Source organism: Arthrobacter sp. TmtSoilC48 (genome assembly GCF_059739425.1).
The window spans coordinates 1,302,143-1,532,828 of the sequence record NZ_AP046049.1 but is presented as its reverse complement, the minus strand read 5'-3'; the positions used below and the strand labels follow the sequence as shown (position 1 = coordinate 1,532,828).

Annotated in this window: 200 protein-coding genes, 1 tRNA gene and 3 pseudogenes (1 of these 204 only partly in view); 98 read left to right on the top strand and 106 right to left on the bottom strand. The window is 62.4% G+C overall.

Translation table 11 applies throughout. The features are described from left to right. Nucleotides 1-213 precede the first annotated feature (213 nt). The 3 genes from AC6I97_RS07305 (at nt 214) to AC6I97_RS07295 (ending at nt 6,377) form a co-directional block, all read left to right on the top strand. The gene (locus tag AC6I97_RS07305) at nt 214-1,863 is read left to right on the top strand and encodes an alkaline phosphatase D family protein (protein ID WP_497944537.1); all 1,650 of its coding nucleotides are present in this window, start codon (nt 214-216) and stop codon (nt 1,861-1,863) included. A 204-nt stretch (nt 1,864-2,067) separates the two neighbouring features. Next, entirely contained in the window at nt 2,068-5,457 is a 3,390-nt protein-coding gene (locus AC6I97_RS07300) for a hybrid sensor histidine kinase/response regulator (protein WP_497944536.1), read from the top strand. Then, the gene (locus AC6I97_RS07295) at nt 5,454-6,377 is read left to right on the top strand and encodes a GGDEF domain-containing protein (protein ID WP_497944535.1); all 924 of its coding nucleotides are present in this window, start codon (nt 5,454-5,456) and stop codon (nt 6,375-6,377) included. Before AC6I97_RS07300 ends, AC6I97_RS07295 begins: the two co-directional genes overlap by 4 nt. Nucleotides 6,378-6,440: 63 nt before the next feature. On the opposite strand, the gene AC6I97_RS07290 is transcribed toward AC6I97_RS07295, so the two are convergent. The 5 genes from AC6I97_RS07290 to AC6I97_RS07270 form a co-directional block, all read right to left on the bottom strand. After that, nucleotides 6,441-7,733, bottom strand: coding sequence for a hypothetical protein (locus AC6I97_RS07290; RefSeq protein ID WP_497944534.1), 1,293 nt, complete (start codon nt 7,731-7,733; stop codon nt 6,441-6,443). Nucleotides 7,734-7,762: 29 nt separating this feature from the next. Beyond that, nucleotides 7,763-9,346 carry an ArnT family glycosyltransferase gene (locus tag AC6I97_RS07285; RefSeq protein ID WP_497944533.1) on the bottom strand — a complete coding sequence of 528 codons (1,584 nt, stop codon included), beginning with the start codon at nt 9,344-9,346 and terminating at the stop codon, nt 7,763-7,765. Nucleotides 9,347-9,409: 63 nt separating this feature from the next. Continuing rightward, the gene (locus AC6I97_RS07280; RefSeq protein ID WP_497944532.1) at nt 9,410-10,216 is read right to left on the bottom strand and encodes a PIG-L deacetylase family protein; all 807 of its coding nucleotides are present in this window, start codon (nt 10,214-10,216) and stop codon (nt 9,410-9,412) included. Beyond that, complete coding sequence (locus tag AC6I97_RS07275; protein WP_497944531.1) at nt 10,217-11,302, bottom strand: glycosyltransferase family 4 protein; 1,086 nt, start codon at nt 11,300-11,302, stop codon at nt 10,217-10,219. It lies immediately after the preceding gene. 119 nt (nt 11,303-11,421) lie between these two features. After that, nucleotides 11,422-12,945 (bottom strand): lipopolysaccharide biosynthesis protein, encoded by a 1,524-nt coding sequence (locus AC6I97_RS07270; protein WP_497944530.1) that lies wholly within the window; start codon nt 12,943-12,945, stop codon nt 11,422-11,424. Nucleotides 12,946-13,332: 387 nt separating this feature from the next. On the opposite strand from AC6I97_RS07270, the gene AC6I97_RS07265 reads away from it, so the two are divergent. After that, a complete protein-coding gene (locus tag AC6I97_RS07265) occupies nt 13,333-15,558 on the top strand; it encodes a S9 family peptidase (protein ID WP_497944529.1) in 2,226 nt (741 codons plus the stop codon). Nucleotides 15,559-15,568: 10 nt separating this feature from the next. Here the strand turns inward: AC6I97_RS07265 and AC6I97_RS07260 are convergent, their stop codons facing one another. Then, entirely contained in the window at nt 15,569-16,207 is a 639-nt protein-coding gene (locus AC6I97_RS07260; RefSeq protein WP_497944528.1) for a helix-turn-helix domain-containing protein, read from the bottom strand. A 51-nt stretch (nt 16,208-16,258) separates the two neighbouring features. On the opposite strand from AC6I97_RS07260, the gene AC6I97_RS07255 reads away from it, so the two are divergent. Then, entirely contained in the window at nt 16,259-17,131 is an 873-nt protein-coding gene (locus AC6I97_RS07255) for a nuclear transport factor 2 family protein (protein ID WP_497944527.1), read from the top strand. A 65-nt stretch (nt 17,132-17,196) separates the two neighbouring features. On the opposite strand, the gene AC6I97_RS07250 is transcribed toward AC6I97_RS07255, so the two are convergent. Together AC6I97_RS07250 and AC6I97_RS07245 are read right to left on the bottom strand one after the other, a co-directional pair. Then, the gene (locus tag AC6I97_RS07250) at nt 17,197-18,000 is read right to left on the bottom strand and encodes a class I SAM-dependent methyltransferase (protein ID WP_497944526.1); all 804 of its coding nucleotides are present in this window, start codon (nt 17,998-18,000) and stop codon (nt 17,197-17,199) included. Nucleotides 18,001-18,019: 19 nt separating this feature from the next. Further along, nucleotides 18,020-18,403 (bottom strand): DUF7793 family protein, encoded by a 384-nt coding sequence (locus AC6I97_RS07245; RefSeq protein WP_497944525.1) that lies wholly within the window; start codon nt 18,401-18,403, stop codon nt 18,020-18,022. Between the two features lie 238 nt (nt 18,404-18,641). Here AC6I97_RS07245 and AC6I97_RS07240 point away from each other — a divergent pair, with 238 nt between their 5' ends. After that, a complete protein-coding gene (locus AC6I97_RS07240; protein ID WP_224088707.1) occupies nt 18,642-20,285 on the top strand; it encodes an ATP-binding protein in 1,644 nt (547 codons plus the stop codon). A gap of 224 nt (nt 20,286-20,509) precedes the next feature. Here the strand turns inward: AC6I97_RS07240 and AC6I97_RS07235 are convergent, their stop codons facing one another. Continuing rightward, nucleotides 20,510-20,683, bottom strand: a complete 174-nt coding sequence (locus AC6I97_RS07235; RefSeq protein WP_224088709.1) for a hypothetical protein — start codon at nt 20,681-20,683, stop codon at nt 20,510-20,512. A gap of 105 nt (nt 20,684-20,788) precedes the next feature. Here AC6I97_RS07235 and AC6I97_RS07230 point away from each other — a divergent pair, with 105 nt between their 5' ends. Together AC6I97_RS07230 and AC6I97_RS07225 are read left to right on the top strand one after the other, a co-directional pair. Beyond that, nucleotides 20,789-21,841, top strand: a complete 1,053-nt coding sequence (locus AC6I97_RS07230; protein ID WP_497944524.1) for a hypothetical protein — start codon at nt 20,789-20,791, stop codon at nt 21,839-21,841. 2 nt (nt 21,842-21,843) lie between these two features. Beyond that, nucleotides 21,844-23,400: a putative bifunctional diguanylate cyclase/phosphodiesterase gene (locus AC6I97_RS07225; protein WP_497944523.1), complete on the top strand. Its 1,557-nt coding sequence runs from the start codon at nt 21,844-21,846 to the stop codon at nt 23,398-23,400. 105 nt (nt 23,401-23,505) lie between these two features. On the opposite strand, the gene AC6I97_RS07220 is transcribed toward AC6I97_RS07225, so the two are convergent. Continuing rightward, nucleotides 23,506-24,069, bottom strand: coding sequence for a GNAT family N-acetyltransferase (locus tag AC6I97_RS07220; RefSeq protein WP_224088715.1), 564 nt, complete (start codon nt 24,067-24,069; stop codon nt 23,506-23,508). 119 nt (nt 24,070-24,188) lie between these two features. On the opposite strand from AC6I97_RS07220, the gene AC6I97_RS07215 reads away from it, so the two are divergent. From AC6I97_RS07215 to AC6I97_RS07205, 3 genes are read left to right on the top strand one after another with little or no spacing between them, the layout of a single operon-like run. After that, nucleotides 24,189-24,656 (top strand): hotdog fold thioesterase, encoded by a 468-nt coding sequence (locus AC6I97_RS07215; protein WP_497944522.1) that lies wholly within the window; start codon nt 24,189-24,191, stop codon nt 24,654-24,656. 9 nt (nt 24,657-24,665) lie between these two features. Then, complete coding sequence (gene paaK, locus AC6I97_RS07210) at nt 24,666-26,015, top strand: phenylacetate--CoA ligase PaaK (protein ID WP_224088719.1); 1,350 nt, start codon at nt 24,666-24,668, stop codon at nt 26,013-26,015. Between the two features lie 53 nt (nt 26,016-26,068). Then, complete coding sequence (locus tag AC6I97_RS07205) at nt 26,069-26,671, top strand: TetR/AcrR family transcriptional regulator (protein WP_224088720.1); 603 nt, start codon at nt 26,069-26,071, stop codon at nt 26,669-26,671. 292 nt (nt 26,672-26,963) lie between these two features. On the opposite strand, the gene AC6I97_RS07200 is transcribed toward AC6I97_RS07205, so the two are convergent. After that, nucleotides 26,964-27,545 carry a mismatch-specific DNA-glycosylase gene (locus tag AC6I97_RS07200; RefSeq protein WP_224088721.1) on the bottom strand — a complete coding sequence of 194 codons (582 nt, stop codon included), beginning with the start codon at nt 27,543-27,545 and terminating at the stop codon, nt 26,964-26,966. Nucleotides 27,546-27,623: 78 nt separating this feature from the next. On the opposite strand from AC6I97_RS07200, the gene AC6I97_RS07195 reads away from it, so the two are divergent. The 5 genes from AC6I97_RS07195 to AC6I97_RS07175 all read left to right on the top strand — a co-directional run bounded on the left by AC6I97_RS07195 (nt 27,624) and on the right by AC6I97_RS07175 (nt 33,942). Then, the gene (locus tag AC6I97_RS07195; RefSeq protein ID WP_224088722.1) at nt 27,624-28,031 is read left to right on the top strand and encodes a VOC family protein; all 408 of its coding nucleotides are present in this window, start codon (nt 27,624-27,626) and stop codon (nt 28,029-28,031) included. 310 nt (nt 28,032-28,341) lie between these two features. Beyond that, complete coding sequence (locus AC6I97_RS07190; protein WP_497944521.1) at nt 28,342-29,697, top strand: MFS transporter; 1,356 nt, start codon at nt 28,342-28,344, stop codon at nt 29,695-29,697. 40 nt (nt 29,698-29,737) lie between these two features. Next, nucleotides 29,738-31,954, top strand: coding sequence for an arylsulfatase (locus AC6I97_RS07185; protein WP_497944520.1), 2,217 nt, complete (start codon nt 29,738-29,740; stop codon nt 31,952-31,954). 4 nt (nt 31,955-31,958) lie between these two features. Next, nucleotides 31,959-32,930 (top strand): nucleoside hydrolase, encoded by a 972-nt coding sequence (locus AC6I97_RS07180; RefSeq protein WP_497944519.1) that lies wholly within the window; start codon nt 31,959-31,961, stop codon nt 32,928-32,930. Then, the gene (locus AC6I97_RS07175; RefSeq protein ID WP_497944518.1) at nt 32,917-33,942 is read left to right on the top strand and encodes a LacI family DNA-binding transcriptional regulator; all 1,026 of its coding nucleotides are present in this window, start codon (nt 32,917-32,919) and stop codon (nt 33,940-33,942) included. The genes AC6I97_RS07180 and AC6I97_RS07175 overlap by 14 nt, the downstream gene beginning before the upstream one ends. Nucleotides 33,943-34,023: 81 nt before the next feature. Here the strand turns inward: AC6I97_RS07175 and paaZ are convergent, their stop codons facing one another. The 3 genes from paaZ to AC6I97_RS07160 form a co-directional block, all read right to left on the bottom strand. After that, nucleotides 34,024-36,123 (bottom strand): phenylacetic acid degradation bifunctional protein PaaZ, encoded by a 2,100-nt coding sequence (gene paaZ / locus AC6I97_RS07170; RefSeq protein WP_497944517.1) that lies wholly within the window; start codon nt 36,121-36,123, stop codon nt 34,024-34,026. Between the two features lie 209 nt (nt 36,124-36,332). Then, nucleotides 36,333-37,546 (bottom strand): IS3 family transposase gene (locus AC6I97_RS07165; protein ID WP_497944516.1). Its coding sequence is split into 2 segments (ribosomal slippage): nt 36,333-37,285 and nt 37,285-37,546, totalling 1,215 coding nucleotides; the frame shifts between segments, so codons are not numbered across the junction. A 94-nt stretch (nt 37,547-37,640) separates the two neighbouring features. Next, entirely contained in the window at nt 37,641-38,345 is a 705-nt protein-coding gene (locus tag AC6I97_RS07160) for a tyrosine-protein phosphatase (protein ID WP_497944515.1), read from the bottom strand. A 336-nt stretch (nt 38,346-38,681) separates the two neighbouring features. Here AC6I97_RS07160 and AC6I97_RS07155 point away from each other — a divergent pair, with 336 nt between their 5' ends. The 7 genes from AC6I97_RS07155 to AC6I97_RS07125 all read left to right on the top strand — a co-directional run bounded on the left by AC6I97_RS07155 (nt 38,682) and on the right by AC6I97_RS07125 (nt 46,077). Further along, the gene (locus tag AC6I97_RS07155) at nt 38,682-39,704 is read left to right on the top strand and encodes a LacI family DNA-binding transcriptional regulator (RefSeq protein WP_224165245.1); all 1,023 of its coding nucleotides are present in this window, start codon (nt 38,682-38,684) and stop codon (nt 39,702-39,704) included. A gap of 97 nt (nt 39,705-39,801) precedes the next feature. Beyond that, nucleotides 39,802-41,040, top strand: coding sequence for a sugar ABC transporter substrate-binding protein (locus AC6I97_RS07150; RefSeq protein ID WP_497944514.1), 1,239 nt, complete (start codon nt 39,802-39,804; stop codon nt 41,038-41,040). A 10-nt stretch (nt 41,041-41,050) separates the two neighbouring features. Continuing rightward, nucleotides 41,051-42,052: a carbohydrate ABC transporter permease gene (locus AC6I97_RS07145; RefSeq protein ID WP_497944513.1), complete on the top strand. Its 1,002-nt coding sequence runs from the start codon at nt 41,051-41,053 to the stop codon at nt 42,050-42,052. Between the two features lie 7 nt (nt 42,053-42,059). After that, nucleotides 42,060-42,917, top strand: coding sequence for a carbohydrate ABC transporter permease (locus tag AC6I97_RS07140; protein WP_497944512.1), 858 nt, complete (start codon nt 42,060-42,062; stop codon nt 42,915-42,917). 27 nt (nt 42,918-42,944) lie between these two features. Beyond that, entirely contained in the window at nt 42,945-43,721 is a 777-nt protein-coding gene (locus AC6I97_RS07135; RefSeq protein ID WP_224088737.1) for a ThuA domain-containing protein, read from the top strand. Continuing rightward, nucleotides 43,718-44,884 carry a Gfo/Idh/MocA family protein gene (locus AC6I97_RS07130; RefSeq protein WP_497944511.1) on the top strand — a complete coding sequence of 389 codons (1,167 nt, stop codon included), beginning with the start codon at nt 43,718-43,720 and terminating at the stop codon, nt 44,882-44,884. Before AC6I97_RS07135 ends, AC6I97_RS07130 begins: the two co-directional genes overlap by 4 nt. Nucleotides 44,885-44,904: 20 nt before the next feature. Next, nucleotides 44,905-46,077: a Gfo/Idh/MocA family protein gene (locus AC6I97_RS07125; protein ID WP_497946964.1), complete on the top strand. Its 1,173-nt coding sequence runs from the start codon at nt 44,905-44,907 to the stop codon at nt 46,075-46,077. Between the two features lie 92 nt (nt 46,078-46,169). Here the strand turns inward: AC6I97_RS07125 and AC6I97_RS07120 are convergent, their stop codons facing one another. The 8 genes from AC6I97_RS07120 to AC6I97_RS07085 form a co-directional block, all read right to left on the bottom strand. Next, the gene (locus tag AC6I97_RS07120; RefSeq protein ID WP_497944510.1) at nt 46,170-47,075 is read right to left on the bottom strand and encodes an SGNH/GDSL hydrolase family protein; all 906 of its coding nucleotides are present in this window, start codon (nt 47,073-47,075) and stop codon (nt 46,170-46,172) included. A 148-nt stretch (nt 47,076-47,223) separates the two neighbouring features. Further along, a complete protein-coding gene (locus AC6I97_RS07115; protein ID WP_497944509.1) occupies nt 47,224-47,679 on the bottom strand; it encodes a hypothetical protein in 456 nt (151 codons plus the stop codon). 12 nt (nt 47,680-47,691) lie between these two features. Further along, nucleotides 47,692-48,288: a GNAT family N-acetyltransferase gene (locus AC6I97_RS07110; protein ID WP_309925233.1), complete on the bottom strand. Its 597-nt coding sequence runs from the start codon at nt 48,286-48,288 to the stop codon at nt 47,692-47,694. Nucleotides 48,289-48,315: 27 nt separating this feature from the next. Further along, a complete protein-coding gene (locus AC6I97_RS07105) occupies nt 48,316-49,179 on the bottom strand; it encodes a 3-hydroxyacyl-CoA dehydrogenase family protein (protein ID WP_497944508.1) in 864 nt (287 codons plus the stop codon). Further along, nucleotides 49,176-49,985, bottom strand: a complete 810-nt coding sequence (locus AC6I97_RS07100) for an enoyl-CoA hydratase/isomerase family protein (RefSeq protein WP_497944507.1) — start codon at nt 49,983-49,985, stop codon at nt 49,176-49,178. Before AC6I97_RS07100 ends, AC6I97_RS07105 begins: the two co-directional genes overlap by 4 nt. After that, complete coding sequence (locus AC6I97_RS07095) at nt 49,986-51,212, bottom strand: thiolase family protein (protein WP_497944506.1); 1,227 nt, start codon at nt 51,210-51,212, stop codon at nt 49,986-49,988. A gap of 131 nt (nt 51,213-51,343) precedes the next feature. Beyond that, nucleotides 51,344-52,000 (bottom strand): pentapeptide repeat-containing protein, encoded by a 657-nt coding sequence (locus tag AC6I97_RS07090; protein ID WP_224165256.1) that lies wholly within the window; start codon nt 51,998-52,000, stop codon nt 51,344-51,346. Then, complete coding sequence (locus tag AC6I97_RS07085) at nt 52,000-52,458, bottom strand: SRPBCC family protein (protein WP_497944505.1); 459 nt, start codon at nt 52,456-52,458, stop codon at nt 52,000-52,002. Before AC6I97_RS07085 ends, AC6I97_RS07090 begins: the two co-directional genes overlap by 1 nt. 107 nt (nt 52,459-52,565) lie before the next feature. Between AC6I97_RS07085 and AC6I97_RS07080 the strand changes: the two genes are divergently transcribed. Next, the gene (locus tag AC6I97_RS07080) at nt 52,566-53,711 is read left to right on the top strand and encodes a S1C family serine protease (protein WP_497944504.1); all 1,146 of its coding nucleotides are present in this window, start codon (nt 52,566-52,568) and stop codon (nt 53,709-53,711) included. Nucleotides 53,712-53,838: 127 nt separating this feature from the next. Here AC6I97_RS07080 and AC6I97_RS07075 read toward each other — a convergent pair whose 3' ends face one another. The 8 genes from AC6I97_RS07075 to AC6I97_RS07040 form a co-directional block, all read right to left on the bottom strand. Then, the gene (locus tag AC6I97_RS07075) at nt 53,839-55,302 is read right to left on the bottom strand and encodes an amino acid permease (protein ID WP_309925219.1); all 1,464 of its coding nucleotides are present in this window, start codon (nt 55,300-55,302) and stop codon (nt 53,839-53,841) included. A gap of 278 nt (nt 55,303-55,580) precedes the next feature. Continuing rightward, on the bottom strand, nt 55,581-55,889 hold the full coding sequence (locus tag AC6I97_RS07070; protein ID WP_224088752.1) for a Rieske (2Fe-2S) protein: 309 nt from the start codon (nt 55,887-55,889) through the stop codon (nt 55,581-55,583). Beyond that, a complete protein-coding gene (gene nirB / locus AC6I97_RS07065; RefSeq protein ID WP_497944503.1) occupies nt 55,886-58,354 on the bottom strand; it encodes a nitrite reductase large subunit NirB in 2,469 nt (822 codons plus the stop codon). Before nirB ends, AC6I97_RS07070 begins: the two co-directional genes overlap by 4 nt. After that, a complete protein-coding gene (locus tag AC6I97_RS07060) occupies nt 58,354-58,701 on the bottom strand; it encodes a molybdopterin oxidoreductase (RefSeq protein WP_224088755.1) in 348 nt (115 codons plus the stop codon). The genes nirB and AC6I97_RS07060 overlap by 1 nt, the downstream gene beginning before the upstream one ends. A gap of 152 nt (nt 58,702-58,853) precedes the next feature. Beyond that, on the bottom strand, nt 58,854-60,503 hold the full coding sequence (locus AC6I97_RS07055; protein WP_497944502.1) for an ABC-F family ATP-binding cassette domain-containing protein: 1,650 nt from the start codon (nt 60,501-60,503) through the stop codon (nt 58,854-58,856). 147 nt (nt 60,504-60,650) lie between these two features. After that, entirely contained in the window at nt 60,651-61,514 is an 864-nt protein-coding gene (locus AC6I97_RS07050; RefSeq protein ID WP_224088757.1) for a metal ABC transporter permease, read from the bottom strand. Between the two features lie 3 nt (nt 61,515-61,517). Then, a complete protein-coding gene (locus AC6I97_RS07045; RefSeq protein WP_224088758.1) occupies nt 61,518-62,252 on the bottom strand; it encodes a metal ABC transporter ATP-binding protein in 735 nt (244 codons plus the stop codon). Then, nucleotides 62,249-63,193 carry a metal ABC transporter substrate-binding protein gene (locus AC6I97_RS07040; protein WP_309925205.1) on the bottom strand — a complete coding sequence of 315 codons (945 nt, stop codon included), beginning with the start codon at nt 63,191-63,193 and terminating at the stop codon, nt 62,249-62,251. Before AC6I97_RS07040 ends, AC6I97_RS07045 begins: the two co-directional genes overlap by 4 nt. 51 nt (nt 63,194-63,244) lie before the next feature. Here AC6I97_RS07040 and AC6I97_RS07035 point away from each other — a divergent pair, with 51 nt between their 5' ends. The 4 genes from AC6I97_RS07035 to AC6I97_RS07020 all read left to right on the top strand — a co-directional run bounded on the left by AC6I97_RS07035 (nt 63,245) and on the right by AC6I97_RS07020 (nt 67,090). Further along, nucleotides 63,245-63,976, top strand: coding sequence for a CPBP family intramembrane glutamic endopeptidase (locus AC6I97_RS07035; RefSeq protein WP_309925203.1), 732 nt, complete (start codon nt 63,245-63,247; stop codon nt 63,974-63,976). Between the two features lie 72 nt (nt 63,977-64,048). Next, nucleotides 64,049-64,999 (top strand): 1,4-dihydroxy-2-naphthoyl-CoA synthase, encoded by a 951-nt coding sequence (locus AC6I97_RS07030; protein ID WP_497944501.1) that lies wholly within the window; start codon nt 64,049-64,051, stop codon nt 64,997-64,999. 9 nt (nt 65,000-65,008) lie between these two features. Next, entirely contained in the window at nt 65,009-66,148 is a 1,140-nt protein-coding gene (locus AC6I97_RS07025) for an AMP-binding protein (RefSeq protein WP_497944500.1), read from the top strand. Nucleotides 66,149-66,208: 60 nt separating this feature from the next. Continuing rightward, the gene (locus tag AC6I97_RS07020) at nt 66,209-67,090 is read left to right on the top strand and encodes a 1,4-dihydroxy-2-naphthoate polyprenyltransferase (RefSeq protein WP_224088765.1); all 882 of its coding nucleotides are present in this window, start codon (nt 66,209-66,211) and stop codon (nt 67,088-67,090) included. A gap of 32 nt (nt 67,091-67,122) precedes the next feature. On the opposite strand, the gene AC6I97_RS07015 is transcribed toward AC6I97_RS07020, so the two are convergent. Further along, the gene (locus AC6I97_RS07015; protein WP_497946962.1) at nt 67,123-67,434 is read right to left on the bottom strand and encodes a DUF4229 domain-containing protein; all 312 of its coding nucleotides are present in this window, start codon (nt 67,432-67,434) and stop codon (nt 67,123-67,125) included. Between the two features lie 87 nt (nt 67,435-67,521). Here AC6I97_RS07015 and AC6I97_RS07010 point away from each other — a divergent pair, with 87 nt between their 5' ends. Then, nucleotides 67,522-67,965: a PLD nuclease N-terminal domain-containing protein gene (locus tag AC6I97_RS07010; protein ID WP_224165264.1), complete on the top strand. Its 444-nt coding sequence runs from the start codon at nt 67,522-67,524 to the stop codon at nt 67,963-67,965. Nucleotides 67,966-67,970: 5 nt separating this feature from the next. Next, complete coding sequence (locus AC6I97_RS07005) at nt 67,971-68,615, top strand: hypothetical protein (protein WP_497944499.1); 645 nt, start codon at nt 67,971-67,973, stop codon at nt 68,613-68,615. Nucleotides 68,616-68,664: 49 nt separating this feature from the next. On the opposite strand, the gene ccsB is transcribed toward AC6I97_RS07005, so the two are convergent. Genes ccsB through AC6I97_RS06980 form a run of 5 tightly spaced genes read right to left on the bottom strand, consistent with a single transcriptional unit; the run spans nt 68,665 to nt 73,486 of the window. Then, the gene (gene ccsB, locus AC6I97_RS07000) at nt 68,665-69,732 is read right to left on the bottom strand and encodes a c-type cytochrome biogenesis protein CcsB (protein ID WP_309925194.1); all 1,068 of its coding nucleotides are present in this window, start codon (nt 69,730-69,732) and stop codon (nt 68,665-68,667) included. After that, a complete protein-coding gene (gene resB / locus AC6I97_RS06995; protein ID WP_497944498.1) occupies nt 69,732-71,450 on the bottom strand; it encodes a cytochrome c biogenesis protein ResB in 1,719 nt (572 codons plus the stop codon). The genes ccsB and resB overlap by 1 nt, the downstream gene beginning before the upstream one ends. Next, nucleotides 71,450-72,205 carry a cytochrome c biogenesis CcdA family protein gene (locus tag AC6I97_RS06990; RefSeq protein WP_309925189.1) on the bottom strand — a complete coding sequence of 252 codons (756 nt, stop codon included), beginning with the start codon at nt 72,203-72,205 and terminating at the stop codon, nt 71,450-71,452. Before AC6I97_RS06990 ends, resB begins: the two co-directional genes overlap by 1 nt. A gap of 5 nt (nt 72,206-72,210) precedes the next feature. After that, nucleotides 72,211-72,816, bottom strand: coding sequence for a TlpA family protein disulfide reductase (locus AC6I97_RS06985; RefSeq protein WP_309925187.1), 606 nt, complete (start codon nt 72,814-72,816; stop codon nt 72,211-72,213). A gap of 4 nt (nt 72,817-72,820) precedes the next feature. Continuing rightward, nucleotides 72,821-73,486, bottom strand: coding sequence for a histidine phosphatase family protein (locus tag AC6I97_RS06980; RefSeq protein WP_224088776.1), 666 nt, complete (start codon nt 73,484-73,486; stop codon nt 72,821-72,823). Between the two features lie 215 nt (nt 73,487-73,701). Between AC6I97_RS06980 and AC6I97_RS06975 the strand changes: the two genes are divergently transcribed. The 3 genes from AC6I97_RS06975 (at nt 73,702) to AC6I97_RS06965 (ending at nt 76,296) form a co-directional block, all read left to right on the top strand. Further along, on the top strand, nt 73,702-74,253 hold the full coding sequence (locus AC6I97_RS06975; protein ID WP_224091146.1) for a YceI family protein: 552 nt from the start codon (nt 73,702-73,704) through the stop codon (nt 74,251-74,253). A gap of 205 nt (nt 74,254-74,458) precedes the next feature. Then, nucleotides 74,459-75,157, top strand: a complete 699-nt coding sequence (locus tag AC6I97_RS06970; protein ID WP_497944497.1) for a hypothetical protein — start codon at nt 74,459-74,461, stop codon at nt 75,155-75,157. A 263-nt stretch (nt 75,158-75,420) separates the two neighbouring features. Further along, nucleotides 75,421-76,296, top strand: coding sequence for a hypothetical protein (locus AC6I97_RS06965; RefSeq protein ID WP_497947277.1), 876 nt, complete (start codon nt 75,421-75,423; stop codon nt 76,294-76,296). Between the two features lie 42 nt (nt 76,297-76,338). Here AC6I97_RS06965 and AC6I97_RS06960 read toward each other — a convergent pair whose 3' ends face one another. After that, nucleotides 76,339-77,046: a redox-sensing transcriptional repressor Rex gene (locus AC6I97_RS06960; protein ID WP_224088779.1), complete on the bottom strand. Its 708-nt coding sequence runs from the start codon at nt 77,044-77,046 to the stop codon at nt 76,339-76,341. 83 nt (nt 77,047-77,129) lie between these two features. Beyond that, a complete protein-coding gene (locus AC6I97_RS06955; protein ID WP_224088780.1) occupies nt 77,130-77,384 on the bottom strand; it encodes a glutaredoxin family protein in 255 nt (84 codons plus the stop codon). Nucleotides 77,385-77,686: 302 nt separating this feature from the next. On the opposite strand from AC6I97_RS06955, the gene AC6I97_RS06950 reads away from it, so the two are divergent. The 3 genes from AC6I97_RS06950 (at nt 77,687) to AC6I97_RS06940 (ending at nt 81,007) form a co-directional block, all read left to right on the top strand. Further along, nucleotides 77,687-78,949 (top strand): IS110 family RNA-guided transposase, encoded by a 1,263-nt coding sequence (locus tag AC6I97_RS06950; RefSeq protein WP_497944496.1) that lies wholly within the window; start codon nt 77,687-77,689, stop codon nt 78,947-78,949. 125 nt (nt 78,950-79,074) lie between these two features. After that, nucleotides 79,075-79,890, top strand: a complete 816-nt coding sequence (locus AC6I97_RS06945) for an HAD family hydrolase (protein ID WP_224088781.1) — start codon at nt 79,075-79,077, stop codon at nt 79,888-79,890. 151 nt (nt 79,891-80,041) lie between these two features. Continuing rightward, entirely contained in the window at nt 80,042-81,007 is a 966-nt protein-coding gene (locus AC6I97_RS06940; protein WP_497944495.1) for a DUF559 domain-containing protein, read from the top strand. Between the two features lie 315 nt (nt 81,008-81,322). Here the strand turns inward: AC6I97_RS06940 and AC6I97_RS06935 are convergent, their stop codons facing one another. From AC6I97_RS06935 to AC6I97_RS06890, 10 genes are all read right to left on the bottom strand, one after another. Then, nucleotides 81,323-81,421 carry a 30S ribosomal protein bS22 gene (locus AC6I97_RS06935; RefSeq protein WP_003792170.1) on the bottom strand — a complete coding sequence of 33 codons (99 nt, stop codon included), beginning with the start codon at nt 81,419-81,421 and terminating at the stop codon, nt 81,323-81,325. Nucleotides 81,422-81,592: 171 nt separating this feature from the next. Next, a complete protein-coding gene (locus tag AC6I97_RS06930) occupies nt 81,593-81,805 on the bottom strand; it encodes a helix-turn-helix domain-containing protein (protein WP_017199160.1) in 213 nt (70 codons plus the stop codon). A 163-nt stretch (nt 81,806-81,968) separates the two neighbouring features. Further along, nucleotides 81,969-83,126, bottom strand: coding sequence for a 3-deoxy-7-phosphoheptulonate synthase (locus tag AC6I97_RS06925; protein WP_224165272.1), 1,158 nt, complete (start codon nt 83,124-83,126; stop codon nt 81,969-81,971). Between the two features lie 219 nt (nt 83,127-83,345). Next, on the bottom strand, nt 83,346-84,368 hold the full coding sequence (locus AC6I97_RS06920) for an acetylxylan esterase (RefSeq protein WP_497944494.1): 1,023 nt from the start codon (nt 84,366-84,368) through the stop codon (nt 83,346-83,348). Nucleotides 84,369-84,418: 50 nt separating this feature from the next. Further along, nucleotides 84,419-85,096, bottom strand: a complete 678-nt coding sequence (locus tag AC6I97_RS06915; protein ID WP_497944493.1) for a DUF1961 family protein — start codon at nt 85,094-85,096, stop codon at nt 84,419-84,421. After that, nucleotides 85,093-85,764 carry a rhamnogalacturonan acetylesterase gene (locus AC6I97_RS06910; RefSeq protein ID WP_497944492.1) on the bottom strand — a complete coding sequence of 224 codons (672 nt, stop codon included), beginning with the start codon at nt 85,762-85,764 and terminating at the stop codon, nt 85,093-85,095. The genes AC6I97_RS06915 and AC6I97_RS06910 overlap by 4 nt, the downstream gene beginning before the upstream one ends. Nucleotides 85,765-85,788: 24 nt before the next feature. Next, entirely contained in the window at nt 85,789-86,661 is an 873-nt protein-coding gene (locus AC6I97_RS06905; protein WP_224088785.1) for a carbohydrate ABC transporter permease, read from the bottom strand. Continuing rightward, on the bottom strand, nt 86,661-87,653 hold the full coding sequence (locus tag AC6I97_RS06900) for an ABC transporter permease (RefSeq protein WP_497944491.1): 993 nt from the start codon (nt 87,651-87,653) through the stop codon (nt 86,661-86,663). Before AC6I97_RS06900 ends, AC6I97_RS06905 begins: the two co-directional genes overlap by 1 nt. Continuing rightward, a complete protein-coding gene (locus AC6I97_RS06895; protein WP_497944490.1) occupies nt 87,632-89,176 on the bottom strand; it encodes an extracellular solute-binding protein in 1,545 nt (514 codons plus the stop codon). The genes AC6I97_RS06900 and AC6I97_RS06895 overlap by 22 nt, the downstream gene beginning before the upstream one ends. A gap of 189 nt (nt 89,177-89,365) precedes the next feature. Further along, nucleotides 89,366-90,079 carry a YesL family protein gene (locus AC6I97_RS06890; RefSeq protein WP_497944489.1) on the bottom strand — a complete coding sequence of 238 codons (714 nt, stop codon included), beginning with the start codon at nt 90,077-90,079 and terminating at the stop codon, nt 89,366-89,368. 334 nt (nt 90,080-90,413) lie between these two features. Here AC6I97_RS06890 and AC6I97_RS06885 point away from each other — a divergent pair, with 334 nt between their 5' ends. The 4 genes and pseudogenes from AC6I97_RS06885 to AC6I97_RS06870 form a co-directional block, all read left to right on the top strand. Next, nucleotides 90,414-92,447, top strand: a complete 2,034-nt coding sequence (locus AC6I97_RS06885) for a DUF6807 family protein (protein ID WP_497944488.1) — start codon at nt 90,414-90,416, stop codon at nt 92,445-92,447. Between the two features lie 160 nt (nt 92,448-92,607). Further along, nucleotides 92,608-93,042: pseudogene (locus AC6I97_RS06880) on the top strand (helix-turn-helix domain-containing protein); the annotation flags it as partial. Nucleotides 93,043-93,340: 298 nt separating this feature from the next. Beyond that, nucleotides 93,341-94,405, top strand: coding sequence for an IS110 family RNA-guided transposase (locus AC6I97_RS06875; protein WP_497944487.1), 1,065 nt, complete (start codon nt 93,341-93,343; stop codon nt 94,403-94,405). A 7-nt stretch (nt 94,406-94,412) separates the two neighbouring features. Next, nucleotides 94,413-94,955 (top strand): annotated as a pseudogene (locus tag AC6I97_RS06870) (integrase core domain-containing protein); the annotation flags it as partial. Here AC6I97_RS06870 and AC6I97_RS06865 read toward each other — a convergent pair. Genes AC6I97_RS06865 through AC6I97_RS06845 form a run of 5 tightly spaced genes read right to left on the bottom strand, consistent with a single transcriptional unit; the run spans nt 94,927 to nt 100,162 of the window. Beyond that, a complete protein-coding gene (locus AC6I97_RS06865) occupies nt 94,927-96,249 on the bottom strand; it encodes an MFS transporter (RefSeq protein ID WP_497944486.1) in 1,323 nt (440 codons plus the stop codon). The pseudogene AC6I97_RS06870 and the gene AC6I97_RS06865 overlap by 29 nt on opposite strands. A 43-nt stretch (nt 96,250-96,292) precedes the next feature. Beyond that, nucleotides 96,293-96,937, bottom strand: coding sequence for a Poxvirus protein I5 (locus AC6I97_RS06860; protein WP_497946960.1), 645 nt, complete (start codon nt 96,935-96,937; stop codon nt 96,293-96,295). Between the two features lie 22 nt (nt 96,938-96,959). Then, nucleotides 96,960-97,877, bottom strand: a complete 918-nt coding sequence (locus AC6I97_RS06855; protein ID WP_497944485.1) for a carbohydrate ABC transporter permease — start codon at nt 97,875-97,877, stop codon at nt 96,960-96,962. Beyond that, the gene (locus AC6I97_RS06850) at nt 97,874-98,827 is read right to left on the bottom strand and encodes a carbohydrate ABC transporter permease (RefSeq protein WP_497944484.1); all 954 of its coding nucleotides are present in this window, start codon (nt 98,825-98,827) and stop codon (nt 97,874-97,876) included. The genes AC6I97_RS06855 and AC6I97_RS06850 overlap by 4 nt, the downstream gene beginning before the upstream one ends. Nucleotides 98,828-98,875: 48 nt before the next feature. Continuing rightward, on the bottom strand, nt 98,876-100,162 hold the full coding sequence (locus AC6I97_RS06845; RefSeq protein WP_497944483.1) for an ABC transporter substrate-binding protein: 1,287 nt from the start codon (nt 100,160-100,162) through the stop codon (nt 98,876-98,878). 197 nt (nt 100,163-100,359) lie between these two features. Here AC6I97_RS06845 and AC6I97_RS06840 point away from each other — a divergent pair, with 197 nt between their 5' ends. Further along, nucleotides 100,360-102,426, top strand: coding sequence for a beta-galactosidase (locus AC6I97_RS06840; RefSeq protein WP_497944482.1), 2,067 nt, complete (start codon nt 100,360-100,362; stop codon nt 102,424-102,426). 235 nt (nt 102,427-102,661) lie between these two features. Here AC6I97_RS06840 and AC6I97_RS06835 read toward each other — a convergent pair whose 3' ends face one another. The 3 genes from AC6I97_RS06835 to AC6I97_RS06825 form a co-directional block, all read right to left on the bottom strand. Then, nucleotides 102,662-104,038, bottom strand: coding sequence for an ABC transporter substrate-binding protein (locus AC6I97_RS06835; protein WP_497944481.1), 1,377 nt, complete (start codon nt 104,036-104,038; stop codon nt 102,662-102,664). A 155-nt stretch (nt 104,039-104,193) separates the two neighbouring features. Continuing rightward, on the bottom strand, nt 104,194-105,126 hold the full coding sequence (locus tag AC6I97_RS06830) for a carbohydrate ABC transporter permease (protein WP_497944480.1): 933 nt from the start codon (nt 105,124-105,126) through the stop codon (nt 104,194-104,196). After that, nucleotides 105,119-106,063, bottom strand: a complete 945-nt coding sequence (locus AC6I97_RS06825; RefSeq protein ID WP_223934407.1) for a carbohydrate ABC transporter permease — start codon at nt 106,061-106,063, stop codon at nt 105,119-105,121. Before AC6I97_RS06825 ends, AC6I97_RS06830 begins: the two co-directional genes overlap by 8 nt. A 374-nt stretch (nt 106,064-106,437) precedes the next feature. Between AC6I97_RS06825 and AC6I97_RS06820 the strand changes: the two genes are divergently transcribed. From AC6I97_RS06820 to AC6I97_RS06810, 3 genes are read left to right on the top strand one after another with little or no spacing between them, the layout of a single operon-like run. After that, nucleotides 106,438-107,658 (top strand): acetylxylan esterase, encoded by a 1,221-nt coding sequence (locus AC6I97_RS06820; RefSeq protein ID WP_497944479.1) that lies wholly within the window; start codon nt 106,438-106,440, stop codon nt 107,656-107,658. Beyond that, the gene (locus AC6I97_RS06815; RefSeq protein WP_497944478.1) at nt 107,655-109,736 is read left to right on the top strand and encodes a DUF6807 family protein; all 2,082 of its coding nucleotides are present in this window, start codon (nt 107,655-107,657) and stop codon (nt 109,734-109,736) included. Before AC6I97_RS06820 ends, AC6I97_RS06815 begins: the two co-directional genes overlap by 4 nt. Beyond that, nucleotides 109,733-110,863, top strand: a complete 1,131-nt coding sequence (locus AC6I97_RS06810; protein WP_497944477.1) for a M24 family metallopeptidase — start codon at nt 109,733-109,735, stop codon at nt 110,861-110,863. Before AC6I97_RS06815 ends, AC6I97_RS06810 begins: the two co-directional genes overlap by 4 nt. A gap of 159 nt (nt 110,864-111,022) precedes the next feature. On the opposite strand, the gene AC6I97_RS06805 is transcribed toward AC6I97_RS06810, so the two are convergent. From AC6I97_RS06805 to AC6I97_RS06785, 5 genes are read right to left on the bottom strand one after another with little or no spacing between them, the layout of a single operon-like run. Next, complete coding sequence (locus tag AC6I97_RS06805) at nt 111,023-112,474, bottom strand: aldehyde dehydrogenase (NADP(+)) (RefSeq protein WP_497944476.1); 1,452 nt, start codon at nt 112,472-112,474, stop codon at nt 111,023-111,025. Beyond that, nucleotides 112,455-113,588: a mandelate racemase/muconate lactonizing enzyme family protein gene (locus tag AC6I97_RS06800; protein WP_497944475.1), complete on the bottom strand. Its 1,134-nt coding sequence runs from the start codon at nt 113,586-113,588 to the stop codon at nt 112,455-112,457. Before AC6I97_RS06800 ends, AC6I97_RS06805 begins: the two co-directional genes overlap by 20 nt. Next, the gene (locus AC6I97_RS06795; RefSeq protein ID WP_497944474.1) at nt 113,588-114,493 is read right to left on the bottom strand and encodes a 5-dehydro-4-deoxyglucarate dehydratase; all 906 of its coding nucleotides are present in this window, start codon (nt 114,491-114,493) and stop codon (nt 113,588-113,590) included. The genes AC6I97_RS06800 and AC6I97_RS06795 overlap by 1 nt, the downstream gene beginning before the upstream one ends. Beyond that, a complete protein-coding gene (locus tag AC6I97_RS06790; protein ID WP_497944473.1) occupies nt 114,490-115,488 on the bottom strand; it encodes an NAD-dependent epimerase/dehydratase family protein in 999 nt (332 codons plus the stop codon). The genes AC6I97_RS06795 and AC6I97_RS06790 overlap by 4 nt, the downstream gene beginning before the upstream one ends. Before the next feature lie 28 nt (nt 115,489-115,516). After that, entirely contained in the window at nt 115,517-116,938 is a 1,422-nt protein-coding gene (locus AC6I97_RS06785; RefSeq protein ID WP_497944472.1) for a Gfo/Idh/MocA family protein, read from the bottom strand. Nucleotides 116,939-117,117: 179 nt separating this feature from the next. Here AC6I97_RS06785 and AC6I97_RS06780 point away from each other — a divergent pair, with 179 nt between their 5' ends. Beyond that, nucleotides 117,118-118,146 (top strand): LacI family DNA-binding transcriptional regulator, encoded by a 1,029-nt coding sequence (locus AC6I97_RS06780; protein WP_497944471.1) that lies wholly within the window; start codon nt 117,118-117,120, stop codon nt 118,144-118,146. A gap of 70 nt (nt 118,147-118,216) precedes the next feature. Here AC6I97_RS06780 and AC6I97_RS06775 read toward each other — a convergent pair whose 3' ends face one another. Further along, on the bottom strand, nt 118,217-118,915 hold the full coding sequence (locus AC6I97_RS06775; RefSeq protein ID WP_497944470.1) for a FadR/GntR family transcriptional regulator: 699 nt from the start codon (nt 118,913-118,915) through the stop codon (nt 118,217-118,219). 91 nt (nt 118,916-119,006) lie between these two features. Here AC6I97_RS06775 and AC6I97_RS06770 point away from each other — a divergent pair, with 91 nt between their 5' ends. After that, nucleotides 119,007-120,338, top strand: coding sequence for an alpha-hydroxy acid oxidase (locus AC6I97_RS06770; protein ID WP_497944469.1), 1,332 nt, complete (start codon nt 119,007-119,009; stop codon nt 120,336-120,338). Nucleotides 120,339-120,418: 80 nt separating this feature from the next. Here the strand turns inward: AC6I97_RS06770 and gdhA are convergent, their stop codons facing one another. Further along, entirely contained in the window at nt 120,419-121,756 is a 1,338-nt protein-coding gene (gene gdhA, locus AC6I97_RS06765; protein ID WP_497944468.1) for an NADP-specific glutamate dehydrogenase, read from the bottom strand. Nucleotides 121,757-121,970: 214 nt separating this feature from the next. After that, nucleotides 121,971-122,543 carry an ArsR/SmtB family transcription factor gene (locus tag AC6I97_RS06760; protein ID WP_497944467.1) on the bottom strand — a complete coding sequence of 191 codons (573 nt, stop codon included), beginning with the start codon at nt 122,541-122,543 and terminating at the stop codon, nt 121,971-121,973. A 155-nt stretch (nt 122,544-122,698) separates the two neighbouring features. Here AC6I97_RS06760 and AC6I97_RS06755 point away from each other — a divergent pair, with 155 nt between their 5' ends. Continuing rightward, on the top strand, nt 122,699-123,175 hold the full coding sequence (locus AC6I97_RS06755; RefSeq protein ID WP_497944466.1) for a hypothetical protein: 477 nt from the start codon (nt 122,699-122,701) through the stop codon (nt 123,173-123,175). 18 nt (nt 123,176-123,193) lie between these two features. Here the strand turns inward: AC6I97_RS06755 and AC6I97_RS06750 are convergent, their stop codons facing one another. Continuing rightward, on the bottom strand, nt 123,194-124,342 hold the full coding sequence (locus AC6I97_RS06750; RefSeq protein WP_497944465.1) for an acetoin utilization protein AcuC: 1,149 nt from the start codon (nt 124,340-124,342) through the stop codon (nt 123,194-123,196). Between AC6I97_RS06750 and AC6I97_RS06745 the strand changes: the two genes are divergently transcribed. Genes AC6I97_RS06745 through AC6I97_RS06735 form a run of 3 tightly spaced genes read left to right on the top strand, consistent with a single transcriptional unit; the run spans nt 124,341 to nt 126,634 of the window. Then, nucleotides 124,341-124,478 (top strand): hypothetical protein, encoded by a 138-nt coding sequence (locus tag AC6I97_RS06745; protein ID WP_224088820.1) that lies wholly within the window; start codon nt 124,341-124,343, stop codon nt 124,476-124,478. The genes AC6I97_RS06750 and AC6I97_RS06745 overlap by 2 nt on opposite strands. A gap of 43 nt (nt 124,479-124,521) precedes the next feature. Continuing rightward, nucleotides 124,522-125,955 (top strand): TrkH family potassium uptake protein, encoded by a 1,434-nt coding sequence (locus AC6I97_RS06740; protein ID WP_224088821.1) that lies wholly within the window; start codon nt 124,522-124,524, stop codon nt 125,953-125,955. 40 nt (nt 125,956-125,995) lie between these two features. After that, a complete protein-coding gene (locus AC6I97_RS06735) occupies nt 125,996-126,634 on the top strand; it encodes a potassium channel family protein (protein ID WP_377652913.1) in 639 nt (212 codons plus the stop codon). A gap of 7 nt (nt 126,635-126,641) precedes the next feature. Here the strand turns inward: AC6I97_RS06735 and proC are convergent, their stop codons facing one another. The 7 genes from proC to AC6I97_RS06700 form a co-directional block, all read right to left on the bottom strand. Beyond that, the gene (gene proC / locus AC6I97_RS06730) at nt 126,642-127,472 is read right to left on the bottom strand and encodes a pyrroline-5-carboxylate reductase (RefSeq protein ID WP_497944464.1); all 831 of its coding nucleotides are present in this window, start codon (nt 127,470-127,472) and stop codon (nt 126,642-126,644) included. Between the two features lie 258 nt (nt 127,473-127,730). Next, on the bottom strand, nt 127,731-128,564 hold the full coding sequence (locus AC6I97_RS06725) for a sugar phosphate isomerase/epimerase family protein (RefSeq protein ID WP_216927041.1): 834 nt from the start codon (nt 128,562-128,564) through the stop codon (nt 127,731-127,733). Nucleotide 128,565: 1 nt separating this feature from the next. After that, nucleotides 128,566-129,687: a Ppx/GppA phosphatase family protein gene (locus AC6I97_RS06720; protein ID WP_497944463.1), complete on the bottom strand. Its 1,122-nt coding sequence runs from the start codon at nt 129,685-129,687 to the stop codon at nt 128,566-128,568. Between the two features lie 89 nt (nt 129,688-129,776). Beyond that, nucleotides 129,777-130,211, bottom strand: a complete 435-nt coding sequence (locus AC6I97_RS06715) for an SseB family protein (protein ID WP_224165298.1) — start codon at nt 130,209-130,211, stop codon at nt 129,777-129,779. Between the two features lie 182 nt (nt 130,212-130,393). Beyond that, nucleotides 130,394-133,117, bottom strand: coding sequence for a type I DNA topoisomerase (gene topA, locus AC6I97_RS06710; RefSeq protein ID WP_224165299.1), 2,724 nt, complete (start codon nt 133,115-133,117; stop codon nt 130,394-130,396). Between the two features lie 113 nt (nt 133,118-133,230). After that, the gene (locus tag AC6I97_RS06705) at nt 133,231-133,941 is read right to left on the bottom strand and encodes an ArsR/SmtB family transcription factor (protein WP_224165300.1); all 711 of its coding nucleotides are present in this window, start codon (nt 133,939-133,941) and stop codon (nt 133,231-133,233) included. Beyond that, nucleotides 133,938-135,587, bottom strand: a complete 1,650-nt coding sequence (locus tag AC6I97_RS06700) for a DUF7059 domain-containing protein (RefSeq protein ID WP_497944462.1) — start codon at nt 135,585-135,587, stop codon at nt 133,938-133,940. Before AC6I97_RS06700 ends, AC6I97_RS06705 begins: the two co-directional genes overlap by 4 nt. A gap of 92 nt (nt 135,588-135,679) precedes the next feature. On the opposite strand from AC6I97_RS06700, the gene AC6I97_RS06695 reads away from it, so the two are divergent. Together AC6I97_RS06695 and AC6I97_RS06690 are read left to right on the top strand one after the other, a co-directional pair. Next, on the top strand, nt 135,680-136,123 hold the full coding sequence (locus AC6I97_RS06695; protein WP_497944461.1) for a DUF6023 family protein: 444 nt from the start codon (nt 135,680-135,682) through the stop codon (nt 136,121-136,123). A gap of 51 nt (nt 136,124-136,174) precedes the next feature. After that, nucleotides 136,175-136,708, top strand: coding sequence for a DUF6023 family protein (locus tag AC6I97_RS06690; protein WP_497944460.1), 534 nt, complete (start codon nt 136,175-136,177; stop codon nt 136,706-136,708). Nucleotides 136,709-136,721: 13 nt separating this feature from the next. Here AC6I97_RS06690 and trhO read toward each other — a convergent pair whose 3' ends face one another. Continuing rightward, complete coding sequence (trhO, locus tag AC6I97_RS06685) at nt 136,722-137,618, bottom strand: oxygen-dependent tRNA uridine(34) hydroxylase TrhO (protein WP_497944459.1); 897 nt, start codon at nt 137,616-137,618, stop codon at nt 136,722-136,724. Nucleotides 137,619-137,788: 170 nt separating this feature from the next. Between trhO and AC6I97_RS06680 the strand changes: the two genes are divergently transcribed. Then, the gene (locus AC6I97_RS06680) at nt 137,789-138,484 is read left to right on the top strand and encodes a GNAT family N-acetyltransferase (protein WP_497944458.1); all 696 of its coding nucleotides are present in this window, start codon (nt 137,789-137,791) and stop codon (nt 138,482-138,484) included. 83 nt (nt 138,485-138,567) lie between these two features. Continuing rightward, nucleotides 138,568-140,910 carry a DEAD/DEAH box helicase gene (locus AC6I97_RS06675; RefSeq protein WP_497944457.1) on the top strand — a complete coding sequence of 781 codons (2,343 nt, stop codon included), beginning with the start codon at nt 138,568-138,570 and terminating at the stop codon, nt 140,908-140,910. A 67-nt stretch (nt 140,911-140,977) separates the two neighbouring features. On the opposite strand, the gene AC6I97_RS06670 is transcribed toward AC6I97_RS06675, so the two are convergent. The 7 genes and pseudogenes from AC6I97_RS06670 to ssd form a co-directional block, all read right to left on the bottom strand. Continuing rightward, nucleotides 140,978-141,367, bottom strand: coding sequence for an Rv3654c family TadE-like protein (locus AC6I97_RS06670; RefSeq protein ID WP_497946958.1), 390 nt, complete (start codon nt 141,365-141,367; stop codon nt 140,978-140,980). Between the two features lie 2 nt (nt 141,368-141,369). Beyond that, entirely contained in the window at nt 141,370-141,870 is a 501-nt protein-coding gene (locus AC6I97_RS06665; RefSeq protein ID WP_497944456.1) for a TadE family type IV pilus minor pilin, read from the bottom strand. A 161-nt stretch (nt 141,871-142,031) separates the two neighbouring features. After that, nucleotides 142,032-142,196, bottom strand: a pseudogene (locus AC6I97_RS06660) (DUF4244 domain-containing protein); the annotation flags it as partial. Nucleotides 142,197-142,846: 650 nt separating this feature from the next. After that, nucleotides 142,847-143,437 (bottom strand): type II secretion system F family protein, encoded by a 591-nt coding sequence (locus tag AC6I97_RS06655; protein ID WP_309925086.1) that lies wholly within the window; start codon nt 143,435-143,437, stop codon nt 142,847-142,849. Beyond that, on the bottom strand, nt 143,434-144,171 hold the full coding sequence (locus tag AC6I97_RS06650) for a type II secretion system F family protein (RefSeq protein WP_497944455.1): 738 nt from the start codon (nt 144,169-144,171) through the stop codon (nt 143,434-143,436). The genes AC6I97_RS06655 and AC6I97_RS06650 overlap by 4 nt, the downstream gene beginning before the upstream one ends. 74 nt (nt 144,172-144,245) lie before the next feature. After that, nucleotides 144,246-145,541: a TadA family conjugal transfer-associated ATPase gene (locus tag AC6I97_RS06645; protein WP_497944454.1), complete on the bottom strand. Its 1,296-nt coding sequence runs from the start codon at nt 145,539-145,541 to the stop codon at nt 144,246-144,248. Further along, the gene (gene ssd, locus AC6I97_RS06640) at nt 145,538-146,656 is read right to left on the bottom strand and encodes a septum site-determining protein Ssd (RefSeq protein ID WP_497944453.1); all 1,119 of its coding nucleotides are present in this window, start codon (nt 146,654-146,656) and stop codon (nt 145,538-145,540) included. The genes AC6I97_RS06645 and ssd overlap by 4 nt, the downstream gene beginning before the upstream one ends. Nucleotides 146,657-146,780: 124 nt before the next feature. Here ssd and AC6I97_RS06635 point away from each other — a divergent pair, with 124 nt between their 5' ends. The 3 genes from AC6I97_RS06635 to AC6I97_RS06625 all read left to right on the top strand — a co-directional run bounded on the left by AC6I97_RS06635 (nt 146,781) and on the right by AC6I97_RS06625 (nt 149,847). Further along, nucleotides 146,781-148,472, top strand: a complete 1,692-nt coding sequence (locus AC6I97_RS06635; protein WP_497944452.1) for a bifunctional 3'-5' exonuclease/DNA polymerase — start codon at nt 146,781-146,783, stop codon at nt 148,470-148,472. Between the two features lie 43 nt (nt 148,473-148,515). Continuing rightward, entirely contained in the window at nt 148,516-149,415 is a 900-nt protein-coding gene (locus AC6I97_RS06630) for a CHAD domain-containing protein (RefSeq protein ID WP_497944451.1), read from the top strand. A gap of 231 nt (nt 149,416-149,646) precedes the next feature. Further along, entirely contained in the window at nt 149,647-149,847 is a 201-nt protein-coding gene (locus AC6I97_RS06625; RefSeq protein WP_442003434.1) for a YegP family protein, read from the top strand. A 21-nt stretch (nt 149,848-149,868) separates the two neighbouring features. Here the strand turns inward: AC6I97_RS06625 and AC6I97_RS06620 are convergent, their stop codons facing one another. Genes AC6I97_RS06620 through AC6I97_RS06610 form a run of 3 tightly spaced genes read right to left on the bottom strand, consistent with a single transcriptional unit; the run spans nt 149,869 to nt 152,757 of the window. Continuing rightward, nucleotides 149,869-150,546, bottom strand: a complete 678-nt coding sequence (locus AC6I97_RS06620) for an NUDIX hydrolase (protein ID WP_497944450.1) — start codon at nt 150,544-150,546, stop codon at nt 149,869-149,871. Beyond that, entirely contained in the window at nt 150,543-151,337 is a 795-nt protein-coding gene (nth, locus tag AC6I97_RS06615; protein ID WP_224088849.1) for an endonuclease III, read from the bottom strand. The genes AC6I97_RS06620 and nth overlap by 4 nt, the downstream gene beginning before the upstream one ends. Nucleotides 151,338-151,347: 10 nt before the next feature. Then, entirely contained in the window at nt 151,348-152,757 is a 1,410-nt protein-coding gene (locus AC6I97_RS06610) for a hypothetical protein (protein ID WP_497944449.1), read from the bottom strand. 438 nt (nt 152,758-153,195) lie between these two features. Here AC6I97_RS06610 and acs point away from each other — a divergent pair, with 438 nt between their 5' ends. From acs to AC6I97_RS06590, 4 genes are all read left to right on the top strand, one after another. Next, nucleotides 153,196-155,253: an acetate--CoA ligase gene (gene acs, locus AC6I97_RS06605; RefSeq protein ID WP_497946956.1), complete on the top strand. Its 2,058-nt coding sequence runs from the start codon at nt 153,196-153,198 to the stop codon at nt 155,251-155,253. 179 nt (nt 155,254-155,432) lie between these two features. Beyond that, nucleotides 155,433-156,230 (top strand): DeoR/GlpR family DNA-binding transcription regulator, encoded by a 798-nt coding sequence (locus tag AC6I97_RS06600; RefSeq protein ID WP_216927051.1) that lies wholly within the window; start codon nt 155,433-155,435, stop codon nt 156,228-156,230. Between the two features lie 87 nt (nt 156,231-156,317). Then, a complete protein-coding gene (locus AC6I97_RS06595; protein WP_497944448.1) occupies nt 156,318-157,067 on the top strand; it encodes an ABC transporter ATP-binding protein in 750 nt (249 codons plus the stop codon). After that, nucleotides 157,060-158,439, top strand: a complete 1,380-nt coding sequence (locus AC6I97_RS06590; protein WP_497944447.1) for an FtsX-like permease family protein — start codon at nt 157,060-157,062, stop codon at nt 158,437-158,439. The genes AC6I97_RS06595 and AC6I97_RS06590 overlap by 8 nt, the downstream gene beginning before the upstream one ends. Nucleotides 158,440-158,620: 181 nt before the next feature. Here the strand turns inward: AC6I97_RS06590 and AC6I97_RS06585 are convergent, their stop codons facing one another. After that, nucleotides 158,621-159,640, bottom strand: coding sequence for a LacI family DNA-binding transcriptional regulator (locus AC6I97_RS06585; RefSeq protein ID WP_309925065.1), 1,020 nt, complete (start codon nt 159,638-159,640; stop codon nt 158,621-158,623). Nucleotides 159,641-159,654: 14 nt separating this feature from the next. Next, nucleotides 159,655-160,854, bottom strand: coding sequence for a Gfo/Idh/MocA family protein (locus AC6I97_RS06580; RefSeq protein WP_224088854.1), 1,200 nt, complete (start codon nt 160,852-160,854; stop codon nt 159,655-159,657). A 203-nt stretch (nt 160,855-161,057) separates the two neighbouring features. On the opposite strand from AC6I97_RS06580, the gene AC6I97_RS06575 reads away from it, so the two are divergent. The 4 genes from AC6I97_RS06575 (at nt 161,058) to AC6I97_RS06560 (ending at nt 166,649) form a co-directional block, all read left to right on the top strand. Further along, the gene (locus AC6I97_RS06575; protein ID WP_497944446.1) at nt 161,058-162,020 is read left to right on the top strand and encodes a carbohydrate ABC transporter permease; all 963 of its coding nucleotides are present in this window, start codon (nt 161,058-161,060) and stop codon (nt 162,018-162,020) included. A 9-nt stretch (nt 162,021-162,029) separates the two neighbouring features. Further along, nucleotides 162,030-162,956, top strand: coding sequence for a carbohydrate ABC transporter permease (locus tag AC6I97_RS06570; RefSeq protein ID WP_224088856.1), 927 nt, complete (start codon nt 162,030-162,032; stop codon nt 162,954-162,956). 72 nt (nt 162,957-163,028) lie between these two features. After that, on the top strand, nt 163,029-164,378 hold the full coding sequence (locus tag AC6I97_RS06565) for an ABC transporter substrate-binding protein (protein ID WP_497944445.1): 1,350 nt from the start codon (nt 163,029-163,031) through the stop codon (nt 164,376-164,378). Between the two features lie 102 nt (nt 164,379-164,480). Next, a complete protein-coding gene (locus AC6I97_RS06560) occupies nt 164,481-166,649 on the top strand; it encodes an alpha-galactosidase (RefSeq protein ID WP_497944444.1) in 2,169 nt (722 codons plus the stop codon). A 53-nt stretch (nt 166,650-166,702) separates the two neighbouring features. Here the strand turns inward: AC6I97_RS06560 and aroQ are convergent, their stop codons facing one another. Beyond that, a complete protein-coding gene (gene aroQ / locus AC6I97_RS06555; RefSeq protein ID WP_497944443.1) occupies nt 166,703-167,167 on the bottom strand; it encodes a type II 3-dehydroquinate dehydratase in 465 nt (154 codons plus the stop codon). Between the two features lie 51 nt (nt 167,168-167,218). After that, the gene (locus tag AC6I97_RS06550) at nt 167,219-168,403 is read right to left on the bottom strand and encodes a MarP family serine protease (RefSeq protein WP_497944442.1); all 1,185 of its coding nucleotides are present in this window, start codon (nt 168,401-168,403) and stop codon (nt 167,219-167,221) included. A 235-nt stretch (nt 168,404-168,638) separates the two neighbouring features. On the opposite strand from AC6I97_RS06550, the gene AC6I97_RS06545 reads away from it, so the two are divergent. After that, entirely contained in the window at nt 168,639-169,316 is a 678-nt protein-coding gene (locus AC6I97_RS06545) for a Crp/Fnr family transcriptional regulator (RefSeq protein WP_011775987.1), read from the top strand. Nucleotides 169,317-169,450: 134 nt separating this feature from the next. On the opposite strand, the gene AC6I97_RS06540 is transcribed toward AC6I97_RS06545, so the two are convergent. The 3 genes from AC6I97_RS06540 to sp36 are packed head-to-tail and all read right to left on the bottom strand — an operon-like array spanning nt 169,451 to nt 171,074. After that, on the bottom strand, nt 169,451-170,362 hold the full coding sequence (locus AC6I97_RS06540) for an NUDIX hydrolase (protein ID WP_224165315.1): 912 nt from the start codon (nt 170,360-170,362) through the stop codon (nt 169,451-169,453). Nucleotides 170,363-170,379: 17 nt separating this feature from the next. Beyond that, entirely contained in the window at nt 170,380-170,916 is a 537-nt protein-coding gene (locus AC6I97_RS06535) for a RidA family protein (protein ID WP_224088861.1), read from the bottom strand. A gap of 2 nt (nt 170,917-170,918) precedes the next feature. Continuing rightward, a complete protein-coding gene (gene sp36, locus AC6I97_RS06530; protein ID WP_011775990.1) occupies nt 170,919-171,074 on the bottom strand; it encodes a Sp36 family protein in 156 nt (51 codons plus the stop codon). Between the two features lie 37 nt (nt 171,075-171,111). Between sp36 and AC6I97_RS06525 the strand changes: the two genes are divergently transcribed. The 5 genes from AC6I97_RS06525 to AC6I97_RS06505 all read left to right on the top strand — a co-directional run bounded on the left by AC6I97_RS06525 (nt 171,112) and on the right by AC6I97_RS06505 (nt 178,327). Next, nucleotides 171,112-173,412, top strand: coding sequence for a transglycosylase domain-containing protein (locus AC6I97_RS06525; RefSeq protein WP_224165316.1), 2,301 nt, complete (start codon nt 171,112-171,114; stop codon nt 173,410-173,412). A gap of 2 nt (nt 173,413-173,414) precedes the next feature. After that, entirely contained in the window at nt 173,415-174,362 is a 948-nt protein-coding gene (locus tag AC6I97_RS06520) for a metallophosphoesterase (RefSeq protein WP_497944441.1), read from the top strand. 184 nt (nt 174,363-174,546) lie between these two features. After that, entirely contained in the window at nt 174,547-176,346 is a 1,800-nt protein-coding gene (locus AC6I97_RS06515) for an ABC transporter ATP-binding protein (protein ID WP_497944440.1), read from the top strand. Then, nucleotides 176,343-178,175 (top strand): ABC transporter ATP-binding protein, encoded by a 1,833-nt coding sequence (locus AC6I97_RS06510; RefSeq protein WP_497944439.1) that lies wholly within the window; start codon nt 176,343-176,345, stop codon nt 178,173-178,175. Before AC6I97_RS06515 ends, AC6I97_RS06510 begins: the two co-directional genes overlap by 4 nt. A 75-nt stretch (nt 178,176-178,250) precedes the next feature. After that, nucleotides 178,251-178,327, top strand: a tRNA-Pro gene (locus tag AC6I97_RS06505). A 279-nt stretch (nt 178,328-178,606) separates the two neighbouring features. Here AC6I97_RS06505 and AC6I97_RS06500 read toward each other — a convergent pair. After that, a complete protein-coding gene (locus AC6I97_RS06500) occupies nt 178,607-178,828 on the bottom strand; it encodes a hypothetical protein (protein ID WP_224088866.1) in 222 nt (73 codons plus the stop codon). 124 nt (nt 178,829-178,952) lie between these two features. On the opposite strand from AC6I97_RS06500, the gene AC6I97_RS06495 reads away from it, so the two are divergent. Further along, nucleotides 178,953-180,233 (top strand): helix-turn-helix domain-containing protein, encoded by a 1,281-nt coding sequence (locus tag AC6I97_RS06495; RefSeq protein ID WP_224165321.1) that lies wholly within the window; start codon nt 178,953-178,955, stop codon nt 180,231-180,233. A 76-nt stretch (nt 180,234-180,309) separates the two neighbouring features. On the opposite strand, the gene AC6I97_RS06490 is transcribed toward AC6I97_RS06495, so the two are convergent. Beyond that, nucleotides 180,310-181,248, bottom strand: coding sequence for a phosphoribosylaminoimidazolesuccinocarboxamide synthase (locus AC6I97_RS06490; protein ID WP_497944438.1), 939 nt, complete (start codon nt 181,246-181,248; stop codon nt 180,310-180,312). 2 nt (nt 181,249-181,250) lie between these two features. Beyond that, nucleotides 181,251-182,561 (bottom strand): phosphoribosylamine--glycine ligase, encoded by a 1,311-nt coding sequence (purD, locus tag AC6I97_RS06485; protein WP_224167573.1) that lies wholly within the window; start codon nt 182,559-182,561, stop codon nt 181,251-181,253. A gap of 136 nt (nt 182,562-182,697) precedes the next feature. Here purD and AC6I97_RS06480 point away from each other — a divergent pair, with 136 nt between their 5' ends. Both AC6I97_RS06480 and AC6I97_RS06475 read left to right on the top strand, forming a co-directional pair. Continuing rightward, nucleotides 182,698-183,714: an asparaginase gene (locus AC6I97_RS06480; RefSeq protein WP_497944437.1), complete on the top strand. Its 1,017-nt coding sequence runs from the start codon at nt 182,698-182,700 to the stop codon at nt 183,712-183,714. 27 nt (nt 183,715-183,741) lie between these two features. Then, a complete protein-coding gene (locus AC6I97_RS06475) occupies nt 183,742-184,125 on the top strand; it encodes a sterol carrier family protein (protein WP_497944436.1) in 384 nt (127 codons plus the stop codon). Nucleotides 184,126-184,195: 70 nt separating this feature from the next. On the opposite strand, the gene AC6I97_RS06470 is transcribed toward AC6I97_RS06475, so the two are convergent. From AC6I97_RS06470 to AC6I97_RS06455, 4 genes are all read right to left on the bottom strand, one after another. Then, nucleotides 184,196-185,683 (bottom strand): cation:dicarboxylate symporter family transporter, encoded by a 1,488-nt coding sequence (locus AC6I97_RS06470; protein ID WP_224088871.1) that lies wholly within the window; start codon nt 185,681-185,683, stop codon nt 184,196-184,198. A 256-nt stretch (nt 185,684-185,939) separates the two neighbouring features. Next, complete coding sequence (locus AC6I97_RS06465) at nt 185,940-186,707, bottom strand: SDR family oxidoreductase (protein WP_497944435.1); 768 nt, start codon at nt 186,705-186,707, stop codon at nt 185,940-185,942. 49 nt (nt 186,708-186,756) lie between these two features. Next, nucleotides 186,757-187,518, bottom strand: a complete 762-nt coding sequence (locus tag AC6I97_RS06460) for an aspartate/glutamate racemase family protein (RefSeq protein ID WP_224165326.1) — start codon at nt 187,516-187,518, stop codon at nt 186,757-186,759. Between the two features lie 13 nt (nt 187,519-187,531). Next, entirely contained in the window at nt 187,532-189,097 is a 1,566-nt protein-coding gene (locus AC6I97_RS06455) for an NCS1 family nucleobase:cation symporter-1 (RefSeq protein ID WP_224088874.1), read from the bottom strand. 291 nt (nt 189,098-189,388) lie between these two features. Here AC6I97_RS06455 and aceE point away from each other — a divergent pair, with 291 nt between their 5' ends. Continuing rightward, a complete protein-coding gene (gene aceE, locus AC6I97_RS06450) occupies nt 189,389-192,184 on the top strand; it encodes a pyruvate dehydrogenase (acetyl-transferring), homodimeric type (RefSeq protein ID WP_497944434.1) in 2,796 nt (931 codons plus the stop codon). Nucleotides 192,185-192,278: 94 nt separating this feature from the next. Here the strand turns inward: aceE and AC6I97_RS06445 are convergent, their stop codons facing one another. Further along, complete coding sequence (locus tag AC6I97_RS06445; RefSeq protein ID WP_223934473.1) at nt 192,279-192,470, bottom strand: YegP family protein; 192 nt, start codon at nt 192,468-192,470, stop codon at nt 192,279-192,281. Nucleotides 192,471-192,655: 185 nt separating this feature from the next. Between AC6I97_RS06445 and nboR the strand changes: the two genes are divergently transcribed. From nboR to AC6I97_RS06430, 3 genes are all read left to right on the top strand, one after another. Then, nucleotides 192,656-193,267 carry a nicotine blue oxidoreductase gene (nboR, locus tag AC6I97_RS06440; protein ID WP_224088878.1) on the top strand — a complete coding sequence of 204 codons (612 nt, stop codon included), beginning with the start codon at nt 192,656-192,658 and terminating at the stop codon, nt 193,265-193,267. Nucleotides 193,268-193,319: 52 nt separating this feature from the next. After that, nucleotides 193,320-193,787 carry a GNAT family N-acetyltransferase gene (locus AC6I97_RS06435; protein ID WP_497944433.1) on the top strand — a complete coding sequence of 156 codons (468 nt, stop codon included), beginning with the start codon at nt 193,320-193,322 and terminating at the stop codon, nt 193,785-193,787. Nucleotides 193,788-194,272: 485 nt separating this feature from the next. Next, entirely contained in the window at nt 194,273-195,511 is a 1,239-nt protein-coding gene (locus tag AC6I97_RS06430; protein ID WP_497943715.1) for an IS110 family RNA-guided transposase, read from the top strand. An 18-nt stretch (nt 195,512-195,529) separates the two neighbouring features. On the opposite strand, the gene AC6I97_RS06425 is transcribed toward AC6I97_RS06430, so the two are convergent. The 5 genes from AC6I97_RS06425 to AC6I97_RS06405 form a co-directional block, all read right to left on the bottom strand. Further along, nucleotides 195,530-198,352: a molybdopterin-dependent oxidoreductase gene (locus AC6I97_RS06425; protein ID WP_497944432.1), complete on the bottom strand. Its 2,823-nt coding sequence runs from the start codon at nt 198,350-198,352 to the stop codon at nt 195,530-195,532. After that, nucleotides 198,342-199,277, bottom strand: coding sequence for an FAD binding domain-containing protein (locus AC6I97_RS06420; RefSeq protein ID WP_497944431.1), 936 nt, complete (start codon nt 199,275-199,277; stop codon nt 198,342-198,344). Before AC6I97_RS06420 ends, AC6I97_RS06425 begins: the two co-directional genes overlap by 11 nt. Next, nucleotides 199,268-200,506, bottom strand: coding sequence for an XdhC family protein (locus AC6I97_RS06415; RefSeq protein ID WP_497944430.1), 1,239 nt, complete (start codon nt 200,504-200,506; stop codon nt 199,268-199,270). Before AC6I97_RS06415 ends, AC6I97_RS06420 begins: the two co-directional genes overlap by 10 nt. 332 nt (nt 200,507-200,838) lie before the next feature. Further along, nucleotides 200,839-202,416 carry an NCS2 family permease gene (locus AC6I97_RS06410; RefSeq protein WP_497944429.1) on the bottom strand — a complete coding sequence of 526 codons (1,578 nt, stop codon included), beginning with the start codon at nt 202,414-202,416 and terminating at the stop codon, nt 200,839-200,841. A gap of 6 nt (nt 202,417-202,422) precedes the next feature. After that, a complete protein-coding gene (locus AC6I97_RS06405) occupies nt 202,423-202,917 on the bottom strand; it encodes a nucleoside deaminase (RefSeq protein ID WP_224088887.1) in 495 nt (164 codons plus the stop codon). Nucleotides 202,918-203,316: 399 nt separating this feature from the next. On the opposite strand from AC6I97_RS06405, the gene AC6I97_RS06400 reads away from it, so the two are divergent. Then, nucleotides 203,317-204,660 (top strand): 8-oxoguanine deaminase, encoded by a 1,344-nt coding sequence (locus AC6I97_RS06400; protein WP_497944428.1) that lies wholly within the window; start codon nt 203,317-203,319, stop codon nt 204,658-204,660. Nucleotides 204,661-204,748: 88 nt separating this feature from the next. Here AC6I97_RS06400 and AC6I97_RS06395 read toward each other — a convergent pair whose 3' ends face one another. Together AC6I97_RS06395 and AC6I97_RS06390 are read right to left on the bottom strand one after the other, a co-directional pair. After that, entirely contained in the window at nt 204,749-205,684 is a 936-nt protein-coding gene (locus tag AC6I97_RS06395; protein ID WP_497944427.1) for a type IV toxin-antitoxin system AbiEi family antitoxin domain-containing protein, read from the bottom strand. Nucleotides 205,685-205,855: 171 nt separating this feature from the next. Then, the gene (locus tag AC6I97_RS06390; protein WP_224088889.1) at nt 205,856-206,032 is read right to left on the bottom strand and encodes a hypothetical protein; all 177 of its coding nucleotides are present in this window, start codon (nt 206,030-206,032) and stop codon (nt 205,856-205,858) included. A gap of 370 nt (nt 206,033-206,402) precedes the next feature. On the opposite strand from AC6I97_RS06390, the gene pucL reads away from it, so the two are divergent. Together pucL and AC6I97_RS06380 are read left to right on the top strand one after the other, a co-directional pair. Continuing rightward, nucleotides 206,403-207,317: a factor-independent urate hydroxylase gene (gene pucL / locus AC6I97_RS06385; protein WP_497944426.1), complete on the top strand. Its 915-nt coding sequence runs from the start codon at nt 206,403-206,405 to the stop codon at nt 207,315-207,317. 164 nt (nt 207,318-207,481) lie between these two features. Then, nucleotides 207,482-208,990 carry a nucleobase:cation symporter-2 family protein gene (locus tag AC6I97_RS06380; protein ID WP_497944425.1) on the top strand — a complete coding sequence of 503 codons (1,509 nt, stop codon included), beginning with the start codon at nt 207,482-207,484 and terminating at the stop codon, nt 208,988-208,990. A 399-nt stretch (nt 208,991-209,389) separates the two neighbouring features. Here the strand turns inward: AC6I97_RS06380 and AC6I97_RS06375 are convergent, their stop codons facing one another. Then, nucleotides 209,390-210,145 (bottom strand): IclR family transcriptional regulator, encoded by a 756-nt coding sequence (locus AC6I97_RS06375; RefSeq protein ID WP_224088895.1) that lies wholly within the window; start codon nt 210,143-210,145, stop codon nt 209,390-209,392. 221 nt (nt 210,146-210,366) lie between these two features. On the opposite strand from AC6I97_RS06375, the gene AC6I97_RS06370 reads away from it, so the two are divergent. The 17 genes from AC6I97_RS06370 to AC6I97_RS06290 all read left to right on the top strand — a co-directional run. Continuing rightward, nucleotides 210,367-211,767: an NAD-dependent malic enzyme gene (locus AC6I97_RS06370; RefSeq protein WP_224088897.1), complete on the top strand. Its 1,401-nt coding sequence runs from the start codon at nt 210,367-210,369 to the stop codon at nt 211,765-211,767. Nucleotides 211,768-211,783: 16 nt separating this feature from the next. Further along, a complete protein-coding gene (gene aceB, locus AC6I97_RS06365; RefSeq protein ID WP_224088898.1) occupies nt 211,784-213,382 on the top strand; it encodes a malate synthase A in 1,599 nt (532 codons plus the stop codon). 1 nt (nt 213,383) lies between these two features. Continuing rightward, a complete protein-coding gene (locus AC6I97_RS06360; protein WP_497944424.1) occupies nt 213,384-214,646 on the top strand; it encodes a DUF6986 family protein in 1,263 nt (420 codons plus the stop codon). Nucleotides 214,647-214,660: 14 nt separating this feature from the next. Further along, entirely contained in the window at nt 214,661-215,473 is an 813-nt protein-coding gene (locus AC6I97_RS06355; protein WP_017200648.1) for a bifunctional allantoicase/(S)-ureidoglycine aminohydrolase, read from the top strand. A gap of 114 nt (nt 215,474-215,587) precedes the next feature. Then, nucleotides 215,588-216,172 carry a DinB family protein gene (locus AC6I97_RS06350; RefSeq protein WP_497944423.1) on the top strand — a complete coding sequence of 195 codons (585 nt, stop codon included), beginning with the start codon at nt 215,588-215,590 and terminating at the stop codon, nt 216,170-216,172. 67 nt (nt 216,173-216,239) lie between these two features. After that, a complete protein-coding gene (locus AC6I97_RS06345; protein WP_497944422.1) occupies nt 216,240-217,232 on the top strand; it encodes a phosphodiester glycosidase family protein in 993 nt (330 codons plus the stop codon). Further along, nucleotides 217,229-218,386: a GtrA family protein gene (locus tag AC6I97_RS06340; RefSeq protein WP_497944421.1), complete on the top strand. Its 1,158-nt coding sequence runs from the start codon at nt 217,229-217,231 to the stop codon at nt 218,384-218,386. Before AC6I97_RS06345 ends, AC6I97_RS06340 begins: the two co-directional genes overlap by 4 nt. Continuing rightward, the gene (locus AC6I97_RS06335) at nt 218,383-219,135 is read left to right on the top strand and encodes a DUF4956 domain-containing protein (protein WP_497944420.1); all 753 of its coding nucleotides are present in this window, start codon (nt 218,383-218,385) and stop codon (nt 219,133-219,135) included. Before AC6I97_RS06340 ends, AC6I97_RS06335 begins: the two co-directional genes overlap by 4 nt. Then, a complete protein-coding gene (locus AC6I97_RS06330) occupies nt 219,132-219,926 on the top strand; it encodes a polyphosphate polymerase domain-containing protein (protein WP_497944419.1) in 795 nt (264 codons plus the stop codon). Before AC6I97_RS06335 ends, AC6I97_RS06330 begins: the two co-directional genes overlap by 4 nt. Nucleotides 219,927-219,953: 27 nt before the next feature. Further along, on the top strand, nt 219,954-221,549 hold the full coding sequence (locus tag AC6I97_RS06325; RefSeq protein ID WP_497944418.1) for a carbohydrate-binding domain-containing protein: 1,596 nt from the start codon (nt 219,954-219,956) through the stop codon (nt 221,547-221,549). A gap of 390 nt (nt 221,550-221,939) precedes the next feature. Next, complete coding sequence (locus AC6I97_RS06320; protein ID WP_497944417.1) at nt 221,940-223,379, top strand: MFS transporter; 1,440 nt, start codon at nt 221,940-221,942, stop codon at nt 223,377-223,379. Then, nucleotides 223,369-224,082, top strand: a complete 714-nt coding sequence (locus tag AC6I97_RS06315; protein ID WP_224088907.1) for an aspartate/glutamate racemase family protein — start codon at nt 223,369-223,371, stop codon at nt 224,080-224,082. Before AC6I97_RS06320 ends, AC6I97_RS06315 begins: the two co-directional genes overlap by 11 nt. A 234-nt stretch (nt 224,083-224,316) precedes the next feature. Beyond that, complete coding sequence (locus tag AC6I97_RS06310; protein ID WP_224088909.1) at nt 224,317-224,790, top strand: sensor histidine kinase; 474 nt, start codon at nt 224,317-224,319, stop codon at nt 224,788-224,790. A 106-nt stretch (nt 224,791-224,896) separates the two neighbouring features. Further along, complete coding sequence (locus AC6I97_RS06305; RefSeq protein ID WP_497944416.1) at nt 224,897-227,077, top strand: transglycosylase domain-containing protein; 2,181 nt, start codon at nt 224,897-224,899, stop codon at nt 227,075-227,077. A gap of 98 nt (nt 227,078-227,175) precedes the next feature. Beyond that, entirely contained in the window at nt 227,176-227,907 is a 732-nt protein-coding gene (locus AC6I97_RS06300; protein ID WP_224165349.1) for a glutamine amidotransferase, read from the top strand. Nucleotides 227,908-228,075: 168 nt separating this feature from the next. Then, the gene (locus AC6I97_RS06295; protein ID WP_497946954.1) at nt 228,076-229,332 is read left to right on the top strand and encodes an MFS transporter; all 1,257 of its coding nucleotides are present in this window, start codon (nt 228,076-228,078) and stop codon (nt 229,330-229,332) included. Nucleotides 229,333-229,521: 189 nt separating this feature from the next. Further along, on the top strand, nt 229,522-230,686 hold the 5' portion of the coding sequence (locus tag AC6I97_RS06290; RefSeq protein WP_224088915.1) for an ammonium transporter. 158 nt of this gene lie beyond the right edge of the window; only the first 1,165 of its 1,323 coding nucleotides appear in the window; its start codon is at nt 229,522-229,524; its stop codon lies off the right edge, out of view.

Sequence of the window (230,686 nt, the reverse complement as noted above, 5' to 3'; positions counted from 1 at the left end):
TTTCAGAAACCCTAGGGAACTTAATGCTAGGAATTGGCCATTGGCACCGCACGAGTAGCAGATACTCGTCTTTTTCATTGATTGCCTGAATTTGCACCAGGTAGTACGCAATTTTCCGGGATAGGCCACTTGTTTAGGCGGGCACCGGTACTCGTTCCGTTTCCTTCACCTCAGGCTCATCCTCTGTTCACTGCTGCCCGGAACAGTGGAACCATGACTGATCTCTCACGCCGCACCCTCGTAAAAACGTCCTTAACCGGCCTGGCTTTGGCCGGTCTCGCAACCGGTACCGCCGCGCCCGCCCCCGCCGCCATCCCCCTGGTCCGCAAACGCCTCACACTCCCCACGGGAATTGCCACCGGGGATGTCACCACCGACTCCGCTGTCCTCTGGTCACGTGCTTCGGGTCCGGGCCGTTTGAGCGCCCGGCTGCAGGCAGTGGACAGCGCCGGCGAAATCCTCCGGGGGCGCTACGGATTCAGCCGCACCATCCAAGGCCCTCTCGCTACCGAAGCCAGCGACTTCACCGCCAAGATCCACGTCAAAGGACTTCCTGCCGGGACCCGCTTCGCCCTTGAACTTAACTTCGAGGACGAGAACGGCCTCGGCGAGGCAGTCAAGGGGACGTTCACTACTGCCCCTGACTCATCCGGGAACGGCGGGCCTGAAGAAGCCCACCCAGGCGGCAGGCCGTCGTCGTACCCGCAGTCCTTCGTATGGACCGGCGACACGGCCGGGCAGGGCTGGGGCATCAACGAGGAGATCGGCGGCATGCGTGGGTACAAGGCAATGCACGCAACGCGGCCGGATTTCTTCATCCACTCCGGGGACACCATCTACGCCGACGGCCCCATCGCTGCCACTGTCACGGAGAAGGACGGCCAGGTGTGGCGGAACATCGTCACCGAGGAAGTCTCCAAGGTCGCCGAGACACTCGCCGAATACCGGGGCCGGCACCGTTACAACTCGCTGGACGCGAATATGCGCGCCATGTTCGCCGAGGTTCCGGTGATCGCCCAGTGGGACGACCACGAGACACACAACAACTGGTACCCGGGCCAGATCCTGGACGACGCCCGCTACACCGAACGCAACGTGAATGTCCTCGCAGCCCGCGGCCGGCAAGCATGGCAGGAGAATATGCCGATCGCGGACTCCGCGGCGCTATGGCGCCCGGGAACGTTCGACGCCGGCCAGTACCAACCTGCCCGCATCTACCGGAAGATTTCGCGCGGCCCCCAGCTGGATGTCTTCTGCCTGGACATGAGGACGTTCAAGTCCCCCAACACGGACGGCAAAGAACCCTACGCCACCAACATCCTGGGCCAGGAGCAGGTGGACTGGCTCATCAAGGAAGTACGCCAATCCAAGGCGACATGGAAGGTGATCGCCGCGGACCTCCCGTTGGGCATCATCGTGCCGGACGGGGCCGTGAACCAGGAGAGCCTGTCCAACCGGGACAACGGGGCTCCTCTCGGGCGTGAACTGGAGATCGCCGGTGTGCTGAGTGCTTTCAAGCGGGACGGTGTCAAGAACACTGTGTGGCTGACGGCGGACGTGCACTATTGCGCCGCCCATCACTACTCCCCCGAACGGGCCTCGTTCACCGATTTCGATCCCTTCTGGGAGTTCGTGGCCGGTCCCATCAACGCTGGCTCGTTTGGTCCGAATGCCATGGACGGAACGTTCGGACCCGAAGTGGTGTTCAGCAAAGCTGGTCGCTTCCCGGGCGAATCCCCGCGGGATGGCGAGAACCAATATTTCGGGCACGTGGACCTCGCCGCGGACGGCACGTTCACCGCGAGCCTTCGCAACGCCAACGGAGCTGTGCTGTTCTCGAAGACCCTCACCCCGGAGCGCTGACCCAACTGCGTCGCATTAGAGCGCGTTTAGAGCCGTCAAAACGCGCTCAGCTGCTACCTAGATGGGGTTTCCCGGCGTATGCTTCCCTCAGCGCAAAGGCAAGATGCGTTGTTCGCTTTTGGTGGGGCCACTTTCGAAGGCAGGGGTTCAGTGGCAGGAGTGAAGCACGAGGTTCTTCCGGTGCGCTCATGGGCGAGGCAGGGTATGCCGCTTTTCCTTGTAGCAGTCGGAATGTGCGCGGTCCTCCTGGCCGCCGGACTCGGCAGCGGTATCGGGACACCCACAGCCCAACTTGCAGGCGACCTGGCGATACTTACCGCCGCACTGACTGCGCTGATGACACACACCAGTGCCGCTGTGCGGGGCCACGGCAACACAAAGGCCCGATGGTTCGTTGTTGCAGGGTTGGCTCTTTGGTCCTGCGGCCAAGCACTTTGGACCTTCAACGGCATAGTGCTGGACCACGCCTACCCCTTCCCATCAGCTTCCGACGCCGGATTCATCGGCTACGCGCTGCCGGTCGCCGTCGGGCTTGTCATGCTTTCCAAAGGCGGCAGCGTCCGCATGTCAGTTGTCCGGACGGTCCTGGACGTCGGAACGGTGGCCAGTGCCGTTCTTTTCATCGCCTGGGGTGCGGTCCTGGGGCCAGTGATCGATGCTGGCAACGAGGATGCCCTTGCGTTCCTGACCACGTTGGCATACCCGTTCGTGGACGTGGTGATGGTCTCCCTGCTCATCGTCCTGACAATGCGGGCCGCCCGGGGCCGGCGCCTTCCCTGGTTGTGCCTGGGCTTGGGCTTCCTGGTGCTCGCTTTGACCGACCTAACCTACGTGCGGCTCACCACCGAAGGCGTCACAGGTGTAACCGGGTCACCCCTGGCACTGGGCTGGGTAGCAGCCTTCCTGCTGGTTGGGCTCAGCCCACTGGCTCCAGAGGCCAGCAGCAGCAAAAAAGACGGACGCACCTATGCTGCCGCCTTGGAACTTCTGCCATACATTCCCGTTTTCGGCGCAGTCCTTTTCAACCGCAGCCGGGCCATCAACCTGTCAGACCCCATCCTGCTGATCACGGGCCTGTCTGTCCTGGCCTTCGTCATCGTGCGGCAGGTGCTGATCGTCGTCGAGAATGTGACGCTGACGCGGGACCTTGAGTCCAAAGTGGCGGCCCGCACGGCCGAACTGGAGGGCTTGGGGGCAATCGTAAACTCCTCCGGCGACGCCATCATCGGCAAGACACGTGAGGGAGAGATCCTCAGTTGGAATCCGGGGGCGGAGCGGATTTTTGGTTATACGGCGGCGGAGGCCGTCGGCCGGAACAGCGATTTCTTTGTCCCGGAGGAATTGCAGCACGATGAACACGAGGCCCTCCGAACAACCGCCGAAAGTGGTAACGTCCAGAACTTTGAAACCCTACGCAAACGCGGGGACGGGACCACCATTCCGGTCTCCGTGACACTCTCCCCCGTCCGCAATGAATCGGGCATCTGGGGCGTGGCCACAATTTCCCGGGACATCACGGAACGCAAAGCTGCGGAATCCGAACTGATGGCCGCCCGGGAAGCAGCCTTGGAATCGAGCAGGCTCAAGTCGGAGTTCCTGGCCACTATGAGCCACGAGATCCGGACCCCTCTCAATGCTGTAATCGGTCTGACATCGCTGATGCTGGACACGCGCCTTAACGAAGTCCAACGGCAATACGCCCAAGGGGTCAAGGGCGCAGGCGAGGTCCTCCTCACGCTGATCAACGACATCCTGGACTTCTCCAAGCTGGAAGCCGGGAAAGTGGACCTGGACATCACGGCATTCGATCCGCGCACACTGGTGGAAGAAGTTGCAGGGCTGGTTGCCGAGCAGGCCCAAAGCAAGGAACTTGAGCTGATCTCCTACTGTCACCCCAACGTGCCTGAACGGCTCATGGGCGATTCCGGGCGGATTCGCCAGATCCTGCTGAACCTGTCATCCAACGCGGTCAAGTTCACTCCAGCCGGCGAGGTGGAGATCCAGGTTTCAGTAGTCAGCCAGGATTCGAACAAAGCCTCGCTGCGGTTTGAAGTCCGAGACACGGGAATCGGCATCAGCACTGAGGACCACCACCGACTGTTCGAATCCTTCGCGCAGGCGGACGCTTCCACCACCCGCCGTTACGGCGGCACGGGCCTCGGTCTTGCCATCTCCCGGCGGCTGACCGAAGTGATGGGCGGCGAAATAGGGCTTGACAGTGAAATGGGTGTGGGCAGCAAATTCTGGTTTGTCCTGGACCTGCCCGTCGGCCCTCCGGCTACGGACACCGGAATCCTGCCTGCCTCGCTCGCGGGACGAAAAGTCCTCGTGGTGGACGACAACGCCACCAACCGTTTGGTGCTGGAGACCCAGCTCGCAAGCTGGGGAATGCAGCCGGTGGCAGTCGCAGATGCGCGCACTGCCATGGACGAATACCGTTCGGCCGTTTCGGACCACCACCCCTATGACATCGCCGTGGTGGACATGTGCATGCCCGATACCGATGGCCTGGAATTGGCCCGCCAGATCAAGGAAGAGAGCAACGGCTCGGGCGGCCCGGGGATCATTCTCCTGACCTCCACCATGCAAGTGGACAAGGCCGATCTCACCTCCGCAGGTATCCGCGAGTACCTCACCAAGCCCGTCCGGAGCTCCGAGTTCTACAACCGGCTGCTACGGCTCGTGGCAACGAGAACGATCGGCAATGCAGGCGCCCCGCTCCCCTATGCAATGCAGCCCGAGTCGCCGTCCGAGAACCCGGAACTCCGGTTGGGCAAGCTTCTGGTGGCCGAAGACAACGAGGTCAACCAGCTGGTGGCCCGCGGGATGGCGAACAGGCTCGGCTACCAAGTGGACATCGTCGACGACGGCGCTCAAGCCGTTGCTGCGACGCTCACCGGAAACTATGCTGCCATTCTCATGGACTGCCACATGCCGGTGATGGACGGTTTTGAGGCCACAAAGACCATTCGCTCCCGTGACTCAAAAACCGTGAGGATTCCCATCATTGCCATGACGGCCGGGGCGCTGAACGAGGACCGCGAGCGGTGTTTCGCGGCTGGCATGGACGATTACATCAGCAAGCCGGTTGACCTGGACAAGCTCCGCGACATCCTGGCCAGGTGGGTGCCGCAGGAGCAGCGGGCGGAAGCACCGCCGTCGAACGTTGTTGTCTCAAATGGTTCAGACGCGGAGGCCGCTGTTCTCGCCGACGTTGCCGACCCTGACGTCACCGTCCTCGATGAGGACCGGCTGCAGATCCTCCGCGAACTTGGACCGGCGGACGGTTTGGGCCTGCTGCCTGACGCCATCCGGGCTTTCCGCGAAGAAGCCCAGCGTGCACAGGAGGCAATTCGTTCAGGCCTGGAGAGCCAGCAGGCCGACGCTGTGGAGGCCGCCGCCCACAAACTCGCGGGTGCGGCCGGCAACATCGGCGCTACGGGTGCCGCAATCCTGGCCAAGGACTTGGAACGACTTGGACGTGAGGCAGTCCCGGGTTTTGAAGCGCACGGAACGCATGTACTCGAAGAACTAAAATCGGAACTCGCTCGAGTGGATGGGGCACTTGAGCGCACACTATTGGGAGCCCCATGAAAGTATTGATCGCCGACGACGACCAGATCTCCCGGATGATCACCAAAGCCGCCGTCGAGCAATCCGGTCATGATTGCATCGTGGCAGTGGACGGCGACTCGGCCTGGGAGCTTTACCAGGAACACGCCCCGGCAGCTGTGGTGACGGACCTGATGATGCCGGGGTTGAACGGCCTGGATCTTTGCCGGGCGATCCGCGCGCATGAGGAGGACACCTACACGTACGTCATCCTGGTGACGTCCCACGGTTCGCGAAAAGATGTCCTGGCAGGCATGGAGGCCGGCGCGGACGATTACGTCACCAAACCGCTTGACCCGTTCAACCTGCACATCCGCCTCCTGGCCGCGCAACGGATCACCTCGCTGCACGCAGACCTCGCCAAGTATCGTTCGGCGCTAACCAAACAGGCCCGCACAGACCCCCTGACCAAGCTGCACAACAGACTCAAGCTGACGGAAGACCTTGGCCAACTGCACAGCAGAAGCGACCGCTACTCGCGGGATTACTGTCTGGCGATGGTGGATGTGGACAACTTCAAGCGTTATAACGATATTTACGGCCACCAGGCAGGAGACGCCGCCCTGGTGGCCATCGCCTCAACTCTCGCCGGCGAGGTCCGCCAGTCCGACGGCGTATACAGGTTTGGGGGCGAGGAGTTCCTTTTGGTCCTGCGTGAGCAGACGGCGGCTGGGGCTGAAGTTGTGATGGAGCGGGTCCGGGCGGCCGTGCATGCGCTGCAGATCGAGCACTCCGGCGACCCCGATGGGATACTCACCATCAGCGCTGGCATCTCGGCCTTTTCCGATGGTCACCGCGCGGGGACCGAGCAGTTGCTGCGGGAAGCCGACATGGCCCTGTACGCAGCCAAGGCCGCAGGCAGGAACCGGGTGTCCCTGGCCAATGCCCTCCGCTTAGAGTGACCAGCAACTTCAGTGTTGGAGGTGATGGTGCCGCGCCCCTATAGCTCCGACCGTTTCGGGGCGTCACTGCTGAGCCGGAGGCTGCAACCGCTGGATGACTTCTTTGTAGTCCTCAGTGGTGACACCGCTGCCTTCCTCATCAAAGAGGTTCTCTTCGAAGCCGAACAGGAACATCGTCATCCCACATTGCACGGCGTACCCCGGAGCGGTGCGCAATTGTTCGGCTAGGCTGTGCGATTGCGGTGAGCCGCCGGTGAAAGGTGCATCCGGAGGACCGGGGTTTTCACCGACCAGTCCCAGCCCGGCTCGCCGAGCCAAGGCGCTGATGTACCTGTGGGAGGACCATTGTGAGACATCTTCCATCAGCATGCTCTCGTCGTCAGTGGGGAGGCACTGATCTTGCCGCGGAACGGCAGCGGCTGCACTCACGGCCGATATGTCATCCAAGCCCGTGAAGTCCACATCCACCCCCGCTAAAGCCGCGAGCGCAGCGAATTGAACAGCGTAGTCCAGACCGCGTTCCTGGGCGCCATCCGGATCGGCCCGGCCATCCAAGCGTCCTTTTATGGCTGTTGCTTTGTCATTCGGCAAGACTCCCCGACCCGCTACGGGAACATGCAAACGCCCTTGATACCCAAGTTTCCTCAGCTCGCGTATCTGCCATACGGCTGCGTCCACCGCAGATCCGGCATACCAGTCCCACCACCGTTGGACCTGCTCATCAGTTACGGACCGCCCGTGCCATGAGCTGGCGCCCGGAATCCACCCCGGCATGGGAGAAGGCGCAACGCCTTCAGCTAAACCGATGCCGTACTGGGGGGCGTCAGCAAATGCCCAGTACTCGCGTTCATTTCCACCGTCACCGGGCCCTGGGTACCCTAGCTCCCCGCTGGCATTCGTCCCGACTCGTATTGCTGCTACGCCCTCAAACCCCAAGTCCGACGCAACAAGGGCCAAGTACTTTTGCGCCGCATCCCGCACATCGGCACTGAATATGAGCTCGGAACCCTGGTCCTTTGGCGTTCCTCGTGCGCTTCCCCGCAGCACACCTCCGGGCAGACCTCTTACCCAATCAGGCGCGTAATGCAGACCAGGGGACAGAACCACAGCCATGCCAGCCTCATGGCAGCGGTTCAGTCGTTCACGAACCTCCGCCACGTAGTGATGGTCCACCCCTCCGGCTCCCGGTTGGTACCGATCCCAGGCCAAGGGCAATTCCACTACGGATACGCCGGCCTCGCGAAGTTCTGCGAGGCGTTCAGGAGTGCACGTGGCACCCAGAACCCCAAAAGACAGGAGCTCTGCCGCCGGCTGGGTCTGCACACTGCAACCGACGATCACAGGTGTTGTCATCATCAACATCAAGACCACACGAAGCAGGCTTCTCACGGGTAGCCGCCGGTCACGGGAGGGAAGCTCAGCCCTCCCGCCACAGCGGCGTCCAATTTTGCGCGGTCCAATTGCCACACCACGGTGTCACCGGACGTTGGTCCCCTGAAAGTGAAAACCGCTTGGGCGTTGTCCTGAAGCCAGTCCAGGAACTCAGGTGCGGCGAAGCCGTACCCCTCACTCAGTTGCCTCCCCTGTGTGAGGACATACTGCGCCTCGCGGTCATGCAGGGACTGCAAGGATGGCAGGACCTCCCACCCCTCATGCGGCATGAGCGCGAACTCAGCAGTTACTGACGTCAAACCCACCTTGGAGGACAAGGGCAGCTCGGCGTTCATCCAGTCCCGGGCACGGACAAGCCCGTCATCGACGACTGATCTTGCCTGAACACCCAGAAAGAGGCTGAGTATGGTCATGATTGCTGCGGCAGCCACAACGGGCGCCCGCAGGCGGGGGCGCCATTTCACCACCATCACAGCGGCTACGGGCACCGAAACCAGGGCAGACAGCACCACACAGTAGCCAAACTGTTCCTCTGCCGCCCCGAAGAAGACGGAGTAGATACCCACCAAGCCGGTAAAAAGCGAGAACAAGCCAATAGCCCGCCGTTCCACCAGCGGAGACATAGCAGTCACTGCCCCAGCCACGACGGAAAGGCCCAGAAGCAGATAGCTGGTGCCGAAGCGTCCGGCCAGGTCAATGAGCCGGTCTGCAAGGCTCACGGTGTGGACTGAATTGAAGCCTGTCATCTGAACGACGCCCATCATCCTCAGGACGCCCACCGATTTTTGTTCAACGAACTGCGGAATCAGCCCGCTGGCAGCGATCAAACCCAGATAAACCAGATAGGGAACTGTGGAGCATGCGAGGATTCGCAAGGCTGTTTGGAGGGGCACGGTTCTACGCCAGACCACCGCGGCAAGCAACGGAACCACTGTGAACACTGCAGTCATGTCTTTCATGACGATGGCCAGTCCGAAAACCAATCCGGCGCTGATTTCAAGCCACAGGCGGGTTCGCCCCGACTTACGGTCGAGCAGCAACAGGACCAATAGCCATCCCGACAAGACCGCCAGGCCAGCTGGAGTCTCCATCATCAACCGCCCATCCATGCGAAGGACAAACGGGTCGCTGGCCAGAATGACGCCAGCCACGGCAGCAGGTCCAACACCCACAAGACGGCGAACCAGCAGGAAACAGACAACAACCGCAACTGCTCCGAGAACACTATTGACCCAACGCAACTGCAACGCCAAGTCCGTGGAGTTGCCTTGGAGTCCCAGCACGCGGATGACCAGTGCGTTGAGGGCGTAAGAACCCGGAGGATGCAGGAAAAACGGGGTGCCAAGGATTGATGGCATGTGGCCATCCGCTATCTGCCTTGCAACGTCCGCGTAGGTTACTTCGTCAATGAAAACGTCATTGGCCCGTTGAACACCGAACACCCGGAAGACCGTGGCCAGCAAGCCTACAAGGGCTGCAACCCACAAGTGTCCCCGCAACGCCCGCTGGGAGGCATGGGCAGACCTCCGCGCCCGCCCACCCGGGGCAGTGACCTGGAGTTGGTAAAGCGAATTCATAATGACCCTTATGTGAAGCGAAAAAGTACTGAACCAGAAGAAATGTGTGTGTGAACCAGATGGCTAATCGGCATCGAGGTGCCCAGGCACAAAGTACGTTTCCGGTTTCAGTGGGATTACTCCGCTGGGGAACAGGGCATCTGCCTGCGTGGGATACTGCCTGATCCGCCCGGCTTTTGCATCGAGTCCGGTGTCCCAGGTCCACGGCACAAAGCCCAATTTGGACATGTGCGTTTCGTCCGGACCGGCAGCCAGATCATAAGGAAAGTCTGAGTACATCACCACGTTGTCCGGGTGTCCTTTGCCTACCTCCCGGGTGATCAGGTGGTCCACATGCTTACCCACCCCTGCCGGGCAAAACAACAGCTGAGCTTTGGTTTGTGCCATGAGTCCGGCGACGTCGGAGCGAAGCCGGCGGATGAGGGCCCGATCACCCTTGGCGATCCTTCCCATCGCGATGTCGAACCGATAGGTGGGGTAGCGGTGAGTGAGCTCCGGGAGCAGCCGCTCCCACTGGCTGCTCCCCAGCAATGGGGGCTTTCGCCGCTTTCGAAACAGGGCGTCCACTTCGCCAAGGTGGATGGATTGAACACCCATGTCCTGCAGCACGGCACGATCCTCCGACTGCCTGGCCTGGAACAATTCCCCAGCGTCCGGAACGGTGCATTGGCGCATGAAGGATCGGGCTGCCCGCGTGTGGGGTGATGGCATGGCCTCAGTGAACAGCGTGGCCACGATGATCTGCCGCCCTTTGGCCTGGGCTTCAATAAGCGAGCCGCATGACAGGACTGCATCATCCAGATGCGGTGAAAGGAAAAGCCAGGGGGCGTCGCCCGCCATGGAGTGTTCGACTCGTGATCGGAGCGGCATTCAAGCCCTTTCGGCGTGGTCGGCTTGTGGCCGCCGGGTTTGAGGGTTCTTCAGCTCAGTAAGAGCAGTGCGATAGGCCTGCGCCTGCTTGTCGGCGAGCGCATCCCAGTTGTAACCGGCGGCAAACTTCCGCCCTTGCTCAGCCACGTGCTCCAGCCCCGTTTGGGAGTAACGGGAGGCAATTTCATCAGCCAGTGCCAGAACATCGAAAGCCTCTACCACCCACCCCGTACCCGGCGGGATGATCTCTTTCAGGCAAGGAATGTCGAAGGCAATAACGGGAGTGCCTGCCGCGAGCGCGTCAATGGCCACCAGCCCGAAGGTTTCGTGCCGCGAGGGCACTACCAGCAGCCGTGCATTGCTGAGAACCTGGAACTTGCTTTCCCCGGACAACCACCCGAGCATCTGCACGCGCCCGGAGAGACCCTTGTCCCGGACGGACGTGCGCAACCGTTCCTCGTCCGGACCTGTACCGGCGATCAGCAGCTTGCCTTCTACCCTTTCGCAGGCGTGGGCCCAGGCTTCCAGGAGGAGGTCCAGGCCCTTGTGCCCATACTCCAGTCGTCCGATGAAGAGGACATCCTTCCCCAGCCGCGGTTGGTTGTTCCAGGCTCCGGGATCTACGCCGTTGCCGATGACGTCCACATGCAGGTCCGGGTTCAGTTCCTTTAACCGATCACTGATGCCCTGCGAAACCGAAATCAGCCTGCGGTGCGTCAACACGCCCAGTCGCTCTATCCAGTGCAAGGGCAGCTTGTACTGCCGTGCTTTGTCCCTGGCATGCAGCCATTGGACAACACCGATGGTGGGGCGCTTGGTCCAGAGCGGTGCGGCCATGGTCGAAAACGGAGCGAAAAAATCCTCCACCACCAGCTCGGTAGCTGACCGGCGCTTCCATACCTCAAACGGTAGCCGCGCAATATAGGCCACTAGCCTGGCCAGGCGGTTACTGCCCGTTCCGAAGCCGATGGGCACATAATGCACGCCGTCTTCGATGCGTTCCTGCCAGCCCGGATAGCGGGTAGTCAGCACTGTGACGTGGAAGCCCTTTGTCGCCAGACGGCGATTGATTTCGTGCGTCCTCACTGATCCCCCGCCTGCCCCGGGCATTCGTGGATCTTCAAAGCCCAAATGTAAAACTTTCAAAGCTGTCTTCCCATCTCTACATTTCTGGAGGGCTCCCTGCCCCTTACAACTCCGCTGAATCAGGAGTAGTGGCGTCCTCTTGGAGAAGCACGTCGGTGAAGTGCCCTATTCGACCGGCGGCCGGTAGATTTGCTGCGTCTGCCAGCCTGCCGACGTCGGGAGGTCCTGAAGTCGTTCCTGTGCGGCAGCATGCCGCGCTGGTGGGCAAGAACGGTGACTCCGCTGATGCCGGCGAGAAGCAACCAGAGCAGGGGCTGCAGGTGGGCGGCTCCGGCAAGGACCACGATCAGGGCGAACGCCAGGATGGCGAACCTGCCCGTCCCCTTTCCCTGGTTGGTAGCCGCCAGCACCGGACGCGCCAATAGTGTCAGGACGAGGCCAGCGGTCACCGCACCGACGGCAGATCCCACGGCCATTCCCGGGACGGCGTTCACCTGCCAGCCGATCCACAGCCCGCCGATAACCAGAAGACACGCGCAAGCGAGGCCGATTTGGCAGCGGCGGTAGGCACGCATGGCCAAAAGGATGGTGGCGAGCACCATCAGGACGGCATAACCGAGACCGGAAGCCGCCAGCCATGGCAGGAGTCCAAGGGAGCCGTGATACTTCGGCGGAACTATGAGGCCGGACATCAGTGGCGGTGCCGTGGCGATGATGGCGAAGGCCACCACCACAAGCTGCCCGAACGAGGCGAATGAAGCTCCCAGCACCTCGCTGACCTTGACGCCAGGGGTGCGAAGCAAGGGAAATGCCACCAGCGCTGTCCCGGCGGCCACGTAAACGGGCCCCTTTGCAATGGTGGCGAGCGCTTGGAAGCCTGCTGCTTCTACCGAGCCGTTGTCCAGGAAGCCGACAAGTACGACGTCGGTCCCCACCAGCACGGACACGACGCACAGGACCGATGCAATATCGCTCGTTTCGGCCCACCGCCACTTCTGAAGCAGCACCCCCGGACGCCAACGGAGATCCCGATAAAACGACCAGGGCACTACCAGAGGTGCCAGGCACCCCGCGACAAAACCGATGACCGCTCCCCCGGCACCCCACGCCATAAGGATCACCAGCAGGCTGAAGATCAACCGCAAGACAACCTCGCCGATGGTGGACATTGCGTACCAAGTGAAGCGGAGTTCGCCTTGGAGCCACCCGGCGGGCGCATTCACGACAAAAATGACAAAGGCTGCCAGAGCCACCGCTGCTGCCAGGTCCGGGGTGGCAAGCGCGAGAGTCACGCCGCCGGTGATGGCCGCCGCGGCAACTCCCGCCAGACAAGACACGAAGACCGAGAAGGCCACGCCGTTCCGCCGCTCTTCGGACCCTTCCGGATGCACGGCGACCACGTGGGACAGAGGAAGCGGAACCATTGCATTGGCCACGATCCCCACCACGCCCAGGATCATCGCGGCGGCGGCGAATTGTGTATAATCCGCTGTCCCCAGCATGTTGGCCATGAGCAAGGTGCAGGCGTAGCTCACCACACCCACCAGCCCCGCCGACACAGCCAGGAAGCCACTGTTTTGAGCTATGTTGGGGTCGCGGTTCGGTGTCCTTTCCCGGCTTCCAGCTCTGGGCCGCAAACTCACTGCGGTGGTTATGGCATGTTCGGATAAATCCACTGATTAGCTACCGCTACTGGCCATCGTCGCGGAAGGGGGGCTCTTCTCCGTCAGTACAGCCCACGGGCAGCTCAACAATCAGTGCCCCGTCGTGTTGAAGGCAGAGAAGGAGCTCAACATCGAAGGCAAAATCCGTGGTTCGGCCTTGCACATGAAGCAAACCCATCTGACCCTCCAAGAATCGGAACGGCACCAAGCGGTGCTCGCCTCCTAAGCAGTGCGAAGACACCCCAAGTCATGACGCGAGTCTGACGTGAAGGTTCAAGTTGTTCCCATCGGGCCTTAATGAGCATGTGCGGGCGCTCTGAGCGAAATCAGTGGTTCCGTGTCAGAGGCCATCTATAGAGTTGCCATATGAGCCACACTTCCTCCGCGCCTGCCGCTGCCCCTGTCAACGGTTCAGCACCCCGGCCGCCTGTTGCCAAACGCGTCCCCAGCCGCCGCGAACACCACGGCGACGTCTTCGTGGACAACTACGAGTGGCTCCGGGACAAGGAATCCGAAGAAGTAGTGGAGCATCTGAAAGCGGAGAACGCCTATCAGGAGGCTGTGACCGCCCACCAGGAACCGCTGAGGGAAGCGATCTTCCAGGAGATCAAGGGCCGCACGCAGGAAACTGACCTGTCTGTGCCCAGCCGGAAGGATGGCTGGTGGTATTACAGCCGTTCGGTGGAGGGCAAGGAATACAGCATCCATTGCCGCGTAGTTGCCCGGAACACGGGTGACCCCGTGGCCGACTGGACTCCGCCATCCGTTGAGCCGGGCGTGGAGATCCCGGGCGAACAGGTACTCCTTGACGGAAACGTGGAAGCCGAGGGCCAGCCGTTCTTCAGCATCGGTGGCGCTGCCGTGACAATCGACGGCAACCATTACGCGTACGCCGTGGACAATTCCGGCGATGAACGCTTCACGCTGCGGATCAAGGACCTCCGGACGGGCGAACTCCTGCCGGACGTCATCGAGAACATCTTCTATGGCGTGGCCTTCTCTCCTGACGGCACCCGCATCTTTTACACCGTGGTGGACGATTCCTGGCGCCCCTACCAGGTCAAGGCCCACGTATTAGGCACGCCGGTTGCCGAGGATGAGGTTCTTTACCAGGAGGACGACGTCGCCATGTGGCTGGGCTTCGATCTCGCCTCCGATCGGCGGCACCTTGTGCTCAGCATCGGTTGCTCCGAGTTCAGCGAGACCCGGCTGCTCCGCTTTGACGATTACGACGCCGGGCTCAGCACGGTCATTCCACGTGCGGAGCACGTTCTTTACGAGGCCGAGCCCTTCCTCCTTGATGGCCAGGAAACCCTTCTCCTGACCCACAACAAGGACGCCATCAATTCGATGGTGAGCCTGGTTGACCCGTCCGAACTCACCAAGCCGCTGGCAGAGCAGCAGTGGCGGACCGTCGTCGGGCATTCCGACGACGTCCGCGTCAACGGTGCGGGCGTCACCTCCACGCACCTGGTGCTGTCCGTCCGCAAGGACACCATCGAGCGTGTCCAGGTGCTGCCGCTCACGGGCCTGGGCACGCCGCAGCAGGCCGCGCCAGTGGAGCCGGCCTTCGACGAAGAGCTCTACAGTGCCGGCGTTTCCAGTTCCGACTACGAGGCCCCTGTGATTCGCATGGGCTACACCTCCTACTTCACACCGTCCCGCGTCTACGACTTTGTTCTGCCCACGTCGGAGCTGCCCTCAGGCCAGCTGCTGCTGCGCAAGGAAAGCCCGATACTGGGCGGCTACTCCAGGCAGGAGTATGTGGCCACGCGTGAGTGGGCAACCGCCGACGACGGCACCCGGATTCCGCTGTCAGTGCTGCGTCACGCTTCGGTACAGCAGGACGGCACGGCCGCTGGCTTGGTGTACGGCTATGGCTCGTACGAGATGAGCATGGACCCGGGCTTTGGCGTTGCGCGATTGTCGTTGCTGGACCGCGGGATCGTCATGGTTATTGCCCACATACGCGGTGGCGGGGAGTTGGGCCGTCACTGGTACGAGGATGGAAAGAAGCTCACCAAGAAGAACACGTTCACGGACTTCATCGCTGCCACCGACTGGCTTGCTGCTTCCGGCTGGGTGGATCCTTCCCGGATTGCGGCCATGGGTGGTTCCGCTGGCGGCCTGCTCATGGGTGCCATCGCCAATATGGCTCCGGAAAAGTACGCTGCAGTAGTGGCGCAGGTGCCGTTCGTGGACCCGCTGACCAGCATCCTGGACCCCGAGCTCCCCCTGTCGGCTTTGGAATGGGAGGAATGGGGCAACCCGATCACCGATCCCGAAGCCTACGCGTACATGAAGTCCTACACTCCGTATGAGAACGTGCGGAGCGTGCCCTACCCCAAGATCGCCGCCGTGACGTCCTTCAACGACACCCGCGTGCTGTACGTGGAACCGGCCAAATGGGTGCAGGCGCTGCGCTCGGTATCCACTGGCTCGGAGCCGATCGTCATGAAGATCGAGATGGACGGCGGCCACGGCGGAGCGTCCGGCCGGTACGTTCAGTGGCGGGAGCGGGCTTGGGACTACGCGTTCGTTGCCGACTCGCTGGGCGCCACGGAACTTGTTCCTGGAGCCGGGCTCAAGTAGCGGCGCGTAGCTACTCCCGGACGAGCATACTGATCCACATCGCGCCAAGCCAGTCCGAGAACCGTTCATCGCTCCAGCCGCGCTGCTCTACGAACCGGGTCCAGAGCGTGCCGTCCATGGTCGCAAACAACACGTCGCGGCATTCCTCCTCGGTGACGCCGAGCTGACCGGTGGCAGCCGCAGCGTGTGCGTAGCGCGTCGCCACATCCAAGCGGCGGTCGGCCCATTCGCCGAGCATGGCGGCGGCGTCGGGCTCGCTCGCTGCTGCTCCCGTGAGGGCCTCAAGGAGTGGGGCAATCCTCCGATTGCTCGCTGTGACGAATACGGCGTGGCGTCGGATCCTTGTGGGCAGGTCCGGTTCGGCCAGGATGGCCTGCATCTCCGCCCTGTCGTACAGGGTCACGTCTGCCTCGTCGCCGCGGAAATCGACGTACCAAACGTGCCGGAGCAGCGCAGCTTTCGTGCCAAACGCCGCGTATACGGTTTCGACGGCGACGCCCGCCCGCTCAGCCACCTGCTTGACCGTGGTCTGCCCGTATCCCTGCGAGATAAACAGCTCGTTGGCAGCCATGATGATGCTTCGCCGTGTCTCTGCAGCCTGCTGCTGCCGGCGGGTGGAGTCGTACGGCCTCTTGATTTTTGCGCCCATTGGATGCATTCTAACAGTATTCAAAACAGTCTCACTGTAATGGAGTTGGCCATGTCTACCGAGACCGATAATTTCCTCGCCGAGATGGTTCCGAAACAGCTTGCCGCGGACGGTGCAATCCACGACGGCGACGCCGGACCGCGCCTCGCGCTGTGGTCGCAGAACGATCCGCTGACGCTCTTCGGTGCGATCCTCAGCGGCAGCGGCCGGGCAGAGCTTGAGCCCATGTTCCAGAACGTCGCCTCGTGGTTCTCGCAATCGGATTCGTTCGAACTTGAGATCATCGCGGCCGGCGTCAGCGGGGACCTTGCCTACACGGTCGGCTACGAGCACACCACCACCACCGTTGAGGGCACTCCGAGGAAATACAGCTTGCGGGTGACCCACGTCTACCGCCGTGAAAATGATGCCTGGCGGATCGTGCATCGTCACGCTGATTTCCCGGCGGGAGAGGCCAGCGTTCCGTTGCCCGCTGGCCGGACGGGCCCCATGACGGGCGAGAGACAGGCTATGGGAAGGGAGACCGAGGCCTTCTTGGCCGAGATCCTTCCCAAGCAGCGCGATATGACGGTGGCCCTGCACAAGGGCGATGTGGCACCACGCATCGCTTTGTGGTCCCACACTGACCCCATCACACTGTTCGGTGCGCACATTTCCGGAGCCGGCTGGACTGATCTGGAACCCAAGTTTCGCCGGGAAGCCCACCGGTTCGACGGCGCCACCGGGTTCGAGTTCGAGGTTGTCGCGGCCGGTGCCAGCGGCAGCCTCGCCTACACGGTTGGGTTGGAACACAGCCAGGCCATTGTTGATGGCTCACCTGACGACTACACCATGCGAACGACGCAGGTCTACCGCCGCGAGGACGACGCCTGGCGGATTGTTCACCGGCACTCGGACCTTATTCCAATTCAACGGCCCCAGTGAATCCTGTGCCACTCCTCGTGGTGAGCGGGGCGGGCGTCAGCCGGGGCGGCGCTGCGGGTGCGGCGCTAGCGTGCGCGGAGCAGGGCGAAGTATCCCGGAATGAGGTCAGGGTCCGAGGGGTTGCTCAGGGGCCGGGTCTCGATACTGGTCGCGCCCTCCTCGAGGAGGTTCCAGTCCGCCGTCGGGAACGCCTTGGCCCGCTGGGCGGCGCCGAAGCGGCCCGGCATCGGCAAGCCCTTGATGGCCCACTCCAACGGTGCAGGAATGGAGTGGCGGGTGGCGCCGAGGTGGCTGACGTAATCAATGGGGGTGCCGGGGAAGTTGGTTTCGGCCAGGAACACGCTGCCGCGGGATCCGACGACGGGCAACAGGTTTGCGGCCAGGGCGGCCCTTCCTTTGGAGTCCAGGACGTGCAATACACCTCGGATGAACACGTTGGCATCGCCTGTCCAGCCCGCAGCTTCAAGGGCCGTCACGACAGTCCGCGCAGCGTCAGGTGCCGTCATATCGCACACGGCGAATGACGCCGTCGTGATGTCCCCCGCCTCTTGCCGTGCGCGGTTCACGGCGTTAGCGGAGTAATCGAGCCCAAGCGCGTGCGGGAAATGCTGGGCCAGCAAGCGCGTGAAGCTGCCGTTGCCGCACCCCACGTCCACCACCGGGAGGGACTGATCCATGCGGGCGAATTTGGGCACGTAACCCTCAAGTTCATGAGAGCTGCCGGAATCCCACAACACATCGCCGGAAGCCCCGGTGGATCGGACGTTTCCCCAGTAGCGGTCCCATGCCGTGAGCGGGTCCTTGGGCGCGGCCGAGGAAAGCCGGATCAGGCGGGGAACCAGCAAATATTTCCGAAGCGTGGACAGCATGCTCCAAATATAAGTGGCGCTAATGCTCTTTCAGCCATTGCAGGGCTTCTGTTTCGGAGGTGAAGAACCTTGTGGGGCACGGCGGTTTCATGATGCCAATGAAGAAGTTGGCAATGACCCTGTCCACGGGGGACGAACCCCAGAGGGCGATCCGTGAGGCCTGGCAGGGCTTGGCGAAGACGGAGCGGGCGCCCCTTGTGACGTCCGCAGTGGTGGCCATGTCCACGATCATCGGGTGGCGCGCTTCACCACAGAGCTCGTTGACCCGGTCCATCGCCCGCTGGGCATCCGTCTGCTGGATCCTGGAGCCGCGTGGCCACGTCAGCCGCAGGATTCCGGACTCTTCCAGTTCCAACTCGAACGCCACCTCTTGGTGGTCTTGCGGTGCTGCTGGTTGGTTCACTGGTCTCCTTGTCGTTTCCTCGCGGACAGCAGGAGGACAAGGCCTCCCCCGGGCTCTCATCCTCTAGGCTGTCTAATCCGGCTCCGAATGTAAAGGCTCTTCTCCCCGACGCAATGCCCTGAAGGGCGACGCAATTGAGGATCAAATGGCCCTGCGGGTCCGAAGCCCGCGGTGGCGCTGATAGTGTGTTGCCAAATCTGGAATTACGGTGAACGAACGTTGTAACGGAGGGGGCTCAGTGGGTAAGAACGGGGCCGATGTGCAGCACTCTTCCCGCTCCGCCGTCGTGGCGGATTCAGACACTGATCGTTTGGCCTTAACAAAGGCTGCGCTCAAAGCCGCTGGGTTCGAAGTTTTCGCCGCCGCAGACACCGCTTCCATGGCGTCGCGGCTGGAAACCGAAAGTCCGTCCGTGGTGGTTGTGGAGAACTCCCTGGCGCATGGTCTTCGGAATCCGGGCGTTCCCGTGCTGCTGCTCCTGAACGCCGGCGAATCCGTAGACCTTGAAGAAGCCCAGGCCTGGGGCGTTGTGGACTATGTGATGAACCCCGTGCGTGCCGATGAACTTGTCTACCGTGCCGAAACCCTGATTGGCAGGGCCAGGGAGCGTGCGCGGTCCCGGGGAGAAATTGAAGCCTTACGCGAAAGCCTACGAAACGTCTCGTCCGCCATCCGGCAAACCAACGATCCCCAGCTGATTGCCGAGCACGTGGTCCGGGGTTTTGGCGAAGCCCTTGGAATGGACCATGTTTGGTTTGCAACCTTCCGGGACGAACGTGTCCCCTCCATTCGCTCCCAATGGAACCGGCCGGGCACGCCCATGCTGCCAGCCAGATTGGGCGACAGCGAGAACCTGATCGTCGAGACAGCCAACAGGCTATGGGCCGAAGCTGACGTTCTGGCGGTTACAGACCACCGCACCCAGCCGGAATCCAGGATCACCCAGGCGCTGAAAGAGTGGTCGTGCGAGCTCAACCCCGTGTCATCGGTGTTGCTGCCTGTGGGCGAAGGTGGGTCAGCGTTGGGCATCATCCTTCTCACAACGGTGGGGGAACAGCACGATTGGACCCGGCCTGAGATCGCATTGATGCAGCACGTCGCCGGCAATGTGGCGCACGGACTCATTCAGGGCCACCTGATCAGCGCCCAGCAACGCGTACTGCACCAGCTCAGGCAGTTGGACAAGGCCAAGACGGACTTCCTGGCAACGGTGAACCATGAACTCCGGACTCCCCTAACCTCGATCACGGCCTACCTGGACATGATCAGGGACGGTTCGGGCGGCCCTGTTCCTGAGGGCATCAGCAAGATGCTGGACGTGATCGCCAGGAACTCCGACAGGCTCCGCCGGCTCATCGAGGACATGTTGACCGTATCCATGCAGGACGGAAGCAACCTGGACCTCAAACCGGTGGATATTGCCAAGCTCCTCCAGGTGGTGGTGGCCACCTTGCGGCCGCTGGCAGAGTCCCGGCAGGTGGCTGTGTCCTTCACCGAGGGAACCGAGGACGTGGAGGTTACCGCCGATGAAGCCAAGCTGGAACAGGTCTTCACCAACATCGTGGCCAATGCCATCAAGTTCACCCCGGCAGGTGGACGGGTGGGCATCACGAGTTCAATGTTTGCATCGGCAGACGGTGGCCGTGCAGCACTGGTGAAGGTGGCGGACACAGGCCTGGGGATCCCCGAACACGATCTTCCCCACATCTTCACGCGGTTCTACCGGGCCTCAAACGCCACGGCAGCCGCCGTTCCCGGAAGCGGCCTCGGGCTTGCGATCGCCCAGGACATCATCAGCCGCCATATGGGGCGGATGGTCTTCGACTCTACGCTGGGCTCAGGGACTACGGTTTCCGTCGAGTTGCCGGTTGGTGGTCCCTAAGGGCCGGGTTGACATCCCCAAATTGCCAGTTGACTTCGCCTTCCTTCTCACTTGACGCCCTCATGGCGTCTTGTGCCTCGCCTTGACAGCTCCGTCAACGGCTGGCCTGAAACCTGACCGCAAAGTCACTAATCCGCGACACACTCCGCAACAAAACCGATGCCCCGAGCAAAAGCCCGGGGCATCAGTTTGAGTCATCTGGCCTTGAGAGGCGCTCCCCCAATTTAGTTCGGCCACCAACCTATGGTGGTGGTATTCGTTTTGGTGGTTGTGCTGTTCGGCCACCAGCCGATTGCCGTGCTGTTACTGTCCTGCGAAGGCTCGGCGTTAGCCGGAGCAGCCAGCCCCGTTACTGCCAGAACTGCTGCCATGAGCAGTGTTGCCGCAAATTTCTTCATCCGCTGTGCCCTTTCATACTGATGCGAATTACCGGTGTGACTTGAAAAAGGTCACGTGGCAAACTATACGAGCTTTTCTTCACCATGGACATGGATAATGGGCACATGCAGAGTCCACAATTAACGCCCCATCTTGTAGCCGGACTCAATGCGCGCGCCAAATGGAAAGAACGTAACTTTGATGAGGCCTTTCGCTTGGCCGGCGAAGCTGCACATCTTGCCGCTGATGCCGGGGATGAAGTGTCCTGGTGGAATATGCGTTACTTGCAGGCGGAATGCCTCCGGGACCAAGGCCGGATCGATGAATACCTGGCATTGGCACTGGAACTGAACGGGCACCAGCTCACGGCGTCCTCGCCTGAGCTTGGAGCCAAAGCCGGAACCATGGTCGCCGTTGCCCTGCAGGGCCTGGGACGTCTGGCCGAGGCCGCTGCCATGGCCGCGGACGCCGCCAAGCTGGCTGCCCGGGACGCGGACCTGGTCTATGTACAGATCCTGGCACAGCGCGCACTCATTGCCTCCCTTGCCGAAAGCCGCCTGCTGGACGATGCCTGGCGTGAGTGCTTGGAGCTGGAATCCCTGCTGACCGAAGACATCGACGAAGACACCGCGGGCAAGGGCTATTGGGTGATCGGCAACGTCGCTTTCCTGGCAAACCGGGTTGAAGATGGAAGCCGGTACCACGATCTTGCTTCCGAACGGCTGTCACCATCCAAGGACGTGGACTTGTGGGCCCGCTTCAACCGCGCCTCAGCCGAAATGCGGCTTCAGGCCCGGCTGAGTGATGCCGCCACCCTCCGCTGCATCGAGCGGGCGGAGCTCGCTACAGACATCGTGGGCGGTTCCGAGCGGGACCATTTGGAAATGTCCCTGGTCCGCGCCCACTGGAACTACCTCAACGGTGACATGCAGGAAGCCCTCACCATCCTTGAGCCTTTGTGTGCCCGGTCTTCGATCCTCGCCACCCAAACCTCCGCGGAGTCGCACTTCCTCCTGGCCAGGACTTTGCTTGCCCTGGGCCGCCGGGAAGAAGCCGTGGCAACTTTTAGCGAAACCGCGAGCCTTTTCGATCAGGCAGCGCTGCCTGATCGAAGTTCGGCCGTTCGCGAATACCTCCGGGATATGGTTGAGCGGCGAGGCGAACCGCACGGGGAGTAACCATGTCCGAGGAAAACTCGAATGCCGCATCAGATCCACGTCTGGGATTGCTGCTTGATGGCATCGTCAGGCTTGCTGCGGGAGACCTGCACACCAGGATTGAAATCTCCGATGCCCGCGACGAGATCGACGCCGTGATCATGGGTACCAACCTCCTGGCCGAGGACCTCCAGATTGTCTATGAAGAGCTGGAGCAGCGGGTAGCGGACCGCACCCGGCAGCTGCACGAGGCCCACCGCGAAATGCAGCACATGGCGATGACCGATCCCCTCACGGGCCTTCACAACCGCTCCGCTTTCTCCGCCGCGCTGGCAGAATCCCAGGGCAGGGAACCCAATGGCAATCAGCGGCCGGCCATTCTGCTGATGGACATGAACGGCTTCAAGGGCGTCAATGACTCCCTGGGCCACACCATCGGAGACAAGGTGCTGGTAACGGTGGCAGCCCGCATCAGCGCTGCCGTCCGCGAGGAGGACATGGTTGCCCGCATGGGCGGCGACGAATTCGCGATCCTGCTGCAGGACGTTACCGCCGCGAAGGCGGCTTCGATCGGCAACCGGATCCTGGCCGCCATGGACGGTCCAATGGAGATCGAAGGCCAGTACGTACGGTGTGGCGCCAGCATGGGCCTCCGTATGGCAGATCCCGGCAAGAGCGCCGAGGAACTGATGATGGAAGCGGACATCGCCATGTATGAGTCCAAGGCGGATGGGCGCGGCAAGTTGAAGGTTTTTGACTCGGACATGCTCCTTGCCCGGCAACTGCGCAACCAACTCGTGGGTGAGCTCAAGGAAGCGATCGCCGGTTCGCAGCTGGTGCTTTACTACCAGCCGATCATCCGCTTGGACACCCGCGGAATTGAAGGCGTCGAGGCCCTGGTCCGTTGGAATCACCCCACCCGCGGCATGATCATGCCGGACGAGTTCATTCCCATCGCCGAGGAAACGGGGATGATTTCCGATCTGGGCGGCTGGGTGCTGCGCACCGCCGTCGAGCAGTTGCAGCGATGGCGCAGCGATCCCCTGACGGGACGCCACGACTTCAACATGCGCATCAACGTGTCCGCCGCAGACCTCCAGCGGCTGGAGTTCGTGGAGGACGTACGCGAAGCGTTGACCTCGGCCGGGCTGGACCCATCGCTGCTGGTCCTGGAGCTGACCGAAAGCGCTGTCATTCAAGGCAACGACCTCGACCGATACACGCTGAACAGCCTGCGGCGGCTGGGCGTCGAGATGGAGATCGACGACTTCGGCACCGGCTACTCCTCCATTGACTACCTCCGCCGCCTGCCCGTGCACGCCGTCAAGGTGGACCGAACGCTCCTCTCGGCACTCGGTAGCGACCCCGCGCAGCCCGCCCTCCTCGCGGCAGTCCTGCAACTCATTCGTGCGTGCGGCCTCGGTGCTGTGTGGGAGGGAATCGAAACCGCAGAGCAGGCAGACTTCCTGCTCAGCATTGGGTGCACCAGCGGGCAGGGCTACTACTTCAGCCGGCCTTTGCCGGAGGCACAACTCACCGAACAGCTTAAGCACCACAAGACCTGGCCGATCCAGGATTAAAGGCACGACGGCGGTGGGCTGGCTTTAGGGTGCGGCGCCCTTTTCGCTTGGCTGGCGGTTGGCTGGCTGGTGGGCGGCGGCTGACGCGTTGGGGCTTTGACGCCGTCAAGCCCCCTCTTGGCGCGCCCGCCATTCGGAGTCGAGGATCGCATAAATGTTCTCGGTGGCCCACTGGCCTTTGTAGTGCCAGTTGTCCACGAGGGTGGCCTCAAGCCGCATCCCCAGGCGTTTGCAGATACCGGCGGAGCCGGTGTTCAGGGCATCGAGTTTCGCGTCTATGCGGTGGAAGTTCAACTGGCCGAACGCCAGCTTCATGACAGCCTCCGCCGCCTCCGTCGCGATTCCCTGCCCCCTGCCCTCGGGGTGGAGGATCCAGCCAAGCTCAGCCTGGCCTGTTCCCTCCAGCCATTTCAGGACGATCTCGCCCATGAGTCCCGGACGGTCCTGGAGCTCGATGGCGAGGCAGGCCCAATCGCCTTCATGCCTGAACTGCGCATTCGCGTAGCGGCCCAGGACTTCCATGGATTGCGTCTTGGTCAGTTCGTTTCGGAGCAGGTACCGGGCGGTTTCGGGCAGCGACTGATAGGCGTGGAACCGCTCAAGGTCCTCGGCCTCGAAACGCCGCAGAATGAGTCGTTCGGTCATGATCGGAAGCTCAATTTCGGGCATGTCTTCGAGGCTACTAGGCGCGTCCAAATCCCGGCCCTGAGCTTGTCCAGTCTTGACAGTTGGGCCGATCTGGGATTACCTAATGAACATTCGGTAAATAAAGCTGGAGGCAATGACGCATGGTTGAAACAACCCTCTCCGGTGCAACGCACCACATCCTGACGAACGACTACGCGTCTGAATGGATGGGCATTGAGGTCCTCAAGATCGACGACGGCCATGCCACCATCCGCATGCACCTCCGCCAGGAAATGCTCAATGGATTCGGAATGGCCCATGGCGGAATGATCTTCGCCTTCGCGGACACCGCCTTCGCACTGGCCTGCAACCCGGCCAACCCAACGCCAAAGCAAGCTGCCAACATCACGGTGGCGTCCGGCGTCGACATCAACTTTATCAAGCCGGCGTTCGAAGGCCAGGTGATTACCGCCGTCGCAAACCGTCGCGCGAGTACTGGCCGCAGCGGCCTCTACGACATCCAGATCTACGCGGCTTCAGCCGGCGCCGCGGGCGCCACCCCCGATCCAGATCCCGGAGAACTCATTGCAGAGTTCCGGGGCCGCAGCCGCACCATCTCCAAGAAGTAGGAACTCCAGATGACCCAGAACACCGTCGCCGCGCCCACATCGCCCGCCTCCACGGCAACCGCCCCCATCCTGGACCGCGAAGAAACGATGTCCCGCGACGAGCTTGAAGCACTCCAGCTCAGCCGCCTGCAGCACACGGTGGCCTACGCCTACGATCGCGTGCCGCTGTACAAGCGCAAGTTCGACGAAGCCGGCGTGCACCCGACCGACCTCCGCGAATTGAGCGACCTCGGCAAGTTCCCTTACACCACCAAGGAAGACCTCCGGCTGGAGTACCCGTTTGGCATGTTCGCGGTGCCCCAGAATGAGGTTGCCCGAATCCACGCGAGCTCCGGCACCACCGGGCGCCCTACAGTGGTGGGCTACACCAAGAACGACCTCGCCAACTGGGCAACCCTGGTGGCCCGTTCCCTGCGCGCCTCCGGCGTCCGACCCGGCATGAAGGTCCACAACGCCTACGGCTACGGCCTCTTCACCGGCGGGCTCGGGGCACATGCAGGCGCTGAAGCGCTCGGTTGCACGGTCATCCCGATGTCCGGCGGCCAGACCGAACGCCAGATCCAGCTCATCCAGGACTTCAAGCCGGACGCCATCCTGGCAACCCCCACGTACCTGCTGACCATCGCCGACGCCATGGCACACCAGGGCATCGACCCCACCTCCACATCGCTGAAGTACGCGGTGCTCGGCGCCGAGCCGTGGACCGAAGAAATGCGCCACGAGCTCGAAACCACCATGAACATCAAGGCCTCGGACATCTACGGACTCTCTGAAGTCATGGGCCCGGGCGTGGCTGGCGAAGCTGTTGAAACGCAGGACGGCTGCCACATCTGGGAAGACCACTTCCGCCCCGAAATCATCGATCCCTTCGATCACTCCACGGTCCTGGGCGACGGCGAACCCGGCGAGCTGGTCTTCACGTCCCTCACCAAGGAAGCGCTGCCGATCATCCGCTACCGCACCAAGGACCTCACCCGCCTGCTCCCCGGCACCGCCCGCCCCGCACACCGCCGGATGGGCCGCATCACCGGTCGCAGCGACGACATGATCATCCTGCGCGGCGTGAACCTCTTCCCCTCCCAGATCGAGGAAATCGCCCTCCGCATCCCCGAGCTCAGCCCGCACTTCCAGCTCGAAATCACCCGCCCCGAAGGCAAGCGAATGGATTCGCTGACCGTGAAAATCGAGCGGCGCGAAAACGTCCCCGCAGAGTCAAGCACGACGGCGGCCCGCACCTTGCGCGAGCAGATCAAGATTCATGTCGGGTCTTCTTGCGTGGTTGAAGTTGTAGAGCCCGGTTCCCTTGAGCGTTCCAACGGCAAGCTCCGCCGGATCTACGACCTGCGGCCAAAGGGCTGACATGCGGCGTCGCTGACCGGCAGCCCGTCTAGAGATCGTGAGAAAATGCCACCATGCCTACTGAGACAACCACCAAGCGCGGACGGCCCGGTTACGACCAGCAGTCGGTGCTCCGCATCGCCGTCGACGTCTTCAACCGCCACGGATACGACGCAACGTCCATGGGCATCCTGGCTGAGAACCTCGGGATCTCCAAGTCAGCCATCTACCACCACGTGCCGTCCAAGGGCGATCTGCTAAAGCTCGCCCTGGACCACGCCCTGGGCGGCTTGGAGGCCATCCTGGATGAGCCTTCAGCCACCTCCGGGCCGGCCGATGCCCGGCTTGAGTTCGTGCTCCGGCAGACCATTGCGGTGCTGGTAGACAGGCTGCCGTTCGTCACCCTGCTGCTGCGGCTGCGGGGAAACACCGAGATTGAACGTGATGCCCTGGAACGCCGGCGTGCCTTCGACCACAAGGTGGCTGCCCTGATAGCCGCTGCCCGTGAAGACGGCTCGCTGCGCCAGGACATCGACCCCCGGACGGTCACGCGGCTCCTGTTCGGCACCATCAACTCGATCGTGGAGTGGTACAAGCCGGGCGGCTCGTTGTCCCCCGAGAAGCTGGCCGACGACGTCATCACCATGGCCTTCGACGGCCTCCACGCCGCCGCCTGACCCTTCCCGGTTCCTCTCTCACATCCTGCGGGTTTTTACGGTTCCTCTCTCACATCCCGCGGGTCTTTTGCGTTTCCTCTCTCACATCCCGCGGGTCTTTCGCGGTTCCTCTCTCACCCTTTGTCGCCGTGCCGTGGCCAGGTCCCCGACGCTGTCGCCAGCCAACTCGTTGCGTCCGTTATCGGACTAAGCGTCTTGGTCAAAACAGGTGGGCCAGCCGAGAGGTTCAGCAACATTATCGACGGGCTCATTGACGGACTGTGAAGGCCACCGGTTGGTCCGACCAAGGTAGCTATTCCGGGCCAGGAAACGGTTCGATGCCAGCCGCGACGGCGACTTCACGGTAGGCAGCGGCGAGATCAGCAAGACTCGCGTGCCTGTTCAAGCCGCTCGGGTTTGGGAGTACCCAAACCGGGGAACGCCCAAGGGAATCCGGCTGTCGTCCCCACGTCGCCCTAGGCCGGGCGAAAGCGGTCCGATAGGCTCCGATTCCCAGTACTGCAACCATTGCCGGCGCCATAAGTTCGACGCGCGCAGATAGTGCTTTGGCTCCGGCAAGGAGTTGCTCCGGGGTGAGTTCATCCGCTCGCGCCGAAGCTTCCGCAACTATGGACGTAATCCCAACGCCACGTTCCAGCAGATGATTGAGGTCCCCGGGGCGGAACCCTGCAGAGGCATCGATCCGACGATCGACGATGCCGGCCCGAAATAACGCTGGATAGAAGCGATTGCTGCCGCCACCGAAGTGCGCCTGCACTGCAGCAGCACGCAGGCCAGGATTGATGCCGACGAACAGGAGCCTCGTCTGGTCCGAGACTAAATCGGGCAGGGTTAGGCCTCGGAACGCATCTAGCGCAACCCGGCCAAGTCCCATCGTTCAACCTTATGACATGATTCGTAAGATCCTTCCGGGGGCCTCAAGCGTAAAATTTTCAGCGTAGGAGGTGGCCAAATGCATCTAGCCCTTAACACAGCCACAACTGTCCTGCCTGTCGATGACCTGAGCCGCGCAAGAAAGTTCTACGCGGAAAAGCTCGGCCTTCCGCATCGCGGCAGGACATGGGACGGAAATGATCTATTTGGCAACGACGGCGGCCCTATGCTGCAGTTGTTGCCGGTCACGGACGGTAAGCACTCCGGTCATACCGCCATGAGCTTTGAGGTCGAGGACATCGAGCGGACTGTTGCGGAGATGGAAGCCCAAGGCGTCAAATTCCAGGATTACGACGAGCCTGAGCTCAAGACCGATAACCATATTTGCACCACCGACGCAGAGAAGTGCGCTTGGTTCATGGATACCGAGAACAACGTTCTGTGCATCCATGAGACGCTCGGCCAACAAGCCGAATACCAGCTTTAACCAACCCCTCAAGACAAAGCGCGTCCCCCTGCATGGGGGACGCGCTTCGTCGTTATCTGAAGGAACAACCGCTAAAACAGGTCGGGATGTGAGAGAGGAACCGAAAGAAGCGCGCGGGATGTGAGCGGGGAACCGGGAAAAAGCAGTGGGATGTGAGAGAGGACCGGTTTTGAACCTCATGCGCACACCCCTTGACACGCGTGACGGACATCACCTAACGTGATGGGATCGATCTCATCACAAACAAGGTGTCTATTGGGGAAGAGGATGAGATCGATCCCATGGCTACAGTTAAGCGACGAGGATTAACATGAACCCCCCACATACAACCCATGCGTCAAAGGCCCCCACGAAGACTTCACCGTGGACTGCCGCCAGTGCCAGCACTATCGGTTCGGTGCTGGAGTACTACGACTTTTTCGTCTACGGCCCCATGGCGGCACTCGTTTTCGGGGCTGTCTTCTTCCCCAGCGGCGACCCCGGCCTGGCTGCCGTCCTCTCACTGAGTACGTTCGCCGTCGGATTCGTTGCGAGGCCTCTTGGCGGCATCGTCATCGGGCACCTCGGTGATCGCGTTGGCCGTAAGAAGATGCTGCTCTTCACGTTCTTCCTAACGGGATTCGTCACCGTGGGCATCGGCCTGTTACCCACCTACTCACAAGTTGGGGTCTGGGCACCGATCATGCTGGTTTCACTTCGTTTCCTCCAGGGCATAGGCCTCGGCGGCGAATGGGGCGGCGCTGCACTGCTCGCCGTCGAGCATGCACCGGAAGCCAAGCGCGGCTTCTTCGGCAGCCTGGTCCAGGCCGGCGCTCCCATCGGCGTTATTCTCTCCAGCGGCGTCGTAGCAATTCTCACGGGCACACTGTCCCGGGCAGAGCTGCTCGCTTGGGGATGGCGTATCCCGTTCCTGCTGAGCACAGTCCTGGTGATCTTTGGATTGATCCTGCGTCTGAAAATCACGGAAACGCCGGACTTCGAGAAGACCGTGGCCACGCCTGCGGCCAAGGAAAAGCTGCCCCTGGTCGTTGCGCTGCGCCGCTACCCGAAGCAGATACTAGCGATGATTGGCGTGCATGTCAGCGACACCACGCTGGGCTTCATGCAGGGCGTCTTCATCATCGGCTTCGCTACAACCACGCTGGGCATCAGCCCCACGGTAGCCTTGATGGCCAACATTGCCTCTTCCGTCACCAACCTCATCATCACGCCCGTTTCCGGCATCATCTCTGACCGCTTCGGCCCACGACGGGTTCTGGTTACCGCCACCGTGGCGTTGGCGCTGTGGGCCTTTCCCATGTTCTGGCTCATGGAGACCAAGAGCGTCCTGGCCCTGTTCTTGGTGATGTCCGCGAACGGACTCATAGTGGGAATGCTGTTCAGCCAGCAGGCCACGCTCTTCGCCGCAGTCCTGGACCCGAAGGTCCGATACACCGGAATGTCCATTGGTTTCCAGGTGGCCACGGTAATCGGTGGCGGATTCGGCCCGCTGATCGCCCAGGCCCTCCAAAACAACGCCGGCGGCGCCACGTGGAGCATCTCCGGATATCTCATGCTGGTTGCGCTTGTCGCCCTCGGCTGCGCGCTATACCTGACGTCCCGCAAGACCCAGGTGGTCCATGTTTCCCAGGCATCGCCCGCGTCCGTGGCTGCTTCCCAGCTCTAAAGCAAACAAACACGTCCCGAAACAGAACGGAACCGCAGCAATGCAGCAGGAATTTCCCGGCCGCATCGGCACCACAGTTGCCGAATCCGAGGCTTGGTGGCCCGAGCAGCAAGCAGCCGACGGCTCACAACCCAACATTCTCATGGTCATACTTGATGACACCGGATGGTCGGACTTCGGCTGCTTTGGCTCCGAAATCAACACGCCTGTCATCGATGGACTGGCCGGGGAAGGACTCAGGTACACCAACTTCCACGTCACCCCTCTGTGCTCCCCAACCAGGGCGAGCCTGCTCACGGGCCGCAACCACCACTCTGTAGGCATGCGGTTCCTGGCCGATGCAGACACTGGCTTCCCCAACTCGCGCGGCTGCGTCCGTCCGGACGTGCCTATGCTCCCGGAGATACTGCGCAGGAACGGCTACGGAACCTATCTGGCCGGTAAGTGGCACCTTGCGCCTTTGAACGAACTCACGCCGGCCGGGCCCTTCCACAACTGGCCGCTGAACCGTGGCTTCGACCGCTTCTACGGTTTCCTGGATGGCTGCACGGACCAGTACTCCCCCGAGCTGGTGGCCGACAACCACAGCATTGAACCACCCGCCCGGGAGGGCTACCACCTCAGCGAGGACCTGGCCCAACAGTCAATCCGTTTCCTCAAGGACCACTCCACGTACCGTCCGCACGCTCCGTTCTTCCTCCAGTTGGCTTTGGGGGCCACCCATGCCCCCTTCCAAGCGCCGAGGGCGTACATCGAAAAGTACATCGATGTCTTCACCAAGGGCTGGGACAAAACCCGCAGCGACAGGCTGAAGCGGCAGGTGGAACTAGGCGTCGTGCCGGACGGCACGGCACTCACGGAACGGCTGGCAGACGTCCGCGCGTGGGAGGAGTTGAGCAGTACCGAACAGGATGTCTTCACCCACCTGCAAGCTGCCTTCGCCGGTTTCCTTGAGCACGCTGATGCCCAAATTGGCCGTGTTGTTCAAGCGTTGAGGGCGATGGACCTTTACGAGAACACCATCGTCCTGGTCATGTCGGACAATGGTGCATCCCGCGAGGGCGGCCCCACGGGCGATGTCGATTGCAACGCGCCGTATTCGGGCGTCCGCAGGCCCGCCGTCGAGCAGGTCAGCTTGCTGCCTCAGCTCGGCGGCCCCCTGGGTGGCGCCCACTATCCGGAGGGTTGGGCCATGGCGGGCAACACGCCGTTCCGCCGTTACAAGCAGTTCGTTGACCTTGGCGGCGTACGTTCGCCGCTGGTCGTTTCCTGGCCGGCGGGGATCGCCAAGGCGGGAGAGGTCAGGAACCAGTTCCTGCACGCCATCGACATCACGCCCACCCTCCTGGATGCAGCCAACATAGAGACTGATACAACGTTCGACGGCGGGTCGGCAGTTGCGACGTTCGTCGATGCAGCCGTGAAGGAGCCCCGCGAAACGCAATTCTGGGAGATGCTGGGCCACCGTGCAATCCGCCATGGTGAGTGGAAAGCCGTGACGGCACATCTTCACGGACAGGACTACGAGCAGGACGATTGGCGCCTGTACAACACCCGGGAAGATTTCGCCGAAGCGCACGACCTCGCCGGGGCCGAGCCGGAAAAGCTTCGAACCCTACAAAAACTCTGGTGGGAGCAGGCGGAGCAAATAGGTGCGTTCCCCCTGGACGACCGAACCCTGGTAGAGCTGCTCACTGCCCGGGGTCCGGCTGGCTTGGTCAATCGCAAGGAGATCGTTTTCAGGGCGGGCCAGAGCCACGTCCCGTTGGCCAGCGCCATCACGGGCAGCGACCGAGCCCTTCAGTTCACCATCCACCTCCGGGAATTCAACCCGGGAATGGAAGGGGTCTTAATTTCCAGCGGCAACCAACAAGGCGGCTACGTGCTCTACGTTCGCAACGATGTCCTGATCTTCGAACACCATGCCTTGGGCGCCCGCGATGTGCTGAAGTCTGACACTGCCTTGTCCGGCGGACCGCAGGCAGTGGGCCTGCGCCTGACTCCCCTGGACGACAGGGCAGCGCTGGCAGAACTGCTCCATGGGGATCAGGTGGTTGCTGCAGCGACAATCAGCGGCACGTCCAGCCACCTGTCGTTCTGGGGCATGGACATCGGCTCGGACCCGGTCAGTACAGTTTCCGCGGAGTACGAGGCACCGTTTGCCTTCCCTGAGGCAGCGATGGATCGCGTAGTGTTGCGGTTCAGGGACACCCCGGACCTCGAGGATCTCGCCGAGCTCATTGAATCCACGGAGTAGAACCATGGGACAACTGATTCTTGATGTGGACACAGGGGTGGACGACGCTCTCGCCCTCATGTTCGCTGCCCGCCACCCTGACTGGAACCTGCGCGCCGTCACCTGCGTTGCTGGAAACACCAGTTTGGAAGGAGTAGTTCGAAACACGTTGACGGTCCTGGACGCTGTCGGCGCCACGGGTGTACCGGTGGCTGCGGGGGCTGCCAGGCCCCTGCTCGAAGAACCCCGCGACGCCGGCCACGTCCATGGCGGGGACGGGATGGCCGATCTTGGCTGGGAACCGTCAGCCAGAAAGCCTGAGGCGATTCACGCCGTCGAACTTTTGCGGCGCGAGATCCTCTCCAGTCCTGAGCCTGTCACTTTGGTGCCCCTCGCCCCGATGACGAACATTGCCCTGCTGCTGCGGACCTACCCGGAAGTTGCGGCGAATATCGGGAAGATCGTTTTCATGGGTGGATCGGCGTCAGTGGGCAACGCGTCGCCCGTGGCCGAGTTCAACGTGTGGCACGATCCCGAGGCAGCCCAGATCGTCATCAGCAGTGGCTTGCCAATCACCATGTACGGACTGGACGTGTTCTATTCCGTAGCGATCGAGGCACCCGACATTGAGCTGCTGAGGGAATCCGACGACGCCGGATGCCGGCTCAGCGGTCATCTTCTGACTCATCTGGCGAAGGTTAATGCGGATGATTTCCGGCTGACTTCGCCCGGATCGGCAGGCATCGGTGACGCCGGGGCCGTCTGTGCCGTGATCGATCCCGAAGGCCTTGTGACCCATCGCCATCGGGTTGAAGTCAGCCTCTCAAACCCCTTGACCCGGGGGCAGACCGTCGTCGATCGCCGGACAAAGGCCTCCGAGACCACGCTGCCACACGGCTACCTAAGCCGCGACAGCATCGACGTCGCCCTCGGTGTCGACGGACGTCGCTACGCGGCGCTGTTTCTCGATACCATCAGATCCCATGACGGTAAGTAGCGCGGCACCAGCAACCATGCTCGATGTGGCGCGGGCGGCCGGCGTCTCCCGCGCCACAGTTTCGCGTGTTTTTACCGCCCCATCGACTGTTGCGGAGGAGACGCGCACCAAGGTGATGGACGCCGTCGCCCAGCTGAACTATGTGCTGAACAGCGCGGCCCGCAGCCTGCGCAGTGGACGTTCCAACACCATCGCATTGTTGGTGGGCGATATCGCCCAGCCCTTCCACAGCCAGCTGGCAAAGGCCGTTGCCCATGCCGCAGAAGGACGCGGTTACAGCGTCCTTCTCTGCGACCTTGACCACAGCATCACCCGCCTTGAGCGGCTCCTGGAATCCCTGCCTTTGCAGGGAGTTGACGGTGTCATTTTGGCAACAGGTGACGACATCGATACGGCCGCTGTGCGTGCCGCCATTGAGGAGGCCGAGGACCGTGGTACGAAGGTTCTGCTTGGCACTCCGCAGCTTGCCGGGACGGGTGCGCTGGTTCTGACCACGGATTACGAATCCGTTGCCTACCAAGCCACCAAGCATTTGCTGGACCAAGGGCGTTGGCCCGTGGCGCTGCTCGGCGGGAGCGAATCGTCCGTGCTGTCGCCGTTCCTGACCCTTGGCTTTCTCCGTGCCTGCAGCGAGGCCGGGCATGAAGATGCAGAGGACCTCATTGTCCGCACCGAGTACAGCACCGACGCGGCCCGCGGCGCCACGCAGCGCTTACTTTCCGGCCCCGACAACCCGGAAGGCATCGTGGCGTCCAGTGTTTCCGTGGCTTTGGGGGCAATGTCCGCATTGGCCGACGCTGGATTGGCCACGCCCGGGCGAATCGGCCTTGTTGCGTGCGAGGAAGTCCAGTTGGCCGAGCAATTGCGGCCAAGGCTCACGACGGTCGGCACCAAGCTCAACCTTCAGGGCGCTGCCATGGCTGACGCCTTGATCGATGCAATTCAAGGCCTGCCCCCGAAAGAACGCGACTTCGCGCCCGGGTTGACTCTTCGGGAATCAAGCGCCGGTTAAACTGCAACGCGGGGTCACTTAGGGCCCATGTTGGCTGTCAACATAGGCCCTAAGTGACCCCGCGTTGCTTTTAATGTGGGGTTACTTCTCCACGAGGGTCAGGACGTCGTACGTGGCTACGATCTCGTCGTTCTGGTTCGTCAGCACGGCATCCCAGGCAACCTCGCCATATTCGTCGGTCTCGCGTGGCGTGATCTTCTTGGCGGTCAACGTGACGCGGATGGAGTCGCCAGCTGCAACTGGCGTGATGAAGCGCAGATTCTCCAAGCCGTAGTTGGCCAGCACAGGACCCGGCGCGGGCTCAACGAACAGCCCGGCAGCCCAGCTCAGGAGGAGGTACCCGTGGGCAACAATTCCGGGGAAGAAGGGATTGGCCTCGGCTGCTTCCTGGTTGGTGTGCGCGTAGAACGTATCGCCCGTGGAGTTGGCGAAGGCCGTGATGTCCTCGAGGGTCACCTGGCGCAGATCGGAGCGAACGGCGTCGCCGATCCTCAGCGTCGAGAGGTGCTTCCGGAAAGGGTGCTCGCCTTCGGTTTCCACGGTGAAGTTGCGGTCAGCGCCCGTGTGCCACTGGCCGGTGACGGCGGTGAGCATGTTCGGCGAGCCCTGGATGGCGGTGCGCTGCATGTGGTGTAATACCGAGCGGATACCGCCCAATTCCTCGCCGCCACCTGCGCGGCCGGGACCGCCGTGAACCAGGTGCGGGACCGGGGAACCATGACCGGTGGACGAGCGCGCGTCTTCACGGTTGAGCATGTGGACGCGGCCGTGGTGCGCTGCGATACCGAGCACCAGCTCCTGCGCCACGGAAGGATCGTTGGTGCACACGGAAGCAACCAGTGAGCCCGAACCGCGGGCTGCGAGGCGGATGGCGTCGGCAAGATCCGAGTATCCGATTACCGAGGACACGGGGCCAAACGCTTCAAGTGAGTGGACTTCTTCGGCTTCCGCGTCTGCCCAGCTGAGGAGTACAGGAGACATGAACGCGCCGTCTTCCACGACGCCCACCCTGCCGCCGACGGAAGTGACCGACGGCGAATCGAGCGTTCCGTACGCAAGCTCACCACCGGCGTCGAGCATTGACTGAACGGCCGCGCGGACGTCGGCGAGCTGCTCCAGCGAAGCCAGGGCGCCCATGGTGACGCCCTCGGCGCGGGGGTCGCCAACGACGACACGCTCGTTGATGCGTGCACCGATGGCGGCGGAGACGTCGGAAATCAGCTCCTTCGGAACGATCACGCGGCGGATGGCGGTGCACTTCTGGCCGGCTTTGACGGTCATTTCGGTGACGACAGCCCGGACAAATGCGTCGAATTCCGGAGTGCCTGGAACGGCGTCAGGGCCGAGGATGGCGGCGTTGAGCGAGTCCGTCTCGGAGGTGAAGCGGACACCACCCTGGACCACGTTGCGGTGCGATTTCAGCGAGTTGGCCGTGGACGCCGAGCCCGTAAAGGAGACGAGGTCGCGGTAATCCAGTTCGTCCAGGATGGTCCGGGCGGAGCCGGAAATCAGCTGAAGGGATCCCGCGGGCAGGATGCCGGACTCGACGATCGCCTTGACGGCAGCCGCTGCAACGTAGCCCGTTGGGGTGGCGGGCTTGACGATGGTGGGAACACCGGCCAGGAAGGCGGGCGCGAACTTCTCCAGCATGCCCCAGACCGGGAAATTGAAGGCGTTGATCTGCACCGCGACACCAGGAATACGGGTGTAAATGTGCTCACCGGCGAATGAACCGTCCTTGGACAGCACCTCCATCGGCCCATCCACCACAACCTGCGAATTGGGCAGTTCGCGGCGACCCTTGGACCCAAAAGTGAAGAGAACGCCGATGCCGCCGTCAATGTCGATCATGTTGTCGATCTTGGTGGCGCCGGACTGGGACGAGGACTCGTAGAGCTCTTCGCGCCGGCCGTTGAGGTACATGGCAAGTTCTTTGAGCTTGAGCGCACGCTGGTGGAAGGTCAGCTTTCCAAGCTCGGCCTGGCCGGTGGTGCGGCCGTGATGTACGACGGCGGCAATGTCCAGTCCGTCGGTGCTGACGTTGGCCAGGACTTCTCCGGTGCTGGCATCACGGACCGGGACGGTTTTTGCGTCGGGAGCGGGAGTCCACCAAGCATCCTGGACATAGCTGGGGACGGTTGCAACGGCTGTGGTTTCCGGGGCGACTGCGGTAGTGGTCATCGTCGACGGGTCCTTCCAAGGCACGTGAAATCGGCTCGGTCATTGGGTCTGCGGGAGCACAAACATTACTGACCGGCCGTTCGGTAATATATACAGGGTACATGAATGCCCGGAGGAGTACAGCAGGAATTTCCTCGTTCTCTCACATACCGCCCGTTTTGGGCCATCTGCGCTCGTCAAGTTTTTGAGACAGTTCTCGTTGTTGTTGGTTAGGCGGCCAGGGGTCCCTGAACGGTGGTTTGGTAAGCGGTGTGGGCTGTTACGGGTGGTGCGCCGCCGGCCCGGCGGTTGGGTCGGCGGCGGTTGTACCAGCCCTCGATGTAGTCCATCACGGCGGTCCGGGCGGCGAGCCTGGAACCGAAGCGGTGGTGGTGGTAGAACTCGGTTTTGAGGTGGGAGAAGAAGTTCTCGGCGACCGCGTTGTCCCAGCACACCCCTACCTTGCCCATGGACTGAGTGACCGCGTTGGTGCCGCACCATTGCTGGAATTCCTCAGAGGTGTACTGGGCGCCGCGGTCGGAGTGGAAGACCACAGAATCCTCGGCGAAGCGGCCGTGGTTCCGGGCCATCTGCAGGGCCGCGGTGCACAGGCTCGCACGCATGTGTCCGGCCATGGACCAGCCAATGACCATGCCGGAGAACAGATCGATGACGGTGGCCAGGTAGAGCCAGCCTTCGCCGGTGCGCAGGTAGGTGATATCGCCGACCAGACGGGTCCCGGGCACGGTGGAGGTGAAGTCGCGTTTGCCGTCGGTGTCGAGCATGTGGTTCTCGATGTGGGCGGTCTTGGCCTGCGGGTCCTGGACCGTGGTCTGTTTCCAGGCCCGAGTTCGGATGGCACGCAGACCGGTCTCGCGCATGATGGCTCCGACGGTTGGGGCGGAGACCTTGGTCCCGGCCGCGTTCAGCAACAAGGCCAACTGGTCCCGTCCGGCACGGCCTTCCTCCTTCGTATAGAGGTCGGTGACCGCGGTGACCAGATCCTCATGCCGCACGGCACGTGGTGAGGGCCCGGCGGGGTTGCGCCACCGATAGAACGAGGCCCGGGAAACCTTCAATGCCCGGCACAGCCACACCACTGAATGGTTGGCCTTCTCCGCTTCGATGAACTCGTAGAAATCCTCTACTTTTGCTTCGCGGCAAAGAAGGCGCTGACTTTTCCCAGGAACTCGACCTCGGCCTTCAACCTGGCGTTCTCGGCCAAGGCCTTTTGGTGTTCTTCCCAGGCAACCGGGCCCCTGTCCTCGGACGGGACAGGGGCATTTGGTTGACGTTCCCGATGTCGGTGAAGCCAGTTCCCCAGCGTGCTTTCCTTCACCCCGATCTCCTCGGCGACCTGCTTCACCGAACGGTTCGTGGACAGCACCAGCCGCACCGCTTCCTCACGGAAAGCGGCATCATATTTTCTTCTGGGCGTGGTCATCTGAAACGAATCTCCCATCAAGCTGTCTCAGAAAACCATACGGCCGCAATCGTTCTCTCACATACCGCACGTTTTGGTCCATCGTTCTCTCACATCACTGCAGCTTGACGCGGATCGCCGCCAGTTCTGCAGCGGTGACCCCATTCCCCGTCAGGAACGATTCGACTTCCAGCGAACCCAAGAAGGCCCTCACGCCAGCCCGCTTCTGCTCCAACCAGGCCTCAAACTCCTCGTCTGAAAGGTAGGGATCGTGCGCATGCGGTGCCCCGTGGGTACGGTGCCGCTCATTGATCCCCCGCGCCGCAAGTTCATAGCCGCGCAGGATTTCGTCATCACCAATACCGGCCAAACGTTGCAGCATGAGTGCGATCACCCCGCTGCGATCCCTGCCCGCCGAGCAGTGAATCACGACCTTGCCAGGCGCGGCCGCGATGGCTTTGAAGACGGCCGCAATCTTCCCGGCAAACAGCCCCACATACTCGCCGTACCGCGCCGGGTCCTTCAGGTACGGGCCGAAGAGCTCGCCAAAATCGCTACGGTCCGGGTCCTCCGTGGGGCAATGCACGACGTCGATTCGAGCCTTCACGTCGTACGGCACCTCGGGATCGGTGTCGCGTTGCCGCCGCTCGCCCGAGGCGCGCAAATCGATGACAGTGCGGATGCCGTCGTCGTACATTTGGCGCCACCCAACTTCGGTAACCCACTCGTGGCGACCCATCCTGTACACACCCCCCGCGATCCGCCAGGCGTTCACGGCGCCATCCCAGTGGACGCCTAACTGCGGTGCTGTCCCGTCCATAGGAGCCAGCTAAGCACATTCGTCCGGGGCGATGTGAGAGAACATCCGCCGAAAGGCGTGAGGAAATGAGAGAACATCCGCCGAAAGGCGTGAGGAAATGAGAGAACATCCGGTGAAAGGGCGGTGGATGTGAGAGAGGGACGGAATGGGGGTATTGCGCGGGGCGAGTGACTCATGTCATACTCGTTCTCGATGCGCATCGACGATACGTATCGACGACACGAACAAAGCACGCACACGAACAACAAAGCACGCAACACCAGCAGCACAGAGCACCACAGAGCAGCACAGAACCACACGCAGACCGTTCAGCAGAGAGCGCAAGGAGGCCGGGACATGCCCACCAGCAAGGACGTTGCCCAGGCCGCCGGCGTTGCACAGAGCACGGTTTCCTATGTTCTCAGCGGCAAGCGGCCCATCTCCGAGAAAACGCGGAAAAAGGTGGAGGACGCCATCCAGCAGCTGACCTACCAGCCAAATGCAGGAGCCCGCGCACTTGCCAGCCGCAGGACGCGCGTAATCGGCCTCGTTATCCCTTTCATCCCCGAGTTGCACATGGCATCGATCATGGAGTTCGTCTCCGTGATCGCCAACACCGCCCGCCTCTATGACCACGACATCCTGCTGGTCACTGAGGATGAGGGCGCACCTGGGCTGCAGCGTGTGGTGGGCCAGCAGATCTGCGACGGCCTGATCCTGATGCAGGTGGAAGGCGACGACGAACGCCTCCCGGTGGTCCGCAGCCTCCACGTTCCCGTGGTGCTGATCGGCATCCCGCATGATCCTTCCGGTTTGGTTTGCATTGATGCCGACTTTGAAATGGCCGGAGAACAATGCGTCCAGGACCTCGCCGCGGCAGGCCATGAAGTCATCTCCGTCCTTGACTGGCAGCCGGAAGTGGTAGACCGCCACGTGAACTACGTTGAGCGGTTCATGTCCGGCACCGACAAAGCCGCCCAAAGCCTGGGCGTCAAAGTGCTTCACCTCCCTGGCGGAACTGATCGCGAAGCGATCGCGGAATCCGTGGACAAAGCCTTGGCGGAGACCACCGGAGTACCTGCGTTTATCGCTCCGGACGGCACCGTTCAGGACGTTCTTCGACGCGTCCTGACCAGCCGCGGCCTGACTCCTGGCACGGATGTCTCAGTCATCGGCAGCGCTTCCCCCACCTTGGCTGAGCTTCAGCCCGTCCCCCTTTCCACCATTGACCTCCGCCCGGCCGAAGTATCCCGCCGTGCGGTGAAGATTATTTGCGATCTCCTCGAAACCGAAAACCAGGGACCAACCGAATCCCTGGAATTGGTACCCACGGTCATTACGCACCGTGCCAGCACGCTGCGTCCACCCCACGGCAGCTAAACCCTCTCAAAGCACCCTGTACTACAGTTTCCGAATTCATCGATACGCATCGTCGATACGCATCGATAACTCAACCCCCAGAAAAAAGGAACAGACAATGAAGTCAGCACAAAGGACAACCCGTCGTCCTCTTGCCCTCGCCGTCGCTGCATTGGTCGGCCTCCCCTTGGCCCTCTCAGCCTGCGGGACCTCCACTGCAGCTTCGTCGTCGGAGGCCGTCACCGAAATTTCCGTGATGGACTACTACAACAACGAGCCCGACAAGTCCTTCATCGGTGACGCCCTTACCAAGTGCGGCACCCAGGCAGGTGTCACCATCAAGCGGGAGACCGTTCCGGGCAAGTCCCTGATCTCCAAGGTGCTCCAGCAGTCCTCCTCCAAGACGCTTCCGGACGTGCTCATGCTGGATAATCCGGATCTCCAGCAGATTGCCGCCACCGGCGCCTTGGCTCCCTTGGCAGACTTCAAAGTCAGCACTGACAACTTCGCCGAGGGTGTCCTGAGCGCAGGCACCTACAAGGACAAGGTGTACGGGCTGGCTCCCACCGTGAACACCATTGCCCTGTTCTACAACAAGGACATCCTTTCCAAGGCTGGCGTCACCCCGCCCACCACCTGGGATGAGCTGAAGGCAGCAAGCGCGAAGCTCACTGCGGGCGACCAGTACGGGCTCGCGTTCAATGCCAACCCCACGTATGAAGGCACCTGGCAGTTCCTCCCGGTCATGTGGTCCAACGGCGGCGACGAGAAGAAGATCGACACCAAGGAGACCGAGCAAGCACTGCAGCTCTGGACCGACTTGGTCAAGAGCGGCTCCGTCTCTTCCTCCGCCCTCAACTGGACCCAGGCCGATGTCAAGGACCAGTTCATGGCCGGCAAAGCAGCCATGATGGTCAACGGCCCGTGGCAGATTCCGGCCCTGGATAAGCAGCCCACTCTGCAGTACGGCGTGGTCAAGATCCCCGTTCGTGAAGCCGGCCAGACGTCCGTTGCCCCGCTGGGTGGCGAGGTGTGGACGGTCCCCCAGACCGGTAACAAGGCACGCCAGGCCAAGGCTGCAGAAGTGGTTGCCTGCCTGAACAGCGACGAGAACCAGATGGCCATGGCCAAGGTCCGCAACACCATTCCTTCCAAGACCACGCTGGCGGATAAGTTCGCCACCGAAAACCCGAAGCTTGCTACGTTCACGGAGCTGATCAAGACGGCCCGGGCCCGCACCGGCGAGCTCGGTACAGAATGGCCCGCCCAGGCAACCAAGATCTACACCGCAATCCAAACAGCCCTGACCGGTAACGCCTCCCCGGCTGATGCCCTCAAGCAAGCGCAAGGCCAGTAAGCGGCGAGCCATGTCATTGACAACAGATTTGTCGCAAACAGCGGCACGTTCCACCGGAAAGGCCAAGGCAAAGGACGGCCGCCCGGCAGGCTCGTCTATAGAAGCGCAGAAACCACGACGCCGGACCCGCCAACGTCGCGAGCGCATCTTCCAGTGGCTCTTCCTGGTCCCTGCCGTGGTCTACATGGCGCTGTTCTTTGGCTACCCGGTGGTCAAGAACGTCGTCATGAGTTTCCAGGACTACACCACGGCCACCTTCTTCACCGGAGAAGCCCCATGGGTAGGGTTGGCCAACTACGTAACTGTCTTGTCGTCGTCGTTGTTTTCCACCTCGCTGCTGAACACCGCACTGTTCACGATAGGTTCCATCCTGGGGCAGTTCGTGATCGGGCTGGCGTTGGCGATCTTTTTCCAACGCAAGTTCCCGCTCAACGGCATCCTGCGGTCGCTGCTCCTGCTGCCGTGGCTCCTTCCCTTGATCGTCTCCAGTGCCGTGTGGCGTTGGATCCTGGACAAGGACAGCGGCGCACTCAACCGTTTCCTGGGCGATCTGGGCATCGTCGATACCGGCGTTCCGTGGCTGACCAGTACCTCGTTGGCTTTGATCGCTGTGGTGGGGGTGAACATCTGGATTGGCATCCCGTTCAACCTGACCATCCTCTACGGCGGCCTGCAGGAGATCCCGGATGAGCTGTATGAGGCCGGGTCACTCGATGGCGCCACGGGTTGGAAGGCGTTCCGGCATATCACGTGGCCGATGCTCCGGCCGGTAGTGAGCGTGGTGCTGGTTCTCGGCGTCGTCTACACCCTCAAGGTGCTGGACATCATCCTGGGCCTGACCAACGGTGGCCCGGCGAACTCGACCCAGACCATCGCCACCCAGTCCTACGATCTCTCCTTCCACGAATTCAAATTCGGCGAAGGCGCGGCCCTGGGCAACGTGCTGGTCATCATTTCCCTGGTCTTCGCGGTCCTGTACCTGCGGGCAAGCCGACGCGCTGTGGATGAGTGAGGAAACCATGACAACCGTACTGAAAGCACCCACGCTCCGGCTTGGCAGATCAAAAGCAACAGGACGCACGAACTGGGGCTACACGGCGCTTGCTATCTTCTTCCTGGCAATCATGCTGTTCCCGGTCTACTGGATGGTCAACGCCTCCCTGCAGCCCAACGGCACTACCTTGGAAACCTCGTGGTTGCCCTTGAAGCCCGACTTCACGGGCTATGCCACAGCCATCAATGAGCAAGCCGGGAACCTCGGCACGAGCCTGGTCATCTCCCTGGGCAGCGTGGCATTGAGCCTGGCAATCGCAGCCCCGGCCGCCTACGCGCTGGCCTACTTCAAGGTCCGCGGCGCAGGCGTTGTCCTGTTCGCCATCCTGATCAGCCAGATGATCCCCGGCATCGTAGTGGCCAACGCCCTGTACACGGCGTACAACGACCTCGGGCTGCTCAACTCCATTCCGGGCCTGATCCTCGCGGACTCGGCACACGGAATTCCGTTCGCCATCCTCATCATCCGGGCGTTCATGAACGGCATGCCGGCATCCGTGATCGAGGCCGCGCGGGTGGACGGGGCGGGGCATGTGCGGGCGTTCTGGTCGATCGTGATTCCGCTGAGCCGGAACTCGCTGATCACCGCAGGACTCTTTACGTTCCTGTTCGCCTGGAGCGACTTCCTCTTCGCATTGACGCTCACCACCACGGAAGCGGTCCGTCCGGTCACCCTGGGCATCTTCCAGTACATCGGCGCCTACGTGAACGACTGGAGTTCAGTGATGGCGACGGCGGTACTCGCCTCCATCCCGGCCATCGTCCTGTTGGTCGCGGCCCAAAAATACATCGCCGCAGGCACCACCGGCGGCGCGGTCAAGTAGACCGTCACTCATCAGAAGGAAAGAACCATGCCTGAAACAAGCAAGCCCATCCGCGTCACCGTCTGGAGCGAAAACCGGCACGAGAAGCGGGACGAACTCGTGGCACGCCTCTATCCCGAGGGAATGCACGGCGCAGTCAAGGCGGGCATCGAGGAGAACCTGGGTTCCGCCGTCGAGGTCCGGACCGCCACTCTAGACGAACCCGAGCACGGCCTCACCGAGGAAGTCCTCGCCAATACCGACGTCCTCACCTGGTGGGGCCACATGTCCCATGCAGACGTTGACGACGAGATCGTGGAACGCGTCCACCGCCAGGTCCTCGCGGGCATGGGCCTGATTGTGCTCCATTCGGGGCACTGGTCCAAGATCTTCACCAAGCTCATGGGCACCACCTGCACCCTGCGCTGGCGCTCGGAACATGATCGCGAGCTCGTGTGGACAGTGGACCCGACCCACCCCATCGCCAAGGGCGTGCCGCACCCCATCGTGATCCCCGAGCAGGAAATGTACGGCGAATTCTTCGATATCCCTACGCCCGAGGAGCTGGTGTTCATCAGCTCGTTCAGCGGAGGCGAAGTCTTCCGTTCCGGCTGCACGTTCCGGCGCGGCCACGGCAAGATCTTCTTCTTCAGCCCCGGCGACCAGGACTACCCCGTCTATCACCACAAAGACATCCGTCGCGTCATCGCCAACGCCGTGGAATGGGCCGTCACCGACCGTCCCGAGCGCGCCGTCCCGGAGCTGCTCAGGTATGAAACCAACGACTTCTTCAACGGCAAGAGCTACCAAGGAGCCAACGCGTGAGCACGCCTTTCGCCACAATCCCCGACGACGGCACTCCCCTTCGCGTCGTCGTGGTCGGTGCCGGGGGCATGGGCCGTGCCTGGCTTCGAACCGTTGAGGCGTCACCGTTGGTGGAGCTCGTGGGCATCGTGGATCTGGACCTTGCCACGGCCTCAGAAGCGGCAGCCTCTCTGGGCCGTCCCGACCTTCCGGTAGGTGCCGGCACGGCGGCACTGGCGTCCGACGCCGGAGCCCAAGCGGTCATCAACGTCACCGTTCCAGTCGCGCATCATCCGGTCACGACCGAGGCACTCGCTGCGGGCCTGCCGGTCCTTGGCGAAAAGCCCGTGGCCTCGACGGTGGCGCAAGGGCTGTCGTTGGCAGCAGCTGCTGAGCTTCACGGCCAGCTGTTCATGGTCAGCCAGTCCCGGCGCTACAACCGGCAGCTGTTTGAAGCCAAGCGGCTGTCCGTGTCTCTCGGCCGTGTTGGCATTGTTTCTGCCGAATTCTTCAAGGCGCCTCATTTTGGCGGCTTCCGCGATGCCATGGACCATCCCTTGCTATTGGACATGGCCATCCACCAGTTCGACATGGCCCGGTTCCTGCTCGACGCCGATCCCGTTTCTGTTTTCTGCGAGGAGTACAACCCCTCCTGGAGTTGGTACCGCGGTGATGCCGGGGCCACGGCCGTCTTCGAAATGACCGGCGGGGAGCGCTTCGTGTTCAACGGAAGCTGGTGCAGCCCGGGCCAGGAAACCTCGTGGAACGCCTCATGGCGGATCAGCGGCGAGCACGGCACGGTCTTGTGGGACGGGGACAACGAACCTGTTTCCTCGACGCCTGTTCCTCCGGGGCCCGGTGCTTCCGATCCGGGCCAGGAAATCACTGGCTCGCTGCGCGACTTCGTATCTGCAGTCCGCACTGGAAGCACTCCAATGGGCCAGGTGCACCAGAACATCATGAGCCTGGCCATGGTGGAGGCGGCCATTCTGAGTGCCTCGTCCGGGGCCCGGGTTTCCGTGGATGCGCTGCTTGAGAACTCGTACCAACAGGCCCTCCTTGCCGAACGGGACCCCGCTGTGTTGGAGGTCTTGAAGTCCTGGACATCGGTTCGCAGTGCGCTTGCCGGAGACAGTGCTCTTGCCGGAGGCAGTGCGCTTGCGGGGGAAGGCGTTCGGCTGTGACGCGGAAGCTGCGGGTGGGCATGGTGGGCTACTCCTTCATGGGCGCGGCCCACTCGCATGCGTGGCGAACCGCGCCCCGCTTCTTCGATCTCCCACTTGCGCCCGAGCTGACGGCGCTGGCTGGCAGGAATGCTTCCGGTGTTCAGGCAGCCGCGGACAAGTTCGGTTGGGATTCCGTAGAGACCGATTGGCGTCGCCTGATTGAGCGCGATGACATTGACCTGATCGATATCTGCTCCCCCGGAAACACGCACGCCGAGATCGCCATCGCCGCCTTGGAAGCGGGCAAACACGTGCTCTGCGAGAAGCCCTTGGCCAACAGTGTTGTGGAGGCCGAAAAGATGACCGCTGTCGCATCCTCGGCCGCCGAGCGGGGCGTGTACTCGATGTGCGGTTTCACGTATCGGCGAACTCCTGCACTGGCCCTGGCAAAGCGGATGGTGGACGACGGCCGGCTGGGCGAGCTCCGGCACGTCAGGGCCCAGTATCTCCAGGACTGGTTGTCGGACGCGGACGCCCCTCTAACGTGGCGCCTGGACAAGTCAAAGTCCGGCTCCGGTTCACTGGGTGATATCGGTGCGCACAGTATCGACGCTGCCCAGTGGATCACCGGGTCCAGCATCACCGGGGTTTCGGCCCTCATGGAGACGTTCGTGAAGGAACGGCCGATCGGCGGGGACCTCGTAGGGCTCGGTGGGCATGGCGGTGCCGACGGTCCGCGCGGGCAAGTAACTGTGGACGACGCAACGATCTTCACCGCCCGTTTCCAGGCAAAGACATCCGGCGGCGGTAAGACATCCGACGCTGGCCCGATCGGCGTGTTCGAGGCGACGCGGTTCGCCCTGGGACGGAAGAACGCCATGCGGTTGGAACTCAATGGCACGCTCGGCTCGTTGGCTTTCGACTTCGAGGACATGAACTCGCTGTCCTTCTACGATGCCTCCGAGGAGGACGCCGGTTTCCGCCGGATCATCGTGACGGAACCATCCCACCCCTACGTCGGAAACTGGTGGCCCACAGGGCACGGCCTGGGCTACGAGCACGGATTCACGCATCAGGTGGTGGACCTCGTGAATGCCTTCGGCGCTGGCGAGCAGCCCTCGCCGTCGTTCTCTGATGCCTTGCAGGTACAGAAAGTGCTGGCAGCGGTTGAGGCCAGCGCCGTGGCTGGGAGCCGTTGGCAGAAGGTGTGAACGTGCGGGCTTCCTGCCTGCCTGAACGTTGCGAACCCGCTGTTTCGTGGTTGGGCAACAACGAAACAGCGGGTTCGCAACGTGTTAGTGGTTTAGCGTTTGGCGAGCTGAGTTAGCTTCACCGCAGAGAGCAGTGCTGATGCGTAGGCCTGATATCCGGCGTCGTTCGGATGGAAGTTTGCATCCAAAAACGGCTGCGTGAGATCCAGGACGATCCAGGGATTGTCTGAGTTGACCGCGTGCCCGATGAATCGCTTTGTCACATCGATGAACACGGCGTTGGTCCCGCTGCCTTCCACAGCCGCTGCAATGGTCGCGTTGAGGGCATCAATAGCTTGATTCACGAGTATTTGGTTCTGGACGGGAACAATTGTGATCCCATTGGTCACAATGTCGCCCTGCGACGGATCAAACAGGCGAGGGTAGCCCAGAACAGCGATGACAGCGTCCGGTGCCGCCAGCTGGATGGCCTGGTATGTTGCCTCGAGCTGGGCCTGAAGGATACCAAGCTGCAGGTTTTGAATGATGCCTTGAACTGTGGCTGCGCAAAGCTGTGTATCCGGTGTAGAGCAGGCCTGCAAGGCAAGCAAACTGCCGGCATCCACGGCACCAGCTGTGATGCTGACCAGATCAGCACCCGCCAAGGCCTGCTGCCCGGCAAGGATCTGTTCCCCAACTGTCGGCGTCACTCCGTCATAGAAGGGTGGGACGGGGAACAACACAGCGCCATGGCACGCAAGATTGGCCACCAAGGTGACCTTTGGCGAGGCGTCCACAAGGTCGGCGTAACCACCGGGGCTTTGCCAACAAGCAACGGGCGGCCTGCTCAAGTCCCCCGCCCCCGTCCCTGCCGTGTACGAATCGCCGAGTGCCACATACGTGATGGGTGGCGGCGGTGCGGCGGTCGCCGGACTGGCCGTGAATCCTAACGTGAGTGCAAGGGCGGCCAATCCGCCTGCAAAAGCCAAGTGCCGGCGTCGTGCTCGATGAGTTGCCATGGTGTTTCCCCTTCATGCTGCTCTTTGGGGCTCCGGTGGTCCGTCAAAAGGGATCACTTCGCGGCTCGCCCACCCGTCGGCCGCGTACGGGGCAATGTGTTGGCCAGATTACGCCCGGCAGGCAATGCGGTACAGACCCATCGACAAGCTATTTTTGGGCTTTCACTTTCCGGCGGTAAAGGATGTTTCCAACCAGCGAGATTGTGCCGCCGATAAGCAGCGCGACCCCTATCAAGGGCAAAAGCGCTACAGCCTTCTTGGATGGTCCTTCCAAAGGAATCTCAAGCGTTCCGGTGATGTCATCAGGGTGGTAGGTGACATCGATGGCCTCGCCGATCCCGTAGGCGCAGGGCTCGGCGCTGGTTCCTGGAGGAGTGCGGTACGTGGCGCCATCGATCACGACGTCGGCTATAGGCTCGCAGAGGCCTTTTGTACTGATCTTTTGGTCAACCACGATTCCGTGCCCGGCCACCGTGCCCTCGCGCGGCGGTGCGTTATGGAAGAGGAGCAGCCATAGAATTCCAAGAACGATTGCAATAACAGCCGCGCGAAGACTGAACCGTGGCTTGCGGGGCATGTCCTGATCTGCCGGTAAGAGCGTCATATCGCTGGCCAACTACGCGCTGTACCTGGCCAGCCTGAACTCCAAGCCGTTCCGCACCGCGGGCCATTCGTGTTCCAGGATGGAGAACACCACGGTGTCGCGAAGCACTCCGTCCTTGGTGCGCGAGTGGTTCCGCAACACACCGTCCTGCTTGGCGCCGAGGCGGGCGATCGCGTCGCGGGATTGGTGGTTGAGCCAGTGCGTCCGGAATTCGACGGCGGGGCAGCCCAGGGTTTCAAAGGCATGCTGAAGAAGCAGCAGCTTGGAGTCGGGGTTGGTGCCTGTTCCGTGGACGGACGCTGCGTTCCAGGTGGAGCCGATCTCGACGCGCGGAGTGGCGGCATCGATGTTCATGTACGTCGTCATTCCGATGACCTTGCCGGTGCTGTTGAGCCTGGTGGCGAAGGGCACCATGGAACCTTGGGTTTGCAGGCCCAGCCTCCGCTCAATCTCCGCAGCCATACCGTCCGGCGTGGGTACGGAGGTGTACCAGAGCTTCCAGAGTTCGCCGTCCTTGGCCGCCTCCACAAGGTCGTCGTGGTGATCTGGCCGCAAGGGTTCCAGGGTCACGAATTTGCCGGTCAAGGTGATGGGTTCAATCGAGGTCACCCGGCTAGCCTAACGGTTACGCGATGGTCAGTCGTTCCAGTCGAAGAAGCCCTTGCCTGTTTTGCGGCCAAGCTCCCCACGGGCAACTTTGTCCCGCAGGATCTGCGGCGGAGCAAAGCGGTCACCCAACGTGGAATGCAGGTACTCCGCGATGCCCAGACGAACATCAAGACCCACGATGTCGGTGGTCTTGAGCGGCCCGGTGGGGTGTTTGTACCCCAGGACCATCGCGGCGTCGATGTCCTCCGCTGATGCCACACCCTCCTCAACCATGCGCATAGCCTCCAAGGCAATAGCGACGCCCAGCCTTGAGGACGCAAAGCCGGGCGCGTCATTAACGACGACGGCGGTCTTGCCGAGTGCCTCGGTCCAGTTTTTCGCCGCTTGGGCGAGTTCGGGCGAGGTCTCTTTGGCCAGCACCACTTCGATGAGGGTAGAGGCGGGCACCGGGTTGAAGAAGTGCAGCCCGATGAAGTTGGCTGGCCTGCGGAGTTCATTCGCCAAGTCCGTCACGGACAAAGACGACGTGTTTGAGGCAAGGAATGCATCTGCGGAAAGGCGGTCCTCCACCGCTTTCAACGCGGCGACCTTGAGATCGTAATCCTCGGGCACGGCTTCTACCACCAGGCCGCAGTGGATGAAGGATTCGTAGTCTGTCGACGTGCTGAACCTGGCCAACGCTTCTTCAGGGGTTTCGCCCAGGGTGCCACGGGCCGCGGACTTGGCCACTGCGTCTGCTACCCGCCCCTGCGCCCCGGCGGCTGCCTCATGATCCCTCTCCACGACGATCACGGTGGCCCCCTTGGTCAGGAACGCATGCGCGATTCCCGCACCCATCCGGCCACCGCCAAGGACTCCAACAACGTGGGGAATCGCGGGTACTGCTGTCATTTCTGAATCCTGTCGTCGTTGGCAGCGGAGTTGGATGAGTTGGCGGCCTTGCCTGTGTCCTTCTTGTCCAGGAAAGCCTGCATCCTGTCGAATTTGGCTTGGGATTCGAAGAGGATCCCTTGGGCAAGGGTGTCGATCAGCGGGTGCGCTTCCGCAGGAGCGTGGAACACCGACTTGGTAATGCGGACCGCAAGGGGATCCTGGCGGCCGATCCTGTCAGCCAGATTGTGCGCGGCCTCCATGAGCTCAGGGGCCTCGTGAATCTCAGTGATCAAACTGATACGCAGGGCTTCCTCGGCCCTCAACACGGCGCCGGCGAGGAGGATTTCCTTGGCTTTCGGCTCGCCCACGAGCTCCTTGAGCCGCCAACTGGCGCCGGCTGCGGCAAGGATTCCCAGTCCTGTTTCGGGGTTGCCTATCCGCACACTTGGGGTCCCGATGCGGAAATCTGCCGCATAGGCAAGCTCCGCACCGCCGCCCAGACAATAGCCGTCCAAAGCTGCGATGACGGGCATGGGCAGCTTGGCGATGCGCATGAAGATGGTTGAGTTGATCCCCCGCAGTGCGTCATCCCGTCGGCGTTCCCGGAGTTGTCCAATGTCCGCGCCCGAGGCGAAGACGCCGTCCGTGCCCGCGATGATCAGGACCTTGGGGTTGCGCTCCAGTTCGGCACAGACGAGGTGAAGCTCGTCCACCATGGTCTGGTCTATCGCATTGCGTACTTCGGGACGGTTGAGCAGAACAGTGAGCCTGTCGTCACGTTCCTCGAGAAGAAGGGTGCTGAAGTCTTCCTGGTTCAGTGCCATTTACACGCCTTCCAGCAGCATTGCCGTGCCCTGGCCCACGCCGATGCACATCGTGGCAAGGCCAAGCTTCGGTCCATTGTTGCTGGCAAGCTCCCGCTCCATGCGGCCCAGAAGGGTAATGGCCAGACGTGACCCGCTGGAACCCAGCGGGTGCCCCAAACTGATGGCACCGCCGTCGTTATTGACGATTTCCGGGTCCAGCCCCAGGCGCCGCATGCTGGCAAGGGACTGGGTGGCAAAAGCTTCGTTGAGCTCCACTGCGCCAAGCTGGTCCACGGTGAGGCCGGTGCGGGCAAGGACCTTCTGCGTTGCCGGGACAGGACCGATGCCCATGATTTCCGGTTCGCAGCCCGCCGAAGCGCCATCGATGATGCGGGCGCGGGGCGTCAAGCCGAACTTCTTGATGGCTGCCTCGGAGGCGACGATGATCGCAGAGGCGCCGTCATTGAGGCTGGACGAGTTGCCCGCAGTGACTACGGAGCCACCGGGGACTACTGGCCGAAGCCCCGCCAGGACATCCATGGTGGTGCCTTCGCGAGGACCCTCATCAGTGTCCACCACGGTCTCGGACTTGCGGGTCTTGACGGTGACCGGAACGATCTCTTCCTTGAACCGGCCGCCTGCAATGGCCGCCAAAGCGAGTTCGTGCGAGCGGACAGCGAAAGCGTCTGCGTCCTCGCGGGAGATGTTGTCCACACGGCCCACTTCCTCGGCCGTTTCAGGCATGGAGTAGGTCATCTTGCCGTCGCGGGAGAGCTCGCCCTTGGTGAAAAGCGGGTTGACGAAGCGCCAACCGATGGACGTATCGAAGATCTGGCCCGGCTTGGCGAATGCAGTGATGGGCTTCTCCTGGACCCAGGGTGCCCGACTCATGGATTCGACGCCACCGGCCACCACGATATCCGCGGCGCCGGACTTGATCATCTGGCTCGCCATGATGATGGCGCTCAGGCCCGAGGCACAGAGACGGTTCACGGTGATGCCCGGAATGTGGAGGGGAAGCCCGGCGAGGAGGGTTGCCATGCGGGCCACGTTGCGGTTTTCCTCGCCAGCGCCGTTGGCGTTGCCGAGGATTACCTCATCAATGGAGTCAGGATCGACGCCGGCACGCGCCACTGCCTCACGGACCACCAGCGCGGCGAGGTCGTCAGGACGGACGGAGGACAATGCCCCGCCGTAACGTCCAACCGGCGTCCGTGCGCCGCCAACAAGAAAAGCCTCGACCATGAGAACATCCTTCGCGAAGTGAAAGGGACCGGCCCGGGAATAATATACCGACCGTTCGTTCTATAAAGATTACACGGCCTGCCGTCCGGGTCAACAGATGAAGCCATTTCCCCTAACCGGCACGGCATCGCTCAGACCACGCGAATGCCCAAATGGCCGGCCAGCAACGGGGCCATGAGACTCAACTGGTAATCGTCAATAACAACTCCGGCAAGCCCGGCCAACCCGTTGATACCCCGGAACTCCGAACTCCGCAGGTCCACGTCCTTGAGCTTGGCGCCGGTTACATCCAGGGTGCCGATGGTGCAATTCTTCAGCGATAGCCGTGTTCCCGTGCAGCCGCCCAGATCGAGCTCGTTGATGATGCAATCTGAAATCTGGACGTCCATCAGCTTGGAGCCGCGCAGGTTCACGTAGTCCAGCTTGCCGCCCTCGATCCGTACCGAACGCCACGTGCCTTCGTACAGCTCGGCTGATCCCCACCTCGGATTGCTGATCTCCACGTCCTGCCAGGAAGTCCGTGCCGCAGTGAAGACTGGCGCATACGGCTCGGCAAGGATGCATTCCCGGAACGTGGCGCCACGCAACTGGGCCTCGTTGAACGAGACGCCGGTGAACTCACACTCAATGAAGTCGGCACCGCTCAGTTCCTCCCCATCGGCAGACACCCTGGTAAACCTGATGCCGTCATACCGTTCGCCACGCTGGAAGTCCGGGGCGTCGTCGTCGCGCAGTTCTTCCAGGCGCACCGGGGAGATCTTGGGGGCTGCCACTTTTGCAGCCGCCATTAGAGGGATTCCGCCTTCGCAGCGATCTCGGCAAGGTCCTTGCTGAGGGCCTTTCGCGTAATGCTCATGCCGATCTTCCCGAACAAGGCCATGGCGACCTTGCTCCCGAGCGTGGGTTTGAGGACCTCGGCGCCGAATGTCAGCGTAAGGTCAGTTCCGCCGTCGCGCTCCGCCAGATTGAAGCGGGTGGTGTAGTCGGCGCCGCTCTGGAGTGCTTTGACTGTGGTGCTGCGGGGTGGGTCAGCCTGGGATACCCACATCTCCACGGTTTCCTGCCTGCCCATCATGGTCCGCGTTTCCTTCCAGCGGGTGCCCTCCCCATAAGGACCCTCACTGAGCATCTGGATTGCGTTGATGCCCGAAAGGGTGCCCGCGGAGCCCGGGATGTCCGAGAGGACCGCCCAAACTTTCTCCGGGCTGGCGTTGATGTGCTGCGTCAGGGTGGTGGTGTGATCCATACATCGAGCCTAGACCCGGGCACTGACAGTCCCAACTGGCGGGGGAACAAGGGCGGGATTAGCCTTAAAAAGCATCCATAGAGCCCGGTGATGAAGGGGACTCTTCAATGAACCATCGGCCAGCTTCAGCCAAGCGCACTGCGTCCCGTCCCGTCGAACTCCTCGCGGCAGCAGCTGTCCTAGCCTCCGTGGTTTCAGGCTGCACAGCTCCTGGGCCGAGCCTGCAGGGACCGTCGACTTCACAGTTCCCAGGCGCGACCGGCAGCCCACCCGGCGGACAAACCGCCGGGCAATCCGCAGGAGAATCCGCCGGACAATCCGGTCAAGGGGACAGCAACCCGGCCCCTCAGCAGGGTGCCGCGGACATCCCTGACATCATCAGCAATGTCCAGCCGTCGGTGGCTACCATCTTCACGGACGGCGGTTTGGGCAGTGGAGTCGTATATTCGCAGGATGGCCTGATCCTGACCAATGAACATGTGGTGCGCGGCAACCGCGATGTTGAGGTTGGCTTTGCTGACGGCCAGCGGGTGGCTGGCACCGTGCGGGCCACCGACGCCATCACTGATCTTGCCCTCGTGGAAGCAAAACGGACAGGTTTGCCGGCCGCGAAATTCCAAACCTCCCTGCCCCGGATCGGCGAGCTGGCGATCGTCATAGGCTCGCCGCTGGGATTCGAAAATACGGCGACGGCGGGCATCATCTCCGGCCTCCACCGCCAGATCCCGGGTTCGGCGTCCAGCAGCCAGTCCCTGGTGGACCTCATCCAGACCGACGCCGCGATCAGCCCCGGCAACTCAGGCGGAGCCGTAGTGAACAGCCGGGGCGAAGTGACCGGCATCAGCGAAGCCTACATTCCGCCGCAGTCAGGTGCGGTCGCCCTGGGCTTTGCCATCCCCGCTGCCACCGCCGTGAAAGTGGCTGACCAGCTGAAGGAGGATGGCACAGCCGATCACGCCTTCATTGGTTTGGGACCGGGGGATATCACTCAACAGATCGCCGACCGGCTGGGCCTGCCTGACACCCACGGGGCGCTGGCCCTTTCGGTGCAGGATGGCGGGCCGGCCGCCAAAGCCGGCATCCAGCCAGGGGACGTACTCGTCAAGCTCGATGGCAAGGACCTGGCAACCCCCGAGGATCTCCTCGCAGCCTTGAGAACCAAAAGTCCCGGGCAGAACGTGACGGTGGAATTCCGCAGGGGATCAGAAACGCAGGAAGTAAAGGTCCAACTGGCCGAACGCCCGTCCTCGTAGCCGAGACGCGGCGGGGCCTGCCCTGCGCCCCTACTCGTCACATAGAACGCAGACCATGCCCCACAACGCGAACGGCGGGTGCCCCCGGAAAGGAGGCACCCGCCGTCGAGCGTTTATGAGCCAAGCGTTAACTGAACAGTTCGCTCTTGGGCTCGTTGTTCTTGACCTTCTGCCAGCCAAGCCACAGGACGAGGGCGAAGAAGGGGATGGTCGCCAAGGTCCAGAGACCCAGAAGGAAGACCTCGCCGGTTGCCTTATCGGTCATGGTGTCGAAGCCGATCAGTACGGTTATGGCCAGCAGCGCAACCAGGCCCAGCCAGCTGGTCCACGGCGAACCGGGCATCGGCAGGCTGGAGACGTTGCCGCGCTTCTTCCGCAGGGCAATCTGGCTCGCGAAGATGGAGCCCCAGGTGAAGATCACACCGATGGAGGCCGTGTTCAGCGCGAGGTCGAACGCATGGGAGCCACCCAGCCAGATGTTGAGCAGGATACCCACCAGGTACACACCGCCGATCGCCAGGATGGCCGCGTACGGCACGTGGCGGGAGGACATCTTGGTGAGCCACTGCGGCGCGTGGCCGTTGTTGGCCATGGTCCGGAAGATGCGGCCGATCGAGTACAGGCCCGAGTTGCAGGAGGACAGCGCGGCGGTGATGACGATCATGTTCATGACGTCGCCCATCCAGCCGAGGCCCATCTGGCCGAACACGGTGACGAACGGCGAGGTGCCGGCCTTGTACTGGTCCGACGGCAGCAGCATCGCAAGCAGCATCACGGAACCGACGTAGAAGACAATAATGCGGATCACGACGGCGCGGATCGCCTTGGGAACTTCGCGTTCCGGGTTCTCCATCTCACCAGCGGTAATACCAACGAGTTCGATTGCGTTGTAGGCGAAGATCACGGCGTTGAGGACCAGGATCATGACCAGGCCGCCCTTGGGGAACATGCCACCGTCTTCGTGGAACAGGTTGCCCACCGAGGCATGGCCGTTGCCCACCTGGGCGTTGGTGACAACCATGAAGGTGCCAACGGCCAGGAAGATCAGGATGGCTGCGACCTTGAGGCACGAGGCCCAGAATTCGAACTCGCCGAAGGCCTTGACGCTGAACAGGTTCACGGCCACCAGCAGCACCAGCGCTGCAATGGCGGACAGTTCAACGGGGACGTTGGGGAAGAAGAACTGGAAGTACAGCCCGATTGCGATGAGCTCGGCAATGCCTGTCATGGCCCAGTTGATGAAGTACATCCAACCTGAAAGGAAGGCGCCCTTCTTGCCGAACATTTCACCGGCGTAGCTCACGAACGAGCCGGACGTCTGGCGGTACATGATGAGTTCGCCAAGGGCACGCATCAGCAGGTAAGCGATGACGCCGGCAATGGCGTAGGAGAAAATCAGGGCCGGGCCGGTGGAGGCCAGGCGGCCACCGGCGCCCATGAACAGGCCGACGCCGATTGCGCCGCCCATGGCGATCATGGTGACGTGGCGCCGGCTTAGGGTCTTCTGGTAACCCTCGGCGCTGAGGGTGGAGCCGACGGCGGTGGATGGGGCCGTGGGGTTCTGGAGTTCTGTGGGGGTACTTTGCGGCACAGCTGTTCCTTGTGGGTTGGGGTATTGCTGTAGGTGTTTACGCCCATGCCGGAACATGGGCGTCTTGGCCACACAAAATTCGAGCTTTCCCCGTTGGAGGACGTTGAAGTGTGACAAAGAACGCAGAACGCCGAAGGTTCGCGCAACCCGTCTATCTTACGGGATTAATGGGAATGCCCGTGACGCAGGCAACAGCACGCATCCTGGACACAGCAACGCGGGGTCACTTACGGCCCATGTTTCCCCCCGGAATGGGCCGTAAGTGACCCCGCGTTGCTTTAGGAGATCAGCACGATATTCCGGCTCTCATCTGCGAAGACTTCGTACGTCCGCAGGGGCTTGGCTCCCGTGGTGGAACACCCGGTTTCCAGCTCGAACGAGTGCTGGTGGAGCGGGCACATCACCACGCGCTGGTCGATGGTTCCGTCGGCAAGGGGGCCGCCCTTATGTGGGCACACTGCCGACACAGCCCGCAAGGTCCCGTCCCGTAGCCGGAAGACCGCAACCTGCTCGCCGTCGATCCCGAACGCCCGGCCTTCGCCGAACGGAATTTGGTCCACCGGCCCTACGACGTGTGGAATCTTCATCGGACCGGCACCTGCGGCAGGACTGTGAGCGGCAACGAGGTCCGGAATTGGCCGGGCGTGAGTGGATCATCGCGCTCACTCCACGGATCCACGTAGTTCTCCACGGACTCCTGCATCGCCTCATCCAGGCGGGAAGCGATGCCCTCGGAGTCGTCCAGGATGACGCTGCGGATGCGGTCGATCCCCACCCGGGGAACAAACGCATACGTCCGTTCCAGCCAGTTCGCGTTCTCCCGGTAGTACTGCATGAACCGACCCGCCAGCAGTGTGACTTCCTCCGGAGTATCCACCGTGACCAACAGATCGCCCTTGCGGATGTGGGCGCCGGCCGCTCCCCCAACATAGATTTCCCAGCGGCCTCCTTCCACCGCAACGACGCCTACGTCCTTGACCAAGGACTCCGCGCAGTTCCGCGGACATCCGGAGACTGCGAGTTTCAGTTTTGCCGGCGACTCGATTCCCTGGAAGCGGGATTCCAGCGAGATGCCCAAACCCGTGGAATCACCCGTGCCAAAGCGGCAGTAATCCTTCCCCACACAGGTCTTCACGGTGCGGAAACTCTTGCCGTAGGCGTAGCCGGAGGGCATGTCCAGATCGGCCCAAACCTGCGGAAGGTCTTCCTTGGGAACGCCCAGAAGGTCGATCCTTTGCCCACCGGTCAGCTTGATCATGGGAATGTTGTGCTTCTCCGCGACGTCGGCAATCGTGCGGAGCTGCTGCACGGACGTCACGCCTCCCTTCATCTGCGGAACCACGGAGAACGTGCCGTCACGCTGGATATTCGCATGCACGCGGTCGTTGATGAAGCGGGCGTCGCGCTCGTCGATGTATTGCTTTGGCAGCATCATCTTCAGGAGCGAGGCAAGGCCCATCTTGGATTTGGCATCTTCAGCGCTTCCGGGAGCCAGCGCAGCAAACACCTGGGAAACCGAGCGCAGACCAAGCTCCCGGATCCGGGACATCAACGCGGCCTTGTCCAGGGGAATACCGGGAACGTAGTAGCTCGCAGCCGGGTCATCTTCTACGGCGCCGTCGGCCGCCCATTCCACCACCTGCGAAACCAGCAGCTTGCAGGAACCACAGCCCTTGCCGGCCCGGGTAGCGTCCATGGCTGCCGGTACCGAACGGCAACCACCCTGCACCGCGGCAACAAGCGTTCCTTTGGAAACCCCATTGCAGTTGCAGACCTGTGCCGAATCCGCCAGTTCGGAAACACCTTCCTCTTCACCCGGCGAGCCGAGATCGAACATCAGCGAGAGCCGTTCCTCCGGCAGCGGCAGGCCCTGGTCAAAAGCCTGGGTCAAGTAGGCAACCTTGCGGCTGTCACCAAGAAGGGTAGCGCCCACCATCTTGTTGTCCCGGATCACGATCGACTTGAACACACCCCGGCTCGGTTCCGAGAAAACAATGTGCTCATCCGTGTCCCGTTCCGGGCCCGGCAGGCCCATGGAAGCGACGTCGACGCCGGCCACCTTCAGTTTGGTGGCGGTCCTGGAACCCAGATAGACCGAGGAACGATCCACACCGGTGATCTGGTCCGCCAGAACAGCGGCCTGCTCCCACAAGGGCGCTACGAGCCCATAAACCTCGCCCCGGTGTTGAACGCACTCCCCCACGGCATAGATGTCCTCTTCGTCCATGACGCGCAGGTGGTCATCCACCACGATGGCCCGTTCCACGGCCAAACCACTCACGACCGCGACATCCACGTTGGGCCGGATGCCGGCAGTCACAACCACCATGTCGCAGTCCAGCTCAGTGTCATCACGCAGCCGCACGCCGGTGATCCGGTCCTTGCCCAGTACCGCGGTGGTCCGGCTTCCTGTATGGACCTCGATGCCCAGCGCCTGGACGCTTCGCCGCAGTATTGCGCCGCCGCCGGGCCCTAATTGCGCGTTCATGAGGTGGCCACCGGAGTGGACCACCGCCACGTCAAGGCCGTACGCCTGCAGTCCCCGGGCAGCCTCGAGCCCCAGCAATCCCCCGCCAATCACCACAGCCCGGCGGTGATGCTCGTGCTGGGCGAACTGGACCATCTTGCGGGTATCGTCCATGGTCCGGAACGTGAAGACCCCGTGGCGCACCGATCCGCTGGGCGTGTAGAGGCCATCCATCGGGGGAAGGAACGAGTGGCTTCCGGTGGCGATGATCATGACATCGTAGGGAACCACCCTGCCATCGGCCGTAAAGACGTGTTTGCTGTACTTATCTATGCGCTCCACCCGGACCCCAGCGTGCAGGGTGATGTTGTTTTCCTGGTACCACGGCAGGGCGTTGAGGAAAATGTCGGCATCGCTTTCCTCGCCGGACAGCACGTGGCTGAGCATGATGCGGTTGTAGTTTCCGTACGGTTCGTCGCCGAAAATGGTGATGTCGAACGCGTCCCCGCCGCCGCGGGCCAGGATCTCCTCCACCGCACGTGCACCGGCCATGCCGTTGCCGATGACCACCAGCTGCCTGGTCATCAGTGCTCCACCATGCCCAGGTCCACCACCACGGAACCGCGGACGCCGGCCGGCGCGGCGATGTACAACTCGATCATCGAGCCGCCCTCGATATCTTCCACAACCCGCAACGGGACGTGCACATCGCCTTTGGCCCCGATGGGGAAATACCGCATCGGCACGCCGTCGCGCATAAGGACAACCGCGATGAGTTCGGAGCTGGTGTTGCCGCCGCGGAAGTAGAGCGTCTGGTTCACGACGCCGTCCGGAACAAAGTGCGCGAGCTCGCTGTGGAGGGGAACCGGCTTCTCCATACCGATGCCGTCAAACGGGAATATGCCTTGAAGGAAGAGGTTCTTGGAAATCACGGAAAGATCCTTTCGGCCGGCTTCCTTCCATGGTGCTCCGCCGTTGTTTCAGGACGCTCGATGCCGTGTTTCCATATGCAGGACAGGGCGTAACGATCCCTTTGCGAACAACTCACCCCGGCGGCAGCGTCGGCCACGTCGGCCACGTGGGCCTACAGCAACTCGCCATCCTGCATCCCGTACCGGACCCAGCTACCCACTGAACCGGCCGCGGCACACCGATCGAACCACTCCCCCAGCGCGCGGTCGTGGCTCACGATGATCAGTGTCCCGGCGAAGCCCGCGAGCGCAGCTTCCAACTGTTCCACGAGCACCGGCGCAAGGTGGTTGGTGGGTTCGTCCACGATCATGGTTTCGTAGCTGCCCAGGAGCAGCCTGGCCAGGGCGAGCCTGCGTTGCTGTCCGGCCGAGAGGCTGCCCACGGGAACGTGGAACTCCGCAGGCCGGAACAAGCCCAGGCGAAGCAGGGCCTCGGCATGTTCGTCGATGTTTCCGCCCAGTCCTGCGGCAAACGCCGGAAGGAGCCGGAGCCCGGGACGCGGGGGCACGTCGAGTTCCTGCTGCAGATATCCCACCGTGCCCTGAACGGCCAATGTTCCGCTGGCCGGCTCGAGCGTCCCGGCGAGCACGGAGACCAGCGTTGATTTTCCTGCGCCGTTTGGCCCGGTGATGAGGACCTTCTCCCCGGTTTCGACGCGCAGATCAGTCGATTTGAGGCGACCGGGCACGCTAATGCCGCGTGCTTCGATGGCCGGTCCAGCAGCTTCCTCCAGCTGAACGTCAAGTTGCACGGCGAGCTTGAGCGGCACGGGTGGCCGGTCAATGGGGTTCTCTTCGAGCCGCCGCAGGCGTTCCTGGGCGTTGCGAACTTTGCTGGTGGCTGCGCGTTGCCAGGTGCCTTTTTTGAAGCCGGTCGCAAATTTGTCGTTGTCGCGCACCCGGCCGTAGCCCATGCCGCCGGAAACCGTGGCTGCCTGGAACCGTTCGGCGGCCATGGCGTCGAGCCATTCCTCGTATTGCTGCACCCAACGGGCCCGCTGGGCGGCTTTCTCCCGCAGGTAACCTTCGTAGCCGTTGCCGTACCTATTGACGGAACGGCGCTCGGCGTCGACTTCGATTACCGTGCTGGCTACCTTCCGCAACAGGACGCGGTCGTGCGAAACCACCACCACGGTGCCTCGGTGCGCAGCCAACCTCGATTCCAGCCAGGCTGTGCCATTGGCGTCCAGGTGGTTGGTGGGCTCGTCCAGGAGCAGGGCTTCGGCAGGATCTGCCAGCAGGCAGGCGAGGGCAACGCGCTCCTGCTCGCCGCCGGACAAAGACCCAAGCGTTCGACGCCGGTCCAGGCCTCCCAGCCCCAGCCTGTCCAGCGCTGCTTCCACCCGGGACTCGGCAGCGTACCCCTCGCGGAGTTGGTACTGGGTCTGCAGGCTTCCGTAGAGTTCCAGGGTTTCGGGGTCCGCGTCCGCCAGGTCCTGTTCCAGTTCGGTGATGCGGGCCTCAAGCGAACGGAGTGCCTTAAGGGACTCGTCGATCGCGTCGCCGACAGTAATTGAGGCAGGAAGTCCGTGAGTCTGGGCGAGGTAGCCCACGCGGTAGCCGGCGTTTCCTGCCAACCCGGCCGTGCCGTCGTCGGGCGTTTCCACGCCGGCCAGCAGGCGGAGAAGGGTGGATTTCCCCGCCCCGTTTTCCCCGACAATGGCAACGTGCTCGCCGTGATCGATGGTGAGTTCAACGCCGTGGAAAAGTTCGCGGTCCCCGTAGCCGTGGGAAACGCCGGAAAGGTGAAGGTGGTCAGTCAAGAGATGTCCTCGCAAAGTCCGCAGTGAATGGCAGGAAACCGCTTGGGGTACTGCCTCAGTGGTCTACTGGGGATGCAGCCGGATGGACGGGCTGCTCTCAAGACTTCATCGCTCCAGACTGCCCGGCGAATCGGGGCACGTCAAGTTTCAGGCCGCCGCGACCGCGCGCTTCCGCCGGGCCTTTGCCACGCGCGTACCAATCAGTCCTTGCCGCGGACTGAACAGATAGACGACGGCGAACACCGCACCTTGGGTGACCACCACCATGGCCCCTGATGCCGTGTCCAGGTAGTAGCTCAGGTAGATGCCGGTCATGGAGCACGCCACCGAGATGACGGGGGCGATCACCAGCATCCGGGAGAACCGGTCCGTCAGCAGGTAGGCGGTGGCACCGGGAATGATCAGCATGGCTACCACCAGCACCACGCCCACGGTTTGCAAAGCCACCACGGATGTCAGCGCCAGCAGGCCGAGCAGCAGCGCTCCAAGCCGCCGGGGCGACAGTCCAATGGCGTGGGCATGCGTGGGGTCGAACGCGTACAGCGTGAGGTCCCGGCGCTTGAGGATCAGGATCGCGAAAGCCACCACGCCAAGGACCACAACCTGGATGAGGTCAGGGACGCTGACGCCCAGAAGGTTGCCGAAGATGATGTGGTTCAGGTCAGTCTGGCTGGGTGTCACGGAGATCAGCACCAGGCCCAGCGCGAACAGCGAGGTGAACACGATGCCGATTGCCGCATCTTCCTTCACGCGGCTGGTGTTCCGCACCACCCCGATCAACGTCACGGCAATCAGCGCGAACACCAACGCACCAAGCGCGAACGGCGCACCCACAATGTAGGCGAGCACGACGCCGGGAAGCACCGCGTGCGATACGGCGTCGCCCATGAGGGACCAACCGATCAGAACGAGCCAGCAGCTAAGGACCGCACAAACCACCGCTGCAATTGCCGTGGTGGCGAGGGCGCGGACCATGAAGTCGTAGCTCAAAGGTTCAAGCAGGAATTCCACGGCTTAGCCCCTGTTCATGACGTCAAGGCCAAATGCCATGGCTAGATTTTCAGGTTGCAGCACCACGTCCGGGCTGCCATGCATCAGCACCTTACGCATCAGGAGCACTGCTTCGTCGCAGAGCTGAGGGAGCGCGTGGAGGTCGTGGGTGGAGATAAGGATGGTGGCGCCGTCAGCCGCAAGTTCGCGCAGGAGCCTGGTGATAGTGGCTTCGGATCGCTTATCCACTCCGGCGAAGGGTTCATCCAGCAGCATCATGGTGGCGCCTTGTGCGATGCCCCGGGCTACAAAGGCACGCTTTTTCTGCCCGCCGGACAGCTGGCCGATTTGGCGGTCGGCAAACTCGCCAAGCTCCACGCGGTCCAGGGCCTGTTCGACGGCGTCCCGGTCTGCTTTCCGTGGACGGCGGGTGAAACCGAGGTGCCCATAGCGGCCCATCATCACTACGTCCCGGACGGACAAGGGGAAGGCCCAGTCCACATCCTCGCTTTGCGGGACGTAGCCGATCCCGGCCTCCTTGCGGGTCTTCATGGGCGGGTGACCGTTGATGAGGACCCGGCCGGAATCGGGCTTCACCATGCCCATGATGGTCTTGAACAGGGTGGACTTGCCCGAGCCGTTCATGCCGACCAAACCGCAGATTCTGGAGTGGTCCAGGGTGAGGGATGCGGAGTCCAGCGCCAGCACCTCGCCGTAGTGGACCGTGACATTCTCAACGACGATCGCGGGACTGGTCATGACGCTCCTCCTGTCAGGGCCGTGGTGATGGTCTTCGCATCGTGGCGGATGAGGTCCAAATACGTGGGAACAGGACCATCTGCTTCTGATAACGAGTCCACGTAGAGTACGCCACCGAATTTGGCGCCGGTAGCACCGACGACTTGCCGCATGGGGGCGTCGGAGACGGTGGATTCGCAGAACACGGCCGGCACCTGGTTGTCCTTGACGAATTCGATTGCCCGCGCGATCTGCTGGGGCGTTGCCTGCTGCTCAGCGTTCACGGCCCAGATGTAGACCTCTTTGAGTCCGGCATCCCGGGCCAGGTAGGAGAACGCACCTTCGCACGTCACCAGCGCCCGGTGTGCTTCGGGCAGAACGGAGAGCTTGGAGACCATCTCGTCCTGGACGGTCTGCAGTTTGGCGTTGTAGGCCTTGGCATTGGCTTCAAACTCGCCGGCATGGGCGGGGTCGAGCTTGGCGAAGGCCTTGGCCATGTTGTTGGCGTAGATCTGGACGTTGCTGGGGGACATCCATGCGTGCGGGTTTGGTTTGCCCTGGTAGGAGTCTTCTGCAATGGGCATGACCTTCACGCCGTCGCTCACCACAGCGTGGGGCACATCGAGTCCCTCCACGAATTGGGAGAACCATGCTTCAAGGTTCAGGCCGTTATCCAGGATGAGGTCGGCCTGGGCAGCCTTGCGGATGTCCCCGGGAGTTGGCTCATAGCCGTGGATTTCGGCCCCGGCCTTGGTGATGGATTCCACGCGGAGCTTGTCACCGGCGACGTTTTTGGCGACGTCGGCCAAAACGGTAAACGTGGTCAGGACAACGGGCTTGTCGTCACCACCGGCAGAGGAATTCCCTCCGCAGGCGGACACCCCGAGCACCAGAGCGGATGCGGTCAGTAAGGCGGCGAATCGGCGGACAACTTTGGCGCGCCGAAACGGAAAGTTAGGCATACCGAAAAGTGTAGCGAAGCGGGGGCCACCCAGCAAAGATAGTCTGGTCATATGGGCACCATTTCGATGCGGGCGAGGCTTTACCGGTTCAATGCCCTGGACGCAGTCGCCGTGGCCGCCTACGTGGGGTTCACGGTCTACTTCACTTTTGCGGGCGAATCCGTGGAGCGAATGATGCTCCGGCTTTTTTCCGACCCCGCCACGGCTTCCTATGCCGTCAACGCGGTCTTCTATGCTGCCGTCGGGGTCTTTGCCTTGGCGTCCGCCTGGCGCATTGTTGGCCGCGACATCAAGATCCTGGGCACCCGTCCCTGGTTCACCCTTGGAATGATTCCCCTTGCGGTGGTGGTCATGCTGATCGTCACGGCAATTCTGGTTGCGGCGCTCGGTACGGCGCAGACCTCCGAAAACCAGTTGGGCATCCAAGGCCTCCTTCAGCGTGTGCCGGCCTGGCTCATGGTGCCGCTGCTGGTGGTCCTGGGGCCGTTCGTCGAGGAGTACCTGTTCCGGCACCTGCTGATCGGCAAGTTGTCGCAGTACGTGAACATTTGGATCTGCTGCGCGATTTCGGTAGGAGTTTTCGCCTCGATCCATGTTGTGGGCAGGGAAGGGCTGGCGTTGTCGGCTCTTGCGCCTTATCTCGGCATGGCCCTTGTGCTGGTGGCGGTCTATGTGTGGACGGGAAAGAACCTGATGTTCTCCTACTTCGTCCATGCGGCCAAGAACCTCCTGGCCGTGGTTCTCATTTATGCGATCCCGCCGGACTTCCTCCCCACCGGGTAACAGAGGCATGCCAGGACCTGCAGCCAAGGCCGCGAGTTCTGCATCAGCCGAGGCCATTACTAGACTCGGACTGTGAACAACCAACTCCCTGCCAAGGTTTCCGACATCTTTGACCCCTCACGCTGGCGCACCGTTTCCGGCTTCGACGACTTCAAGGACATGACGTACCACCGGCAAGTTGAGCGTTCCAGCGACGGCACGGTCAAGGATCTCCCCACTGTACGTATCGCCTTCAACCGCCCCGAGGTCCGCAACGCCTTCCGTCCGGGCACTGTGGACGAGCTGTACCGGGCCATGGACCACGCGCGCATGTCTCCTGACGTTGCCACCGTGCTGCTCACGGGCAACGGACCGTCGGAAAAGGACGGCGGGCACTCGTTCTGTTCAGGCGGCGACCAGCGGATCCGTGGCCGGGACGGCTACCGCTACGCCCAAGGAGACACCCAGGAAACCATCGATCCCGCACGCGCCGGACGCCTTCACATCCTGGAAGTCCAGCGGCTCATGCGGACCATGCCCAAGGTGGTCATCGCCGTCGTCAACGGTTGGGCAGCCGGCGGCGGACATTCCCTCCACGTGGTCAGCGACCTCACCATCGCCTCCCGCGAACACGGCAAGTTCAAGCAGACTGACGCCACCGTGGGAAGTTTCGACGCCGGATACGGCTCTGCGCTGCTGGCCCGCCAGATAGGGCAGAAAGCCGCGCGGGAGATCTTCTTCCTGGCCCGCGAATACTCCGCCGAGGACATGGTCCGGATGGGAGCCGTCAACGAGGCCGTGGACCACGCGCGGCTGGAGGAAGTCGCATTGGAGTACGCGGCTGATATCGCCCGCCAATCCCCCCAGGCCATCCGCATGCTGAAGTTCGCCTTCAACCTGGCCGATGACGGCCTGGCCGGGCAGCAGGTCTTCGCCGGTGAAGCCACACGGCTGGCCTACATGACGGACGAGGCCGTGGAGGGCAAGGAAGCCTTCCTCCAGAAACGCGACCCCGACTGGTCCAACTTCCCCTACTACTTCTAGGACTCCCCTGTGGACATCGATCCCGTACTCAAAGCACTGGCCACTGCCCTGCATGGCGAGGGTCCCGCCGTCGAAATCGTGGTTCACGAGGACGGGCGGCCGGAAGCCGTTCCGGTAGAGACCGGCGTGGAAGAGGCCGCGGTGGTGGTACGGACCTCCGGCTCCACCGGAACACCGAAGGCCACCATCCTTACTGTGGATGCCCTGGCGGCCTCCTCCGTGGCAACGGCCATGGCATTGCGCGGCGAAGGCCAATGGCTGCTGGCACTGCCCTTGCAGTATGTGGCCGGCGTCCAGGTCCTGGTCCGCTCGCTCTACGCAGGGACGCGGCCCTGGGTGATGGACCAGTCGAACGGCTTCACGCCCGAGGCATTCACCGCTGCGGCGGGGGAACTGACGGACAAGATCCGCTTCACGTCGCTGGTCCCCACCCAGCTGCAGCGGCTCCTGGACTCCCCCGCACCGGAAACCCTTGCCGCGCTGCGCCGCTTCAATGCCATCCTGCTGGGCGGCGCGCCAGCGTCGGCTGAACTCCTTGCCGCCGCCCATGCCGAGGGCCTCAAGGTGGTGACCACCTACGGATCAGCCGAGACGTGCGGCGGCTGCGTGTACGACGGCGAGCCGCTGGACGGCGTCGAGGTCCGCATCGGCGAGGGCGAACTGGAAGGCCGCATCCTGCTGGGCGGCGACACCGTGGCGGCGGGCTACCTTGACGCCCCGCGGGCCACAAAGTCCGCGTTCCTCGAGGAAGACGGCGTGCGTTGGTTCGTCACGGGCGACCTCGGCGAAATTGCCGGTGACGGCAAGCTCACTGTCCTGGGCCGCGCCGACGACGTCATCATCAGCGGCGGCGTCAAGGCCTCTGCCGGCTATATCCAAAGCAAACTGGAAGAGCTCGACGGCGTCACTGCAGCTTTCGTCGCGGGTGTACCGTCGCGAGAATGGGGCCAGGCCGTGGCAGCCTACGTGGCCATGTCCGACCCCTCGCCGGAAGGGCTTAAGGGCTTCACGGCCCGCCGCGAAGCAGCATTGGGAGTTCTGGCCCCCAAGACTGTGGTCGCCAGGAAGGAATTGCTGATGCTGCCCAACGGAAAACCGGACCGGCTGGCCATGATCGAACAGCTTTCCGCCGTGCATCAGGGACAATAGACACGTTCTGCCCTCATGACTCCGACCAAAGATCAACGCGAAATACACGAGGTACTACACGTGGCGACAGCTGCACAATGGATTCAAGGAGCCCGGCTCCGCACACTGCCCGCGGCAATCGCGCCCGTACTGATCGGTTCGGCAGCGGCGTACGAGCTCCATGCTTTCCGGCTGCCGAATGCGATCCTGGCGGCGCTCGTGGCGCTCCTCCTCCAAGTGGGCGTCAACTACGCCAATGACTACTCGGACGGCATCCGCGGGACGGACGAGGACCGGGTAGGGCCACTGCGCCTGGTTGGTTCCAGGCTCGCCAAGCCCGAGCAAGTGAAGTGGGCGGCCTTTGGACTGTTCGGCGCGGCCATGGTGTGCGGGTTGATCCTGGTCATCATCACCCAGACCTGGTGGCTGATCCTGGTGGGCCTCGGTTGCGTTCTGGCGGCCTGGGGTTACACGGGCGGCAAAAACCCCTACGGCTACCTTGGCTTGGGCGACGTCTTCGTCTTCGTGTTCTTCGGACTGGTAGCAACGCTCGGCACAACCTACACCCAGGCCGGACAGGTCAGCCTTGCAGCAGTCATCGGCGCGATCGGTACTGGGCTCATCGCCTGCGCCCTGCTTATGGCCAACAACGTCCGGGATATTCCCACGGACACAGCGGCAGGCAAACGGACCTTGGCCGTGCGTCTTGGAGACAGGCATGCCCGCGAGAGCTACGTATTGATGCTGGCCGTCGCCATCCTGCTGGTGATTGTGCTGGCACCCACCAAGCCGTGGATGTTGATCGTTCTTCTGCTGATCCCCGCCTGCCTGATGCCCGCCTGGCTCATGGTCAACGGCAAGAAGCGCAAGAGCCTCATTCCCGTGCTCAAGCAGACCGGACTGATCAACCTCGGCTACAGCCTGCTGTTCTCGCTCGGCCTGATCCTGAGCCGCGGCTTCTGAGTTTCCGAGCTTCTGAGCTTCTGTAACGAAAGCTACTTGGAACCCGGGCGTTTGTCGTTGTTGACGGCAATGTCCGGGTTCTGCTCCACCAGGCCATCCTCCGCCTCGGCGTCCTCAACTTCGCCAGCGGTGCGAATGGGCTTGGCCCGGCCGGAAAAGCGTTCCCGGATGGCCGCAGTGGCGGCGTCGCGCTGTTTCTGGAAGAAGAGGTAACTGATGGCGAACGCGATCAGCCCCGCGAAGACCACCGCCAGGATCCAGCCCACCTGCAAAAGGGCGAACAGGATGAACAGCGGCACGAACAGCGCCAAACGGATGAGGGAATACTTCAGGAAAGCCACTATCCAAGTTTAGCCGCCCGTATGGTTGCACTCTGATCACAGCCGGAGCCGGGCGTCCAGTGAATGCCTTCCGGCGACTAGACTTGGTGCATGCTCCGGGTTGTTGGCGTCGTCGTCGTCCTTGTTATCTTCGTCTACGCCCTCGTGGACGTGATACGTACCGATGGCAGATACACACGCGGCATCTCCAAGCCCGCCTGGATCGTGGTCATGATCGTCCTGCCCCTTCTGGGTGCAGTCCTCTGGTTCATCTTCGGCAGGCCCTACGGCAAGCCCTCGGCGCAGCCCATCCGCCGCCACCCCACCGCCCCGGATGACGATCCCGAGTTCCTCCGCAACCTCGAAACCCGCCGCCGGAACACCGCCGAAGAAGAGCGCCTCAAGAAGCTCAAGGCAGAGCTGGAAGCCAAAGAGCGAAAACTCAATGGTACTGATGGCCAGGAGGGCAGCCAGGGCAATAAAGCCCCCGGGTACAAGTCCGGCGATGCCAAACGCGGCGAGCCGGATACCCATGGCACCGACGAACTGAAGTAGGGAACATGGCCCGGCAAGCTGATGGATCACGGCAGTCTTCTACTACCGCGTCACCCATCGGCGGGCCACCACCGTCCACGCCGCAGTCCAGCTCCGGCGTTTCCCTGTCTCCTCCCCCACTCGGCTCGCCTAGCCCGCCCGTCGAAACCGCACCCGGCGACGCCGTCGTGGGGCCACCAGGCCCGGCGCTGCTGTCCAGGTGGTTGTGGGTAGCCAGCTTTGCCGCAGGAACCGCAGTAGTCGTCACCAGTTTCCTTGCCCGCGATTCGCACCTGGATCGTCTCCAGGACGTTATCGCGGGAAAACTCCCCGACGGCGACGCCCAGGCAATCGAGGGAGCGACCGCCGTCGTGTTCCTGGGAAGCCTGGCCATGCTTGCGCTGGTGGTCGCTATGGAAGCCGTCCTGCTGGCTGTGGCCTTCAGGCGCCGCAGCTGGGCGCGCTGGCTGCTGGCACCGGTGGCGCTCCTGCACGCCGTGGTCACAGTGATCACGGCCGATTTCGTCGTCGCGCCGGGAGGCGAAGGCATCCTGTCCACTGTGCTGCTTGCCGTGCAGTACGTCCTGGCTGCAGCAGGCCTGATCCTGTTGTTCCTGCCGTCCACCACGGCGTGGCTGATAAGCGGACGCCGGCGCGCAACGGAAATCTAAGGCGTTACTGAAATCTAAGGCGTTCCGGAAATCTAAGGCGTTCCGCGGCTTAGAGCCCGGAGTACGAGTGCAGACCGTTGAAGACGGTGTTCACGAGTGTGAAGTTGATGATCACGCAGGCGTAGCCAACGATCGACAACCACGCTGCGCGGGTTCCCGTCCAACCACGGGTAGCCCGGGCGTGAAGGTAGCCGGCGTAGACCACCCAAATGACAAACGTCCACACTTCCTTGGGGTCCCAGCCCCAGAACCTGCCCCAGGCCTTCTCAGCCCAGATGGCACCGAACATGAGGGTGAACGTCCAGCCGATGAAGGCGATGGCGTTGATGCGGTAGGACAGGTTTTCCAGGCTCAGGGCGTTCGGGACCACCCTCATGAAGCCAAGATTGTCCGCCCGGCCCGCGGCCAGGTTCTTCTGCCGGTACGACTGAACCAACTGCAGCGCGGACATGGCGAAGGTTAAAGTAAACAGGGCCGAGGACAGGACCGCGATGGAGACGTGGATGATCAGCCAGTAACTCTGCAGGGCCGGGACCAGGTGGCCCACCGGCGTCCAGAACGATACCGAAGCAGCCACCAGCATGATGATGGCCAGGCCGATGACGAACGTACCGAGGAACCGCAGGTCACGGCGGATGAGCACGATCAGGAAGACTGCCACGGCGACGAATGCACCGGTGGTGAGGAACTCGTACATGTTCCCCCACGGCACCCGGCCTGCGCCCAGTGCACGGGTCACAACGCCCGCACCATGAATGAGTACGCCCAGTACTGTAAGTGCCACAGCCACCCGGGCAGGCACACGCCGTTCGGCTGAGTACTTCATGTCACCGGCCGCTGTGCCACCCTCGATGGTGAGGCCCGACGTCGGACGCTCGGCACGGCCGGCCGGCCCACCGGCGTCGGCCCCTCCCAAGCGTCCGCTGGCGCGACCAGCGGCCACCGCCACCTTCTCTGAAGGAGAGCTGGCGGCAGCCTTCAAGTCGATTGCACGCAGCGCCTTGCTGCTCTTGGCCAGGTCCCAGGCAAACGCGATAAACGCCACGGTGTACGTGCCGGCGGCCAGCAGCATGAACAGCTCGCTGTACTGGCCCAGGGTTTCGTTGATGACGGGCATTACTGGTCCTTCGAGGTTGGGGAAGAGACTGTGGGGGTTGCTGCCTGGTTGCCGGAGTCAGAGGAGATCTGCCATTCCCGGGTAAAGAGTTCGCGGAGGGCTGCTGCTTCGCCCGCGAGCCGGTGGTCTTCGCCTCGCGCCAGCAGGCCATACTCCACCATGGTGCGGCCGTCCTGGTGGGTTCCAGTGCGGACCCAGACACGGCGGCGGTTGACGTAGAGCGAAGTCACCAGGCCGGCAACGGCCAGTAGGCCGAAGATCAACGCGTACAGCTGCCCGGGGTTGTGGTGGACGTCCACGCCGATGTACTTCTTGACGCCGTCGAAGCTGATGCTGCCTTTGCCGTCCGGCAGCGTTTTCGTCATCCCTGGGGCAAGCGTGATTCCGCCGGCTTCAAGTTTCCGGCCGTTGAGCTGCGTGAGGTCCCTGACGTCCAGCTCGAACACGTTCTGGGGCACGCCCTTGTCCAGGCCGAGGTCGCCGTAGTAGGAGTCAAGGCTCAACTGTGGGTTGAAGAGTTCAGGACTTGCGCTGAAGGAGATGCCCTCATCGGATTTGAACGCCGTGGGCAGGAAGAAGCCTTGGAACGCCAGCTGGTCCGGTTTGCCGTCCGGCACCTTGATGACCACGGATGAGTAGTAGTTGTCGCCTTGGACCTTGGCCGTGACCGGCCCCTGGAAAGCGATGTTGCCCTCGCCGTCGCGGACTGTCACTACGGGGGCGTAGCCGTTTCCCGTGAGGTACAGGCTGGTGCCGCCCAGTGTGATGGGATCGTTGACCTTGAGGATTTCCTTCTTCGCCGGCGAATCCGGATTTTCCTTGGTGGTGACCTCAGCGGTGTAGTCGATGGGCTGGCCGATCTTCTTCGGCGATTCGCGATCGAAGGTGGCCTCGAACTTGTCCAACTGAATGGAGTAGGGCTGGAGCCAACTGCTCTGGAAGTTGGTGCCCGGCGTGAATTGGTCGTAACCCACCAAAGTATTGACGAACGTCTCGCCCTCTACCAGGATCCGCTGGCCGCTGTAGCCGAACAGGCCGCCGATAGCCACGGAAACCAACACGCCGATCAGGGAAGTGTGGAAGACCAGGTTGCCGACTTCCTTCAGGAAGCCGCGCTCGGCACCCAGGGACGGGAGGTCGCCGTCGACGTCCCTGACTTCCACGCGGTAGCCGCGCCTTTTGAGCAGTCCGGCGGCATCGTTGATAGCTTTCGACGCCGGGATCCCGGCGTCGGCGGGCAGCGCCAAGGTGCCGTACTCCGGCAGTCGCGAAAGGCGCTTGGGCGTGCGCGGCGGCTGCGACTTCATCGCCTTGTAGTGGGCGATGGCCCGCGGGGTGACGCAACCGATCAGGGAGATGAACAGCAGGATGTAAATGGCCGAGAACCAGGCCGACGAGTACACGTCATAGAGCTGCAGGGCGTCGAGCAGCTGACCATAGGACGGGTTGTCCTTGATGTACTGGGTGACAACCGCAGGGTTCGCAGGGCGTTGCGGGAACAGGGACCCCGGCACCGCGCCCACGGCCAACAGGAGCAGCAGGAACAACGCCGTCCGCATGCTCGTCAGCTGGGTCCAAGCCCACCGAAGCATGCCCAGGATACCCAAGGAGGGCAGCGCGGCCTCGGACTTGGCCTGCTGGAGTTTTCCTTCCGCTGTCTTCGTGTTCGTGCTTTCAGCGGGTGGTGACTTCTTCTTGGCTTTCACGGACTCGCTCATCAGATTGGCAACTTCACATCGGTTTGGAACCAGTACTGCAACTCGGTCACCCAGTTTCCCCACACACCGGTGGCCATCAGGATGCCGAGCAAAATCAGGATGCCTCCGCCAAACCGCTGGATCGCCAGGCGGTGCGTCCGGAAGAAGGACATGACGCCCATGCCCCGCCGGACGGCAAGGGCGATCAGGAGGAACGGGATACCCAGGCCAAGGCTGTAAACGAAGGCCAGGAGCGCACCCTTTGCCGCCGACGATCCGCCGGACAAGCTCAGCAACTGTACCGCGGAGTATGTGGGCCCGATGCATGGGGCCCACCCCAGGCCGAACGTCAGCCCCAGGAGCGGCGCGCCCCACAGGCCGGCCGGAGGCTTCGCATGGATTTTGGCGTCGCGCTGCAGCCAACCAAAGCCACCCATAAAGACGACGCCCATGAGGATGACCAGAATGCCCAGCACTTGGGTGATCCAGGCGTTCTGCGGGCCTGTCAGGAGGGTCCCAAGCTGCCCAAAGGCACCGCCCAGGAGGACAAAGATCACCGAAAAGCCCAGCACAAACAGCCCAATACCTGCCAGCATGCGGCCGCGCCGCTGCTTTTGGAGATCGACGCCGGTCAGTCCCGTGACGTAGCCAAGGTAGCCGGGGACGAGTGGCAGCACGCACGGCGAAAGGAACGAGACGAGTCCGGCCAGCAGCGCGACCGGCACGGCAAGCAGCAGTGATCCGTTCAGGATCGTCTCGGCGAAAGGACTGTTCATTGGTACTACTCAGCCACTGCGGACGTAATGAGGGCCTTCAACGTGCTCTTCTCAATTTCGCCGAGGACGCGGGAGGCAACTTTGCCCTCCTTGTCCAGGACCAATGTGGTGGGCACCGCGCCCGGAGGCACGATTCCGGACACAGACAGGAGCACGGCCCCGTCTTTGTCGTTGAAGCTCGGGTAGGTGAGGTTGAAGGTCTTGTCGAAGGCCTCTGCGGTGGCTTTCTCGTCACGCAGGTTAACGCCGAAGAATTGAACGCCTTGGTCCTTGAAGTCCTGGTGCAGGGCTTCAAGCTGGGGAGCTTCGACGCGACACGGGGCACAGGCCGCGAACCAGAAGTTCAAGACCGTGACTTTACCCTTGAGATCTTCGGGCTTGACCGTCTCCCCATTGAAGAGTGTCCCCTTGAGCGCCACCGGTGCAGCGCGGTCGGCTTTGGCGAACTCGGTGACGGAACCGTCCCCGGCCACGTAGTTCTTGTTGTCGCCTTTTCGGGCCTGCTCTGCGAGGGAGTCCTTCTGGGCGCAGGCCGACAGGCCCATGGTAAGTCCTGCCAACAGGACACCACCGGCTGTGAGCACGCCGCGACGCGAAACGTTGTTGTTCATGTGCCTACGCCCCCGGAGTGCTTGCTGCACCGGGAAGGAGCACGGCAGCAGGTTCGCTGTATTCGACCCGCACAATCCTGCCGTCCTCGTCCAGGACCAGGGATGTCAGGGAGGTCAAGGTGCACTCACGCTTACGGGGGTCGTGCGCCAGCCGGCGGCCCTCGGCGGACAGGCGGGTGGACCAGATGGGAAGCTGATGGCTGACGAGGATCGCTTCCGCGCCGTCGCCACCCAGTTCGATCGCCTTGACGCGCGCATCTTCAACGGCAGCCATGACGCGTGCGGCCTGCTCTTTGTAGGGCTCGCCCCAGGACGGGCGCAGGGGGTTCCGGAAATAGAGCCAGTGCTTGGGCTTCAGGAATTCGCTGCGCGTGGGGTGGAGTCCCTCGAAGTGGTTCTCTGCTTCGATGATCCTGGGGTCTGTATGGATATCGAGATGGAGTGCCTCGGCAGTGGGCATTGCCGTTTCCTGGGCGCGCGTGAGCGGCGAGGCGACCAAGTGGACAATCCTGGCACCCTCGTTTGCGCGGACGGTGAAGTGCTCGGCCAGCATGCGGGCCATCTCCCGGCCCCGCTCGGAGAGATGGAATTCAGGCAGCCGGCCATAGAGGACGCCATCGGGATTATGGACCTCGCCATGGCGAAGCAGATGGACAGTTGCTTGGGGCATGTTTACCAGTTTCTCAAAGAAGCGGGGCGATCCGAAATCTTCTACCGTCAGTAGAACTCAAAGTTTTCTCAAAATGTTCCGTGGAGTTGGAATAAAAGATGCATATGCATGTTTATACTAGACACGAAGCTCGGTTGACGTTTCAAGTAAATGCATCAACCAGTCCGCCGGGCAAGCAAGCGGTACCTTCCACTACATACAGGAGAAACATCATGATGACCCTTCCCGCCAACGTCACCACCGGCATCTGGACCCTCGACGCTTCCCACAGCGAGATCGGCTTCACCGTCCGCCACGCAGGTATCAGCAAGGTCCGCGGCGTCTTCAAGGATGCCGAAGCAACCCTCGAAGTCGGCGAGACGCTGACGGACTCCAAGGTCAACGCAACCATCCGGACCGCCAGCTTTGACTCCGGCGACGTCAACCGCGACGGCCACGTCAAGGGCGAAGACTTCTTCGATGTGGAGAAGTACCCGGAGATCACCTTCGTCTCCCGCCACGTCAAGGCAAACGGCGACGGCTTCGATCTTGTGGGCGATCTCACCATCAAGGGGGTCACCAAGGAAGTTTCCATCGAAACCGAATTCAACGGCGTCGCAGTGGATCCCTTCGGCAACACCCGTGCAGGCGTCTCCGGCGAAACCACCATCAGCCGCAAGGACTTCGGCCTGACCTGGAACGCCGTGCTTGAGGCCGGTGGCGTCCTGGTCAGCGACAAGGTTGTCATCAACCTGGAACTCGCGTTCATCGCACCGGCAGCTGCCTAGATCCACAGCAGCTTGCACGGGAACTCGTACAGCAGTCCCGAGTAAACGGCGCCCCGTCACAGTTCCGCTGTGGGGGCGCCGTTTCGCATACTCATTCGCGTACTCGGAAGTCACCCTGCGATTATTCGGCAAACACCCTGTAGTTCACTGCGAGGCAGCTCCGAATTTCCTATGCATCCCTCAACCTGCGGTCTAAAGTGATGCCATGAGTAACCCAGACGAAGTACCACAGCCTCAGCAGCCCGGCGCCCAGCCTCCGCAGCCCGGCAATGTTCCTCCTGCGGGTTACCAACCACCGCAGGGTTACCAACCACCCCAGGGCTACCAGCCGCCGTCGCAACCAGGTCAGTATTCGCAGCCTGGCCAGTACTCGCAGCCCGGGCCAGGCCAGCCCGGACAGGCGGGCGGTTTCCACTTCGAAATGCCCACCGACGGCCCCCGCAATTTCAATGACATCCTTCCGCAAGGTGGTTTCTCGGGCCTCTTCAAGACCATGGGCCTGCCCACCGAGCTCAAAGTGTCGTACTTCATTTGGGTCATCTCGGGACTCCTGGGCCTCCTGTTTGGCCTCATCGGGCTTTTCGCCATCATCGCAGCGTTCGCTTTCATGCCGGGAGTTGCCGCACTCCTCCTGGTTCTCCTGATCATCAGCCTTGCTGTTGCAGCCGCCCAGATAGTCCTTGCCATGAAGATGAAGGAAGGCAAGGAATGGGCACGCCTCGCCCTCACCGTCCTTGCCGCAGTTTCCCTGTTGCTCGCCATCTTCGGCTCCATCAACGCCGGCGGACCCGGTGCAGGCCTGGGTGGCAACTGGTTCGGTTTCCTGGTCAGCGCAGTGGCCGTTGTGCTGATGTGGCTGCCGAACTCGCAGCTGTGGTTCAAGGCAGTAAAGGGCGCCGTCTAACCTGCCTGAAGTACCGCCGTCGGGCTCTCATCCAAGCCGCCCTGACAGGTGCACAAGGCCGTGGTGGTCCATTGGACCACCGCGGCCTTCATCATGAAGGCGTACGCCATCGTGATGATTTCATCTGAAGCAGGAAATTCCTGCGTGTGATCATCCGCAGCACCGGACCCCGGAGGTACGGTGGAAGCAGAACCAGGCTGGGGGCAGGGTCTTTTTGCTGATCCCGGCAGCCGTACCAGCAGTCGAACAAGCAAAGGAATGCCATGAGCAACCCTCCATACCCGCCGTCCAACGCCGGGGACGCCAAACCGGGCGATCCCAACACCGGTGATAACAAGGGCGACGCCAACAAGCCTGAGCAGCCGGGCCAGCCATCCATGCCACAGTACGGTCAGCCGTCGGCACCGCAGTACGGCCAGCAGACTCCCCAATATGGTCAGCAGCCCAGCGCTCCGCAGTACGGTCAGCAGTCCCCGGCTGCTCCCCAATATGGCCAGCCCCCGGCTCCCCAATATGGTCAGCAGGCTCCCCAGTTTGGCCAACAGTCGCCGCAGTTTGGTCAGCAGTCGCCCTACGGCCAGCAGCCGTCTCCCTACGGTCAGCAGGCCCCGCAATACGGGCAGGACACCAACTGGCCCAGCCAGCAGCCAGGGCCTGCTACGGTTCCCCCGCTGGTCAACATCTCCTTCTGGATGATCATCGCAGCGGGCATCCTGTCCGCCATCAGCTCGCTGATCCTGGCCACCACCGGCTCGGATGCCTTCATCAACTCGATGATCCAGCAGGCTGCACAGCAGGGCACCGAATTCCCGGAAGGCTCCCTGGAAGGCATGCGTGGCGGTATCGTCGTTGCCGCCATCATTGGAGCCATCGTGTCCCTGGGCCTCTACGCCTTGGTTGCATTCCCGGTCCGCAAGGGCAAGAACTGGGCCAGGATCCTGGGCACCGTCTTCGCGGCGATCTCCGTCCTCGGCCTCGCCGGACTGTTCCAGTTCGGTGCTACGTATGGCATCCTGCAGCTCTTGGTGATCCTGCTGGGAGTTGCCGCAATCGTCCTGCTGTACCTGCCGGCGTCGGCTCCGTATTTCCGTAAGCCGCAGCCTTTCGGCAACCCGTACCAGAACCCGTACGGCCGCTAAACCACGGCAGTTCGTTCCACAGCGGGCGCGGACCCGGAAAGGCTAGACAGCCTGACCCGGTGTCTGCGCCCGTTGTGCGTGGTACGCCAGGATCTGCAGCTCGGTGGCCATATCCACCTTGCGGAGGTTCACGTGCGGCGGAACCTGCAGGAGAACCGGAGCAAAGCTCAGGATGCTCCGGATTCCGGCAGCGATGACGCGATCACAGACTTCCTGGGCCACTGTGGCGGGCAATGCCAGCACCACCATGTTGGTGTGGGTGCGTTCCAGGACACGTTCAAGTTCCGCTGAATCGCTGACCCGCAACCAACCCACCTCGTTGCCGATCACCATGGGGTCTGCGTCGAAAATAGCTACGACGTCGAATCCCCGGGACTCGAAGCCGCCGTACCGCGCCAGGGCCTTGCCGAGGTTACCGGCGCCGACGATTGCGACCTTCCAGTCATGCGTCAGGCCAAGGGCTGCAGCAATGTGACGGCTCAGGTACTGGACTTCGTAGCCCACCCCGCGGGTCCCGTACGAGCCCACGTAGGAAAGGTCTTTGCGGAGCGTGGAGGAGCTGACGCCTGAAGCCTCGGCCAACGCGTCCGATGACACACGTTCCACGCCTTCTGCCAGGAGCGAGTTGAGCGCGCGCAAATAGAGAGTCATCCGGGCCACAGCCGCGGGCGGGATCTGCTTGGCGGCAGGTTCGTTGTCCCCGCTTGTTGCCCCCGGGGACGGTTCCAGCGCAGTCACGGTTTTCTCCATTGCGTCGCTTGTTGTTCCACTCTATGGCCCTTGGGCGGACTCAACAAAAGCCGGTACTTCCGGGTAACAGAGTCCCGTGGTCCTCAGCCTTCGAGAACTTTTTTCAATGTACGGGTCAAGCGCTGCTCGTCGATCTTCCAAAAGTCGCGCTGGACCCCATCCACCAGCACCACTGGAATTTCCTCCGCGTAACGCTCCTGCAGTTCTGCCTTTCCGTCAATTGCCTGCTCGGTCCACTGGATGCCCAGTGCCGAGGTAACGCGCTCGACGGCGGCACGTGCCTCCGTGCACAGGTGGCAGTCAGCTTTGGTGAGGAGGACGACGTCGGGAATAGCCATGACACAACGGTAACCGCCCCAACGCTCTCTCACATCCCACCCCCTTCCCGGCCATCCCTCTCTCACATCCCACCCCCTCCCGGCCACCCCTCTCTCACATCCCACCCCCCTCCCGGCCACCCCGTTACCTTTTTCGTAGCCCGTTTCCTGGTGCAGGATGTGGGTGTGCTGGCCTGCTGATCCCGGCATGATTGTGATCCTCTGTTGTTGATGATCTTGAGAGTGTTGTCACCGGGGTTGGCAGGTGTCGGGGAGACCGCTTATAGGGGCAGGACAGTGTGGGAACGTCGTGCGTAACGTGGATGCCGGGCCCTGACACCGCGGACAGGCCAGCACGGGAGCTGACTACGACTGGAGGTGCCAACGTGATCGCAGAACACGAAACGGTTGAGGTGTTCATCGGACTGGATGTGGGCAAGGGCGAGCATCATGCCGTTGCCGTGGACCGGGCGGGAAAGAAGCTGCTGGACCGGGCGCTGCCTAACGACGAGGCCAGGATCCAAGACATTCTGGCCGAGTTGGAGCATCACGGCCGGATCCTGCTGGTAGTTGACCAGCCAGCGACCATTGGTGCGTTGCCGGTCGCGGTGGCCCAGGCCGCCGGTGTTCTGGTGGGGTATTTGCCTGGTTTGGCGATGCGCCGGATCGCGGACCTGCATCCCGGGGAGGCCAAGACCGATGCCCGCGACGCGTTCATCATCGCCGACGCGGCCCGGACCATGCCGCACACCCTGCGCTCGGTCCGGCTCGCTGACGAGCAGTTGGCCGAGTTGGGCATGCTGTGCGGGTTCGATGATGATCTGGCCAAGCAGGCCACGGCCACGTCCAACCGGATCCGTGGGCTGTTGACCCAGATCCACCCGGCGCTTGAGCGGGTGCTTGGTCCCAGGCTGGATCATCCCGCGGTCCAGGATCTGCTGCGGACCTGGCCCACCCCTGAAGCGCTGCGTCACGCCGGCAGGCGCCGGATCGCGAACCGGCTGACCAAGCTCGCCCCGCGCATGGGCGAACGCCTGGCAGATGAGATCATCGACGCCCTCGGCCGGCAAACAGTCACGGTTGTTGGGACGAACGCCGCAACGATCGTGCTCCCGGAACTGGCCGGAATGCTCGCCAGGCTCCATGAAGGACGCGCCATGGTTCACGCCCAGGTCGAGGCCCTTGTGGAGGCCCACCCTCTTTACCCGGTCCTGATGTCTCTGCCGGCAGTGGGCATCAGGACCGCAGCACGGATCCTTACCGAAGTCGCCGGGAAAGACTTCCCGACCGCGGGGCACTTGGCCTCTTACGCCGGCCTGGCCCCCGTGACCTGGCGTTCGGGGTCCTCCATCCGGGCAGACCGCGCCTCCCGCAAAGGCAACAAAGTCCTCAAACGCACCCTCTACCTCTCCGCCTTCGCAGCCCTCAAAGACCCGCAATCGCGCTCCTACTACGACCGCAAACGCGCCGAAGGCAAACACCACAGCCAAGCCCTTATCGCCCTCGCCCGACGCCGCTGCGACACCCTCTACGCCATGCTCAGAGACGGGACCCTATACCAACCCCAAACACCCGCAACCGCTTGACGAAAAACATAGGGGCACTCTCACATCCCACCCCCTCCCCGGCCATCCCTCTCTCACATCCACCCCGGCGGTCGCCCACCGTGCGCCCTCAACGCCGGGGCCGGGCGATTGACTAGACTCAAGGCATGCCCGACGAGAAGAACGCCGCCGTGGTCGCCGACGCCAAGGTGCCACAGCACACCGGCGAAGCCGCTTTCTTCGACGTCGACAACACGTTGATGAAGGGCGCGAGCCTCTTCCACGTGGCCCGCAAGATGTACGAACGCAAGGCATTCACCCTGTCCCAGGCGGCTGGCTTCGCGTGGAAGCAGTTCAAATTTGTCATGCGTGGCGAGAATATGGACGACGTCCATGCCGTGCGCGACTCGGCCCTGACCCTGGCTGCCGGGATAACCGTGGAGGACATCAAAGCCCTCGGCGAAGAAGTTTATGACGAAATGATCGAGTCACGGATCTGGCCCGGAACCAAGGCACTCGCGGAGCAGCACCTTCGTGTAGGCCGACGGGTGTGGTTAGTGACGGCCACACCCATTGAGGTTGCCACAGTCATCTCCACAAGGCTCGGACTGACGGGCGCGCTGGGGACCGTGGGCGAGGTCCATGACGGAATGTATACCGGCAAGCTTGTGGGTGACATCCTGCACGGGCCGGCCAAGGCCATCGCCGTCCAACTCATCGCTGATCAAGAAGGCTTGGACTTGGAACACTGCTGGGCTTACAGCGACTCTGCCAATGACATCCCGCTGCTGACTATGGTGGGGCACCCCGTGGTGATCAACCCCGACTCCAAGCTGCGCCGGCATGCCCGCGACAACAACTGGCCTGTATACGACTTCCGCTCCGGACGCCGTGCAGCAACCCTTGGACTTAAGGCCGCAACCGTCGGCGGAGCCATTTACGGACTGTGGCGAGGGTTCTCAAAGTTCCGTGGTCCCCGCTAGCCGTTCCGCTCTCACATCCCAACGCGTTTCCACCGTTCCGCTCTCACATCCCAACGCGTTTCCACCGTTCCGCTCTCACATCCTCCAGTAGCACTGGTCTGCCTGTGGATAACTTCTGCACGCTTTGCCGCTTCCAAGAAACAATGCGGGTATGCAGAATTCGCTACTCAACCCGTCCAGCCCGATCTTGCGGCCTTTCAGCCTGAACGAAGCCAAAGCAGCGGGCATCAACCCCGCTGCCATTTGGCGCAGCAGCAACATCCTTCCCGTTAGCCGTGGCTTGTACCGGCCAAGCGATTGGGATTTCGACCTTCCGGCAGCCGCCCGTTCCCTTTCCTCAGCCAGCCCTGGCGCTTGGATCTCCCACACAACTGCCGCCAGGCTCTATGGTTTTGTCTTGCCAGCGTGGCTTTCGGATTCCAATGAACTGCATTTGAGCAAACCCCGACATCTGCCATCTGTTCGGCGCAAGGGCATCATCGGGCACACGGAAAAGCACTTCGAGGGGGAGATTGAGCAAGTCCAAGGGATTTGGATGAGCACTCGAGCCCGAACATGGCTGGATTTGGCGCGTCGTCTCCCCCTTCATGACCTCGTATGCGTGGCAGATCAGTTGATCCGCATTCCGCGACCCGAGTTTGAGGGGCGCGATGCACCGTTTGCTACTGCCGAGCAGCTCCGGAACATGGTCGAACGACACAAAAACCGCCAAGGCGTAGTCCGTGCACGGCAAGCCCTTGACCTTATGCGCGTCGGGGCCGACTCGGCTCCAGAGACTTTACTACGTATGGCCATGCTTGATGCCAATTTGCCGGAACCTCAGCTTCAAGTGATGCTGCGCGCGAACGACCCCTTCTCGCCTTCAGCGGACTTGGGTTTCAAGGCCCGTCGCCTCGCGATCCAGTACGACGGCGGCCATCACCTTGAGGAGGAGCAGATGCATAGCGATCGGCGCAGGGATAAGGCCTTCAGAGCAGCCGGTTGGACTGTCCTTGTCTTTGGAAAAGAGGACCAGGCGGACAACTTCGGCAATGCCGTTCGGCAGATCAAGAGGGCCCTGCGGACTGCATGGATGGATCCATCCGTTGCCTCCGGGTTTGCCAGGAACGCGATGTGAGCGAGCATCACGCCAAACAGGCCAGGATGTGAGAGAACATCCGGCCAAACAGGCCAGGAAGTGAGAGAACATCCGGCCAAACAGGCCAGGAAGTGAGAGAACATCCGGCCAAACAGGCCAGGAAGTGAGAGAACATCCGGCCAAACAGGCCAGGAAGTGAGAGAACATCCGGCCAAACAGGCCAGGAAGTGAGAGAACATCCGGCCAAACAGGTCAGGAAGTGAGCGAACATCCGGCCACAAACGCCCCGATGTGAGAGAGCAAAAATGCCCGCCGCCTTGGAGGCAACGGGCATTCACGCTTGGTGAAGTATCTCTACTTCTTATTGCGGCGCTGGTGGCGAGTCTTGCGAAGCAGCTTGCGGTGCTTCTTCTTGGCCATACGCTTGCGGCGCTTCTTAATAACTGAACCCACGAAAGTTCCTTACAAACTAGATGAAGGTCCTGTCTGTTGGAACGGATCCGCGGACTAGCAGCAGACAGTACAACTGACAGATTCTTACATTGACGTAAAACGTTCCTTAACAGAGTACCGCTTCAAAGGGGCACCCCGTGACCACGGTCCGCGGGACGGACTCCGGCGCCCTCAGGCGGTCTCCGATTGTCCGTCGACCACAGCACCCTTGAGGTACTGGGCCACGGCTTCTTCAGGCACCCGGAAGGAGCGGCCAAACCTGACGGCAGGCATTTCCCCTGAGTGGACCAGGCGATACACAGTCATTTTGGAAACACGCAGGACGTCGGCTACTTCAGCCACAGTCATGAAACGCGCATTCGAGAAGTTAGTCTCCGCGGACATTTCCCATATTCCTTTGCTCTCAGCTGGACAGGACACCCCCAGTAGAACGGTGTGCCGATGCTGAGCCATCAAACAACCATGTGCTAGATACTCTAGAGGCTGAAGTGACCAATGTGAAAGCATTTCCGGTAAGTGGGACTCTACTCCCCGGCTACTCCCCCGGCTACTCCCCCGGGACCAGCCGGCGCTTCCGGGCCGACGCAGCGAGCTGCTCCAGCACTGAAGCGGTGACGTCCCATTCCATGCAGGCATCGGTAACGCTCTGGCCGTAGACCAGTTCCTGCTCACCAGCCAATTGCTTGGCGACGTCGAGGTTCTGCGCCCCGCCCACCAGGAAGCTCTCCAGCATCACGCCGGCAACAGGAGAAGAAGAACCGGTTTCAAGCTGCGCACCGATTTCCAAGGCAACTTCGGCCTGGCGGTGGTGGCTCTTGCCGCTGTTGGCGTGGCTGGCGTCCACGATCAGGCGTGGGTTCAGTCCCTTGGCGGCGAGTTTGGCGGAGGCAGCGGCAACGTCTTCCTGCGAGTAGTTGGGGCCCTTGCGGCCGCCGCGCAGAATCACGTGGGTGTCCGGGTTGCCGGACGTGGCGACGAGAGCCGCCCGGCCGTCGTCGTCGATTCCGAGGAAAGCCTGCTCAGCCGCCGAGGCGCCACAGGCATCGATGGCCACCTGGAGGTCGCCGTCGGTTCCGTTCTTGAAGCCGATGGGCATGGACAGCCCGGAGGCGAGCTGGCGGTGGATCTGGCTTTCCGTGGTGCGGGCGCCGATGGCACCCCAGGAGACGAGGTCCGCCATGTACTGGGGGCTGATGGGTTCCAGGAATTCCGTGGCGGTGGGCAGTCCCAGCGCGGTGACCTGCTTGAGGAAGCCGCGGGCTGCCCGCAGGCCGGCGGCAATATCGTGGCTGCCGTCCAGGTGGGGATCGTTGATGAGGCCCTTCCAACCGACTGTGGTGCGGGGCTTCTCGAAGTAGGTCCGCATGACGATCAGCAGGTCTTCCTTGTGCTTCTCCGCCTGGCTGACCAGTCGGCGCGCGTATTCCAGGCCGGCCTTGGGATCGTGGATGGAGCAAGGCCCGACGATGACCAGCAGGCGGTCGTCCACGCCGTCCATGATGGCCCGGACTTCATCCCGCCCACGGTCGACGACGGCAGCTGAGCGGGCGTCCAGCGGCAACTCGGCGATGAGGTCCTGAGGGGCCGGAAGGGGCTCGAACCGGGCCACCCGCAGGTTGGAGGTGGCGGGCTGGGAAGCTTTCCCGGCAGCGGGGAGTGCCTCGTTATCGAGTGTCTCGGTGGATTCTGCAGCGATGCTGGTCATTTCTGGGTCCTGTTCCGGATGCGGAGCGGGCCCCTTTTCAGAACCCGCCGGATATGGCGAAGGGCAGAGAATAATCTCTGCCCTGCTGGCTCTGAAGGAAAGTTGGATGCGTGTCAGTTAGACGCGGGCCCCTCCAGAGCCAACGAAAAATACGCATACCAACGCTTAGTCATAGCCACACCATAACCGCGGTTCGTCAAACCGGGCAAATTGGGTCCGTCATGATGACAAAAGTTTGCGGAGGAACTGGAGCTGCTTGATCCAGTGGTGTTCCTGGCCGCCCTCGTGGTTATTGAAGCGGTAGACCTCGATGTCCTTGGCGGGCGCATTTCCGCCCGAAGCCGGGTTCCCAGCGCCGTAGTTGTTGAAGCTCGCAAACACGGTTGACGGCGGGCAAATATCGTCCATCTGGGCTGCTGAGAAGAGGGCAGGCACCGTGGCTGCCCGGCCGAGATGCACGCCATCAAAGTAATTCAGCACGGCGAGCATGGGCTCATACTTGTCGCGATGCCGCCCCAGGAAGCCGGCAATTTCCGGGTATGGCCCACGAGGCGCGATCTCGATCGCACGGGGAAAGTCCTGCAGGAAGGGGACGTCGGGCAGCGCGGCGATGACGCCGTCGAGCCTTCCAGCCACCAGCCCGGCGGCCGCCACCGTAATGCCACCTCCTTGGCTGATACCGGCCAGCACCACCTTGGAAGGGTCGACGGCGGGATGGCTCTGCGCCGCTTCTACCGCACGGAAGGCGTCCACGTAGACCCGGCGGAAGTAGTAATCGTCCTGATGGCCGGCTCCCCGGGTCATCAGGCCTGCATAGTTGATTCCGCCGGCCGACGGATGTGGATCCGGGGTGTCACCGGATACGCCCCCGTAGCCCTGGCCGCGGGTGTCCATGATGAAGTGGGCGTATCCAGCCTGCGCCCACCGGGTGTTCTGGTTGACCAGTCCGCGTCCGCCGGAGTAGCCGATGTACTCCACGACAACGGGAAGCTGCTGCCCGGGCTCAAGGTGCGACGGAACGTGGAGCCAGCCCTTGATGCGGTCTCCCCCGAAGCCGGAGTACGTGACGTCGTACGTGTCCATGACGCTGAGGTAGTTGTCCACGGGCTCGAACGCAGCATTCAGGGGCAAGGCCCGGGCCTCGGCGAGGGTGCGCTCCCAGAAAGCGTCGAAATCAGTAGGCGGAACGGCGCTGGAGGTGTAGTTACGGAGCTGCTCAAGGGGCAGGTCAAAGAGAGGCATGAGGACATCCTACGTCATAGGGTTGTGTCGCCGGTCACCAGGACGGGGACTTACAAGGGAGTGATCACGAGGTTTCGGTAAGCCGCCCGCAGAGGGGCCATTTGGCGGATTCCAAAGTAGCCGCCGCCCAGGAGTTCCTGGCTGGTGTCCACCCAGTCGAAGAGAGGCAAATCATTAATCGAAAAGGCCACACGGGGACCAGCTTTGATGACTTCCATCCGATAAAAGCCGCCTGCATCTTCAGCTGGAGGAAGCGGGTCCGCTCCCTGCGCTACAAGTTCGAAGCCGGCACTTTTGCGCAGGTTGCACGTCCTGAAGGCACGCTCCGCGGCGTATTTGTGGCGGAAGTAGGAGATGTGGAGCGCATCAATATCCCCCGAGTGGTACTGCGGATAGTAACCGGTCCGCGGTGCCAGCGAAGCGGAGAACAGATCCTTGCCATCGTGCCCCCGCGCGGAGAAGAACACCATGGCCAGGCCTGGTTCCTCAAGCGGAAGGAACTCCCATCCGATCCGGACATGGTCCGGGATTTCCTCAGGGCACCAGAGGGTCCAGTGGGCATGGTCTCCGTGTTCCTCTGGGTCAAGGGAGCCCGACAGAACCAGCGCCCTGGTTCCGTCGCCGCCCAAATCCGGGCCGCCGTCGTCGTACACTCCGAACTGGACCGGCCCTTCGGCGACCCAACCAGCGATATCCGAAGGACCCCGCAAGGGGTTGGAGTAGATCAAGCGCCCACTCCAGCTTTGAGGGTGGCGGCCAACCCATAGCCGAGCGCTTCGAGCTGCTCCGCAACGTACACCGCAATCCGGCGCGCACCCGTCTCATGGAAGTGCGTGTTGTCCTCAAGGCCGCCAGCCCAGTGCGCATGCTCGCCGGGAGCGAAGTGGAAGAACAACTCTTTGGACCCCTCGTCCCCCAGCTCCTGGTACAGCGCGCGGGTCCACTGGTTGAGGTCGATGACGTCCAGCCCCAGCTCCATGCAAAGTTCACGCACGACGGCGGGATAGTCACCCAGCGTCTGCTGCAGCGTTCCATCCAGGAAGTTCCGGCGTTCCACCGGTGTACACAGAATGTTAATGCCGCCCTTGGAACGGACATCGGCCACCATCCGCTTCAGGTTCTCCATATAGCCCGTTCGGGCAGCGAGGTGCCCGCGCTTTTGGTCGTTGTGCCCGAACTGGATCAGCACGAGGTCGCCCATACCGGTCTGGTCCAGCAGCTGATACCAGAGGCCTTCACCGCGGAACGACTCCGTGGTGGCACCGCCCTTGGCATAGTTGTGCACCGCAGCCCACCAATAGGTTTCGGGCGCGAGGTGGGCTCCCCAACCGCTCATCGGGTATTCGTAACTGGGGCAGGCTGCCACAGTGGAGTCGCCCGCGAGGAGGATTTTCATGATTTTCCTTTCATCAAGGAGCTGTTACCCCTTAACCGAACCGATCAGCATTCCCTTGGCAAAGTGCTTCTGCAGGAACGGGTAGAAGATAAGGATGGGCAGGGTTGCCACCACGATCACGGCAAACTTGATGCCTTGCTCGGGCGGAATGTATGACGGATCCACGTTGCCGGTGCCAAGGAGATCCGAGGCGGCGGTGACCTGGCGCAGGTACATCTGAAGCGTCCACATGTTGTTGTCGCTGAGGTACAAAAGCGGAGACATGAAGTCGTTCCAAATACCCACCGCGTAAAACAGCGCAAACGTGGCCAACACCGGCTTGGACAGCGGCAGCAGGATCCGCCAGAGGATTCCGATCTCCGTCGCGCCGTCCATCTTGGCCGATTCCTCGAGCTCCGCGGGGAGTTCCTGGAAGAAGTTCTTGATGATGATCAGGCTGAACGGGTTGATGGCCGCAGGCAGGATGAGCGCCCAGTAGCTGTTCAGCAGGCCCAGGTCCTTCACCAGCAGGAACGTTGGAATCATGCCGCCTGAGAAGACCATGGCAAAAACCACCAGGGACAGGATCAGTTTCCGGCCCCGAAGTCCACGTTTCGCCAGCGGGTAGGCCATGGTGACCGTGAGGACCAGCTGCACCAGCGTCCCAACCAGCGTGACCAGCACGGTGGTGATCAGGGCTTTGGTAAATGCCGGCGTGGAGAAGATGTACTCATACGCCCCCAGCGTGAATTGCTCCGGCCAGACGAAGAACGCCCGTCGGGTGATCTCTGCTTCGTTGGCGAAGGATCCTGCCAGGACGTAGACGAAAGGCAACAGCGTGATGATGCCGATCAGGGACAGGAAGACGTAGTTGGCGGCATCGAAAATCCGCCCGCCGCGCGTGTTGTGAATCTTCATTAGAAAAGTCCGCTCTGGTTGAACCGCTTGGACAGCCAGTTGGTGCCGAAGATCAGTACGATGCCCACCAAAGACTTGAAAAGCCCGACGGCGGTGCTGTAGCTGTAGGCGCCTTGGGTGATGCCTACGAAGTACACGTAGGTATCGAAGACGTCGGCCACGCTGCGGTTGAGTGCGTTGGTCATGAGGTAGATCTGCTCGAAGCCGGTGTTGAGCATCTGCCCTATGGCCAGGATCAGCATCACGATGATGGTGGACCGAATGCCGGGCAGGGTGATGTGCCAGACGCGCCGGAACCTGCCGGCGCCGTCGATAATCGCGGCCTCGTACTGGTCCTGGTCCACGGTAGCCAGTGCCGCCAGGAAGATGATTGTTCCCCAACCGGTGTTCTTCCAGATTTCCTGGAGCACGATCAGCGGCCGGAACCAGTTCGGATCGGACAGGATGTCCACGTTGGTGCCGAACAACCCGTTGACGAACTGGAACAACGGTCCGATGTCCAGGGCGAAGAGCAGGAAGCTCAGGGACGCCACGATGGTCCAGGACAGAAAGTGCGGGATGTAGACGAGTGTCTGGACGGTTCGCTTCAGAACCGAAAGCCGGACCTCGTTAAGCAGCAATGCCAGAACGATGGTCAGCGGGAAGGCGATCCCCAGGTTCAGGAAAGCCAGGATCAGTGTGTTGCCCAGCAGCCGCGGAAAGTCCGGGTTGGCGAAGAAATCGGTGAAGTTCGTCAATCCCACCCATGGACTGCCGTTGACGCCCAGGAACGGAACGTAGTCCTTGAAGGCGATGGACACCCCGTACATGGGACCGTACCGGAACACTGCGAAGTACAAGGCGCCGGGCAGGAGGAGAAGATACAACCATTTGTAATGTGCGAAGTGGACTGCAAAGCTGCGTCGCCGCGCCGGGGCGGGCGGCACGCTGGCCGCCCGCTCCGGGGCCTTGGCTTCGACGACCGGGGCGGTCACTTCCTGGTGTCCTGCCACAGCTTGTTTATTTCTTCTTTGACCTTGTCACCGCCGCTGGTGTTCCACAGCTTGATGGCATCCTTTAAGCCCTGCTCGTCCAACTGCCCGGCCAGGTACTTGATGCGGGCATCGGCCACAATGTTGTCCAGTTGCGCGCCCTTGGCTACATACGTGGGGGAAACGAAGGCCGCGGCCGGGTTGTATACGGCACTCTTGAGGTCGTTTGCCATCACTGCAACGCGATCGTCAAAGACTTTCTGCTCGTACTCGGACGCCTGCTTCACCGGGTAGAAGTTGTTCCCCGTGACGTTGGTTCCAAGTTGCGCGTAGCTCTTGATGTCGGTGTTGACTACCTTGCCCTCCGGCGTTTCCGGCTTGATGGTGGCGGCGAGGCCGTCCTCAACCGTGAAGTTGACTCCCTCGATGCCGTTGTTGAGAAGCACTGCAACTTCTTTGCTGTTGAGTTTGTCCAGGAATGTCAGGACGTTCTTCAGGTCGGCTTCGGTTTTGACGCTGGACTTGGGGATGGCCAGAAAGCCGGAGTAGCCGTCGGTAGGGTGGGCGTGCAGTTCACCGTCCGGGCCCTTAAGGCTGCCAACGAAGCCCACTTTGTTCTGGAAGTCGCTCGGGTTGGCCTGCTTGAAAAGGTTGATCAGTACGCTGACCCGGGAGTCGACGTCGACAATAATGCCGCCCTTGCCGTTGAAGAAAGGTTCATTCCATTTGGTGGGATCGAAGGTGGCGAAGTCGGGGTTGATGAGCTTCTCGTCCACCATCTTCTTGATGAAGCGATCAGCCTGCAGGAATTCCTCGGTTTCGAAGCTCGGCACCAGCTTGCCGTCCCGCTCGGTCCAGCGGTTTCCGGCGCCGAACCAGGTCTCGATCATGTCGTAGGGGCTGTTGGTGCCCAGGGCGCCCCATTTGGGAATCGTGATGCCGTAGGTATCGTTCTGGCCGTTGCCATCCGGATCCTGCTCGGTGAATGCCTTGGCCACTTTGTACAGGTCTTCGGTGGTCTCCGGCGCCTTCAGACCCAGTTTGTCCAGCCAGTCCTGGCGGAACATCACGGCGGCGCGGATCGGATTACGAGCCCGGAAAACCCCATAAACCTTGCCGTTGACGCTGGCGTTTTGCTGGACCTCGGGGAACGTGGTCTTCAGGTTCGGGTAGTCCTTCAGTTTATCGGTGAGGTCCCAGAACGCCCCGGCTTCTGCGTTCTTCACGAAGCCCGGCGACTTGCCCTGGACCACCAGGACATTCGGGATCTCGGAGGAGGCCAAGGTGATGTTCATCTTGTCCTCGTAGGAGGCGTTGGGCGCCCAAGAGATGTTGATGTCCTTGCCCGTGATCTCTTCAAGCTTCTTCTGCACGGCGCCGTCCGGCGTCGGCGGTTGTGCCTCCAGGAAGGGCGCCATGATCTTCACGGATGAGAGGTCCGACGCCGGCGCTTCGCCACCGCAAGCGGTCAGGGCCAAGGCGGCAGCGACGACGACGGCGGCCGCCAGCGTTGGTTTCTTACGGGACAGGACGTTGTAGGTCATTGCTGTTCCTTTTCCACTTCTTCGGGGTTGGTTGAGATCGAGGGTGTATCTGCGGAGTTGGCAGGAAAGCTCTTGAAACTCCACAGTGACGATTCGTTTTGATACGTTTCATTCATGCCGGCGACCGGGGTGTCCAAGGAGCGATGAAGGAGCATCCTGGTATCAACGGGAGGGCGGTTGCGTGGAGCCTCAGACAAGGTTGCCCTCCCGCCTGACGGCTGGGGCGGCAGTTGCCGGGGTTGCCGCTGCCGGGGTTACGAGGACCTCGGCCCCGGCCGCTTCGCCGGCGGCCATGGCGTGGTCGTTGGCAGCAAAGAAGCGATCGCACAGCCACCCGGTGACATAGAGCCACGCCCCGACCCCAAAGAACGGAATCAATCCGGGCACCGAACGGCAAACAAACACGGCGGCCGCAGTCACAAAAAGGAGAATGGCAGTGCCGGCGAGGTGCCTCATGGCAAAGCGTGAGGACATCAGGAAGTACTGGGGCAACGGCAAGGTGTAGCGGGCAAACATCGGGAAGAGGTAGCAGCACGCCCCGGCAACAAACAGGGCAGCGACGAAGATCGCCGCCGACGCTACTTGCGAGCCAAAGTCCCAACCCGCCGAGAAATACCCCCAGTTCAGGACGAGCGCTACGCCGACCATGAGCACAGGCAACCCAAGAGCATTCCCCTTGCCGAAGTTCTTGAAGTACTCGCGGGCGAAGCGGCGCACAAGCGGCGCGGCATCGCCGCGCACCTTCTCGCGAACCAGGATGTGAGCTGCCACAGTGCTGGGACCACACCCAAGGACAACGCCACCCAGTACCGTGAAAATGATCCACAGGATATTCAGGCATGCAATCCACAAGAGCGTGTCAAAGAGCGTGTAGGCCTTAAAGCCGAAGGCGGCAGACGCCATGGCATCCCCTCTCCATCGTTGCAGAAGAAGCCCGATCGGCCGGCAGGAAAAGTTGTTGCGAAGTGGCAGAATAACGAGTCATGCGAGCCGATCAGGGTAGCCCGGGTGGGCCGCGTCACAGTCAGTAAACGCTTTCCCGAAAATCTAGACGCATCCCCTCGGCAGAGTCAAGACAATTCTTGAATCGTTACATTCCAGCCAAATCCGCGCTACACTAGGCTCAGTCGGGTCTGGGAAAGCGCTTGCTAGGTGTAGCCTGAACCCGCCGGGACACTTCACGAATTACCTTGACGACGGCGTCATAGCCTCGTTGCAGCGCCAGCAGAGGAGAACCATGGACAAGCCGTCCGACGAATCAGCCCTGAGCACCAAGACGCCCGGGAGAGCCCCGGCGAGAATAGCCCTGGTTGGTGTTCACGGCTTCGGAGCACACCATCTGGGCAACCTTGAGCGTCTTGGCCATTTGGGAACGGTGGACCTCGTCGCTGTGGCGGATCCCAACCCGCCGGCACCCGGCGCGTTGCCGGAGAACACCGCCATTCACGCCGACCTGGATGCCCTGTTGGCCGGTGGACACCAGCCAGACGTCATTATCGTGGCAACTCCCATCCAGACCCATGCGCCACTGGCGCTCGCAGTGCTCGCCTCAGCCGCGGACCTTTATCTGGAGAAACCCCCGGTCGCGTCCATGCAGGATTTCCGTCGACTTCAGGAAGCCGCCACCGCTGCCGGCCGCAGCGTCCAAATCGGATTCCAAAGCCTCGGTTCACACGCCATCAAGGCACTTGAACGCCTGGCCAGCGGCGAAGCCACGGATGAACTCCCCGGTATTGGAACCCTCAAAGGAATCTCGGCTACCGGCCGATGGGTTCGGGACCGCGCCTATTACAAGCGGTCGCGATGGGCTGGAAAGCGCAGCCTGGACGGGGTGGACGTCGTGGACGGTGTGGCCACGAACCCGCTTGCCCACGCCATTGCCACGGCCTTGCGCATCGCCGGCGCCCGCACCGCAAACGACCTCGCTTCGGTGGAGACCGACCTCTACCGTGCCAACGACATCGAAGCCGATGACACCTCGGTGATCCGGATGCGGACCGTGGACGGGTTGCCCATCACCTGCGCCCTGACGCTTTGCGCCGCCGAGTCCGTGGAACCATACGTCACCCTCCACGGAACGGAAGGAACTGCCGTGTTCCACTACACGGAGGACCATGTCACAGTGCGCAACGGCGACGGCGAATCGACCCGCACCTTCGGCCGCGACGACCTCACCGAAAACCTGCTCCAGCACTTGTCGTCAGGAACGCCGCTCCTGAGCCCCTTGGATCACAGCGGCGCCTTCATGCGTGTCCTCGAGGCCATCCGCACCGCCGAGGCTCCCGCGCTCATTCCCCACACCAGTGTCGACTGGGTTGGCCAGGGCGATCAGGCCCACGCCGTCATCCCGGGCATCGAGGAAATCCTGGATCGTGCCACCCGCGCCCACGCCACCTTCAGCGAATTGGGCCTCCCTTGGGCCCGTCCGACCACCACGGGTGCGGAGCCTCTCTTCTCTTCAGGGAACAACCCTGCGGCCACCCTTCGCAGCGGAGCGGACCTCGAAACCGAGCTCTCGCCCCGGCCGTATCTCCACCCGGTCTCCACGTTGTCCGGCACAGTGGTGACCGATCACTTGCCGGCGGATCACGTTTGGCATCTCGGCGCGGGATTCGCCCTGCAGGACGTCAATGGCAGCAACTTCTGGGGCGGCCGAAGCTACCGCCGATCGGCTGGGAAGTATGTGGACCTCTTGGACCACGGCCGCATTGAAGCAGCGAAGATCACCCGTGAAGGCGACCGGACGACCCTTGAACTCGACTGGCTGGCCTCCGACGGCGGCTTGGTCCTCAAGGAGCGACGATCATACGGGCGGACCGTCGTTGACTCGCGCACTTGGCGCCTCGACATCGAGACGGAACTGCTCGCCGTCGTCGATGTTTCACTCGGCAGCCCCGGTTCGCATGGTGCCCCGGGCAGCGGCTACGGCGGCTTCTTCTGGCGTCTTCCTGTCAATGGCTCGCCCCGCGTCTTCTCCTCAACAGGTGACGGGGAGCCTGCCGTGCATGGTTCCGTTGCGCCGTGGCTGGCGTGGACGGGAGAGTTCGACGGCGGCCCTGCCACTCTGGTTTTTGCCGCGCCACCGGAATCGCCGGACCCATGGTTCGTCCGGTTGTCCGAATACCCGGCCGTCGGCTCGGCCCTCGCTTGGGACAAGGCCGTTGAGCTCCCAGCCGGATCCACCGTCAAGCGCACCAACTCCGTCTGGATCAGTGACGGAAGGCTGGATCTCCAGGAAATCCAACGCTTGGTTCGCCGAGATGGCATTTGATGGCAATGTTTTGCGTCTCAACTGTCATCTAATGCCGTCTCGCGAGCTAGCTGTATTGACCACGGACGTTGATGACGCTCGGCGTGGTTTGGTGACATGAAGAAGACCTCCGGGTGGAGTGGGGCTTGTCTAGAGTCCAATTCCACGCACGGAGGTCTTCATGTCCCACCCTAACGCTCTTCTGACGCCTCGTGGCAGGCTGCAGCTCGCGCAATGTGTCGTTGATCAGTGCTGGAGTCTGCGCCGGGCCGCGGAACGGTTCCAGGTCTCGGTTCCGACCGCCGCGCGGTGGGCGCGGCGGTACCGCGAGCACGGCCCGGCTGGGATGGAGGACCGCTCCAGCCGCCCGCATTCTTCCCCACGGCGGACGGCAACGCGTATCGAGCGGCGGATCATCGCCCTGCGCGTCAACCGCCGGTGGGGGCCTGCCAGGATCGGTTATCTGCTGGGCATCCACCCGTCCACTGTGCACCGCGTGCTGTCCCGTTACCGGCTGGCGAAACTGGCCTGGCTCGACCGCGGCACCGGAAGGGTGATCCGCCGCTACGAACACGACAGGCCCGGGGACCTGGTCCATGTCGACATCAAGAAACTCTGTGAGTCTTATCAGCAGCTGGTCTGGGACTGGCTGGCAGGATAGTATCGGCCGTCCGCCTCGGTGGTTGTGACTCAAAGAAACTATGACCAGTAGTGTCTTGCGTCCGACTTGTCCTTCCGTCGGGGTGGTCGGCCGGTACCTGTCCGGCCCACTTCGGTGACTTGATCAGAAGATTGTCCGCGTTGTTGAGCGCGTGACTCGTCACAGTGCTGTTCCGATGTGATTCCTACCCGGACCGGTACCGGCCTTTAGCGGCCGGACCTTGTCCATCGCTGAGGAAAGGTGCTGCACCGCCATGTCTATCGTTGCGCATTCCCACCCGTTTGTCGTGGGGGTTGATACCCACGCCCGGAATCATGTTTACGCCGTTTTCGCCGCTGGGACCGGCGAGCTGCTGGATACCCGGGAGTTTCCCACGACGCCTGCCGGCATCAGCAGGGCCATCGCCTGGGTCGCCCGCCGTACCGGGGCGGACGCTGACACGCTCTGGGTCATCGAAGGCGCCGCATCCTACGGGGCTGTCCTGGCCGGCACTGTTGCCGCCGAGGGCTTCCCGATCGCCGAGGCACCACGCATGGATGCCAGGAAGCGCCGCGGCGTTGGGAAGTCCGATGCCCTGGACGCCCACCGGATCGGCGCGGCCGTGCTGCCGCTGCCGCTGGAGAAGCTGCGCCGGCCCAGGGTGAACGACGGGGTCCGTCAAGCCCTGCGGATCCTGATCACGGCACGCGATGCGATGAGCACCGAGCGGACCCGCTCGGTCAACGCGCTCACCGCGCTGCTGCGCACACACGTTTTGGGAATGGACGCCCGGAAGCCTCTTTCAGTCGGGCAGATCACTGACGTCTCACGGTGGCGTGCACGCGAGGAGGAGCTCTCCCTGTCCATTGCCCGCGCCGAAGCGGTTCGCCTGGCCAGGCGTGTCCTCGAACTCGATGAACAGCTCAAATCCAACGAGAACCAACTGACCGAGCTGGTGCAGATCAGCGAGGCCGCGCCCCTGCTTCAGGAACCGGGCTTTGGGCCCGTCGCTGCAGCGACCTGCCTCGCCACCTGGTCCCACCACGGGCGGGTTCGAAACGAGGCCGCCTACGCCTCCCTGGCGGGCGTCAACCCGATCCCTGCGTCTTCAGGAAACACCGTCCGCCACCGCCTGAACCGCGGGGGCGACAGAAGCCTGAACCGAGCCTTACACATGGTCGCGCTCACCAAAATGGCCCACGATCCCGAGACCCGGAAATACGTCGAGAAGCGGCGGGCAGAAGGCCACACAAACAGGGAAATCCGTCGATGCATCAAGCGCTACCTGGCCCGGCGCATCTATAGGACGCTCAATGCCTCCTGCACTAATGCCGCTTGACAGACATAGAAGAGTCGGCCGGATCCCGGACGGCGGTGGACACCGGGTTCTGAGCAGGGCCGCCGGACGCCGAAACAAAGCCGGGACGCCGTCCAACCGCCGGCCCGGCTACCACTACCTCCACAACGCAGTCGATGACCACTCCCGCCTGGCCTACACCGAAATCCTCGCGGACGAGACAAAGGAAACAGCAGCAGCCTTTTGGCAGCGGGCCAATATCTGGTTCCAAGCCCAAGGGATCACTATCCAGCGGGTCCTGACGGACAACGGGAACTGCTACCGGTCCAAGGCCTTCGCTCAGGCCCTGGGCCCGGACATCAAGCACAAACGCACCCGCCCCTATCGCCCGCAGACCAACGGCAAGGTCGAACGGTTCAACCGCACGATGCTGGAGGAATGGGCCTACATCCGGCCCTACCGCTCCGAGGCCGAGCGTGTCGCAGCTTTCCCCGAGTGGCTCCATGCCTACAATCACCACCGAGCCCACACTGCCCTCAAGGGTCAGACACCGGCCAGCCGCGTCACCAACCTCCCAGGTCAATACAGCTAGCGCGCTTGCGCCACAGCAGCAACCCGATCACCACAGCGGATATCATCCCCAGTGCACCGGTCACCAGCAATGCGGTACGCACGCCGAAATCTTCCGTGAGCCAGCCAGCGAGCAAGCCTCCCAAGGCATGCCCGCCCAGGAGAAGTGGAAAGTAGAGAGCCAAGACCCTGCCCCGCACGCTTGGGCCGGCTTCGAGTTGGACGCTGGTGGCCGCACTGGTGAGGAACATGAGCGTCATGAAGCCAACCACCACGAGCATGGCTACGAACAATTCCTGAGTAGGCATGAGCGCGGCAAGGAACTGCGTGAACCCGAACAGTGCGGCACTACCCACGATCCCCTTGCGGCCCAAGTGCTTGATCCGGGGAGCCAGGAGAGCACCAGCCAAGGCTCCCAAGGCGCTGACCATATTGAAGAGCCCAAATCCGGCAGGACCGCTGTGCCACACACGGTCAGCGAATGCTGCAAGGACCACCGGACCGTTCATGCCGAACGCTCCCAGGAGCCCCGCCAACAGCATGATGAGCAAAAGCTGGGGCCTCGCCCTCACATACCTGAAGCCAGCCAGAATTTGTCCACGCCTGTCCCGCGGCAGAGCGTCGGGGTCGTGTGCGTGATGAAGCTCAGATGGCCGGATAATGGCGATCATCACCAAAACGGCCACCCCGATCCCCGCGTTCGTCGCAAACGCGGCGGCTGGGCCAGCCTGGGCAATGACGACGCCGGCCAGGGCGGGACCGAGCATGGCACCTAGTTGACCTATGGCACTGTTGAGGCCGATAGCCGCCGGCAGGCCGGCATCACCAACTACCTCGTTGACGAAGACTTGCCGGGCGGGCCCATCAATGGAGCTTGTAATTCCCAAAGCAACGCAGGAGCCATAGACAACCAACACATCCGTGCCGCCCATGGCATTCCAAACAGCTAGTCCAGCGGCCAGCAGTGCAGCCACAGACTGGCACACCATGAGGATTCGGCGCTTCGGAAAGAGGTCTACCAGCACGCCGCTGACAGGACCAACCACCAGCATGGGCAGGAATTGAAGTGCCACGGCCAACCCCACCGCGGCCGGGCTTCCAGTGAGCTGCAGGACAAGCCAATCCTGGGCGAGTCGTTGCATCCACACTCCGCCGCTGCCGACGAGCGAAAGCGTCACGAAGATCCGGTAATTGTGGTGGCGGAGTGGGTAGTGCCACGATTCGGTGGAGCGGGGACTTGGCGGTATGGCGTCTTTGCCGGCGGAGTTCGAGGTCTGGTCAGAGGGACGGGGCGGTGGCAACGGACGCGGTGGCACGGGGGGGTTGTCAGCTCGATTCAGCAGGTTGTCGGATGCACTCTCAGATGTGGGTGCGGTTGGCGGTCCTGATCCTGATGGCGGCGGCGGCCAGAATCAGCATGCCGGGCACGATCACGAAGAGCGCCTGAAGCATCCACACAAACACCACCGCCATGAACACTGCTGCCAGCAGGAGGAGCGATCCACTCCAGTCGCGGACGGCATCAGTCTTGGCTTCGGCGTAGGCCGCCTGCCAGCGCTGCGGCCCCGGGAGTTCGGCGGCATCGCCACTCCAGTTCACGCCCCCGCTCCAATTGGCGGCGAACCGCAGGAATAGCACCGCGCCCGCTGCGGCCAAAATCAAGGTCGCCGGAAGGATGACTGCCCGGCCGGGCAGTTGACCAACCCAAGCGAGCAGCAGGTTCAGGACAATCACGACGGCGGCTGCCGCCGTCGTGATTCCCGTCCTCCAACTGCCGGGCAGCGCCCGGCGGAAATTGCTCCAAAGGCTGCGGAGGGAATCGTCCCTGCCGCTGAGATGCCGTTCCAGGTGGGCGACGCCGGCAGCATAGGCGGCCGGCGCCGTCACCAAGGGAATCGACAGGAGAAGGACGATGACGCCCGCAAGGATGGTCTCGGCAAAGAGGGCAAAGCGGTTGACCGGAATGCCGGGCTTCTCCGCGTGGGAATTTCCTGAGGTGTCCATGACGCTCATCTCCTGTGAATCCTTAGCCCTTGAGGCCCTGGGTTGAAACGCCTTCTACGATGTACCGCTGGAAGACCAGGAAGAAGACCAGCACGGGCAGGAGCGCAAGAACGGACATGGCGATCATGGCACCGTAGTCCGAGCTCTGGGTCTGGTCCACGAAGAGGCGCAGCGCGAGGGGAAGCGGATACTTTTCGGGGGTGTTCAGGTAGAGCAGCGGGCCCAGGAAGTCGTTCCAGCTCCAGATGAAGGAGAAGATCGACGTGGAGATCAGTGCCGGTTTCATCAGCGGGAGCATGATCGAGCCGAAGATTCGGACGTGTCCGGCGCCGTCGATGCGGGCGGCCTCGTCCAGTTCGGCCGGGAGGCCACGCATGAACTGGACCATGAGGAAGACGAAGAACGCGTCCGCGGCGAGGAACTTGCCGATCAGCAGGGGCACGTAGGTGTCCACCAGGCCGAGCTGCTGGAACACGATGTACTGCGGGATGATCACCACGTGGAACGGGAGCAGCAAGGTGGCAATCATCATGCCGAAGAACAACCCACGGCCTGGGAAATTGATCCTGGCGAAGGCGTAAGCGGAGATGGACGCCGACAGGACAGTGCCCACCACGGCGCCGACGGCCAGAATCAGGGAGTTGGTGAAGAACGTCAGGGTGGACACCCCGCCGATGCCGTCCATGGCCGTGACGAAGTTGTCGAAGCTGAAGTTGTTGGACCATAGCTGGGTGGTGGAACCACCGATTTCAGAGTTCGGTTTGAAGGACGAGGCCACCATCCAGAGCGCCGGGTAGAGGACCACCCCCACAAGCGCCAGCGCAACGATGTGGAAGATGATGCTTTTGATGCGCTTGGCGGTGCCCGACTCAGACTTGGGATTGTAGTCCGGGGCCGTCGTGGAGGGCGTGGATTGGGTGGGCGTTGCCATGGTTGTCATTTTGAATCACCGCTGTAGTGGACCCAGGACTTGGAGGTCTTGAAGAAGATCAGCGTGATGATGCCGACCACGATCACCAGGAGCCAGGCCATAGCCGAGGCGTAGCCCATCCGGAAGTCGCTGAAACCGCGCAAGTACAGGTAGAGGGTGTAGAAGAGGGTGGAGCCTGCCGGGCCGCCTTCACCGTTGGAGATGATGTACGCCGAGGCGAAGATCTGGAACGCGTGGATGGTTTCCATGAGCAGGTTGAAGAAGATCACCGGGGAAAGCATGGGCCAGGTGATGTTGAAAAACTTACGGACCGGGCCGGCGCCGTCCATCGAAGCCGCCTCGTAGAGGTCGGCAGGAATCTGCTTGAGCCCGGCCAGGAAAATCACCATCGGGGCGCCGAACTGCCACACCGTCAAGAGGATCATCATGGGCATCGTCATGGATGGATTGCCCACCCAGCCGCCGAGGTTGATCCCGAAGAAGGACAGGCCTTCATCCACAGGACCGGAATCGCCGAACATCGCCTTCCAGACAATAGCGATGGACACGGACGCGCCGATCAAGGACGGGGCATAGAACGCGGAGCGGTAGAAGCCCTGGCCCTTGCGCTTGCTGTTGAGAAGCATCGCGATCGCCAACGCCGCCGCCAGCTTCAAAGGGGTACCGAACACTACGTAGCTAAGGGTCACTCCCACTGACTGCAGGAAACGTTCGTCCTGGAAGAGCGTGGCGTAGTTGTCCAGGCCTATCCATTTGGGGGGATCGAAGAGGTTGTAGTTGGTAAAGGAAAGGTACAGCGAGGAAATCATCGGGCCCACGGTCAGGGCAATGAATCCGAGCAGCCAAGGAAGCAGGAAGGTGTAGCCGGCGCGGGCGTCCGCCCCTCGTCTCCGCGATGTACGCGGCTGCGAGGGAGCGGACGACTGGGAGCGCCTGCTCAGGGCTGGGGTTTGAGTCACGGGATCAGTCCGTCAGTTGGGAAGCCTGGATCAGACACAAAAGTCTGCTCAGGCATTCTGCTTGATAAGGTCTTCGGCTTCCTTGAACCACGCATCTGCAGCGGCGTCGATGGTGAGTTTGCCGTAATTGAGCTCGGAGCTGACGCGCTTGAAAGAGGATTCAAGCGTGCCGAAACCGACGATGGGCGGCTGCGGAGCATCCTTGAGGTACTTTTCGATGGACTTTTCATAGTCCACAACCAGCTTGTCTGTGCCTTCGAAGGTGGTTCCGTCGCGCTGGGTCTTGGATGCCGGAACACCACGGGAGGTCTTGAAGATCTGGCCTACCTCAGGGTCGTTGACCATGAAGTCGATGAAACGGGCAGCAGCATCCTTGTATTTGGTCTTGGCGCTGGCCACCATGAGCATTGACGGCTTGAGGAAGAGTCCCAGGTTGTCGGGGTTGTCCGACGGAACCGGCACCAGCTTCAGTTCCTTGGCGCCGCTATCTCCGAGGTAACCTGCCATGAAGTTGTCCCACGTGGCTTCGGTGGCAGTGACGTTTGAGCCGAACGGGGACTTCGGCAACAGCTGCGTCGTTTTGTCTTCGCCCACTAACGCCGGGGTTCCGCGAAGCTGGGCGGTAGTGTTCCACCACTTCTTGAGGTCGTCCTTGGAGAACCCGAGCTTGCCTTCATCCGTAAAGGCCTGAATGTTGTTTTGGCGCAGCCAGATGTTGAACATCCACCAAACACCGGTGTAGTCGGTGCCGCCGAACAATGTTCCGTTGCCTTTCTGCCCCACCTCGGCAAGGAAAGAGTTGAACTCCTTGTAGTTCCACGTTCCATCAGGCTCAGCGATGCCCATGGCCTTGAGCTTGGCGGGGTCGTAGTAGACCGCGAAGGCGTTGGTGCTGGTGGGGATACCGTACGTCTTGCCACGGATCTGGCCCGAGGGCAGCAGTGACTTGTCGAAGGCGTCCGTGTTGATCTTCACGGTGCCCAGGTCCAGTAGCTGGTTGCGCTGGCCGTAGTCGCGCAGGTAGGACAAATCCCACTGCATGACGTCCGGCAAGCCACCACCGGCAGCTTCAGTGGCGCGCTTCTGCCAGTATCCGGCGAAGTCGGTGAAGTTGCCGTTGACCTTGATGTCAGGGTTCTTGGATTCGAACAGTGCGATGGCCTTGCGGGTGCGCTCAGCACGGTCGTCGTTGCCCCACCAGGTGTACGTGATGGTCACGGGGTTATCGGCAGAACCCGTCTTGCTGGACGACGAAGACTGGCCGCAGGCGGACAGGAATGCCGCGGATGCAGTGCCAAGGGCCACCGTGGTGAGGAAATTCCTTCTGTTGATCATGAGAGCCTCCTTGCTCAGTTGGTGCAAGCCTTTTCGGTTCCCCACCAGGGAGAGTGACCTCGCTTACACTCGTTCTGAATCGATACAATATCCCCAATCGGGAATCTGGGCAAGCGTTTTCCAAGATCCTCGCCTAACCTGATAGCAGCCAAGCTCCACAGTTATCCCGCACAGCCGAACCTGACCAAGGAGTCCCCTTGTCCTCCCCTGAACTCTCCCGAGGCACATCCGAAAGCCCGTCCGAAAGCCCGTCCGGAGCATCCTCCATATGGAACAGCATCAATGGCCTGGCCTACGGCGGCGACTACAACCCTGAGCAATGGCCCGAGGACGTCCGCCGTGAAGATATCGAGCTCATGAAGGAGGCGGGGGTCAATTTCCTGAGCGTCGCCATCTTCTCCTGGGGCCTGCTGGAACCGGTAGAAGGCCAGTACGATTTCGGCTGGCTGGACGACGTCCTGGACAACCTCCACGAAGCCGGCATCAAGGTGGCATTGGCTACGGCTACCGCGTCACCGCCAGCCTGGCTGGCCAGGAAACACCCCGAAATCCTCCCCGTGACAGCGGAAGGAACAAGGCTGGAACGCGGCTCGCGACGTCACTACACGCCGTCGTCCTCGGTGTACCGCAAGTACGCAACCACCATGACGAGGGTCATCGCCGAACGCTACAAGAACCACCCTGCGCTGGCATTGTGGCATGTGGACAATGAGCTCGGCTGCCATGTTGGCGAGTTCTACGGCGAAGAAGACGCTGCCGCATTCCGGGCCTGGCTGGAACGCCGGTACGGATCCATCGAGGCGCTCAACGAGGCATGGGGAACCGCGTTCTGGTCCCAGCATTACGCCTCATTCGAGGAAATCATCCCGCCCGGCGCCGCACCCACCACCCTCAACCCGGGACAGCAACTGGACTTTGCACGCTTCAACTCGTGGGCGTTCATCGATTACTACCGCGCCCTGCTGGCAGTAATCCGCGAAGTTACACCGAACGTCCCGGCCACCACCAACTTCATGGTTTCCAGTGCCACCAAAACCTTGGACTACTTCGATTGGTCCAAGGACATGGATGTAATCGCGAACGACCATTACCTGGTGGCTGCCGATCCTGAACGGGAAATCGAACTTGCCTTCAGCGCTGACCTCACGCGCGGCGTGGCCGGGGGCGAACCGTGGATCCTGATGGAACACTCCACATCGGCGGTCAACTGGCAGCCCCATAACCAGCCAAAGATGCCCGGGGAAATGCTCCGCAACTCCCTGGCCCATGTGGCCCGCGGCGCCGACGCCGTCATGTTCTTCCAATGGCGCCAGAGCAAGGCTGGATCTGAAAAATTCCACTCAGCCATGGTTCCGCACGGCGGTCGCGACACACAGGTCTGGCGCAATGTGGTGGAGCTCGGCGAAGCCCTCTCCAAGGTGGAATCCGTGAAGGGTTCCCGCGTGGAATCGCGCGTTGCTTTCGTCTTTGACTACGAAGCATGGTGGGCCTCCGAGCTGGACTCGCACCCAAGCCAGGACCTGAAGTACCTGGAAACCATGCGTGCTTTCCACCGCTCGCTGTACCTGCGTGGTGTCAGTACGGACTTCGTCCACCCCTCTGCCGACCTCTCCGGCTACGATCTCATTCTGGTCTGCACCCTCTACGCCGTGACAGATGCCGCGGCCGGCTCTATCGCTGCCGCAGCAGAGGGCGGCGCAACGGTCCTCATCAGCTACTTCAGCGGCATCGTGGATGAGCAGGACCACGTTCGGCTGGGTGGCTACCCGGGCGCTTTCCGCGAATTACTGGGTATCCGAACCGAGGAATTCCATCCGCTCTTCCCCGGCAGCACAGTCACCCTCAGCGATGGAACACTTGGTTCCTTGTGGAGCGAGCACGTTCACGTGGCTGAATCTGAGGGCGGGCCAGCTGAGGTCCTGGCCACCTTTACGGACTACCCGCTCGACGGCGTTCCCGCCCTCACGCGCAGACCCACCGGGGCGGGGGCGGCTTGGTACCTTGCGACACTACCCGACGCCGACGGCATCGATTCGCTGACCGCCCGCCTGCTGGAGGAAGCTGGGGTGACGGCCGTTGCCGAGGCTTCTGCCGGCGTCGAACTTACACGGCGGCGATCCGCGGATGGCAGCAGTTTCCTCTTCGCCATCAACCACAGCCGGGAGGACGTGACCGTGAAGGCCGACGGCGACGAGCTGCTGAGCGGAGCGCGCTTCACCGGCGTGGTCCCCGCCGGAGCTGTGGCAGTTATCGCGGAAGACTAGCCCAACCAAGTAGCAGCAGTGCGCGTTTTGACGCCTCAAAACGCGCACAAATGCGACTCAGTTGGGTGCACGCGCGCAAAAACCGCGCCCCGGACGGATCACGAATGATTCGCCCGGGACGCGGTTCTCTTGGTGCCGTGGTTCTCTTGGTGCTGTGGTTCTCTTGGTGCGGTGGTTCTCTTGGTGCGGTGGTTCTCTTGGTGCGGTGGTTCTCTTGGTGCGGTGGCGCCGGAAGCTAGGCTCCGATCGCGGACTTCATCTCGTCCACGGCCTTCTTGCCGGCTTCCTCAGTGGAGAGCCTGTTGAACAGGACTTCCGAGGAGTAGCGCTTGATGATTTCCTGGATGGCACCTGCACCCTTGGGCGGCGCAGCCGGGGCTTCACCGAGCTCGGGCTGGATGTCACTGATGAAGTTGACCACTTTGGTGTCCGCCGGGGCCAGCTTTGGAGCGATTGCTTCGCGGACGTCCGAGTTGGGGTAGACGCCCCGGTCAGCCAGCAGAATTTCGCCGGCCTTGACGTTGTTCGTCAGGAAGTCGATGAACTTCGCCGTCTCTTCAGGGTGCTTGGTCCTGGACGATGCAGACCAGAACTGGGAGGCCTTGTACCAAAGCTGGGTATCAGCGGCCTTGCCCGTCTTGGACGGGAAACGGAGGATTTGCAGCTCCCCGCCCGCAGCTTTCTCGAGCGCCGGCAACTGGTTGGACCACCAGAAGGCCATGCCGTTCTTGCCCGTTGCCAGACCGCTCTGGTCCAGCGGCGCAGCTTCGGCTTCAACTATCTCCGAAGCCGACGGAACGGCCTTCTTCTCGCTCATATCCTTCAGGAAGTCCCAGTAACCTGCGATGTCCGAGGGTTCGAAGCCCAGCTTGCCGTCCTGTGTGTACAGCGACTTGCCATTCTGGCGCAGCCACACACCCAGGGACGCCTCGTCGGTACCGTATGCAGCAGCCCCGTAGGTTCCCTTCGGCGACTTGCTGGTGACCTCAGCAGCGATGCGCTCGAAGTCTTCCCACGTCCAGGTCTTGTCATCCGGGAGTGCAACGCCGGCAGCCTTGAAGACCGCCGGGTTGGCCAGGATCGTGGCAGCGTTGATGCCTGCCGCAATACCGGTGAGCCCCTTTGCGCCCTTGCCTGCGTTCAGTGCGGCCTCGTCCAGCTTGGAGGTGTCGATGTCGTACTTGGAGAGGTCCAGCAGCGCGCCGCGGGTGGAGTACTCGGTGATGTACTTTTCGTCCATCTGGATGATGTCCGGAGCATCGTTGGCAGCAACTTGCGTTGCCAGCTTGTCCCAGTAGCCGCTCCAGTCGCCATACTCGGCCTTGACCTTGATGTTGGGGTTCTCGGCTTCAAAAGCTGCAATGGCTGCCTGCGTCAATTGCGCACGTTTGTCGCCACCCCACCAGGAAAAGCGGAGTTCCACCTTGCCGTCGGCACTCTTTGGTTCTGCGCCACCGCCGCAAGCGCTAAGCGCCAGAACGGCAGCAGCTGTGGCAGCGATAATGGCCGAGGCGCGAAGCCGCCGCCTGGACCGCCTGCCCTTGGGTTCCGATGCCCGGGCCTTGGAAGCACCTTCGGGGGCGACTGCTTCACCCTTTGGAAATACCGGCACTGTTGTCTCCGATCCTCTTTGATCTTGATGCGAACTGAGAAAGCGTTTTCTTGCGTGGTTTTTATGGTACAAGTCACCATCTTGTGTGACAAGATCCCAGCTTGTATTACTTGTCGGGGCGAAAGCCCCGGACTTCCAGTGAGTACGGCAGGGTCCTATTTGATGCCCGTAGTTGCGATGCCCTTGATGAGGAACCGTTGGCCGAACAGGAAGACAAGGAACACCGGGAACAAGGACACGATGGACATCGCGAAGAGTGATCCCCAGCTGGTAGCGGACTGCGAGTCAACGAAAGCGCGAAGCGCTACGGGGACAGTGAACATGTCCGGATCCGTGAGGTAGATGAGCGCACCGAAGAAGTCGTTCCACGTCCAGATGAAGGTGAAGATGGTGGTGGTGGCGAGGGCAGGAACCATCAAAGGCAGAATGACGCGGAGGAAAATCCTCGGGTGGCCGGCGCCGTCAATGCGGGCAGCCTCATCCAGTTCCTTCGGAATGCCACGAATGAACTGCACCATGAGGAACACAAAGAACGCGTCCGTAGCCAGGAGCTTCGGCACGATCAGCGGCCAGAACGTATTCACCCAACCGATCTGCGAAAACAGGATGTACTGCGGCACGATCACAACGTGGAACGGCAGCATGATGGTCAGCAGCATGATTCCGAAGAACAGCTTTTTGCCACTGAACTGAAGCCGGGCGAAGGCATAGGCGGCCATGGAGCACGAGATCAGGTTTCCGACGATCGAGCCGAGTACGACGATCGCAGAGTTGATCATGTAATGCCCGAACGGGTGCGTCAGCGCAGACCAGCCATCGGTGTAGTTGCTCATTTCCAGGTTGTTCAGCCAAAGGCCCGGCTCGCGGAAAATGAGGTCATTGGGCCGCAGCGAGGAAACAACCATCCACAGCAGCGGATAGATCATGATCCCGCCAACGAGGATCAGGATGGCGTGCTTGATGAGTCCCTTGATGCGGGCGTTCCGGCTGAAGGCCAGGTTTCCTGGCGATTCGCGGCGGCGCGGGCTTTTACTGGGCTTGCTGCTTTGGGCCTCAGCTGCGGCCGGGAGGGTCTGGATTTTAGTCATCGTAGAACACCCAATACTTTGAAGCGATGAAGTTGATGGCAGTGAAGACACCGATAATGACCAGAAGGAACCAGGCCATCGCCGAGGCGTAGCCCATATCGAACTGGCCGAAGCCCTTCTGGTACAGATACAGCGTGAAGAACATGGTGGAGTCGGACGGTCCGCCGTTGCCGCCGGAGACGATAAATGCCTGCGTGAACGACTGGAACGAACCAATGATTTGCAGCACCAGGTTGAAGAAGATGATGGGGCTCAGCATCGGCAGCGTGATCCGCCAGAACTTCTGCAAGGTGGTGGCGCCGTCAACTTCAGCGGCCTCGTAGTACATGTTCGGGATCTGGCGCAGGCCCGCCAGGAAGATGATCATCGGGCTGCCGAACGTCCAGACATGCAGCAGGATGATGGAGCCCAGCGCCGTGTTTGGATCCGAGATCCATCCAGGCCCCTGGATTCCGATCATGGCAAGGACCTGGTTCACAAGGCCGGTGGTGCCGAAGATCTGCTTCCAAAGAATCGCAACAGCCACAGATCCGCCCAGCAGGGACGGCAAATAGAAAATGGAACGGTAGAACGGAAGGCCACGAAGCCCTTTGTCCAGGACCAGTGCGATGACCAGGGCCACAGCCAGTTGGAGCGGCACGCCTACCAACACGTAGGTGAAAGTAACCCGCAAGGAATTATGGAGGCGGGCATCGCCGAACATGCGGACGAAGTTGTCGATTCCCACCCACTGCGGTGGTTGCAGAAGGTTGTAGTCCGTGAAGGACAGATACAACGACATCAGCATCGGACCCACGGTGATGACCACGAGGCCGATCAGCCACGGAAGCAGGAAAACATAGGCGGCCTTGTTGTCGCGGCCGTTCGCCTTCTTCTCTTCCTTGGTCATGGGCCCCTTGCGGCGGGTCATGGTGGAGAGTTCGCCGATGGCGCTCATGGCTTCCCTCCAGCCTGACCGCGAACGCCTTTCGGCGTCCCCGTGTGTTCATATGCGGCCATGTGGTCTCCTTTGGTCATCGTGGCCATCCACGGAGTACGAGTGTGGTTGATGCTTGCCTTCCGGGACGCCGCCGTTCTCCTGGCGGTACCCCTTGACTCGCCGGGATGTGCATCCTGGTGATCAGCGGCTCCGTACCAAAGTAAACGCTTTCTTGACCCATGTACAGCCTTTTGCTAATTTTTGAGAAAGCGTTTTCTGAGGAAGTCGCCCATACCTGGTTTACACACGCCGAAGCAGCCCGGCGTGTGCTTTCGCACATCATCCGCACCAAAAAGGCAGGACACCATTGTTCCCCAAGCACGGCGACTGCCATGACCACTGCTGACATGGCAGGAATGCCCATCCGCCCCAGTGCTCTTGGCCGCTACGAGGATTGGCCCGCTTACGCCGCCCGGAAGCACTTCGCGGCAGGCTCTCCAAGTGCGCAGCAGTTGGTTGACACCCTCGGCGTCCCTCCCACTGCAACGGTTCCGGAATACAGGGTAGGCACCGAAACAAAGCACGACGGCGTCATCACCACCCGCCTGTCCTGGCAGCTTGGTTTCGGGCCAAGGACCTCGGCTTGGTTCGTGCGGCCAACCGGCATCACGGACCCACTACCCGGGATACTGGCCCTTCATTGCCATGGCGGGATCAAATCCCATGGCGCGGAACGGCTTGTCCTGCTTCCAGGAGATGAAGGGAACGACGCCGGGGCCACCGCTCCGGTTGGCTTCGGTCCCGTGCCGGCCCAGTTACGGGAAAAGCTCTACGGTGGGCGGCCCATGGCTACATGGCTTGCCCAGCAGGGTTTCGCTGTCCTGGCACATGACGCCTTCATGTGGGGCAGCCGCGGCTTTGACCTGGAAAACCAGCCTTGGCGGACGGCCCGGGCCGTCGACGGCCAGCACGCACTGTGGCGGGAGGCCGGCGTCGAACCATCCGCGGCGGATCTCTACAACGCAGCAGCGGCCGATCATGAGGAAACCGTGGCAAAAGCCGCAACGCTCCTTGGCACCAGCATCGCCGGGACGGTCGCGCATGACGACCTCGCGGCGTTGGGCGTCCTGGCGTCCCTCCCCGGAGTCGATCCGGAACGCCTTGGTTGCACCGGATTTTCAGGTGGAGGCGGCCGGGCCATGGTGCTCGCCGCCCTTAGTCCACTGATCCGCAGCTACGTGGTCACCTGCATGATGACCACCTTCGCGTCCCTCCTTCCCGCCTACCTCGATGCGCATTCCTGGTTGCTCCACTCCCCTGGCCTGTCAAAGCTGGGGGATTGGCCCGATCTGGTAGTGCGTTCAACTGCCGGCGCTGTCCTGGTCCAATACGCACTGGCCGACCAGCTGTTTCCGGAAGCAGGCATGCGCGACGCCGATGCCCACCTTTCGCAGCGGATGCCGCCTGGGCGGTACACAGGCAGCGTTTGGCCCGGGCCCCATGTTTTTTCCACCGCCATGCAGGAAGAGGCGGCAGCTTTTCTCTCCTCCACCCTCCAGGCCAATGAAGCCCCGGGTTTCCCCTCAACTGATCCCGCTAGGACAGCACTATGACTTTGCCCGTAACGGCGCCCCACACAAGCTCGGCCACCCACAACCAACTGCCCCGGGTAGCACTGGTTGGCGTTCACGGATTCGGCGAACGACACCTTGAAAACCTCCATCGGCTCAATTCCGCCGGAGTGCTTGAACTAGTGGCTGTTGCCGATCCACAGCCACCGGCCCAAGGCCAGTTGCCTCCCGATGTGGGCGTCTACAGTTCCTTGGATGAGCTCCTGGCTGCGGGAAATGCCCCCGACGTCGTCATCATTTCCACTCCTATCCAAACCCACGCCCCGCTCGCCCTCGCCGCTTTGAGGGCCAGCGCCAACCTCTACCTCGAAAAGCCTCCCGTGGCTTCCATGGCGCAGTACGAAAGCGTCCTCGCAGCGTCGGCGAGCGCCGGGCGGATGGTTCAAGTCGGTTTCCAGAGCCTTGGTTCACACGCCCTTCCCGCCATTGAAAAGCTTGTGGCATCGGGGGAAATCGGCGAGGTCCGCAGCATCAGCGCGACCGGCCAGTGGCTCCGGACAAAGCGGTACTTCACGCGCTCCCGCTGGGCCGGCAAGCGAAACCTGAACGGTACGGATGTTGTGGACGGCGTTGCGACGAACGCCTTGGCACACGCCGTGGCCACCGGGCTGCGACTCGCCGGTGCCAGGACCCTTGCGGACGTCGACTTGGTTGAAACCGACCTTTACCGGGCGAATGACACCGAAAGCGATGACACCTCAGTGATCAGGGTCCGGACCGCAACAGGCACAGTGCTGACCTGCGCCCTGACGTTGTGCGCGCCCGTGCAGTCAGCGCCATCGGTGACCATCTACGGCACGCTCGGGCAGATCCGGCTTTCCTACACCGAAGACAAAGTGGAGATCACTACTCCCGACGGGATCCGGAATGAGGCTTTCGGGCGGACGGACTTGCTGGAAAACCTCCTTTCAGCACGGACCGAACAGGATCTGCTCAGCCCATTGAGTGAAACGGGCGCCTATATGTCCGTGTTGGAAGCGGTCCGGACCTCGGACGCACCCCGGCTCATCCATCCGGACCATGTGACGTGGCTGGGCGAAGGCGACGACGCCCATGCCGTGGTGCAGGACGTGGAATCGTGGATCCGCCGGGCCGCCCTTGGGCAAGCAACGTTTGCGGAACTCGGGACGCCGTGGGTTTCGAGGACGGGGGCTGTACAGACGGGGGCTACAGCAGTCAAGCCAGAGCTGAAAGTCAGCGGTGTATCCGTCGCTGCGATGCACGACGGCTCGCGCATCCGGCCAACCTCCTCGCCGCGTCCATACCTCCACCCCGTGCGAACCCTTGCCGGCACGGTTGTAAGTGACCACATTCCGGAGGACCATGTGTGGCACCTTGGAGCAGGGGTCGCCATCCAGGATGTCAACGGCGTCAATTTCTGGGGTGGCCGGACCTACACCCGCGACGCCGGAGCGTACGTCTGGCGCAAGGACCACGGCCGCGTGCTCCTTGAGTCTGCGGAGCACAGGGATGGCCAGAGGCACGAGCTTCTGAGCTGGGTGGGCCCCGACGGCAAGCCCCTCCTCCGCGAACAGCGCGAGTGGCGCTGGGCCGCCGTCGGGAATTCCGCCTGGCAGCTGACGCTGGACTTCACGCTCGAATCCGCCACGGGACGCCCGGTGCTGCTGGGCAGCCCCGGTTCCAACGGAAGGCGGCAGGGCGGTTACGGTGGCTTCTTCTGGCGGCTGCCAAAGGTCAATGATGCGACCATCTGGACCCCTGTGGCGCGTGGTGAAGATGCCGTCCATGGCAGCGTCGCGCCCTGGCTGGCTTGGTCAGGAACTTTCGACGCCGGAACGGGCGGGGGTGTTGCTGCGGGCGACCCGGGCCTGGGCCATCCTGCAACGCTCGTCTTCCTGGCATCCCCCCAAGCCCCGGACCCCTGGTTCGTTCGGCACTCGGGCTATCCGGGTGTGGGGCTGTCCTTGGCCTGGGAGTCCCCGGTGGCCGCAGAACCCGGCCGCCCTGTGCATCGCACCGTCAGGGTGCTCATCGCTGACGGCTTCCTGGCCACTCAGGACATTGAACAGCTCATCTCAACCCAGGGGGACCCAGCATGAACGCTCCGACTCAATCTGCAGTAACACCCGGCACCGCGCCAACATCCGGCACCGCGTCCCCGGCTCCCGGCAATGCCGCCGACCGCGTGGTGAAGCGCCGCCGCATCCTGGACATCCTGGACCATTCGGGTCGCGACTCACTTCTGCTCACCAGCAACACGGCACTCACGTGGTACCTGGACGGCAGCCGGGTCCATATCAGCCTGGCAGGGGATCCCATCGCGGCCCTCCTGGTGGATCGAGCCGGGGATCACTTGGTGACGTTCAACAATGAAGCCGGCCGGATCGAGGCCGAGGAACTTCCGGAGGGCGTCAACCTGCACAGTATTCCGTGGCACGGCCAGTTGCACGCATCTGCGGCCGCGCTGGCCGATAACGGAAACCCGCTGATGGAAGCCGCCGTCGCAGGGGAACTACGGGCAGCGCGACAACAGCTGCTGCCTGCAGAAACAGCCCGCTACGCCCGGTTGTCCGCCGACGCAGCAACCGCGATGACGGACGTCCTCACGGCAGCAACGCCCGCGACAACCGAATTTGAGCTTGTCTCGGACCTGGCTGCCCGGATTGTGGCAGTGGGCGCCGAGCCCCTTGTGCTGCTGTGCAACGGTGCTGCGAGAAGCAGTTTCCGCCACCCGCTGGCAACGCACGCCCCCATCGGGCGCAGGGCCATGGTTGTGGTTTGCGCACGTCGTCATGGCTTGGTGGCCAACGTGACCCGTTGGGTAGCGTTCGACGCCGGTAGCGCGCAGGAGCTCGACGCCGAAGCCCGCATCGCGGCAGTTGAAGCAGACATCTTCCGGGCCACCGTGCCGGGTGCCAAGCTCAACGAGGTCTTCGCCGAGATTCAGGATGCCTATGTGCGCCACCGTTTTGGTCCAGAGCAGTGGACCCTGCATCACCAAGGCGGTCCTGCAGGTTATGCGGGCCGTGATCCGCGGGTCACCGCGGACGTTACGGACAGGATCGTCCTCCACCAGCCGTTCACGTGGAACCCCTCAGGACCTGGTGTGAAAATCGAAGACACCGTGCTGCTCACGGACTCGGGGCTGCGGGTGCTGACCGTGGACGACCGCTGGCCGACGACGGAAGTGGACGGTCGCCGTCGTCCGATCACCCTGCGGCGGTAGCGCCTTCGTCAAGCTCGAGTCAACGCGAAAGAGGCGGGGTCACCGCGATTGTGACCCCGCCTCTTTCATCTGCCCTTACCCAAGTAAGTCGCAGTTAAGCGCGTTTTGAGGGCTCAAAACGCGCTTAACTGCTACTTAGTTGGGCGCGCTGTAGGTGAGTTAGCCGAGCGTCAGCACACCGTCCACACGGCGCGGGATGCCCAACGGGTTCGCCTCGCGCAGGGCCGGGTGCAGGATGCTTTCCGGAGCGTCCTGGTAAGCCACGGGACGCTGGAAGCGGCGAACCGCGGTAGCGCCCACTGAGGTAAACGGCGATGTGGTGGCGGGGTACGGTCCTCCGTGCTGCTGCGACCAGTTCACGGCAACGCCAGTGGGCCAACCGTCAAACAGGACCCTGCCGGCGAGCTCACTCAGCTGCTCCACAAGCGCTGAAATGTCCTCACCTGGCTGCGCGTGTACGGTGCCCGTGAGGCTGCCTGGAACTTTGGCGAGCGCCTGTGACAGTTCGTCGTTGTTGGCGTACTCAATGAGGAGAGTTGTGGGGCCGAAGCACTCCTCCAGCAGTTCATCCGGACGTTCCAGCACATTGGCGGCGCTCGTTGAGAACACCACAGGAGCGGCGCCATCGGCCAGGCTGTCCTGATCCACAATTCCGCTCACCACCGCAACACCCGGCTGCTCAGCGACGCTGCGCAAGCCGTAAGGGTAGGCCTCCGCGATCCGCTCGGTCAGCATGGCGGCGGTCGGTTTGTCCTTGCTCGCCTCAGCCACCTGGGCAGCGAAGTCGGTGCCCGCAGGGATGAAAACGAGTCCTGGCTTGGTGCAGAACTGCCCCGCTCCCTGGGTGAACGAACCAGCCAGGCCAGCAGCAAGTTCTTTAGCACGATCGGCCAAGGCACCATCCGTGATGACCACCGGGTTCAGGCTGCCCAGTTCGCCGTAGAAGGGGATCGGTTCCGGGCGGGACGTTGCGAGGTCGAACAGTGCGCGGCCGCCGGGAATGGACCCGGTGAAGCCCACCGCCTTGATGGCTGGATCCTGCACCAATGCGGTACCGGCCTCGCGTCCGCTCACGAGTGCGAAGGTGCCCTCCGGAGCCCCGGCCTTGGCCAAGGCTTCGGTCACGATCCCGGCAGTCCGCTCGGACAGTCGTAGATGGCCGGAATGTGCTTTGACGATCACCGGACAGCCGACAGCCAGCGCCGATGCGGTGTCGCCGCCGGCCACCGAGAACGCGAACGGGAAGTTCGACGCCGAGAACACGGCCACCGGTCCAATCGGACGCAGGATGCGGCGCAGGTCAGGCCTGGGCGGGGTGGCGGCAGGATCCGCGTGATCGATGACGGCCTCCAAGTACGAGCCCTCCGTGATCACCCTCGCGAACAACCGGAGTTGGCCGCTCGTCCGCGCCACCTCACCGGTGAGCCGAACCGTGCCAAGGCTGGTTTCGGAGTCAGCTATGGCCACCAGTTCCGTCACGTTGGCGTCCAGGGCGTCGGCGACGGCGGTCAGCCAGGCTGCTCGCTCGGCGTCGGACGCTGCGGCGGTCACCTTGAAGGCTGCGGCGGCAGCGGCTGTAACCTCGGTCAGGTCAAGAGTTGCTGTACTCAATGTGGTTTCCTTTACTCTCAGGGGCGGAGCTCTGACGTGCGGCCGGCGTTGCGGCAAAGTCGAAGCCAAGACCTGGACGACCTACGGAGCTGAGCCTGCTGTTGCGGATTCGGATGGGAGAGGGCCCGGCGAGGATGCCGAGTTGCTCGAAGGAAGCGTCTTCGACTTCTTCCACGCTCACGGCCTCAGCCAAGGTGAGCGCCAATTGTCCGGAGAGCTCCGGCAAAAGGTGCGGCGCCACCCTGATGCTGTTCGCACGGGCCAACTCAACGATCCTGCGGAACGGCGTGATGCCGCCCACGCGGACAATGTTGGGTTGGATGATGTCCACAGCTTCGGCTTCGATGAAGTCACGGAAACGGTAGATAGTGTGGACGTTCTCGCCAAGCGCGATAGGCACCGGAGAATGTTTACGCAGGCGCCGGTAGGCCCACAGATCGTCAGCACGGATTGGCTCTTCAAGCCATTCCAATCCGTACTCCCCCAAAACATCCAAGGCACGGAAAGTGTGCGCCAGGTCCCAGCGTTGGTTGGCATCAATCATGAGCAGGCGGTCGGGGCCAATGACCTGCCGAACGGCTGCCACCCGTTCAGCGTCTTCGCGTAGCTCAGGCTTTCCCACCTTGATCTTCACAGCCTTATGACCAGCGGCAACCCAGCGCTGCGCCTGCTCCACGAGCTGTTCCAGGGAGTAGTGCAGATTCACGCCCGAGCCATAGACCTCCACCGATTCCTGGCGTTGGCCCAGAATCCCGGTGACGGACGTGCCCGCCTGCCGCCCTTTAAGGTCCCACAGCGCGAGGTCGACGCCGGCCATGGCGATGGTGGTCAGGCCTCCCCCGCCAGCTTCGTGCAGACGCTTCCACAGCTGGTCCCAGACGATCTCCGGGTTGGCCTCAAGCCCAAGGACGAAGGGGGCGATGTCGTGCTCCAGGAGCGCTTTGACCGCTTGGGGACCAATAGTAGGTGTCCACGAGAAGCCGTGGCCCAGGCCGCCGTCGTCAGTGGTCAGTTCGGTGACGATCACATGGTTCTCTGGGGCTTCAGCACCCCAGCTGCGCAGCAACGGAACCGTGATCAACCGTGTGCTGAGTCCGGTAATGCGCGCTGTCATCAGCTGACGGCCAACTCATGGCCCTTGGCCAGGATCGACTTGAGCTCCAACAGCTGTTCCTCCGTGGGGTCAACCAGCGGTGGTCGCACGGAGCCAACCGGGAGCCCTGCCAGGCGAAGGCCTGCCTTGATCAGCGAGACGCCAAAGCCGGGCGTCTGGTCCCGAAGCCTCACAAGGGGCGAATAGAACCCCTCGAGCAGGGCGTTGCGCCGTTCCTCGTCGCCTGACATGTAGGCGTCGTAATAGGCCTTTGCAATCTCCGGAGCCATGGCAAAGGCCGCCGAGGAGTAAAGCGGGATGCCCAAGCCGCGGTAAGCGCCCTGGGTCAGCTCTGCCGTGAGGAGTCCGTTGAAAAGTGCGAAGTCGGTTTGGCCGCTGGCGTTGATGGCCGATACGATTTCCTGCGCGAGGCCGACGTCCCCGATCCCGTCCTTGAACCCGATGACCTTGGGATTGGCAGTAAGGCGGGTCATGGCCGCGGCAGTGAACTTCGCCGTGCCACGGTGATAGACGATCACGGGCAGGCTACTGGCAGCGGCGATGGCCTCGACGTAAGCAACCACGCCGTCTGTTGGCCCTGTAACGAGGTACGGCGGGAGAACCAGCAGGGCATCGGCGCCTGCCTCCTCGGCAACCTTGGCGGCAGCAAGTGCGTGGCCGAGAGGGCCGCCGGCGCCTGCGACTACCGGAACAGCACCGTCAACAGCTTCGACGGCGGCAGCCACCACAGTGCGGATCTCATCCAGGGAGAGCGCATGGAATTCACCCGTGCCACATGCTGGGAAAACACCTCCGGGGCCGTAAGGAAGGCGCGAGGTGATGTGCTCCTTCAGAAGGGCTACATCCACCGAGCCGTCTTCGGCAAAGGGTGTGACGGGGAAAAACAGTACGCCGTCGAAGTTCATGGTGTCTCCTTGGTTGCTCCCGCCGGGACCAGGCCGGCGTGATTCTCGTCGTTGAGTAGTGCTTGCTCTGATGCTGCTGAGTCTTCGCGTTCGAAGGGCGTCGTAAGTTCGGTTCGCCAACTGCGCGTGGGCTCCCAGCCCAGAAGCTCATGCGCTTTCCCGATGGAGAACGCGGGGCTGGTGCCGGTCAGGTGTTCGGTAAGCGGGCCGCTGCCCGGCAAAAAACGCGGGAACAGCTCAGCGAGCGGAGCAATGGCCAAGGCATCCTTCGCTCCAACGAAGAAGACCTGCCCGTTGGGGATGGCGTCCATCTTCTCCAGCAGCACGTCCAGGAAGTCTGCCACGTCCCTGGCATCGACATAGTTGAACAGTGCCGGCGCGGACAGGGCGGGATCCTGCAACCGCTCGCGAACCGTGTGGCCCTGCTGCGTGGGCGCGCCCTGCCACTCCTCGGGGGAAATGACGTAGCAAGGCCGGAAGGCTGCGTACCGGATCTTGTCCCCCTGCGCCGCGGCAAACATCTGCACTGTCTGCTCGGCGATCAGCTTGGACAACGCGTAAGCATTCCAGGGCTTGGGCGGCGTCTGCTCGTCCAACGGGAACGACGGCGGCAGCCACCCGGCCGGTGAGCCGTAGCCCAGGGCGGTGGGGCTGCTTGCCGTAATAATCTTCGGAATACCCGCGTCGGTGGCTGCACTGATAACCGCGTAGGCGAGCCGGGTGTTGGTACTGAAGATGACTTCCTCAGGAGCGCTGAAAGGTACCGCGATAGCAGCGAGGTGGATGACGGCGTCGGGGTTTGTTTCCCGGAGGAGCCGCTCAGCTTCTCCCGGGGCCAAAAGGTCCGCCGCGTACTGCACGGCGCCGGCCGGCAACTGCTCCGCCGGGATGGCGTCGCGGTCAACCGAGACCACTTCGTGTCCGGCCTGGGCGAGGCCGGACACGACGCTGCGGCCGAGCCGGCCGGAACCGCCGGTGACGAAAATCCTGCTCATGGTGTTTGTCCTCGTGAGTGTTGGGCCGTTAGGCCTGGCCGCGGCTGAGATCGATGCCCAGGCCAAGTTCGCTGATGCGGACGGGGAGTTCGGTGTCCAGGGACTGGTTGCCGGCGATGCCGACTGAGACGGAACGGAGGCCATCGATATACCCCGACGGACGGCCCAGGGGGTCTACGCCGGGTCCATTGAAGAGGTCGGACAGCAGCAGGTTGTCGCCGCCTCCGTGGCCTCCCTCCCCGTTGACGATCGGGACTTCGTAGGCCGCCTCCCAGTGACGCTGGACCACCAGGCGCTCTCCATTTCGTCGAACGGCGTCTTCTTCCTCAACAGGCGTGGCACTGGGGTCCACCACAGTCTTCTTGTCTGTGCTGAATTGGACCGCTGCGCGCTCAACCACTTCGAGCTCGGCGCGGCCCTCCGTGCCGTTGACGCTGACCCTGTAGCCTTCCCACGGGCTGTGGGCGTTCAGCGAGTAACTCAACGTGGGCCCGTCCTGATAATCAACCACGAGGGCCAGGTTGTCCTCGATGGTGATGCCTTCCGTGAAGACGTCCTGGTCCCTCAGGTAGCCGTCGAACTTTTCGTTGTCGTAGTACAGGGCCTTCAAGCGTTCGTCCTCCCGCATGTCCAGGCGGAACGGATCACGCGCCAGGCCATCAACCGTGCCGCGGTCCGGGCGGGCACCCAGACCGCGCTCGGCAGCATTCTTGTCGCCATAGAACCGGAGCCCCCCGGAGGCGAAAACGCGCTCGGGGACGTCATTGATCCACCAGTTGACGAGGTCGAAGTGGTGCGAGGCCTTGTGGATGAGCAGGCCCCCGGAGTTCTTCTTCTCACGGTGCCAGCGGCGGAAGTAGTCCGCGCCGTGCACAGTGTCCAACACCCAGGTGAAGTCGATGGACGTGACCTTGCCGATCACGCCGTTCTGGATGATCTCCTTAAGGGCGGTGTTGCGCGGCGAGTAACGGTAGTTGAAGGTGACTACGACGTTCCGACCGGTTTCTGCCACGGCAGTGGTGATGCGGCGGCAGCCCTCGACATCGATCGTCAGCGGCTTTTCAACCACGACGTCGGCACCCGCCTCGAGCGCCTCCACGATGTAGTCCGCGTGGGTGTAGTCCGGCGTCGTGACAATGACGCGTTCGATGCCGTTGGCCTGGATGAACCCGGTCAGCTTTGCCGGCTCGAAGAACGCCACCGGCTCCGTTCCGCCGAGTTCCTTGATGAGTTCCTGGTAGAAATCCACGCGGCCCTGGTTCACGTCTGAGAGGGCGACGAGGTCAGCTACGTCTGCGTGCTGTCCATAGATCGCGCGAATGTACATTTCGGAGCGGCCCCCGGTCCCGATAAGGGCAATGCGGGTCCGATGGCGGGCAGTGCTTCCGGCGGAGAACCCGGAAGTGCCCGGTGCGGGCGACTGGGTCTCGGCGGTGTCGACGTTGACCATGGGAAGGCCCCTTTCAAAAGGCAGGAGTGAACCGCTTGACGGCCCGGCGTGATCTGGGAAGAATCATGAGAAAGCGTTTTCTCAGAGCGTTATAAGCTTTGTATCAAGACTCTGGCGGTTCCGTCAACCATTGCCCCAACGCAGGGGCAGCACGCGGACAGCCAACCGGAAGGGGCAACATGGCACGGAGGAACACCAATCGGCGGATTGGCATTGCCGATGTCGCGGAGAAGGCAGGCGTCTCGCACGCCACAGTGTCCCGCGTCATGAACGGTAACGCCGCCGTTGATCCCGGCATTGCCGAGCGCGTCCGTGCGGCGGCAGCCGAATTGAAGTACCAACCCAACCCGGTGGGCCGAAGCCTGGCCTTGGGCAAAACCGACACCATCGGCATAGTTGTCCCGGACCTGGCAAACCCCACGTTCCAGGCCATCCTCCGCGGACTTAGCATTGCCGCCTCCCAGGACGGGTATCGCGTCCTGATCGCGGATTCATCCGAAGTAACCAGCGAGGAAGCAATCCTGGCTGGAGAAGCCCGTCGCCGCTGCGATGGCGTGGTGCTCTGCGCACCCCGAATGGGCGATGCCGAACTTGAAGAGCTGGCACCTACCCTGCATCCGCTGGTACTCATCAACCGCACCACGGTGGCCACCAACACTCCAAGCCTCAGCGTGGACTACGGCCAAGGTATCCAGGAACTCGCCCAGCACTTGGTGGGCCTGGGCCACCGGCGGCTGGCCTATCTCTCCGGCCCGGAGCACAGCGCATCCAACCGCCAGCGCTTGGTGGGCCTGGAAAAATTCCGGAAACAGCACCCGGAGATTGAACTCCAAATGCTCCACGGCGGGTCCAACTTCGACTCCGGACATGAATCCACCGAGGCCATCATCGCCAGTGGCGCCACCGGCATCCTGGCCTTCAACGACCTCGTCGCCATGGGTTTGCTCAGTGGCCTGCACGAGCATGGCATGCGGGTTCCGGAGGACATCTCGGTGACGGGGTTCGACGACATCCCGTTCGCCAAGTACACCACTCCCCCGCTGACCACCGCCGCCGTGCCCATCAACGAGCTCGGGAGCCTAGCGTGGCGCAGGATGCGGGAGCAGATCCAGCAAGCAGGCGAATCCACCACCCAAGCCCAGGATGAGTTCTCGCCGAGGATGGAAATCCGCAAGAGCACTGCAGCCCCGGCCTTCAAGCCCGCCTAGAAATGCAACGCGGGGTCACTTAGGGCCCATCCGGAAGCCCATCATGGGCCCTAAGTGACCCCGCGTTGCTCTATTCTCCGGAAGTCTGCGAGCCCACTCCGGCCTCTTTGTAGAAGCCTTCGATGTGGGCCGCCACGAGCTCTGCTGCCCGGCCGCCGTCGTTCGCATTGACGGCGGCGAGGATGGCGCGATGCTCGGCCCTGAGCCGTTCGGAAGTCGCCTTCCAATCCGGAAGGTTCCCGGTCAACTCGCCGGCGTAGTTTTCAATGGCGCCCCGCAATGACGCCATCATTGCACTGACCACTGTATTTCCGGCAGCCTGTGCCAGTGCCACATGGAACCGGGCATCAAGGGCCAGGAACGCCTCGATGTCCGGACTGTTGTCCATTTGCTCGAGCAGCGCCGCCGCCTCATCAAGGGCAGGGGCGCCAACTTTGGCCCGGGCAGCTGCCCAGGATTCGAGCAGCACCCGGGTCTCCACGATGTCGGCCACGGGAAGGTGCCGGGTTGCCACGTGGAGGCGGAGCGTGGAGCCCAGTGCAGAGCCGGGCTCGGCGATCACTACAGTTCCCGCATCCTTGCCCGAGCCAACACCCGCGCGCACAACACCCATTGCTTCAAGGATCCGCACGGCCTCCCGTACAGATGTCCTGGATACCTGCAGCTGCTCGGCCATTGCCCGCTCTCCGGGGAGCCGACCGCCGAGGGCGAGGTCGCCGTCGGATAGCTGCTTTTCTATCCACTGCAGGACTAGTTCGTGGGTACGCATACGGGAATACTAGTTGATGTGGTCCAACCACATGGCTTACAGTGTGGTTAGACCACAGTGGTAGGACCACAGAATTTCAAGGGAGAACCGCATGACCGACACCCTCGATCCGAAGATCACAGCAGCCCCGGCCAATGCCGGGAGCGACGAAACCGTCAGCCGGCCGCCCCAGCCGACGCCCGCCGTCGTACAACCTCCGGCACTGAAGCGGCGCCTCCCCAAGGTGTCGGACCTGGCGCCGCTCATGCAGTTCAAGAAGCCAGAATTCAGCAAGGCCGCCCGCCTCAAGCGTGCCAGCACCATCTGGGACCTGCGCGACATCGCCAAACGCCGCACGCCGCAGGCCCCCTTCGACTACACTGACGGCGCCGCGGAAGCCGAGATCACGCTGCGCCGGGCGCGCCAGGCGTTCCAGGACATCGAATTCCGCCCCGGGATCCTTCGCGATGTTTCCAGGATCGACCTCCGCACGGACATTCTGGGGAAGGAATCGCGCCTCCCCTTCGGCATTGCGCCCACCGGATTCACCCGAATGATGCAGTCCGAGGGCGAATACGCCGGCTCGCAGGCCGCAGAAGCTGCCGGCATTCCCTACACGCTGTCCACGATGGGCACGGCCTCGATCGAGGACGTTGCTACGGCGGCTCCGGACGGCCGCAACTGGTTCCAGCTGTACCTCTGGACCGATCGTGACCGCTCCCTGGAGTTGATCGAGCGCGCCGCCAAAGCAGGCAACGATACCCTCATGGTGACCGTGGATACTGCTGTAGCCGGGGCTCGACTGAGGGATGTCCGTAATGGCATGACCATCCCGCCGGCGCTGACACTCAAGACAGTCCTGGATGCGTCCTACCGACCCGCGTGGTGGTTCAACTTCCTGACGCATGAGCCGCTGACCTTCGCGTCGCTCTCGCGGTATACGGGAACGGTGGCGGACCTCATCAACTCAATGTTCGACCCCACGCTGACGTATGAGGACCTTGATTGGCTGCGTGAAACCTGGAAGGGCAAGCTTGTGGTCAAGGGCATCCAGACGGTAGAAGACGCCCGCAAGGTGGTGGACCACGGCGCCGACGGCATCGTCCTGTCCAACCATGGTGGCCGCCAACTGGACCGGGCGCCTATCCCGTTCCATTTGTTGCCTGAAGTTTCGGCAGCCCTGCAGGCGGACAACAGCAAGGCCGCGATCATGCTGGATACGGGCATCATGAGCGGCGCCGACATCGTGGCAGCCCTCGCCTTGGGGGCAGACTTTGCCTTGATCGGCCGCGCATACCTCTATGGACTCATGGCCGGCGGACGCGAAGGCGTGGACCGCACTATCCAGATCCTCGAGAAGGACATGACCCGCACCATGGCGCTCCTGGGCGTCAGCAAGGTATCGGATCTGAACCCGGACCACGTGCGGCTGCTGCAGAAGTAGCCCACCCAACCAGGTCGCAGTTAAGCACGTTTTGAGCCCGCTAAACGCGCTTAATTGCGACCCAGTTGGGGGCGCGGGCTCTAGATCAGGCCCTGGGCCAGCATCGCGTCGGCTACCTTGACGAATCCGCCGATATTGGCGCCCACCACATAGTTTCCGGGCGAACCATATTCTTCGGCGGTTTCTGCGCAGCGGTCATGGATGCCCACCATGATCTCGGTAAGCCGCTGTTCCGTGTGCTCAAATGACCACGAATCACGGCTGGCGTTCTGCTGCATTTCCAGCGCGGACGTAGCAACACCACCAGCATTGGCGGCTTTACCCGGGCCGAACAGAACGCCCGCCTCCTGGAACACTGACACTGCCGAACGCGTGGAGGGCATGTTGGCGCCTTCAGCTACGGCAATCAGGCCGTTGCTGACCAACTTGGCGGCAGCGTCGCCGTCGAGCTCGTTTTGCGTGGCGCATGGCAGCGCGACCGTGCCGTTCACGTCCCACACGGAACCTCCGGCTACGTGGCTGGCTCCGGAACGGCGCGCAGCGTATTCGGTGAGGCGCCCGCGTTCCACTTCCTTGATCTGGCTGAGAAGCCCGACGTCGATTCCCGCCTCATCCACGACGTAACCGGCGGAATCGGAACAGGCCACCACGGTTGCACCGAGGGATTGTGCCTTGGCAATCGCATTGATGGCCACGTTTCCCGAACCGGACACCACAACGCGCTGGCCGTCAAAGGAAGCACCACGGGTCTTGAGCATCTCCTGGGCGAAGATCACGGTGCCGTAGCCGGTAGCCTCCGGCCGGACCAACGAGCCACCCCAGGAAATCCCCTTGCCGGTGAGGACACCGGATTCATAGCGGTTGGTGATGCGCTTGTACTGGCCAAAGAGGTAGCCGATCTCGCGCCCGCCAACCCCAATATCGCCGGCCGGGACATCGGTGTATTCACCGATGTGCCGGTACAACTCAGTCATGAACGACTGGCAGAACCGCATGATCTCGGCGTCGGAGCGTCCGCGGGGATCGAAGTCGGAACCGCCCTTGCCACCGCCGATCGGCATGCCTGTAAGGGCATTTTTGAAGATCTGCTCAAAGCCGAGGAACTTCACGATGCCCAGGTACACCGACGGGTGGAACCGGAGCCCGCCTTTGTACGGGCCAAGCGCCGAATTGAACTCCACCCGAAAACCGCGGTTTACGTGGACGCGGCCTGAGTCGTCGGTCCACGGCACGCGGAAGATGATCTGCCGTTCGGGTTCGCACAGACGCTCCAGCACGGCACCCTCAAGGAATTCGGGGTGCCGATCGTGAACAGGCCCCAGGCTTTCGAAGACCTCGGTGACCGCCTGGTGGAACTCCTTCTCGCCAGGGTTCCGCGCCAATACGGTGTTCCGGACAGCTTCGAGCCTCGAATCCATGCGTCTTCCTATCCATCCATGCGCCGACTGGCGACGAGACGATTCAGTCCCGTCATCGTTGCATCATTGGACGTAGGATCTCCATCCAGCGAGAATGTGACCCACGGGAAGAGTTAACACAACCGTAGAAAAACCCCGCAAACGCAAGGAAACCTGACGCTAATGAAACCTCACAAGGTGTTCAAGATCACGTTGGATTGAGTTGGTGAGCGAACTAGCGCTTGCGACCGAATTTCGGAAGGTTGGGAAGATTCGGGAGGTTGGCCAGCAGATCCGCCGCTTTAGTGGCAGCGCGGCCAACAGTCCGGCCAATCTGCTGCGGAACGGTGTCGTCCGATGCCGGATCCAGCGAGACGGGCACCCCATCTGAGTGGACTTTCACGGCCTTGCTGACGGCCTCGGCACGAGTTGCAACGAGATCCGGCACAGTGGGTTCCACATTCGACGCGGCGGGCACAGCCTCAGCGGAAGCCGCCGTTTGCGGCGCTGCTTCCTCGGATGGTACGACGGCGGCACCAGCCGAGGGTCCGACGTCGAACGTTTCCAGCCAGGTAGCCACACCTGCCAGCGGCTTCGGGTTCAGCGCGTAGTAGCGCTTCTGCCCCTGGGCGCGCATGCTGACGAGGTCAGCCTCGCGGAGCACCTTCAGATGCTTGGAGATAGTGGGCTGGCTTGCAGCCAGTTCTTCCACCAGTTCGCCTACAGCTTTATCCCCAGAGCGGAGTGAAACCAGGATGTCGCGCCTGGTTGCCTCAGCTATGACGGCAAATACGTCGTCAGTCACCATGCCTCCCACCCTAGCGACATATACGCCAAATGGCATCCCTGTTTCGTGCCGCGACGGTGGTGGATCGTTGACCCTATCCAAGGCCAATGCTAAAACGGATTCACGGTCCGTCCGGGCTGCCAGGCCCCGGCCGCCAAAAGCACGGGGGCGGGGCAATGACTGATTTCCTTCGGCGCCAAATCTTCAACATCATCGCCGGCGTGTTCCTTGCCGTCTTCGTCTTTGTGTGGAGTGCCGTGCTCCTTCGGGTCGGCACCTGGGTTCCAACAGGTGATCTGACGGCCCCTGAACTGAACGGCGCCCTGGTTACCGCGGCGGGAGTCCTCGCCACGTCCCTGAGTTCGCTAACGGCATCCGCACTGGGGTTCACCATTTCGGAGGTTAAGCGGGACAGCGCGAACGCGGGCGAATCCAGTGCCGTCGTCAGCCCGGCGGAGGTTGCCTTACGGTTATCGGGACGGGTGATAGTCGCGATCATGGTTTACATCACCATGGGCTTGCTGGTCCTGGTGCTATGGCTGTTCAAGGGCCAAGCGTCCACGGACCTCATCGGAGCATTTGCTTTGTCGTTGCTGGGCTGGCTCGTGGGTGCGGCGGGCGTGGTCTTTCAGACCGAGAGGTCCGAATCATAGGGAGTGGTTCGAGACCGTCTAATCGAACCAGGGATCGAGCCCGTACAAAGGAAAGATCTCCTTGCGCGTGGCAATGACCGTCCGGTCCACCTCGTCCGCGGGGTCGTATCCAACTTCCCAGGAACGCCACCAGACATCCACGTCATCGCTCATCGACTCGGGCGCCCAAACCCCGTAAGTTTCCCTGACGTAGGTCCGCCAGGCCTCGGGAACGGGCGTGCTTAGCGGAACCGGCCGCTGCGTCACCATCCCGATCAGGTGGCTCCACGCACGTGGCACAACACCCGTGATGTCATAGCCACCTCCACCAGTGGCTATCCACCGGTTATCGCAGTACCTGGCGGCAAGGCTGGCGACGGCGCTGGCCGCCTCCCGCTGCCCGTCCACGCTGAGGTTGAGGTGCGTCAATGGATCCAGGCGGTGCGAATCACAGCCGTGCTGGCTGACAATCACCTCGGGATTGAAAGCTCCAACCAGCTGCGGTACCACCGCGTGAAAGGCGCGAAGCCATGCGGCGTCTCCCGTGAACGCCGGCAACGCAACATTGACAACCGTGCCTTGCGCATCCGGGCCGCCGGTTTCATTTGCGAAACCCGTTCCCGGAAAGAGGGTAAGCCCGGATTCGTGCAGGGAAATTGTCATGACGCGGGGGTCATTCCAAAAAATGCTTTGTGTTCCGTCGCCATGGTGGGCATCGACGTCGATGCTCACCACGCGCCGCACACCGCCGTCCAGAAGCCGCTGGATGGCGATTGCGACGTCGTTATAGACGCAGAATCCGCTGGCCCGCTCGCGCGCGGCATGATGCAATCCACCACTGAAATTCACGGCGCGCACGGCCTTCCCGGAGAGGATGGACTCAGCAGCCAACAGGGAACCACCGGCGAGCCGGGCACTGGCCTCGTGCATGCCGGCAAATGCGGGATCATCCTCGGTTCCGAGCCCCCGGTCTTCCTCGGGCATGGACGGATCCTGGCTAACGCGGCGCACCGCCTCGACGTACTCCGCGCTGTGCACCGAGCAAAGTTCGACGTCGGTGGCCAGCTCCGGCTTCTCCACCGCCACATGGCTGTGGCTGAAAAGACCAAGGGATTCCGCGAGCCTCGCAGTTAACTCCAGCCGCTGCGGGGCCATAGGATGGCTGGGACCAAAGTTGTAAGCAGTCATGGCCGGATCCCACACAACCGTCGTTGGCAGTGCGGATCGCGTAATGCTGGAAGCAGTTGTTCCAAGCCTGGAGTTCATCCAGAACAGGCTACCTGAGGCCGCGGAGCTCTACCGCCCGGTTACGCTGCAGGAATAGTGGTTTACTACTCAGGAAAGCATGTTCAACCGAGGAAGAACCCATGTCTCAAAGCCAGTCGCGCTCTGCGAGCCCGGCCAACTGGCAACCCGGCCAGCAGGAACGTGAAGGTCTGTGGATTTTCACGCGTGCGCGCGACTTCATTGACAACATCGCCAACACGTCCCCGGCCCGCCTGGCCCTGGTCGCTTTCGCCTCGGTGATCCTGCTCTTCACAGGCTTGTTGTCCTTGCCGTTCTCCTCGGCTTCGGGCGAACCTACTCCTCTGCACCAGGCCATGTTCACGGCGGTTTCCAGTGTCTGCGTGACCGGCCTGACCGTGGTTTCCACCGCCACCCACTGGTCCTTCCTTGGCCAGCTCATTATTTTGGTGGGCATCTTCGTGGGCGGCCTTGGCACTTTGACCCTCGCTTCACTGTTGGCCCTCATGGTCAGCAAGCGGCTAGGTGTACGCGGCAAGCTCATCGCCCAGGAGGCCATGAACAACGCCGGCAGGCTTGGTGAAGTGGGTACGCTGCTGCGCATCGTCATCGTGACCTCCGTGGTGATCGAAGGCGCCCTTGCCTTGGCCCTGATCCCCCGCTTCATGCTTCTCGGCGAGCCATTCTGGCAGTCGGTGTGGCACGGGGTCTTCTACTCGATCTCGTCCTTCAACAATGCCGGATTTACGCCGCACTCGGACGGAATCGTGCCCTACGAGACCGACCTCTGGATCCTGGTTCCACTCATGTTGGGCGTGTTCCTTGGCAGCCTCGGCTTCCCGGTAGTGATGGTTCTGCAACAGAACGGCCTGAACTGGAAGAAGTGGAACCTCCACACCAAGCTCACCATCCAGGTGTCCTTCATCCTGCTGCTCGCCGGCACGGTCCTGTGGGCGCTCATGGAATGGGACAACGTGCGGACCATCGCGCACATGGATCTTGGCGACAAGCTCATCCATTCCCTCTTTGCATCAGTGATGACGCGCTCAGGCGGGTTCAACCTGGTTGACCAGAACCACATGGAATCCACCACGATGCTCCTCACGGATGCCCTCATGTTTGCCGGCGGCGGCTCGGCGTCCACCGCGGGTGGCATCAAGGTGACCACTATCGCGGTCATGTTCCTCGCCATTGTTGCCGAGGCCCGTGGAGATGCCGATGTGAAGGTCTACGGACGCACGATTCCCCAAGGCACCATGCGGGTGGCCATCTCGGTGATTGTTGCCGGCGCCACACTTGTATCGGTCGCGGCATTCCTGCTGCTCTCCATCAGCGGCGCAACACTGGACAGGGTGCTCTTTGAAACCATCTCCGCCTTTGCCACAGTGGGACTGAGCACCAACCTCAGCGCCGAGCTGCCGCCGTCGGGCGTTTACGTCCTGACCGCACTCATGTTCGCAGGCCGTGTGGGCACCGTAACCCTCGCTGCCGGCCTGGCCCTGCGCCAGCGCAGCCAGCTGTACCACTACCCGGAAGAGAGGCCAATCATTGGCTAGTACCACAGGGGCGGCCAACCGCCCCGCCCACAACGCACCAGTGCTGGTCATTGGCCTTGGCCGGTTCGGGTCGGCCACAGCCGAGCAATTGGTCAAGCAAGGCCGGGAAGTCCTGGCGATTGAACGCGACCGGACGCTCGTCCAGAAATGGGCGCCCGTGCTCACCCACGTGGTTGAGGCGGACGCCACCAACATCGATGCCTTGCGCCAGCTGGGGGCCCAGGAGTTCAGCTCCGCCGTGGTGGGCGTGGGCACGTCCATCGAGTCCTCGGTGCTCATCACGGTGAACCTGGTGGACCTGGGCATCCAACACCTCTGGGTCAAGGCGATCACCCCATCCCACGGCAAGATCCTCAGCCGGATCGGCGCCAACCACGTGATCTACCCGGAAGCCGACGCCGGCGTCCGTGCCGCACACCTGGTGTCAGGGCGCATGCTGGACTTCATCGAGTTCGACGACGACTACGCGATCGTCAAGATGTATCCGCCCAAGGAAACTGTGGGCTTCACCCTGGAGGAATCCAAGGTGCGTTCCAAATACGGCGTGACGATCGTCGGCGTGAAGACCCCCGGTGAGGACTTCACGTATGCACGGCCGGAAACCAAGGTGTCCGGACACGACATGCTGATCGTGTCCGGACACGTCGATCTCCTGGAGCGCTTCGCAGCACGGCCCTAGGGCGCGGTCAGCCCAGCTGTTTTGTGATCTCGGCTGCGCGGTTGGCAGCCGCACGGGCTCCCTCAGCGATGATCCGGGGGATCCCGCCGTCGTCGAATGCTGCGATAGCCCGCTCGGTGGTGCCGTTGGGACTGGTTACGGCAACGCGAAGTGCAGTGGGGTCCGCCCCTGGTTCCGCCAGCATGAAACCGGCGCCCGCCACCGTTTCGCGGGCCAGCATGACGGACAGTTCGGCGTCCAGCCCCAATTCAACACCCGCAGCGGCCATGGCCTCAGCCAAATAGAACGCGTAGGCGGGGCCGGATCCACTGATGGCGGACAACGCGTCCACTTGTTCCTCGGGCACCTCCACAACCTTGCCGGCACCTGCCAGCGCTGCCTTCACCCTCTCCAGCTGTTCCGGCGTGCAGTGCGTTCCGGGCGAAACGGATACGACGCCGCGACCCAGCTTTGCGGGTGTGTTCGGCATGGTGCGGATCACCGGCTGCCCCTCCGGGAGGGCCGCCTCAAGCTGCGCGATGGAAACCGCAGCTGCCACGCTCACAACAACGGTGTCCTTCGCGAGTGCCGGGCTGATTTCCCGGGCAAGGTCTGTAATGCCAACTGGCTTGACGCCAAGGATGACTATGCCGGAACCCTTGGCGGCGAGCTTGTTGTTGTCAGGCTCTTCCTCGCCGGCGATCGCCATAACGCCGTACCGCTGCGCAAGCTCTTCTGCGCGCTCGGCACGTCGGACAGTGGCGACGACATCGGATGGGTCAGCCCCGGCGGCAAGGAGACCGGCCAGAATTGCCTCGTTCATGGATCCACAGCCAAGGAATGCGATTCGGTTGCTCATTGCACCATCATGGCAGTTTGCCCATGGAGGGGTCGAACGCTGTCCGGATTCACAGCTTGTTCCCAAGAATATTGCAGGCAGCACCCAAGCTTGGTCCGTAACTTAGTAGTTACCTCATTGAGGGTGCGAGTGATGAGGCGGGCATGGGGATGCCCGCCAACAGCACCGGTGGCCGGGGCGGGTTTTCCCCCATTTCCCGATTCGGCCGCCGGTGCTTTCGCTTTTAATGGCGTTGGCTTCCAATTACCGAGTTGGCTACTAATTATCGTGCGACCGCACCAGCGGGATGCTGAGGTGCTGACGTGCGAAACGAAGCGTTTCCGCCAACATTTCTTCACGCTCACCAGCCACCTTGGCCTTGCGGGTTGAAATCTCAGCCACCACAACACCACTGAAACCGTTGGAAGCAAGGTGTTGGAGGGCGTCCGCGCACTGCTGCGTCCCCGTTCCCGGCACCAGGTGCTCGTCTTTCCCGGAACCTGAACCATCCGTGAGGTGAACGTGACGGAGTTTGCTGCCTAGTGCCTGGATGGCTTCCAAACTGTTTGCCCCCGCAGTTGCCGCATGCGAGAAGTCCCAGGTGACGTCGTCGTAATCCTGTCCCAAGGGATCCCAGTGCGGCAGGTAGGCAACAGCCTCCCGTCCGCGGACGCGCCACGGGTACATGTTCTCCACCGCGATGTGCACTTGATACATCGCAGCAATTTCCCGAACACCCGCAGCGAAGTTCTCGGCATAATTCGACTGCCAGCGGAACGGTGGATGGACCACCACGGTGTCGCAGCCGACCTCCCTGGCCATCTGGCAGGACTTCTCGATCTTGTTCCATGCGGCTCCCCAGACCTGCTGTGTGAGCAGCAGCGTGGGCGCGTGAATAGAGACGATCTGCTGGTGGTAACGATGGCTCAACTGGATGAGGGCGTCGGGATTCTGGCTCACGGCGTTGTTGGTGACCATGACCTCAACACCTTCATAACCAAGGTCCTGGGCAACCGCGAAAGCATCATGGACGCTCAGCGGATAGACGGAGGCACTGGACAGTGCCACCGGGATATGGCGGTTATTTGCAACGGGCTCGACGTCGGTGCTCATCTCAGGAAGCCAGCCCGCCTACCACGGGGGCCGGAATTGGTGCAGGGGCAGGGTTGTTCACGGGCACAGGGAACTCCTCAAACGTGTGCTGGGGCTCGTCGTTGTCCGTCGTTTTGTCGCCTTCCTTGGCGGCTTTTTTCTTGGACTTGTCCTTCTTGCGCTTCCCGACGTGAGGCGCGGGATCCACGGCATCATCGAAGACCAACTGGTCCAGGCGTCGAAGGATCAGGCCTTCCCGCAAAGCCCACGGACAGATTTCCATCTTAGGGAATTCAAAGAGCTCCAATGCGGCCTCCGCCACCAGAGCCCCGGCCAGCAATTGTCGGGCGCGCGCATCTGAAACGCCTGGGAGGTATAGGCGGTCCTCAACCTTCATGGCGGATATGCGCTGGGCCCACAAGCCAAGATCGGCGGCGTGGAGTTCCCGTTTCACATACGGACCGGCGGCGCTGGGGGCAGCACCAGCGATCCGCGCAAGGGAGCGGAACGTCTTGGAGGTACCCGCCACCAGGTTGGCCCGGCCAAGCTCGTGGAAATTTCGGACAACAGGCTTAAGGGTAGAGCGGATGTACCGCCTCAGCTCCTTGATGCTCTTGGCGCTGGGTGGATCATCATGGAGCCAATCCCGCGTCAGCCGGCTGGCTCCCAACGGAACGGAGGTAGCGAATTCCGGGAGTTCGTCCGTGCCGTAGGCCATTTCGAAGGATCCCCCGCCAATGTCCAGATCCAGGATCGGACCGGCGCCCCAGCCGTACCAACGACGAACGGCAAAGAAAGTCATGGACGCTTCTTCGCTGCCCGTGAGCTCCTGGAGAGTCACCGTGGTCTCGTGTTTGACCCGGGCCAGGACCTCGGCGCCGTTGGTTGCCTCACGGATTGCCGAGGTACAAAACGCGAGCAAATCCTCGGCCTTGTGGCGTGCTGCGAACTCCCACGCCTCCAGGACGAACTCAATCAGCTCAGTCTGGCCGGCATCGTTGATGTTGCCATCGCCGTCGAGGTATTGCACCAGGGAGAGTGGCCGTTTGTGGGAGGCAAAAGCCACTGGGCGGGCACCGGGATGGGCGTCCACGAGCAGCAGGTGGACGGTGTTTGAACCGATATCGAGAACGCCAAGACGCATTCTGCCATTATTCACTGATTCGAAGCCGGGGAAGCAACTTGGCGGCCACGTTTCGCTGACAGGCAGACCTCCCGCGCCCAGGATGCCAGCTATTCCGTTGGCTCCCCTGCCTCGTCTGCCCGTTTGAAGTCGCGGCGGATGTTGGCGATCCCCTCAGGATCGATTTCGAAGCCATATTCGCTTCCGGGGTTGATGACCATGCCCAGTTCGTCGCCGATGTTACCGAGGATCGCCGAACCCATGGTGCCCAGAATGTGCGGGGCCGCTTCCAGGAAGCGCTCATCCACACGGCTCGGGTGGCTGAACACCGCGAGAACAGGCTGTCCATCAGCGTTCGAAAGGACCAATGGCTCTACGGCAGAGTCCGGTCCATCCACTGCTTCGGAACTGATGAGGTAGACCTCGTTGTTCAGGAAAGCAAGGATGACGTCTACCGGGTTGGCGTCCGGCTGTTCAGCCAAGGCGAGCTTCGCTTCGAGGTCGTTCAAGGGTCCGTTGTCCGGTGAAGCCGTCTGTTCAGTCATGGTTCTACTCGACCACGATGCCGTCCGGGACGCAATTCGATGGCTTCCCGGACCGCACCCTGTCTTGTTGAGGCGTCACCTTGTAGCCGGCCGCTCGTGGCCCGCCTGCTTGTTGGCCCGGTTGCTTGTTGGCCCGGTTGCTTGTTGGCCCGGCTGCTTTTGGCCGGGCTACTTTTGGCTGGCTACTTTTTGGCGGCGGCTTTCCTGGCTGGCGCCTTGCGCGTAGTCGTCCGCTTGACGGGGCCCTTGGCCCGCTTCTCGGCAAGAAGTTCGACGGCGCGTTCCCGGGTCAGTTCCTCAAGGGACGTTGAGCGCGGAACCGTGATGTTCGTGACGCCGTCGGTGATGTATGGACCGAATCGGCCCTCCTTCACGACAATGTTCTTCTCCGACACGGGGTCCGGGCCGAACTCGGCCAGCGGCGGCACGGCGGCCCGGGCACCACGCTGCTTGGGCTGGGAGTAGATCTCCAAGGCCTGTTCCAGGGTGATGGTGAAGATTTCTTCTTCGGAGCCGATTGAACGGGAGTCCGTACCCTTCTTCAGGTAAGGTCCGAACCGGCCGTTCTGGACGGTGATGACATTTCCTTCAGCGTCCTCGCCCAGCACCCGGGGCAGGCTCATGAGCTGCAGGGCCTCATCCAGGGTGACGCTGTCCACGGTCATGGACTTGAACAACGAACCTGTGCGTGGCTTGGCTTTCACCGGCTTCTTTGGAGGCTTGGGCTTGCCGTTCTTGTAGTACTCAACGGGCTGGTTTGCCAGCTGTTCCTCGGTCATCTCGGGAATGATCTCGGTGACGTAGGCGCCGTAACGGCCGTTCTTGGCAACCACGGTATGGCCCGTGTGTGGATCGGTTCCCAGGACACGTTCCTCAGGAGCTGCAGTTTCCATGAGCTCGATTGCCTTGGCGGCTGTCAACTCATCCGGTGCGAGTTCCTCCGGGACGTTGGCCCGTGCGGACTCCACCACTTCACCGGTCTTCTCATCAACGGTGGGAATGCTGCTTTCCAGGTACGGGCCGAACTTACCCACACGCAAGGTGATGCCCTCGGCTATGGGCACGGAGTTGATCTCGCGGGCGTCAATCTCGCCGAGGTTGTTCACGATGCTCAACAGCCCGGGATCAGCGTCTTCACCATAGTAGAAGTGCTTCAGCCACGCTGCGCCCACGGCTTGGCCGTTGGCGATCTTGTCCAGATCGCCTTCCATGTCAGCGGTGAACTCGTAGTCGACGTAATCCGTGAAGTGCTGCTCAAGCAAGCGAATCACCGAGAAAGCGATCCAGCTGGGGACCAGGGCAGAACCTTGTTTGCGGACATAACCACGATCCTGGATGGTGGAAATCGTGGAGGCATAGGTCGACGGACGGCCGATGCCCCTCTTTTCCAGCTCAGCAGTCAGCGACGCTTCGGTGTAACGCGGAGGCGGTGAGGTTTCGTGCCCAACAGCGACGATGTCCGAGGCCTGCAGGGAGTCATCCTTGGCCACGTTGGGCAGCCGGCGCGCTTCATCGGAGTCTTCATCTCCGCGGCTCTCGTCCTTGCCCTCCTCATAGGCGGCGAGGAAGCCGGGGAAGGTGATGACGGTACCGGAGGCCGAGAATTCAGCGTCGCGCCCGTCAGCTGCTACGGCACCCAGCCGGATGGTGGCTGTGGAGCCCTTGGCATCAGCCATCTGGGACGCTACCGTGCGCTTCCAAATGAGCTCGTACAAACGGAATTCGTCTCCGCTGAGCTGCTTGGCCACCTGGGCGGGAGTTCGGAACGAGTCACCGGCGGGGCGGATGGCTTCGTGGGCCTCCTGGGCATTTGCAGCTTTGTTGGCGTAGACGCGCGGGCTTTGGGGCACGTACTCGGGGCCGTAGAGCTCGGCGGCCTGGCGCCGGGCTGCTGTGACAGCTTCATCGCTCAAAGCCGAGGAGTCGGTACGCATATAAGTGATGTAGCCGTTTTCGTACAGGCGCTGGGCGACCTGCATGGTGCTCTTCGAGGAGAACCTGAGCTTTCGGCCGGCTTCCTGCTGCAGCGTGGAGGTGGTGAACGGTGCGGCAGGACGGCGTGTGTACGGCTTGGTGTCTACCGAACGAACGCGGAAATCGGCGTTCTGCAGGCCTGCGGCCAAGGACGTGGCAAGTTCCTCGTTCAGGTGCACCACGTTGGAGGATGTGAGCTGGCCATTGTCATTAAAGTCACGACCACTGGCGACCTTGGACCCGTCCACCGCAGCAAGCTTCGCCTTGAAGGATCCCGAGTCGGCTCCGAACTGGCCGGTCAGGTCCCAGTAGGAAGCGGCCCGGAAAGCCATACGTTCGCGTTCGCGGTCAACCACCATGCGGGTAACCACGGACTGCACACGTCCTGCGGAGAGCCCCCTGGCGACCTTGCGCCACAGAACCGGTGAGATTTCGTAGCCATAGAGCCTGTCCAGAATACGCCGGGTCTCCTGGGCATCAACCAGTGCGGTATCGACGTCCCGAAGGTTATCCATTGCACGGTGAATAGCTTCCTTGGTGATTTCGCCAAAAGTCATGCGATACACGGGAACTTTGGGTTTAAGGACCTCAAGGAGGTGCCACGCGATGGCTTCGCCCTCGCGGTCCCCATCGGTTGCGAGATAGAGCGCGTCAGCGTCTTTCAGCTGCGCCTTGAGCTCGGCGACCTTTTTCTTCTTGTCCGGGGATACGACGTAGTACGGCTTGAAGTCGTTTTCGATGTCGACGGCGAACTTGCCCAGCGAGGTCTTCTTCAGTTCTGCAGGGAGGTCTGATGGCTGCGGGAGATCCCGGATATGGCCGATGGAAGCCTCGACGATGAAGCCCTCGCCAAGATACTTGGCGATGGTCTTGCTCTTGGCCGGAGACTCCACGATCACGAGTTTCTTGCCGGTTTTTGCCTTGCTGGGCACGGTGCTCCTACAGAAAAAATGTGTAATTGGGCTGGTGCCCATATTGGCCTAGTTCACCATAGATTGCAGAATCCTGCGTTCCGGCGTGGAAATCCGAGGGGCTGGCCGGACCCCTAGTGCCCAGGTGCCATGCGGTCATCCGGGATCATTGACCACAGAGTAGCAACACGCTCGGCACCTTGTGGAATCCGGGTGGGGTCGTCCAGTTCGTACTCCCGCAGGACCTCCCTGATCCGTTCGGAAAGCTCTTTGCGCTGCTGGTTGGTCAAGTACAGCAAATTGCTCGCCAGCACCACCGACGCCGGCTCGTCCGCCGCTTCGCCACGTTGCCGGCGTTCTCCGCGGGCCTTGGCAAAAGCCGAAGCTCTGCGCCGGAAGGCATCCAGCTCAAGATCGACCACTGCGATCTCCGGGCTGGCCACGCTGCCGCCTGAAATCCTGAAGTCAGTTCCAGCAGCCTTCCAACGGCGTTCCCTTGCGTCACCGGCATTTTCGGCCGGGGCAACGATCCCCCATTTCTGGAGTGCACGGAGGTGGTAGCTCATGGCACTGGGCGTCAGGCCGGTGCGGGCCGCGAGCTCAGTGGCTGTGTGGCTTACCTGTGTTGCGTAGAGCTCGGAGATGACCTCCAGGCGGGCGGCGTGCGCCAATGCACGGATAGCCTTGGGATCGGTTATCTCAACCGTTTTCTCGGCCCTCTTTCGCCGAGGGGCATCGCCCGACGCCTGGGATGTCTGGTTGTTCGCAATCACTTCATCAGTGTAAGCAGGGTCACTAACTGAGGACTTGCTACCGAGCGGGCGCGGCGGCCGTGCACTGTTCATACGGACGCCTCTTGCGTATCCGGGAGGAGGAACCCGTCCAGGACGAGATTCCGTACTTCGGCAAGAAGCCCTTCTTGGAAGGACCCTGAATCGAAGTCGTCCGCGCCGCCCAGGAGTGCTTCCAGGGCTCCGGCAATCTGCCTTACGGATAATTGGCCATCACAAGCAGAAACAAAGCCCGCCAGCTCCGTGCTGAGCAGGTTTGTTCGACGAAGGCCGGCCCCTTGCCGGAGGAGGATCACGCCTGGATGCACCGCCCCGGGACGCTGATGGCGTTCTTCGGTGACGTCCTCGGCCACCACAAGGTGTACTTCCGGCAAAGTACTGCCAGCGAGCCAGTCCGCGCGTTCCACGGCCGCGCCCAGATGGGGACCGATAGGTTGCTCAATGGGGTAAGTAATCTCCTCAAACCGGCTGATGCGTGCTTCGTTTGAAGTTTGAGGGCGGCGTAGCCAGATCATGCCAAAGCCGATTCCTTCAACATCCCTCGATGCGAAGTCGTCCAAGTACGCGGCGTATGACTGCTGATAGTGAGTGCGGTCCCGGTTCTCCGAAGCGTCCTGCAGCCAGGTCTCTGCGTACTGTTCCGGGCTCAGCTGCTCACGTTGAATGAACCAAACGTCCAGGCCCGAACCTTTCAGCCATGAGGAAGGCCTGTCATGCCATGGTGTCCCTGTGCGGATCTCCCAGTTGCCGAGCATTTGGGCTGTGCCGCCGGGTTCAAGGACGCCTGCCAGGGTCCGCGCCAACGAGGCGACGATCTCATCGCCGGGCAGGCCGCCGTCGCGGTATGTAAATTGATCAGCCAAGGATTCACCGGCGCTGCGCGGGGTAATGACGAAGGGCGGGTTGGAGACGACGAGCCCGAAACGTTCCCCCGCCACGGGTTCCAGGAGCGAGCCCAGGCGCAGGCTGACGCGGGCTTCGAGGTTGTTCGGATCCAGGTCCAGTTCCTGAGCGTTAAGGAGCAGATTGAAACGGGTGAAGGCGAGCGCCCTCCCGGAGATGTCCGTTGCCGTGACATGTTCGCAGTGATGCAACAAATGGAACGTCTGGATGCCGCAGCCTGTCCCGAGGTCCAGCGCACGGTGCGTGTGCTGCCTGATGGTTGTCTGGACAAGGGTTGTTGATGCCCGTCCTATCCCCAGAACGTGGTCGTGCCTTAGGACCCCGGCTTGTTGGTGGGCAGCGAGATCACTGGCTACCCAAAGCTCCGCTCCCCCGCTGCCGTCCGCATTGGCCTCCCAGCCATAGGGACGTAGATCCACCTTGGCCGTGGCAACACCGGCGTCCAGGGTGATAAGTCCAAGCCGGGCGAGTCCTTGGGCGCCCACGCCGGGGAGTGCAAGGTCAATATCGGACTGCGGCTGTGGGACAGCAAGCAACCACAGCCGCACTATGACGGACAGCGCCCGGGTGCTTTCCACGCCGCTCTTGGACATGCGTTCACTCACCAACAACGCTGGAATGATTTGGTCCCTGTTCAATGCGGCATAGGCGGATTCCCCCAGTAGTTCCGCAACGCCGTCGACCGTGTATGAGATGGCGCGAAGGTCTGAGGCCAGCGACGCAAGGAGCTCCGGGTGGTCGCTGCGCGGGGCGTCGTCAGTATTGCCAGCGGTAAATATTTCGGGGGTTTGAGTCACATTGCAAGTCTATGGGCGCCGCTTCATGGGAGACGTTTCCGGTTTGGGCTATGTGGACAAAACCTTGTTGTGGGACCCGGTAGCGTGGAAGCATGCTCAACCATTCCTCCACAAGGCGCCGCGCAGGCCTTGTTGTCATTGCTGCTGGGACGCTCCTGGCGGCCTCAGCCTGCCAGGGTTCGGTCAGCGTCGAACATGCCGATGTACCGGCGTGGAAAGATAAAGTCCTGCCCACTGCCAGCACCGTGACGTTGGAGGATTCCGGCAAGATCCTGAACCGGGACCCGCTGGTCAAGGAGTCACCGGGCGTTCCAGCAGGGAATTACACACTGACGATGGCTTGTGATGGAGGAGGAAAGGTGTTCTTCGCCGTCTCTTCCGGTGGAAAGCAAATCGCCGACGCGGGAGCCGCCTGCAACGGCAGCCTTGAAGTGGTGAAGATCAAAGTCCCCGCCACCGCCGCCCTCACTATCTCCACGAGTAGTGTGGATGCCCCGCTGATTTTTGCTTACCAGCTGGTGCCCGCCGCTAATTAGCCCCTTGCGCCAGCACTATGGTGCGCTTCCAGGCCAGCGTAAAGTCAACGTATGGGCAGCAAGGTGGCTGGCTCGGTTGTGTCCAGACGGCTGGCAAGTGCCGCCGTCGGGCTCTTGCTCGTGCTGGGTGGCGCGCTGGCGGCGTGCGAGTACACCTATGACGACGGCGGGCGTGCGGATTCCAGCCCCACAGACACTACCGGCAGCAATGTCGTGCTTCCTCCCGACCCAGCCCTGGAGCAAACCGTTACAGGTGAGGCCCTGAAAGAGTGGGCCAAAGCGGCCTTGCCGGAATCGCAGGGGCAGTCGTTCTATTCGAGCAGCGGCTTCCTGAATTCCGGTGAGTCCAGAACTGAGCAGACCGTGCAGTTGCCCGGCGGAACGTACGCGGTGACGCTGGCGTGCCGCGGCACCCGCCGCGTTTCATTCGCAGTCAGCGTAGGCGAGACGGACTTGGTTGACCTGACCTTGGGATGCGCCAATGCCCGGGTGAGCGTGGTGCAGCTGGAAAAGGACGCCATCCTGGCCATCACTGTGGGCGCCCGATCCGACGCGAACTTTGCGTATCGGGTCAGCAGGCTCTGAAGGGGGTTGGAGCTCAGGCGGCTTCGCAGCCTCCGGGGCAGCGAAGGGTTTCAGGACTTGAGGCACATTCTGCACAGTAGAGAGTCAGCGTCCGGCAGCTCAGGTTGGAGCAGTTCTCGAACTTGTTGGTGGGCGAGGCGCAGCGAACGCACTCGCCGATGGTCTTGGCTTCGTCGCTGAACTCCACGTGCATGCGTTTGTCGAATACGTAGAGCGACCCCTCCCAGAGGCCCTTGTCCTTGAAGGTTTCGCCATAGCGGACAATGCCGCCATCGAGCTGGTACACCTCTTTGAAACCGCGGTTGACCATCAAGCTTGAGAGCACCTCGCAGCGGATGCCGCCCGTGCAGTAAGTGACAACGGGCTTGTCCTTGAGGGCGTCATACTTGCCGGATTCGAGTTCCTTGATGAAGTCGTGCGTAGTGGCGACGTCCGGAACGATGGCGTCCTTGAATTTGCCGATCTGCGCCTCGAAGGCGTTGCGGCCGTCGAAGAAAACCACCTCTTCCCCGTCCGCTTTCTTTGCGTCCACCAGGGAGTGAAGTTCTTCAGGCTGGAGATGCTTGCCTCCGCCCACCACGCCCTTTTCGTCGACGTTCAGCTCACCGGGAGCCCCGAAGGAAACTATTTCGTCGCGGACCTTAACGCTGAGGCGTGGGAAATCGGCAGCCCCGCCCTCGGACCACTTGAAGTCGATGTCATGGAAGCCCTTGTATTCGCGCGTGGTTTTCACGTACTGCTTCATGTTGTTGAGCTCGCCGCCAACCGTGGCGTTAATACCGTCCTTGGAGATCAGGATCCGGCCGGTGAGCCCCAGTTTCTCGCAGAGGGCACGCTGCCACAGACGCACGGCGTCGGGGTCGGCGATCGGGGTAAAGCCATAGAAAAGCACAATTCGGTTCAAAGCCACTATTAAAGGGTACTGGGTGTACTAAAATCCGCTGCGCTACGCTTACGGATGCACTGAAGGCCCGGAGAAACCTGACACGCTCCCAGCGCCGAAGTCACAATTTCATAAGCACGGATTCTTCCCCTGACCGCCCTCTGTTGCTTCCCCGGGCGCTGGCATAGTCTCTCTACATGAGTCCAGACGCCTTGGTTGAAGACATCGCGCACCTCTTGGAAGTCTGGGTGGCCGGCTGGTCCGGCTGCCGGGGCTACGAGTCACGTCAAGAGGGACGCTTCCCTGCCGCGCTGCGCGCCGATAAAACCGGTGACTGGGAGTACTTCGCCCATGATCCGTCCGACGAAGAGTTTGCCGCCCTCGCAGCGAAGACCGCGGAAGCCGAGACACGGATTCTGACGATACTCACCAATGACGTCCAGCGTTATAAGTACTTGGCCGAACAGCATGGGTTGAACGTCAACTCGGCCTCCCAGACCATGATGATCGTGGACATGGAAACCCAGGACGCCGAGGATCCCTGGCTGCCGGATGACGACCTGGAACTTGCCACTTCAGAATCCAACGGAGTCCACCACGCGGTGGTCCACTCGGGAGAGCAAGTTGCTGCCAGCGGCCGGGTGTTCGTGGTGAACGGCACTGCAGTCTTCGACAAGATCGTTACTGAGCCTGCCTTTCAGCGGCGTGGCCTGGGTAGCTTCATCATGAAGGCCCTTGCCGCCCAGGCCTTTGAGCACGACGTCCAAAACGGCCTCCTCCTCGCATCCTTGGACGGCCAGAAGCTCTACTCCCACCTGGGGTGGGACGTTGTGTGCCACGTTCTGATGATGTCAGTGAGCACCGGTGAGGGTTCGGACCTTTCCGTAGCGTGAGAACGCTTGTTTAACGGCCCTCGTCGACGCCGGTCCCTTCGGGTGCCGCCGTAGGCGCCGCCGCAGAGTGACAGAATGATTTGGTGGATGCACCAAATTCGCTGATCTCCCTGCTGGGCCGGACCCCGGACCCGGAACAGTTGCGCCATGTCCACACCATCCCTGCCCGCAAGGCCGTCAACGAACCGTGGCCCGAATGGGTGCACCCGGACATCGTCCAGGCCTACGGCTCCCTGGGCATCCACGAACCGTACCGACACCAGGTCCAGGCCGCCAACCTCGCCCAGGCGGGCCAGCATGTGGTAATCGCAACGGGGACCGCCTCAGGGAAATCGCTCGCCTACCAACTACCCGCACTGGACGCGATCCACCGCTCGGAGCTGCGCGTATTGTCCGAGCCCGGAAAGATCCACGACGACGGTGCCGTGACACTTTATTTGTCCCCCACGAAGGCACTGGCGGCCGACCAATTGGCGGCCATCCGTGCGCTGAAGCTCCCTACGGTTCGAGCAGAAACATACGACGGCGACACCGATGTCGCGTCGCGCCGTTGGATCCGCGACCATGCCAATTTCATCCTGGCAAACCCGGACATGCTGCACTTTGGCATTCTGCCCAACCACGCGTGGTGGGCACGGTTCTTCCGCAGGCTGCGCTATGTGATCGTGGATGAGGCGCACAGTTACCGGGGTGTTTTCGGCTCGCACGTAGCCAACCTCATGAGGCGCCTTCGCCGGATCTGCGCCTACTACGGCGCCGGGAGCTCCTTCCCTGAGCCCGTATTCATCGCCGCCTCTGCCACTGCTTCCGAGCCCGCTGTCTCCTTCGGGCGGCTCATCGGTGCTCCAGTGAGGGAAGTTTCCGAAGACTGTTCTCCACATGGCTCTACAACCGTGGCGTTCTGGGAGCCAGCCTTGACAGACGTCAAGGGCGAAAATGGAGCGAAGCAACGGCGGACTGCCGTGGCCGAAACAGCCGATATCCTGGCAAACCTTGTTTCCTCGCGGGTACGGACCATTGCCTTTATCAAGTCCCGGCGCGGTGCTGAATCGATATCGTCCATCACCAAGCGGCTCCTGGACGAGGTGGATCCCAGCTTGCCCAGCCGCGTGGCGGCCTACCGTTCCGGGTACCTGCCTGAAGAACGGCGTGCCTTGGAAAAGGCGTTGCGGTCCGGACAGCTGCTGGGGGTTTCCAGTACCTCTGCCTTGGAACTCGGAATCGATATCTCCGGGCTTGACGCGGTTTTGGTCGCCGGCTGGCCCGGGACCAGGGCCTCGCTCTTCCAACAGATTGGACGCGCAGGAAGGGCTGGCCAGGATGCCATAGCGGCGTTCGTGGCAAGCGACGACCCCTTGGATACTTACCTTGTGAACCATCCGGAAGCCATCTTCGATGTGTCGGTCGAGGCCACTGTCTTTGATCCGGGAAACCCGTACGTCCTGGGACCTCACCTGTGCGCGGCAGCAGCGGAGTTGCCCGTAGGTCCGTCTGAGCTCGAACTCTTCGGGCCCACAGCGGAAAGCCTCCTTGACCGGCTCGTCGTGCAGGGATATCTCCGCAAACGCCCGGCCGGATGGTTCTGGACCCATCCGGAGAGTGCAGCCGGAATGGTAAATCTGCGGGCCGACGGTGGCGGACCCGTGAGCATCGTCGACGCCGGGACTGGTTCCCTTTTGGGCACGATGGACTCGCCGCAAACGCACTATCAGGCCCACACCGGAGCGATCTATGTCCATCAGGGGGACAGTTACCTGGTGGAGGAACTCAACGAGGCCGACCACTGCGTCATAGTGAGGCGCGTGAACCCCGATTTCTACACCACAGCCCGGGATGTAACGCAGATCGAAGTCCTGGAAACCTTGCGTTCGGTTCAGTGGGGCGACATCACGGCGCACTTTGGGGACGTAAAGGTCACAACCCAAGTGGTTTCCTTCCAGCGCAAGGCATTGATATCGAACGAGATCCTGGGCGAGGAGCCGCTCGATCTCGGGGCAAGGGACCTGTTTACCAAGGCGGTGTGGTTCGTTGTGGACAATAGGTCGTTGCATGGTGCCGGTCTGGTGGAAGCGCAGTTCCCCGGCGCTTTGCATGCGGCGGAGCACGCGGCGATCGGCCTCCTTCCGCTGGTGGCGTCCAGCGACCGTTGGGACATTGGCGGTGTCTCCACCGCCCTGCATGCTGACACTGGGGTGCCAACGATCTTCGTCTACGACGGGCACCCCGGTGGCGCCGGTTTTGCCGAGCGCGGCTTTGAGAAGGCCAAGGTGTGGCTTACAGCCACCCGGGAGGCCATCAAGGCGTGCGAATGCGAAGCCGGCTGCCCGTCCTGTGTGCAGTCGCCAAAATGCGGCAACAAGAACAACCCACTGGACAAGGCAGCCGCCATCACACTTCTGGATGTCCTCTTGAAAGACGCGGTCTAGCCCGGGGCAGTCCCAACCAACACGACGTCCCAGCCCGCTCGGCTAAGGAGGCGGCCCAGCCCCTTGCCTATGGAGGGGGCCCAGCCCGCGCCCTGCCTGTAGCCCTGCCGAAGAGGAACGGTTGTTCCAGTTCGGTGGCGACCTCCACCACTTCGCCCCGGACGACGTCGCAGGCTGTCACTGTGGCACCCTGCTGGCCTGCCACGCCGGCCGCCACGGCACAAGGATCACCCGAGGCTATTCCACGCGCAGCATCGGCCGCAGCGAGAGCTGCCAGGTCTGCTGCCGACGCAGCCCGCGACGCCATGACCCCCGCTTGGGCAAGAAGCAGCAGCCCGGCAAGCAACGCCAAGACTACAAACCCCAGTGTTAGAGCCAGAATTGTGCCGGATCCTTGCTCGGGGTTTGACGCTACAGGACGCCCCTTGAGGGTTCGCAGCAGTGGTAGGCAGCGCACCCTCACAACGGAATCCAAGGGTTCGCCGCAACCCGTGAGGCAGTATCCCCCGGTGGCATGTTCCGCGGTGATGCCAGTGGCGGTGATCCCAGTTCGGGTGACGACAGTTCGGGTGATGCTAGTTGCGGTGCACCGACCACCGAGGCCACCGGCAGGTCGCTCGCGTCGCTCCGAACAGATGCCCCAGCTGCTTCACCGCGGGCAGACGCCGAAGCCGTCAACGTCCAGGGGATCAGTGAGCCCAGCGAACCTCCTGCCGCTGCGGAGGCTGTCACAGTCACCCAATCGCCGTCGCTTGCCACCCCCACAGCGGCTCCCTCGCCCGCCAAGCGCCTGACGATGCCCTGCACTTCGCCGGAACTCTCACCCCGCGCAAGGCTTCGAGCACCGGCCCTGGCCGCCTCCTCCAACCGCAGCTGCGTTATCCCTGCTGCACCGGCAGCCAACAAGAAGGCGAACAGCAAAATCACCGCCGGCAGAGCGACTGCGAACTCAGCTGTCACGGCACCACGTTGCTTCTGTCTTGCGGGCATTTTGATTGGGAGAGTCACCGGCTTGATTGGGAGACGCGACAGCTTGATTGGCAGACGCGACAGCTTGATTGGGATAGGCACCAGCTTGATTGGGAGAGACACCAGCTTGATTGGGAGAGGCGCCAACGAGGTCATGGCAAGGACAGCGCGGTGCGAACCAGGTTGAGCAGGAATCCCCGCACTTCCTCGCTCCGTAGGATAACCACCAGCAAACCAGCGAGCCCCACGGCCGCTAGCGTTGCTATGGCGTATTCCGCCGTCGCCATTCCGCTTTCGGACCCCATGAGCGGGGTTCGCCTGAGGGTCGTCTGCCTGAGAGGGGTCCGCCTGGGGATGGTTTGGCTGAGAGTGTTCTGCTTTGTCTGGCTGAGAGTGGTCTGACTGGCAGTGGTCGGCTTCGAGCTGGCCCGTCGGCGGATCCTGCTGGGTGTACGCCAGCGCAGGTAGTTGGTCCACTTGCTGGTCCAAGCTGTCCCAACCCGTTGGTTGTCCAACCGCGGGATTGCGGCCTGGCCGTGAGGTTCTACTGGGTTGAACAGCTCGATCCCCAACTGCTCCATCCCACGCTGGTCAATTCCACGCCGGTCAATCCCATTCTGTTCAATCCCGAACTGCACACCCGCGCGGTTGCCACTCTTGTTTTGTGGCGCCTCATCCTGACCGCTGCCATTTCCCACTGATGCAACACCCGCCGGAGTTGGCGTCAGCGCACGCGAACCGTTCCGTCGCCCGGAGCGCCGGGCGGGGAGGGTGCTCGAGGGAGTTTCCATAGTGTGTTCCTTTCAAATGATCCGGCAGGTCTGCCGGGTGACATCGACTCTTCCCTGACTCGGGCCGCCCCTGAAGCCCCTGGTTCATCCAAGTGGATAAAGACCCGCTGGGACTGGTTGTGGAGGAAGAGAGAGGCCTGTCGAGGAAGAGACGCGCATGCGCTGATGCCCTTCCCTTATCCAGCCGGGAGCATGGCGATGAGGACGGGCACGATTCCCAGGCAAATGAAGGCCGGCAAGGAACAAAGGCCCAGGGGAACCACAAGCTTCACTCCCAGGGCGGCAGCTCGCTTCTCAGCGGCCCGGAATTGCTCGCGGCGTTCCCTGGCTGCTTGGGCGTAAAGAATGGAAGCCGAGGGCGCACCGGTCAATGCGGCGAAAGACAGAGCATCCTTCAAGCGCGCTACCTCGGGCTGACGCCGCGTAGGGTTTCGCCAGGCAGCCTCCCAGTCGGCCCCCATGGCCAGCGCAGCGACGACGGGACGGAGATCCTGGCTGATTTTCGGTGCGGCACAAAGGGAAATCAGTTCCAGTGCCCGTCCGATTCCGGCACCTGCATCCAGCATGGAAGCTACGAGTTCCAGCATCATCGCCGTGTCGCGAAGCCCGTCCCCGGCAGTGGCGGCCTCCGGTTGAAGGCTGGGGTCGTCCTTGGAGTTGGGGTCCTCGGCCAAACTTGCGTACATCCGGTTTCGAAGCCCTGCAGGCCTGGCGAATCCCACAAACGCTGCCAGAGCCAGTACTGCCACGAGCGCAGACAGCATCATGTGGCCCCGACCGCTGAAGCGACGAGTCGGGAGGACCACACACGCCCTGCAACGGTCAGCAGAAGGCCACTGACCAGAGTGGCCACTCCCAGGACATTACCCAGTAGGATTCCCAACGGGTCCACTCCGAGGGCCATACCCAGTACCAAGCCAAGGACCGGGAGCCAGGACAACAGCCTCACAGTGGCTTTGGGTCCAGCGAGGGCAGTTTGACGCGCTGCTTCAGAATCCTCCTCAGCCTCGAGCTGTGCTGCGAACCGGGTGAGGAGCTCTGCGAGTGGACAGCCGCTGGTTTCGGCTACATCGAGGCATGCAGCCAATTCCATCCAGATGCGGCGTTCTGTGCTTCCCCGGCCGGGATAGACCTTCGCGGAGGTGTTGCGAATGGCCTCTGCTGGGGAGTTTCCAATGGTTGAGGCTGCCCGCGCTGAAGCCAGCACCCTGGCCGATTCCACTGAGATTCCCGGGGTCGGACGGTGGGTTGTAGTCCTCGCCTGGGCCTCCAAACCCTGTCCCGAGCCGTGGACGAGCCATAATTCTTCCCAAAGCTGCGATTGTCCGCGTCCTCCTCGCATGAGTGCAGCGAGCTGCTGCACCAGCACCACCAGGGAGAGGGGTTCTACCTTTGTCCACCAGAGCCGGCGCCACGGCCTTTTGCCCGCTCCTGGTGTTGCGTGCTCTTTCCGAACACCGGTCCCGCTCAGGGGTGGGGGCTTGGCCAGTCTCGCCCGCATTCGGCGACTGCCTGCCTGGGGCGGCTTGAGCTGGAGCAATGCCGCCAACGCCAGTGCTAGAACCAGGGTGGGGATCACAAGTCCAGGCCCGTCACTGCGGGCACGTCCGAGCCGACGGTCAGGCCCTGTAAAGATAAGTCCGCCTCCCCGGATAGTCCAGGAGCAAGCCGTAAACTCAGCTCCGCCCACGCTGGTCCATGCACCAGGCCTTCGGGGCTCCATTGCAGTGCAGTCACTACTCGTTGGCCATGCAAGGAGTCACTCAGCAGACCGATCGAGCCTACTTTCCGGCCCAAAGGCGTCCGTTCCACATGAATCACAACGTCCAATGCACTTGAGACCTGCAGCCTTACGGCCTCGGCGTTCAACCCTGCGAGCGCGCCGAGGGCTGTCAGTCGTGCCGGAACTGCTTCCGCCGTGTTGGCGTGGATCGTTCCTCCACCGCCTGTATGACCGGTATTGAGCGCGGTGAGCAACTCGCGGACTTCGGCGCCGCGGCACTCCCCCACAATGAGCCGGTCCGGACGCATACGAAGGGCTTGACGTACCAACTCGCCAAGATCCATCGCTCCACCTCCCTCAAGGTTTCCATGGCGCGATTCGAGCGTGAGTACGTGCGGGTGGACAGGGTTGAGTTCGGCGGCATCCTCGATCAATACCAATCGTTCGGACGGGTGGCACAGCCCAAGCATGGTGGACAGGAGTGTGGTCTTCCCTGATCCCGTGGCACCGCTGACCAGGAAGCTGAGGCGCCGCTCCACAATCGCGCGGAGAAGAGCCTCGATCTGGTGATCGAACATGCCACCTTCGCGCAGTTCAGCCATTGTGAAGGTTTCTTCGCGTCGAATTCGAATCGATAACAGAGTCCCCGCGGTTGATATCGGCGCCAGAACTGCATGCACGCGATAGCCGCCTTTGAGCCTGACATCTACGCAGGGAGAGCCGTCGTCCAGCCGTCGACCACCTGCAGAAACCAGCCTTGCGGCCAGCGCCCTGACTTGCAGTTCAGAATCGAAATGCACCGGGGACCGTTCCAGGCCGCGTCCCCGGTCGAGCCAGACGGACTCCGGGCCATTGACGAAGATGTCTGTGACCGAGGGATCGTGCGCAAGCTGCTGCAGGGGCCCCAGGCCATTCAATTCAGCATTGATGGATTCTGCGGCTTCCAGCGCTCCGGCGGTACCCAACAGTTTGCCGCTGGCCTGTACGGCGGCCGCAACCGTGGAGGGTGTTACTGGCCCGTTTCCCGAGAGGACAGACTCCCGGACAGTTTCAAGAAGGACGGAGTCCAACCGACGGCTCTGACTCCGGCGCCCCGCGGTGAAGGGTGTCCGGGTGAAGGTTTGCGCGCTTCTGTCCTGACGGGTCATTCAACCATGCCGTTCAATTCCAGCACGCCCCGGGCGAACCGGTTCACGGACTTGCGACGCCCCAGATCAAGGAGCCGACCGAGTTCGGTCCCTGCGGCTGCTCCTCGAATCTCCGGAAGAATCCCCAACAGCGGCAGTCCCAACGACTCGGCAATGAGTTGCGCATCAACGGCAGAACGGCCACCACCCCGGACCACCAATCCCGTATCCAGGGGTGGCAACTCATTGAGGATGCGTGCCGCGGCAACAGCCGGTTTCAGGTGGGCTGTGGTCATCAAAAGGATCCTCTCGCAGTCCCACGCAAAGGTTCGCAGGCAGTCCTCACTTCGGCCAATGTCCACCACCACGAGTTCGAAACTACGTCGCGCGGCATCCATGACAGCGGCCACAGAACCGGCATCCGGTGTTGTGAACGCTGCACGTGTACCCGGCCAGGACAGGAACGCGAAGCCGCCAGCCACCGGCAGGGAGTCCCTGAATTGGATAGGATCAATGCTTCCCCGCGTTTCGGCGAAGTCCGGCCAGCGCAGGCCGGCCAACTCTGGAACGGTGATTGCCAGTTCCAGGCCGCCGCCCCGGGGATCTCCGTCCATCAGGATGGTGCTGACGCCGTGGCCCGCCGCTGCCTGGGCAAGCCAAATTGCTGTGGTGGAGGCTCCAGCCCCGCCGCAGCCGCCCACAATCCCGACAACAAACCCGCCAGGTTCCGGCGAACCGGACACACTTAAGTACTCGGCCAACCAGTTTGCGGCCTCGGGCAGGACAGCTACGCGCTCTGCGCCCAGGGCAGCAGCCAGCCGCCACAAACCGTCGCCCTCAACAGACCTGCCCAGTAGTACAGTGGGCGCCTGTCTTCGAGGCGGCAACTCGCGGATGTCGCTGCCCACCAGGACTACGTCGGCACCATCCCAGCCCTGCATTGCCGCTCCGACGTCGGCAGCCAACTGGAGGCTGCCACCTGCGGCAGCGACGATTCTTCGCGCCTCCTCCTGAAGATAGGCGTCGCCGGTGACGAGGAGGATATCGGCAGCTTCCCCCGGCATCCAGGAATCGTCCGCAGCCTGCCCCGGGAGTTCGTTGCCGGACCGTCTGTGCCCAAGATGTCGCTTGCTCATGAAGCCACTTTCCCGGCGTCGAACCCTGGAACATAAGCTCTCAAACGCCCCATGTGGACAAACCGGCCCAAACAAGGGGTGTGGAGGAACAGTTGGTGTATTCCCACAGGGCAGAATGGAAACCATGTATTTGCTGCTCGCCGCCCATCCGGACGGCGCAGCCATACAAAGAGTCTCTCCCACGGGGAACGCCACCACCGACCCCCGCGTCGTCACGCGAGGTGAGTTGCCCGGCGTCGTTAGTGAACTGGAAAGCCAGCGGCCCCGCTGGGTGTGGCATCGCGCGCAGGACTTCTACCCGGAGCTCCTGAGGAACGGCGTGAAGCTGGAACGCTGCCACGACCTCGTTCTCTGCGGAGCTATCCTGGCGCACTCCTCTTTCACGGCGCACACAGACTACGCAAAGAACGCAGAAAAGCTGACGCAGGACGACGATTCAACGCCGCCCCGGGCACTGCAGCCCCCACCCCCGCCCGCCGATCAAGGCGCACTCTTTGACGACTTCACCCCGACGTCCAAAAGTCCGGGGCTGGCTGAACTGCGGGAACAGTTTGCTGCGCAACAGCACGCGATCGCCCAGGTCCCTGCAGACGACCAACGAAAGCAGCGCCTGCAATTGCTGCTCGCGGCCGAGTCCGCCTGTGCAATCGTTGCGGTGGAAATGCAGCAGGCCGGTGTTCCATGGCGGGAAGAGGTGCACGAGCAAATCCTTGCCGACGTCCTGGGGCCTCGTCCCCCACTTGGCCACAGGCCCCCGGCACTTGAGATGCTGTGCAACGAGCTACGCGAGATCCTCACATCACCAGGGCTGAACCCGGACTCCCCTCAGGACCTTATGCGGGCCCTTCATCGGAACGGAATCGAAGTCAAAAGCACCCGGCAATGGGAGCTTCAGGAGTCCAAACATCCTGCGATCCAGCCTCTGCTTGCGTACAAGAAGCTCTCCCGCCTGCACACCGCGAATGGTTGGGCCTGGCTGGATGCCTGGGTCCAGGATGGCCGGTTCCATCCCGAGTACGTGGTGGGAGGCGTGGTGTCCGGAAGATGGGCCTCACGCGGCGGAGGTGCCTTGCAGATTCCCCGAAATATCCGGGCCGCAGTCCGTGCGGACCCTGGCCACAAGCTCATCGTCGCCGATGCCTCCCAACTGGAACCCCGCGTCCTTGTAGCGCTCGCCCAAGACACAAAAATGGCCGAGGCCGCACGCGACAAGGACCTTTACGCAGGCATAGCAGCACAAGGGTTCGGCGGGGATCGGTCCAAGGCTAAGGTTGCGCTCCTCGGCGCCATTTACGGCGCCACCACCGGTGAATCGGGCAGGCTCATGCCGCAACTGGCACGGACGTATCCGCGAGCGGTGGGCTTTGTGGAGCAAGCAGCCAGGGAAGGCGAGGCGGGCAGGACCGTCACCACCCGTTTGGGACGAAGCAGCCCACCCCCGTCCCAGGGCTGGTTGCGGAGCCAACAGTCCACCACGGCCGAGGAGCAGCGGCGGGCCGACAACCTGGCGCGCTCTCGTGGCCGCTTCACGCGAAACTTCGTGGTCCAGGGTTCGGCCGCGGAATGGGCTTCCTGCTGGTTGGCGGAATTACGACGGCGGCTGCGGGCCTTGGATGCCGAAGGCTTACCCTCAGGGGAACTCGTCTTCTTCCTCCACGACGAAGTGATGGTCCATGCCCAGGAAGAAGCCGTAGAAGCCTGTATCCAGGCGATCGAGGAGTCCGCAAACGCAGCGAAAGAGCTGATGTTCGGCCGGATTCCGGTCGAATTCCCGGTGAGTGTCGCCGTCGTCGATTCTTACGACAAAGCGAAGTAGGCGCCCGCTTGTCCGCCCCGGCCGTCCGGGGGAAACTGGCCACGTGGGTTCGGACGTGCGTGATTCCGTGGATTCGTACATCGCTTTCCAACTTGCTGAGCTGGAGGGCTGCTTGCCGTTGGTTGGCGCTGCTGACCAGGAGGCGGTCCACGGCGCCCGGCTGGCCCTTCGACGGCTCCGTTCTGTCCTTTCCTGCTACAAATCCGTTCTCCCTGACGTCCCTGAGGCCACGGGCCGGGACGTCCGGTGGCTGGCTCGCTCGCTCGGCGAAGCCCGCGACGCATACGTTCTGTCCCAGCGTATGGCGCTATGGCTGGACGCGTCAGAAGCCTGGTTGTCGCCGGAAGCACTCCATGAAGCCGTGAATCAGCTCCTGGCCGGCAGCAACGAAATGGCTACCCGCATCGGGACCGGAAAGCGTTGGCAGGGAATCGTCCGGGCCACCCGGCAAGCCCTGCTTCCTGGAACGGCCCATTCGGCGGCACGGGAGATTGACAACCACCCCAGTCTCCTCGAGGTGGCAGAACTCCTGCAGCCGCGTTGGGAGACGGTCCAAAAGAGCTTGGACAGTACGAAACGAAGCCTGGAAGCGGACAGCGGGCATCCTGATGAAGCGGAACGCAACGAAGTGCTCCACGGCGCGCGAAAGGACATCAAAGTATTGCGGTATTCCGTGGAGGCTGTGGCCCAGGTCCTGGGTGCGGGCGCCACGGTGATCATCCAACCATCCATGGTCCTGCAGCGTCTCCTCGGGGAACAACACGACAGCGTGGCTGGCCAGGCGTGGATTAAAAGCCTCGCAGAAATGCCCGGTGTAGAGCCCCTGGATGTCGAGGCCCTTCAAAGCATGGAACTTCGTCGGCTCGTCGAGACCGAGGCCAGCCTCCAGGCAGCGTTGCACAGCTCCCCTATCCCCGAGCCTCGCCGAATGCTGCCAAGTTGATCATTCCCCCCTTCGCCGTCGACGGAGTAGATGGAGTAGAGAGCGGCCCAGATTAGCTGCCACCCTCAGAACAAGCCAGTCACATTCCGCAGTGTGATGGTGCATGACAATTCCATGACCAGTACCGCCAAGTAACTTCCTTTCCCGCCGGCTTCTGGATACGTTCTCTAGGTGGGACCGGCACACCGGCCCACGACTGTTGCAAGGAAGCATCAAGGGGGACAGCACAAAATGGCTGGCAGGTTCGAAATTCTCAAAGACACCGACGGCTCGTACCGGTTTCGCCTTACAGCGGCGGACGGAACGGTTGTAGCGGAGTCACCAACGTTCAAACATCTCAAAGGCGTGGTGGACGGCATTAATGCAGTGCGTGAAAACGCCGCAACAGGGCTGATCGTGGACCGCTCGACGGCGAACCGACGGGCGGCCTGAACGGCGCCTGCGGCGGAGCTGCTAAAGCTCGATCTCGTACAGCTTCTCCTGGTCCCAGGGGACCGTCCATCCCAGTTCGTCGAACAAACCGCTGAGTACCATCCCGGTAAAGCCCCAGACCACGACGCCGTTGACCGTAAAGCCCGGACTCCTGAAAGTCCGGCCGAAGCGGGAAAGAGTGGCGGTTACCCGGTTGACGGGGTCCAGGAGATCCCGAACCGGTACCCGGAACACCTGGGCGGACTCAGCGTAATCGACCACGCGAACGGGTGATGGCGAGTCCCACCAGGCAAGTACGGGTGTCACCCGGAAATTGCTGCGGATCAGCCCGAGCTCGGGGATGACGCCCAGCACCTTCACGCCTCTGACGTCCAGCCCGGTCTCTTCCACAGCCTCACGCAAGGCGGCGGACACGACGGAATCATCCTCCGGATCCACGCTCCCGCCCGGAAACGCTACCTGCCCCGGATGGTCGTCCAGGGTGTGGGCCCGTTCAAGCAGGAGGACGTCGAGGTCTGCTGGCGCAAAGGGGCGTCCGGATTCTGCCGGGATGTTGTCCAGCACACCAAAGAGCATCAGCACGGCTGCGGCGCGATTGGTTTCCGGCGTGACGGGCAACTGCGACCAATGGGAAGAATGCTGCTGCTCGCCGGCTTCAAAGCGCGCTACCAGCGTGGCAAGGTCCTCAAACGCGGTCACCCGGGCCTCCTCTGTGATTCCATCCGGATCTCCGCCGCCCTGTGCGTCTCGGCCAGCAACTTCTCCAACAGGGCCTCGTTGCCGGGCGCGAGCTCGTACTTCAACAACTTTGCAGCCTTGACAGGGTCCGTCTCGCCGTCGCCATAGCTGGGACAGAGGCTGGCGACCGGACACGCTCCACAGGCCGGTTTCTTAGCGTGGCATATCCTCCGGCCGTGGAAGACCACGCGATGCGAAAGCATGGTCCAGTCGCGTGGTTCAAAGAGCTCAGCGACGTCGAATTCGATCTTCACGGGATCATCGGATACCGTCCACCCGAAACGGCGTGCCAGCCTCCCGAAGTGCGTATCAACAGTAATTCCGGGGACACCAAAGGCGTTCCCGAGGACCACGTTGGCTGTTTTCCGCCCGACGCCCGGAAGCGTCACCAGATCCTCAAGGCGACCCGGAACCTCGCCGTCGTACTCGTCCACTAAGCGGGTACTAAGAGCCAGGACGTTCCTGGCCTTTGCCCTGAAGAAACCAGTGGGCTGCAGGATCGATTCCAGCTCAGCAGGGTCCGCTTCCGCCAAGGCACGAGCGTCAGGGTAGCGGGCAAACAGGATCTTGGTGACCTGGTTGACCAGCACGTCCGTAGTCTGGGCTGAGAGGACCGTAGCCACCACAAGCTCGAACGGGTTCCGGAAATCCAGCTCCGCGTGGGCATAAGGGTATTTGTCTGCCAGGATCCTGTTGATCTTGCGTGCCCGGCGTTTCAGGGCGAGGAGGGAACCAGCTTCAGCGATGGCCACAGCGTCGGTCTCAGCCGCGTTCGATATTGCTGAGCTCCCGCAGGACCCCAACCTTGCCATCGGTGTCCTGAACCAGGAATTCGTCGCCACGGTCCTCGAGCGCCAGAACCCAACCGCCCGGCTCAATGGTGAACGCCGGAGCACCTGTCCGTTCGTCATACGCAGTTCGGGGCTGGGCTACGGCAAACCAGAAGGCTTCATAGGCAGGAGAGGACCCGGAGTCATCAGGTCGGCTGGACGGATCCACGGTGGCACCAATGGAGTCGCTCACGGAACGGGTATTCGGGGACACGATAGGCGTGGCCATGGTGGCAGCCCATCCGCGGTCATTGCCGGGCGCCTGGGAGGCCGGTTGCTGGGCAGCGGGTTGCTGGGCGTGCTGGGTAGTGGCCGGTGCCTGTGTCGGCGACTGCGGTTCTCCCGAGTTTCCTACGACCGGGTTTTCCACGACCGGGTTTTCCACGACGACGTCGGGCTCGGCCGGTGAAGGCTCTGCCGGTGACGCCTGGGCGGCCGACCCGGATGCAGCCGGGGCTGCGGCGGTTGGGGCGGCAGCGACGGGCGAGGGACCAGCAGCCGGGGCGGCAGCTTGAGCTTCCGTAGCAGGCGCGGCATCAGCCGAATGCACGACGGCGGGCCCACCAGTTGGGCCCGGAGCAGCGGGGCCGGAGGTGGCTGGTGGAGCGTAGGGGCTCGCACCGGCTGGCGGAGCATACGGATGGGAACCGGCAGAACCTGCACTCTGTGCCTGATACCCCGTTGCTTGGGAGCCAGGCGTCGAGAGACCGCTGGCCTGCTTCGGCGCTTTGGGTTCCTTGGGGGGCTTCGGGGCAGCGGGTTTACGGGTGGGAATCGCTGCCTGGCGGGCAACAATGTGCGCCGGCGTTTCAGCGCGGCCCTTGAAATCAGCGGACAGCAATGGCAGATGCGGGGCCAGAACGGTGGCCGCCAGCAGACCCACGGAACCCACCAGGCCCAGCAGGACACTGCCGTTGAAGGAGTCGACGATCGTCAGGAAGAACAGCGGCACCGCGAATGCAGCGGTCACGGAAGCGAACTGGTCAATCGACAGCGAGCCGACGCGGACAATGGTCCCGGGCTGCAGCCGACGGGCAACGAAAAGCGCCACAACCACTACCGGCAGGATGATTCCCAGGAGCAGGAAGAAAAGGTTGTCCAGGTTCCACAGGTTGAAGCGGCCACCGAACATGGGCAGCAGCGAGGCGATGAACATCAGGAGTACAGAACCGAAAACCGTGAGGTCACGAATGGTGAAAGGGCCGGCAACCGCCTCGTATTTGGTGGGTGCGCCTGAGGCGGACTTCGCAGCAGTGGTGGTACCGGCGTCGTTCGCCTTTCCAGCCGCGGTGTCCGGTCCCGTTGGGTGTGAGTCGTGCGGGCCTGGGCTCAGCTGGTTCATCTATTTCTCCTTCGTACGGCGGCGCCTTGGACAGTCCGGACCGGTATTTTCCGCAGGGTTTCCGCGGAAAACCGGGCACACCTGACGATGCGTCCCAAGACTTATTCAGCCTATGCCACGCCACTGACAGTCTTCTAGCTGAAATCGGCCACGCTGCGCCGTCCACAGGAAACTCCAAGGTTCCTTACAAACAAGCGTTGCCAATCGTCGTCATGTAAACGTTTCCTGACAACCAAAGCAGCCATTCGTCGCCGAATCCGTACCGCTCGCTGACCCATTTGTGACCACGCACACGTAGGACCTCCCGAAGCGATAATGTTGAAGACGGACAGCACTCTGCGGATCCTCCGCGGGACGCACTACAACGGCTCACGGCCGGAGTGCGGACTTAGCCGGCGGCGTCCGCGCAGCAAAGATCGATGAATGATGAGGTTCACCATGTCCCAGGACACCACCGGATCCACGACCACCGCTGCAGCGTCGACGCCGCAGAACGGTCGGGCACCGCACGTCGAGGCTCTCGAGAATTTGCTCCACGAGAACCGTAAATTCCCGCCATCACCTGAATTTGCCGCGAACGCCGTGGCTACCGCCGATGAGTATAAAGAGGCCGAAGCGGACCGTCCCGCGTTTTGGGCCAAGCAGGCCCGTGAGCTGTTGAGCTGGGACAAAGACTTCGGCGAGCCTTTGGATTGGTCGGATCCGCCGTTCGCCAAGTGGTTCGTTGGCGGTGAGGTTAACGCTGCCTACAACGCGCTGGACCGCCATGTGGAGAACGGCTTGGGAGACCGCGTTGCCATCTACTTCGAAGGCGAGCCCGGCGATACGCGCACGTACACCTATGCGGAGCTGACCGAAGAGGTCAAGAAGGCAGCGAACGCGTTCGAATCCCTCGGCGTGGCCAAGGGTGACCGCGTGGCCGTCTATTTGCCGATGATCCCCGAGGCCGTCATCACGCTCCTGGCCTGCGCCCGGATCGGTGCCGTGCACTCCGTGGTATTCGGCGGCTTCTCCGCAGACGCGCTCCGGTCCCGGATCGAGGACGCCGAGGCCAAGCTCGTGGTCACCGGGGACGGCACCTACCGCCGCGGCAAGCCCAGCCCGCTGAAGCCGGCCGTGGACGAAGCACTCAGCTCCATGGAAAACACCGGCGGGCACTCTGTGAACAACGTCGTCGTGGTCAAGCGCAATGGCGAGGACGTCAACTGGGTGGAAGGCCGCGACCTCTGGTGGAGCGACACCGTTGACAAGGCAGCAACCGAGCACACCGCCGTCGGGCATGACTCCGAACATCCGCTGTTCATCCTCTACACCTCCGGCACCACCGGCAAGCCCAAGGGCATCCTGCACACCACCGGCGGTTACCTCACGCAGACCGCGTACACGCACAAGGCTGTGTTCGATCTCCACCCTGAAACGGATGTGTACTGGTGCACCGCCGACGTCGGATGGGTCACCGGCCACTCGTACGTCGCCTACGCGCCGCTGATCAACGGCGCCACCCAGGTCATGTATGAGGGCACCCCGGACTCCCCGCACCAGGGCCGCTGGTGGGAAATCGTGGAGAAGTACAAAGTCTCCATCCTGTACACCGCCCCTACGGCCATCCGCACGTTCATGAAGTGGGGACGGGAGATCCCGGGCAAGTACGATCTGTCCTCCATCCGCGTCCTGGGTTCCGTGGGCGAACCCATCAACCCCGAAGCGTGGATGTGGTACCGCGAAGTCATCGGCGGAAACGCCGGCAAGAACGGCGAAAAGAAGGAACACCCCGCCCCGATCGTGGACACGTGGTGGCAGACCGAAACCGGCGCGCAGATGATCGCCCCGCTGCCCGGCGTCACCGCCACAAAGCCCGGCTCCGCACAGGTTCCGCTGCCCGGCATCGCCGTGGACGTGGTGGACGAAACCGGCGAGTCCGTGGCCAACGGCGAAGGCGGCTACCTCGTGGTCCGCGAACCCTGGCCCTCCATGCTTCGCGGCATCTGGGGCGATCCGGAGCGCTTCAAAGACACCTACTGGTCCCGTTTCGACACCATGTACTTCGCCGGCGATGGCGCCAAGAAGGACGAAGACGGCGACGTCTGGCTCCTGGGTCGCGTGGACGATGTCATGAACGTCTCCGGCCACCGCCTCTCCACCACGGAGATCGAGTCCGCCCTCGTCTCGCACCCCTCCGTCGCTGAAGCCGCCGTGGTTGGTGCCGCCGATGAGACAACCGGGCAGGCGATCGTCGCGTTCGTCATCCTCCGCGGTGACGCCGTGAACAACGGTGAAGAGACCATCCTGGAACTCCGCAACCACGTGGGCAAGGAGATCGGCCCGATCGCCAAACCCAAGCAGTTGCTGATCGTGCCGGAACTGCCGAAAACCCGCTCGGGCAAGATTGTCCGCCGCCTCCTGAAGGACATCGCAGAAGGCCGCGACACCGGCGACGCCACCACCCTGGCAGACCCGGGCATCATGACCCAGATCGCGGAATCGCTGCGTAAGTAGCGTCACCCGGTCCCACTGGTCGACGGCGCCGCTCCCCTCCCACGGTGAGCGGCGCCGTCGTGCGTTCAAAAGGATCGTGACGACGCCGCGACGGCATTTGCCACCCCGCAGCAGCGTCGCGTCCTAGACTGGAGCCAGAATCAGCCTCATGTTTGATGAGGCTCTCCAGAAAGGCCCTGATGCTTCAGGCAGCACGCCACTCCGCCATCATCGATGCCGTCCAGCGCGAGCGCGTTGTGCGGGTATCGGACCTCGCCCAGCTGTTGGGAGTCTCTCCCATGACCGTGAGGCGCGATATCGAAGCCCTCGAGGAAACGGGCCGGGTGGAGCGCATCCACGGCGGGGCCAAACTTCCCGGCGATGCCAGCACCCACGAGCCCGGCTTTGAGCTCAAGTCCACACAGCTGACCGCGGAAAAGCATGCCATTGCGGTCGAGGCTGCCTCGCTGGTCCACGAAGGCATGGCGATCGGGCTCAGCGCAGGAACCACCACATGGGCGTTGGCGCAGGAGCTCGTCCATGGTCCCCGGATCACAGTTGTCACCAACTCCGTGCGGATTGCCGATCTCTTCCATCATGGGTCTTCATCAGGGCCGGCCCGGTTCGGCTCCACCGTCATCCTGATTGGCGGCGAGCGCACGCCGTCGGACGCGTTGGTGGGGCCGATTGCGACGTCCTCGCTCAAGCAGCTTCATCTGGATGTCCTGTTCCTTGGTGTCCATGGCATGGACGCACAAGCCGGTTTCACCACCCCCAACCTGCTCGAGGCCGAAACGGACCGGGCGTTCATGGCATCGGCCCGCAGCACTGTGGTCCTGGCCGACTACAGCAAGTGGGGCGTAGTGGGCATAGCCTCCATTGCCCAGTTGGAAGAAGCCGACGAGCTCATCACCGATTCGAACCTGGGTGAGGATGCCCGCCGCGTACTCGCCGAGAATGTTGCGAAGCTGAGAATCGCGGACGTCCAGGCCAAGTAGGCTCTCATACCGCGGGTGGAGGCCTGCCCGGGGAGTTCAACCAGTGGGCTGACGCCGAGGGATTGGGCCTTTGGGGATGCTGGATTCATGAACGCCATCCTCCACGCCCAGCAACTCACCAAGCACTACCCCGGCAATATCGCGCTCGACCACGTGGACTTCGCCGCAATCGCGGGTGAATCCATTGCAATCATTGGGCCGTCGGGTTCCGGTAAGACCACCCTTCTGCACTGCCTGGCCGGGATTTTGAAGCCCGACGCCGGTACGGTCACCTTGAGCTCGGCGGCCGGACCGATCCGGTTGGATTCCCTCGGAGATGGGGCGCTTTCGCGTCTCCGCCGGGAGGAATTCGGTTTCGTCTTCCAGCAGGGCATGCTGCTCCAGGAACTGACCGCCCTTGAGAACGTGGCTTTGGCGCTGATGCTGAACGGCACCGATCGGACTACCTCCGAGGCCCGTGCGGCGGAGTGGCTGGCGGCCCTTGGCCTGGGCGGCATGGAACAGCGCAGGCTCGGTGAATTGTCCGGCGGGCAGGTCCAGCGGGTGGCCATCGCCCGGGCCCAGGTCACGGGGGCACGCTTCGTCTTCGCCGACGAACCCACAGGTGCCCTGGACTCCGCTACCTCGAATGAAGTCCTGGACGTGTTGCTTCAATCCGTCGCAGCCAATGGTCGGACACTGCTGGTGGTCACGCACGATCCCAACGTGGCAGCACGCTGCCAGCGCGTCGTTGAGCTGCGTGACGGCCGAATCGTAGCGGACACTGGCTGTGCTGTTCCCGCTCCCAGCCAGCCGGCTCCCGCAGCCACGGACTTCAAGGGTGCGTTCAATGTCTAGCCTTGCCCTTGCCCTTCGCCTCGCCCCGTACCTTTCGCGGGGCAGCAGCCTTCGTCAAACCGGGCTGCACCAAACCAAACTGCGCGACGCCGGGTTGCCTGTTCTCGCGTTCGGCACCGTCACGGCACTCCTCTTAACGGTGGCCGGCGGTTCCCAAGTCTTTTGGTCCTGGTCTGATGACATCGCGGGCACATACCAGGCGCTGGCCGTCGTCGCCATGGTTTTGCTCGTTATACCGCTGCTGACGCTCGGCGCCTCTGCAGCGCGACTCGCCGCCCGTCGTCGTGATGACCGCTTGGCCTCCCTTCGCCTCTTGGGCGCCAGCAGCGCCACGGTCATGTGGATGACGATCATGGAGTCAACAGTCCTGGCGGCAATCGGGGCCGTGGCGGGCGCGGGACTGTACGCCTGCGCGGCGCCGTTCCTCGGGCTGATCCAGTTCCGTGGACAGGCGATCGGCAGCCATGCCTGGTTGTCCGTGCCGTCCATCCTGGCCTGTATCCTGGCGGTTTGCCCGCTTGCCGCAGCGAGCGCTGCGCTTGGCCTGCGGAAGGTGGTACTGACGCCACTGGGCGTGCGGACCAGGCAAACGGCCGACGGCGCCCACTGGGTCCGCGGTGTCATCGCGGCTGTGGTGGTGGTGTTCGGAGTTGTGGCCATGGGCATGCTCAGCAGCTTGGGCGCGTTTCTGGTGATTATCGCCGTCATGGGCAGCTGCTTCGGACTGGCGCTGCTTGCACTGAATCTGATGGGGCCATGGGTCCTGCGGCTGCAGGCGTCATCGCAACTCAAGAGGGCAAGGCGTCCCGAACAACTGCTCGCTGCCCGGACAGTCCTGGAAAGTCCCAAGGAATCGTGGCGACAAGTTGGGGGCGTCGCGATGACCAGTTTTGTGGGAGTGTTCGTGGGCGTCGGCATGGCGGTCGCGGACACGATGGGCGGCAGCACGTCGGATGAAACCACGCTGCTGGTGCGTGATATCAACACCGGCGTGATGATCACCCTGCTGGGCTCATTCCTGATGGTGGCCTGTTCCTCGGGCGTGAACCAAGCCGCCGCCGTGCTCGACCGCGCCTCCACCCTCGTCGCCCTGGACCGGGTAGGGATGCCGCAGAAACTAATGGTGGCTGCACGCGTCAGGGCAGTGATGTCGCCGTTGCTCCTGGTGGCGGGCATCTCTGCGGCCGCAGCAGCGGCGTTGGTTCTCCCACTGGCGGGTCCTGCCTTGTTGACCAGGCCCGTGGTGTTCCTGACCGTCGGTGGAGTTTTTGCGGCCGGTTTCCTGTTGGTCCGGCTCGCCCTGGCCGCGGGCACGGCGCAGATCAGCCAAGTACTCGCCCGGCCCGAACGCTACGCCAACATGGACTCGTAACCCCCGATGCTCTCTCACATCGGGGCCCTTTTTGACGGACGCTCTCTCACATCGGAGCCTATTTTGACCGATGTTCTCTCACATCGACCGGCAGGATGTGAGAGAACATCGGCCCTCCAGACGGCAGGAAGTGAGAGAACATCCGCACCAACACGGCAGGATGTGAGAGAACGTTGGATGCTTACTTGCAGCCGCAGGACTGGCGCACGATCAACTCGGTGGGCAGGATGCTGTGCTGCAGTGCCTCTCCCCGGCCCTCCCCCACGAGCGCCCGAACAGCGGCTTCAGCCATGGCCTCAACGGGCTGGGCCACAGTGGTCAACGCCGGCCAACTGTATTCGGAATCAAGGGAACCGTCGAAGGACACCAAGGCAATGTCATCAGGCACCCGAACGCCCGCCTCGTGGAGGGCGCGGAGGATTCCGATGGCTTGCATGTCGTTGCTGGCGAAAATTGCCGTGGGTCGGTTGGCCATGGCGAGGAAACGCTTGCCTACCTCGTAGCCTCCCGGCCTGCTGAACTCGCCATGAAGCATGGGGCCATCCGGCAGTCCAGCGTCACGCAAAGTTCGAAGCCAGCCCACTTCACGCCCGTCGAGCTGGTTACCTGTGTTGGTTCCTATGGCCAGGCCAATGTTTGTGTGGCCGTGGCCTATGAGGTGCTCGACGGCGGCCCGGGCGCCTGCTTCGAGGTCCACACCTACGCTGGTAAACCCTGGGGGCGAACCGGCATTGTTCAGCAACACCGACGGGATTTCCGAGGCTTCAAGGTCGGTCAGGTCGGGGTCGAACACACAGCTGGCCAGGAACACTCCGTCCACTTGCCGTGCGGCAAGGTTGCGGATGTTTTGGCGCTCTTTGGCCAGGCTGCCGCCGGAGTTGGTGAGGACCATGCCGTAGCCAAGTTCTGCCGCAGCATCTTCAACAGCGTGGGCGAGCTGCGAGAAAAAGGGGTTGGTGTTGTCGGGAACAATCACGCCCACGGTTTCGCTTGAGCCGAGCTTCAGAGCCCGCGCTGCAGCGTTGGGACGGTAGCCGAGGATACGGATGGCATCGCGCACTTTGGCTTCCGTCGCCGGGGCCACGTTCTTGGGCCCGCCGTTTACAACATAGCTCACGACGGCGGTACTCACCCCGGCGTACCGGGCCACGTCCTTGCGTGTAACCGGTCCGCGCGGGGTTTGTACTGCCGAAGTTGTCATGAGGTAAATGCTAGCTACAAGGAGGGAGCGTCGCCGAAGTCGCGGATAGGAAGGCGTTCGCCACCGCGGAGGGCGGATTCGTGGGCGACGATGCCGGGCAAGGTGAACCGGGCCGCAACCCAGGCGTTCACGGGCGGCAAGGTCCGGTTGTTGACCGCAGTGACAAAATCGTCCACCAGGAATTGGTGGCTGCCTTCGTGTCCGTTGGGCGCTCCGAGGAATTCTTCCGGAAGCCGTGATTGGTCGTGCACGGGTGCCAGGCCTGAGATGAAGGCATCCCGCAGTTCGGGTGCGACGTCAGCTAGGGACGGGTCATCCGCGGACATGGTCGGTTTCGTCTCCACCTGCTCAGACACGTCTTGCACAGAAGACTTGTCCTGCCACACCGTGGTGGTTGCGAGCTGCTCGAAACTGGCTTCCGTGCCAAAAAAGCGGAAACGGGATTCGCGTAGATGCGAGGGATAGCCGACGCGGCGCATCTCGTTGGTGCGCATCGCACCGCCGTCGTTCATTTCGAACAAGGCCGTAGCATTCGAGAAGTCGTTGGCGAACATGCTGATGTCCTTATCGAAGACGCCATCGCCGCGATCGTCCTTGACCCCAATGCAACTGACGCTGACAGCGTGGGCTGGCACTGCGCCGAGGACGCCGCCGATGGCGTGGGTCGGGTACAGCATGGGCGGGTAGCTCGCCGTTTCCTTCCACCGTTCGCCACCGCTGTACTGGTAGGCCTCGTAGAAACCCAGGTCCATGTCGTGGACGTAGTCGCCTTCGGTGTAGAAGATCCGGCCAAACTTCCCGGCCGCATGCTGTTGCCGGGCGAAGACTGTTGCAGGGTTGTAGTAGCTGGTCTCCCCCATGGCGTAAACAAGCTTGGTGTCGCGCACGGCTTGGATGATCCGTTCGATTTCGGCTTCGGAGATCGCCATCGGCACGGCGGAGTACACGTGCTTGCCGGCGCGCAGCGCCCGCTCGACGAGGGGTCCGTGAGTCCACCGTTGCGTGAAGATGGCGACAGCATCGACGTCGGACTCCAGGAGTTCTTCAAAACTTCCCAACACGCCATCAAGGCCCCAGCGTTCCTGAGCCGCCGTAGCTCGCTCCGGTAGTTCATCCACCACGTAGACGGCACTGACGCCGGGGTGGAGCTTGAAGAGGTGCGCGAACTGGCTGCCGAATTGCCCGACACCTAGAACACCGATCGAAAACGTCATCGTTTGCCTTCCCTGAAGCTGACTCGGCAGCAGTTTGTTGTGACCTTTAGTGGGTTCGCTTGAGTCTTCCATTGCGATCTACTCGAGTCAACAGATTGGACATAAACGAACAAAAAATCCCAAAAAGGGTTGCACAAGCTAAATCTACTCGTGTAGATTCTATCCCAGTTGTTATTCACATCACAGCTAGGAAAGGGTCGACGATGACCACGCTAACCAAGCAACCCGATCCGGGGCTCTCCGTCCCCAGGGGGCCCCGAAAGTCCCGGAAACGGGGAAAACCGTCCGACGGCTTCCGCGGCATCGGGGACCTGAAGGTCGCTCTCTTCTTCATCGCTCCCGCGATGGTCGGATTGATCCTCTTCTACCTCGTGCCGACCATCCGGGGCATCTACCTGAGCTTCACCGAGTACAGCATCCTGGGTGACCCGGAATGGATTGGTGCCAGGAATTACGAACGCATAGCCAAGGATCCGCTGTTCTGGAACGCCCTGGGCGTCACCTCTGAATATGTCGTGATCAACATTGTCCTTCAGACGGCGTTGGCCCTGGGCCTGGCAATCCTGATGCACCGGGTGGCAAAGTCCACACTTATCCGCGGTGCACTCCTGATGCCCTATCTGATGGCCAACGTCATCGCGGCCCTGCTGTGGTTCTGGATGCTTGACTACCAGATCGGAATCATCAATCAGGTCATCGAATGGACCGGGCTGCCTCGGGTGGCCTTCTTCGGCAGCGAGCAATGGGCCATCCCCACCCAGGCACTCATCAATACCTGGCGGCACATGGGCTACACAGCACTACTGATCTTCGCCGGCCTGCAGGCCATCCCCAACAGCGTCTACGAGGCTGCAAGCATCGACGGTTCCAAGGCCGTGAGCACTTTCTGGCGGATCACTCTGCCGCTGCTGCGCCCGGTCCTGGTGCTTGTCCTCGTTGTGACCGTGATCGGTTCCTTCCAGGTCTTCGACACCGTTGCCGTCACCACCGCTGGCGGACCTGTCAACGCGACCCGCGTGCTGCAGTTCTACATCTACCAGCGCGCGTTCAACGAACAGGACTTCGGCTACGGATCCGCCCTGGCCGTCATCCTCTTCCTCATCCTCGCCATCGTTGCCTTCATCCAAATGAAGTTCCTCCGCGGCAACCAGTCTGACCTGGACTAAGGACACGCCATGACCACTCTTGCCTCCCACAAGAACGGCGCCCGCCGTCGTCCTTCCAGCCGCCCCTTCAACTGGCGCCGCGCCATCGCCTTGACCCTTCTCGCCGTTGCCATCGCCGTGAGCATCCTGCCCTTCTACTGGGTGCTTCGCACGGCCCTGTCCTCCAATGGATCCCTCGCAGCGAACTCCGGCAACTTGTTGCCGGCCGACTTCAACCTAGGCGCGTTCAAGCGGGTCTTCGGCCTCCAAAGTGCCTCCGAAGCCATCGCAGAAGGCGGCTCCGGTGCCTCGATCAACTTCTGGCAGTACCTGTGGAATTCGTTGCTCTTCTCAGGCATCACCACAGCCTGCGCCGTGTTCTTCAGTTCGATGGCCGCCTATGCCTTCTCCCGGCTGCGATGGAAGGGCCGCGACGCCGTCTTCTCCCTGTTCCTTGCCACCATGCTCGTCCCGCCGATCTTCACCGCCCTGCCCAACTTCCTGCTCATCAAGAACCTGGGCCTGTTGAATTCCATGCTCGGGCTCGTGCTGCCTTACCTGTTCATGACCCCGTTCGCGATCTTCTTCATGCGCCAGTTCTTCCTGAACATGTCCCGGGAAGTCGAAGAGGCGGCCATGCTCGACGGCGCCAAGCACTGGCGGATCTTCTTCCAGATCATCATGCCCAACGCGGCCGCACCGATCGCGACCCTGGCACTGCTGACCTTCATGGGCCAGTGGAACGAATACTTCTGGCCCCTGCTCGTGGGCACCTCCGAAGAATCCCGGGTGCTCACCGTGGGTCTGGGAGTCTTCAAATCCCAGTCCCCGCAAGGCGCACCGGACTGGTCCGGGCTCATGGCCGCAACGCTCGTGTCCGCCACGCCCGTGCTGATCCTCTTCGCCATCTTCGGCAAACGGATCGTCAACTCCATCGGCTTCAACGGCACCAAATAGCTTTCTCCACCGCACTCCCGCGGCACCGGCATGGGCCGGACCGCACCCCATCCCGTCCTGAAAGGACACACCATGATGAACAAGAAGGCATTCGGCGCTGTCGCCGTAGCAGCAGCCGCCGCTCTCGCCCTGTCCGCCTGTTCGGGCGGAAGCGCCGGAGGAGATGCTGCCAAGGGCGAAATCAGCTACTGGCTCTGGGACGCCAACCAGCTCCCCGCCTACCAACAGTGCGCCGCGGACTTCACCAAGGCCAACCCAGACATCACCGTCAAGATCACCCAGACCGGCTGGGATGACTACTGGTCCAAGATCACCAACGGCATGGCCTCCGGCACCGCGCCGGACGTCTTTACCGACCACCTGTCCAAGTACCCGGACTTCCTCAAGACCAAGCAGCTCGTGGCACTTGACGACGCCGTCACCAAAGACAAGGTAGAGCTTTCGCAGTACAACGAGGGCCTCGCCGACCTCTGGGTGGGCCAGGACGGCAAGCGCTACGGCCTGCCCAAGGACTGGGACACCATCGCACTGTTCTACAACCAGAAGATGGCCACGGACGCCGGCATCACCCCGGAACAGATGGGCTCCCTGAACTGGAACCCGCAGGACAGCGGAACGTACGAGAAGGCGATCGCCCGCCTCACCGTGGACAAGAACGGCAAGCGCGGCGACGAAGCAGGCTTCGACAAGAACAACGTTGCCGTCTACGGATTGGGGCTGCCAGGCTCCGACGCCGAGAACGCCGGCCAGACGCAGTGGAGCTACCTGTCCGCCACCACGGGCTGGACCACCACGGACAAGAACCCCTGGGGCACCCACTTCAACTACGACGACGAGAAACTCCAGGACACCATTGACTGGTGGGCCTCACTCGCTGCGAAGGGCTACATGCCCAAGCTTGAAACCACCGTGGGCGCCAACGCTGCCGATAGCTTCGGCGCGGGGAAAGCTGCCATCAACAGCAATGGTTCCTGGATGATCGGCCAATACACCGGCTACAAGGGCATCGACGTCGGCATCGCCCCCACCCCTCAGGGCCCCGACGGCAAGCGCGCCTCCATGTTCAACGGCCTGGCCGATTCCATCTGGGCCGGCACGAAGAAAAAGGATGCTTCCATCAAGTGGGTCGAGTACCTCGGCTCTGCCGCGTGCCAGGACGTCGTCGCTTCCAAGGCCGTCGTGTTCCCGGCCATCACCACCTCTTCCGAGAAGGCCGCTGACGCCTTCAAGGCCAAGAACGTGGACGTCAGCGCCTTCACCCAGCATGTGAAGGACAAGACCACCTTCATGCTCCCCATCACGGACAACGCCGCCAAGGTTGCGGGAATCATGAAGCCGGCCATGGACGCGGTGATCGCCGGCAAGTCCCCGGCCAGTTCCCTTACGGCCGCCAACGAACAGGTCAACGCCCTCTTCAAGTAAAACCTCCCGTTGTGGCGCCTGCTCTGCGCTCTTTGATGCCCCGTTGGGACGCAGAGCAGGCCTCACAAGTCCAGCACCATCTTTTGAAAGCGATTCATACCCATGCACCCGCTCTATCTCCGTTCCGCAGGTACCAGCCTGGTGATCAGCACTCACCGAGGAGAGGCCGAAATATCCCACTGGGGAGCAGACCTGGGCGACGCCCTTCCGGACCTTTCCATCCTCAGTGAGCCCATCCCTCCTTCCTCGATCGACGCCAACGTGCCGGCCGGGCTCCTTCCCCAGGCTTCCTCCTCGTGGCAGGGCCGGCCGGGATTGCGCGGACACCGGTTCACCGATGGCGTTCCCGGGCATGACTTCTCCGTACGCCTGCGGGCGGTGAGCGCCTACGGGGACGGGGCGTCGGCGGTGATCGTTCAATCAGATCCCGACGCCGGCATCACCGTCACGAGCAACCTCACCTTGCACCCGGGTGGGCTTTTGGAACTACGGCACACAGTCACCAACGACGGCACGTCGCCTTTCCAGGTGGACGAATTGGCGACGATTCTCCCGGTGGCACCGGACGCCGTCGAGCTTTTGGACCTTACCGGCCGTTGGTGCCGCGAACGGCACCCACAGCGCAGGGCCATCCAGCAAGGAACCTGGGTCCGCACTGGCCGTCACGGCCGCACTGGGCACGATTCCTCGCTGCTGCTCGCGGCAGGAACCGCAGGCTTCGGCAACCGGCACGGCAAAGTCTGGGCCACGCATTTGGCGTGGAGCGGAAACCACGAGCAATTTGCTGACAGCGTGGCCGATGGCCGCACCATGATCGGCGGTTCCGAACTCCTTGGTCCCGCAGAAGTAGTGCTGCAACCCGGTGAAAGCTACACGACGCCGGCGTTGTTTGCCGCCTACTCCGGCCACGGTTTGGACGGCATCAGTGAAGCCTTCTACAGCTGGTTCCGGTCACGCCCGCACCACGTGGACGTCGCTGCAAAACCGCGGCCAGTGGTCCTCAACACCTGGGAAGCGGTGTACTTCGACCACAAACTGGACACCCTGATCGAGCTGGCGGAATCGGCTGCAGACCTTGGCGTTGAGCGTTTCGTGCTCGACGACGGGTGGTTCCGCGGACGCCGGGACGACCACGCCGGGCTGGGTGACTGGTACGTCGATGAAACCCTTTGGCCAAGCGGCCTGACGCCATTAATTGATGCAGTGACTTCGCGCGGGATGGAGTTTGGCCTATGGGTTGAACCGGAGATGGTGAACCTTGACTCCGACATCGCCCGCGCCCACCCCGAGTGGATCGTTGGACCTTCTGCCCTGTCCTTCAAGGACGGTGGCCGGCTGCCTCTCGAATGGCGACACCAGCACATCATTGACCTCGTGAACCCCGAAGCATGGCAGTACGTTTTTGATCGGATTGACAGCCTGCTGCGTGAAAACAACATCAGTTACCTCAAGTGGGACCAAAACCGGGACCTCGTGGAGCACGGCCATGCCGGCCGATCGTCCGTGCATGAACAGACCCTTGCCGCTTACCGGCTCTTCGATGCCCTCCGTGCAGCGCACCCGGGCGTCGAGATCGAAAGTTGCTCCTCCGGTGGCGCCCGCGTGGACCTTGGAATCCTGGAACGCACCGACCGGATCTGGGCCTCGGACTGCAATGACGCGTTGGAGCGGCAAACCATCCAGCGCTGGACCGGTTTGGTGGTTCCCCCGGAGCTGGTGGGCGGACACATCGGACCGACCTCCTCGCACACCACGGCCCGGACGCATGACTTGTCGTTCCGGGCCATCACGGCGCTTTTTGGCCATTTCGGCATGGAATGGGACATCCGGGAAGTCCAGGGGGCTGAGCGTGAGGAACTCAAGCGGTTCATCACCCTGTACAAAGAGCACCGGGGGTTGATCCACAGTGGACGGATGGTGCGGGCCGATGTGCCGGACGAGTCCATGATGCTGCACGGCGTGGTGGCTGACGCTCCAACGTCCGGTGCCACGGCTGCTCTGTTCGCCGTAGTCAAGACCCGGACAGGCTTTAGCGAACTGCCCGGACGGGTGACCATTCCAGGGTTGGATCCTGCCCGCTCATACCGGGTAGAGGCGATCTTCCCAGCACCCGGGGATGCCGACTACGGGCACACGTTCACTGAGGCAAAGCCGGCGCCGTGGGTGGCGTCCGGGGCTGAAGCTTCGGGACGCTTCCTGGGCGAGGTGGGCCTTCCGATGCCCGTCTTGAACCCGGAGCACGCGCTTTTGCTGCGGTTCACTGCCCTGTAGCCCTCTCTCACGTCCTGACGGCTCCCCGGGAACCCTCTCTCACTTCCGCCCGGCTATACCGTTTCAGCCAGGTAATCAATGGCCAGCTTGTAACCGAGCACGCCCGCGCCCACGATGATCGCGTTGCACACGCCGGACAAGTAGGAGTGGTGCCGGAACTCTTCGCGCTGATGAACGTTGGTGATGTGTACTTCAACGGCGGGCAGCTGAACCGCGGCCAGGGCGTCACGAAGTGCCACCGACGTGTGGGTGAAGGCACCGGCATTGATGACGATTCCCGACGCCGTTCCGCGTGCTGCATGGATGGCGTCGAGGATGTCCCCTTCGTGGTTGGACTGAACGCAGTCCACCGTGAAGCCATGCGCGGCCGCCGCTGACATTGCCAGCTGCTCGACGTCGGCGAGCGTGGAAGTGCCGTACTTCTCGGGCTCCCTGGTGCCCAAAAGGTTAAGGTTCGGTCCGTTGATCACAAGAATGGTGCCGCGACCAGCTTCGGTGGCGGGGGTGGCTTCAGTCATGACTCCCAATCTATTAGGCGACGGGAGAATGTCCGGGAATTGCCCTCAAAGTTACTTGCGTGTGCACTGCCCGGGCGAAACCGGAGCGCTAAGACCTGAAGCTTGGGCAGCCACGGGCTGGATGTCCTCCATGGTGAGCGCGAAGCCAACCGCAGCATCAGTAGTGGTCTTGGCAAAGATCAATCCGGCTACCTGCCCCTGCATGGTGAGCAGCGGCCCTCCCGAGTTACCGGGTTGAACGTCGCCCGCAAGCTTGTAGACCAACTCCGGAGAGGGATTGCTGCCATAAATATCAGGAACAAGAATGGTCGAAATTCCTTGGACGGTTGCCGGTTTGGACTGGAACGGACCTCCATGCGGGTAGCCGGCAAAAGCTGCCGGGCTGCCGGCGGCCAGGTCTGGACTCAGCTGAAGCGGATCCGATGAAAGTCCGTCCACGGCCAAAACCGCGATATCCCGCTGGGAGTCGAAGTAGACCACCCGACCCGGCAACGCGCCGCCGTCGGGAATCTCGACCACCGGCTGCGACACGCCCGCCACAACGTGTGCATTGGTCACGACGCGCCCGGGCGCCACCACAAATCCGGATCCCGTCTGGTTCTGGCCGCATTCAAAAGCCGTGCCCGCGATCTTCAGGACGGACTCGGCGGCCTGGTTCAGGGCTGGAGTGTCAGTGGACTCGTTGGGAACCGGAACCGGCGTCGCTGGGCCGAAGCCCTCAATCAGCTTGGGAATACCGTCGCCGATCACCGTTGATCGCAGTTGTGCCATCGTGGTTTTCACCGGCGTCGGCGTCAACGAATCGATGTATCGGATGACGCGCGACTGGGCCAACTGCTGTGAGACGAACGGCACACCAAGCGAACTGATGCTGAACGCCAGCATGGACATCACCAGAGCGGCAACCACCACGCTGACAACGCCGCCAATCAACCGGTCAGCGGCGTGCAACGGCTTGATCCGCACAGCATGGCGGACTTTTCGCCCGATCATGGTCCCCAGCCCATGGCCCAAAGCAATGAGCACGACGGCGGCACCCACCGTTGCGGTCAGCCTCCAACCGCTGTCGCTCACCCAGCCGCTCACCAGTGGAACAGCCATGAATGCAGCAATCGCGCCGACCACAAAACCGGCAATTCCGCCCAGTGTCACCAGGAAGCCATTTCGCAGGCCATAGATCAGGTAGGACAGCAGCATCAAGATCAATGCCAAATCCAAAATCGTCAAGCCAAACACCAATGCTCCTCGTAACCGGGTAGCGCCAATTGTAGATGGGCACCCTGACAGGGAACCGTTAGTCCCATCACGATAAGGGGTCGCTCCGAGCGTTCAAAGGCACGGCAAACAAGGCCCGATAGGGGCAAAAACCGCGCCGTTTCAGCGTTTCGCCTGCCAAGTACGTCACAGAAGCTTAAAAATTCTGAAACAATGGCTGGAGCGCCACGACCGAAACTTATATTCAGGAGATTTCATGGACATCGAGGTATTGCGCCGCGCACCCCTCTTCGCCACCCTTGACGACGACGCATTCCGCTTGCTGACGGACGAACTCACCGAGGTGGACCTCTCACGCGGGGCTTCGGTATTCCGCGAAGGCGACCAGGGTGACCAGCTGTACTTCATCGTTTCCGGCAAGGTAAAGCTCGGCCGCACCTCCCCCGATGGCCGCGAGTCCCTGTTGGCCATCCTCGGCCCGGGAGAACTCTTCGGCGAAATGGCGTTGTTCGACCCCAGCCCCCGCACCGCCACGGCCACCGCCGTCTCCGAAACGCGCCTGGCAGGATTGAAGAACGAAAGCCTCAACGCGCTGCTCCGCACACGTCCCGAGGTTTCCGCGCAGTTGTTGCAGGCCCTCGCCCGCAGGCTCCGCCGCACCAACGATTCCCTGTCCGACCTCGTTTTCTCGGACGTCCCGGGCCGCGTCGCCAAGGCGCTCCTGGACCTGGCTGACCGCTTCGGCCGTCCGGCCACCGACGGCGTCCTGGTTGCCCATGAACTGACGCAGGAAGAACTCGCCCAGCTGGTGGGCGCTTCCCGCGAAACCGTCAACAAGGCACTGGCCGAGTTCGTCCAGCGCGGATGGCTGCGTCTGGAAGCGCGCGCCGTCGTCATTCTGGACATGCAGCGACTCCGCCAGCGTTCGCGCTAGCCCCTACAAAAGAGCCGCTCCGGTGATGAACCGGGGCGGCTTTTTTCGTCGGGAAGTGAGAGAAGATCCGCCAAAACCCGTCGGGATGTGAGAGAGAATCCGCCAAAACCCGTCGGGAAGTGAGAGAAGATCCGTTAGCGCTCCCGCTGCGGCTCTCCGGCTACAGTCCTGGCGGCTTCGACCTCGAGCATGAGAATCCCGCCCTCGTCCACCAGTTTGGGTTGGTACACGTGGGCTTTGCGCTTGTAGCTCAGGTAGGCGATGCAGCCGTTGGCGTGGGCCATTTTTTCGAGCATGATTTCGGACCCCGGGACCAGGAGCTGGCCGAGGGTGAGTCCGACCGTGTTTTCCTGGGCTATTTCGTCACCGAGGGCCGTGGTGTCGCGGAGGGCGATGGCTTCCGCGGCGCACACCCAACGGCCCCAGACTCCCTTGCTGCCCAGGATGCTCGGCTGCTGGTTCACGGGGACCGTGGCGGCAAAATAGCGCGTGTTGAAACGGGTATGCGCGAAGTCGGGGCTGAGCCAGTTGACCAGGGGCTTCAGCAGGTCCGTGCGCAGTGAAAGGCCACGCTTGGCCAGCACTTCGCTGAAGGACTTCTCCTGGCTGGATACGGCTTCCCTGGCTTTCATCCATTCCACGGTGGAGTTGGCCTCCACGGTGGAGGAAGCGTCGGGGCCGGCAAGGAGAACGCCGGTTTCCTCGAAGAGTTCGCGGATTGCGCCCACCACGTGGCGGCGGGCGAGTCCGACGTCGTCCGTTCCCATATGCTCAGCCCAGGACTGGGGTGAGGGACCCAACCAATCGATGGGGTCGTCGTCGGACGGGTCCAGGGATCCGCCCGGGAACGCGACGACACCCAGCGGCGAGGAGCCTGGCCTGTAACCAAGCCAGGTCTCCAGACCGGTGGGTGAGTCCCGCAAGAGGACGACGGATGATGCGTAGCGGGCGGCCCTGGGGGTCCGCTCGCCGAGCTCAAGCCAGTTTCGTGCCGCCCCTTCGAGTGCCGGGGGGAGTGCGAACAGGCGGCGGGCAAGCTGCGGCAATTGGGTGAACCGGTTCCTTAGCTGAATTCAGCGATGAGCTCGACTTCGACGGGAGAGTCGAGCGGCAGGACGGAAACACCGACGGCGGAGCGTGCGTGCTTGCCGGCGTCGCCCAATACCTGGCCGAGAAGTTCGGAGGCGCCGTTGATGACTCCGGGCTGGCCGGTAAACGTGGGTTCGGATGCAACAAAGCCAACTACTTTGACGATGCGGGTGATGCGGTCGAGGTCGCCGATGACGCTCTTGACGGCAGCGAGGGCGTTGATGGCACAAACAGCGGCGTAGCGCTTGGCATCCTCAGGATCGACTGTTGGTTCATCAGAGGTACCCAACTCGCCGAGCGAGACCTTGCCCGTAGCTTCGAGTTTGCCATTAATAAAGGGCAGCTGGCCGGACGTGTAAACGTAGTTGCCGGAGACGACCGCCGGCACGTAGTCGGCAACCGGCGTGGCGACCTCGGGAAGGGTCAAGCCGAGCTCGGCGAGACGCTGCTCAACAGCCGACGTCGGAGCGCCGGATTCCGCGGCAGACGTGGTTTCTGCGGGGGTTGTCATGATTACTGCTTCTCCCTCTTCAGGTATGCAACAAGGCCTTTGCCATCGGGTCCACCGACGACCTGGACAAGCTCCCAGCCGTCCTCGCCCCATTGGTCCAGAATCTGCTTCGTGGCGTGGATAATGAGCGGAATCGTGGCGTACTCCCATTTGGTCATGACAGAAAGCCTAGCCCTTGCCGGTAAAGTGGAAAACATGGTGACTCGCAAGAACCCCATATTCGACACTGCCACCACCCTCGGAAAGATTCTAGGTTTCCTTGGCGTGAGCGCGATTTGTGGCGTCCTGGTGGCGGGCCTGTTGGTCCCCGCAGCCGCCGTTTCGGGCAGTGCCGCAAGTGGTTCCATCCAGTTCTTTGACACTCTGCCGGCGGAGCTGCAGGTGGATCCGCCCAGCCAGAACACGACGATTCTGGCGAAGGACGGTACGCCGATCGCCTCCATCTACGCGGAGAACCGTACCAAGGTTCCGCTGGACCAAATGAGCCCGTTCATCAAGGACGCTGTCATCGCCATCGAGGACAGCCGTTTTTATGAGCACGGCGGCATCGATACCACCGGCATCATGCGAGCCATCGTGAGCACCGCCCGCGGCAACAAGCAGGGCGCGTCCACCATTACGCAGCAATACGTTAACAACGTCATCAATGAGTCGCTTGTGGCCTCCGGCAAGGACGAAGACGTCAAGCTGAACGGCCTGAACAAGGGCGTCGGCGATAAGCTCCGCGAGATGAAGCTGGCCATCGCCCTGGAGAAGAAGTTCTCCAAGGAGCAGATCCTTGAGGGCTACCTCAACATCGTCTTCTTCAACCGTGACGCGTATGGCATTGAAGCTGCCTCCAAGTTCTTCTTCAGCACTACTGCGAAGGATCTGACACTTCCGCAGGCAGCCTTGCTCGCTGGTTTGGTGAACAGCCCGTCCGCCTTCGATCCGATCACCAACCCGGATAACTCCAAGAAGCGGCGCGACCTCGTGCTGGCTGCCATGGTGAACCAGGGCAAGATCTCCCAGGCTGAGTACGACGAAGCGGTAGCCACCCCTGTCACCACCAAGGTCACTCCCGCACGCCAGGGTTGCGCGTACGCCACCATGGCTCCGTATTTCTGCGACTACGTGCTCCACTTGCTCTTGAACAACCCGGCGTACGGCGAGACCTCGGACGAGCGCGAAAAGCGGGTGATGCGCGGTGGCCTGACTATCCGGACCACCCTTGATCCCACTGCGCAGACCGTTGCCCAGCAGCAGGTTGATGGGACAGCCGGCGCCAACCCGGACAAGTGGGGTGCCTCGATCGTCTCGGTCCAACCGGGTACCGGCCAGATCGTCAGCATGGCCCAGAACACTGTCTGGCTGCCCCAAGAGGGCAAGTTCGATCAGACCCAGAACTTCAATGTGGACGTCCTCGATGCCGAGGGCAACGACCTCAATGGCATCGGCGGTTTCCAGCCCGGTTCTACGATGAAGCCGTTTACGTTCGCTGAATGGCTGAACGAGGGCAAGTCGATGAATACGACGATTAATGCTTCGGTCCGCAGGTACCCCCAAAACTTCCGGTGGCGGAATACCTGTCCTGCACCCACAGTTGGCTGGTACGACGCCACCAACGGCACATTCGACCTGCAGAACTCGGACGAGGGTTACTACAGAAACATGACGGTCCTGTACGGCCTCATGAACTCGATCAACACAGCCACCTTTGCTTCTGCTTCCCAGCTGGACCTGTGTGGCATCCAGGGCATTGTCGATGCCACGGGCATCCATGGCGGCCTGCCTGCACGGGATGACACCGGTAAGATCACGGATCCCAACCCCAAGGTGCCCATGACCACTCTGGGTAACCTCATTGGTTCCACCCAGACTGCACCTCTCACCATGGCAACGGCGTTCGCCACGTTCGCTGCCGATGGCAAGTACTGTGCGCCAATCGCGATTACTTCGGTGAAGGACCAGTCCGGCGCCGATCTCCCGGCGCAATCCTCCAACTGCAAGGATGCCGTCAAACCTGAAGTTGCCCGGGGCGTGGCGTATGCCATGCAGGAAGTCTTGAACGCCGGTTCGGGTTCGCTGATCCGCCCTGCCCTTTCCACGCGTAACAACTTCCCCGTAGCCGCCAAGACCGGTACCAACGACACCAACGGTTCCACCTGGGTTGTCGGCTACACCACCGGGTTGGCAACGGCTTCCTGGTTCGGTGACCCTTTGGGTGACCAGAAGCGACCGGGCCGGAACCTGACCGTCAACGGCAAGTTCTACCAGTCGATCGACGGTTACATGATTGCTGGTCCGCAGTTCACCAACTACATGCTGGCCGTTGCTCCTGCATATGGCACCAACCCGTTCCAGGCGCCCCCGTCCAACCTCCTCGGAGGTTCAACTCCGCAGCGCAGTACCGCCCCGGCACCTACGCAAAACAATCCCGCCCCGCCGGCACCCCCTACCAACACTGGCGGCAATAGCGGCAATGGCGGCAACGGCAACGGCCCTGGCAAGGACTAACCGTGCAGTTCCCTGATTCCCTGGCAAACCGCGTCCGCACTATCGGGCGCGGTTTCGCCGTCACCACTGCCCTCGGTGCCACTGCCGGCGCGGCAGCTGCTGCCTACGGTTGGTGGGAAAAGGACCAGTTCGGGGTCCGTCATGAGACTCTCCCCATCCTCCCCGAAGGGTCTGAGCCGTTCCGCGTACTGCACCTGAGCGATATCCATTTCGTTCCCGGACAGGACAAGAAAACCCGGTGGCTGCAGTCTTTGGTGGATTTGAAGCCCGATCTTGTAGTCAACACCGGAGACAACCTCAGCCATGAACAGGCCGTGGATCCGCTGATCAGCGCCCTCCGGCCTCTCATGGAATTTCCCGGCGTCTTCGTCCCGGGCTCCAACGACTATTACGCACCCAGGATCAAGAACCCTGCGGGCTACTTCCGCGGACCGTCGAAGCTCAGGACCGATCCCATCAAGCTCGACTGGCCCAGATTGCGGTCTGCTTTCGGCATGGGAGGCTGGATCGACCTCACCAACCGTGCGCAGTCGGTGGTGTTGAACGGCCTGCGTTTCGATTTCTCGGGCGTAGACGATCCCCACTTGAAGCGCGAACGTTATGCCGGTTGGCCCCGCGGCACCGTGAACCAGGATGCCCGTCCCCACCTGAGGGTCGCGGTCATCCATGCGCCGTACCAGCGCGTCCTGGACCACTTCACGGAAGCCGAAGCAGATCTGATCCTCGCTGGACATACTCACGGCGGCCAGATCTGCATCCCGGGTTACGGCGCTCTCGTCTCCAACTGCGACCTGCCGACATGGCGGGCCAAGGGCCTCCACGATTGGGAAAGCGACGGATTCACGACGCCGGTGAACGTCTCAGGCGGCATTGGCACCTCGCGCTACGCCCCGGTCCGGATCGCGTGCCGCCCGGAAGCGGTCCTGCTGACACTCACGGCCCGCAGCTAATCGCCGCGCGCAGCTAAAACGCCGCGCGCATCTCAACGCATGGACCATTACGAATCCCAATAACTGGGGAACTTTCCACATACCAAAGTGTGGTCCTGTGAAACGAATCACGGCATGGCATAGGGTAGTTGCTACGGGAAACTACCTCCGCACCATCTGAAGATCCAGCTGTTGAGAAGCGGGCATGTCCAAACAAACGTCATTCTTCACATCCGTCGGCCGCCTGTACCCTCATGTGCGGCCCATCCTCCCCCGGCTTTTTATGGGCCTCCTCTGTGCACTGCTCGCCAGCATCGTCGCGCTGACCATCCCCCAGGTGCTGCGTGTATTGGTCAACACGTCGCTTCAACCCGGGGGTGACCCAGGCGCTGTCTGGGTTGCCGCCGTCGTGATTCTTGCGCTTGGTGCGGCCGAAGCCGGACTGGTGGCCTTGCGCAGGCAGTTCGTGATCAACCCGGCCACGACGGTTGAGACGAGGATGCGAGTATCGCTGTACGGTCACCTCCAGCAGCTCACAGTGTCTTTCCATGATCGCTGGGGCTCCGGCCAGTTGCTGTCCCGCGCCATGACGGACTTGAGTTTTCTGCGCCGCTGGATGGCGTTCGGCGCGATCATGCTGGTGGTCACCACTTTGACAGTGATTATTGGCGTCGGAGTCATGTTCTCCATGAGTTGGCAACTGGCGTTGATCTTCCTCGGCGCGGCTGTGCCGATCATGGTCAATTCGTTCCGCTTCCGCCGTCGCTTCAGCCGGGTCACACGGCTCAGCCAGGATCAGGCGGGCGATCTTGCTACCACCGTGGAAGAGTCCGTCCACGGCATCCGCGTCCTGAAGGCTTTCGGCCGCAGCCGCGAAGCGCTGAAGAATTTCAACGGCCAGGCGGAAGAGCTGAGGCAGACGGAGATTGCCAAGGCGAAGCAGCAGGCCGGCTTCACGCTGGTGGTCACGTTGCTGCCTGAGTTGGCACTGGGCGTCGGACTGGTGGTGGGCATCATGCTCGCAGCAAGCGGACAGTTGAGTATCGGCTCGCTGGTTGCGTTCTTCGCGACCGCCGCCGTGGTGGCCACTCCCGTGGAATTTTCCGGCATGCTCCTGGCCATGGCACTGACTGCCAAGACTGCACTGGACCGCCACTTCGAAGTCATGGATACCGAGAACACCATCACTTCGCCGGATCATGCCGAGGTGCCGGCAACGGTGACGGGAGCCTTGCGCTTTGAGCACGCGGGCTTCGGATTCGACGACGGCGGGACGCTCCTGCACGACATCACCCTGGACATTCGTCCGGGCGAAACCATGGCGCTGGTGGGCATCACCGGCAGTGGCAAGAGCGCCCTGCTCCAACTGGTCCCCCGCCTGTACGACGTCACGGAAGGCTCGGTGACGATTGACGGCGTGGACGTCCGCGACTACGACATCGAGGAACTCCGACGCATCGTGGCGGTGGCTTTCGAGGACACCACGTTGTTCTCAAGCTCGGTACGGGACAACGTCCTGCTCGGCGCCGCTGAGCCCAGCGAGGCCGCCCTTGATGAAGCTTTGGACGTCGCCCAAGCCCACTTCGCGTACTCTTTGCCGGACGGTGTCGACACCCTGATTGGTGAGGAAGGATTGAGCCTTTCAGGTGGCCAGCGGCAGCGCATTGCCCTCGCCAGGGCCATCGCTGCGAAGCCAAAAGTCCTGGTCCTGGACGATCCTCTTTCGGCCTTGGACGTCAACACTGAGGAACGCGTGGAAGCAAGGCTGCGCGAGGTACTTCACGAGACAACGACGCTGATCGTCGCACACCGGCCTTCGACCGTGGCATTGGCGGACCGCGTGGCATTGCTTGAGAACGGAACCATCACCGCAGTCGGAACCCACACGGAACTGTTGGCCGAAAACGCCCACTACCGCTACGTCATCGCAAGCCTGGATACCGGTCCCCGAGACCTGGACAGCGAACTGGACGAGCTCGAAGACGCCGAGGAGGCCCGCCGGTGAGCGCCACAACCTTTGGAACCGCCAACGAGGACAACACGCTCCTGAGCAAAGCCGACAGCAAAGCAGTACGACGCCGGTCACTCGCCTTGCTGGGCTCGCTGATCCGCCCGGTGCGGTTGCGTTTCTGGATGACGATCGTGATGGTGGTGGTTTCGCAGCTCACGCGCGTTGCAGGGCCGGCCCTGATCGCCTTTGGGATCGACACCGCCTTGCCCGCATTGCAAGCCGGTGACAATGGACCGTTGGTGCTCGCCGGTGCTTTGTACTTGGCTGCGGCCGTTGCCACGGCTGCCATGACGGCCCTCTACGTAACGTCCACAGCCCAATTGAGCCAGGCCATGCTGCTGGACCTCCGGGTCCGCGTCTTCAGGCACACCCAGCGGTTGAGCCTTGAATTCCATGAGAAGTACACGTCCGGCCGCATCATCGCCCGTCAAACCTCGGACCTCGAAGCGCTGCGGGAATTGCTGGACTCCGGCGTAAGCTCCCTCGCGTCGGGCATGCTGTTCATGCTCTTCACGGCCTTCACGGTATTTGCCTTGGACTGGCGCAGTGGATTGATCATGCTTGCGGCGGGTGTGCCCATGTTCTTCCTCGCGCGCTGGTACCAAAAGCATTCACAGATTGCCTTCCGGGAATCCCGCGTGGTTTCGGCGCGGTTGATCGTGCACTTCGTGGAAACCATGACCGGTATCCGTGCAGTGAAGGCGTTCCGCAAGGAGCGTGAGAACGCTGACCGCTATGGCGCACTGGCTGAGGACTACCGCAAGAACACCGTCCGCTCCATCAACCTGAACGGCATCTTCCAGCCGGGACTGGTGCTGATCGGCAACGTGTGTGTGGCTGCAGTCCTGTTGTTCGGCGGGTTCAGGGTGCTCAGCGGAGACCTCGCCGTGGGCGTCCTCCTGGCCCTCATCCTGTCCACCAAGCGCTTCTTCCAGCCGGTGGACCAGATGGCCATGTTCTACAACTCTTTCCAGAGCGCACAGGCGGCATTGGAAAAAGTATCCGGGCTCCTGGAGGAAGTGCCTACCGTCCGGCCTCCGAAGAACCCTGTGCCGCTGAACAGTTCACGCGGAGAGATCGACTTCAAGGGTGTGCAGTTCGGGTACAGCGATGGCAAGGTGGTCGTGCCCAAACTGGACCTGCACATTCCCGCTGGCCAAACCGTTGCCCTGGTCGGGCAGACAGGCGCCGGTAAGTCCACCTTGGCCAAACTCGTTGCGCGCTTCTACGACGTCACGTCCGGCTCCATCACTTTGGACGGAGTTGACCTTCGCGACCTCGCTACCACCGACCTTCGGCGGGCAGTGGTCATGGTGACCCAGGAAGCCTTCCTGTTCAGTGGCTCCGTGGCGGAGAACATCGCATTGGGACGACCTGAAGCTTCCCGAGCCGAAATAGAGGCTGCGGCTAAAGCAGTGGGCGCCCATGAATTCATCCTGAGCTTGCCCGAGGGATATGACACGGATGTCAATAAGCGTGGTGGGCGCGTCTCATCGGGCCAGCGCCAACTTATCGGCTTCGCCAGGGCCTTCCTCGCCGCGCCGGCCGTCCTGATTCTGGACGAAGCAACGTCGTCGCTGGATATTCCTTCGGAGCGGATGGTTCAGGCAGGGCTTGCGCATCTTCTGGAGGGTGTCGCCGGCCAGAATGCTGCCCGCACTGCCATCATCATCGCCCACCGTCTCTCCACTGTGGAGACAGCAGACAGGGTGCTGGTGGTCCACGACGGCCGGATTGTCGAGGACGGAACACCGGCCGAGCTGATCACTGGTGGCGGCCGGTTTGCGCGGCTTCATGGTGCATGGAGGGACTCGCTCGTGTGAGGAGCGACACCGCCTTCTCGATTTCGCATCCCGCAGCGATTCAGCTATCCTTGAACAGTTGCTTTCGCAGCGGATCGGGATGTAGCGCAGCTTGGTAGCGCGCTTCGTTCGGGACGAAGAGGTCGCAGGTTCAAATCCTGTCATCCCGACCAAATACGAAAATGGCGTCGAGAAATCGGCGCCATTTTTTGTTTGCCCGGATCCCCCGGATTCCCTGGGGTCCCCCGGAGCCGCCACTCCCGACGCGCTTCCACCACGTTTCGCATCTTCGCCCGCGCCACGCGTCCCCGACGGCGACTCCCAAATCCGGGTGTCGCCTGCCGTTTGCCGACTCCTGGGCGAATGTGGGTGTCGCCGGAGCACTCCCGGGCAAAAGAAAACCCCGGAGCATCGCTCGTCACGCTCCGGGGTTTTCCTCAGTAGTTACTGATTTACATAGGATCCGGCCAGTTGCCGATGGACGACGTCGTGTACGTCGTGTCACCGGACTTGGTAGGTGCCGTGGTGGTGGACCTCATAGGATCGGGCCAGTTACCAATAGCACTTACCGAGCCGGAATCTGCCGCTGCAGCAGCAGAGACGACTGCGGGAGCCGCAACCGTAAAAGCGAGAGCGCCTGCCAAGGCCACAGAAGCAGCCATTTTCTTGAACATATTGTTCCCCAATGCGAGTCGGATTCGTTACGGAAATTGCACGGTCCCTGTTGACATACATTGTAAAATGTTTTCCACAGAGACTGTCAAGGTTTAGGTCAAAAGACACCTGTAGGAGGGCCCCGTGGGAAACGGATTCGGCGAGAAGCTACGTGCCGAACGGCTCGAACGCGGGTTGACGCAGGCAGAACTGGGCAAAAACCTGTATTCCCCGAGCTACATTTCGCTGCTAGAAACAGGTCGACGCGAGCCTACTGCCGAGGTCATCGAGGAGCTGGCACGCAGGCTTGAGTTGGCGCCCAAGGCGTTGGAAGCCTGGAGCCAGCCCGTTTCGGTGAGCGATGCAGAGTACGTGCTCGCCGGCTTGTATGCCCGGCAAGCATGGGACCTGCGCGACTACCAACTCGCAGCAAGCCACGCAGCCACTGCGGCGCAGATCGCACTCGAGGCGAAGAACAACAGCGCCTGGTGGAACATGACCTACATGCAGGCCGAATGCGTGATGAAGCAAGGCCAGCTCAAAGAATGCCAACAAATTGTTGAGCACTTGCTGGAACATCCCATGGCCACGGAATCTGCGGGCCTTGGCGTGCGGGCATGGCAGATGCTTGCCGCAGTCTGTCACGGACAGGGTCAGCTGGCCACCGCCGTCGAGCATGCAAAGAAGGCCGTGCAACTGTCCGAACAGCTGCCCAAGGGATCCACGCTGATCATCGGCGCGCACCGCGCGCTGATCGGCGCCCTCGCGGAGAGCGGCAAGCTGGATGAAGCATGGCAGTACTGCCTGACCATGATCGAGCACATGGACGAGCACTCTATGTCCCAACTGGCCGGCGAGGTCGCGTGGGTAGTGGGCAACGTTGCTTTCATGCGACACGACTACGTGGAGGGTATCAAGCACCACGAGCGCGCGGCGAAGCTGCTCTCCCCCGCCAACGACATCGAACTGTGGGCCCGTTTCAACAAGGCATCGGCAGCCGTCAGGTTGTCCTCCGGCATTGTTGAGCCCGAAACCCTGTCCGCGATTGAACGTGCTGAGCTGGCGTTGTCTATCGTCGGGGGAAACAAGACGGACCAGCTTGAAGTAGCGTTCATCCGCGCCCGCTGGCTATACCTGACGGGCGATATTCCGGCCGCGGTGGACAAGCTTCGCGAGATCTACAAGGACCGCAAGGTGTTGGCCCGCCACACTGCTGGAGAGGTCTCGCTGTTGCTGGGAAAGTCCTTGAAGGCAGCAGGTGAAACCACGGAGGCCCTGCACTACCTGGAAGAGGCCCAGCACGACTTCAGTGCAGCCGGCGCCTCGGACCGGGTCCAGCAAGCCATGGATGCTGTCCTGGAGATCCGCCTGGCGGAACGCCGCGCCGCTGCATCACACCCCGAAGCGCACTCCGAAGCAAGCTAAACCCAAGTACGTAGCAGATAAGGCCGTTTTGAGAGCTCAAAACGGCCTTATCTGCTACTCAGTTGGGGGGGAAGGTTCAGGCGAACGTGCGCCCGGTGAGTTTCTCGTACGCTTCCACGTAGCGGGCACGGGTGCGCTCCACGACTTCTGCGGGCAAGGCCGGCGGAGGCGTGTCCGAGGACTTGTCCCAGCCGGACTCGGCCGAGGTCAGCCAGTCACGGACATACTGCTTGTCATAGGAGGGCTGCGACTTGCCCGGCGAATAAGTGGAGGCGTCCCAAAAGCGGGAGGAGTCCGGGGTGAGGACTTCATCGCCGAGCGTGATGATGCCCGTGTACGTGTCGAGGCCGAACTCCACCTTGGTATCGGCGAGGATGATGCCGCGTTCGCGGGCGATCTCCTCGGCGCGGGTGTAGATCTTCAGCGTGAGTTCGCTGAGACGGGCGGCGATGTCGTCCCCGACTATGGCAACGACGTCGTCATAGGTGATGTTGACGTCATGCTCTCCGACGTCGGCCTTGGCAGATGGCGTAAACAGTGCCTTCTCCAAACGGGAACCGTCAACAAGCCCCTCGGGAAGCGGGATGTTGCAGACGGTGCGGGAGTGCTTGTACTCCTCCAGCCCGGAACCGGTGAGGTAGCCACGGGCGATGCACTCCACCGGGAACATCTCCAGCTTCTTGCAGATCATGGCCCGGCCCTCAACCTCCGCGGGAACGCCACCCTCAACAGTTGACGACAGCACGTGGTGCTCAACATCCAACTGATCGAACCACCAGAGGCTCAGCTGGGTAAGGATGCGGCCTTTGTCAGGAATTTCACTGCTCAGGACATGGTCGTAAGCACTGATGCGATCGCTGGCAACCACCAGTACGCATTCCTGGCCGACCTTTTCGGTGATGGATTCATCGGTGGGAACGTAGAGGTCGCGAACCTTGCCGGAATAGACGTGCGTCCATCCGGGAAGCTGCAGGGTCTCGGTTTTGAAACCGCCCGTGGGGAGCGAATCAGTCATGCTCAGGCCTGTACTTTCGGGATGGTTCCGGTTGCTGCGTAGGGCACCCGGATTTCGCCGCGGGCGGCTTTGCCTCCGATGTCCGTGCGGAACTGTGAGCCTTCAAGCTGAACCAACTCCACGCCGTCGTACGCTTTTTCGCGGGCCTCCACCAGATCGGAACCGAGCGCGACCACGGCGAGGACGCGGCCGCCGGCCGAAACCACTTTGCCTTCCTCATCCAGCTTGGTGCCGGCGTGGACAACGTGGACGCCTTCGAGCTCATCCACCTTCTTCAAGCCACGGATGCGATCGCCTGTGCGGGGAGTATCAGGATAGTTTTCGGCGGCCACGACGACGGCGACTGCCGTGTCCTTGGACCAGCGCAGCTCTTCAGCGGTGTCCAGTTCGCCCTTGGCAGCTGCCAGGAGCAGCGCACCGAGCGGAGTCTTGAGCCGGGCGAGCACTGCCTGCGTCTCGGGATCTCCGAAGCGAACGTTGAACTCGATGACGCGGGTGCCGCGCGAGGTCAGGGCGAGCCCGCAGTAGAGCACGCCGATGAAGGGTGTGCCTCGGCGTGCCATTTCATCCACGGTGGGCTGGGCGACGCGGTCGATGACTTCCTGGACCAGGCCTTCGGGAGCCCACTCGAGTGGCGTGTAGGCACCCATGCCGCCCGTGTTCGGGCCTTCGTCGTTATCGAAGATGCGCTTGAAGTCCTGCGCCGGAGACAACGGAACGGTGGTGCGGCCGTCGCAGAGGACGAACAGGGAAACTTCGGGGCCGTCGAGGAACTCTTCGATGACAACTGTTCCACCGGCGTCGAAGCAAGCCTGCGCGTGCGCGAGTGCTTCCTCGCGGTCGTTGGTGACCACAACGCCCTTGCCTGCGGCGAGGCCGTCGTCCTTGACAACGTGCGGAGCCCCGAACGTAGCCAGGGCATCGGCGGCTTCCTCTGCATTGGTGGCAACGCGGGCCATGGCCGTGGGAACGCCGGCTTCAGCCATGATCTGCTTGGCGAAGGCCTTGGACGCTTCGAGCTGGGCTGCTTCCTTGCTGGGTCCGAAGACCGGAATCCCGGCGGCACGGACGGCGTCGGACACACCGGCGGCCAGGGGAGCCTCCGGACCGACGACAACCAGGTCCACAGCCAGCTTGGTGGCGAGCGCGGTCACCGCTTCCGGGCTGTTCCCGTCAATTGCGTGCGTGGGAACGAGTTTGCTGATGCCCGCGTTGCCCGGAGCCGCGTGGACCTCGGAAACGTTGGGATCTTCAAGCAGAGAGCGGACAATGGCGTGTTCGCGGCCGCCTGGGCCAATGACGAGTACCTTCACAGTCTTCAAGGGTACTTTGTGTAGGGCGCGGGGCCTAAGCTGTGTCGTCTCCCGGCAATGGATGACCGGATCCGGGACCGCGCCCGGACCGGGCATGTGACCGGGGAACACAGTGCTCGCGCCCTAGACTTGGCTCATGCCCATGAGTTCGCATGAAACGTTCAACGTTGAGTCCGCCGTCGAACTGGCAGTCATCGAACGCAGTGGCTTTATAGAGTCCCGGCACATCGGTGCTGCCGTTGTCCTTGCCGGCGACGGAAGCGTGGTCACCCGGCTGGGTGACATCGAGGCTCCCATCCTGGCCCGCTCCACCCTGAAACCATTCCAAACCCTCGCTGCCATGCAGTCCGGCGTCCCGCTCAGGGGCGCGCAGGTGGCTGTCGCCTGCGGAAGCCACACCGGTTCACTGGACCACATGGACGTGGTGGAGGGAATGCTCAAAGCCGCAGGCGTCCGCGAGGATCAGCTTCAGTGCCCCACGGCCTGGCCGCAGGACGAAACCGCCCGCAATTGGCTGGTCCGTTCCGAGCGCGGCCAGACCAGGCTTGCCTTCAATTGTTCCGGGAAGCACGCGGCTTTCCTCTGGGCCTGCACGGAAAACGGCTGGGACCTTCGCAGTTACCTTGAGCCGAACCATCCGTTGCAGCAGCGTGTCCGGTCCGTGATCGAGGAGTACAGCGGCGAAACGATCTCGCACCTGGGCATCGATGGCTGCGGGGCACCCGTTGCGGCGATCTCGCTCACCGGACTGGCGCGGGCGTATTCGCGGTTGGCGAAGTCACCGGGCGACTCTTCCTCGAACGCACGCGCCGCTACCATCGCCACCTCCATGCTGGACTACCCGTGGGCGGTCCAGGGCAAGGGCGAGTCAAACACGATCGTCATGGAAGAGCTGGACCTCCTGGCCAAGATCGGCGCCGAAGGCATTCTGGTCCTCGCCACTTCCACCGGCGCTACGGTGGCGGTCAAGATGCTGGACGGCAACCTCCGCGCTACTTCCTTGGTGGGCTTGACCCTTCTTGCCGTGAGTGGCGCGGTGGACATTCCCGCGGTTTCCAACGTCCTGGAACGCGTCGTGGAACCCGTGCTGGGTGGCGGGCGTCCGGTGGGCAAGATCCGCCTGGGCCACGCCGTATCCGCGATGCTCGACTGAGTCACCTATTTAATAAGGAAAGAATCCATGGCAGTTGCACGACGCCGTATTGACGTCGACGAGGGCCGCGCTGCGCTGGCAGCCTGGCAATCCGCCGTCGGGCCCTCGGGTGAACACGCGACCCCGCCGTCGCGCTCTTTGATTGCGACGGCGGTCCGCTACTCACTTGAGGAAGTCACCGCCCGCGCGCCCGGCAATTCGGTGGAGGTCCGTGTGCCCCCGTTCGGCGTCACGCAGTGCGTGGAGGGGCCCCGCCACACCCGCGGCACTCCCCCGAACGTCATAGAGTGCGACGCCGCCACCTGGCTTGAGTTGGTTACCGGCCGAATCTCGTGGGGAGACGCCGTTTCGGCTGGCCGCGTTGCCGCGTCCGGACTGCGCGCGGACCTCTCGGAACTGCTTCCCCTCTGACGGGTCTTGTGTACGGCCAATGCCCTCAAGACCGTGTCTTAAGGGCATTGGCCGTACACAAACCATGGAGTTAGTCGGGGCAAACCGGGGTGGTTGGTTGGCCTGGCTTGCTCATCTCGAATTGCGGGATTTCGTCCGCTGTGGGACCTCCACGGAATTTCGGTGAGGGGTGGTGGCCCTCGCTGAGGCGCTCAAGCTCCTGCTCCTCGAACACTTCCTCCTGGCCCAGCATGATGGCTGAATCCTCGTTGGTAATCTCGCCGTTGAAGGCACGGACCATTACGCTGCGGTCGAACTGGCCTTCCCACTTGGCTACAACGAAGGTGGCTACGCAGTTGCCCAGCAGGTTGACGACGACGCGCATGGAGTCCATGAGGCGGTCGGCTCCGAGGAGGAGTGCTACGCCGGCAACCGGGAAGATGCCAAGGGCGGCAGCCGTGGCCGAGAGGGCCAGGAACGATGAGCCCGGGACGCCCGCCATGCCTTTGGAGGTCAGGAGCAGCACACCCAGCGCAGCCAGCTGCTGACCGAGGTCCAGTTGATGGCCGAACGCCTGGGCCAGGAACAGCAGGGAGATGGAAAGGTAGATCGCTGCGCCGTCAAGGTTGAAGGAGTAGCCGGTGGGAACCACCAGGCCGGTGGTTGCCCGGGAGCAGCCGGCGTTGGTCAACTTGGTCATGATGCGCGGCATGACCGCTTCAGTGGAGGCCGTGCCGAGTGCAAGCAGGAATTCCTCGCGGGTGTATTTCAGGAAGTGCCACAGCGGAACACGGGCGAAGCCCCAGGCCACCAGGAACAGCAGGCCGATAAAGACGATCGCGGCTCCGTAGCAGGATGCGATCAGCAGCGCATACGTGCCGAGAGTGCCAAGCCCGTACTGGCCGATGATGAAGGCCATGGCGCCGAAGGCACCGATCGGAGCGACCTTCATGATCCAGGACATGATCTTGAAGATCAGCTCCAGGACGGTCTCCATGAGGCTGATCACGGGCAGGCAGCGCTGGCGGCCAATGACCACGATCGCGGCGCCGAAGAAGACGGAGAAGAAAAGCACCTGGAGCAGGCTGTTGTTGGCGAAGGCGCCGATCACACTGGTGGGGATGACGTCCAGCAGGAAGGCAGCGGCGTCCTTGGGAACGGCGTGGCCGGTCTTTGCGTCCACGGCTTCCTGGGAAAGCGTGGAGGGATCGATGTTCAGGCCGGCGCCGGGCTGAACAATGTTGCCCACGATGAGTCCGAAGACCAGGGCAAAGAGGGTGGCGCAGGTGAAGTAGAGGAGTGCTTTGACCCCGACCCTTCCGACCGCCTTGACGTCGCCGACTGCGGAGATGCCCGTGACGATCACGAGGAAAATCAGCGGGGCGATGATCATCTTGATGAGTTGAATGAATCCATCACCCAGCGGCCGGAGGGTGGACCCGAGGTTCGGCCAGAAATGACCGATGAGCACACCTGCGACGACGGCGATCAGGATTTGAAAAAAGAGCGACTTGTACAGTGGCTTCTTCTTCAGCGGGGCCGAACTCGCCTTCAGCGCCGCAGAGTCTGGGATCTTCATTGATCTGAACCAATCAGTTGGGAACAGCCCCACACTTGGGGGTTGTTTTCAAATGTAAGCCCGCTCACATCATTCCGCAAGGGGAAATTGAATTTCCATATTGCGGAAAGTCACAATTGGTTTCCAAGCCGCGGCGTCGTGGCTTCCTGACCTCTTTTGACAAGGAAAAACCCACGGCACGCCCAGGAAATGGGCGTGCCGTGGGCACGGTTGAAGCAAAGAGCGTCAGGACAACACACTCAGGCGTGGCGGGTACTTAGCCCCGGCCTATGAACGGCATGCCAGCGGCTGTCACCACCAGGGAACCAACGCTGGCCGATGCAGGCATATTGGCCATCATGAGCACCGCACGCGCGGCATCCTCCACGGGGAACATCGGCTCCACGCGCCGGCTGCCATCGGCTTGCAACGCACCTGAGCCCACACCGATGGTGTCCATGATTTCGGTACGGGTATTTCCAATATCGATCTGCCCGCACGTGATGCCAAAGTCCCGGCCATCCAACTCAATGCTCTTGGTCAGGCCCGTCATCGCATGCTTCGTCACCGTGTACGCGACAGACTTGGGCCTGGGTGAATGCGCAGAAATGGAGCCGTTGTTAATGATGCGGCCACCCTGCGGTTCCTGGGCCTTCATGGTCCTCACGGCTTCCGCGGCGCACAGCATGGAGCCCGTGACATTGACGCGCAGCGTGGCCTCCCACCCGTCGACGTCGATCTCGCCAACATCGCCTGCAGGCCCGAAGATGCCTGCGTTGTTGAACAGCACGTCAACACGGCCCCAGCGCTGGCGAACTTCAGCGAAAAGGCGGGCGACGGCGTCGGGCTCTGTCACATCGCACGGCACCACCAGGGCGTCCGGATGGTTGTCCGCGGTTTCCAGCAGCTGCGCTTCGCGACGCCCCGCCAACGCCACGCGGTAACCCTCCGCAAGCATGAGCCGCGCAACGGCTCTCCCAATGCCGGAACCGGCACCGGTCACGACGGCGACCCTCGGGTCTGCGGGCGGGCGTGGGTCAGTCATGTGGTGGCCTTTCGGGGAATCGCCTTCAACACAGCTGCTGCAAGCAGCGTCAGTGCGCTGCTTCTACGGGCTGCCCCGCAGCCGTCTGGGCTGCTGTTATCGGCCAGCCTATGACAGTCTTCGGACGCGGCGTGGCATAGGTACGGACTTTGGAGGTGGTGAGGCCGAGCCTAACCAAGGACTCAGCGATGGTGACGGCGGCCGCCACTCCATCAACAACGGGCACGCCGGTCCGCTGTCGGACCTGCTCGTCGAGGCCGGCCATGCCGCCGCAGCCCAGGACAATCACCTCGGCCTTGTCCTGGAGGACAGCTTGCTCGGCCTGGCCCACAATCGCTTCGACCGCGCGGTCCGGATGTTCCTCAAGTTCCAATACAGCCATACCGCTGGCGCGGACGGAAGCGCATCGTGCCTCCAACCCGGCAAGTTTGAGGCGGTCCTCAATCAGGGGGACGGCACGGTCCAACGTGGTAACCACGGAGTACTTGTGGCCAAGGAACATCGCAGTGCTGGCAGCGGCCTCGGTGATATCCACCACCGGGACATCGAGGAGCTCCTGCAACCCCTCGCGGCCGTGCTCGCCGTAGCCTGCCTGGATAACGGCGTCGAACGGTTCGGGATAGTTGACCACTGCATCCATGACGGCGATCGCGGCAAGGTAGCTCTCGAAGTTGCCCTCGCAGGAGTCGGCGCCAAAGCGCGGAGTGATGCCAACGATCTCAGTGCCGGGGGCCGCAACAGCCCTGGCCTGGGCGGCGATGGAATCGGTCATGGACTGCGTAGTGTTCACGTTTGCGACAAGGATGCGCATGGTTTCCTCTATATCAGTGGGTGCTGGCGACGGCGATCGGTTCGCCGGAGACGTCGTCGTGGGCCTGCTTCTTGTCAGCCACGGCAAAGTACGTAAGCGCGGCTACACCGGCTCCGATGAACCAGGCGAACGGCGCCGCTGCAGCCAATCCCGGGATGAAGGCGATTGCAATAGCCAGGGCGGCCGCGGGGAGCATGGCAACAATGGCCTTGGGGTTCACGCCCCGCTTGTAGAAGTACGCGCCCTTGGGATCGTCGGTGTAGAGCTCCGGGACGTTGACCTTGCCACGGCGGACGAGCCAGTAGTCAGCCATGACCACTCCGAACAGCGGGCCGAGCAGTGCGCCCAGGCCACCGAGGAAGTAAACGATGACGATCGGGTTGTTGTAGAGGTTCCACGGCAGGATGATGAGGCCGATGATGCCGCTGACCCACGCCGCTTTACGGAAATTCAGGTGCCGCGGGAAGAGGTTGGTCAGTGCATAAACGGGTGCTACGAAGTTTGCCATCAGGTTCACGGCGATGGTCAGGATCAGCAGGGCAAGGCAAGCGAGGACCAGCAAAAGAGTATTAGGGATGCTCTGGACGATGTCCGACGGGCTCTCGATGACTGTTCCATTGATCTTGTACTGCCCGCCTGCCATCACTACCACGATTGCACCGAATACCAGCATGTTGATGGGGATGCCCCAGAAGTTGCCCTTGACGATGGACTTCCTGGAAACAGACGACCGGGTGAAATCGCAGAAGTTCAGGACAAACGTTCCGTAGATGGAAACCCACAATGCCCCGCCCGCGAAGATGGTGAGCCACATGTCGGCGCCCTCGAGTCCCTTGATGCCGCTCCACTGGATGGCGCCCCCGGCCTCAATGAAGACCCAGACGGCAATCGCAGCCATTGTCACCAGGATGATGGGACCCGCGAAGGCCTCGTATTTCCGGATCATTTCCATGCCGAAGCTGACGATGACCAGCTGGACGATCCAGAGCGCCACGAAGGAGAGCCAGCCCAGCGTCGAAAGGCCAAGGATGGAGTTGCTGTCCAGGTCCTTGAGGCCAGGGGCCATGGCGACGAGCATCACGCGAAGTACCACCGATGCCAGGTAGGTCTGGATACCGAACCAGGCGACAGCCACGGCGCCACGGACCAGGCTGGCGATTTGGGCGCCCCGGATGCCGAAGCTGATCCGGCTCATGACGGGGAAGGGGACGCCGGTCTTCTGGCCCATGAATCCCGAGAAGTTCAAGAGGGCGAAGAGCAGGGTAGCCCCGATTCCCAGTGCCACCAGGATCTGCCAGCCACCCAGTCCGAGGGAGAACAAACCAATGGCAAACGCGTAGTTACCCAGGCTGTGGACGTCATTGGCCCAGAGGGTAAAGATGCTGTAACTCGTCCACTTGCGGCCGGCTGCCTTGGTGGGGGCGAGGTCGATGTTGTAAAGACTGGGGCTGATGGTACGGCCTGCGGCTTCGGAAGCAATAGCGCAAAGGTCCGTGTTGCCCACGGCCGGGTGGTTGGGCCCACCTGCTGTTTTGTCTTCCGGAGTCTCAGTGACGCCGACTGATGAAGTCGTCTGCATCGTGGATCTCCACTTCGTACTGTTTCCACAAAGCGGAAACAAGTTATTGAATAGTGAAAGTACTCTATGACCCAGGTCACGTCACGTCAAGGCGTCACAAGTGTATGGAGGGTCACATTTGGTTGAATGACCCGGCCTTTCCCAGTTGACTGTTGCGGTTACGTAATCCGTGTTGACGCTGCCCATCGGCAGACGTAATCTCGAATTGCAGAATTTTATTCTCACAATACGAAATTCCTTGAGCGCCCCCACAGAGCAAGCGCCCAGACATTCAATGAAGAGAGGTTGGACGTGGCTGCAGGAGAAGAGACCTCACACATCCTCAGCGGGTTGACTGCCCAGCTGCCTGATCGTGATCCGGAAGAGACCGCGGAGTGGATTGAGTCCCTTGATGCGTTGATCGCGGAGCAGGGCACGGAGCGTGCCCAGTACATTATGCGTTCGTTGTTGCAGCGTGCCGGTGCCCGGTCGGTGGGTGTGCCGATGGTGACGACCACTGATTATGTGAACACGATCCCGGTGGACCAGGAAGCAGAATTCCCGGGCAACGAGGAGTTCGAGCGCCGGTACCGTGCGTACATGCGCTGGAACGCCGCGGTCATGGTCCATCGCGCGCAGCGGGCCGATATCGGGGTGGGCGGGCATATTTCCACCTATGCCGGCGCGGCGACCCTGTACGAGGTCGGGTTCAACCATTTCTTCCGCGGCAAGGACCACCCCTCGGGCGGGGACCAGGTGTTCTTCCAGGGACACGCGTCCCCGGGCATGTACGCCAGGGCGTTCATGGAAGGCCGCCTCTCCGAGGAGGACCTGGACGGTTTCCGCCAGGAAAAGTCCCGGGAAGGCCATGCCCTGTCCTCGTACCCGCACCCGCGCCTGATGCCGGACTTCTGGGAATTCCCGACCGTGTCGATGGGCATCGGGCCCATGAACGCGATCTACCAGGCCCAGTCCAACCGGTACCTGCACAACCGCGGCATCAAGGACACCTCCGACCAGCAGGTCTGGGCGTTCCTGGGCGACGGGGAAATGGACGAGCCCGAATCCCGCGGCCTGCTCCAGCTCGCGGCGAACGAGAACCTGGACAACCTGAACTTCGTGATCAACTGCAACCTCCAGCGCCTGGACGGGCCCGTGCGCGGCAACGGGAAGATCATGCAGGAGTTGGAGGCGTTCTTCCGCGGCGCGGGCTGGAACGTGATCAAGGTCGTCTGGGGCCGGGAATGGGACTCGCTGCTGGAAGCGGACCAGGACGGGGCGTTGGTGAAAATCATGAACGAAACCCCCGATGGTGACTACCAGACCTACAAGGCCGAGTCCGGCGGGTTCGTCCGGGACCACTTCTTCGGCAAGTCCCCGCAGACCAAGGACCTGGTCGCTGACCTGACCGATGAGCAGATCTGGGGCCTCAAACGCGGCGGGCACGATTACCGCAAGGTCTACGCCGCGTACAAGGCAGCGACCGAGTTCAAGGGCAAACCCACCGTGATCCTGGCCAAAACCGTCAAGGGCTACGGCCTGGGCCCGCACTTCGAAGGCCGCAACGCCACCCACCAGATGAAGAAGCTGACCATGGAAGACCTGAAGGCCTTCCGTGACCACCTGCGCATCCCCATCAGCGATGACCAGCTCGACGCGGACCTCTACCGGCCCCCGTACTACCACCCCGGCATGGACGCCCCGGAAATCAAATACCTCATGGAACGCCGGGCAGAACTCGGCGGCTTCGTCCCCGAACGCCGCCGCACCCACACCCCCGTGACCCTGCCCGAAGCCAAATCCTACGAGGTAGCCAAACGCGGCTCCGGCAAACAACAAGCCGCGACCACCATGGCCTTCGTCCGGCTCCTGAAAGACCTCATGCGGGACAAAAACTTCGGGGCCCGGTTCGTGCCCGTCGTCCCGGACGAATCACGCACCTTCGGCATGGACGCGTTCTTCCCGACCGCGAAAATCTACAACCCCAAGGGCCAGAACTACCTCTCCGTGGACCGGGACCTCGTCCTGGCCTACAAGGAATCCCCCGCCGGGCAACTGATCCACCCCGGCATCAACGAAGCCGGCGCCGTCGCAGCATTCACCGCCGCCGGCACCGCGTACGCCACCCACGGCGAACCCCTGGTCCCGATCTACGTCTTCTACTCCATGTTCGGCTTCCAACGCACCGGAGATTCCTTCTGGGCCGCCGCGGACCAAATGACCCGCGGCTTCATCATCGGCGCCACCGCAGGACGAACCACCCTCACCGGCGAAGGACTCCAACACGCCGACGGGCACTCCCCCCTCCTGGCCTCCACCAACCCCGCCGTGAAAACCTACGACCCCGCCTACGGCTACGAAATCGGCCACATCATCCGCCACGGCCTCGAAGAAATGTACGGCCCCGACAACGACGGCACCGGCACCGGCACCGGCACCGGCACAGCATCCGACAAAAACGTGATGTACTACCTCACCGTCTACAACGAACCCATCACCCAATCCGCCGAACCGGAAAACCTGGACATCAACGGGCTGATCAAGGGCATCTACCGCCTCGCCCCCGCCCCGGAAAACACCACCGGGAACACCAACCGGCCCACCGCGAACATCCTCGCCTCCGGCGTGTCCGTACCCTGGGCCCTGGAAGCCGCCCGGATCCTCGCCCAGGACTGGGGCGTCGCCGCCGAAGTCTGGTCCGTGACGTCCTGGAACGAACTCCGACGCGACGGACTCGCCGCCGAAGAACACGCCTTCCTCAACCCCGGCCAACCCGCCCGCACCCCGTTCATCACCGAACAACTCGCCGGCACCACCGGACCCGTCATCGCCGTGTCCGACTACATGAAAGCCGTCCCCGACCAAATCCGCCAATTCATCCCCAACGACTTCGCCTCCCTCGGAGCAGACGGCTTCGGCTTCTCCGACACCCGCCAAGCCGCCCGCCGCTACTTCAAAAACGACACCCACTCCATCGTCGCCAAAACCCTCCAGTTGCTGGCGGCGAGGGGCGAAGTCGAGGAGGGTGCGCCGTCGTACGCCATTGACCGTTACAAACTGCTCGATGTGAACGCCGGCACCACCGGCGGAGCGGGCGGCGACGCCTAACAACCGAAGCATGACAAGGCAATAAGACAGTTGGCGGCAGTGTTCATGAAGAACACTGCCGCCAACTGTATTTTGGGTTGTACTGCGGGGAGGCTCAGGTGCCCAGATTCCTCCGGTCTACGACGAATCCGGTTGCCGCGTTTTCGCGGACCGCGTTGATACCGGCCACGACGGCCTTCAAATTGGGAAACTGTGGCGACACTGCCACAACTGTGCCGTCATCGGCTGTGAGTCGGAACCTGAACGTGTTCGTCCCGGCCTTGAGTATTTCGAAACTGCCCGCCATCTTCCCCTTTTCCTCCACGCATCATTGCATTAGAGCGATTTGAACAATTCCCTACAGACAATAATGGCCGTCGGAACCTACCAACAGACCTACTGAGGAGTAGTTTGCAACCGATTTTGGTAGATGTCGTGGAAAGCCCCAAAGGAGCTACAGACCTCACGGATGCCCGCGCGTATCGTGAGGATATGACTGAATCCGGCGTGGCGCCCACTACGGGCGTCTTGCTTGCTGCGGGGGCCGGTACGCGCTTGGGCCGCGGACCCAAGGCGCTGCTCCCCTACCGCGGCCGAACGCTGGTTGAGGTGCTCGCCGATACGCTGTTCGACGGCGGCTGCCGGGAGGTCGTGGTGGTTGTTGGGGCCGAGGCGGACCGCGTTCGAAGCACCACCGATCTCCGGACGTACACGGTGGTGGAGAACAAGAACTGGGCCAAAGGCATGGCGGGCTCTTTCCGCGCAGGAATCGAGGCCGCCTCACCCGGACACAGCATCATGGTGGCGTTGGTGGACCAGCCCGGATTAACCCCGACGGCGGTCAGCAGACTGCTGGGCAGCCACCGTCCCGGTCGGGTCACGGCAGCCGCCTATCCTGACGAGTCAGGCCGCCTTAAGCGTCGGCACCCGGTGATTATCGACGTCGGGCTCCGATCCCAAGCGGCGGAAGCCGCGAATGGTGACACGGGGGCGCGATCCTTCCTCAAGGCGCATCCGGGCCTGGTGGACCTGGTGGATTGCAGCGATCTCTGCTCGGGCGAGGACCTGGATACGAAGGACCAGTTGCACTTGCTGGAGGACTGACTGCGGAGCTGAGCGAAGGGCCGACCCATCCAGAGCCGGTAAATTTGAATCCATGATCCAGATTGCACCTGACGATCCCACGCGCCCGGATGTCCATCAGCTCCTCAGCGAGCATCTGGCGGATATGTTTGCGACGTCGCCGGTAGAAAGCGTGCACGCGTTGGACCATTCGGGGTTGTCGCATGAAACGATCACGTTCTGGACAGCCCGCGAGGACGGCGTGTTGCCGGGATGCGGGGCGCTGAAGGAACTGGCCGCGGGGCATGCTGAGATCAAGTCGATGCGCACCACCACCGCTGCCCGTGGGCGGGGAGTGGCCACCCGCATGCTCGAACATATCGTGGCCGAAGCCGGCCGGCGGGGATACGAACGTGTGAGCTTGGAAACGGGAACCGAAGAGTACTTTGCGCCCGCGCGTCGCTTGTATGCGCGGCACGGGTTCACCGAATGCCCGCCCTTCGCCGACTACACCCTGGACCCGAACAGCGTGTTCATGGAGCTCACCCTCTCACCCAAGTAGGTAGCATTTGTGCGCGTTTAGACGGCTCAAAACGCGCACAAATGCGACTCAGCGTGTGGGCGCCGCTGGCGCGCCGTGCAGTAGGAAAGTATGCGTTCGACGCGCCGTGGCTGTGGTCAGGGCGGGTGTAGTGGGCGGATCATAGATGGTGTCCGTCTCGGTCGATGCCGGGCCAACTTGGTGCCTTGAGCCCGTGACTCAGCGTGTGGGCGCCGCTGGCGCGCCGTGCAGTAGGAAAGTATGCGTTCGACGCGCCGTGGCTGTGGTCAGGGCGGGTGTAGTGGGCGGATCATAGATGGTGTCCGTCTCGGTCGATGCCGGGCCAACTTGGTGCCTTGAGCCCGTGACTCAGCTTGGTGTGGAGGGCGTCCACGGGAACCGTGGATTGTTGCCGTCGAGCACGAGTATTAGATTCCTGAATATTCCCCAGTCCTCCCCGAGACAGACACATCCATGACCGAATGCGCTGTGTTGGAGGGAAGAAGATGGACATTGTTCACGAACGCACCGCGGGGATGGATATCTCCAAACGCGACGCGAAGGTCTGCCTGCGCGTGCCCGGGTCCCGGGTCGGGACCTATACGTCGAAGATAACCACTTGGGGTGCGACCACGAACGCGATCTTGGAACTGCGGGAGTTCCTCGAACGCGAACATGTCACCGTTGTCGTGATGGAAGCGACTAGCGATTACTGGAAACCGTTCTTCTACCTACTCGAAGAAACCCTGCCGGTGATGCTCGTCAACGCCAAAGCCGCCCGGAACATCCCGGGACGCAAAACCGATGTCTCCGACGCTGCGTGGCTCGCCCAGCTGGCCGCGCACGGGCTCTTACGGGCCTCGTTCGTGCCACCGGAACCAATCCGCGATCTGCGGGACCTGACCCGGGCCAGGGCCATCGCCACCAGGGACCGGGCCCGGGAAATCCAACGGCTGGAGAAGTTCCTGGAAAGTTCCGGGATCAAACTCTCCTCCGTCGTCTCGGACCTGACCGGGGTCTCCTCCCGGGACATGCTCGAAGCCCTCATCAACGGCGAACGGAACCCCAACGTTCTGGCAGGAATGGCCCGCGGGGCGATGCGTTCGAAAATCCCGGCCCTAGTCGATGCCCTCACCGGCAGGTTCAAACCCCACCACGCGTTCATGGCACGGCTGCACCTGGACCAGATCGATGCCCACACCCGCACCATCGAAGCGCTCACTGGCCGGATCGAGGAGGCGATGGAACCCTTTCGTGGCGCCAGGGAAGCCCTGGCCACCATCCACGGAGTCTCCCACCGGATCGCCGAAGTGATCATCGCCGAAACCGGCGCGAACATGACCGTCTTCGAAACCCCGGGCAGGCTCGCATCCTGGGCCGGGGTCTGCCCCAGCGCCAACGAATCCGCCGGACACCTCAAATCCACACACATCCTGCCCGGCAACAAATACCTCAAAGCAGCACTCGGCACCGCGGCCATGTCCGCCACACGGTCCAAGAACACCTACCTCGCCGCGAAATACCGGCGCATCACAGCCCGTGCTGGAGGCAATAAAGCCCTTGTCGCCGTCGAACATTCCATCCTCACCGCAGCCTGGCACATGCTCAGCACCGGCGAAATCTACAACGACCCCGGCGCCGACCACTTCAACAGGATCAACCCGACCAAAGCCATGAACCGCGCCATCAAACAACTCAACAACCTCGGCTACAACGTCACCATCACCCCGGTCACCGCAGCCTAATCCACCCCTACTTTCGTATTAGTTGGGGATCAGGGTGCGGTCACGGAGGGCCAGGTAAATTTTGTCCCGGGCGATGGGCAGTTCGCCGAAACGGACCCCGGTGGCGTTGCGGATCGCATTGGCCAGCGCGGGTGCCACGGGGTTGAACGGGCTCTCGCTCATGGACTTGGCGCCGAGGGGCCCGGTGGTGTCGTTGGTTGTTGCGAAATAGACCTCGCTCCGCGGCACGTCCGCGAATGAGGGAATGTGATACTGCCGGAGGATATCGGTGGTGACGTGTCCGGCGTCGTCCACTTTCACTTCCTCATAGAGCACCGCACCAAGTGCCTGCGCGATGCCGCCTTCGATCTGCCCACGGCACTGACGAGGGTTCACCACAACGCCGGCATCTGCGGCTTGCACGCTCTGCAGGATCCGCAGCTCACCTGTTCCCGTATTAACGGCAACCCGGAAACCGTGGACATTGAAGGCCACTGACCGCGGCGTTCCTCCCCAGTTGCCATCCGTGGCGAGACGAACGCCTTGCAGACGGGCGGCGTCGAAAAGTTCCGTCAGTGGCACCGTACGATCACCGCACTCGACAGCCCCGTCCACCAAACGGCAATCCGCTAATGCAGACCCCGTCAAGGAAGCCGCCACGGTCTGGATCCTGGTGGCGAGCTCAAGGGCTGCGCCGAGCGTCGCCTTGCCGGCGACCACCGTCCCGGCCGAACCGAATGCGCCGGTATCGTGCTCCACGAGGTCCGTATCGGACTGACGGACGGTAATTTTTGAGGCGGCCGTTGCCAATGCTGTTGCTGCCAGTTGCGCATGGACAGTTGTGGTGCCGTTCCCGAACTCCGCAGTGCCGACGTCGACGGCGAACCTTCCGTCCGCTTCCAGGCTCACCCTCGTGTGGGCGAAGTGGCCCCGCGGCGGGACGGTATCGATCATGGACAGGGCCGCACCTTCGCCGGTGACCCAGTCCGGACCGAGGTCGTCGAGTCCGGCGGCCCGGTAACGCTCCTTGCCACGGTCCAGTGCGTCCCGGACCAAGGCCACACACTGGTCGAGGCCATAGCTGCCGTAGTGGACGTCTTCCTCGGGCTCGGGCGTGGTGGACAACATGTGATCGCCAGGCCGGACCATGTTCTTAAGCCGGAACTCCAAGGGGTCCATGCCGATTCCGATCGCCAGCTCGTCAATTGCCGACTCGATCGCGAAAATCATCTGGCTCAACCCATACCCCCGGAAGGCACCGGCGGGAACGGTGTTGGTGTAGACGGCCTGCGCATCCACTTTCTTGTTCACGCACTTGTAGACCGCCAGCGATTCGCCACAGCCGTGGAACATCACGCCGGGCGCATGGTTTCCGTAAGCGCCGGTGTTGGTGATGACGTTCAATTGAAGGGCGGTCAGGTATCCGTCCCGGCTGGCTCCAGCTTTGAGATTAATAGTGAAGGGGTGCCTCGTGGTGGCGGCCATGAACTGCTCCGTCCGGGTGAACTCCACCTGGACCGGCCTACGCAAAGCCAGTGCCGCGAGGGCCACAAGATCCTCTGTGAGGACCTCCTGTTTCCCGCCAAAACCACCCCCGACGCGACCGGCCATCACGCGGACCGTCTCCTCCGGCAAGTTGAACAAGCGCATCAAGGTGCGCTTCACCAGGAACGGAACCTGCGTGGAGGAACGGACAACCAGTCTGCCTTCGTCATCCAGCCAGGCAATGGACGCGTGCGTTTCCATCGCAACGTGCTGAACCCTTTGCGTCTTGTACGTGTGCTCATGGATGAAGTCGGCTGCCGCGAACCCGTCGGCCACACTGCCCAGCTCAGCATGGACTTCGGCCACCACGTTCTCCAGTGGCCGCGAGATTCTGGACAGAACGCCGTCCTTATCGCCATGGATTGCGGGAGCGCCGGGAAGAATTGCCCCTTGGGGCGTAAATACCGGCTCCAGAAGCTCGTACTCCACAACCAGCGCCCGGGTTCCGGCCTCGGCAGCAGCAACGGACTCGGCCACGACAGCGGCAACGCGCTGCCCGATGAACCTCACTACGTTGTCCAGCACGCGGGTGTCATCGGGATCGTCCGTGAAGTGTTCGTGCTGGGCAGTGGAGAACAACTGCGCCGGCGCGTCTTCGTGTGTGAATACGGCGACGACGCCAGGAACAGCCAGTGCCGCGGTCTTGTCAATGGATACGATCCGGGCATGTGGATGCGGCGAACGGAGAAGCTTGAGGTGCAGTAGTCCGGGCAGCTGCCCGGCCGGGACATCCAGCGTGTACCGGGCAGTTCCGGTCACCACGGCTTGACCGGCGGGTGCTGGCACATTGTCCCCGAGCTGGCCGGGCGTGGCTTCCACAGCGGCAGGATGACCAGCGCCAGGCGATTGTGCCCCGGAAACGTCAGCTCCGGCGTCGTGCGCGTGCCCGCCGCCATGACCGCACACAGCGTCAGCGATGGAACGGTAGCCGGTGCAGCGGCACAGATTGCCCTTGAGGTTGCGGGGCAGGTTGGCACGTTGCTCGTCGTCGAAAGTTGCTGCCGTCATGACCATGCCAGCGGTGCAGAAACCGCATTGGAAACCCTGCGCTTCAAGGAACTGCTCCTGCACCGGGTGAAGGTTTTGGTCGTTGGAGAGGCCCTCGATCGTGGTGACCGCTTTGCCATCGGCGCGAACAGCCGGGTAGATGCAGCTGTGGACGGGGGTGCCATCGACGTGCACAGTGCAAGCGCCGCAGTCACCGCCGTCGCAGCCCTTCTTAACGCCGAAGTTTCCCTGCTCCCGTAGGAAAGTGCGCAGGCATTGGCCGGGGCGGGGTGTGGCCTGGGAGGCAGCGCCGTTGATCTCAATTGCCATGGGAGGCCTCCTTCTGCGGCTTGTTGTTTGCGGGTTGCGTGGATGGTTGCGGTGACGTTGCGTGCGGCGGCCAGAAATCGCCTGACACGACCATCGACTCGCCCAGTAGCTCGGCCCGGATTTCCTCGGCCAGTTTGAACGTCATATCGCGGCGCCACGCGGGAAGCCCATGGATGTCATCGTGGTACAGCGGCCAGGGAATGGAATCCCCGACGGCGTCAGCCAGCATCCCGGCGTCGGGAACCTGCCCGGCGGGGAACCGTAGTTGTACCGGCCTTTTCGTCGAGGAGGTGACGGTGATGACCATGCCGCCGTCGGCGTCGAGGCGTCCGATGACCAGCACGCCGGAGCGTCCCAGATTACTTAGCGACAGACGCCGGAAGGCGACCCGGGCCGAGAGTGCCGCGGCCGGAAGCTGGATGCTGCGGAGCAACTCCCCCGGGAACAGGACATTCTGCATATCCCCGGTGACGAAATCGGTGACAGGTACGCTGCGGCTGCTGCCATCCGGGCTCTGGATGGATGCAATGCCGTCGAGTCCGGCGCACAAGGAAATCATGGGGCCAGCCGGCAAAGACGTGCAGAGGTTGCCGCCTACCGTGGACATGTTCCAGATCTTGAACGATGCCACGAAAGAGTCGCAGCACGGACGGATCAGGGCCAGCCCCGGCCACTCACGGTTGGCTATTTCCGCGGATGCCGGCAGGGCGTCAAGCTCAGCGACGGTGCAGGTGGCGGCAAGTTCGATGCCTTGGTCTGTCACAGTGATCGCTGGCCAATCCGCTTGGCCGAGGTCAAGGAGCCGCTTGAGGACGGTACTGCCGTAGGAGAAGAGGACAGTGCCCCCGGCGAGCCAGGCATCGCCGTCGCGCCATTGCGAAGGATCCGTGGTGGGGACCACGGCCTCGATGGTGTTCATGTCCATGGGTCCTCCTGAGTGAGGTGTTGAGGTGCTGGGTGAATCGGGCCGGTGCTGTCCTTGAGCGAGGGGAAGCCCGTGGCTGTGTGGCTGGGAGTTCCCCGCTCGGCGATGATTTCTGCCGTGATGGAGACTGCCACTTCGGCTGGTGTCACTGCACCAAGGTCCAATCCGATCGGGGAATGCAGGCGTTCGAGCGCTTCGGCAGGCGTGCCCGCTTCGAGCAGGGCGTCAATCCGTTGCCGGTGGCTGCGCCGCGAGCCCATTGCGCCGACGTAAGCCAGGTTCAAGCGAAGCGCTGTTTCAAGCAAAGGGATGTCGAATTTTGGATCGTGGGTCAGCACGCACACCACGGTCCGGGCGTCGACCTGCCCGGCCGCTGCTTCGGCTTCCAGATAGCGGTGCGGCCAGTCGGTGACCACTTGGTCCGCTCCGGCGAAACGGGTCTGCTGGGCAAACGCAGGGCGGGCATCACACAGGGTGACGTTGTAACCAAGCAACTGTCCGGCGGGGAGCAAAGCGGCTCCGAAGTCGTTGGCACCGAAAATGAGCATCCGCGCTGCCGGCAACCGGCTTTCCACGAACAGGGTGATGGGTTCGGGCTGGGTTACTTCTTGTGGGGGCAATGCCAACCTCTCAGTGGTAACCCAGCCATCGATGCAGCCCTCTGGCGCTGCCAGCCGGACCAAACCCGTGCGTCCGCCTTGGAGCAGTGGCTCCACCTGAGCCGCCGCAGCCATCAAGGTGGCAGGATGATCGCCGACCAACCGGGCGAGTTGCGTTGATTCCATGGCACGGAAGCGCACGGGATCATCAACGACGACAACGCCCCCTCCGCCGCCGAGCCTGCGGATGAGCGCAAGGGCAGTGGGTTCGTTTGATACAGCAATATCGAACAGGGCCATTTCGCCGGAATCGCTACCCAGCGGCTGGATATGGACTTCCAGCTCTCCTCCACAGGTGAGTCCTGCGGCGAACGCGTCCTCGGCACTGTAGCCAAAAGATTCAAGGCGTGGGCCGCCGTCGCGCATTGCTTCCAAGGCTGCCTCAACGACTGCCCCTTCTACGCAACCGCCGGACAGGCTGCCCAGGATTTCGCCGTGTTCGGAGACCATCATGGAAGTACCCATGGGGCGTGGCACTGAGCCGCCGGTCCCTACAATCGTGGCCACAGCGCATCGTTGGCCAGAGACCGCAGGCCGCCAGCTGCCCAGGGAAGGCATCAGATCCAGCATGGCAACACGTCCTTTTTCCAGGTGTCCCGGCCCGGTGGCCCGGCCGGAGAAGTGCGCGATCTTGCCCTCATAATCTCATTTCCAGAAGGTGTTGAGGGGTAGTCGCGGTTATTGAATAAGAGTTCATAGGAACGGGGGCAAGGGCTTCATCTCCCTGCCCCCGTTCCCTGACGGAGCATCAACACCCGTTCCTGAATCAACAGGGCCGCCGCCCGCCGTCGTGCCTGTTCCCAAAGGACCACGACGACGGACGCCTATTCGTGCGGTGGGTGCGGATGGACCGCCGTTCGAAGTGCCGGGTGTGGGCCCGCCGGCGCGGGGGTGGCTCCGGGTTAGACGCCCATCAAGGCGTTGATCGGGCCACGGGCGAAGTAGATGATGAAGCCCGCCGTGACCACCCACATGAGCGGATGGACCTTCTTGGCCTTGCCCGATGCCGCGCTGATCACCGCGAAGGAGATGAACCCGACGCCGATGCCGTTGGCAATGGAGTAGGTCAGCGGCATGGTCACGATGGTGAGGAACGCCGGCAACGCGATGGCGAACTTGGTGAACTTGATCTCGCGGATCTGGGCCATCATCATCGCGCCCACCACCACGAGCGCGGCGGCAGCCACTTCCAACGGGACAACCGAAGTAAGCGGGGTGAAGAACATCGACCCAAGGAACAGCAAGCCGGTGACCACCGAGGCAAGGCCGGTCCGTGCGCCTTCGCCAATGCCCGCAGCCGAGTCGATGTACACGGTGTTGGACGAACCGGACGTTGCGCCGCCCACCACTGCACCCATGCCTTCAACGATGAAGGCGGACTTCAGTTTGGGGAACGTTCCGTCCTTGTGTGCCACGCCTGCGCTCTTGGCCAGGCCCGTCATGGTGCCCATGGCGTCGAAGAAGTTGGTGAACACCAGGGTGAAGACCAGCATGGTCGCGGCCAGTCCGCCGATCCTTGCGAAGGAACCGAAGAGATCGAACTGGCCTACCAGGCTGAGGTCCGGGACGGACATCAACTGGCTGGACAGGATGGGCACGTTGAGGTGCCAGCCGCCGGGGTTGTCTGCTGTGCCGGGACCAATGTGGAACACGGCCTCGGCTACAGCGGCGAGGACTGTTGTGGCGACGATGCCGATCAACAGGCCGCCCTGGATCTTACGTGCCACGAGGATACCCATGACCAGCAATCCGATGATGAAGACGAGGGTTGGGATGGAGGTGATGGAACCATCCGTGCCGAGCTGGACCGGGGGGCCGCCCTTGGTGGGGCGGACAAAGCCGGAGTCGACGAAGCCGATAAAGGCGATGAACAGACCGATGCCCACGGTGATGGCGGCCTTGAGTTCCTTGGGGACTGCCTTGAAGATCGCCGTACGGGCACCGGTGGCGCCGAAAAGGACGATCAGGATGCCGTTGATGACCACCAGGCCCATGGCTTCTGGCCATGTGACTTCCTGGATGACAGCCACGGCGAGGAAGGAATTGATACCCAGGCCTGCTGCGAGGCCGAAAGGAAGGTTGGCGACCAGTCCGAAGACGATGGTCATGACACCGGCTGTCAGGCCGGTCACTGCGCCCACCTGTGCTGCCGAGAGCCAGCCGCCGGCCACATCCACCGGTGCGTTGTCCGCCGAGAAGCCACCCAGGATGAGCGGGTTGAGGATGACGATGTACGCCATGGTGAAGAACGTGACCAAGCCGCCGCGGAATTCGCGGGCCAACGTGGAACCACGCTTGGAGATCTGGAAAAACTTATCCAGGAAGGAGTTCGACACCGGCGGCTTGCTGTTGCCGGTTGCCGTGTGCTTTGCGTTTGCCGCTGTGGGCTCTGCGCTTTTGCCTCCGTTGGGGAGGAGCGCAGCCTGCTTTTCAGCTGCGGTCTGCATTTCTGCGGGATCCAGGATTGTCATGTCAGCCACCGGGCCCTAGTAGTCGATCCTGGAATCAAGCGTGTTCCATGTGGTGAACGGCTGGAGGGCCGCCGGGGCCTGGGGGTCGCCCAGTTCCAGCTTGGCTACCGGCATCAGCGCGTCCCGGTTGTCGTTCTCGAAGTACTCGTAGAAGACGGCATCATCGAAGCCGACGGATGCGGCATCGTGACGGTCTGCGGCAAAGAACACGCGGTCAACGCGTGCCCACAGTGCGGAGGCCAGGCACATAGGGCATGGCTCGCAGCTGGTGTAGAGGGTTGCTCCGCTCAGGTCGAAGGTCCCCAGTTCGCGGCAGGCGTTACGGATGGCCGTGACTTCTGCGTGTGCGGTGGGATCGTTCGTGGCGGTGACGCGGTTGACGCCCTGAAAGGCTTGTCCATCCGCGGTAACAATGACGGCGCCGAAGGGGCCACCACTGTTGAGGACATTGGCTGTTGCCAGCTCAATGGATGTGGCCAGGAATTGCTCGGCCGTGACGGTTGTACTCATGTTGCGACTTCCTTAGTGCTGAGGAAGCCAGGTGACCTGTTGGGGGCGCTACGGAACGGAGCTCCAGTTAGCTTGGTTACCAGGCTTCAGCATGTGCGATGAAGGTTAAGTTGCGCCTGGTAGATAGCTTCCCGAAGTCCGGGTGCCCGCCTTTGGCAGTTAGAGCGTAGCACCAGGTTTGTGAGCCGCGCCATAGATTTTTGAAAATTTAATTTCGTCATACGAGATTTCTGTTAGCAGCCGTATGTGACCGGGGGCCTCCTGCGCACGTTGACGGCCGCCGTCGTGCATCTTACGCTTTTCGCACCGGACGCACTTGTTGGCTTCCGGCTCCTGGATCAGCAGACAGGGCCTAACTGAGCTGGAACGCGTACACGCCGACCAGACAAGGAACCTGACATGACCCCACTTTGGATCAAGAACCCGCTGGGTATCTTCACCGCAAACGATCTCGACGCCGGCGGCGGCCTGGTTGTTTCCGACGGGAAGATCGTGGAACTCGTATCTACGGGCGGGCAGCCTTCGATGCCTTGTTCCGTCTTTGATGCCTCTGCCCACGTGGTTCTGCCCGGGCTCATCAACACCCACCACCACTTCTACCAAACGTTGACCCGCGCGTGGGGTCCGGTGGCCAACGCGCCGCTGTTCCCCTGGCTGCAAAACCTGTACCCGGTGTGGGCACGGCTGACCCCGCGCAGCCTGGAGCTCGCCGTGCAGGTTGCCCTCGCCGAGCTTTTGTTGTCCGGTTGCACCACCGCCGCCGACCACCACTACCTCTTCCCCGACGGCATGGAAGATGCCATTGATATCGAGGTCGCGGCGGTCCGGTCCATGGGGATGCGGGCAACACTGACCCGCGGATCCATGACGTTGGGAGAGGACGACGGCGGGCTCCCGCCCCGGACGACGGTCCAGTCACCCGGGACGATCCTTGCGGACAGCGAACGGCTGATTCGCGAGTACCACGAGACCGGCGATGGGGCTTCTGTTCAGATAGCCCTTGCCCCCTGCTCTCCCTTCTCCGTCACCAAGGAGATCATGGCTGAGAGCGCAGCCATGGCCGAGCGCTACGATGTCCGGCTGCACACGCACCTTGCCGAGACCATCGACGAGGAAGACTTCTGCCGCTCCATGTTTGGGCTGCGGACCGTGGATTACCTGGAATCAGTTGGCTGGTTGGGATCCCGCACCTGGCTTGGACACGGCATCCACTTCAACGACGACGAGATCGCCAGGCTGGGAGCCGCCGGCACCGCCGTCGCGCATTGCCCAACCTCCAACATGAGGCTCGCATCCGGTACCGCACGGGTCCTGGAACTCGAGGCGGCGGGCGTGCCCGTGGGGCTGGGAGTAGACGGATCGGCGTCGAACGATGCTTCCAACATGATCCTTGAAGCCCGCCAAGCGCTGTATTTGCAGCGGCTCCGGTACGGCGCTTCCGTCCCCGTGGAGAGGGCCCTTGGCTGGGCAACACGTGGGTCCGCTGCCGTCCTGGGCCGCTCCGACATCGGGCAGTTGGCTCCTGGCCTTCAAGCCGACCTTGCCCTGTTCAAGCTTGACTCGTTGAGGTTTTCCGGAAGCCACGACCCCGTTGCCGCCTTGTTGCTGTGCGGGGCGGACCGTGCGGACCGGGTGATGGTGGGTGGCCAGTGGCGCGTGGTGGATGGTGCAATTCCCGGGCTGGACGTTGCCGGGCTCATCGCTGAGCACTCTGCGGCGGCGCGGAAGTTGGTGGCGGGGTAGGTCTGCTCTTCCGGGCCGGCCGGGCCGCCCGTTTCGATGGTTCGCTGCGCATTAGACGGGAGGAGTCGTCTAATGCGCAGCAACCCATCTATCCGGCTGCATGGAGAGCCCGAAGCACCCGAATCTTGAAGTCCTGTTCTTGGAAGAGATCCCGCCATTGGATGCGAACAAAGGTCCAACCGAGCTCCATTAGGGCCTTCTCACGTAATCGTTCCTGAAAAATGACCTCGTCAGTGGGCGCATAGTCGAAGTACTTCATTCGCCCATCGAACTCGAGGGCAACTTTCTTACTGCGCCACGCAAAATCGAGGCGATGACGCCCCTCGGACGTTTGAACCTCCACTTGGAGCTCGGGTAGACCAATCCCGAGCCGCAAAAGAAGTTCGCGGGTCAGGGTTTCACCGGGCGACTCCGACTTCGGATCTGCGTTCGCCAGCGCCGTCCGCAACGAAAGGACACCGTTCCGCCCCGCCAGGCCTGCACACATAACCTTCAGCTTGCCCACGTCCGCGCCACGGCGGAGTGCATGGTCCATCAAAATGAGGGCCTGCCGGACGTTCAACAACATGCAGCAGTCCACAACCGTCTGCTCCAGGGATGTGCACGGCAGACCGTCCACAAGAACCACATCGTCCTTGGTGAGAATCCTGGAATGGGCCACTACGTCGCGGCCATGCGAGATAGGCGACGGCGGCTTCTCCTGAGTGACATGTATCCGGTCATCTACGTCCCAGAGGAACAGCCGGTGGAGTCGCGCCGCGGAGGTATGGCTGTAGACCAAGCCGCCACCCGACGTCGTGAGCGTCCCATGAGCGTGTGCTGCGATCAGTTGTCGGCTTCGCACCCAAGGCTTCTGCGCGGCCCAGGTGCTCCCGCGGATGTAGCAACCTCGGCGGAGCCTTACCAGCACACCCCCTCGCACGAGGGTGGCTATGGCGCGGGCATTGAATCCCGCCGCATTGAGCTCGCTCGTCCGCCACAGATTCATGCCGGGAGGGAGCTCCCCGAGGGCTGTCTTAGTCATGAACCAAGCTTGGCCAGACCCTGTGACCCTGGGACAGGAGGGTTTGATCCTATGTGGAAAAGTCCGCCTAGACGGCTTGCTGCGGGTTAGACGACTCCTACCGTCTAACCCGCAGCTACACGTCGAAACGGGGTGCGGCGTTGGAGGCGGCCCGTGGATGCAGGAAAGACCCTAGGGGCGCTGCCGGCCGAACACCGGGAGCGCGCGGAGCCAGCGCGAGAATCCGCCCGCATTGCGGTCGCAGTCGGCCGGAATGTAAAAGTCCGGATCTGTTGCACCGAAAGGCAGGTACAGCTCCTGACCCGGTGCCGGGAATTCCACGACCTTGTTCGTATCCTTCGAGTCCATCTGTTCCTCCTCTTTCTCATGCAAGCAGTTTCCGTATTTCGGAAATTATTTATTGCTATGTGAAAGTGTAGGCAGCTCCCAAACGAAGCGTCAATACCCGTCCAGAAGGGAGGAAGAGTTGCTCCGGTCACATTTCGCTGCTTCATAACGATCTCCGGAAACCCATATACACAAGCCGAAATCATGCGCTACTCTCGAATGAGTTCGTGGCGTACGTCACGTAACCTGAGAGCAGCAGGCAGGGTCGTAATGAGCTGGCATCAATGGATGCCGGCTCTTTTTTGTTGGGTCGGCTCCACCAGAAACGCGGTGGAAACACGCGCTTAATTTCATTGATGGAACGTAGGTTCCACCTCACAGAAGTTGGGATATGACCATGAGCAACAACATCGTCCTCGGCGAAAACCAGTACGGCAAAGCGGAAGTCCGCGTCGTCAAGGTCACTCGGGATACTGACCGCCACCACATCGAAGATCTGAATGTCACTTCGCAGCTGCGCGGCGATTTCCAGGCTGCGCACCTCGAAGGCGACAACGGCCATGTGGTTGCCACCGATACCCAGAAGAACACTGTCTACGCTTTTGCCCGTGACGGCATCGGCTCACCGGAGTCCTTCCTGCTGCGTCTCGCCGATCACTTCACCGGCGGGTTCGAATGGGTAACCGGTGGCCGCTGGGAAGCCGAGGCCTACAGCTGGGATCGCATCCAGGCACACGGCGCGGGACACGACCACAGCTTCGTCCGCAACGGACAAGAGGTGCGTACCGCCGTCGTCGTCCGCGATGGCGCAACCACGCACGTGATTTCCGGCCTCAAGGACCTTACCGTCCTCAAGACCACCCAGTCGGGCTTCGTCGGCTACCCGCGCGACAAATACACCACCCTGCCGGAAACCACGGACCGCATCCTTGCCACTGATATGTCCGCCCGCTGGCGCTACAACACCAACGTGGACCTTGCCGGCACGGACTTCAACAAGAGCTACGAGGACATCAAGGCCCTGCTGCTGGAAGGCTTCACCGAGAACTACTCGCACGCCCTGCAGCAGACCCTGTTCGACATGGGCAAGAAGGTCCTGGAAGCACACAGCGAAGTGGACGAGATCAAGTTCTCCATGCCCAACAAGCACCACTTCCTGGTTGACCTGAGCCCGTTCGGCCTGGACAACCCGAACGAGGTTTTCTTCGCCGCGGACCGCCCGTACGGCCTCATCGAAGCAACCGTCCAGCGCGACAACACCACAGCCGCGCCCGTTGCATGGAGCGGCATCGCCGGCTTCTGCTAAGCACCACCCCTAACAACGCACCACCAGGAGTTTGTGTGCAGGTCCCCCATCGCGTCCCAATGCCGGACCTGCACACAAACTCCAACCCCAAAAACCCCAAGATTTTGTTAGCCAGACACAGTTAGCCAGACGAAGACGTCTGCCATGAACCCAGAAAGTCTGCCATGAACATCAAGAAGAAACCCCGCCCTGCGAATACCACCTCTTCGCAGCCGCACAAGCCGGAACGTCCCGAGGACAAGCGGCTCTCCATCGGAAGCACGTTCGCCTACGGCTTCCAGCACGTCCTCACCATGTATGGCGGAATCATTGCCCCACCGCTGATCATCGGCGCCGCCGCAGGCATGTCCTCGCAGGATATCGGCCTCCTCATCGCAGCCTGCCTGTTCGTCGGAGGCCTGGCCACCATCCTCCAGACGGTGGGCATCCCGTTCTTCGGCTCACAGCTACCCCTTGTTCAGGGCGTCTCCTTCGCCGGCGTCTCGACGATGGTTGCGATCGTCCAAGGCGGCGGGGGCATCCAGGCCGTCTTCGGTTCGGTCATCGTGGCTTCCCTGATCGGCCTGGCCATCACTCCCCTGTTCTCCAAGATCATCAAGTTCTTCCCGCCCGTGGTCACGGGCACTGTCATCACCACCATTGGCCTGACGCTGATGCCGGTTGCAGCCAACTGGGCCATGGGTGGAAACGCGAAGGCCGACAACTACGGCAGCATGGCCAACATTGGCCTCGCCGCAGCAACCATGGGCGTCGTCCTGCTCCTGAGCAAGGTGGGCAACGCCGCCATCTCCCGGCTCTCCATCCTGCTGGCCATGGTCATCGGCACCATCATCGCGTTCGTCGCAGGAATGGCAGACTTCTCCAAGGTTGGCCAGGGCGACATCGTCGCTTTCCCCACGCCCTTCGCCTTCGGCGCTCCAACCTTCGAAATCGCAGCAATCATTTCGATGCTCATCGTCATCCTGGTAACACTTACCGAGACCTCCGCAGACATCATTGCAGTGGGCGAGATCGTCGATACCAAGGTTGATTCCCGCCGCATCGGCGACGGCCTCCGCGCGGACATGCTCTCCAGCGCCATCTCACCGCTGTTCAACTCCTTCACACAGAGCGCCTTCGCCCAGAACGTTGGGCTCGTGGCCATCACAGGCATCAAGAGCCGGTTCGTGGTCAGCGCCGGCGGCCTCATCCTGGTGGTCCTGGGCCTCCTGCCGATCCTCGGCCGAGTGGTCGCAGCGGTTCCGACGCCCGTCCTGGGCGGTGCCGGCGTCGTGCTTTTCGGCACGGTGGCAGCCAGCGGTATCCGGACGCTTGCCAAGGTTGAGTACAAGAACAACATGAACCTGATCATCGTTGCGGCTTCGATCGGCTTCGGCATGATCCCCATTGCCGCCCCGAAGTTCTACGACCAGTTCCCGTCCTGGTTCTCCACGATCTTCCACTCCGGCATCAGCTCCGCCGCGGTCATGGCGATCCTGCTGAACATCCTGTTCAACCACTTCAAGGCAGGCAACACAGACAATCAGTCAGTGTTCGTCGCTGGTACGGACCGGATCGTCAGCGAAGAGGACATCAAGTGCCTCAGCGAAGGCGACCGCTTCGAGAACGGCAAGCTCATCGACGCTGACGGCAAGGAAGTCCCGCTCAAGACCTCCAGCGCCTCCGAGCACTAGGTCCCGGTCGCAGAGATAGCAACAGGCGGCAGTGTTTCCTTGGGGGACACTGCCGCCTTTGTCGGCTAGCAGGGTCTGATCGCCTACGGGAATGTACGACGCCGGCACTCACTTTCGCAGGCAGCCCACCATTGGGTTGCCGCCGCGATGGGTTTGCGTCAGGCATTGGTCCCCTTGATCGGCATTCCCAAGGCCCGCAGGACACGCTCAAGGTGACGGACCAGTCGGGCGAAGAAGCCCTGATCTATGTCCGGGACAAGCACTTGAACTTCGCGGCCGCCGTCGGGGTGGATCCGGTGATGAGGAAAGCTACCCGCTCAAAACCCACGCCGAGATGACAAAAGATGGCAATGTTTCGGGGAAACATTGCCATCAAATGCCAACTCGGCGGGAGGCGGGTCAGTTCTGGTTGAGCTCCGCGGAGATCGCCAGGGCGGCCTCGCGCAGCATCGGCACAGCGCGGTCGGCAAAGCTCTGGTCCACCCGGGTGATGGGCCCGGAAACGGAGATCGCGGTAGGAGTGGGAGCATTGGGCACTGCCATCGCGAAGCAGCGTACGCCGAGCTCCTGCTCTTCCTCGTCAATGGAGTAGCCGCGCTCACGGATCAGCTTGAGGTCCGCGAGCAGGGAGTCGATGTCGCCGATGCTCTTGGCCGTGGGCGTGGGCATGCCGGTGCGGGCAACAATGCCACGGACCTGTTCGTCGTCGAGCTGCGCCAGGATCGCTTTACCAACGCCGGTGTCATGCGTGTGGGCGCGGCGGCCAACCTCGGTGAACATCCGCATGGAGTGCATGGACGGGACCTGCGCCACGTAGATGACCATGTCCGAATCCAACACCGCCATGTTGGAAGTCTCGCCAAGGCGTTCAACGAGGGTCTTCAGCTGCGGACGCGCCACGGCCCCGAGCTGCTTGCTGGCCCCCTCGCCAAGCCGGATGAGCCGGGGGCCCAAAGCGTAGCGCCGGTTGGGCAGCTGGCGGATGTAGCCAAGGGAGACCAAAGTGCGCAGCAGGCGGTGGATGGTGGGCAAGGGCAGGTCAGTGGACGACGACAGCTCGCTCAGAGTGACGTCTCCACCCGCATCCGTGATCAGTTCCAGCAGTTCAAAGACGCGCTCAACGGACTGCACGCCTCCGGAGGCTTTTTCAGCCATTCCCTTGTCTCCAATGACTCAGATTCCGACAACTCTTATCCGCATCGTGAAAAGAATTGCTTAGAACACCCAAGATACAGCACGCCGGCCCCATGCGCGATGACACCGAAGATGACCGAGTAGGGGGTTGTATTTCCACTTTGTAGATAATAATATCCATAATACGAAAACATTCAGTTTGGAACGGCGGCCCGGGAACGGGCCTAACAGGAGGAATTTCAATGGCGAATCCGAGCCCCGGAAACTCGATCACCCTGCGCGTCGCCGCACCGTCCAGCTTTACAGCTACGAGCGAACTGGCAGCAGCCGTCGGCGCAGCCGGTGCAGCAATCACCGCGCTGGACGTCACGGAATCCCACCACGAGACGATCGTTGTTGACGTCACCTGCAACACCACGGACGACGCCCACGCAGCCCGTGTGAAGGATGCCCTTAACGCCCTCGACGGCGTGACCGTCCAGCACGTCTCGGACCGCACCTTCCTCATGCACCTGGGCGGCAAGCTCGAGGTCGTCCCCAAAGTAGCCCTGCGCAATCGTGACGATCTGTCCCGCGCCTACACGCCCGGCGTCGCGCGCGTCTGCTTGGCGATCGCCGAAGACCCCGCTGCCGCCCGCAACCTGACGGTCAAGCGCAACACCATCGCAGTCCTCACCGACGGCTCGGCTGTCCTGGGCTTGGGCAACATCGGCCCCGCCGCGGCCCTCCCGGTCATGGAAGGCAAGGCCGCACTGTTCAAGCAGTTCGCCAACGTTGACGCCTGGCCGGTCTGCCTGGACACGCAGGACACCGAAGAAATCATCATGATCGCCAAGGCCATGGCCCCCGTCTACGGCGGCATCAACCTCGAAGATATTGCCGCCCCGCGCTGCTTCGAAATCGAGAACCGCCTCCGCGAAGAACTCGACATCCCGGTGTTCCACGACGACCAGCACGGCACCGCAATCGTCACCCTCGCCGCATTGGTCAACGCCCTGCGTGTAGTGGACAAGAAGCTGTCCGAGGTCAAGATCGTTGTCTCGGGCGTCGGCGCGGCCGGCTCGGCCATTATCCAGCTCCTCAAGGCCCAGGGCGCGCAGCACATCATCGCCGCCGGCCGCTCGGGCGCCATCCACTCGGGCGAGAAGTACGACGACGAGCACCGCAGCTGGATCGCCGCGAACACCAACGAAGAAGGCTTCGCCGGAACCCTGCATGACGCCCTCAAGGGAGCGGACGTGTTCATCGGTGTCAGCGCCCCGCACGTGATCGGCGAGGAGCAGGTTGCTTCCATGGCCGAGAACGCTATCGTGTTTGCCATGGCGAACCCGACGCCGGAAATCGACCCCGTCATCGCTTCCAAGCACGCAGCCGTGGTTGCCACGGGTCGCAGCGACTTCCCCAACCAGATCAACAACGTGCTGGCCTTCCCCGGCTTCTTCCGCGGACTGCTGGATGCTGGAGCATCTGACATCACTCCGGACATGCTGGTGGCCGCTGCGGAGGCAATTGCCAACCGGGTGGCTGACGATGAGCTGAACGCGAGTTACATTATCCCCAGCGTCTTCGATCCCCATGTTGCCGCCGATGTGGCCAGTGCCGTAGCAGCAGCTGCGCACGCCAACGCCGCCAGCGCACTCTAGAAAAGGACACCGCCAAATGGCTATCACAGTCACTGATCCCCGGCCGATCGATCGCGCCGAGGAGATCCTAACCCCCAAGGCATTGGCCTTCATCGAGGAACTGCACAAGCGCTTCGCCGGCACCCGTGCCGAGTTGCTGGAGGCCCGCAAAGCCAAGCGCCAGAAGGTTGCGGACACCAGCCGCCTGGACTTTCTCCCGGAGACCCAGGAAATCCGCGACGGCGACTGGAAGGTCGCTGAGGCACCGGCAGCCCTGCAGGACCGCCGCGTGGAGATGACCGGTCCGGCAACCCCTGCCAAGATGGCCATCAACGCGCTGAACTCCGGTGCCAAGGTGTGGCTCGCGGACCTCGAAGACGCCAGCACTCCCACGTGGCCCAACGTCATTGATGCGATCCTCAACCTCCGCGACGCCGCCCAGGGAACCCTGAGCTACACGTCGCCGGAAGGCAAGGAGTACCGTCTGCGCACGGACGCTCCTTTGGCTGTTGTTGTTGCCCGTCCGCGCGGCTGGCACATGGAGGAGAACCACCTGCTCATCGACGGCGAACCTGCGGTGGGCGCGCTGGTGGACTTTGGCTTGCACTTCTTCCACATCGCCAAGCAGTTGCTCCTGAACGGCCATGGCCCTTACTACTACCTGCCCAAGATGGAGAGCCACCTTGAGGCCCGCCTCTGGAACGACGTTTTCGTCTTTGCCCAGGACTTCCTCGGCATCCCGCAAGGCAGCATCCGCGCCACCGTCCTCATCGAGACCATCCCGGCCGCGTTTGAAATGGACGAGATCCTCTACGAGCTGCGCGACCACGCATCGGGCCTGAACGCCGGCCGCTGGGACTACCTCTTCAGCATCATCAAGTACTTCCGTGATGCCGGCGAAGAGTTCGTCCTCCCGGACCGCGCCACCGTTGCCATGACCGCGCCGTTCATGCGCGCCTATACCGAGCTCCTGGTCAAGACCTGCCACAAGCGCGGCGCCTTCGCCATGGGCGGCATGGCTGCTGTCATCCCGAACCGCAAGCAGCCGGACGTCACCGCTGCGGCCTTCGACAAGGTCCGTGCCGACAAGACGCGCGAGGCAAACGACGGCTTCGACGGTTCCTGGGTTGCGCACCCGGACCTCGTTTCCACGTGCCGCGAAGTGTTCGATTCGGTACTGGGCGACCGCCCCAACCAGTTGGACAAGCAGCGCCCCGAGGTGAACGTCACGGCTGAGCAGCTGATCGACGTCGCCTCCGCCGGCGGCACCGTGACAGAGGCAGGCCTGCGGCTGAACCTCTACGTCGCCGTCGCGTACACGGGCGTTTGGATCTCCGGCAGCGGTGCCGTCGCCATCCACAACCTCATGGAAGATGCCGCGACCGCGGAAATCTCCCGCTCGCAGGTGTGGCAGCAGATCCGCAACAAGTCCGTCCTCGCGGACACGGGCAACACGGTGACCCGCGAACTCGTCACCCGGATCCTCGGCGAAGAAACCGAGCGTTTGCGCATCGAATTCGGTGACGAGAATTTCACCAAGTACTACGAGCCGGCTTCCAAGCTGATCGAGGACATCTGTCTGTCAGACGATTACACCGATTTCCTGACAACACCCGCTTACGAGCTGGTGGGCTGAGATGGGTTCATTCTCTTCCTCTGATCTGGCTCACATCGAGTCCCAGCTTGAGGCGACGGACCAACTCCTGGACCGCAACTACCCCGGCGACGACGGCTCACGCCAGCCCATTCATACCGTCTACATCCCGGCGGACCGCTTCACGCCGTCATTTGCGGCGGAGTGGGGCGCCCAGGCGCTCGCGACGGCGGAAGCTCACGGTGGCCTGGAAAAGCTCGGCCAGTTGTTGGGCCAGGAGCCTCATTTGGCTGCCGCTGTTGCCTCCCGTGTGGCGGCGAAACTCTCCTCCGAACCGATCGAGGACCTCCGCCTGGACTTCGAGGACGGCTACGGGGACCGCGGCGATGAGGCAGAAGACGCCGACGCCGTTGCTGCCGCCAACGCTGTTGCTGCTGCGGTTGCAGCGGGAACCGCTCCGCCGTTCATCGGCATCCGATTCAAGTGCTTCGAAGCAGCCACCCGGGCCCGCGGACTGCGTACTTTGGACCTGTTCGTCTCCACGCTCGCTGCCGCCGGGGAACTCCCGGCAGGACTGATCCTCACCCTGCCCAAGGTCACCACGGTGGCTCAGGTGCTGGCCATGGACTTCGCGGTCTCGCGCCTCGAGGAAGTCCACGGGCTTCCCGCGGGGAGGCTCCGGTTCGAGGTGCAGGTGGAAACGCCGCAGCTCATTCTGGGCGCCGATGGAACGTCTCCCGTGGCACAGCTCCCCCACGTTGTTCCGGGCCGTATCAGCGCCCTGCATTACGGGACCTACGATTACAGCGCTTCGCTGGGAATCTCAGCGGAATACCAATCCATGGAGCATCCCGTGGCCGACTTCGCCAAGGAAGTCATGCAGCTCGCTGTCGCCGGAACGGGTATCCGCCTCTCTGACGGTTCCACCAACATCATTCCTGTGGGCGACGCCGTTGAAGACGCCTGGAAGCTTCACGGCCGGCTGGTCCGCCGCTCCCTTGAAAACGGCTATTACCAAGGATGGGACCTCCACGCCGCCCAGCTCCCCAGCCGTTTCTCGGCGTCGTACGCTTTCTACCGCGAAGGCCTGCCCGCCGCGGCTCTCCGCCTCCGTAACTATGTAGAACGCACCGAAGGCGGCGTCATGGACGAGCCCGCCACCGCCCGCGCGCTTGCCGGCTTCGTCCTCCGTGGCGTCCAGTGCGGCGCAGTGGGGACCGACGAGGTCAAGGCGCTTGCCGGCGTCGAACTTTCACAGCTGACCGCATTGGCGCACCCGCGGCTCGCGCAACCGACTTCCCACTGATAAGGAGCATTCCCATGGGTAAGTACTACTACCCCCAGGGCGGCCTGCCGCCGCAGACCCACCTCACCACGGAACGGGCGATCGTCACCGAGGCCTACACCGTGATCCCCAAGGGCGTGATGACGGACATCGTCACCAGCAACCTGCCGGGTTTCTCCAACACGCGTTCGTGGATCATTGCGCGGCCGATCTCCGGCTTCGCCACCACATTCTCGCAGTTGATCGTGGAGATCGCACCGGGCGGCGGGGCTCCCAAGGCCGAGTTTGAGTCCGGCGTTGAAGGCGTCATCTTCGTCACCAAGGGCCAGGTCAACCTGACCCTCGACGGCGAACTGCACCACCTCGAAGAGGGTGGCTACGCCTACCTCGCTGCCGGCGCGGAGTGGGGCCTGGAAAACGTCTCCGACGACATCGTCTCCTTCCACTGGATCCGCAAGGCCTACGAACGCCTCGAAGGTTTCGAGGCCAAGTCCTTCGTCACCAACGAGAAGGACGTGGAGCCCACCTCCATGCCGGATACCAACGACGTCTGGAAAACCACGCGCTTCACGGACTCCAGCGACCTCGCCCACGACATGCAGGTCAACATCGTCACCTTCCAGCCCGGCGGTGTGATCCCCTTCCCGGAAACCCACGTCATGGAGCACGGCCTGTACGTCCTGGAGGGCAAGGCCATGTACCTGCTCAACAACGACTGGGTGGAAGTGGAAGCCGGCGACTTCATGTGGCTGCGTGCCTTCTGCCCGCAGGCCTGCTACGCGGGTGGTCCGGGCGAGTTCCGTTACCTGCTGTACAAGGACATGAACCGCCAGGTGAAGCTCACCTAGTCCTTGCCTGCTTGCGCCGAGATCGCCGGAAAGCTGCCAGTTCGCTGGAGTTTCCGGCGATTTCGTGCGTTTCCCGCGAACTCGTGTCGGCCCCGCTTGGGTAGAGTGCTCCCCATGGACGACAAAGCGACGTTGCTCGGTTATTTGCGCCTGCGCCGGGCGGACCTGCTCGGCAAGCTGGATGGCCTCAGCGAATACGATGCCCGCCGGCCCATGACCCCCACTGGTACCAATCTCCTGGGCCTCGTCAAGCATGTTGCGAGCGTGGAGTTGGGCTATTTCGGAGAGACCTTTGGGCGTCCGAGCGGACGTGAGTTGCCTTGGTTCGCGGAGGACGCCGAGCCGGATGCTGATCTGTGGGTGCCCGCTTCGGAAAGCCGCGCGGAAATACTGGAGTTGCACCACTTCTCGGCCAACCACAGCGATGCCACTATCGAAGCCCTCCCCTTGGATGCTCCCGGCGTTGTGCCCTGGTGGTCCGAAGAGAAGCGAAATGTGACGCTCCATCAGATCCTTGTCCACATGTGCTTGGAAACCGCGCGGCATGCAGGGCACGCGGACATCATCCGTGAGCTCATCGACGCCACCGCGGGCCAAAGACCAGGCGATCCCAACATCCCGTCCCGCAACTCCGAAGAATGGGCAGCACACAGGTTCCGCATTGAAGAAGCAGCCCTGGAGGCAGATCTCCACCGCTAGAAAGCTTCACAGCCCAAACATAAGTGGAGCAAACCTCCGGCGTAGGCCCGGTTCGTAGAAATGAGGCATGACTCCTCAACAGACCGAAAACCGTAAGGGCAGCCGGACCCGGCGCGCCGTCGTCTCCGCCGTCCTGGCGGTCACTCTCTCTGCCGGGGGTGCCACGGCCTGGGCGTTGGACCGTTTCGTCATTCCCCACGCCCAAATCACCAACGTCTCGGAATACGAAGCGAGCCAGGCGGGCACAACAGATACAGGCACGACGCCGGAATCCACCTCCGCTGAAACGTCGGCGAGCGCAGTGGTCACGGATACCTCGTACACGTCCGGCGACACCGGCGTCACCATCTCGACTGTGACCACGGGCAGCGGCGACAACACGGTCACCTACTATGTGGCCGACGTCGTGCTTGATGACGCGACGACGCTGAAGTCTGCCTTTGCCGAAGACACCTACGGCGAGAACATCACGGAGACCACGTCCGCGATCGCGCAGGACCACAACGCCATTTTCGCCATCAACGGCGACTACTACGGTTTCCGGGATACGGGCATCGTGATCCGCAACGGCGTGGTGTACCGGGACGAAGGCGCACGCCAGGGTCTGGCGTTCTACAAGGACGGCACCGTCAAGGTATACGACGAGACCACCACGTCGGCTGATCAGCTCCTAGCGGATGGGGTGTGGAACACGCTCTCGTTTGGGCCTTCCTTGCTGGACAATGGCGAGATCGCCTCGGGCATCGAGGATGTTGAGGTCGATACGAATTTCGGCAACCACTCCATCCAGGGCGAGCAACCGCGGACGGCCGTGGGAGTCATCGACGGGAACCATCTCGTGTTTGTGGTGGTGGATGGCCGCAGCCCGGGCTATTCCGCAGGCGTCACCATGACCGGCCTCGCACAGATCATGAAGGACCTTGGCGCCACCACGGCGTACAACATCGACGGCGGCGGCTCATCAACCATGTACTTCAACGGTGCGCTGGTGAACAATCCGCTCGGCGACAACAAAGAGCGCGGTACCTCCGACATCCTCTACATCGCCCAGTCGTCATGATTGTCCTGATCCCGGCCTACGAGCCGGACCACCAGCTCATCAACCTCGTCCGCACCATCCAGGAAGCCGATCCGTGGCTGAGGATCGTGGTGGTGGACGATGGTTCCGGACCCGACTTCAAAGACGTGTTCGACGACGCCGCCCGGCTTGGGTGCCACGTGCTCAGCTACGCAGTCAACGGCGGCAAAGGGCATGCCCTCAAGAGTGGTTTCGCCTTCATTGCGGCTGAATTCCCCGGCAACGACGTGGTGTGTGCCGACAGCGATGGCCAACATGGTGTCGCGGATATCCTTGCGGTCGCGGACAGGGTGGGCCGAGTTACGGCCACCATGGTTCTGGGATGCCGGAACTTTTCAGGCGACGTTCCTGCACGCAGTAAGTTCGGCAACACGGTTACGCGCTGGCTGTTCCGGCTCGCTACCGGCCAACGGATGGCCGACACGCAAACGGGCCTGCGTGGCTACCGGGCGGACATGCTCCCCTGGTTGCTGACTGTCCGCGGCCAACGGTACGAGTACGAGCTGAACCTGTTGCTGGAGGCGAAGCAGGCCGGATACGCCATTGACTCCGTGGACATCGCAACGGTGTACCTGGATAACAACTCGGGCTCGCATTTCAGGCCTGTGGCCGATTCCATCAGAATCTACGCACCGCTGTTGAAGTTCCTGGGTTCGTCCTTCTCGGCATTCCTGGTGGATACGGTGGCCTTCCTGATCCTCAGCGCGCTTACGGATTCGCTCCTTCTGGCAGTGGTCGGAGCCAGGATGATCAGCTCGGCTGTGAACTTCCTGGTCAACCGACAGCTGGTCTTCGATCACGGCACGGAAAGATCACTGCGTTCCACCGCCGCAGGATATATGGCGCTCGTTGTCATCTTGCTATCCGCCAACTACTCGATCATGTGGGCCCTCACCTCCGTTGCTGTTCCGGATTTGCTGGCCAAGCTCGTCACGGAGATGGCTTTGCTGGGCGTGAGCTTCGCCGTGCAGCAGCGATTCCTCTTCGCCCGCAAGGCCGGCACAACCTTGGCCGGCACACCGGAACCAGCCGACGTCGAAACGCATATCCCAGCCTTGGTCCCGGCACAGTTTCAGCACAGCAGGACCGGGAATCGTGGAGACCAGCCAACCAACAGATTCCGGAGAATCCGATGAACACCATCGTCCTTATAGCAGCGGACCTCGCCGCCATCACTGTCCTCACGTTCGCCCTCTACCTCCGCCGGCACCGGCGTCGTGACCTTGTAGTTTCCTACCTGGGCATGAACGTTGGGGTCCTGGCAGTTGCGACGGCCTTGTCCGGCTCAGCAGCCGGGATTGGGCTCGGCTTGGGGCTGTTCGGTGTTCTGTCAATCATCCGCCTGCGATCCACGGAACTCGCGCAGCACGAGGTGGCCTACTACTTCTCAGCGCTGGCGCTGGGGCTGATCGCAGGCATCGGCGTAGAACCACTTTGGCTGACGTTGTCCCTCATGGGCATGGTCCTCCTGGTCATGTTCGTCGGTGACAACCCCAGGGTCCTCCCCGCTTACAGGCACCAGACCGTGGTCCTGGACCGGGCCATCAACAACGAACACGAACTCCACGCCCGGCTTGAGGAAGTCCTCGATGGCACGGTCCACTCGGCCACCATCCAGGAGCTGGACCTGGTGAACGACAAAACGATCGTGGATGTCCGGTATGCCGTACGGTCCTCCCGCGTGAGTCAAACCCACGCTGTTCCACAGGACCACGCTGATTCACAGGGCCACGCTGTTTCCCAGGACCACGCTGCTTCGCAGGGCCCGCTCGGCTTCGACCAGCCTGCAGGCGCACTCACGCCGGCACCCGAGGAACTGCCCGCCACCCAGCCGCCGGCAAGTCACCCACAGCAACCCGTGCCCACTTCGGCGGGTGTCGCATGAAGCACTTCGACGCAGAAGCGGTCATTCCGCAGCTCAGCCAGCTACCCGCCGTCGGGCTTGAAGAACTCACCACCGAAGCCGCGCTACTGACGCGGGTGGACCGCAAGTATCTGGTGCCGTCCGCAACCGCCCGGCGGATCCTGTCGACCTTCACCACGGAGGCGCGGGTCCTCGAAATGGACGGAAATCGGACGTTCGCCTACGACTCCGTCTACTTCGATACCCCGGACCTGGACAGCTACATGCTTGCCGCGCATGGTCGTCGCCGCCGCTTCAAGATCCGCACCCGGACCTACCTGGACACCGCGCTGAGCTTCCTGGAGGTCAAGACCGAAGGTGCCCGCGAGGCCACCGTCAAGGAGCGCATCCCCTATGAGCTGTGCAACCGCGACCGGCTCACGCGGGAAGGCCTGGCCTACGTGAACGAGGCTCTTGCAGCCACCCTTGGTGGGGTGAATTTCGGTCCGCTGGAACCTGTTCTCTCCACCCGTTACCGCCGCACCACGCTTTTCCTTCCGGAATCCGGGAGCCGCGCGACGATCGATTCAGAGGTCACCTGGCAACGCCCGGACGGGCAGCCCTGGGTCCTGGACGACGCCGTCGTGGTTGAGACGAAGTCCGGATCTGCCCCCGGCCCGCTGGACAAGCACCTGTGGAGGAACGGTGTTCGCCCCTGCCGCATCTCCAAGTTCGCCACCGGCATGGCTGCGCTCCACCCCGGGCTGCCCGCCAACCGCTGGAATCAAACCCTCCGACGCCGGATGCCCCTGCGTCCCGCCACCATCAGCTAACCCACAGACTTCCCTAAGGAATCCACCATGCGCTCCTTCCGCACTTACTTTTCCGTTGCCGCCGTCGCCTTGGCGGTATCACTGGCCGGCTGCTCAAGCGCCGCCACCAGTTCCACTTCTTCCAGCACCTCGTCATCCAGCACAGCCGGGTCCACCTCCGACTCCGCCCAGACCGTCACCGCTGCCACGATTGAGGCAGATACCCATTTCGACAGCGATGACCTCACCTGGGACCCTGCGTCTGAAGTGGCCGTCGGCCTGGCCGACGGCGGCAGCAAAGTGACGTCGTCGGCCTCCACTGGCGTGGTGGTGGACGGCAATACCGTCACCATCAGCGCGGCCGGAACCTACCGCCTGAGCGGCTCGCTGAGCGACGGCCAGATCGTGGTGGCCGCAGGCGATTCCGACACCGTCCGGATCATCCTGGATGGTGTGGAACTGGGAAATTCGACCGGTTCGCCGTTCTCCGTCAAGAGCGCGGACGAAGCGATCGTCTACTTGGAAGACGGCAGTTCGAACACGTTGACCGACGCCACGAGCTATGCCGAGCAGGGCGAGGACGCACCCAATGCGGCACTTTTCTCAATGGCGGATCTGACCATCGCCGGGCCGGGTTCGTTGACCGTCAACGGAAACTACAACGACGGCATCGTCTCCAAGGACGGCCTGGTCATGGCCTCCGGCAAAGTCACGGTGGACGCCAAGGACGATGGCATCCGCGGCAAGGACTACACCGTGCTGCTGGACGGCGCCTACCAAGTGACAGCCGGCGGAGATGGCGTGAAAGCAGACAACGAAACAGACGCAAACCGCGGCTGGCTACTGGTCAGCGGGGGCTCCTTGACGGTCACCGCGGGTGACGACGGCGTCAAGGCCTTCAACACCCTCTCCATCACGGGAGGAACAGTCACTGTGGCCGGGTCGGAGGAAGGGCTTGAGGCCCAGCACATCGCCGTCTCCGGTGGCGATGTCACCGTCACATCCAACGACGACGGCGTGAACGCCTCGGGCGGGTCCTCCAACTCTGCGGATTCCGGGGCGGGCACCGGCCCAGGCGATATGGGAGGCGGCATGGGCGGCGGCGAGACCGTCGGCGACTACACCGTTGACGTGTCCGGTGGCACCTTGACCATCAACTCCCAGGGAGACGGCTTGGACTCCAACGGGAATGCGACGATTTCCGGGGGAACGGTGGTGGTCAACGGCCCCACGAACGATGGCAACGGCGCGCTTGACGTCAACGGTGAATTGACCGTCACGGGTGGGACCGTGGCTGCGGCAGGCAGTGCGGGCATGGCGGTAACCCCGGCCGCCTCATCCACTCAGTCCGGCGTGCAGGTAACGTTCAACTCCTCTGTGGCTGCCGGCACGCCTGTGCACATCGTTGACCCGTCGGGGACTGTGGTGGCATCCTTCGTGACAACCAAGACCATTGCCTCCCTGGTGTTCTCCTCGTCCGCAATCAGCGAGGGCCAGACGTACACGGTTTACACGGGAGGCAAGGCGGATGCGGAGGCTGGTCTGACGACTGGGTCCATTGACGGAGCGGACAAGCAGGGAACTGTGACGGCAGGCCAGTACACGCAGGCACAGGGTCCTGGTGGTGGGGGCGGGCGCCGCTAGGTTCCACCTGACGCAGACCTCCAAAACACAGCCAAGCACGCCCCGATGGCATACTACGTTGCCGTCGGGGCGTGCTTTGTCTTTTCCGTGTTGGTGAGGTTGAGCCGCTGGCTGCCCTTGGCTTCCCGACCCTTTTTGCGATGGAATTGCCAGAAAACAACCTTATTCAGTTGCATCCATGGCCAAGGATGGCCAAAGGGGGCACGAAGCCACTCGCGCCCAGTCCATCCATGAGCATCCGGTCACATTTTGTTTACGCGCCAACCGTGGCGTTTTGGTATCCCAAAGCGTAATCTACATCACATTCCTTCATGTGATATTCGCATTCCGCATGATGGAACCATTCACGTGGCAATGAATGAACCTTCAGAGCTCAGTAAGGAGCGCACTGTGGAAAAAGACCTTGCCCAGGAGGCTGCAACACCGCGGACCGGATCCCTGGCGAAACAAATTGAAGGCGCGTACCAGCGGATCGGAGTGACTGGGGCACACCGCCAGATCGTCTTCATGATCCTGCTGGGGGTATTCTTCGATGCCCTCGAGCAAAACGCCGTGGGCATCACCGGCCCCATCCTGCGCCAGTCGTGGGGTCTTGGGGCCACCGAGATCGGCTTGCTGAACACAATGACTTTTACGGCAACCGCACTCGGACGGCTGGCGACGGGCCTGATCGTCGATAAATATGGCCGTCGGCACATGCTGGTCATCAACCTCATCATCTTCGCTGGTGGTTCGTTGCTCTGTGCCGTTGCCCCCAACTACCCCATCCTCGCCGCTGGCCGTTTCGTGGTGGGCTTTGGGCTGGGCGGCGAAATCGCAGTGGCCGTGATCATGATGGCGGAGTTCTTCGCAGCGAAACACCGCGGGACCGCCGTCGGACTCATCAACGTCACCGCGGCCGGCTTGGGCAACATGCTTGCACCTGCCTTTGGCATCCTTGTCTTCACGCTCTTCGATGGTCCGGACAAGTGGCGCTGGGTGTTCGGCTTGCTGTTCATCCCCGCCCTTTTGGTGATGTTCTTTCGACGCTTTGTCCCCGAAACGCCCCGTTTCCTTGCATCCCAGGGCAAGATCGACGAAGCAAACATGGTCATCACCCGTCTGGCCCGCAACAAGCTCTCCGGACGCATAGCCGATCCGGAAACTTACATCACCGCAGTGCCAGACCCCGTGGTGGTCACGGCGTCAGGACATTGGAAGGACGCGCTGCGCGGTAAGCTCCTCAAGCGCACTGTCCTGCTCTGCATCGCCGTCTGCATGTCATACGCCGCCCAGATTTCGATGCTGACGCTGATGCCCACCATTCTGGTTTCCCGCGGATATGCCGTGAACACCAGCCTCTGGTTCACCCTCATCATGCAGTCGGGCTCTTTGCTGGGCGCGGCCACCGCTGCCTATTTGGCCAGCCGATTGCCACGCAAAAAGGTTCTCACGGCTGCCGCCATCCTTGGGTGCCTCTCAGGACTGTCCATGGCCTTCCTCGCCAACGACATCGTGCTGGTAGTGATCTTCGGTGTCCTCTTCAACTTCTCCGTCATCATCCTGAACACCACCATCTGGCTGTTCGCCCCGGAGCTCTACCCCACCCGCACCCGAGGCTTCGGAACGTCGATTATCCTCGCAGCAGGCTCGTTGTCCGGCGGTCTCTTCCCGCTCATCTCCGGAGCTGTCTTTGACTCAGCGGGTCTGCCCGGCATGTTCACCACCCTGGCCGTGCTCTTCTGTGTCCTGGCAATCGTGGTTCAATTCCCGCCGGAAACCTTCGGGAAGCCACTGGAAGAAGACTCGGAACCCGGCAACGACGAGGAGGCGGCAATTTATGGACACTGATACTCCCCGGCCGTCAGCCCGGATCGTCCTCCTGGTAAATCCGAACACCAACAGCAGCACAACAGCGATGATGGTGGACCTCGCCAAGGAGACCCTGGAACCCCACGGTCTCCAGGTAGTCGGTATCACCGCGTCGTCTGGACCTTCCATGATTGTGGATCCCGTCTCGCTGGCTGAGTCGGCCCGGCATGTCAACGAAGCAGTGCAAAACTACCTTTCAGGGCCCGACGGCGGCAGGGTCGCCGGCGTGATCGTCGCCGCCATCGGTGATCCCGGGCGCGCGCAACTGGACGGGGAACTGGACATCCCGGTGATGGGCATCGGTCAAGGCTCTGTGCACGCCGCAGCCCACGCTCGGGATGGCAAGCTGCGTCGTTTTGGGATGGCGACCAGCACTCCGTTGCTGGTGGACGCCTTGGGCAAGCTGGTTGCGGCCCATGGACTTTCGGAGCACTTTGCTGGTGTTCGTTTGACGAAGTCCGAGCCGCTGGCCCTCGCTGCCGATCCTGAAAGACAATTCCACGAGTTGGCCGAAGCAGTCAGCGCTGCGACGGAAAACGACGGCTCCCAGGCGGTCATCATTGCCGGCGGGCCACTGAGCGCCACCGCCCGGCGCCTTGCCGAAACGACCGCCGTCGAGATCATCCAACCGATCCCCAGCGCCTGCCGGCTGCTGCTCGCGGCGCTTCCACAGGAAGGTTAGACCCCACAAACAGGGCCCGACGGCGGGACGCACGTGCCGCCGTCGGGCGCCCCCGCATGAAGAGTGCCACATCCGCAAGCCCGCCCCGCAAACTTGATGGGAAATTGAGCCAAACAAACAGAGTCCTTGATTTTGGCGCGCCACGCTGGAAGCAGACGAAGCCCTCGTTCCATCAATCCATCAGGGTTTCGGCAACGAACAACCAGCAAGAATCACAATGATGTGGGGGAACCAATGGAACAGTCAGCAGCGCTAACCGAGGTGATCGCCGTCAAGGGCATCATCCAGGACCAGCACCCCGTGGATTTCCACGCACTGGGTGTCGCAGGATGCATCGACAGGCTTGCTGCGCCGCTTCGACGCTCCGGAGTGACCGTCCATTGGCACACACCCCACCACGGCATCGAGATCTCCTCCGCGTCCGCCGCGCTGCTGTACCACGTAGCCCAGGAGACTTTCAGCAACACGCTGAACTACGCCGACGCCAGTGAACTGACCATCCGCCTCAACGCCGTCTACCACGGAATCCAACTGACGATCATGGACAACGGCAAAGGTTTCGAAATCCACGCCGCCCCCAGCGGCCGCCGCCACGGCTTCGGCCTGCTGCTCATGTCCATTGCCGTACACGACGCCGGAGGGTCAGTCGAGATCGACTCCGGGGTTGGGCGGGGCACCACCGTGAGGGTGACACTGCCACTGGATTGAGTCCAATTTGGGACCTTTTTGCGGCCTCGGAGCCATGGATTGACGGCGTCCGCAGACGTATTCTGTAGCTACTTTTCAGCCTGACATCTCGACGGAATGGCACGAAATGGCGCGGAACAAGGGTCCACGGTTAGGTCTTGGCAAGGTCCTTCTGAGGATCTTCGGGTTTTTCTTCGTGAGCGCCCTCTGCGGGGTGCTGATCTGCGGCTTCATGGTGCCGGTGGTTCAGTTCACCAGCACTACCATGGGCGGTTCCATCGGCTTTTACGAAAGCCTTCCCAGCCAACTGGACGTTGATTCGCCGTCCCTTTCCAGCACCGTGCTCAGTGCGGATGGCCAGCACATCGCCACGTTTTATGCTGAGAACCGGGTGAAGGTACCTCTGGATCAGATGTCACCCTTCATCCGCCAGGCAATCGTGGCCATCGAAGACAGCCGATTTTACGAACATCCCGGAGTAGATGCGCAAGGGATCATCCGCGCCCTGACATCCAACGTGACCAAGGGAACCCGGCAGGGCGCGTCCACCCTGACCCAGCAATACGTCACCAACGTGCTGAACGAGTCCCGCCTCTCGCAGGGTCGGCCCGAGGACGTGGTGCTCAGCGGGGACAAGACCATGGGTGACAAGCTGCGCGAGATCAAGCTGGCGTTGGAGCTTGAGAAACGCTTCAGCAAAGACCAAATCCTTGAGGGGTACCTGAACATCGTGTTCTTCAACCGGAACGCGTATGGCATCGAAGCTGCTTCACGCTACTTCTTCAGCACATCAGCAAAAGACCTCACATTGCCACAGGCCGCGCTCTTGGCCGGCCTGGTGAACGGACCCAGCGTCTATGACCCAACAACCGCCCCGGAATCAGCGTTCGCCCGCCGAAACCTGGTGCTGGACAGGATGTTGGAACAAGGCAAGATCACGCAAGTAGATCATGACGCGGCAGTCGCCAGCCCCGTTGAGCTGAAAATCACTCCTTCCCTGCAGGGCTGCGCGGGCGCCACCATTGCCATCTACTTCTGCGATTACGTGTCCCACCTGATCCTCAACAATGAGGCCTACGGCGCAACCGTGGAGGACCGCGAACGACTCCTCTACCGGGGCGGGCTCACCATCACCACCACGTTGGACAGCCGGTTGCAGGCGGCGGCACAAGTACAAGTGGATGCCTCTGCAGGCGCGAACCCGGACAAGTGGGGTGCTTCGATGACCACCGTGCAACCAGGCACGGGAAAGATACTGTCCATGGCACAAAACACGGTGTTCGTTCCGCAGGACGGGAAATTCGATACCCAGTTGAACTTCAACGTGGATGCGAAGGACGAAAACGGTAACGACCTCAACGGTGCCGGTGGCTTCCAACCCGGCTCCACCATGAAGCCGTTCATTTTCGCGGAGTGGCTCAACGAGGGCAAGTCGCCCACTGCCGTGGTGGATGCTTCCCGCCGGGTCTACCCGGTTGGCTTCCCCTGGCGGTCCAGCTGCGGCAAGGTGCTGGGTGGATACAGCACTGCGCAGAAGGCCCAAAACCTCGGCGCGGATGATGACCTGCAGAACAACGACGAGGGCTACTACCGCCCAATGCCCATCAACTACGGCCTTTACAACTCCATTAACACCGCCACTTTCGCTACTGCCGCCCAGTTGGATTTCTGCGGCATCCAAAAAATGGTGGACGCGGTCGGTTTGCACAGCGGCTTGGACAACGCCCAGATCAACATGCACCAGATCGGCAACCTCCTGGGGTCCATCGGCGTCGCTCCTGTTGTCCTGGCGAGCGCCTACGCAACATTCGCCAACGATGGCACCTACTGCAAACCAATCGCCATCACCGACATCAGCGACTCACAAGGCAGGAAATACCCGGCGCAAACCCCTGAATGCAAGGAGACGGTGAAACCTGCTGTGGCCCGTGGGGTCACTGCGGTGCTGCAGGACGTCCTCAAGCTCGGATCCGGCGTCTACATCGAACCCAAGGTACAGAACCAGGTCCCCGTCGCGGCCAAGACCGGTACCTCCAACAACAACGGCGCAACCTGGGTGGCTGGCTTCACCACACGGCTCGCCACGGCCTCATTCTTTGGGGATACGACGGCGGGACAACAGCGCGCGGGACAGAACGTCACCATTAACGGAAAGTTCTACAAGTCATTGGATGGCTACATGATCGCCGGCCCGCAGTGGGCCAACTACATGATGCAGGCCACCGCCCTCTATCCGAACGGTGCGTTCAACCCTCCGGCTCCCCCGCCTTCCCCTGGTCCGAGCACGTCACCGGCCGCACCTCGCTGAGTGGGTCTGCGTTACGGGGCCCGGTCTGCGCGCCATTTCCGCGGCCCAGCCGGCAGAAAGACTTTGAAAGCCAGTCGTTCCTCCCGCAGACTTGGCCTGTGAAGCCCTTCCTTTTGTTGGCCACGCGCGCCGAAGACGCGGCAGCGGATGACGAGTACCAGGCTTACCTCCGGTACTGCGGGCTCCAGGCTGAGGAATTGGTCCGCATCAGGCTCGAGTCAGGACCATTGCCGGCCATTGACTTGGCCGGATACTCCGGTGTGATTGTGGGCGGCAGTCCCTACACCTCCAGCGACCCTGTGGAGGAGAAGAGCCCGGCCCAGCTTCGCGTCGAAGCTGAACTCTCAGCCCTCCTGGATCGCATCGTGGCCGAGGACTTCCCCTTCTTGGGTGCCTGCTACGGAGTTGGAACCCTGGGTGTTCATCAGGGAGCCATCATTGATCGTCGCTACGGTGAACCGGTGGGTGCCACGGAGATTAAATTGACCGCGGACGGGGAGCGCGATCCCCTGCTCAAAGGCCTGCCCCACACCTTCGAAGCATTCGTCGGGCATAAGGAAGCCTGCAGCAAGCTGCCGGGAAACGCCGTGTTGCTCGCTAGTTCCGCAGCCTGCCCGGTGCACATGTTCCGCATCAAGAAGAATCTCTATGCCACGCAATTCCACCCCGAACTGGATGTCGACGGCCTGATCACCAGGATCAACATCTACAAGAACGCGGGCTATTTCCCGCCGGACGCTGCTGATGAACTCATCGAAACCGCCAAGCAAGCCTCGGTGACGGAACCGATGCGGGTCTTGAGGAATTTCACGGAACTCTACGCTCGCTAGGGATCTTGCGAGGCCTGCTCTGCACCCCATGAAAGGGGTTTCTGTCAGAGCCTCCCTCACGCGCCGCTGGCTGGGTAGCGTTGGGGTTACTCACGCACATGCCCACAAACGTGATTCATCCATGAGGAGCAATCTTTGAAGCAGGACCCTTTGGCGGTCGAAACCCAGGTGCACGCGACACCCGATCAAGGAAAGTCAAAGCCAAGCCCAGCGAAAACCCGGGCAGCGGACAAGATCCCTTGGGGCGGCCTTTTGGTGCTTGCTGCCGCGGGCTTTACGGCTGTCACCACAGAGCTGCTTCCGTCCGGGCTGCTTCCCCAGATCAGCCGGGATCTGGGTGTGGAGGAATCGGCTGTAGGTTCCCTGACCGCAGCATATGCAGCAATCATCGTCTTCACCGCCCTTCCCTTGTCCCGACTCCTGGGCGGGCGGGTCCCACGGAAGACCCTGTTGATCGGGACCGTACTTGCCTTTGCACTTAGCAACGTCTTGCTGGCATTGAGCCCAAATCTTGAAGTGGCCATCGTCGCAAGGCTGTTGGGCGGTATTGCCCATGGCATGTTGTGGTCGAGCATGGCACCGTATGTGGCGCGCATCGTTCCTGCCCACTCGGTGGGCAAGTCCATGGCCGTCGTCTTCAGCGGAACCAGCATCGCGTTGGCAGTCGGGGCTCCAATAGGCACACTGATGGGCACGCTCATGACATGGCGGGTTTCCTTCGTGGTCCTGGCCGGGGTTGGCGTCCTGTTGGCAGTTTTGGCGTTCTGGCTCCTGCCTGCTGCGCATGATCCGGGTACCCACAAGACGCCGTCGATCCGGGCGGCGCTCAAGCTACCGGGCGTGATCGCCGTGGCCACCGCTTGGCCACTCTTGCTGCTGGCACACTTCACACTCTTTACATATGTTGCCCCTTTCCTGCTCGCCTCCGGATTGCCCGAAGCCCTCACTGGCATTTCCCTGTCCGTGGTGGGAATCTCGGGCTTGGTCGGGATCTGGATTGCCGGCCTGACCGCCGATTCCCGTCCCCGGCGTTCGGTGATTACCGCCGTCGGGCTTCTTTTGCTTGCCTTCGCGCTGCTTCCGGTTCTGGGCGGCACATGGGTGGGGGTTTTCGCGCTGATGGTCGCCTGGGGTGTTTCCTTCGGAGCGATCGGCATCTACAACCAGGCGGCGATCCTTCGCGCCGGCGGGGAGCACAAGGATGCGGCCAACGGCCTCACAGTAGTGACCATCCAGCTGGGGATCGCCGTCGGTGCCGGTTACGGTGCTTTGGCGCTGACCACCGTTGGGGCTCAGCTGGTGCCGCTGGCCGCGGCGCTGCCCACGGCGATTGCCTTGGGGATCATCATCTTCAGCAGGCGTGGCGGATACCCGGGAGGGCCTCGCGAAACAGGACCGCGCGAAACAGGGCCTCGCGAAAAATGACCGCGCGGGAAGCGTCGGTAACATCCCTGAAACATGCCAGTCACCTGATCTTCACGAACGTGGGGTTTCTGTAACTTCCCTGCAACTTAGCTCTTCTGAGTCGGAAACATAGCTCACCGAATATTGATCGGGGGGTAGTGAGGGCCGTGCAACAACGGGCCCGTTCAGGCTTGATCAGAAGGGAACGCAGTGGAGATCTCTGCGCAACACGTCTGGCTGATGTTGTCATCGGCAATGGTGCTTTTCATGACTCCGGGCCTTGGCCTTTTCTACGGCGGCATGACCCGCGCCAAGGCAGCGCTCAACATGATCATGATGAGCTTCATCTCTGCGGGCATTGTTGGCGTGGTGTGGGTCCTGTGGGGATACTCGATGACCACCGGCGACGGCTTCCTGGGCCTGTTCGGCAACCCCTTTGCACACTTCGGCCTCCAGGACCTCATGGGTTCGCCTGACCTCCTCAAGGTAGTTTTCGCGGCTACGTTCGCCATCATCACTGTGGCGCTCATCAGCGGTGCCATCGCCGACCGTGCCAAGTTCGGCGCGTGGGCGCTCTTCGTCCCCATCTGGGTAACCGTGGTCTACTGCCCGCTGGCTTACATGGTCTGGGGCGGTGGCTTGATGAGCGCCGGCGGAGCCGTCACGCAGATCTTCGGCCAGGTGATCGACTTCGCCGGCGGTGCCGTAGTTGAGGTCAGTTCAGGTACCGCCGCTTTCGTCCTCGCATTGATCGTGGGAAAGCGTCACGGATTCGCCAAGGACCCCAACCACCGCCCCCACAACGTCCCGTTCATCATGATCGGCGCAGCAATCCTCTGGTTCGGATGGTTTGGCTTCAATGGCGGCGCTGCAACCACCGTTGAGCAGGCAGGCCTGATCTGGGTCAACACCCTGGTGGCTCCTGCCGCTGCGATGCTGAGCTGGTTGGTCACGGAGAAGATCCGCCACGGACACCCGACATCGTTGGGCGCGGCCTCCGGCGTTGTTGCCGGCCTGGTAGCCATCACCCCTTCCTGCGCCAACATCACCCCACTCGCGGCCCTTGGCCTGGGACTCGTTGCCGGTGCTGCCTGTGCAGTGTTCGTGGACCTGAAGTACAAGTTCGGTTTCGACGATTCCCTTGACGTCGTGGGCGTGCACTTCGGCGCCGGCGTGATCGGCACGCTTTCCCTTGGATTTGTTGCCTTCCCCACGGAGGGAGTGGCCGGTGGCCTCCTTTACGGCGGCGGCGTTCAGCAGCTCGTGGCACAGACAGTTGCCGTGCTGCTCACTATCGCCCTCTCTGGCCTGGGCACCCTCCTGATCGGCCGCGCTATTGACAAGACAATCGGCTTCCGCGTGGCCCACGAACATG

Excerpts from the sequence above, each read along its gene's own strand:
- AC6I97_RS07305 (WP_497944537.1), top strand. The coding sequence starts at position 214 with ATGACTGATCTCTCACGCCGCACCCTCGTAAAAACGTCCTTAACCGGC.
- AC6I97_RS07300 (WP_497944536.1), top strand. The coding sequence starts at position 2,068 with ATGCCGCTTTTCCTTGTAGCAGTCGGAATGTGCGCGGTCCTCCTGGCC.
- AC6I97_RS07295 (WP_497944535.1), top strand. The coding sequence starts at position 5,454 with ATGAAAGTATTGATCGCCGACGACGACCAGATCTCCCGGATGATCACC.
- AC6I97_RS07290 (WP_497944534.1), bottom strand. The coding sequence starts at position 7,733 with ATGATGACAACACCTGTGATCGTCGGTTGCAGTGTGCAGACCCAGCCG.
- AC6I97_RS07285 (WP_497944533.1), bottom strand. The coding sequence starts at position 9,346 with ATGAATTCGCTTTACCAACTCCAGGTCACTGCCCCGGGTGGGCGGGCG.
- AC6I97_RS07280 (WP_497944532.1), bottom strand. The coding sequence starts at position 10,216 with ATGCCGCTCCGATCACGAGTCGAACACTCCATGGCGGGCGACGCCCCC.
- AC6I97_RS07265 (WP_497944529.1), top strand. The coding sequence starts at position 13,333 with ATGAGCCACACTTCCTCCGCGCCTGCCGCTGCCCCTGTCAACGGTTCA.
- AC6I97_RS07260 (WP_497944528.1), bottom strand. The coding sequence starts at position 16,207 with ATGGGCGCAAAAATCAAGAGGCCGTACGACTCCACCCGCCGGCAGCAG.
- AC6I97_RS07255 (WP_497944527.1), top strand. The coding sequence starts at position 16,259 with ATGTCTACCGAGACCGATAATTTCCTCGCCGAGATGGTTCCGAAACAG.
- AC6I97_RS07250 (WP_497944526.1), bottom strand. The coding sequence starts at position 18,000 with ATGCTGTCCACGCTTCGGAAATATTTGCTGGTTCCCCGCCTGATCCGG.
- AC6I97_RS07235 (WP_224088709.1), bottom strand. The coding sequence starts at position 20,683 with ATGAAGAAATTTGCGGCAACACTGCTCATGGCAGCAGTTCTGGCAGTA.
- AC6I97_RS07230 (WP_497944524.1), top strand. The coding sequence starts at position 20,789 with ATGCAGAGTCCACAATTAACGCCCCATCTTGTAGCCGGACTCAATGCG.
- AC6I97_RS07225 (WP_497944523.1), top strand. The coding sequence starts at position 21,844 with ATGTCCGAGGAAAACTCGAATGCCGCATCAGATCCACGTCTGGGATTG.
- AC6I97_RS07220 (WP_224088715.1), bottom strand. The coding sequence starts at position 24,069 with ATGCCCGAAATTGAGCTTCCGATCATGACCGAACGACTCATTCTGCGG.
- AC6I97_RS07215 (WP_497944522.1), top strand. The coding sequence starts at position 24,189 with ATGGTTGAAACAACCCTCTCCGGTGCAACGCACCACATCCTGACGAAC.
- paaK (WP_224088719.1), top strand. The coding sequence starts at position 24,666 with ATGACCCAGAACACCGTCGCCGCGCCCACATCGCCCGCCTCCACGGCA.
- AC6I97_RS07205 (WP_224088720.1), top strand. The coding sequence starts at position 26,069 with ATGCCTACTGAGACAACCACCAAGCGCGGACGGCCCGGTTACGACCAG.
- AC6I97_RS07200 (WP_224088721.1), bottom strand. The coding sequence starts at position 27,545 with ATGGGACTTGGCCGGGTTGCGCTAGATGCGTTCCGAGGCCTAACCCTG.
- AC6I97_RS07195 (WP_224088722.1), top strand. The coding sequence starts at position 27,624 with ATGCATCTAGCCCTTAACACAGCCACAACTGTCCTGCCTGTCGATGAC.
- AC6I97_RS07190 (WP_497944521.1), top strand. The coding sequence starts at position 28,342 with ATGAACCCCCCACATACAACCCATGCGTCAAAGGCCCCCACGAAGACT.
- AC6I97_RS07185 (WP_497944520.1), top strand. The coding sequence starts at position 29,738 with ATGCAGCAGGAATTTCCCGGCCGCATCGGCACCACAGTTGCCGAATCC.
- AC6I97_RS07180 (WP_497944519.1), top strand. The coding sequence starts at position 31,959 with ATGGGACAACTGATTCTTGATGTGGACACAGGGGTGGACGACGCTCTC.
- AC6I97_RS07175 (WP_497944518.1), top strand. The coding sequence starts at position 32,917 with ATGACGGTAAGTAGCGCGGCACCAGCAACCATGCTCGATGTGGCGCGG.
- paaZ (WP_497944517.1), bottom strand. The coding sequence starts at position 36,123 with ATGACCACTACCGCAGTCGCCCCGGAAACCACAGCCGTTGCAACCGTC.
- AC6I97_RS07160 (WP_497944515.1), bottom strand. The coding sequence starts at position 38,345 with ATGGACGGGACAGCACCGCAGTTAGGCGTCCACTGGGATGGCGCCGTG.
- AC6I97_RS07155 (WP_224165245.1), top strand. The coding sequence starts at position 38,682 with ATGCCCACCAGCAAGGACGTTGCCCAGGCCGCCGGCGTTGCACAGAGC.
- AC6I97_RS07150 (WP_497944514.1), top strand. The coding sequence starts at position 39,802 with ATGAAGTCAGCACAAAGGACAACCCGTCGTCCTCTTGCCCTCGCCGTC.
- AC6I97_RS07145 (WP_497944513.1), top strand. The coding sequence starts at position 41,051 with ATGTCATTGACAACAGATTTGTCGCAAACAGCGGCACGTTCCACCGGA.
- AC6I97_RS07140 (WP_497944512.1), top strand. The coding sequence starts at position 42,060 with ATGACAACCGTACTGAAAGCACCCACGCTCCGGCTTGGCAGATCAAAA.
- AC6I97_RS07135 (WP_224088737.1), top strand. The coding sequence starts at position 42,945 with ATGCCTGAAACAAGCAAGCCCATCCGCGTCACCGTCTGGAGCGAAAAC.
- AC6I97_RS07125 (WP_497946964.1), top strand. The coding sequence starts at position 44,905 with ATGGTGGGCTACTCCTTCATGGGCGCGGCCCACTCGCATGCGTGGCGA.
- AC6I97_RS07120 (WP_497944510.1), bottom strand. The coding sequence starts at position 47,075 with ATGGCAACTCATCGAGCACGACGCCGGCACTTGGCTTTTGCAGGCGGA.
- AC6I97_RS07115 (WP_497944509.1), bottom strand. The coding sequence starts at position 47,679 with ATGACGCTCTTACCGGCAGATCAGGACATGCCCCGCAAGCCACGGTTC.
- AC6I97_RS07105 (WP_497944508.1), bottom strand. The coding sequence starts at position 49,179 with ATGACAGCAGTACCCGCGATTCCCCACGTTGTTGGAGTCCTTGGCGGT.
- AC6I97_RS07100 (WP_497944507.1), bottom strand. The coding sequence starts at position 49,985 with ATGGCACTGAACCAGGAAGACTTCAGCACCCTTCTTCTCGAGGAACGT.
- AC6I97_RS07095 (WP_497944506.1), bottom strand. The coding sequence starts at position 51,212 with ATGGTCGAGGCTTTTCTTGTTGGCGGCGCACGGACGCCGGTTGGACGT.
- AC6I97_RS07090 (WP_224165256.1), bottom strand. The coding sequence starts at position 52,000 with ATGGCGGCTGCAAAAGTGGCAGCCCCCAAGATCTCCCCGGTGCGCCTG.
- AC6I97_RS07085 (WP_497944505.1), bottom strand. The coding sequence starts at position 52,458 with ATGGATCACACCACCACCCTGACGCAGCACATCAACGCCAGCCCGGAG.
- AC6I97_RS07080 (WP_497944504.1), top strand. The coding sequence starts at position 52,566 with ATGAACCATCGGCCAGCTTCAGCCAAGCGCACTGCGTCCCGTCCCGTC.
- AC6I97_RS07070 (WP_224088752.1), bottom strand. The coding sequence starts at position 55,889 with ATGAAGATTCCACACGTCGTAGGGCCGGTGGACCAAATTCCGTTCGGC.
- nirB (WP_497944503.1), bottom strand. The coding sequence starts at position 58,354 with ATGACCAGGCAGCTGGTGGTCATCGGCAACGGCATGGCCGGTGCACGT.
- AC6I97_RS07045 (WP_224088758.1), bottom strand. The coding sequence starts at position 62,252 with ATGACCAGTCCCGCGATCGTCGTTGAGAATGTCACGGTCCACTACGGC.
- AC6I97_RS07040 (WP_309925205.1), bottom strand. The coding sequence starts at position 63,193 with ATGCCTAACTTTCCGTTTCGGCGCGCCAAAGTTGTCCGCCGATTCGCC.
- AC6I97_RS07035 (WP_309925203.1), top strand. The coding sequence starts at position 63,245 with ATGGGCACCATTTCGATGCGGGCGAGGCTTTACCGGTTCAATGCCCTG.
- AC6I97_RS07010 (WP_224165264.1), top strand. The coding sequence starts at position 67,522 with ATGCTCCGGGTTGTTGGCGTCGTCGTCGTCCTTGTTATCTTCGTCTAC.
- AC6I97_RS07005 (WP_497944499.1), top strand. The coding sequence starts at position 67,971 with ATGGCCCGGCAAGCTGATGGATCACGGCAGTCTTCTACTACCGCGTCA.
- ccsB (WP_309925194.1), bottom strand. The coding sequence starts at position 69,732 with ATGCCCGTCATCAACGAAACCCTGGGCCAGTACAGCGAGCTGTTCATG.
- resB (WP_497944498.1), bottom strand. The coding sequence starts at position 71,450 with ATGAGCGAGTCCGTGAAAGCCAAGAAGAAGTCACCACCCGCTGAAAGC.
- AC6I97_RS06990 (WP_309925189.1), bottom strand. The coding sequence starts at position 72,205 with ATGAACAGTCCTTTCGCCGAGACGATCCTGAACGGATCACTGCTGCTT.
- AC6I97_RS06985 (WP_309925187.1), bottom strand. The coding sequence starts at position 72,816 with ATGAACAACAACGTTTCGCGTCGCGGCGTGCTCACAGCCGGTGGTGTC.
- AC6I97_RS06980 (WP_224088776.1), bottom strand. The coding sequence starts at position 73,486 with ATGCCCCAAGCAACTGTCCATCTGCTTCGCCATGGCGAGGTCCATAAT.
- AC6I97_RS06975 (WP_224091146.1), top strand. The coding sequence starts at position 73,702 with ATGACCCTTCCCGCCAACGTCACCACCGGCATCTGGACCCTCGACGCT.
- AC6I97_RS06970 (WP_497944497.1), top strand. The coding sequence starts at position 74,459 with ATGAGTAACCCAGACGAAGTACCACAGCCTCAGCAGCCCGGCGCCCAG.
- AC6I97_RS06965 (WP_497947277.1), top strand. The coding sequence starts at position 75,421 with ATGAGCAACCCTCCATACCCGCCGTCCAACGCCGGGGACGCCAAACCG.
- AC6I97_RS06960 (WP_224088779.1), bottom strand. The coding sequence starts at position 77,046 with ATGGAGAAAACCGTGACTGCGCTGGAACCGTCCCCGGGGGCAACAAGC.
- AC6I97_RS06955 (WP_224088780.1), bottom strand. The coding sequence starts at position 77,384 with ATGGCTATTCCCGACGTCGTCCTCCTCACCAAAGCTGACTGCCACCTG.
- AC6I97_RS06950 (WP_497944496.1), top strand. The coding sequence starts at position 77,687 with ATGCCGGGCCCTGACACCGCGGACAGGCCAGCACGGGAGCTGACTACG.
- AC6I97_RS06945 (WP_224088781.1), top strand. The coding sequence starts at position 79,075 with ATGCCCGACGAGAAGAACGCCGCCGTGGTCGCCGACGCCAAGGTGCCA.
- AC6I97_RS06940 (WP_497944495.1), top strand. The coding sequence starts at position 80,042 with ATGCAGAATTCGCTACTCAACCCGTCCAGCCCGATCTTGCGGCCTTTC.
- AC6I97_RS06930 (WP_017199160.1), bottom strand. The coding sequence starts at position 81,805 with ATGTCCGCGGAGACTAACTTCTCGAATGCGCGTTTCATGACTGTGGCT.
- AC6I97_RS06925 (WP_224165272.1), bottom strand. The coding sequence starts at position 83,126 with ATGACCAGCATCGCTGCAGAATCCACCGAGACACTCGATAACGAGGCA.
- AC6I97_RS06920 (WP_497944494.1), bottom strand. The coding sequence starts at position 84,368 with ATGCCTCTCTTTGACCTGCCCCTTGAGCAGCTCCGTAACTACACCTCC.
- AC6I97_RS06910 (WP_497944492.1), bottom strand. The coding sequence starts at position 85,764 with ATGAAAATCCTCCTCGCGGGCGACTCCACTGTGGCAGCCTGCCCCAGT.
- AC6I97_RS06905 (WP_224088785.1), bottom strand. The coding sequence starts at position 86,661 with ATGAAGATTCACAACACGCGCGGCGGGCGGATTTTCGATGCCGCCAAC.
- AC6I97_RS06895 (WP_497944490.1), bottom strand. The coding sequence starts at position 89,176 with ATGACCTACAACGTCCTGTCCCGTAAGAAACCAACGCTGGCGGCCGCC.
- AC6I97_RS06890 (WP_497944489.1), bottom strand. The coding sequence starts at position 90,079 with ATGGCGTCTGCCGCCTTCGGCTTTAAGGCCTACACGCTCTTTGACACG.
- AC6I97_RS06885 (WP_497944488.1), top strand. The coding sequence starts at position 90,414 with ATGGACAAGCCGTCCGACGAATCAGCCCTGAGCACCAAGACGCCCGGG.
- AC6I97_RS06875 (WP_497944487.1), top strand. The coding sequence starts at position 93,341 with ATGTCTATCGTTGCGCATTCCCACCCGTTTGTCGTGGGGGTTGATACC.
- AC6I97_RS06860 (WP_497946960.1), bottom strand. The coding sequence starts at position 96,937 with ATGGACACCTCAGGAAATTCCCACGCGGAGAAGCCCGGCATTCCGGTC.
- AC6I97_RS06855 (WP_497944485.1), bottom strand. The coding sequence starts at position 97,877 with ATGACAACCATGGCAACGCCCACCCAATCCACGCCCTCCACGACGGCC.
- AC6I97_RS06845 (WP_497944483.1), bottom strand. The coding sequence starts at position 100,162 with ATGATCAACAGAAGGAATTTCCTCACCACGGTGGCCCTTGGCACTGCA.
- AC6I97_RS06830 (WP_497944480.1), bottom strand. The coding sequence starts at position 105,126 with ATGACTAAAATCCAGACCCTCCCGGCCGCAGCTGAGGCCCAAAGCAGC.
- AC6I97_RS06825 (WP_223934407.1), bottom strand. The coding sequence starts at position 106,063 with ATGAGCGCCATCGGCGAACTCTCCACCATGACCCGCCGCAAGGGGCCC.
- AC6I97_RS06820 (WP_497944479.1), top strand. The coding sequence starts at position 106,438 with ATGACCACTGCTGACATGGCAGGAATGCCCATCCGCCCCAGTGCTCTT.
- AC6I97_RS06815 (WP_497944478.1), top strand. The coding sequence starts at position 107,655 with ATGACTTTGCCCGTAACGGCGCCCCACACAAGCTCGGCCACCCACAAC.
- AC6I97_RS06810 (WP_497944477.1), top strand. The coding sequence starts at position 109,733 with ATGAACGCTCCGACTCAATCTGCAGTAACACCCGGCACCGCGCCAACA.
- AC6I97_RS06800 (WP_497944475.1), bottom strand. The coding sequence starts at position 113,588 with ATGACAGCGCGCATTACCGGACTCAGCACACGGTTGATCACGGTTCCG.
- AC6I97_RS06795 (WP_497944474.1), bottom strand. The coding sequence starts at position 114,493 with ATGAACTTCGACGGCGTACTGTTTTTCCCCGTCACACCCTTTGCCGAA.
- AC6I97_RS06790 (WP_497944473.1), bottom strand. The coding sequence starts at position 115,488 with ATGAGCAGGATTTTCGTCACCGGCGGTTCCGGCCGGCTCGGCCGCAGC.
- AC6I97_RS06785 (WP_497944472.1), bottom strand. The coding sequence starts at position 116,938 with ATGGTCAACGTCGACACCGCCGAGACCCAGTCGCCCGCACCGGGCACT.
- AC6I97_RS06780 (WP_497944471.1), top strand. The coding sequence starts at position 117,118 with ATGGCACGGAGGAACACCAATCGGCGGATTGGCATTGCCGATGTCGCG.
- AC6I97_RS06775 (WP_497944470.1), bottom strand. The coding sequence starts at position 118,915 with ATGCGTACCCACGAACTAGTCCTGCAGTGGATAGAAAAGCAGCTATCC.
- AC6I97_RS06770 (WP_497944469.1), top strand. The coding sequence starts at position 119,007 with ATGACCGACACCCTCGATCCGAAGATCACAGCAGCCCCGGCCAATGCC.
- gdhA (WP_497944468.1), bottom strand. The coding sequence starts at position 121,756 with ATGGATTCGAGGCTCGAAGCTGTCCGGAACACCGTATTGGCGCGGAAC.
- AC6I97_RS06760 (WP_497944467.1), bottom strand. The coding sequence starts at position 122,543 with ATGGTGACTGACGACGTATTTGCCGTCATAGCTGAGGCAACCAGGCGC.
- AC6I97_RS06755 (WP_497944466.1), top strand. The coding sequence starts at position 122,699 with ATGACTGATTTCCTTCGGCGCCAAATCTTCAACATCATCGCCGGCGTG.
- AC6I97_RS06745 (WP_224088820.1), top strand. The coding sequence starts at position 124,341 with ATGGCCGGATCCCACACAACCGTCGTTGGCAGTGCGGATCGCGTAATG.
- AC6I97_RS06750 (WP_497944465.1), bottom strand. The coding sequence starts at position 124,342 with ATGACTGCTTACAACTTTGGTCCCAGCCATCCTATGGCCCCGCAGCGG.
- AC6I97_RS06740 (WP_224088821.1), top strand. The coding sequence starts at position 124,522 with ATGTCTCAAAGCCAGTCGCGCTCTGCGAGCCCGGCCAACTGGCAACCC.
- proC (WP_497944464.1), bottom strand. The coding sequence starts at position 127,472 with ATGAGCAACCGAATCGCATTCCTTGGCTGTGGATCCATGAACGAGGCA.
- AC6I97_RS06725 (WP_216927041.1), bottom strand. The coding sequence starts at position 128,564 with ATGAGCACCGACGTCGAGCCCGTTGCAAATAACCGCCATATCCCGGTG.
- AC6I97_RS06720 (WP_497944463.1), bottom strand. The coding sequence starts at position 129,687 with ATGCGTCTTGGCGTTCTCGATATCGGTTCAAACACCGTCCACCTGCTG.
- AC6I97_RS06715 (WP_224165298.1), bottom strand. The coding sequence starts at position 130,211 with ATGACTGAACAGACGGCTTCACCGGACAACGGACCCTTGAACGACCTC.
- AC6I97_RS06705 (WP_224165300.1), bottom strand. The coding sequence starts at position 133,941 with ATGAACAGTGCACGGCCGCCGCGCCCGCTCGGTAGCAAGTCCTCAGTT.
- AC6I97_RS06695 (WP_497944461.1), top strand. The coding sequence starts at position 135,680 with ATGCTCAACCATTCCTCCACAAGGCGCCGCGCAGGCCTTGTTGTCATT.
- AC6I97_RS06690 (WP_497944460.1), top strand. The coding sequence starts at position 136,175 with ATGGGCAGCAAGGTGGCTGGCTCGGTTGTGTCCAGACGGCTGGCAAGT.
- AC6I97_RS06680 (WP_497944458.1), top strand. The coding sequence starts at position 137,789 with ATGAGTCCAGACGCCTTGGTTGAAGACATCGCGCACCTCTTGGAAGTC.
- AC6I97_RS06655 (WP_309925086.1), bottom strand. The coding sequence starts at position 143,437 with ATGATGCTGTCTGCGCTCGTGGCAGTACTGGCTCTGGCAGCGTTTGTG.
- AC6I97_RS06650 (WP_497944455.1), bottom strand. The coding sequence starts at position 144,171 with ATGCGGGCGAGACTGGCCAAGCCCCCACCCCTGAGCGGGACCGGTGTT.
- AC6I97_RS06645 (WP_497944454.1), bottom strand. The coding sequence starts at position 145,541 with ATGACCCGTCAGGACAGAAGCGCGCAAACCTTCACCCGGACACCCTTC.
- ssd (WP_497944453.1), bottom strand. The coding sequence starts at position 146,656 with ATGAGCAAGCGACATCTTGGGCACAGACGGTCCGGCAACGAACTCCCG.
- AC6I97_RS06635 (WP_497944452.1), top strand. The coding sequence starts at position 146,781 with ATGTATTTGCTGCTCGCCGCCCATCCGGACGGCGCAGCCATACAAAGA.
- AC6I97_RS06625 (WP_442003434.1), top strand. The coding sequence starts at position 149,647 with ATGGCTGGCAGGTTCGAAATTCTCAAAGACACCGACGGCTCGTACCGG.
- AC6I97_RS06610 (WP_497944449.1), bottom strand. The coding sequence starts at position 152,757 with ATGAACCAGCTGAGCCCAGGCCCGCACGACTCACACCCAACGGGACCG.
- acs (WP_497946956.1), top strand. The coding sequence starts at position 153,196 with ATGTCCCAGGACACCACCGGATCCACGACCACCGCTGCAGCGTCGACG.
- AC6I97_RS06600 (WP_216927051.1), top strand. The coding sequence starts at position 155,433 with ATGCTTCAGGCAGCACGCCACTCCGCCATCATCGATGCCGTCCAGCGC.
- AC6I97_RS06595 (WP_497944448.1), top strand. The coding sequence starts at position 156,318 with ATGAACGCCATCCTCCACGCCCAGCAACTCACCAAGCACTACCCCGGC.
- AC6I97_RS06590 (WP_497944447.1), top strand. The coding sequence starts at position 157,060 with ATGTCTAGCCTTGCCCTTGCCCTTCGCCTCGCCCCGTACCTTTCGCGG.
- AC6I97_RS06585 (WP_309925065.1), bottom strand. The coding sequence starts at position 159,640 with ATGACAACTTCGGCAGTACAAACCCCGCGCGGACCGGTTACACGCAAG.
- AC6I97_RS06580 (WP_224088854.1), bottom strand. The coding sequence starts at position 160,854 with ATGACGTTTTCGATCGGTGTTCTAGGTGTCGGGCAATTCGGCAGCCAG.
- AC6I97_RS06575 (WP_497944446.1), top strand. The coding sequence starts at position 161,058 with ATGACCACGCTAACCAAGCAACCCGATCCGGGGCTCTCCGTCCCCAGG.
- AC6I97_RS06570 (WP_224088856.1), top strand. The coding sequence starts at position 162,030 with ATGACCACTCTTGCCTCCCACAAGAACGGCGCCCGCCGTCGTCCTTCC.
- AC6I97_RS06565 (WP_497944445.1), top strand. The coding sequence starts at position 163,029 with ATGATGAACAAGAAGGCATTCGGCGCTGTCGCCGTAGCAGCAGCCGCC.
- AC6I97_RS06560 (WP_497944444.1), top strand. The coding sequence starts at position 164,481 with ATGCACCCGCTCTATCTCCGTTCCGCAGGTACCAGCCTGGTGATCAGC.
- aroQ (WP_497944443.1), bottom strand. The coding sequence starts at position 167,167 with ATGACTGAAGCCACCCCCGCCACCGAAGCTGGTCGCGGCACCATTCTT.
- AC6I97_RS06545 (WP_011775987.1), top strand. The coding sequence starts at position 168,639 with ATGGACATCGAGGTATTGCGCCGCGCACCCCTCTTCGCCACCCTTGAC.
- AC6I97_RS06535 (WP_224088861.1), bottom strand. The coding sequence starts at position 170,916 with ATGACAACCCCCGCAGAAACCACGTCTGCCGCGGAATCCGGCGCTCCG.
- sp36 (WP_011775990.1), bottom strand. The coding sequence starts at position 171,074 with ATGACCAAATGGGAGTACGCCACGATTCCGCTCATTATCCACGCCACG.
- AC6I97_RS06525 (WP_224165316.1), top strand. The coding sequence starts at position 171,112 with ATGGTGACTCGCAAGAACCCCATATTCGACACTGCCACCACCCTCGGA.
- AC6I97_RS06515 (WP_497944440.1), top strand. The coding sequence starts at position 174,547 with ATGTCCAAACAAACGTCATTCTTCACATCCGTCGGCCGCCTGTACCCT.
- AC6I97_RS06500 (WP_224088866.1), bottom strand. The coding sequence starts at position 178,828 with ATGTTCAAGAAAATGGCTGCTTCTGTGGCCTTGGCAGGCGCTCTCGCT.
- AC6I97_RS06490 (WP_497944438.1), bottom strand. The coding sequence starts at position 181,248 with ATGACTGATTCGCTCCCCACGGGCGGTTTCAAAACCGAGACCCTGCAG.
- AC6I97_RS06480 (WP_497944437.1), top strand. The coding sequence starts at position 182,698 with ATGCCCATGAGTTCGCATGAAACGTTCAACGTTGAGTCCGCCGTCGAA.
- AC6I97_RS06475 (WP_497944436.1), top strand. The coding sequence starts at position 183,742 with ATGGCAGTTGCACGACGCCGTATTGACGTCGACGAGGGCCGCGCTGCG.
- AC6I97_RS06470 (WP_224088871.1), bottom strand. The coding sequence starts at position 185,683 with ATGAAGATCCCAGACTCTGCGGCGCTGAAGGCGAGTTCGGCCCCGCTG.
- AC6I97_RS06465 (WP_497944435.1), bottom strand. The coding sequence starts at position 186,707 with ATGACTGACCCACGCCCGCCCGCAGACCCGAGGGTCGCCGTCGTGACC.
- AC6I97_RS06460 (WP_224165326.1), bottom strand. The coding sequence starts at position 187,518 with ATGCGCATCCTTGTCGCAAACGTGAACACTACGCAGTCCATGACCGAT.
- AC6I97_RS06455 (WP_224088874.1), bottom strand. The coding sequence starts at position 189,097 with ATGCAGACGACTTCATCAGTCGGCGTCACTGAGACTCCGGAAGACAAA.
- AC6I97_RS06445 (WP_223934473.1), bottom strand. The coding sequence starts at position 192,470 with ATGGCGGGCAGTTTCGAAATACTCAAGGCCGGGACGAACACGTTCAGG.
- nboR (WP_224088878.1), top strand. The coding sequence starts at position 192,656 with ATGACTGAATCCGGCGTGGCGCCCACTACGGGCGTCTTGCTTGCTGCG.
- AC6I97_RS06435 (WP_497944433.1), top strand. The coding sequence starts at position 193,320 with ATGATCCAGATTGCACCTGACGATCCCACGCGCCCGGATGTCCATCAG.
- AC6I97_RS06430 (WP_497943715.1), top strand. The coding sequence starts at position 194,273 with ATGGACATTGTTCACGAACGCACCGCGGGGATGGATATCTCCAAACGC.
- AC6I97_RS06425 (WP_497944432.1), bottom strand. The coding sequence starts at position 198,352 with ATGGCAATTGAGATCAACGGCGCTGCCTCCCAGGCCACACCCCGCCCC.
- AC6I97_RS06420 (WP_497944431.1), bottom strand. The coding sequence starts at position 199,277 with ATGGACATGAACACCATCGAGGCCGTGGTCCCCACCACGGATCCTTCG.
- AC6I97_RS06415 (WP_497944430.1), bottom strand. The coding sequence starts at position 200,506 with ATGCTGGATCTGATGCCTTCCCTGGGCAGCTGGCGGCCTGCGGTCTCT.
- AC6I97_RS06405 (WP_224088887.1), bottom strand. The coding sequence starts at position 202,917 with ATGAGTACAACCGTCACGGCCGAGCAATTCCTGGCCACATCCATTGAG.
- AC6I97_RS06400 (WP_497944428.1), top strand. The coding sequence starts at position 203,317 with ATGACCCCACTTTGGATCAAGAACCCGCTGGGTATCTTCACCGCAAAC.
- AC6I97_RS06395 (WP_497944427.1), bottom strand. The coding sequence starts at position 205,684 with ATGACTAAGACAGCCCTCGGGGAGCTCCCTCCCGGCATGAATCTGTGG.
- AC6I97_RS06390 (WP_224088889.1), bottom strand. The coding sequence starts at position 206,032 with ATGGACTCGAAGGATACGAACAAGGTCGTGGAATTCCCGGCACCGGGT.
- pucL (WP_497944426.1), top strand. The coding sequence starts at position 206,403 with ATGACCATGAGCAACAACATCGTCCTCGGCGAAAACCAGTACGGCAAA.
- AC6I97_RS06380 (WP_497944425.1), top strand. The coding sequence starts at position 207,482 with ATGAACATCAAGAAGAAACCCCGCCCTGCGAATACCACCTCTTCGCAG.
- AC6I97_RS06375 (WP_224088895.1), bottom strand. The coding sequence starts at position 210,145 with ATGGCTGAAAAAGCCTCCGGAGGCGTGCAGTCCGTTGAGCGCGTCTTT.
- AC6I97_RS06370 (WP_224088897.1), top strand. The coding sequence starts at position 210,367 with ATGGCGAATCCGAGCCCCGGAAACTCGATCACCCTGCGCGTCGCCGCA.
- aceB (WP_224088898.1), top strand. The coding sequence starts at position 211,784 with ATGGCTATCACAGTCACTGATCCCCGGCCGATCGATCGCGCCGAGGAG.
- AC6I97_RS06360 (WP_497944424.1), top strand. The coding sequence starts at position 213,384 with ATGGGTTCATTCTCTTCCTCTGATCTGGCTCACATCGAGTCCCAGCTT.
- AC6I97_RS06355 (WP_017200648.1), top strand. The coding sequence starts at position 214,661 with ATGGGTAAGTACTACTACCCCCAGGGCGGCCTGCCGCCGCAGACCCAC.
- AC6I97_RS06350 (WP_497944423.1), top strand. The coding sequence starts at position 215,588 with ATGGACGACAAAGCGACGTTGCTCGGTTATTTGCGCCTGCGCCGGGCG.
- AC6I97_RS06345 (WP_497944422.1), top strand. The coding sequence starts at position 216,240 with ATGACTCCTCAACAGACCGAAAACCGTAAGGGCAGCCGGACCCGGCGC.
- AC6I97_RS06340 (WP_497944421.1), top strand. The coding sequence starts at position 217,229 with ATGATTGTCCTGATCCCGGCCTACGAGCCGGACCACCAGCTCATCAAC.
- AC6I97_RS06335 (WP_497944420.1), top strand. The coding sequence starts at position 218,383 with ATGAACACCATCGTCCTTATAGCAGCGGACCTCGCCGCCATCACTGTC.
- AC6I97_RS06330 (WP_497944419.1), top strand. The coding sequence starts at position 219,132 with ATGAAGCACTTCGACGCAGAAGCGGTCATTCCGCAGCTCAGCCAGCTA.
- AC6I97_RS06325 (WP_497944418.1), top strand. The coding sequence starts at position 219,954 with ATGCGCTCCTTCCGCACTTACTTTTCCGTTGCCGCCGTCGCCTTGGCG.
- AC6I97_RS06315 (WP_224088907.1), top strand. The coding sequence starts at position 223,369 with ATGGACACTGATACTCCCCGGCCGTCAGCCCGGATCGTCCTCCTGGTA.
- AC6I97_RS06310 (WP_224088909.1), top strand. The coding sequence starts at position 224,317 with ATGGAACAGTCAGCAGCGCTAACCGAGGTGATCGCCGTCAAGGGCATC.
- AC6I97_RS06305 (WP_497944416.1), top strand. The coding sequence starts at position 224,897 with ATGGCGCGGAACAAGGGTCCACGGTTAGGTCTTGGCAAGGTCCTTCTG.